Source organism: Streptomyces mirabilis (genome assembly GCF_039503195.1).
Classification (GTDB): Bacteria; Actinomycetota; Actinomycetes; order Streptomycetales; family Streptomycetaceae; genus Streptomyces; species Streptomyces mirabilis_D.
The window spans coordinates 10,238,522-10,463,316 of record NZ_JBCJKP010000001.1 but is presented as its reverse complement, the minus strand read 5'-3'; the positions used below and the strand labels follow the sequence as shown (position 1 = coordinate 10,463,316).

Annotated in this window: 203 protein-coding genes and 25 pseudogenes (2 of these 228 running past the window's edge); 102 read left to right on the top strand and 126 right to left on the bottom strand. The window is 70.7% G+C overall.

Features of this window, described 5'->3' with window-relative positions; all coding sequences use genetic code 11:
• Nucleotides 1-19, top strand: the end of a protein-coding gene (locus tag AAFF41_RS47675; protein ID WP_319749733.1) for a DUF1345 domain-containing protein. It extends 608 nt beyond the left edge of the window; 19 of the gene's 627 nt are visible here — the last part of the coding sequence; its start codon lies beyond the left edge, outside the window; its stop codon occupies nt 17-19.
• Nucleotides 20-277: 258 nt separating this feature from the next.
• A pseudogene (locus AAFF41_RS47670) lies at nt 278-913 on the top strand (molybdopterin dinucleotide binding domain-containing protein); the annotation flags it as partial.
• A gap of 19 nt (nt 914-932) precedes the next feature.
• Here AAFF41_RS47670 and AAFF41_RS47665 read toward each other — a convergent pair.
• Nucleotides 933-1,865 (bottom strand): LysR family transcriptional regulator, encoded by a 933-nt coding sequence (locus AAFF41_RS47665; protein ID WP_319749734.1) that lies wholly within the window; start codon nt 1,863-1,865, stop codon nt 933-935.
• Nucleotides 1,866-1,988: 123 nt separating this feature from the next.
• Between AAFF41_RS47665 and AAFF41_RS47660 the strand changes: the two genes are divergently transcribed.
• Nucleotides 1,989-2,876 (top strand): SDR family NAD(P)-dependent oxidoreductase, encoded by an 888-nt coding sequence (locus AAFF41_RS47660; protein WP_319749735.1) that lies wholly within the window; start codon nt 1,989-1,991, stop codon nt 2,874-2,876.
• 103 nt (nt 2,877-2,979) lie between these two features.
• Nucleotides 2,980-3,911 (top strand): annotated as a pseudogene (locus tag AAFF41_RS47655) (SDR family NAD(P)-dependent oxidoreductase).
• Here the strand turns inward: AAFF41_RS47655 and AAFF41_RS47650 are convergent.
• Nucleotides 3,900-4,811: a helix-turn-helix transcriptional regulator gene (locus tag AAFF41_RS47650; protein WP_343326038.1), complete on the bottom strand. Its 912-nt coding sequence runs from the start codon at nt 4,809-4,811 to the stop codon at nt 3,900-3,902. The pseudogene AAFF41_RS47655 and the gene AAFF41_RS47650 overlap by 12 nt on opposite strands.
• Nucleotides 4,812-4,960: 149 nt before the next feature.
• Here AAFF41_RS47650 and AAFF41_RS47645 point away from each other — a divergent pair, with 149 nt between their 5' ends.
• The 5 genes and pseudogenes from AAFF41_RS47645 to AAFF41_RS47625 all read left to right on the top strand — a co-directional run.
• Nucleotides 4,961-5,398, top strand: coding sequence for an MFS transporter (locus tag AAFF41_RS47645; RefSeq protein WP_343326037.1), 438 nt, complete (start codon nt 4,961-4,963; stop codon nt 5,396-5,398).
• 93 nt (nt 5,399-5,491) lie between these two features.
• Nucleotides 5,492-6,526, top strand: coding sequence for an alcohol dehydrogenase catalytic domain-containing protein (locus AAFF41_RS47640; RefSeq protein WP_319749739.1), 1,035 nt, complete (start codon nt 5,492-5,494; stop codon nt 6,524-6,526).
• 119 nt (nt 6,527-6,645) lie between these two features.
• Entirely contained in the window at nt 6,646-7,494 is an 849-nt protein-coding gene (locus tag AAFF41_RS47635) for an aldo/keto reductase (RefSeq protein ID WP_319749741.1), read from the top strand.
• Between the two features lie 139 nt (nt 7,495-7,633).
• On the top strand, nt 7,634-8,746 hold the full coding sequence (locus AAFF41_RS47630) for a serine hydrolase domain-containing protein (RefSeq protein ID WP_319749742.1): 1,113 nt from the start codon (nt 7,634-7,636) through the stop codon (nt 8,744-8,746).
• A 263-nt stretch (nt 8,747-9,009) separates the two neighbouring features.
• A pseudogene (locus AAFF41_RS47625) lies at nt 9,010-9,303 on the top strand (LLM class flavin-dependent oxidoreductase); the annotation flags it as partial.
• Nucleotides 9,304-9,414: 111 nt separating this feature from the next.
• On the opposite strand, the gene AAFF41_RS47620 reads toward AAFF41_RS47625, so the two are convergent.
• Nucleotides 9,415-9,810 (bottom strand): hypothetical protein, encoded by a 396-nt coding sequence (locus tag AAFF41_RS47620; protein WP_319749743.1) that lies wholly within the window; start codon nt 9,808-9,810, stop codon nt 9,415-9,417.
• 623 nt (nt 9,811-10,433) lie between these two features.
• Nucleotides 10,434-11,111 carry a DUF429 domain-containing protein gene (locus tag AAFF41_RS47615; RefSeq protein ID WP_319749744.1) on the bottom strand — a complete coding sequence of 226 codons (678 nt, stop codon included), beginning with the start codon at nt 11,109-11,111 and terminating at the stop codon, nt 10,434-10,436.
• Nucleotides 11,112-11,173: 62 nt separating this feature from the next.
• On the opposite strand from AAFF41_RS47615, the gene AAFF41_RS47610 reads away from it, so the two are divergent.
• The 9 genes from AAFF41_RS47610 (at nt 11,174) to AAFF41_RS47570 (ending at nt 22,022) form a co-directional block, all read left to right on the top strand.
• Nucleotides 11,174-11,533, top strand: coding sequence for a potassium-transporting ATPase subunit KdpA (locus AAFF41_RS47610; protein WP_319749745.1), 360 nt, complete (start codon nt 11,174-11,176; stop codon nt 11,531-11,533).
• A gap of 442 nt (nt 11,534-11,975) precedes the next feature.
• Nucleotides 11,976-13,172, top strand: a complete 1,197-nt coding sequence (locus AAFF41_RS47605) for an EfeM/EfeO family lipoprotein (RefSeq protein WP_343326036.1) — start codon at nt 11,976-11,978, stop codon at nt 13,170-13,172.
• Nucleotides 13,169-14,404: an iron uptake transporter deferrochelatase/peroxidase subunit gene (efeB, locus tag AAFF41_RS47600; RefSeq protein WP_343326035.1), complete on the top strand. Its 1,236-nt coding sequence runs from the start codon at nt 13,169-13,171 to the stop codon at nt 14,402-14,404. Before AAFF41_RS47605 ends, efeB begins: the two co-directional genes overlap by 4 nt.
• A gap of 177 nt (nt 14,405-14,581) precedes the next feature.
• Nucleotides 14,582-16,423 carry a phospholipase C gene (locus AAFF41_RS47595; protein ID WP_343326034.1) on the top strand — a complete coding sequence of 614 codons (1,842 nt, stop codon included), beginning with the start codon at nt 14,582-14,584 and terminating at the stop codon, nt 16,421-16,423.
• 1,085 nt (nt 16,424-17,508) lie between these two features.
• Nucleotides 17,509-18,204, top strand: a complete 696-nt coding sequence (locus tag AAFF41_RS47590) for a sensor histidine kinase (RefSeq protein WP_343326033.1) — start codon at nt 17,509-17,511, stop codon at nt 18,202-18,204.
• Nucleotides 18,205-18,383: 179 nt separating this feature from the next.
• Entirely contained in the window at nt 18,384-18,521 is a 138-nt protein-coding gene (locus AAFF41_RS47585) for a rhodanese-like domain-containing protein (RefSeq protein ID WP_343326032.1), read from the top strand.
• A 96-nt stretch (nt 18,522-18,617) separates the two neighbouring features.
• Entirely contained in the window at nt 18,618-19,847 is a 1,230-nt protein-coding gene (locus tag AAFF41_RS47580; RefSeq protein WP_319749753.1) for an NAD(P)/FAD-dependent oxidoreductase, read from the top strand.
• A 128-nt stretch (nt 19,848-19,975) separates the two neighbouring features.
• Nucleotides 19,976-21,358 (top strand): MBL fold metallo-hydrolase, encoded by a 1,383-nt coding sequence (locus AAFF41_RS47575; protein WP_343326031.1) that lies wholly within the window; start codon nt 19,976-19,978, stop codon nt 21,356-21,358.
• Between the two features lie 82 nt (nt 21,359-21,440).
• Nucleotides 21,441-22,022 (top strand): rhodanese-like domain-containing protein, encoded by a 582-nt coding sequence (locus AAFF41_RS47570; protein WP_343326030.1) that lies wholly within the window; start codon nt 21,441-21,443, stop codon nt 22,020-22,022.
• 17 nt (nt 22,023-22,039) lie between these two features.
• Here the strand turns inward: AAFF41_RS47570 and AAFF41_RS47565 are convergent, their stop codons facing one another.
• From AAFF41_RS47565 to sqr, 4 genes are read right to left on the bottom strand one after another with little or no spacing between them, the layout of a single operon-like run.
• The gene (locus AAFF41_RS47565) at nt 22,040-22,450 is read right to left on the bottom strand and encodes a PIG-L family deacetylase (RefSeq protein ID WP_343326029.1); all 411 of its coding nucleotides are present in this window, start codon (nt 22,448-22,450) and stop codon (nt 22,040-22,042) included.
• A 1-nt stretch (nt 22,451) separates the two neighbouring features.
• A complete protein-coding gene (locus tag AAFF41_RS47560) occupies nt 22,452-22,925 on the bottom strand; it encodes a DsrE/DsrF/DrsH-like family protein (protein ID WP_319749758.1) in 474 nt (157 codons plus the stop codon).
• Nucleotides 22,926-22,942: 17 nt separating this feature from the next.
• Entirely contained in the window at nt 22,943-23,260 is a 318-nt protein-coding gene (locus AAFF41_RS47555) for a TusE/DsrC/DsvC family sulfur relay protein (protein WP_319749759.1), read from the bottom strand.
• 17 nt (nt 23,261-23,277) lie between these two features.
• The gene (gene sqr, locus AAFF41_RS47550) at nt 23,278-24,519 is read right to left on the bottom strand and encodes a type III sulfide quinone reductase, selenoprotein subtype (RefSeq protein ID WP_343326028.1); all 1,242 of its coding nucleotides are present in this window, start codon (nt 24,517-24,519) and stop codon (nt 23,278-23,280) included.
• A 283-nt stretch (nt 24,520-24,802) separates the two neighbouring features.
• Here sqr and AAFF41_RS47545 point away from each other — a divergent pair, with 283 nt between their 5' ends.
• Nucleotides 24,803-25,255, top strand: coding sequence for an OsmC family protein (locus tag AAFF41_RS47545; RefSeq protein WP_343326027.1), 453 nt, complete (start codon nt 24,803-24,805; stop codon nt 25,253-25,255).
• A 233-nt stretch (nt 25,256-25,488) separates the two neighbouring features.
• Here the strand turns inward: AAFF41_RS47545 and AAFF41_RS47540 are convergent, their stop codons facing one another.
• Together AAFF41_RS47540 and AAFF41_RS47535 are read right to left on the bottom strand one after the other, a co-directional pair.
• Nucleotides 25,489-26,952 (bottom strand): multicopper oxidase family protein, encoded by a 1,464-nt coding sequence (locus AAFF41_RS47540; protein ID WP_319749762.1) that lies wholly within the window; start codon nt 26,950-26,952, stop codon nt 25,489-25,491.
• On the bottom strand, nt 26,949-27,185 hold the full coding sequence (locus AAFF41_RS47535; RefSeq protein ID WP_319749763.1) for an SHOCT domain-containing protein: 237 nt from the start codon (nt 27,183-27,185) through the stop codon (nt 26,949-26,951). The genes AAFF41_RS47540 and AAFF41_RS47535 overlap by 4 nt, the downstream gene beginning before the upstream one ends.
• A gap of 62 nt (nt 27,186-27,247) precedes the next feature.
• Here AAFF41_RS47535 and AAFF41_RS47530 point away from each other — a divergent pair.
• Nucleotides 27,248-27,582: pseudogene (locus tag AAFF41_RS47530) on the top strand (transposase); the annotation flags it as partial.
• Between the two features lie 121 nt (nt 27,583-27,703).
• Here the strand turns inward: AAFF41_RS47530 and AAFF41_RS47525 are convergent.
• Entirely contained in the window at nt 27,704-28,291 is a 588-nt protein-coding gene (locus AAFF41_RS47525) for a rhodanese-like domain-containing protein (protein ID WP_319749764.1), read from the bottom strand.
• Between the two features lie 81 nt (nt 28,292-28,372).
• On the opposite strand from AAFF41_RS47525, the gene AAFF41_RS47520 reads away from it, so the two are divergent.
• Nucleotides 28,373-28,660 carry a metal-sensitive transcriptional regulator gene (locus AAFF41_RS47520; RefSeq protein WP_075032675.1) on the top strand — a complete coding sequence of 96 codons (288 nt, stop codon included), beginning with the start codon at nt 28,373-28,375 and terminating at the stop codon, nt 28,658-28,660.
• Between the two features lie 30 nt (nt 28,661-28,690).
• On the opposite strand, the gene AAFF41_RS47515 is transcribed toward AAFF41_RS47520, so the two are convergent.
• From AAFF41_RS47515 to AAFF41_RS47505, 3 genes are all read right to left on the bottom strand, one after another.
• Entirely contained in the window at nt 28,691-29,437 is a 747-nt protein-coding gene (locus AAFF41_RS47515; protein ID WP_319749765.1) for a sulfite exporter TauE/SafE family protein, read from the bottom strand.
• On the bottom strand, nt 29,434-29,823 hold the full coding sequence (locus AAFF41_RS47510) for a rhodanese-like domain-containing protein (RefSeq protein WP_319749766.1): 390 nt from the start codon (nt 29,821-29,823) through the stop codon (nt 29,434-29,436). The genes AAFF41_RS47515 and AAFF41_RS47510 overlap by 4 nt, the downstream gene beginning before the upstream one ends.
• Nucleotides 29,824-29,893: 70 nt before the next feature.
• Entirely contained in the window at nt 29,894-31,261 is a 1,368-nt protein-coding gene (locus AAFF41_RS47505; RefSeq protein WP_343326026.1) for a rhodanese-like domain-containing protein, read from the bottom strand.
• A gap of 176 nt (nt 31,262-31,437) precedes the next feature.
• On the opposite strand from AAFF41_RS47505, the gene AAFF41_RS47500 reads away from it, so the two are divergent.
• Nucleotides 31,438-31,842, top strand: a complete 405-nt coding sequence (locus tag AAFF41_RS47500) for a DUF302 domain-containing protein (RefSeq protein ID WP_319749768.1) — start codon at nt 31,438-31,440, stop codon at nt 31,840-31,842.
• A 256-nt stretch (nt 31,843-32,098) separates the two neighbouring features.
• On the opposite strand, the gene AAFF41_RS47495 is transcribed toward AAFF41_RS47500, so the two are convergent.
• A complete protein-coding gene (locus tag AAFF41_RS47495; protein ID WP_343326025.1) occupies nt 32,099-33,922 on the bottom strand; it encodes a penicillin-binding transpeptidase domain-containing protein in 1,824 nt (607 codons plus the stop codon).
• A gap of 52 nt (nt 33,923-33,974) precedes the next feature.
• Between AAFF41_RS47495 and AAFF41_RS47490 the strand changes: the two genes are divergently transcribed.
• Nucleotides 33,975-34,271, top strand: a complete 297-nt coding sequence (locus AAFF41_RS47490) for an RICIN domain-containing protein (RefSeq protein ID WP_319749771.1) — start codon at nt 33,975-33,977, stop codon at nt 34,269-34,271.
• A gap of 27 nt (nt 34,272-34,298) precedes the next feature.
• Here AAFF41_RS47490 and AAFF41_RS47485 read toward each other — a convergent pair whose 3' ends face one another.
• From AAFF41_RS47485 to AAFF41_RS47475, 3 genes are all read right to left on the bottom strand, one after another.
• Nucleotides 34,299-36,338 carry a WD40 repeat domain-containing protein gene (locus AAFF41_RS47485; RefSeq protein WP_343326464.1) on the bottom strand — a complete coding sequence of 680 codons (2,040 nt, stop codon included), beginning with the start codon at nt 36,336-36,338 and terminating at the stop codon, nt 34,299-34,301.
• A 389-nt stretch (nt 36,339-36,727) separates the two neighbouring features.
• Nucleotides 36,728-39,061 (bottom strand): NB-ARC domain-containing protein, encoded by a 2,334-nt coding sequence (locus AAFF41_RS47480; protein WP_343326463.1) that lies wholly within the window; start codon nt 39,059-39,061, stop codon nt 36,728-36,730.
• A gap of 60 nt (nt 39,062-39,121) precedes the next feature.
• Nucleotides 39,122-39,607, bottom strand: coding sequence for a hypothetical protein (locus AAFF41_RS47475; protein ID WP_319749773.1), 486 nt, complete (start codon nt 39,605-39,607; stop codon nt 39,122-39,124).
• Between the two features lie 177 nt (nt 39,608-39,784).
• On the opposite strand from AAFF41_RS47475, the gene AAFF41_RS47470 reads away from it, so the two are divergent.
• Nucleotides 39,785-40,714 carry an S-4TM family putative pore-forming effector gene (locus AAFF41_RS47470; RefSeq protein ID WP_343326024.1) on the top strand — a complete coding sequence of 310 codons (930 nt, stop codon included), beginning with the start codon at nt 39,785-39,787 and terminating at the stop codon, nt 40,712-40,714.
• Nucleotides 40,715-40,756: 42 nt separating this feature from the next.
• Here AAFF41_RS47470 and AAFF41_RS47465 read toward each other — a convergent pair whose 3' ends face one another.
• Both AAFF41_RS47465 and AAFF41_RS47460 read right to left on the bottom strand, forming a co-directional pair.
• The gene (locus AAFF41_RS47465; protein WP_343326023.1) at nt 40,757-42,184 is read right to left on the bottom strand and encodes an alkaline phosphatase family protein; all 1,428 of its coding nucleotides are present in this window, start codon (nt 42,182-42,184) and stop codon (nt 40,757-40,759) included.
• A 214-nt stretch (nt 42,185-42,398) separates the two neighbouring features.
• Nucleotides 42,399-43,136, bottom strand: a complete 738-nt coding sequence (locus AAFF41_RS47460) for an SAM-dependent methyltransferase (protein WP_319749776.1) — start codon at nt 43,134-43,136, stop codon at nt 42,399-42,401.
• 234 nt (nt 43,137-43,370) lie between these two features.
• On the opposite strand from AAFF41_RS47460, the gene AAFF41_RS47455 reads away from it, so the two are divergent.
• Nucleotides 43,371-45,296 (top strand): glycoside hydrolase family 5 protein, encoded by a 1,926-nt coding sequence (locus AAFF41_RS47455; RefSeq protein WP_343326022.1) that lies wholly within the window; start codon nt 43,371-43,373, stop codon nt 45,294-45,296.
• Between the two features lie 107 nt (nt 45,297-45,403).
• Nucleotides 45,404-46,594 carry an MFS transporter gene (locus AAFF41_RS47450; RefSeq protein ID WP_343326021.1) on the top strand — a complete coding sequence of 397 codons (1,191 nt, stop codon included), beginning with the start codon at nt 45,404-45,406 and terminating at the stop codon, nt 46,592-46,594.
• Nucleotides 46,595-46,639: 45 nt separating this feature from the next.
• Here AAFF41_RS47450 and AAFF41_RS47445 read toward each other — a convergent pair whose 3' ends face one another.
• The gene (locus AAFF41_RS47445; protein WP_319749779.1) at nt 46,640-48,370 is read right to left on the bottom strand and encodes an IclR family transcriptional regulator domain-containing protein; all 1,731 of its coding nucleotides are present in this window, start codon (nt 48,368-48,370) and stop codon (nt 46,640-46,642) included.
• A gap of 281 nt (nt 48,371-48,651) precedes the next feature.
• Between AAFF41_RS47445 and AAFF41_RS47440 the strand changes: the two genes are divergently transcribed.
• Both AAFF41_RS47440 and AAFF41_RS47435 read left to right on the top strand, forming a co-directional pair.
• Complete coding sequence (locus tag AAFF41_RS47440; protein ID WP_343326020.1) at nt 48,652-49,398, top strand: aquaporin; 747 nt, start codon at nt 48,652-48,654, stop codon at nt 49,396-49,398.
• Between the two features lie 85 nt (nt 49,399-49,483).
• Nucleotides 49,484-50,953 carry an aldehyde dehydrogenase family protein gene (locus AAFF41_RS47435; protein WP_319749781.1) on the top strand — a complete coding sequence of 490 codons (1,470 nt, stop codon included), beginning with the start codon at nt 49,484-49,486 and terminating at the stop codon, nt 50,951-50,953.
• A gap of 127 nt (nt 50,954-51,080) precedes the next feature.
• On the opposite strand, the gene AAFF41_RS47430 is transcribed toward AAFF41_RS47435, so the two are convergent.
• On the bottom strand, nt 51,081-52,253 hold the full coding sequence (locus AAFF41_RS47430) for an acyltransferase family protein (RefSeq protein ID WP_319749782.1): 1,173 nt from the start codon (nt 52,251-52,253) through the stop codon (nt 51,081-51,083).
• Nucleotides 52,254-52,423: 170 nt separating this feature from the next.
• Between AAFF41_RS47430 and AAFF41_RS47425 the strand changes: the two genes are divergently transcribed.
• Nucleotides 52,424-53,431: a phosphotransferase gene (locus AAFF41_RS47425; RefSeq protein WP_343326019.1), complete on the top strand. Its 1,008-nt coding sequence runs from the start codon at nt 52,424-52,426 to the stop codon at nt 53,429-53,431.
• Between the two features lie 13 nt (nt 53,432-53,444).
• Here AAFF41_RS47425 and AAFF41_RS47420 read toward each other — a convergent pair whose 3' ends face one another.
• Nucleotides 53,445-54,545, bottom strand: a complete 1,101-nt coding sequence (locus AAFF41_RS47420; protein WP_343326018.1) for a winged helix DNA-binding domain-containing protein — start codon at nt 54,543-54,545, stop codon at nt 53,445-53,447.
• 153 nt (nt 54,546-54,698) lie between these two features.
• The gene (locus AAFF41_RS47415) at nt 54,699-55,283 is read right to left on the bottom strand and encodes a DinB family protein (RefSeq protein ID WP_319749969.1); all 585 of its coding nucleotides are present in this window, start codon (nt 55,281-55,283) and stop codon (nt 54,699-54,701) included.
• Nucleotides 55,284-55,405: 122 nt separating this feature from the next.
• Between AAFF41_RS47415 and AAFF41_RS47410 the strand changes: the two genes are divergently transcribed.
• From AAFF41_RS47410 to AAFF41_RS47395, 4 genes are all read left to right on the top strand, one after another.
• Nucleotides 55,406-56,428 (top strand): helix-turn-helix transcriptional regulator, encoded by a 1,023-nt coding sequence (locus AAFF41_RS47410; RefSeq protein WP_343326017.1) that lies wholly within the window; start codon nt 55,406-55,408, stop codon nt 56,426-56,428.
• An 89-nt stretch (nt 56,429-56,517) separates the two neighbouring features.
• Nucleotides 56,518-56,688, top strand: a complete 171-nt coding sequence (locus AAFF41_RS47405) for a hypothetical protein (protein WP_319749786.1) — start codon at nt 56,518-56,520, stop codon at nt 56,686-56,688.
• A gap of 121 nt (nt 56,689-56,809) precedes the next feature.
• Nucleotides 56,810-58,672: an ABC transporter ATP-binding protein gene (locus AAFF41_RS47400; protein WP_319749787.1), complete on the top strand. Its 1,863-nt coding sequence runs from the start codon at nt 56,810-56,812 to the stop codon at nt 58,670-58,672.
• The gene (locus AAFF41_RS47395) at nt 58,669-59,613 is read left to right on the top strand and encodes a serine/threonine-protein kinase (RefSeq protein WP_343326016.1); all 945 of its coding nucleotides are present in this window, start codon (nt 58,669-58,671) and stop codon (nt 59,611-59,613) included. Before AAFF41_RS47400 ends, AAFF41_RS47395 begins: the two co-directional genes overlap by 4 nt.
• Here the strand turns inward: AAFF41_RS47395 and AAFF41_RS47390 are convergent.
• The 3 genes from AAFF41_RS47390 to AAFF41_RS47380 all read right to left on the bottom strand — a co-directional run bounded on the left by AAFF41_RS47390 (nt 59,591) and on the right by AAFF41_RS47380 (nt 61,872).
• Nucleotides 59,591-60,343: a hypothetical protein gene (locus AAFF41_RS47390; RefSeq protein WP_319749789.1), complete on the bottom strand. Its 753-nt coding sequence runs from the start codon at nt 60,341-60,343 to the stop codon at nt 59,591-59,593. The two genes, AAFF41_RS47395 and AAFF41_RS47390, sit on opposite strands and share 23 nt — an antisense overlap.
• Nucleotides 60,333-60,920, bottom strand: coding sequence for an RNA polymerase sigma factor (locus tag AAFF41_RS47385; RefSeq protein ID WP_319749790.1), 588 nt, complete (start codon nt 60,918-60,920; stop codon nt 60,333-60,335). The genes AAFF41_RS47390 and AAFF41_RS47385 overlap by 11 nt, the downstream gene beginning before the upstream one ends.
• 208 nt (nt 60,921-61,128) lie before the next feature.
• Entirely contained in the window at nt 61,129-61,872 is a 744-nt protein-coding gene (locus AAFF41_RS47380) for a hypothetical protein (RefSeq protein ID WP_343326015.1), read from the bottom strand.
• 237 nt (nt 61,873-62,109) lie between these two features.
• Between AAFF41_RS47380 and AAFF41_RS47375 the strand changes: the two genes are divergently transcribed.
• A complete protein-coding gene (locus tag AAFF41_RS47375; RefSeq protein WP_343326014.1) occupies nt 62,110-62,907 on the top strand; it encodes an SAM-dependent methyltransferase in 798 nt (265 codons plus the stop codon).
• A 224-nt stretch (nt 62,908-63,131) separates the two neighbouring features.
• Here AAFF41_RS47375 and AAFF41_RS47370 read toward each other — a convergent pair.
• Nucleotides 63,132-63,877, bottom strand: a pseudogene (locus AAFF41_RS47370) (TioE family transcriptional regulator).
• 45 nt (nt 63,878-63,922) lie between these two features.
• On the opposite strand from AAFF41_RS47370, the gene AAFF41_RS47365 reads away from it, so the two are divergent.
• Nucleotides 63,923-65,137, top strand: coding sequence for an erythromycin esterase family protein (locus AAFF41_RS47365; RefSeq protein WP_319749793.1), 1,215 nt, complete (start codon nt 63,923-63,925; stop codon nt 65,135-65,137).
• On the opposite strand, the gene AAFF41_RS47360 is transcribed toward AAFF41_RS47365, so the two are convergent.
• The 6 genes and pseudogenes from AAFF41_RS47360 to AAFF41_RS47335 all read right to left on the bottom strand — a co-directional run bounded on the left by AAFF41_RS47360 (nt 65,050) and on the right by AAFF41_RS47335 (nt 73,153).
• Nucleotides 65,050-65,718: an MFS transporter gene (locus AAFF41_RS47360; protein WP_425526211.1), complete on the bottom strand. Its 669-nt coding sequence runs from the start codon at nt 65,716-65,718 to the stop codon at nt 65,050-65,052. The genes AAFF41_RS47365 and AAFF41_RS47360 overlap by 88 nt on opposite strands.
• 3 nt (nt 65,719-65,721) lie before the next feature.
• Nucleotides 65,722-66,490: pseudogene (locus tag AAFF41_RS47355) on the bottom strand (IS5 family transposase).
• Between the two features lie 1,062 nt (nt 66,491-67,552).
• A complete protein-coding gene (gene ftsH, locus AAFF41_RS47350; protein WP_343326013.1) occupies nt 67,553-69,433 on the bottom strand; it encodes an ATP-dependent zinc metalloprotease FtsH in 1,881 nt (626 codons plus the stop codon).
• A gap of 301 nt (nt 69,434-69,734) precedes the next feature.
• Nucleotides 69,735-70,289, bottom strand: a complete 555-nt coding sequence (locus AAFF41_RS47345) for a TSUP family transporter (protein WP_343326012.1) — start codon at nt 70,287-70,289, stop codon at nt 69,735-69,737.
• 18 nt (nt 70,290-70,307) lie between these two features.
• Nucleotides 70,308-72,707 (bottom strand): glycoside hydrolase family 65 protein, encoded by a 2,400-nt coding sequence (locus AAFF41_RS47340; protein WP_319749797.1) that lies wholly within the window; start codon nt 72,705-72,707, stop codon nt 70,308-70,310.
• 23 nt (nt 72,708-72,730) lie between these two features.
• Nucleotides 72,731-73,153, bottom strand: a complete 423-nt coding sequence (locus tag AAFF41_RS47335) for a universal stress protein (protein WP_343326011.1) — start codon at nt 73,151-73,153, stop codon at nt 72,731-72,733.
• Nucleotides 73,154-73,364: 211 nt separating this feature from the next.
• Here AAFF41_RS47335 and AAFF41_RS47330 point away from each other — a divergent pair.
• Nucleotides 73,365-73,562 (top strand): annotated as a pseudogene (locus tag AAFF41_RS47330) (CBS domain-containing protein); the annotation flags it as partial.
• Nucleotides 73,563-73,653: 91 nt separating this feature from the next.
• Here AAFF41_RS47330 and AAFF41_RS47325 read toward each other — a convergent pair.
• Together AAFF41_RS47325 and AAFF41_RS47320 are read right to left on the bottom strand one after the other, a co-directional pair.
• On the bottom strand, nt 73,654-74,661 hold the full coding sequence (locus AAFF41_RS47325; protein WP_319749799.1) for an Acg family FMN-binding oxidoreductase: 1,008 nt from the start codon (nt 74,659-74,661) through the stop codon (nt 73,654-73,656).
• Between the two features lie 90 nt (nt 74,662-74,751).
• Nucleotides 74,752-75,261: pseudogene (locus tag AAFF41_RS47320) on the bottom strand (DUF1918 domain-containing protein).
• A gap of 105 nt (nt 75,262-75,366) precedes the next feature.
• On the opposite strand from AAFF41_RS47320, the pseudogene AAFF41_RS47315 reads away from it, so the two are divergent.
• Nucleotides 75,367-75,542: pseudogene (locus AAFF41_RS47315) on the top strand (CBS domain-containing protein); the annotation flags it as partial.
• A gap of 71 nt (nt 75,543-75,613) precedes the next feature.
• On the opposite strand, the gene AAFF41_RS47310 reads toward AAFF41_RS47315, so the two are convergent.
• Together AAFF41_RS47310 and AAFF41_RS47305 are read right to left on the bottom strand one after the other, a co-directional pair.
• Nucleotides 75,614-75,751: a dsRBD fold-containing protein gene (locus AAFF41_RS47310; protein ID WP_415925914.1), complete on the bottom strand. Its 138-nt coding sequence runs from the start codon at nt 75,749-75,751 to the stop codon at nt 75,614-75,616.
• 265 nt (nt 75,752-76,016) lie between these two features.
• Nucleotides 76,017-76,838: a universal stress protein gene (locus AAFF41_RS47305; RefSeq protein ID WP_319749801.1), complete on the bottom strand. Its 822-nt coding sequence runs from the start codon at nt 76,836-76,838 to the stop codon at nt 76,017-76,019.
• 205 nt (nt 76,839-77,043) lie between these two features.
• Here AAFF41_RS47305 and AAFF41_RS47300 point away from each other — a divergent pair.
• The 4 genes and pseudogenes from AAFF41_RS47300 to AAFF41_RS47285 form a co-directional block, all read left to right on the top strand.
• Nucleotides 77,044-77,455 (top strand): annotated as a pseudogene (locus AAFF41_RS47300) (universal stress protein); the annotation flags it as partial.
• A gap of 640 nt (nt 77,456-78,095) precedes the next feature.
• Nucleotides 78,096-79,124, top strand: coding sequence for an alcohol dehydrogenase catalytic domain-containing protein (locus AAFF41_RS47295; protein ID WP_319749802.1), 1,029 nt, complete (start codon nt 78,096-78,098; stop codon nt 79,122-79,124).
• Between the two features lie 245 nt (nt 79,125-79,369).
• Nucleotides 79,370-79,764 (top strand): annotated as a pseudogene (locus AAFF41_RS47290) (AMP-binding enzyme); the annotation flags it as partial.
• Nucleotides 79,761-79,931, top strand: a pseudogene (locus AAFF41_RS47285) (thiamine pyrophosphate-dependent enzyme); the annotation flags it as partial. The pseudogenes AAFF41_RS47290 and AAFF41_RS47285, both read left to right, overlap by 4 nt.
• Before the next feature lie 105 nt (nt 79,932-80,036).
• Here AAFF41_RS47285 and AAFF41_RS47280 read toward each other — a convergent pair.
• The 8 genes and pseudogenes from AAFF41_RS47280 to AAFF41_RS47245 form a co-directional block, all read right to left on the bottom strand.
• Nucleotides 80,037-80,336 (bottom strand): annotated as a pseudogene (locus AAFF41_RS47280) (thiamine pyrophosphate-dependent enzyme); the annotation flags it as partial.
• Between the two features lie 137 nt (nt 80,337-80,473).
• Nucleotides 80,474-80,929 carry an SPW repeat domain-containing protein gene (locus tag AAFF41_RS47275; RefSeq protein WP_319749803.1) on the bottom strand — a complete coding sequence of 152 codons (456 nt, stop codon included), beginning with the start codon at nt 80,927-80,929 and terminating at the stop codon, nt 80,474-80,476.
• Nucleotides 80,930-81,375: 446 nt separating this feature from the next.
• On the bottom strand, nt 81,376-82,866 hold the full coding sequence (locus AAFF41_RS47270) for an AAA family ATPase (protein ID WP_319749804.1): 1,491 nt from the start codon (nt 82,864-82,866) through the stop codon (nt 81,376-81,378).
• Between the two features lie 352 nt (nt 82,867-83,218).
• Nucleotides 83,219-83,884, bottom strand: coding sequence for a CBS domain-containing protein (locus AAFF41_RS47265; protein ID WP_319749805.1), 666 nt, complete (start codon nt 83,882-83,884; stop codon nt 83,219-83,221).
• A gap of 144 nt (nt 83,885-84,028) precedes the next feature.
• Complete coding sequence (locus tag AAFF41_RS47260; RefSeq protein ID WP_319749806.1) at nt 84,029-84,166, bottom strand: hypothetical protein; 138 nt, start codon at nt 84,164-84,166, stop codon at nt 84,029-84,031.
• A 16-nt stretch (nt 84,167-84,182) separates the two neighbouring features.
• Nucleotides 84,183-84,602 carry a CBS domain-containing protein gene (locus AAFF41_RS47255; RefSeq protein ID WP_319749807.1) on the bottom strand — a complete coding sequence of 140 codons (420 nt, stop codon included), beginning with the start codon at nt 84,600-84,602 and terminating at the stop codon, nt 84,183-84,185.
• A 148-nt stretch (nt 84,603-84,750) separates the two neighbouring features.
• The gene (locus AAFF41_RS47250) at nt 84,751-85,422 is read right to left on the bottom strand and encodes a CBS domain-containing protein (protein ID WP_343326010.1); all 672 of its coding nucleotides are present in this window, start codon (nt 85,420-85,422) and stop codon (nt 84,751-84,753) included.
• 177 nt (nt 85,423-85,599) lie between these two features.
• Complete coding sequence (locus AAFF41_RS47245; RefSeq protein WP_319749809.1) at nt 85,600-86,031, bottom strand: DUF2267 domain-containing protein; 432 nt, start codon at nt 86,029-86,031, stop codon at nt 85,600-85,602.
• Between the two features lie 485 nt (nt 86,032-86,516).
• On the opposite strand from AAFF41_RS47245, the gene AAFF41_RS47240 reads away from it, so the two are divergent.
• The 3 genes from AAFF41_RS47240 to AAFF41_RS47230 all read left to right on the top strand — a co-directional run bounded on the left by AAFF41_RS47240 (nt 86,517) and on the right by AAFF41_RS47230 (nt 89,040).
• Nucleotides 86,517-87,317, top strand: a complete 801-nt coding sequence (locus AAFF41_RS47240; protein ID WP_343326009.1) for a sigma 54 modulation/S30EA ribosomal C-terminal domain-containing protein — start codon at nt 86,517-86,519, stop codon at nt 87,315-87,317.
• Between the two features lie 150 nt (nt 87,318-87,467).
• Complete coding sequence (locus AAFF41_RS47235; RefSeq protein ID WP_343326008.1) at nt 87,468-88,265, top strand: hypothetical protein; 798 nt, start codon at nt 87,468-87,470, stop codon at nt 88,263-88,265.
• A gap of 400 nt (nt 88,266-88,665) precedes the next feature.
• Nucleotides 88,666-89,040, top strand: coding sequence for a hypothetical protein (locus tag AAFF41_RS47230; RefSeq protein ID WP_343326007.1), 375 nt, complete (start codon nt 88,666-88,668; stop codon nt 89,038-89,040).
• A gap of 718 nt (nt 89,041-89,758) precedes the next feature.
• Here AAFF41_RS47230 and AAFF41_RS47225 read toward each other — a convergent pair.
• Entirely contained in the window at nt 89,759-89,986 is a 228-nt protein-coding gene (locus AAFF41_RS47225; protein ID WP_319749815.1) for a DUF1918 domain-containing protein, read from the bottom strand.
• Between the two features lie 287 nt (nt 89,987-90,273).
• Here AAFF41_RS47225 and AAFF41_RS47220 point away from each other — a divergent pair, with 287 nt between their 5' ends.
• Complete coding sequence (locus AAFF41_RS47220) at nt 90,274-91,377, top strand: baeRF2 domain-containing protein (protein ID WP_319749816.1); 1,104 nt, start codon at nt 90,274-90,276, stop codon at nt 91,375-91,377.
• Nucleotides 91,378-91,420: 43 nt separating this feature from the next.
• On the opposite strand, the gene AAFF41_RS47215 is transcribed toward AAFF41_RS47220, so the two are convergent.
• The 3 genes from AAFF41_RS47215 to AAFF41_RS47205 form a co-directional block, all read right to left on the bottom strand.
• Nucleotides 91,421-91,714 carry a hypothetical protein gene (locus AAFF41_RS47215; protein ID WP_343326462.1) on the bottom strand — a complete coding sequence of 98 codons (294 nt, stop codon included), beginning with the start codon at nt 91,712-91,714 and terminating at the stop codon, nt 91,421-91,423.
• Nucleotides 91,715-91,719: 5 nt separating this feature from the next.
• Nucleotides 91,720-92,076: a hypothetical protein gene (locus AAFF41_RS47210; protein WP_343326006.1), complete on the bottom strand. Its 357-nt coding sequence runs from the start codon at nt 92,074-92,076 to the stop codon at nt 91,720-91,722.
• Between the two features lie 278 nt (nt 92,077-92,354).
• Nucleotides 92,355-93,026: a lysophospholipid acyltransferase family protein gene (locus AAFF41_RS47205; RefSeq protein WP_343326005.1), complete on the bottom strand. Its 672-nt coding sequence runs from the start codon at nt 93,024-93,026 to the stop codon at nt 92,355-92,357.
• A 311-nt stretch (nt 93,027-93,337) separates the two neighbouring features.
• Between AAFF41_RS47205 and AAFF41_RS47200 the strand changes: the two are divergent.
• Together AAFF41_RS47200 and AAFF41_RS52195 are read left to right on the top strand one after the other, a co-directional pair.
• Nucleotides 93,338-93,442, top strand: a pseudogene (locus AAFF41_RS47200) (universal stress protein); the annotation flags it as partial.
• Complete coding sequence (locus AAFF41_RS52195) at nt 93,415-93,696, top strand: hypothetical protein (RefSeq protein ID WP_487007384.1); 282 nt, start codon at nt 93,415-93,417, stop codon at nt 93,694-93,696. The pseudogene AAFF41_RS47200 and the gene AAFF41_RS52195, both read left to right, overlap by 28 nt.
• Here the strand turns inward: AAFF41_RS52195 and AAFF41_RS47195 are convergent.
• The 6 genes from AAFF41_RS47195 to AAFF41_RS47170 all read right to left on the bottom strand — a co-directional run bounded on the left by AAFF41_RS47195 (nt 93,657) and on the right by AAFF41_RS47170 (nt 98,595).
• Nucleotides 93,657-94,076 carry an avidin/streptavidin family protein gene (locus tag AAFF41_RS47195; protein WP_319749819.1) on the bottom strand — a complete coding sequence of 140 codons (420 nt, stop codon included), beginning with the start codon at nt 94,074-94,076 and terminating at the stop codon, nt 93,657-93,659. The two genes, AAFF41_RS52195 and AAFF41_RS47195, sit on opposite strands and share 40 nt — an antisense overlap.
• 161 nt (nt 94,077-94,237) lie before the next feature.
• On the bottom strand, nt 94,238-95,080 hold the full coding sequence (locus AAFF41_RS47190) for a universal stress protein (protein WP_319749820.1): 843 nt from the start codon (nt 95,078-95,080) through the stop codon (nt 94,238-94,240).
• A 739-nt stretch (nt 95,081-95,819) separates the two neighbouring features.
• On the bottom strand, nt 95,820-96,545 hold the full coding sequence (locus AAFF41_RS47185; RefSeq protein ID WP_343326004.1) for a SpoIIAA family protein: 726 nt from the start codon (nt 96,543-96,545) through the stop codon (nt 95,820-95,822).
• A 277-nt stretch (nt 96,546-96,822) separates the two neighbouring features.
• Nucleotides 96,823-97,281 carry an Hsp20/alpha crystallin family protein gene (locus AAFF41_RS47180; RefSeq protein WP_319749822.1) on the bottom strand — a complete coding sequence of 153 codons (459 nt, stop codon included), beginning with the start codon at nt 97,279-97,281 and terminating at the stop codon, nt 96,823-96,825.
• Between the two features lie 469 nt (nt 97,282-97,750).
• Nucleotides 97,751-98,041, bottom strand: a complete 291-nt coding sequence (locus AAFF41_RS47175) for a hypothetical protein (RefSeq protein ID WP_319749823.1) — start codon at nt 98,039-98,041, stop codon at nt 97,751-97,753.
• A 125-nt stretch (nt 98,042-98,166) separates the two neighbouring features.
• On the bottom strand, nt 98,167-98,595 hold the full coding sequence (locus AAFF41_RS47170) for a hypothetical protein (protein ID WP_319749825.1): 429 nt from the start codon (nt 98,593-98,595) through the stop codon (nt 98,167-98,169).
• Between the two features lie 402 nt (nt 98,596-98,997).
• Here AAFF41_RS47170 and polX point away from each other — a divergent pair, with 402 nt between their 5' ends.
• Nucleotides 98,998-100,725, top strand: a complete 1,728-nt coding sequence (gene polX / locus AAFF41_RS47165) for a DNA polymerase/3'-5' exonuclease PolX (RefSeq protein ID WP_319749826.1) — start codon at nt 98,998-99,000, stop codon at nt 100,723-100,725.
• A gap of 157 nt (nt 100,726-100,882) precedes the next feature.
• Here the strand turns inward: polX and AAFF41_RS47160 are convergent, their stop codons facing one another.
• The 4 genes and pseudogenes from AAFF41_RS47160 to AAFF41_RS47140 form a co-directional block, all read right to left on the bottom strand.
• Nucleotides 100,883-101,755, bottom strand: a complete 873-nt coding sequence (locus AAFF41_RS47160; protein WP_343326003.1) for a universal stress protein — start codon at nt 101,753-101,755, stop codon at nt 100,883-100,885.
• Entirely contained in the window at nt 101,748-102,077 is a 330-nt protein-coding gene (locus AAFF41_RS47155) for a hypothetical protein (RefSeq protein WP_343326002.1), read from the bottom strand. Before AAFF41_RS47155 ends, AAFF41_RS47160 begins: the two co-directional genes overlap by 8 nt.
• A gap of 409 nt (nt 102,078-102,486) precedes the next feature.
• Nucleotides 102,487-103,845: pseudogene (locus AAFF41_RS51985) on the bottom strand (PP2C family protein-serine/threonine phosphatase).
• Nucleotides 103,842-103,988: a hypothetical protein gene (locus AAFF41_RS47140; RefSeq protein WP_319749831.1), complete on the bottom strand. Its 147-nt coding sequence runs from the start codon at nt 103,986-103,988 to the stop codon at nt 103,842-103,844. Before AAFF41_RS47140 ends, AAFF41_RS51985 begins: the two are co-directional and overlap by 4 nt.
• A gap of 857 nt (nt 103,989-104,845) precedes the next feature.
• Here AAFF41_RS47140 and AAFF41_RS51980 point away from each other — a divergent pair.
• The 5 genes and pseudogenes from AAFF41_RS51980 to AAFF41_RS47115 form a co-directional block, all read left to right on the top strand.
• Nucleotides 104,846-105,022: pseudogene (locus AAFF41_RS51980) on the top strand (histidine kinase); the annotation flags it as partial.
• Nucleotides 105,023-105,777: 755 nt separating this feature from the next.
• A pseudogene (locus tag AAFF41_RS47130) lies at nt 105,778-106,055 on the top strand (FAD-dependent oxidoreductase); the annotation flags it as partial.
• Between the two features lie 781 nt (nt 106,056-106,836).
• Nucleotides 106,837-107,523 carry a snapalysin gene (snpA, locus tag AAFF41_RS47125; protein ID WP_343326001.1) on the top strand — a complete coding sequence of 229 codons (687 nt, stop codon included), beginning with the start codon at nt 106,837-106,839 and terminating at the stop codon, nt 107,521-107,523.
• Between the two features lie 15 nt (nt 107,524-107,538).
• A pseudogene (locus tag AAFF41_RS47120) lies at nt 107,539-108,000 on the top strand (methyltransferase type 11); the annotation flags it as partial.
• Nucleotides 108,001-108,114: 114 nt separating this feature from the next.
• Nucleotides 108,115-108,306 carry a hypothetical protein gene (locus tag AAFF41_RS47115; protein WP_343326000.1) on the top strand — a complete coding sequence of 64 codons (192 nt, stop codon included), beginning with the start codon at nt 108,115-108,117 and terminating at the stop codon, nt 108,304-108,306.
• A 164-nt stretch (nt 108,307-108,470) separates the two neighbouring features.
• Here the strand turns inward: AAFF41_RS47115 and AAFF41_RS47110 are convergent, their stop codons facing one another.
• Nucleotides 108,471-111,845 (bottom strand): pyruvate carboxylase, encoded by a 3,375-nt coding sequence (locus tag AAFF41_RS47110; RefSeq protein WP_343325999.1) that lies wholly within the window; start codon nt 111,843-111,845, stop codon nt 108,471-108,473.
• Between the two features lie 378 nt (nt 111,846-112,223).
• Between AAFF41_RS47110 and AAFF41_RS47105 the strand changes: the two genes are divergently transcribed.
• From AAFF41_RS47105 to AAFF41_RS47090, 4 genes are all read left to right on the top strand, one after another.
• Nucleotides 112,224-112,697, top strand: a complete 474-nt coding sequence (locus tag AAFF41_RS47105; RefSeq protein ID WP_343325998.1) for a hypothetical protein — start codon at nt 112,224-112,226, stop codon at nt 112,695-112,697.
• Nucleotides 112,698-112,872: 175 nt separating this feature from the next.
• Entirely contained in the window at nt 112,873-113,607 is a 735-nt protein-coding gene (locus AAFF41_RS47100) for a carbonic anhydrase (protein WP_319749836.1), read from the top strand.
• 83 nt (nt 113,608-113,690) lie between these two features.
• Nucleotides 113,691-114,254: a hypothetical protein gene (locus AAFF41_RS47095; protein ID WP_343325997.1), complete on the top strand. Its 564-nt coding sequence runs from the start codon at nt 113,691-113,693 to the stop codon at nt 114,252-114,254.
• A gap of 191 nt (nt 114,255-114,445) precedes the next feature.
• Nucleotides 114,446-116,743, top strand: coding sequence for an FUSC family protein (locus AAFF41_RS47090; protein ID WP_343325996.1), 2,298 nt, complete (start codon nt 114,446-114,448; stop codon nt 116,741-116,743).
• Nucleotides 116,744-116,761: 18 nt separating this feature from the next.
• On the opposite strand, the gene AAFF41_RS47085 is transcribed toward AAFF41_RS47090, so the two are convergent.
• Nucleotides 116,762-117,301 (bottom strand): thioredoxin domain-containing protein, encoded by a 540-nt coding sequence (locus AAFF41_RS47085; RefSeq protein WP_060897904.1) that lies wholly within the window; start codon nt 117,299-117,301, stop codon nt 116,762-116,764.
• 212 nt (nt 117,302-117,513) lie between these two features.
• Nucleotides 117,514-118,074 (bottom strand): MauE/DoxX family redox-associated membrane protein, encoded by a 561-nt coding sequence (locus AAFF41_RS47080; protein WP_319749839.1) that lies wholly within the window; start codon nt 118,072-118,074, stop codon nt 117,514-117,516.
• A gap of 217 nt (nt 118,075-118,291) precedes the next feature.
• Here AAFF41_RS47080 and AAFF41_RS47075 point away from each other — a divergent pair, with 217 nt between their 5' ends.
• Genes AAFF41_RS47075 through AAFF41_RS47060 form a run of 4 tightly spaced genes read left to right on the top strand, consistent with a single transcriptional unit; the run spans nt 118,292 to nt 121,043 of the window.
• Nucleotides 118,292-118,459, top strand: a complete 168-nt coding sequence (locus AAFF41_RS47075; RefSeq protein ID WP_165853921.1) for a hypothetical protein — start codon at nt 118,292-118,294, stop codon at nt 118,457-118,459.
• 46 nt (nt 118,460-118,505) lie between these two features.
• Nucleotides 118,506-118,676: a hypothetical protein gene (locus AAFF41_RS47070; protein WP_168499662.1), complete on the top strand. Its 171-nt coding sequence runs from the start codon at nt 118,506-118,508 to the stop codon at nt 118,674-118,676.
• Complete coding sequence (locus AAFF41_RS47065) at nt 118,676-120,562, top strand: ABC transporter ATP-binding protein (protein WP_319749841.1); 1,887 nt, start codon at nt 118,676-118,678, stop codon at nt 120,560-120,562. Before AAFF41_RS47070 ends, AAFF41_RS47065 begins: the two co-directional genes overlap by 1 nt.
• A 25-nt stretch (nt 120,563-120,587) precedes the next feature.
• A complete protein-coding gene (locus AAFF41_RS47060; RefSeq protein WP_319749842.1) occupies nt 120,588-121,043 on the top strand; it encodes a S26 family signal peptidase in 456 nt (151 codons plus the stop codon).
• Between the two features lie 61 nt (nt 121,044-121,104).
• On the opposite strand, the pseudogene AAFF41_RS47055 reads toward AAFF41_RS47060, so the two are convergent.
• Nucleotides 121,105-121,349, bottom strand: a pseudogene (locus AAFF41_RS47055) (1,3-beta-glucanase); the annotation flags it as partial.
• Between AAFF41_RS47055 and AAFF41_RS47050 the strand changes: the two are divergent.
• A pseudogene (locus AAFF41_RS47050) lies at nt 121,349-121,657 on the top strand (LamG domain-containing protein); the annotation flags it as partial. The pseudogenes AAFF41_RS47055 and AAFF41_RS47050 sit on opposite strands and share 1 nt — an antisense overlap.
• Before the next feature lie 275 nt (nt 121,658-121,932).
• On the opposite strand, the gene AAFF41_RS47045 reads toward AAFF41_RS47050, so the two are convergent.
• Nucleotides 121,933-122,436, bottom strand: a complete 504-nt coding sequence (locus AAFF41_RS47045; protein WP_343325995.1) for a MarR family winged helix-turn-helix transcriptional regulator — start codon at nt 122,434-122,436, stop codon at nt 121,933-121,935.
• 127 nt (nt 122,437-122,563) lie between these two features.
• Here AAFF41_RS47045 and AAFF41_RS47040 point away from each other — a divergent pair, with 127 nt between their 5' ends.
• Nucleotides 122,564-124,372: an FAD-dependent oxidoreductase gene (locus tag AAFF41_RS47040; protein ID WP_319749844.1), complete on the top strand. Its 1,809-nt coding sequence runs from the start codon at nt 122,564-122,566 to the stop codon at nt 124,370-124,372.
• A 154-nt stretch (nt 124,373-124,526) separates the two neighbouring features.
• Here AAFF41_RS47040 and AAFF41_RS47035 read toward each other — a convergent pair whose 3' ends face one another.
• The gene (locus tag AAFF41_RS47035; RefSeq protein WP_343325994.1) at nt 124,527-124,862 is read right to left on the bottom strand and encodes a MerR family transcriptional regulator; all 336 of its coding nucleotides are present in this window, start codon (nt 124,860-124,862) and stop codon (nt 124,527-124,529) included.
• A 541-nt stretch (nt 124,863-125,403) separates the two neighbouring features.
• Here AAFF41_RS47035 and AAFF41_RS47030 point away from each other — a divergent pair.
• Nucleotides 125,404-125,778, top strand: coding sequence for a hypothetical protein (locus AAFF41_RS47030; protein WP_319749846.1), 375 nt, complete (start codon nt 125,404-125,406; stop codon nt 125,776-125,778).
• Nucleotides 125,779-125,903: 125 nt separating this feature from the next.
• Here AAFF41_RS47030 and AAFF41_RS47025 read toward each other — a convergent pair whose 3' ends face one another.
• The 5 genes from AAFF41_RS47025 to AAFF41_RS47005 form a co-directional block, all read right to left on the bottom strand.
• A complete protein-coding gene (locus AAFF41_RS47025) occupies nt 125,904-126,233 on the bottom strand; it encodes an SCO5918 family protein (protein ID WP_319749848.1) in 330 nt (109 codons plus the stop codon).
• 65 nt (nt 126,234-126,298) lie between these two features.
• Complete coding sequence (locus AAFF41_RS47020; protein ID WP_319749849.1) at nt 126,299-126,619, bottom strand: CBS domain-containing protein; 321 nt, start codon at nt 126,617-126,619, stop codon at nt 126,299-126,301.
• 46 nt (nt 126,620-126,665) lie between these two features.
• On the bottom strand, nt 126,666-128,228 hold the full coding sequence (locus AAFF41_RS47015; protein ID WP_319749850.1) for a DEAD/DEAH box helicase: 1,563 nt from the start codon (nt 128,226-128,228) through the stop codon (nt 126,666-126,668).
• A gap of 432 nt (nt 128,229-128,660) precedes the next feature.
• The gene (locus AAFF41_RS47010; RefSeq protein WP_030872951.1) at nt 128,661-128,864 is read right to left on the bottom strand and encodes a cold-shock protein; all 204 of its coding nucleotides are present in this window, start codon (nt 128,862-128,864) and stop codon (nt 128,661-128,663) included.
• Between the two features lie 294 nt (nt 128,865-129,158).
• The gene (locus tag AAFF41_RS47005; RefSeq protein ID WP_319749851.1) at nt 129,159-130,595 is read right to left on the bottom strand and encodes an MFS transporter; all 1,437 of its coding nucleotides are present in this window, start codon (nt 130,593-130,595) and stop codon (nt 129,159-129,161) included.
• A 97-nt stretch (nt 130,596-130,692) separates the two neighbouring features.
• Between AAFF41_RS47005 and AAFF41_RS47000 the strand changes: the two genes are divergently transcribed.
• On the top strand, nt 130,693-131,313 hold the full coding sequence (locus AAFF41_RS47000) for a helix-turn-helix domain-containing protein (protein ID WP_343325993.1): 621 nt from the start codon (nt 130,693-130,695) through the stop codon (nt 131,311-131,313).
• 46 nt (nt 131,314-131,359) lie between these two features.
• Here the strand turns inward: AAFF41_RS47000 and AAFF41_RS46995 are convergent, their stop codons facing one another.
• Nucleotides 131,360-132,199: an oxidoreductase gene (locus AAFF41_RS46995; protein ID WP_343325992.1), complete on the bottom strand. Its 840-nt coding sequence runs from the start codon at nt 132,197-132,199 to the stop codon at nt 131,360-131,362.
• A gap of 227 nt (nt 132,200-132,426) precedes the next feature.
• Between AAFF41_RS46995 and AAFF41_RS46990 the strand changes: the two genes are divergently transcribed.
• The 3 genes from AAFF41_RS46990 (at nt 132,427) to AAFF41_RS46980 (ending at nt 134,025) form a co-directional block, all read left to right on the top strand.
• Nucleotides 132,427-133,035 carry a TetR/AcrR family transcriptional regulator gene (locus AAFF41_RS46990; RefSeq protein ID WP_343325991.1) on the top strand — a complete coding sequence of 203 codons (609 nt, stop codon included), beginning with the start codon at nt 132,427-132,429 and terminating at the stop codon, nt 133,033-133,035.
• A gap of 163 nt (nt 133,036-133,198) precedes the next feature.
• Entirely contained in the window at nt 133,199-133,489 is a 291-nt protein-coding gene (locus tag AAFF41_RS46985; protein WP_343325990.1) for a metal-binding protein, read from the top strand.
• Nucleotides 133,486-134,025 (top strand): hypothetical protein, encoded by a 540-nt coding sequence (locus tag AAFF41_RS46980; RefSeq protein WP_343325989.1) that lies wholly within the window; start codon nt 133,486-133,488, stop codon nt 134,023-134,025. Before AAFF41_RS46985 ends, AAFF41_RS46980 begins: the two co-directional genes overlap by 4 nt.
• A gap of 31 nt (nt 134,026-134,056) precedes the next feature.
• Here AAFF41_RS46980 and AAFF41_RS46975 read toward each other — a convergent pair whose 3' ends face one another.
• The 11 genes from AAFF41_RS46975 to AAFF41_RS46920 all read right to left on the bottom strand — a co-directional run bounded on the left by AAFF41_RS46975 (nt 134,057) and on the right by AAFF41_RS46920 (nt 146,400).
• Complete coding sequence (locus AAFF41_RS46975) at nt 134,057-134,983, bottom strand: GlxA family transcriptional regulator (RefSeq protein ID WP_319749857.1); 927 nt, start codon at nt 134,981-134,983, stop codon at nt 134,057-134,059.
• Nucleotides 134,980-135,531 (bottom strand): cysteine hydrolase family protein, encoded by a 552-nt coding sequence (locus AAFF41_RS46970; protein ID WP_319749858.1) that lies wholly within the window; start codon nt 135,529-135,531, stop codon nt 134,980-134,982. The genes AAFF41_RS46975 and AAFF41_RS46970 overlap by 4 nt, the downstream gene beginning before the upstream one ends.
• A gap of 333 nt (nt 135,532-135,864) precedes the next feature.
• On the bottom strand, nt 135,865-136,593 hold the full coding sequence (gene pflA, locus AAFF41_RS46960) for a pyruvate formate-lyase-activating protein (RefSeq protein ID WP_319749859.1): 729 nt from the start codon (nt 136,591-136,593) through the stop codon (nt 135,865-135,867).
• A 14-nt stretch (nt 136,594-136,607) separates the two neighbouring features.
• The gene (pflB, locus tag AAFF41_RS46955; protein WP_343325988.1) at nt 136,608-138,866 is read right to left on the bottom strand and encodes a formate C-acetyltransferase; all 2,259 of its coding nucleotides are present in this window, start codon (nt 138,864-138,866) and stop codon (nt 136,608-136,610) included.
• A gap of 145 nt (nt 138,867-139,011) precedes the next feature.
• Nucleotides 139,012-139,935: a carbamate kinase gene (locus tag AAFF41_RS46950; protein ID WP_319749861.1), complete on the bottom strand. Its 924-nt coding sequence runs from the start codon at nt 139,933-139,935 to the stop codon at nt 139,012-139,014.
• Between the two features lie 3 nt (nt 139,936-139,938).
• The gene (argF, locus tag AAFF41_RS46945) at nt 139,939-140,940 is read right to left on the bottom strand and encodes an ornithine carbamoyltransferase (protein WP_319749862.1); all 1,002 of its coding nucleotides are present in this window, start codon (nt 140,938-140,940) and stop codon (nt 139,939-139,941) included.
• An 82-nt stretch (nt 140,941-141,022) separates the two neighbouring features.
• Nucleotides 141,023-142,237, bottom strand: a complete 1,215-nt coding sequence (locus AAFF41_RS46940) for an arginine deiminase (RefSeq protein WP_319749863.1) — start codon at nt 142,235-142,237, stop codon at nt 141,023-141,025.
• Nucleotides 142,238-142,288: 51 nt separating this feature from the next.
• Nucleotides 142,289-143,698, bottom strand: coding sequence for an APC family permease (locus tag AAFF41_RS46935; protein WP_388415150.1), 1,410 nt, complete (start codon nt 143,696-143,698; stop codon nt 142,289-142,291).
• Nucleotides 143,699-143,984: 286 nt separating this feature from the next.
• Entirely contained in the window at nt 143,985-144,425 is a 441-nt protein-coding gene (locus tag AAFF41_RS46930) for a pyridoxamine 5'-phosphate oxidase family protein (protein WP_054231998.1), read from the bottom strand.
• A 181-nt stretch (nt 144,426-144,606) separates the two neighbouring features.
• Entirely contained in the window at nt 144,607-145,293 is a 687-nt protein-coding gene (locus tag AAFF41_RS46925; RefSeq protein ID WP_343325986.1) for a helix-turn-helix domain-containing protein, read from the bottom strand.
• 36 nt (nt 145,294-145,329) lie between these two features.
• The gene (locus AAFF41_RS46920; RefSeq protein ID WP_343325985.1) at nt 145,330-146,400 is read right to left on the bottom strand and encodes a zinc-dependent alcohol dehydrogenase family protein; all 1,071 of its coding nucleotides are present in this window, start codon (nt 146,398-146,400) and stop codon (nt 145,330-145,332) included.
• A 308-nt stretch (nt 146,401-146,708) separates the two neighbouring features.
• Here AAFF41_RS46920 and AAFF41_RS46915 point away from each other — a divergent pair, with 308 nt between their 5' ends.
• On the top strand, nt 146,709-147,299 hold the full coding sequence (locus tag AAFF41_RS46915; RefSeq protein ID WP_319749867.1) for a DUF3592 domain-containing protein: 591 nt from the start codon (nt 146,709-146,711) through the stop codon (nt 147,297-147,299).
• A gap of 125 nt (nt 147,300-147,424) precedes the next feature.
• Here AAFF41_RS46915 and AAFF41_RS46910 read toward each other — a convergent pair whose 3' ends face one another.
• Entirely contained in the window at nt 147,425-148,930 is a 1,506-nt protein-coding gene (locus AAFF41_RS46910; protein ID WP_319749869.1) for a bifunctional aminoglycoside phosphotransferase/ATP-binding protein, read from the bottom strand.
• Nucleotides 148,923-149,798, bottom strand: coding sequence for a universal stress protein (locus tag AAFF41_RS46905; protein ID WP_343326461.1), 876 nt, complete (start codon nt 149,796-149,798; stop codon nt 148,923-148,925). The genes AAFF41_RS46910 and AAFF41_RS46905 overlap by 8 nt, the downstream gene beginning before the upstream one ends.
• Before the next feature lie 726 nt (nt 149,799-150,524).
• Here AAFF41_RS46905 and AAFF41_RS46895 point away from each other — a divergent pair.
• The 3 genes from AAFF41_RS46895 to AAFF41_RS46885 all read left to right on the top strand — a co-directional run bounded on the left by AAFF41_RS46895 (nt 150,525) and on the right by AAFF41_RS46885 (nt 153,155).
• Entirely contained in the window at nt 150,525-150,818 is a 294-nt protein-coding gene (locus tag AAFF41_RS46895) for a dsRBD fold-containing protein (RefSeq protein WP_319749973.1), read from the top strand.
• Nucleotides 150,819-151,108: 290 nt separating this feature from the next.
• Nucleotides 151,109-152,065: a pyridoxamine 5'-phosphate oxidase family protein gene (locus AAFF41_RS46890; RefSeq protein WP_319749872.1), complete on the top strand. Its 957-nt coding sequence runs from the start codon at nt 151,109-151,111 to the stop codon at nt 152,063-152,065.
• A gap of 97 nt (nt 152,066-152,162) precedes the next feature.
• A complete protein-coding gene (locus AAFF41_RS46885) occupies nt 152,163-153,155 on the top strand; it encodes an Acg family FMN-binding oxidoreductase (RefSeq protein ID WP_319749874.1) in 993 nt (330 codons plus the stop codon).
• 83 nt (nt 153,156-153,238) lie between these two features.
• Here AAFF41_RS46885 and AAFF41_RS46880 read toward each other — a convergent pair whose 3' ends face one another.
• The 9 genes from AAFF41_RS46880 to AAFF41_RS46840 are packed head-to-tail and all read right to left on the bottom strand — an operon-like array spanning nt 153,239 to nt 161,089.
• Complete coding sequence (locus tag AAFF41_RS46880; RefSeq protein ID WP_319749876.1) at nt 153,239-153,910, bottom strand: V-type ATP synthase subunit D; 672 nt, start codon at nt 153,908-153,910, stop codon at nt 153,239-153,241.
• 5 nt (nt 153,911-153,915) lie between these two features.
• On the bottom strand, nt 153,916-155,298 hold the full coding sequence (locus tag AAFF41_RS46875; protein WP_319749878.1) for a V-type ATP synthase subunit B: 1,383 nt from the start codon (nt 155,296-155,298) through the stop codon (nt 153,916-153,918).
• Entirely contained in the window at nt 155,295-157,127 is a 1,833-nt protein-coding gene (locus AAFF41_RS46870; RefSeq protein WP_319749880.1) for a V-type ATP synthase subunit A, read from the bottom strand. Before AAFF41_RS46870 ends, AAFF41_RS46875 begins: the two co-directional genes overlap by 4 nt.
• A complete protein-coding gene (locus AAFF41_RS46865) occupies nt 157,115-157,639 on the bottom strand; it encodes a hypothetical protein (protein ID WP_343325984.1) in 525 nt (174 codons plus the stop codon). Before AAFF41_RS46865 ends, AAFF41_RS46870 begins: the two co-directional genes overlap by 13 nt.
• Entirely contained in the window at nt 157,636-157,857 is a 222-nt protein-coding gene (locus AAFF41_RS46860; RefSeq protein ID WP_319749884.1) for a V-type ATP synthase subunit F, read from the bottom strand. The genes AAFF41_RS46865 and AAFF41_RS46860 overlap by 4 nt, the downstream gene beginning before the upstream one ends.
• Nucleotides 157,858-157,868: 11 nt before the next feature.
• The gene (locus AAFF41_RS46855) at nt 157,869-158,291 is read right to left on the bottom strand and encodes an ATP synthase subunit C (protein ID WP_266639527.1); all 423 of its coding nucleotides are present in this window, start codon (nt 158,289-158,291) and stop codon (nt 157,869-157,871) included.
• Entirely contained in the window at nt 158,288-159,709 is a 1,422-nt protein-coding gene (locus tag AAFF41_RS46850) for a V-type ATPase 116kDa subunit family protein (RefSeq protein WP_343325983.1), read from the bottom strand. Before AAFF41_RS46850 ends, AAFF41_RS46855 begins: the two co-directional genes overlap by 4 nt.
• Entirely contained in the window at nt 159,696-160,604 is a 909-nt protein-coding gene (locus AAFF41_RS46845; RefSeq protein ID WP_343325982.1) for a hypothetical protein, read from the bottom strand. The genes AAFF41_RS46850 and AAFF41_RS46845 overlap by 14 nt, the downstream gene beginning before the upstream one ends.
• Before the next feature lie 5 nt (nt 160,605-160,609).
• Complete coding sequence (locus AAFF41_RS46840; RefSeq protein WP_319749889.1) at nt 160,610-161,089, bottom strand: hypothetical protein; 480 nt, start codon at nt 161,087-161,089, stop codon at nt 160,610-160,612.
• Nucleotides 161,090-161,271: 182 nt separating this feature from the next.
• Between AAFF41_RS46840 and AAFF41_RS46835 the strand changes: the two genes are divergently transcribed.
• Together AAFF41_RS46835 and AAFF41_RS46830 are read left to right on the top strand one after the other, a co-directional pair.
• Nucleotides 161,272-162,117, top strand: coding sequence for a CBS domain-containing protein (locus tag AAFF41_RS46835; protein WP_319749890.1), 846 nt, complete (start codon nt 161,272-161,274; stop codon nt 162,115-162,117).
• 18 nt (nt 162,118-162,135) lie between these two features.
• A complete protein-coding gene (locus tag AAFF41_RS46830; protein ID WP_319749891.1) occupies nt 162,136-163,287 on the top strand; it encodes a site-2 protease family protein in 1,152 nt (383 codons plus the stop codon).
• On the opposite strand, the gene AAFF41_RS46825 is transcribed toward AAFF41_RS46830, so the two are convergent.
• A complete protein-coding gene (locus AAFF41_RS46825; protein WP_343325981.1) occupies nt 163,272-164,183 on the bottom strand; it encodes a universal stress protein in 912 nt (303 codons plus the stop codon). The genes AAFF41_RS46830 and AAFF41_RS46825 overlap by 16 nt on opposite strands.
• A 256-nt stretch (nt 164,184-164,439) precedes the next feature.
• Nucleotides 164,440-164,616: a hypothetical protein gene (locus AAFF41_RS46820; RefSeq protein ID WP_319749895.1), complete on the bottom strand. Its 177-nt coding sequence runs from the start codon at nt 164,614-164,616 to the stop codon at nt 164,440-164,442.
• Nucleotides 164,617-165,115: 499 nt separating this feature from the next.
• Between AAFF41_RS46820 and AAFF41_RS46815 the strand changes: the two genes are divergently transcribed.
• Nucleotides 165,116-165,913, top strand: a complete 798-nt coding sequence (locus tag AAFF41_RS46815) for a hypothetical protein (RefSeq protein WP_343325980.1) — start codon at nt 165,116-165,118, stop codon at nt 165,911-165,913.
• 61 nt (nt 165,914-165,974) lie between these two features.
• A pseudogene (locus tag AAFF41_RS46810) lies at nt 165,975-166,079 on the top strand (IS5/IS1182 family transposase); the annotation flags it as partial.
• Nucleotides 166,080-166,462: 383 nt separating this feature from the next.
• Here the strand turns inward: AAFF41_RS46810 and AAFF41_RS46805 are convergent.
• Both AAFF41_RS46805 and AAFF41_RS46800 read right to left on the bottom strand, forming a co-directional pair.
• Entirely contained in the window at nt 166,463-166,960 is a 498-nt protein-coding gene (locus AAFF41_RS46805; RefSeq protein ID WP_319749899.1) for a CBS domain-containing protein, read from the bottom strand.
• A gap of 16 nt (nt 166,961-166,976) precedes the next feature.
• On the bottom strand, nt 166,977-167,264 hold the full coding sequence (locus AAFF41_RS46800) for an SHOCT domain-containing protein (RefSeq protein WP_319749974.1): 288 nt from the start codon (nt 167,262-167,264) through the stop codon (nt 166,977-166,979).
• 186 nt (nt 167,265-167,450) lie between these two features.
• On the opposite strand from AAFF41_RS46800, the gene AAFF41_RS46795 reads away from it, so the two are divergent.
• The 3 genes from AAFF41_RS46795 to AAFF41_RS46785 all read left to right on the top strand — a co-directional run bounded on the left by AAFF41_RS46795 (nt 167,451) and on the right by AAFF41_RS46785 (nt 169,569).
• Nucleotides 167,451-167,576 carry a hypothetical protein gene (locus AAFF41_RS46795; protein ID WP_319749902.1) on the top strand — a complete coding sequence of 42 codons (126 nt, stop codon included), beginning with the start codon at nt 167,451-167,453 and terminating at the stop codon, nt 167,574-167,576.
• Between the two features lie 857 nt (nt 167,577-168,433).
• Nucleotides 168,434-168,892, top strand: a complete 459-nt coding sequence (locus AAFF41_RS46790; RefSeq protein WP_054232075.1) for a Crp/Fnr family transcriptional regulator — start codon at nt 168,434-168,436, stop codon at nt 168,890-168,892.
• A 26-nt stretch (nt 168,893-168,918) separates the two neighbouring features.
• On the top strand, nt 168,919-169,569 hold the full coding sequence (locus AAFF41_RS46785) for a CBS domain-containing protein (protein WP_343325979.1): 651 nt from the start codon (nt 168,919-168,921) through the stop codon (nt 169,567-169,569).
• Between the two features lie 86 nt (nt 169,570-169,655).
• On the opposite strand, the gene AAFF41_RS46780 is transcribed toward AAFF41_RS46785, so the two are convergent.
• The 3 genes from AAFF41_RS46780 to AAFF41_RS46770 form a co-directional block, all read right to left on the bottom strand.
• Nucleotides 169,656-170,258, bottom strand: a complete 603-nt coding sequence (locus tag AAFF41_RS46780) for an Rv1733c family protein (protein ID WP_319749906.1) — start codon at nt 170,256-170,258, stop codon at nt 169,656-169,658.
• A 35-nt stretch (nt 170,259-170,293) separates the two neighbouring features.
• Nucleotides 170,294-170,998, bottom strand: coding sequence for a CBS domain-containing protein (locus AAFF41_RS46775; RefSeq protein ID WP_060896549.1), 705 nt, complete (start codon nt 170,996-170,998; stop codon nt 170,294-170,296).
• 182 nt (nt 170,999-171,180) lie between these two features.
• Entirely contained in the window at nt 171,181-172,899 is a 1,719-nt protein-coding gene (locus AAFF41_RS46770) for a sensor histidine kinase (protein ID WP_343325978.1), read from the bottom strand.
• Between the two features lie 192 nt (nt 172,900-173,091).
• On the opposite strand from AAFF41_RS46770, the pseudogene AAFF41_RS46765 reads away from it, so the two are divergent.
• A pseudogene (locus tag AAFF41_RS46765) lies at nt 173,092-173,306 on the top strand (putative PEP-binding protein); the annotation flags it as partial.
• A 245-nt stretch (nt 173,307-173,551) separates the two neighbouring features.
• Here the strand turns inward: AAFF41_RS46765 and AAFF41_RS46760 are convergent.
• Both AAFF41_RS46760 and AAFF41_RS46755 read right to left on the bottom strand, forming a co-directional pair.
• Entirely contained in the window at nt 173,552-174,424 is an 873-nt protein-coding gene (locus AAFF41_RS46760) for a universal stress protein (RefSeq protein WP_319749908.1), read from the bottom strand.
• A 70-nt stretch (nt 174,425-174,494) separates the two neighbouring features.
• A complete protein-coding gene (locus tag AAFF41_RS46755; protein ID WP_319749911.1) occupies nt 174,495-175,394 on the bottom strand; it encodes a universal stress protein in 900 nt (299 codons plus the stop codon).
• Nucleotides 175,395-175,678: 284 nt separating this feature from the next.
• On the opposite strand from AAFF41_RS46755, the pseudogene AAFF41_RS51975 reads away from it, so the two are divergent.
• The 3 genes and pseudogenes from AAFF41_RS51975 to AAFF41_RS46740 all read left to right on the top strand — a co-directional run.
• A pseudogene (locus AAFF41_RS51975) lies at nt 175,679-175,771 on the top strand (hypothetical protein); the annotation flags it as partial.
• A gap of 157 nt (nt 175,772-175,928) precedes the next feature.
• The gene (locus AAFF41_RS46745; RefSeq protein WP_343326504.1) at nt 175,929-176,180 is read left to right on the top strand and encodes a hypothetical protein; all 252 of its coding nucleotides are present in this window, start codon (nt 175,929-175,931) and stop codon (nt 176,178-176,180) included.
• Nucleotides 176,181-176,331: 151 nt separating this feature from the next.
• The gene (locus AAFF41_RS46740; protein WP_319749912.1) at nt 176,332-177,024 is read left to right on the top strand and encodes a CBS domain-containing protein; all 693 of its coding nucleotides are present in this window, start codon (nt 176,332-176,334) and stop codon (nt 177,022-177,024) included.
• Nucleotides 177,025-177,053: 29 nt separating this feature from the next.
• On the opposite strand, the gene AAFF41_RS46735 is transcribed toward AAFF41_RS46740, so the two are convergent.
• Nucleotides 177,054-179,471, bottom strand: a complete 2,418-nt coding sequence (locus tag AAFF41_RS46735) for a SpoIIE family protein phosphatase (protein WP_343325977.1) — start codon at nt 179,469-179,471, stop codon at nt 177,054-177,056.
• A gap of 659 nt (nt 179,472-180,130) precedes the next feature.
• On the bottom strand, nt 180,131-181,003 hold the full coding sequence (locus tag AAFF41_RS46730) for a CBS domain-containing protein (RefSeq protein ID WP_343325976.1): 873 nt from the start codon (nt 181,001-181,003) through the stop codon (nt 180,131-180,133).
• Between the two features lie 166 nt (nt 181,004-181,169).
• Between AAFF41_RS46730 and AAFF41_RS46725 the strand changes: the two genes are divergently transcribed.
• A complete protein-coding gene (locus AAFF41_RS46725) occupies nt 181,170-181,796 on the top strand; it encodes a V-type ATP synthase subunit D (RefSeq protein WP_343325975.1) in 627 nt (208 codons plus the stop codon).
• A 63-nt stretch (nt 181,797-181,859) separates the two neighbouring features.
• Here the strand turns inward: AAFF41_RS46725 and AAFF41_RS46720 are convergent, their stop codons facing one another.
• Nucleotides 181,860-182,282, bottom strand: coding sequence for an Hsp20/alpha crystallin family protein (locus AAFF41_RS46720; protein ID WP_319749916.1), 423 nt, complete (start codon nt 182,280-182,282; stop codon nt 181,860-181,862).
• Nucleotides 182,283-182,454: 172 nt separating this feature from the next.
• On the opposite strand from AAFF41_RS46720, the gene AAFF41_RS46715 reads away from it, so the two are divergent.
• From AAFF41_RS46715 to AAFF41_RS46685, 7 genes are all read left to right on the top strand, one after another.
• Entirely contained in the window at nt 182,455-183,849 is a 1,395-nt protein-coding gene (locus tag AAFF41_RS46715) for a nicotinate phosphoribosyltransferase (protein ID WP_319749917.1), read from the top strand.
• 136 nt (nt 183,850-183,985) lie between these two features.
• On the top strand, nt 183,986-184,336 hold the full coding sequence (locus tag AAFF41_RS46710) for a DUF1918 domain-containing protein (RefSeq protein WP_343325974.1): 351 nt from the start codon (nt 183,986-183,988) through the stop codon (nt 184,334-184,336).
• Nucleotides 184,320-185,201 carry a universal stress protein gene (locus AAFF41_RS46705; protein ID WP_319749919.1) on the top strand — a complete coding sequence of 294 codons (882 nt, stop codon included), beginning with the start codon at nt 184,320-184,322 and terminating at the stop codon, nt 185,199-185,201. Before AAFF41_RS46710 ends, AAFF41_RS46705 begins: the two co-directional genes overlap by 17 nt.
• 548 nt (nt 185,202-185,749) lie before the next feature.
• Nucleotides 185,750-186,208, top strand: a complete 459-nt coding sequence (locus AAFF41_RS46700; RefSeq protein WP_319749920.1) for a CBS domain-containing protein — start codon at nt 185,750-185,752, stop codon at nt 186,206-186,208.
• A complete protein-coding gene (locus tag AAFF41_RS46695) occupies nt 186,198-189,053 on the top strand; it encodes a cation-translocating P-type ATPase (protein WP_415925916.1) in 2,856 nt (951 codons plus the stop codon). The genes AAFF41_RS46700 and AAFF41_RS46695 overlap by 11 nt, the downstream gene beginning before the upstream one ends.
• Entirely contained in the window at nt 189,050-189,709 is a 660-nt protein-coding gene (locus AAFF41_RS46690) for a potassium channel family protein (protein WP_319749922.1), read from the top strand. The genes AAFF41_RS46695 and AAFF41_RS46690 overlap by 4 nt, the downstream gene beginning before the upstream one ends.
• Nucleotides 189,706-190,362 carry a potassium channel family protein gene (locus AAFF41_RS46685; protein WP_319749925.1) on the top strand — a complete coding sequence of 219 codons (657 nt, stop codon included), beginning with the start codon at nt 189,706-189,708 and terminating at the stop codon, nt 190,360-190,362. Before AAFF41_RS46690 ends, AAFF41_RS46685 begins: the two co-directional genes overlap by 4 nt.
• A 32-nt stretch (nt 190,363-190,394) precedes the next feature.
• On the opposite strand, the gene AAFF41_RS46680 is transcribed toward AAFF41_RS46685, so the two are convergent.
• The 7 genes and pseudogenes from AAFF41_RS46680 to AAFF41_RS46650 form a co-directional block, all read right to left on the bottom strand.
• Nucleotides 190,395-190,667, bottom strand: coding sequence for a universal stress protein (locus AAFF41_RS46680; RefSeq protein WP_319749927.1), 273 nt, complete (start codon nt 190,665-190,667; stop codon nt 190,395-190,397).
• Nucleotides 190,668-191,189: 522 nt separating this feature from the next.
• Nucleotides 191,190-192,065 (bottom strand): universal stress protein, encoded by an 876-nt coding sequence (locus AAFF41_RS46675; RefSeq protein ID WP_319749929.1) that lies wholly within the window; start codon nt 192,063-192,065, stop codon nt 191,190-191,192.
• A gap of 184 nt (nt 192,066-192,249) precedes the next feature.
• On the bottom strand, nt 192,250-192,723 hold the full coding sequence (locus tag AAFF41_RS46670) for a hydrogenase maturation protease (protein WP_266639550.1): 474 nt from the start codon (nt 192,721-192,723) through the stop codon (nt 192,250-192,252).
• Nucleotides 192,720-194,065, bottom strand: a pseudogene (locus AAFF41_RS46665) (Ni/Fe hydrogenase subunit alpha). The gene AAFF41_RS46670 and the pseudogene AAFF41_RS46665 overlap by 4 nt, the downstream one beginning before the upstream one ends.
• A complete protein-coding gene (locus AAFF41_RS46660; protein ID WP_319749933.1) occupies nt 194,062-194,940 on the bottom strand; it encodes an NADH-quinone oxidoreductase subunit B family protein in 879 nt (292 codons plus the stop codon). The pseudogene AAFF41_RS46665 and the gene AAFF41_RS46660 overlap by 4 nt, the downstream one beginning before the upstream one ends.
• A gap of 1 nt (nt 194,941) precedes the next feature.
• Nucleotides 194,942-195,760 (bottom strand): FAD/NAD(P)-binding protein, encoded by an 819-nt coding sequence (locus tag AAFF41_RS46655; RefSeq protein WP_319749935.1) that lies wholly within the window; start codon nt 195,758-195,760, stop codon nt 194,942-194,944.
• A gap of 61 nt (nt 195,761-195,821) precedes the next feature.
• The gene (locus tag AAFF41_RS46650) at nt 195,822-197,003 is read right to left on the bottom strand and encodes a 4Fe-4S dicluster domain-containing protein (RefSeq protein WP_319749937.1); all 1,182 of its coding nucleotides are present in this window, start codon (nt 197,001-197,003) and stop codon (nt 195,822-195,824) included.
• Between the two features lie 387 nt (nt 197,004-197,390).
• Here AAFF41_RS46650 and acsA point away from each other — a divergent pair, with 387 nt between their 5' ends.
• The 5 genes from acsA (at nt 197,391) to AAFF41_RS46625 (ending at nt 203,166) form a co-directional block, all read left to right on the top strand.
• Entirely contained in the window at nt 197,391-199,229 is a 1,839-nt protein-coding gene (gene acsA / locus AAFF41_RS46645; RefSeq protein WP_319749939.1) for an acetate--CoA ligase, read from the top strand.
• Nucleotides 199,230-199,312: 83 nt separating this feature from the next.
• On the top strand, nt 199,313-200,251 hold the full coding sequence (gene pdhA / locus AAFF41_RS46640) for a pyruvate dehydrogenase (acetyl-transferring) E1 component subunit alpha (RefSeq protein ID WP_388419076.1): 939 nt from the start codon (nt 199,313-199,315) through the stop codon (nt 200,249-200,251).
• Complete coding sequence (locus AAFF41_RS46635) at nt 200,248-201,327, top strand: alpha-ketoacid dehydrogenase subunit beta (protein WP_319749942.1); 1,080 nt, start codon at nt 200,248-200,250, stop codon at nt 201,325-201,327. The genes pdhA and AAFF41_RS46635 overlap by 4 nt, the downstream gene beginning before the upstream one ends.
• A 1-nt stretch (nt 201,328) precedes the next feature.
• A complete protein-coding gene (locus AAFF41_RS46630; protein ID WP_319749943.1) occupies nt 201,329-202,885 on the top strand; it encodes a 2-oxo acid dehydrogenase subunit E2 in 1,557 nt (518 codons plus the stop codon).
• Nucleotides 202,886-202,890: 5 nt separating this feature from the next.
• On the top strand, nt 202,891-203,166 hold the full coding sequence (locus tag AAFF41_RS46625) for an acyl carrier protein (RefSeq protein ID WP_319749944.1): 276 nt from the start codon (nt 202,891-202,893) through the stop codon (nt 203,164-203,166).
• A gap of 186 nt (nt 203,167-203,352) precedes the next feature.
• Here the strand turns inward: AAFF41_RS46625 and AAFF41_RS46620 are convergent, their stop codons facing one another.
• Nucleotides 203,353-204,027: a CBS domain-containing protein gene (locus tag AAFF41_RS46620; RefSeq protein ID WP_319749945.1), complete on the bottom strand. Its 675-nt coding sequence runs from the start codon at nt 204,025-204,027 to the stop codon at nt 203,353-203,355.
• 116 nt (nt 204,028-204,143) lie between these two features.
• Between AAFF41_RS46620 and AAFF41_RS51970 the strand changes: the two are divergent.
• Both AAFF41_RS51970 and AAFF41_RS46615 read left to right on the top strand, forming a co-directional pair.
• Nucleotides 204,144-204,532 (top strand): annotated as a pseudogene (locus tag AAFF41_RS51970) (DUF1918 domain-containing protein); the annotation flags it as partial.
• Between the two features lie 113 nt (nt 204,533-204,645).
• Nucleotides 204,646-205,521 (top strand): universal stress protein, encoded by an 876-nt coding sequence (locus tag AAFF41_RS46615; RefSeq protein ID WP_319749976.1) that lies wholly within the window; start codon nt 204,646-204,648, stop codon nt 205,519-205,521.
• A 336-nt stretch (nt 205,522-205,857) separates the two neighbouring features.
• On the opposite strand, the gene AAFF41_RS46610 is transcribed toward AAFF41_RS46615, so the two are convergent.
• The 4 genes from AAFF41_RS46610 to AAFF41_RS46595 are packed head-to-tail and all read right to left on the bottom strand — an operon-like array spanning nt 205,858 to nt 210,710.
• Entirely contained in the window at nt 205,858-206,739 is an 882-nt protein-coding gene (locus tag AAFF41_RS46610; protein WP_319749946.1) for a universal stress protein, read from the bottom strand.
• Nucleotides 206,740-206,791: 52 nt separating this feature from the next.
• Nucleotides 206,792-207,121, bottom strand: coding sequence for a universal stress protein (locus AAFF41_RS46605; protein ID WP_319749947.1), 330 nt, complete (start codon nt 207,119-207,121; stop codon nt 206,792-206,794).
• Nucleotides 207,122-207,149: 28 nt separating this feature from the next.
• Nucleotides 207,150-209,780, bottom strand: a complete 2,631-nt coding sequence (gene ppdK, locus AAFF41_RS46600; RefSeq protein WP_343325973.1) for a pyruvate, phosphate dikinase — start codon at nt 209,778-209,780, stop codon at nt 207,150-207,152.
• Nucleotides 209,781-209,801: 21 nt separating this feature from the next.
• Nucleotides 209,802-210,710, bottom strand: coding sequence for a universal stress protein (locus AAFF41_RS46595; protein ID WP_319749950.1), 909 nt, complete (start codon nt 210,708-210,710; stop codon nt 209,802-209,804).
• 198 nt (nt 210,711-210,908) lie between these two features.
• On the opposite strand from AAFF41_RS46595, the gene AAFF41_RS46590 reads away from it, so the two are divergent.
• The 3 genes from AAFF41_RS46590 (at nt 210,909) to AAFF41_RS46580 (ending at nt 212,900) form a co-directional block, all read left to right on the top strand.
• Complete coding sequence (locus AAFF41_RS46590) at nt 210,909-211,373, top strand: Crp/Fnr family transcriptional regulator (protein ID WP_319749951.1); 465 nt, start codon at nt 210,909-210,911, stop codon at nt 211,371-211,373.
• Between the two features lie 28 nt (nt 211,374-211,401).
• Complete coding sequence (locus AAFF41_RS46585; protein ID WP_319749954.1) at nt 211,402-212,064, top strand: CBS domain-containing protein; 663 nt, start codon at nt 211,402-211,404, stop codon at nt 212,062-212,064.
• 134 nt (nt 212,065-212,198) lie between these two features.
• Nucleotides 212,199-212,900 carry a response regulator transcription factor gene (locus AAFF41_RS46580; protein ID WP_319749955.1) on the top strand — a complete coding sequence of 234 codons (702 nt, stop codon included), beginning with the start codon at nt 212,199-212,201 and terminating at the stop codon, nt 212,898-212,900.
• A 96-nt stretch (nt 212,901-212,996) separates the two neighbouring features.
• Here AAFF41_RS46580 and AAFF41_RS46575 read toward each other — a convergent pair whose 3' ends face one another.
• The 4 genes from AAFF41_RS46575 to AAFF41_RS46560 all read right to left on the bottom strand — a co-directional run bounded on the left by AAFF41_RS46575 (nt 212,997) and on the right by AAFF41_RS46560 (nt 218,962).
• The gene (locus AAFF41_RS46575) at nt 212,997-214,757 is read right to left on the bottom strand and encodes a sensor histidine kinase (RefSeq protein ID WP_319749956.1); all 1,761 of its coding nucleotides are present in this window, start codon (nt 214,755-214,757) and stop codon (nt 212,997-212,999) included.
• 231 nt (nt 214,758-214,988) lie between these two features.
• Complete coding sequence (locus AAFF41_RS46570; protein ID WP_319749957.1) at nt 214,989-215,498, bottom strand: flavodoxin domain-containing protein; 510 nt, start codon at nt 215,496-215,498, stop codon at nt 214,989-214,991.
• Nucleotides 215,499-215,524: 26 nt separating this feature from the next.
• Nucleotides 215,525-216,256, bottom strand: a complete 732-nt coding sequence (locus tag AAFF41_RS46565) for a CBS domain-containing protein (RefSeq protein WP_343325972.1) — start codon at nt 216,254-216,256, stop codon at nt 215,525-215,527.
• A 12-nt stretch (nt 216,257-216,268) separates the two neighbouring features.
• On the bottom strand, nt 216,269-218,962 hold the full coding sequence (locus AAFF41_RS46560) for a bifunctional acetate--CoA ligase family protein/GNAT family N-acetyltransferase (protein WP_319749959.1): 2,694 nt from the start codon (nt 218,960-218,962) through the stop codon (nt 216,269-216,271).
• 170 nt (nt 218,963-219,132) lie between these two features.
• Between AAFF41_RS46560 and AAFF41_RS46555 the strand changes: the two genes are divergently transcribed.
• Complete coding sequence (locus AAFF41_RS46555) at nt 219,133-219,864, top strand: universal stress protein (RefSeq protein ID WP_343325971.1); 732 nt, start codon at nt 219,133-219,135, stop codon at nt 219,862-219,864.
• 15 nt (nt 219,865-219,879) lie between these two features.
• Here AAFF41_RS46555 and AAFF41_RS46550 read toward each other — a convergent pair whose 3' ends face one another.
• The 4 genes in view from AAFF41_RS46550 to AAFF41_RS46535 are tightly spaced (at most 48 nt apart) and all read right to left on the bottom strand, a layout consistent with a single transcriptional unit that may run on beyond the window.
• Nucleotides 219,880-222,258, bottom strand: coding sequence for a glycoside hydrolase family 65 protein (locus AAFF41_RS46550; protein WP_319749961.1), 2,379 nt, complete (start codon nt 222,256-222,258; stop codon nt 219,880-219,882).
• A gap of 2 nt (nt 222,259-222,260) precedes the next feature.
• On the bottom strand, nt 222,261-223,004 hold the full coding sequence (locus tag AAFF41_RS46545; protein WP_319749962.1) for an HAD family hydrolase: 744 nt from the start codon (nt 223,002-223,004) through the stop codon (nt 222,261-222,263).
• Nucleotides 223,001-224,017 (bottom strand): type I glyceraldehyde-3-phosphate dehydrogenase, encoded by a 1,017-nt coding sequence (gene gap, locus AAFF41_RS46540; RefSeq protein ID WP_343325970.1) that lies wholly within the window; start codon nt 224,015-224,017, stop codon nt 223,001-223,003. The genes AAFF41_RS46545 and gap overlap by 4 nt, the downstream gene beginning before the upstream one ends.
• Nucleotides 224,018-224,065: 48 nt before the next feature.
• Nucleotides 224,066-224,795: the 3' end of a phosphoketolase family protein gene (locus tag AAFF41_RS46535; protein WP_343325969.1), read on the bottom strand. It continues 1,670 nt past the right edge of the window; 730 of the gene's 2,400 nt are visible here — the last part of the coding sequence; its start codon lies off the right edge, out of view — the gene reads right to left on this strand; its stop codon occupies nt 224,066-224,068.

Below are 224,795 nucleotides of genomic sequence, written 5' to 3'. Positions count from 1 at the left end.
AGGAATCCTCGTTCACTGATCAGGAATCCACGTTCACTGATCTCGAAGAAGGGGGCAGATGTGGCAATTCCACGGGTGGATCGCGCGATTGGCATGGTGTCCCGGACGACCTCGGTGCTATGTCCCGCCATCACCCCACCACCTTGACGCGCGTCCTCTCGCCGCGCGGCGCGCTCACCCCGCACGCGGTGGACGGAGCGCTCCGCTTCGCTGGGTGAAAGCGCCCAGCATGGGAAAGACGGCGAGCGCGGTTCGTCCGGAGAGCACCAACGGCACGTCGCCACATCTGCTGTCCGAACCCGCCGTCATCGCCGGGATGGCGCGGGCGACTCTTCCCGACAGCGCCGTCCCGTGGGAGCAGTACATCGAGGACTACGACCGTATCCGGGACATCATGGCCCAAGCCCTGGACGGCTTCGCGGACTTCAACCGCCGCGTCCGGCTGCCGCTGGGGTTCCGGATCAAGCAACCGGCCCGCGAACTCGTCTTCCTCACCCCGTCCGGCCGGGCCGAGTTCTCCGCCGCCGTACTGCCGGATGTCGTGCCCAAGGACGACATGCTGGTGCTGCAGACGACGCGCTCCCACGACCAGTGGAACACGACCATCTACTCCGACGACGACCGCTACCGGGGTATCAAGAACCTGCGCACACTCGTCCTCATGAACCGCGCCGACATGCGCTCGCGTGGCATCACCCCCGGCAGCCTGGTCGACATCACGGCCACCTCCAAGGACGGCAGCACGCGCTCCCTCACCGGATACCGGGCGTTGAGCCACGACACGCCCCGTGGCTGCGCGGCGGGGTACATGCCCGAGATGAACGCCCTCATCGGTGCGGCCGACTACAGCACGCAGAGCGATCAGCCACTGATGAAGAACGTCAACGTCCGTGTCGTCCCGAGCCGGCGGTGACATGGGGGAAGCGCGTTCGTCACGCGTCTGAGCCCTGTGGGTCGCCGTCGAGGGCCGCGGCACGCAGGGCGGCTGCCACACGCGTGACCGGTTCGCTCGGCGGGTGAGGAAGACGGGCCAGGAACAGACGCCGCTGCTCCTGGGGTCCACCGCGCACGGGAAGGATGCGTACCCCCGGTGGTGCCGCCTGGGCGATTGCGGGCGGCACGGTGGTCAGTCCGCACCCGGCGGCGACGAGGTGAAGCTTGGCCAGCCAGTCACGGGCGGTGTGGGCGATCTCGGGGCGTTCGTCCAGACCGGGCCACACCCCCATCAGCCGGTCCTCACCGGAGGAGGAGCCGGCGATCCAGCGCTGCCCGCGCAGATCGGCCACGTCGACGAAGGCGCCGCGGGCGAGCGGGTGGGTGGCGGGCAGCGCCAGGCACAGCGCTCGTTCGGTGAGCGTGTGCAGAGCCAGTGGAGGCGACTCGGCGTCCGGCGGCCGGAAGGGCGGCGCCGACGCCAGGAGAGCGAGGTCCAGGCTGCCGGCCCGCAGGGCGCGCACGAGCGCCGGAGTGCTGCCTTCGCGGCTGACGATGTGCAGGCCGGGGTCCGTACGGCGCAGCGCGACCAGGGCCCGGGGCAGCAGGACGGCCCCGGCACTGGGGAACCATCCCAGCCGGACCGTCCCGGTCTGCCCCGGCAGACCGGACAGTTCGCGTGCCGTCGCGTCGATCTCGTCGAGCACGGTCGTCGCACGGCGCATGACCACGAGACCGGCCGCGGTCAGCCGTACTCCGTCGCGACGCCGCTCCAGCAGCTCCGCTCCCGCCACGCGTTCGATCGCGGCGATCTGCCGGGACACGGCCGACTGGGTGTAGCCCAGCGACGCCGCGGCCGCGGTGAAGGTCCCCTGTTCGGCCACGGCGCGGAAGACGCGCAGCGCGGTCAGCGACACATCCGTGAAGTCCATGACACTTCCAAATCCATGATCATTGATCACTTGCCCATACCCCATGCTCCATGCCAATTGCGCATACTAGCTGTGCGTGAATTTCGTTGGACTCATGGCCGCCGCGTTTCTAGCGTGGCATGCATGAACGCTTCGCGAATCGCCCTCGTCACGGGCGCCAACCAGGGACTCGGACGTGCGCTCGCCGAAGGGCTGGCGGCCCGTATGGATCCCGACGACGTCGTACTGCTCACCGGCCGCAGCCACCAGCGCGTCTCGGACGCCGCCCGTGAAGTGGCGCAACTGCCGGGCACACGCAGCCATGTCCGGGGCCAGGTCCTGGACGTCACCGACACCGACGACATCGCCCGACTCGCCGACGAACTCCGGGCACGGCACGGCGGCGTCGATGTCGTGCTCTCCAACGCCGTCGCCCGACTGCTGCCCGAGGAGTCCCAGGCCGAGCGCGCCGACGAGTTCATCGACGTCTCCAACACCGCCACCCATGCGATCCTGCGCTCGTTCGGCCCCGTCCTGCGTCCGGGCGGCCGACTGATCGTCGTGGCCAGCAGCCTGGGCACTCTCGGCCACCTCGATCCGCGGCTGCACCACCTGTTCGAGGGGGCGAGCCTCGACCAGGTCGAGTACGCCGTCGAGTCCTGGCGCAGCGCCCTCCACAACAGGACCGCCGAGGAGGCGGGCTGGCCACGCTGGCTGAACGTGCCCTCGAAGGTGGCCCAGGTCGCCGCCGTCCGCGCGGTCGCGGCCGAACGCCGCGAGCGCGACCTCGCCGACGGCACCCTGGTCGCCTCCGTGTGCCCCGGCATGGTCGACACCGCCACCTCCCGGCCCTGGTTCAGCGACTTCAGCCAGGCACAGTCGCCTTCCGAGGCCGCCCGTGCGGTGCTCGACCTGATCTTCACCGAGCACGTCGATCCCGCCCTCTACGGCGAGTTGATCCGCTTCGGCAAGGCCCTGCCCTGGCACGACGGGACTCCGCCGGTGGAACAGGACCGACTGCTCAGGCCCTGACCTCGAAAGATCGCGCGCGGACCAGCACACAGCGACTGCAGAAGCCGTTCAGCCCTCGGCGAGTTCAGCACGGCTACCTCAGCTCACAGCAAGGAGTTCATCCGTGAGTGCCATCACGACCCCGTTCGGTTTCTCCAGCACGGCCACCGAGGTCGCGCAGGGAATCGACCTCACCGGCCGCCGCGCCGTGGTCACCGGCGCCTCCTCCGGCCTCGGGGCGGCAACGGCCCACGCGCTCGCCGGCACCGGTGCGGAAGTGACCCTCGCCGTCCGGGACATGACGGCGGGCGAACGTGTCGCCAAGGACATCACCGGGACGACCGGCAACCAGGAGGTGCGTGTCACGCACCTGGACCTGACCGACCCCGCGTCCGTCACCGCCTTCACCACCGCCTGGGAGGGCCCACTGCATGTGCTGGTGAACAACGCGGGCGTCATGGCCTGCCCCGAGCAGTACACCGAACAGGGTTGGGAGTGGCAGTTCGCCACCAACCATCTCGGGCACTTCGCTCTCACCACTGGCCTGCACGGCGCGTTGGCCGCCGACGGCGCCGCCCGCGTCGTCGTGGTCAGCTCCACCGGTCATCAGCAGTCCCCGGTGGTGTTCGACGACGTCAACTTCGCTTTCCGCCCCTACGATCCATGGCTCGCCTACGGTCAGTCCAAGACCGCGGGTGTCCTCTTCGCGGTGGAGGCGACCCGTCGCTGGGCCGCCGACAACATCACCGCCAACGCGGTGATGCCGGGCGCGATCTACACCAACCTCCAGCGCCACACCGGAGGCCGCGGGAGCGGAAGGGTTCCCGCCCACCTCATCAAGAGCGTCGAGCAGGGCGCCGCCACCTCGGTGCTCCTCGCCGCCTCCCCCTCCTCGAAGGCGTCGGCGGCCGCTACTTCGTCGACTGCAACGAGACCGAGGTCATCGACCGTCGCTCCGGCACGCTGCACGGAGTCGCCCGCTACGCCGTCGATCCGGACAACGCACGACGGCTGTGGACCCTGTCGGAACAGTTGAGGTCAAGGTCAGGGCTGTGAGTGCGGTTGCTGTTCCCGCTTCATGTCCCGGTGCCTGGCGGGCTCGGGGGCGATCGCGTCCAGCAGGAGCATGGCGTCGTGGTCGGGGGTGCCGGGTTCGGCGGTGTAGACGCCGAGGCGTTGGCCAGGGGTGCCTTCGAGGTTCATGCTCTGACCGCTGAGGGTGAGGACGCCGACCTGGGGGTGGTGGAAGGTCTTCTGGATCCTCCTGCGGCCGACGACGCCGTAACGCTCCCACAGTGTGGCGAAGTCTAGGCTCTTGAGGAGGAGTTCACCCACGAGGTGGGTGAGGTCGGGAGCGTCGGGGGCGGTGCCGGCCAGGCTGCGCAAACGGGCGACGCAGCCGCGGACCAGCTCGTCCCAGTCGGGGAAGAGGGTGCGCGCGGTGGGGTGGAGGAAGAAGTAGCGGGCCAGGTTGCGCTGGGTGGCGGGCCAGTCCGCGAGGCCCGCGTACAGGGCGAGGCCGCCGGGGTTCCAGGCGAGCAGATCCATGCTGCGGCTGATGATGTAGGCCGGGTTCGGCCGCAGCGCCTCCAGGACCAGCTTCAGGTGCGGGCGCACGGTCCTGCTGGGCGGCGGCGGGGGTTCGGGGGCGTAGCGGGCGGCCCGGGCGGCGAGCTCGCGCAGGTGCTGGTGCTCGGCGTCGTCGAGGTGCAGGGCGCGGGCGAGGGCGCCGAGCACGGCGGGGCTGGGGCGGGTCTCCTTGCCGCGCTCCATGCGGACGTAGTAGTCGATACTCATGCCGGCGAGCGTGGCCAGTTCCTCGCGGCGCAGGCCAGGGGTGCGGCGCAGGCCGGGGCCCACGGTGAGGCCGACCTGGTCGGGGCGGGTCTGGGTGCGGCGCGCGCGCAGGAACTGGCCCAGCTCCGTACCGCCGCCGCTGCTCTGCGCGGATGCCATACGGTCAGTGTCACACCGCGCTGACCTGTGTGGCAGGCGTGTGGGGGGCCCTGTCATTACCCCCGAACGCCGATCCCCTGCACAGCCCGGCCTGCCACTGTCGCCGCGAGGGCGCGAGGCTCCTCGCCACCGGCGTGGCCTTCCTGCCGATGACCGTGCTCACCTCGTTCATCAGTCCGGTGGCCGCCCGCCTGTCGACGCGGTTCGGTGCACGGATGCCGGTGATCACCGGTCAGTTGCTGATGGTCGCGGGCCTGCTGGCCATGGTGGCCGTGCCCGCCGGAGCGCCGGTGTGGCGGTCGGTGGTGCTGATGATGCCGGTCGGCGCCGGCGGCGCCATGGCCGTGACCGCCCTGGTGGCGCTGCTGCTGGACAGCGTGCCCGCCGAGCGGGCCGGCGTCGCCGGCGGTGTGCTGAACGCCGCCCGGCAGCTCGACGGCGCCCTGGCAGTCGCCGCCTTCGGGGCATTGGTCGCCGACCGGGCCGGGTTCGTCGACGGGCTGCACACCAGCCTGCTGATCGCCGCGGCGACGGTGGGGATGACTGTCCTGGCCACTCTCAGCCTGCGACCCGCTCCTCGTACGTGACCGGCCTCCGTGCGGCGCGGGCCCGACCGACCGACGACACACCCAGCCACAACACACCCCAGCTACGACACACCCAGTAAGGACAGATCCCTCATGCGAGCAACCTTCCTGTACGGCGCGGGCGATGTGCGCGTGGAGAACGCGCCCGACCCGGTCATCCAGCAGCCCACCGACGCCGTCGTACGAGTCGTCCTGTCCTGCGTCTGTGGCAGTGACCTGTGGCCGTACAAGTCCATGCCCGCCGGCGAACAGGGACGGCCCATGGGCCATGAGTTCCTCGGCGTCGTCGAGGAGACCGGCTCCGACGTGACCGGGGTCAAGCGCGGTGACATGGTGGTCGCCCCGTTCACGTACTGCGACAACACCTGCGACTACTGCCGCAAGGGCCTGCACTCCTCGTGCCGCAACGGCGGCCGCTACGGCTGGGGCGGCGTCGACGGCGGGCAGGGCGAGGCCGTCCGCGTGCCCCAGGCCACCGGGACGCTGGTCAAGCTGCCCGTCGGCGAGGACTCCGAGTTGCTGCCCTCCCTGCTGTCCCTTTCCGATGTGCTGGGCACCGGCCATCACGGCGCGGTCACCGCAGGTGTCACCCGCGGTGACTCCGTTCTGGTGATCGGCGACGGAGCCGTCGGACTGTCGGCGGTGCTGGCCGCGAGGCGGCTGGGCGCCGAGCAGATCGTCCTGATGGGCCGGCACACCGCCCGCACCGACCTGGGACGGGACTTCGGTGCCACGGACGTCGTGGCCGAACGCGGTGAGGAAGGCATCGCGCGTGTTCGGGACCTGACCGGCAGCCGCGGAGCCGATCGCGTCATCGAAGCCGTCGGCACCGAGCAGGCCCTGCAGGCGGCCTTCGGCTCCGTCACCGACGGCGGGGCCATCAGCCGCCTCGGCGTACCCCAGTACGAACTGGGCCCCATCGGCCCGGCCATGATCATGCGGAACATCACCCTGACCGGCGGTGTCTCCCCGGCCCGCGCGTACATCGAGGAACTCCTGCCGGACGTCCTCGACGGCACACTCGCCCCCGGGCGCCTCTTCGACCGCGCCGTCGGCCTCGACGAAGTCCCCGACGGCTACCGCTCCATGGCCGATCGAGAGGCCCTGAAGGTCCTCATCCGCCCCTGAACCGCACCGTGCCCGCTTCGGCGCGGGGCTGGAGACGACCACAGCGCCGGAGCGGCCGGTCCATGGACGGCCTCAGCTGTCCCCGATGACGGCCTCAGCCGTTCCCGAAAGGAAATCCCATGCAGACCGTGATCCTCAACAACGGCGTCGCAATGCCGATCCTCGGTTTCGGCGTCTTCCAGATCCCGCCGGAGCAGACCGAGCAGGCGGTCACCGACGCCCTCGCCGCCGGCTACCGACTGCTCGACACCGCCGCCGCCTACCTCAACGAGGAGGCCGTGGGCCGAGCCATCAAGAACAGCGGCATCCCGCGCGAGGAACTGTTCGTCACCACCAAGGTGTGGATCCAGGACGCCGGTGAGGAGAGCACCAAGCGCGCCTTCGAGACATCGCTGGGCAAGCTCGGCCTCGACCACCTCGACCTGTACCTGATCCACCAGCCCTTCGGCGACGTCCACGGCTCCTGGCGCGCCATGGAGAACCTGCACCGCGAAGGCCGCATCAGGGCGATCGGCGTCGCCAACTTCCACCCCGACCGGCTCGTCGACCTCATCGTCAACAACGACGTCACGCCCGCGGTCAACCAGATCGAGACCCACCCGTTCTTCCAGCGCGCCACCGACCAAGAGGTCATGCGCGAGCACGGGGTCCAGATCCAGTCGTGGGGCGGGTTCGCCGAAGGTCGCAACAACCTGTTCACGCACCCGGTCCTGAGCGAGATCGCCGACAAGCACGGCAAGTCCGTGGCACAGGTCGTGCTCCGATGGCTCTCCCAGCGAGACGTTGTCGCGATCCCCAAGTCGGTGCGCGCCGACCGCATGGCGGAGAACATCGACGTCTTCGACTTCGAGCTCACGGACGATCAGATGGCGTCCATCGCCGGCCTGGACACCGGCAGGTCTCTCTTCTTCGACCACCGTGACCCGGCCATGGTCAGGCGGCTCGCCGGCCTCCGCATCCACGACTGATCCGGCGGAGAAGCGGGTCCTGGCGAATCGGCGTTCTCCGAACTGAGCGACGTCGTCCGGGAGAAGCCCACAGCCAGGCGCGGCGTCGTAGCGGATATTCGGTTGACCGCGGTGGTGCGGTGCGGGCTAAGTTCCGCGCATGGCCGAGATTCAGGGTTCGTACGACGATCTCTTCTCCGCGGTACCCGGCGCACTCGCCGAGTTGCTCGACGCCGGAGACGTGGGCGCCTCGGTGGCGGTCTTCGTGGACGGTGAGCCGGTGGTGGACGTCTGGGCCGGATTCACCGACACGGACCGCACGGTCCCGTGGCAGCGCGACACGATCGCGGGCGTCTGGTCGGTCACCAAGACGATGACGGCGCTGTGTGCCCTCGTTCTGGCCGACCGCGGCGAGCTCGACCTGACCGCGCCGGTCGCCCGGTACTGGCCGGAGTTCGCCGCGGCGGGCAAGGACGGGGTGCTGGTGCGGCACCTGCTCGCGCACACCGCGGGCCTGCCCGACTGGGACGGCCCGACGACGGCCGAGGATCTCTACGACTGGCCGTCCGCCACGACGCGGCTCGCCGCGCAGGCTCCGCGGTGGGAGCCGGGCACCGCGGCCGGATACCACTCGCTCACCCAAGGGTTCCTCGTCGGCGAGGTCGTGCGCCGGATCACCGGCCGCACGCTGGGCGAGTTCTTCGCCGACGAGGTGGCCGGGCCGCTGGACGCGGACTTCCACATCGGGTTGTCCGCCGAGCACGACCACCGGGTCGCGCTCTCGATCCCGCCGCTGTCGCGCGACGAGGACTACGTCTCGAGCGCGCCCGGCAAGACCGCACCCCCGACCGCCGGAGGTGGGATACGGGTCCGTGACGGGAACAGCGTCGCCTGGCGGCGCGCCGAGATCCCCGCGGCGAGCGGATTCGGCAACGCCCGCTCGGTCGCGCTCGTGCAGTCGGTGATGGCGTGCGGCGGAACGGTGCGTGGGGTGCGGCTGCTGTCGCCGGCGGGCTGTGCCCGTGCGTGGGAGGAACAGTTCCGTGGCGAGGACCGCCTCCTGGGCATGCCGATGCGGTACGGCATGGGGTACGGCCTGTTCGGTGACACGTACGGCTGGAGCGGCTGGGGCGGCGCGACGGTCATGATCGAACCCGACGCCCGCATGGCGGTGTCGTACGTGCCCAACCAGATGCGCGAGCCCGGGGACGACTACCGAGGCCTCGAGGTCGTGATGGCGGCCTACGACGGGCTCAAGGGCCTGCGCGCCTGACTTGCCGTCGGGCGCGCATCGGAAACCGGCGGGGCCGAACTGGTCGCAGGAGGGGCTCGGGTACGTGGCCGGGGTGACCGTTGGCTTCTGGCGGCCTTGCGCTAGGTGATGATGCATCACCTAACTGACCTCGGTGGACCGTAGCCGGGCGGGCGGGCGTCACCGTCGCCACCCCGGCCGATCGCCAGACCGATACGGAATACCGTGGCCCGGCGCCACGTTCTCCGTGCAGTTGATACATCAACCGCGTGGAGATGGGTGCGATGCAGTTCGGGATCTTCACCGTCGCTGACGTGACCACCGATCCGATCACCGGCCGGACACCGACCGAGCAGGAACGGATCAAGGCGATGGTGACCATCGCACAGAAGGCCGAGGAGGTGGGCCTCGACGTCTTCGCGACCGGCGAGCACCACAACCGGCCGTTCGTGCCCTCCTCCCCCACCACCATGCTCGGCTGGACCGCCGCACGCACCCACCGCATCATCCTCTCCACGGCCACCACACTGATCACCACCAACGACCCGGTGAAGATCGCCGAGGACTACGCGATGCTGGCGGTCTCCCATCTGCCCCCACCAGCTCCGGCAGCCACTGGCAAACCTGCTCGGGTGAGAGAATCGCCTGGTCGGTGAACGCGTCGGTGAAATGGCGCATACTGCCGCCGCTTACCGCGACTCGCCCGTTGCTCCGTCAACTGCCTGGGGTGGCTGCATCAGCGCTGTGAGCTGACGCAGGACTTCTTCCTCAGGAGCGGACTGCTCCGAACTCTCGATCCGCACCGAGCGGCGCTCCCACCCCGTCCCGTCGGAGGACCGAATCTCGACCTCGACTTCGACAACGGACTTCTTGCGCCGCTTCAGCAGCCATGCCGCGAGCAGGGGCAGTGTCGGAACGTACGCCTCGACAACAACCTGCCAGGTGGCCCGATCGCCGTGCAGCCCACCGAGCCCGATGTCCTCCTGAGCCGTATCCACCTGCTCCGGAGGTAGCGCGTCTGTCAACTCGCGCTGCTCAAGCCGCGTCAAACCACCGATTCGAATTCTCCGCGGAATGTCGCCCATCCGAGCCTCCTGCATCGCGCGAGCATCGGACCACTGAAATGCGTTCCTCCGCAGTCGCGGTGCAGCCGGTCCCGAGCGGGTTCTCGACCGAGTTCTCGGCACGCAGCATCGTGTCGATCAGCGGTGCGACCTCGTCCACCAGAACGGCTTCACGGGGCCCTACCGAAGGAGCGAACGGAACATGCCGACGCATCAGCCGGCGGACGAAGCTTGGCAGCCTCGGCGCCTGCGGTAGCGGCTGGAGGCCCACCTGTTCACCGTTGCGTCAGCGACGTCGCCGCCCGTCGGCGCCGGGCACCTTCGTCGAACTGATCGGCCAGATGATCACCACGGCCCTCGTCGCACGGGATGTCGATCCACCGGCCGCCGCGGCGCATTCGTCACCTCCACCGACGCCGGACGCGATCGGCACGCTGTCTGTATGGCTGCCCGCGAACGCCATGGACGACGCGGAGCGAGCCGCTCTCACTGGTGCGCTGCCCGCCCTCTTCCAGCCCGCTGAACACCTCGGTGGTAAGGGCCCCGGCAGGGCGGGCGACTCACATCGCGAGCCGGGCGAACGGGGCGTTGCACTCCCTTGCCTCCTGAGGCCCCTGCGAGGAGACCTGATATCCGGCGGTTGGTCAGAACCGAATCTCGACGACGCGGCCTTCCGCGTCGAGTTCAGGAACCGCGGGAACCCGGTCCGCGATCCCCAGTGCGATCCGGTGCGCCGACCAAGCCGCGACAGCGGCGTCGAGAACGTCGTCGGCGGGAATGCGATCCGCCTCACCGAGCGCGTCCGGGACCACGATCCCGGCCTCGGCCAGCAGAGAGCGGCGCATGTGCTGGCCCCGCCAGGTCTTCTTCGCGTGAGCCAGCGGAACCCCGCCGGCCAAGGCGTAGAAGGACACCTCGGGGTGCACCTCGTGCACCCGCTCATCGGCCAGCCAGCACGCCCGAGCCGCAAGCAGTTTCGGCGCCAGCGCCCATGCCTGCTGGCTCAGCCGATTACCGGTCAACTCCTGGCACCGGTCCGCGGCCGCCGCGTACTCCCGCTCCTGCCACGCCGGCCTAGGTGCTATGAGGAAAACACTGCTGCGCCGCGCGCCGAGAAGCGTCTTGGCCGCAAGATCCGCGGCACGCCAGCCCTTCTCGACAAGGCCGAGCGGCATGTCCACCGCGATCACCTGCGCTCCGGCGGCACGCTCGATCAGCGTGTCGAGCCGGGCATCCACCAGGCTGCCCGCGTACGTGCCGTCCGTGAGACTGATCCCGACCCAGCCCTGCTTACCGCAGGCATCGACTCCCAGGACGTCCATCCCACCCCACCCTCGCGCAAGGAGCGCAGCCTACCGCGACTGCGCCCGACCAGTCGCCGACCATGGTCAGGCATCTGCACGGAGGACTCCGCCGAACGCGTTCGCGTGGGCCTTCAGAACCCTCGTACGACAGCATCTCCAGCCTCGGCGGCGGTGTACTGCTGTCCGCGATGATGCTCGGCGAGATCGCACCCGGCGGCACCGGCAGCGGGCTCTACGGCCTGATCATGGTGGTCGTGGTGGCCGTCTTCATCGGCGGTCTGATGGTCGGTCGCACGCCCGAGTACCTGCGCAAGCGGATCAGGTACGGGGAGATGCGGTGGGTCGTGGTGTACGCGCTGATGCCGCCCACGGTGATCCTCGCCTGCACGGGTGTCGCGCTCGCCTTCGACGACGGGCCAAGGTCGTCGCCGCCTGCCTGAGCTTCACGGACTCCGACACCCACAGCACGGTGACGCTCACCGACGCCACCTCGGCCGGACTCTGCGACGAGGCATACACCATCACTCGTACCGACAGCGCCTGGGAGAGCGGCACGGCGGACCAGGGCTGCTCGCCCGACGCCGGCGGACGAGCGCCCGCCCGTGGGGCCGCCGGACGCGCTTCGATGGTCTCGCGCGTGTGTCCGGAGCCCGTAGGCGGGAGCCGGTTCGGTGGCGGGTGGTCACGGCGGAGCGGCGATCGGAGGCCGCAAGCCGCCCTTCAGTTGCCGAGACGCGATGGGCGGGCCAGGCGTCAGATCCGGAGGCCGTCCGGTGAACCGGGAGGGAACTCTTGGTGACGAGTCCCTTCGGACGGCCGTTCGAGCCAAGGCCGCTGCCTAGCATGAGGTGATCACGTTCGGCACGACACCGGGAGGCCCGGATGCTGTTGTCCGGCCTCAAGCGGAGGCCGCTGCGTCTGTGGGGCGCCGTCGGCCTTGTTCTCGTGTTCGTCCTGGTGGGGGTGCTGGCTCTAAGGCGCGGGTCGAGCCAGGCGCACGTCACCGCCGAGGCACTGCCGCACACCGCCGTGGAGGTGTCGCCGAGCGGCTGCGGCCGCGGCTGGCACGAGCCTCGGCCCGGCCTGCAGGTCTTCGATCTGCACAACCCCTCCTCCGGGGCCGCCGAGGTGTACCTCGAAGACCCCGCGAGCCACGCGGTGTACGGCGAGGTGGAGGGCCTTGCTCCCGGCACGACACGGGAGTTGACCGTGCGGCTGGGAAAGGGTTCGTACGCCTTCAAGTGCCTGCCGGACGATGCCGACGCGGTCACGGGCCCCACGGTCCGCATCACCGAGGGGCGCAGCGGTCCGGCGGCGGCGCCGGTCACTGAGCACGACCTGATCCCGCCGTCGATCGGCTACCAGAAGTGGGTCGGTTCCGGGCTCGACGACGTGGTGACGCTGACCGGGAAACTGCGGGACGCGATCGACCGCGGCGATCTCGCCGGTGCGCGTACGGCCTGGCTGCCGGCACATCTGCAGTATGAGCGACTCGGCGCGGCGTACGACGCCTTCGGCGATGCGGACGGGCAGATCAACGGGACGGACGCGGGACTGCACGCAGGGGTGCACGACCAGGACTTCACCGGCTTCCACCGCATCGAGTACGGGCTGTGGCACGGCGAGTCCGCCCCCGCCCTGCGCGCCCCGGCCGCCGCCCTCGTCAAGGCCGTCACCGCGCTGCGCGACGACTGGTCGCAGACCCGCATGGATCCGGCCCAGCTCGGCCTGCGGGCGCACGAGATCCTGGAGAACACCGTGCAGTTCGAGCTGACCGGTCGGACCGACTACGGTAGCGGCAGCAACCTCGCGACCGCCCGCGCCAACCTCGACGGCACCCGCGCCGTCCTGTCCCGGCTGCGCTCCCTGCTCACCACCCGGTACGCCGATCTGCCGGGCCTGGACCGGGAGTTGGACCGTGCCCAGCACACTCTCGACAGTTTCCGCCACGGGGGCGCGTGGACCGCGCTGGACCGCCTGAGCCGGGCCCAGCGGGAGAAGACCGACGCGGTCCTCGACGATCTGGCCGAGCGCCTCGCGTCGGTGGCCACCCTGTGCGACCCACGGAGGACGGCGTGAGCACGTCGAAGGATGCGTCCCCAGGCAAAAGCGGTGTCGGCAGGCGCGGTTTCCTGCGCGGCGCGGCCCTCGCGGGCGCCGGGCTCGCCGCCGGCGGGGCGGCCGCCCCGAGCACCTCCGCCGGTGCGCCGTCCGTCGCCCCGCTCCACGGCCCGCACCAGGAGTCGGTGCTCTCCACGCCCCGCCGGGTCACCGCGTTCACCGCCTTCGACGTGACCGCCGAAAACCGCGCCGAGTTGACCGACCTGCTGCGCACTCTCACCGAGCGCGCCCGCTTCCTCACCTCTGGCGGCACGCCCCAGCCGGTCGGCATCACTGGGCCGCCCACCGACTCGGGCATCCTGGGCGAGCGACTGCCCTCCGGCGCCCTGGCGGTGACCGTCGGGGTCGGATCCGCCCTCTTCGACGACCGATACGGCCTGGGCGCGCAGCGCCCTCGCCGCCTGACCACCATGCCCGCGTTCCCCGACGACGACCTCCAGTCCGACTGGTGCCACGGCGACCTGAGCCTGCAACTGCACGCCGACGACACGGACACCGTCCTGCACGCCCTGCGCGACATCGCCCGGCACACCCGCGGCGGCCTTCAGGTCCGCTGGCGCCTCGATGGCTTCAGCAGCCCGCCACGCCCGTCCGGAACCCCGCGCAATCTGCTGGGTTTCAAGGACGGCACGGCCAACCCGGAGGCGACCGACGCCCAGCAGATGAACCGCCTGGTATGGGTGGGACGGGGCAGCGGCGAACCCAACTGGGCGGTCGGCGGCAGCTATCAGGTCGTACGGCTGATCCGCATGTTGGTGGAGTTCTGGGACCGGGTCTCCCTCAGCGAGCAGGAGCGGATGTTCGGCCGGGCCCGCGAGTCCGGCGCACCCCTGGACGGCAACGCCGAACACGACACGCCGGACTACCCGTCCGATCCCAAGGGCGACGTCATCCCGTTGGACGCGCACATCCGCCTCGCCAACCCGCGCACCGCGCAGACCGCCGGCCAGCGGATCCTGCGCCGCGCCTACAACTACGACCGGGGCACGGACAGCAACGGCAACCTCGACATGGGCCTGCTGTTCTGCTGCTACCAGCAGGACCTGGTCCGGCAGTTCGAGACCGTGCAGAAGCGCCTTGCGGGCGAGCCACTCACCGACTACATCAAGCCGTTCGGCGGCGGCTACTTCTTCGCGCTGCCCGGCGTACGGGACGAGGCGGACTGGTACGGGCGCGCCCTCCTCCGCTGAGCCTGTCCGGACAACTCGACCGGCTCAGTTGGTCAATACACGGTCAAACCTTGGCCTGGTTTCCCTGACTCGGTGTTCACTCCGGCGCCATGATGACTCCGCCGGGCGGCCGACCGCCGGGCACAGCATCGCGATCCGTACAGCACAATCGCATCGGTGTCCGGAGGGTGAAGCAGCATGGCCAGCAGGGGAAGACGAGCAACGATTCGGAGTCTGGGGGCGCTCGCGGGCGCTGCCACGCTCACCGTTCTGGGCGGCGCACCGACGTGGGCGGCCACGGCGGACGGGCACCACGGCCACTCCTCGACGGCCACGCCCATCAAGCACGTGGTCGTCCTCTTCGACGAGAACGTCTCGTTCGACCACTACTTCGCGACCTACCCGAAGGCCGCGAACACCGACGGCACGAAGTTCACGGCGTCCAGGAAGACCCCGAAGAACATCGACACCCTCGCGCACGCCGGGCTGCTGACGAAGAACCCCAACCAGTACGCGCCGAAGCGGCTCACCCCGGCGCAGTCCATGACCTGCGACCAGAACCACAACTACGGGGCCGAGCAGTACGCCGCGAACGGCGGCAAGGCCGACCAGTACGTGCAGAACACCGAGGTCAACAAGTGCAGCGGCGGCCTCTTCGGTGAGCCGGGTCTGGTCATGGACTACTACGACGGCAACACCGTCACCGCGCTGTGGAACTACGCACAGCAGTACGCCATGAACGACCGCTCCTACAGCTCGGTCTACGGCCCCTCCACGCCCGGCGCCCTGAACCTGGTCTCGGGCCAGACGCACGGCGTGATCTCAACGGACCCCACCTCCGGCACCGAGAACCCGAAGCAGACCTCGACGCCCGATGCGTACACGGTCAAGTCTCCCGACGCGAAGGGCGTCGGCACGGTCATCAACGACCCCGACCCGGCCTACGACGACTGCTCCGGCAAGGACCACACCAGCACCAACACGCTGGCCGCGATGCAGGGCAAGAACATCGGTGACGTCCTCAACTCCAAGAATGTCAGCTGGGGTTGGTTCCAGGGCGGCTTCAGGCCGTCCACCGCGTGGGACGGCAAGCAGGGCGACTACGCCAAGTGCGACACCACGCACACCAACGTCGGTGGCGCCGCAGTCGTCGACTACAGCCCGCACCACTCGCCGTTCGAGTACTACAAGTCGACGTCCAACCCGCACCACCTGCCGCCCAAGAGCGTCGACGAGATCGGCCACGCCGGCCAGGCCAACCACAACTACGACCTGACCGACTTCGACGCCGCGGCGAAGGCGGGCAAGCTTCCGGCCGTCAGCTTCGTCAAGGCCCCCGAGTACCAGGACGGCCACGCCGCCTACTCCGACCCGATCGACGAACAACACTTTCTCGTCGACCAGATCAACGCCGTACAGTCCTCGCCACAGTGGAAGTCCACCGCGATCGTCATCGCCTACGACGACTCCGACGGCTGGTACGACCACGCCTACGTCGCCCCGCGCAACGGCTCCACGGACACCGCCCTCGGCTCCAACGGCAAGGCCACCGACAGCGCCGCCTGCCAGACCGGCCCCAAGGCGTCCGGCGGCTACGCCGACCGCTGCGGCCCCGGCACCCGTCAGCCCCTCCTCGTGGTCTCCCCGTACAGCAAGGTCAACAAGGTCTCCCACGCGCTGACCGACCAGTCCTCGGTTATCAAGTTCATCGAGGACAACTGGCACACCGGCCGGATCGGCGACCACTCCTTCGACGCCACCGCGGGCTCGTTGACCAGCATGTTCGACTTCAAGCACCCCAACAACAAGCAGGTGCTGCTCAACTCGGACGGCTCGGTCAAGTCCGTCGGCTCCATCCACCACGTCGCGCCGGTCGCGACAAGCATCACCCCGGGTCCGGCGATGCAGAACACCGCCGCGACCACCGACACCTCGTCGTTCCCCACCGTCCCGGTGGGCCTCGGCGTTGCCGCCCTGCTGGCCGCCGGCGCCACGGGCACGTACCTCACCCTGCGCCGCAAGCAGCGCGCGACCACGTGACGCAACCTGCATGACCAGCGCGGCGCGGTCCTCCTGGGCCGCGCCGCGCCGCGTCCGCTCCGTCGGATCGGCAGCACTCACCACGTTCTCCCACGGGAAGTGAGCGACGGTGGCCGACCTGGTGCCGGGGCTGGTGTGCTGCTCCACCGTCGGGCGGCTGTGGTGGCTTCCCGGCACACTGCTGCTGTCCGCGACTGCCGCCGCGCACCCGGCGGTGTGGCCCGCGCCGTCCGCCACGCCTGGCCGGCCACGCACTGCCCTACGCGGCGATCACCTGGTGGACGGCCGTCACCCCGCTCACGGCCGCCCTGACACTCTTGGCCGGCACCGTGGCGATCCGCCGGCACCGCCCCTCCCCGGGACCCGGAGGACTGGGATGACGACCTCAACGAAGATCGACTTCAGGCGGGAGCGACGTCGACTGTATGAGGCCGGCACCGAGCCGGCCTCCACCTCGTCGATATGCCCGGACTCGCCTTCTTGATGGCCTCCGCGCACAGTGATCGGTCCGGCTTCCTCAGAAGACGAACGTGGCATTGCTGAGGCCGACGTAGATCGCGACGATGCCAGCGATCCACAGGGCCAGTGTGCCGACCAGGGCGCCCGTGGCCGCGGGATCCCAGCGCGGCGTCCCGCCATGGCGACAACCATCCCAGCGAGGAGAGCCCCGAGGCAGGGCGCACCGACGATCAGCGCGACAGCATGCTCAAGCGACTGCTTGGCCTTGCGGTTGCCACGCCAGTCGGTCGTGCTCCGGTGCTGGAGCGCGTCGTTGGCGGCGTACCACAACCCGCCCAGGAGCGGGAGCAGGAGCACGGCCGTCACCACGAGGAGCGCGATGACCCTGCGCCGTTGCCGCGCGGACGTCGCGTCAGAGGAATCCGTCACGCGGGCAGCCTGCGCGGAAGCCGCCGCACGGCACCATTCGTACGCGTACTCAACCGCGTCGCAGGAGCCTCTGAAGGCACACCCGTGCGCTGATCACTGCTCCGGCGCGCCGTCGGCCGGCCCGCCGAGGTGTTCGGCCAGTTGGAAGAGCGCGGGCAGCGCGTTCGCGATGGCCGCGCGCTGTGGCCTGGGGCTGGGTGTCCGCCCCCGCTCTCGGCGCTCTCGCCCTCGCGCTGGCCGTCACCTGGTTCGTCACCCGGCGCCTGACCACTCCCGTGGTCAGGGTCGCGGCCACCGCCCGAGCGCTCGCCACCGGAGACCGCAGGGCCGCTCTCCACGACCAGACCCTGAGACGTGGCCGGGTCGTCGGTGACCTCGGGGAGCTGGCGGAGGCCGAGTCGGCACGGCTGTCCCTCCACCTGACCGAGGTAGACCTGAGCACCCTGGTCCGTGCCGCCGTGGCCGACCGCGAGGCCGAACCGCGCACCGCCGGACTGACCGTGCACACCCGCACGGGCGCTGCCCCCTTGCCGGTGCACGCCGACGCGGACCGCCTGCACCAGGCCCTCGGTAACCTGCCGAGCAACGCAGCACGCCACTGCCGTCCGGGCGACACGGTCACCGTCACCACCTCCACCACCGCTGCCGAGGCATTCGTCGAGGTGGCCGACACCGGTCCCGGCATCCCCGCCGACGAACTGCCCCATGTCTTCGACCGCCTCTGGCGCGGCAGCCGTGGCCGCGCGACCGGCGGCAGCGGCATCGGCCGTCGTCAAAGAGCTGGTCACCGCCCACGGCGGCACGGTCACCGCGGACTCCTCACCAAGCGGCGGGACCCGGATAACCCTCCGCCTGCCCAGGGCCGGCGCACGGCGCTCCGGGTCTGCCCTTGAATCGCGCGCAACGCCGGACGTTGCCCCGCAGGCAAATACCCCTAGGGGTATTTGACGCCTTTCTCGAAGCCGCCGTACTCTCGACAGCAGGAAACCCCCGGGGGTATTTGAGGAGGCAACGAAGTGGCTCGCGAAGTGACGCGGAGACGTTCGCGGCAGCCTGGGGCGACGGTGGGCTCGTGGTCGACGTACGGGAGGCGGACGAGTACGCAGCCGGGCCTGCGCCCGGCCCGCGGCTGATGCCGCTGCGCACCGTGCCCGCCCAGGCCCGCGACGGACGCCCGGTCGCGGCAGGACCCGTCGAGCACGCGGCCTGACCCCACACCGACACCTGACACCTGACACCTGACACCCGGCACCCGGCACCCGGCACCCGGCACCCGGCACCCGGCCAGAAGAGAAGGAGCTCCGCCTTGACCGCCACCCCCTCACCCACCGGCGAGCCGATCTCCGGCCGCCACCGCGTCGCTGTCATCGGCGGCGGCAGCGCCGGCATCAGCGTCGCCGCCCGCCTGCGCCGAGCCGGCGTCACCGACATCACCCTGATCGAACCCTCCGACACCCACTGGTACCAGCCACTGTGGACCCTGGTCGGCGGCGGCCAGGCACCCCTGCGCGCCACCCGCCGCCCCGAAGGATCCGTCATACCCGACGGCGTGCGCTGGATCCGCCGGCGCGCCCAGGCCGTCGACCCCGACGCCCGCACGGTGACGCTCTCCGGCGGCGCCGAACTCACCTACGAGTACCTGGTGCCGGCGCCCGGCCTCCAGCTCGACTGGGACGGCGTGCCCGGCCTCGCCGAGGCGATCGGCCACGACCGGGTGAGCAGCAACTACGCGCCCGAGTACGCTCCGCGCACCTGGGAGCTGATCAGGCGGATGCGCTCCGGCACCGCGGTCTTCACGCACCCGGCGTCTCCGCTGAAGTGCGGCGGCGCCCCGCAGAAGATCGCCTACCTGGCCGCGGACTATTGGCGCAAGCAGAAATTGCTTGACCGGATCCGGATCATCCTCGTCCTCCCGGACCCGGCGCTGTTCAAGGTGGCCGCCTGGTCACAGGTCCTGGAGAAGGTGGCCGCCCGGTACGGGATCGAGGTGCGGCTGCGCTCCGAGATGACCGCCGTCGACGGTGACGCCCGCGAGATCACCGTCACCGACCACGCGAACGGCACGAAGGAGACCATCGGCTACGACCTCCTGCACGCCGTGCCGCCGCAGAGCGCACCCGACTGGATCAAGACGGGCCCGCTCGCCGACCCGGCAAGCCCCCAGGGGTTCGTCGCCGCGGACAAGCACACGCTCCAACACCCGTCCTACGACAACGTCTTCACACTCGGTGACGTGGCGAACCTGCCCACGTCCAAGACCGGCGCCGCCGTGCGCAAGCAGGCCCCGGTCGTGGCCGCCAATCTGCTCGCCGCGATGAACGGCCGGACTCCTTCGCACCGTTACGACGGCTACACGTCCTGTCCGCTGGTGACGGCCCGCGACCGGATGCTGCTCGCCGAGTTCGACTACGACCTGAACCCCACACCCAGCTTCCCGCTGATCAACCCCTTCAAGGAGCGGCGCACGATGTGGGCGTTCAAGCGGTACGGCCTGCCGCCGGTGTACTGGCACGGCATGCTCACCGGCCGCCTCTGACCGGCCGGCCCGGGACATCCCCCGGCCCGGGCCGGTCACCCCGCCCTCGAAACAAGGGCGACCAGACCCTCTTATATACCCCCAGGGGTATGGAGCACCTTGCTCTTCCGACACGGAGGTCATCCGCCATGTTCTTCGCCCAGTACTACCTCGACTGCCTCTCCCAGGCGTCATACATGATCGCCGACGAGACCACCGGCCGGGCGGTCGTCGTCGACCCCCGCCGTGACGTCTCCGAGTACCTCACCGACGCAGCCGCCCATGGCTTCACCATCGAGGCCGTCGTCAACACCCACTTCCACGCCGACTTCCTCGCCGGCCACCTGGAGCTGGCCGACCGCACCGGCGCCTGGATCGGCTACGGGCAGCGCGCCGAGACCGAGTACCCCATCCGCAAGCTGACCGACGACGAGCGCATCAGCCTCGGCGACGTGCACCTGCAGATCCTCGAAACCCCCGGCCACACGCCGGAGTCGATCAGCGTCCTGGTGTACGAGCACGCCGACGACGCCGCCCCCTACGGCGTCCTCACCGGGGACGCGCTGTTCATCGGCGACGTGGGCCGGCCCGACCTGCTCGCCTCGATCGGCGTGACCGCCGACGAACTCGGCCGCATGCTCTACGAGAGCATCCAGCACAAGCTGATGGCCCTGCCCGGCGCCGTCCGGGTCTTCCCCGCGCACGGCGCCGGCTCCGCCTGCGGCAAGAACCTCTCCACCCAGCGCCAGTCCACCATCGGCGAACAGCGCGCCACCAACTACGCCTGCCGCCCGATGAGCGAGGAGAAGTTCGTCGAGCTGGTCACCGAGGGACAGCCGTCCGCGCCCGCGTACTTCGTCTACGACGCCATCCTCAACCGCAAGGAGCACGACCTGTTCGACGCCGCCGCCGCGCCCCTGCCGCTGTCGGTCGGGGAGTTCATGCAGCGGCGCGCTGCGGGGGCGGTCGTGGTCGACGCCCGCTCGCCGCAGGACTTCGCCCCGGGGTATCTGCGCGGCTCGGTCAACGTGCCCGCGGACGGCCGCTTCGCCGAACAGGCCGGCATGGTCGTCTCCCCCGAGCAGGACGTCGTCGTCATCGCGCCGCAGGACCGCGAGGAGGAGGTCGTCACCCGGCTCGCCCGGATCGGCTTCGACAAGGTCGGCGGCTACCTGCGCGAGCCCGACGGCGCCTTCCCCTCGCTGGCCGACGAGATGGAACAGGCGAGCCGCCTGACTGCCGACGAACTGCGCCGCCTGCTCGACGACGAACCCCCGCTGGTCCTGGACGTGCGCAACGCCGCCGAGCGTGAAGAGGGCTTCATCGAGGGCTCCCTGCACATCCCGCTGGCCGAACTCGCCCGCCGCGTCGACGAGATCCCGGTCGACCGGCCCCTGGTCGTCCACTGCGCGGGCGGTCACCGCTCCTCCGTCGCCGCCAGCCTGCTGCGCCACCAGGGCCGCGCCGACGTCTCGGACCTGCTCGGCGGCTACGGCGCCTGGCTCGCCCTGCCGACATCGGCCGACGTCTGATCCACCACACGCCGGGCGGCGGCCGAACCCATCGGCCGCCGCCCACCCCGCCAGCCGCATCAGCGACAGCAAGGAACCCGCGATGACCACCCGTGCCGACAAACCCCGACTCGATCCCGCAACGCTGCGCGACCTGACGCAGGACGGCGATGGCCCGCGCCTGCTGGACGTGCGTACACCCGGCGAGTTCCGCACCGCCCACATCCCCGGCTCCTACAACGTGCCCCTCGACACCCTGCGCGAGCACCGCGACGAACTGCTGCACCACCTCGACGAGGACGTCATACTCATCTGCCGCTCCGGCGCCCGCGCCGCCCAGGCCGAACAGGCCCTGGCCGAAGCCGGACTGCCCAACCTGCGCGTCCTCGACGGCGGCGTCATGGCGTGGGAGACCGCCGGAGGCCCGCTCACCCGGGGCCCGGAACGCTGGGACCTGGAGCGCCAGGTGCGCCTGGTCGCCGGAACCATCGTGGTGGTCACCGGTATCGTGGGCCTGTTCGTGCCCGGACTGCACCTGATCGGCACGGCCGTCGGGGCCGGGTTGGCCTTCGCCGCCCTGACCAACACCTGCGCGCTGGGCATGCTGCTGGCGAAGCTGCCCTACAACCGCGGACCGCGCACCGATCTCGACACGGTTGTCGCCGCCCTGCGGGGCCTGTCGTGATCGCCCTGGTCGTCGCCTCATCCCTGCCGATCGGGGCCGGCCTGGGCGTCCTGGGCGGGGGCGGGTTCGAACACGAGCAGGTGACTGGGACGCTGCTCGCCGACCAGGCGGGCCACCTCCGCAGCAAGCCTGGGCAACGCGATGTCGACGAGAGCACCGTCCGGGTGACCGGCCAGTTCCACGCGATGGACGCCCAGTTCCCATGCGGCGCAGGCGAGTTCGCCCGCGCGGACGGTGTGCAGGTCGCCGGGCCTGCCGTGCAGGGTGGACGCTTCACCATGGGTGAAGCAGAGCACCGTCGTGGGCACGCCGCCGTCGGACAGCGGGGTCAGCAGGCCGCCCAGCCCGAACGACTCGTCGTCGGGATGGGCGACCACCGTCGGCACCCGCCGCACTCCGTCCGGCAGACCGCGCTCGGAACCGGTCATCTCAGGTGTAGATGATCTGGCCGCCGGCCGCGTGTTCGTAGAACTCGCCGACCGTGATGATGTCCTGGACCTGGTCGACGAGGTCGTCCTTGTCGAGTTCGAACAGGTCGACCGACGCCTTGCAGGCGTAGATGCCCGCGCCGGTGTCGGCGATCATCTCGAGGAACTCGGGGATCGGCGGGATGTCGAGCCTGTCCATCTTGCGTTCCATGTACCGGGTGATCAGGTCCGGCACGCCGGGCATGCCGCCGAGCAGGGTCGGCAAGTGCAGGCCCGGATTGCCCACGGTGGCGAGCTTGATGTGCTCCCAGCGCTTCTTCGTGATGGCGTCGAGGCCAAAGAAGGTGAAGAACAGGTCGGCCTCGATGCCCTCCGCGCGGGCGCCGTTGGCCATGATCAGGGCCGGGTAGATCCCCTCCAGGGATCCCTTGGAGACAATGATCGAGATCTTCTCGATCGTGGCGGTGTCAGCCATGGCGGACCGTCTCCTTCTCAGATGCAGCCGCGGGGCTTGGGGATGCCGGCGATCTTCGCCGCAGTCTTCGCCGGCCCCTTCGGGAAGAGCTGGTAGAGCTCCTTGACGCTGACGCCGGAGGTCTTGCCGAGGACGCGAACCGTCGGCCCGGTGCCCTTCTCTACATACTGGATGCGCATGAAGCGGATGACCGTCCAGTGCCGGTCGGTCAATGTGTCGATGCCGAGTTCCTTGGCGATCTGTTCAGCCATCGGCTCGGTCCAGCGGCCGGGGTCGGTGAAGAAGCCTTCGTCGTCGACCGGGACGGGAGTGCCGTCATAGGTGGCGGTGGGCATGTCGGTGCTCCTTTGGTTCAGGCGTGGGCGCGGCGCTTGCCGCGCTCGGGCATGGCCGAGCCGATGCCGGGCAGCTCCCGGCCAGGCAGGAGGCTGTGCCAGTACAGCCACTCAAAAGCGAGCTTGCCGAGGTGGTTGGCGTGCGACTCCTTCAGCAGCGGCAGGCCGAGGGGGCCAGGGAAGTGGCCGGGCAGCGGTTCGGTGTCGTAGTTGAAGTCAATGAGCAGGGCCTTGTGGAAGCCGGTCTCGACGAAGCAGTTGGCGTGCCCGTCGAAGGAGGCGTCCAGGGGCTGCCCGGCGAGGAAGCGGCCAATGTTGTGCACCAGAACCTCGCCCTCGAAGTGGGCCACCGACCCGGCCTTTGAGGCGGGCAGGCCGGACGCGTCCCCGATGGCGAACACCTCAGGATGTTCGGGGTGTTGGAGGGTATGCGGGTCGACGGGCACGAAGTCCAGCTCGTCCCCGAGGCCCTCGGAGCGTCCGACGTACTCCGCGCCACCGTGCAGCGGGACGACGACCGCCAGGTCGAACGGCACCTCCCGTTCGTCGTACGAGGCCAGCCGACCGCCCGGGCCGTCGACCTCGCCGAGGGTGAACTCGGTGACCAGTTCGATGCCCTTGTCCGCCAGCAGCCCGCCGAGCGCCTTCGCCGCGACCGGCTTGGTGAAGGCGGCGTCCAGCGGGGTGGCGTAGGCCAGTTGGACCTTGTCGCGGATGCCGCGCTGCTGGAAGTACCAGTCGGCGAGGAAGGCGAACTCCAGGGGTGCCACAGGGCACTTGAGCGGCAGGTCCGCCACGTCGACCACCACGCGGCCGCCGTCGAAGCGCTCCAGCGCATGGCGCAGACCGACGGCGCCGGGCAGGTCGTAGAAGGTGAAGACGTTCTCGCCCCAGCCGGGACCGGTCAGTCCCTCGGTCTCCTCCGGCAACAGCCGGGCGCCGGTGGCGACCACAAGGACGTCGTAGGACACCCGGATGCCACCGCCGAGGTACACCGTCCGCCCGTTCAGGTCGACTCGCTCGATCCGTGCCTGCTTGTAGTCGACGACGGTGTTCAGCTGCTGCGGGCGGGAGCGGACGAGGTGGTGGGGCTGGGCCAGCCCGAAAGGGACGAACAGCAGACCGGGCTGATAGACGTGGTCGTCGTCCTGGTCGACGACCGTGATCCGGAAATCTCGCTCGTCGTACGTGCGCTGCAGGCGGTTGGCCGTCATGGTGCCGGCGGTTCCGCTTCCGAGAATCACCATGTGTGTGCCCATGTCCCCACTGTCATGCGGAAGACGAGAGCGAGACATGGGCCACTGGTCCCCACCCGAGTACCCACCGGGGTATGCCTTCGCTCAGCCCCTTGTTCGCCACAGCCGACTTGCCCGCCGCAAACCCGCAGACAAAATACCCAGCAGGGTATATCGCCACGGCAGCTTGCACGAGGGCCGAACGGCCCCTGTCGCACCCAGTCGGCCTCTCGATCCGCCGCGCCGTCCGCGGTCGACTGGAATCAGGCAGCAGTCGGCACCAGCGACCAGCGAGAAGGGCCCGGCCATGACCGCCAGCACGCAGCAGACCCCGAGCGCGAACCGGCCGCAGTCCACGGACGCGCACAGTTTCGAGGTCACCCACGTCGATCACGACGCCTACACCGTGAACATCCGCGGCCACCGCATCCAGGTCGACCAGCCCACCGAGGCAGGCGGCACGGACACCGCGCCCACCCCCACCGAGCTGTTCGCCGCCTCCCTGGCCACCTGTATCGCCTTCTACGCGGGCAGCTACCTCCACCGGCACGGCCTGCCCCGCACCGGCCTGCGGGTCCGTACGGAGTTCACGATGGCCACCGACCGCCCCGCCCGGGTCGCCTCCCTGCGCGTCGTGGTCGTGCCGCCGCCGGAGCTCCCCGAGCAGCGCCGGGCCGCCCTGCTGGCGGTGGCCTCGCACTGCACGGTGCACAACACCCTCCACGAGCCGCCCGAGATCGAGATCGAACTGGAGCCATGAGCACGTCCTTGGTGCCCGCCGCGTCGGCACTGGGGAGCGCCCCAGGGGCCTGATCGGGGACGACGAGGTGCTGGACGGCCCGTACGGCCCGAAGCGGATCGCCATGATGGTGGCGGATCTTGCGCCGGTGGTACAGGACGTCGAAGTTATGCCTTCTGGGCCGTGGCCGCCGAGTCCACCGCTTTGGTCGCGGCCGAACCTGGTGTCGCCGGATGCCCGGCATGGGCAGCCCGTCAGCGGTGGACGTTGATGGTGGCCATCATGCCGAGGTCCTCGTGGTCGAGAACGTGGCAGTGGTAGACGCTGCGGCCGGGGTAATCGGTGAACGGGATACGCAGCCGCACCCAGCCCCGCGCGGGCACGAGCACAACATCCTGGCGCAGCCCGGTCGGGGGTGCGCCGGTGCTGGTTGCCAGCACCTGAAACGGCCAGACGTGCAGATGGAACGGATGATCCATGGGACTGGTGTTGACCACGGTCCACTCCTCGACGGTGTCGAGCGGGACGGTCTGGTCGTCGCGGTCCGGGTCGAAGGTGCGCCCGTCGATGGTGAACATCCCCGTGCCTGTGCCGCCCATCATGCCCATGCCCATGTTCATGGCGAAGGTGAGCCGACGCTGACCGGCCACCCGGCCTTGCGGGGCGGGCGGGGCCGGCAGGGTGACTGGCAGCGGCGGCGGTGTCGCGGCCGGTCCGGAGGCTTCCAGGGTGGCCAGGGTGACCGGACCGGAGGTGGGCGGGCCGCCGCCCATCATGCCGATACTGCCCCGGTCGTACGGGTCGGCAACCAGCGTGTACCGGCCGTCGCGGACGGGGCGCACCAGCAGGTCGGTCCGGTTGCCCGGGGCCAGCACCACCTGGTCCCGCTCGGCGGGGGTCGGCAGGAACGCCCCATCCAGGGCGAGCTGGGTCAGCCGGTGGCCCTCCAGCCGCAGCGCGAGCACCCGGGAGACACAGCCGTTGATGACCCGCCACCGCTGCGCATCGCCGGGTGCGGCGGTGATGACGGGTTGGTGCTGGCCGTTGACCAGCACCAGGTCGCCTTCGCGGCCCATCGTCCTGGCCATCATGTTCGGCGCGGCGACCCGGCCGGCCCCGTCGAGGGTGGTGTCGGTGACCAGCAGGGCCAGGTCGTCGGTCACCGGCAGATCCGGGTCCGGACCGCCGTCGACCAGCAGCGCCCCGGCCAGGCCGGCGAAGATCTGGTCGGCGACGGTGCCGTGGTGATGCGGGTGGTACCAGTACGTGCCGGGCGGGTGGTCGGCCGGGATACGGTGCGCGTAGTCGAAGCTGCCGTCGGGGTCGACGGTGACGAACGGGTTGTCGCCGTTGCCGCGCGGAGACACGTGCAGGCCGTGGGTGTGCAGGTTGGTCGGCTGGTCGATGTGGTTGACCAGTCGCACCCGCAGCAGGTCCCCAGGTCGTACCCGCAGGGTTGGCCCCGGGCAGGTGCCGTTGTACCCCCATGCCAGGGTGTCCCGCCCGGCCAGGCGCACTCCGGGGGCGGCGGTCAGCGACACATTCAGGACCCCGTCGCGACTGGCCAGCACCGGCGGTTGGGCCAGGTCCTGGCCGGAGGTGCCCCTGCTCGGGGCGCCCGGACCGGTGGCCCGGTTGGTCGCGCCGACGGCGACGTTGGCCGTGCCCAGTCCGATCAGGCCCAAGGCCCGGCGCCGGCTGATCGGCGCGCCGGTCACCGCAGCACCCTCCACCGGTGCTGGTACTCCTGCTCGTCGATCTCCCCGCCTGCGTAGCGCTCATCGAGGATCCGTCGCGCCACCGAACCCGAATCGGACGCGCCGCTGGCAGATCCTCGGCCGTTTCGCGCCAGCCGCAATACGGCGTAGCCGATGATCAGCAGACCGGCCACGACCAGCACCGGCCACACCCACATCCAGCCGATCGCCTGCCCGTCCATCTTCGCAATCACGTCCCCTGAAGCGGTTCCCCTGAACCCAACCTAGCTCGGCTCGTCGCGACATGCCCGCCGTGCTCATGCCGCTGCTGGACGCCATCCCGCCCATCCGCGGTCTGCGCGGCCGGCCACGCGGCCGCCCGCGACGGCTGTTCGCCGACCGCGGCTACGACTTCGACAAGTACCGCCGCCTCATCCGAGCCCGCGGAATCACCCCGAAGATCGCCCGTCGCGGCACCTCGCACGGCTCCGGACTCGGCAAGACCCGTTGGGTCGTCGAGCGCAACCCGCCTGGCTCCACCCGTTCAGACGACTCCGCATCCGCTACGAGATACGCGCCGACCTCCACCTCGGCCTACTCCAACTCGCCTGCAGCATCACCTGCTTGAGACGACTCCGAACCTCATTCTGAAACGATCAGCAATCACGGCGTCCGGTGATGCGTACGGTGAGCGCGGGCTATCCGTACACTCCCCGGGCATGAGCGAGCTCGGGGCACCCGCAGCGTCCGCGGGTGCCCAGGAACCCACCGCTCAGCGGCTGCGCAGGGCGGCGAGCGTGGCGTCGAGATCGGCCGCGCGGTGGCGGTTGTGGGGCAGCTTGCCCAGGAGGGCCGCCATGCCGCATGTGTCGGTGACCGCGGAGAAGACCAGCCCGCCCGCGATGCCCGCGGCGAGGAGCTGGAAGGCGGAGTGCACAAGCAGACCGAGGACGAGCCCCAGGAGCACCACCGCCCCGGCGGTGAAGCGCACCTGCCGCTCCATGCTCCAGCCGGACCGAGTGTCGCAGGCGGCGGGACGATGCAGGTCGTGCCCCTCGGCGGCCCAGGCGCCGGTACCGCCGGCGAGCGTGGCCGTGGCGACACCCTGTTCGGCCAGCACCTTGCAGGCGTTCTCGGAGCGCGCGCCGGAGGCGCACACGACGAGGACGTCACCGCGCTCGGCGGCGTGCCGTATCTCCGGCAGGGCGCGGCGGACGTGGTCCAGGGGGATGTTCAGGGCGCCGGGCAGATGACCGGAGGCGTACTCGGCGGGCGTGCGCACGTCGATGACGGTGAGCTCGTGGAGCCGGGTGCGGGCCTGGTCGGTGGCGAGGCTGACGGGGGTGAGGGGGCTGGTCATGGCAGATGTGATCCTTAATCGTCGACGCCGTCCCGCACCGGGACGTACAGTACCCCTAGGGGTATTTCTTGAGGAGTGATCGTGGAACTGGAGCTTGAGGGTGCGGACCTGAAGGCCGTGCTGAACCGACTGCGCCGCGCGCAGGGTCAGATCTCCGGCGTGATCCGGATGATCGAGGAGGGGCGCGACTGCGAGGACGTCGTCACCCAGCTCGCCGCCGCTTCACGCGCTCTCGACCGTGCCGGATTCGCGATCATCGCGACCGGCATGCAGCAGTGCATGACCGACATCGAGTCCGGCCGCAAGAACGGCGAGGACGCCCAGCAGATGCGCGCCCGCCTGGAGAAGCTCTTCCTGTCCCTGGCCTAGGGCCGGCCCGGGCCTCGGGGGTTCGGCGCATCACGCCGCCGCGTCGATCAGCATGAAGGCGGCCACGGCCAGCAGCACCAGGGCGAAGATCCGCTGCAGCGTGCCCCCGGAGACCTTCGTGGCCAGCCGTTTCCCGTCCCAGGCGCCGAGGATCGCGGCCCCGGCGAAGGGGCCGACGACCGCCCAGTCCAGTCCGTCGACCGTACCGGCGCGAGCCGCCAGCGCGGCCAGGGAGTTGACGGTGATGACCAGCAGGCTGGTACCCACCGCGTTCCGCATCCGCATGCCGAGCACACTCACCAGCGCCGGTACGGCGAGGAAGCCGCCGCCGACGCCGAGAACGCCGGTGACCGCGCCCAGCCCGGCACCCGCGGCCGCGGCCCGGCCCGGCCGTACCGGCACCATGGTGTCCGCGTGCCGACGGGTCCGCAGCATACGGAGTGCGGCCGCTCCCGCCACCACCGCGAAGGCCGCCGTCAGCGCGGCGGCCGGGATACGTCCGGCGAGCGCGCCGCCGAGCATCGCCGGGCCGATCCCGGCCGCCGCGAACAGCAGCCCCGTCCGCCAGCGGACGTTCCCGTCGCGGGCGTGCGCGGACATCGCGGTGGCCGAGGTGACAGCGACGATGACCAGGCTCGCGGTGGTGGCCGCGACCGGGGTGAAACCGAGCAGGTAGATCAGGGCGGGGACGGCCAGCACGCTGCCGCCACCACCGAGCGCGCCGAGCGCAAGACCGATGACCGCACCGGCGGTCAGGGCGAGTATGAGAGTGCTCACGCGACGGTGCCGTTCCCGCCGTGCGGGTCCACCACCGGCAGCCCCGCCTCGGCCCAGTCCCGCATGCCGCCGATCACGTCCACGGCCTCCGCACCCCAGGCGGCCAGCAGTTCGGCCGCCTGCAGGGAGCGGTTGCCCGAGCGGCAGATCAAGACCAGGGGCCGTACCTGCGCCTCAGCGGGCAGCCCGGCCCCGGCGGCCAGTGCCGAGAGGGACAGGTGTACGGCTCGGGGGGCGTGCCCCGCCTGCCATTCGTAGGGTTCGCGGACGTCGAGCAGCACGGCGTCGCCTCCGCTGTCGGCGGCGTTGCCGTGGCCGGTGCGTGCGGCTGCCTCCTGCACGGTCACGCGGCCCGGGCCGCCCCGACCTCGTCGGAAAATGCTCATCTCGGTTTCTCGCTCCTGTTTCCCATATCGGTACGGAAGATCGGCAGGGCCGGTGCGGCGTCCGGCGCCGTCAGGGGGTCCACACGGTGAGCCCGGCCTTCTCGGCCGCGTCGAAGGAATCGTCCACGGCAACGACCTCGCGACCGGCCGCGTCCAGCAGGGAGGCTGCGATGGCGGCACGCATGCCGCCTGCGCAGTGCACCCACACCTCGCCGGCGGAGACCTCGTCGAGGCGGCGGTGCAGGGCGTGGACCGGGATGTGGACCGAGCCCTCGATGTACCCGCTTGCCCGCTCGGAGCCACGCCGGACGTCGAGCACGACGACGCCCTCCGCCGGGTGCCGACCCGCGAGGTCGGCGAATGTCGCACGGCGGAAGGAAGCCGGTGCATCAACCTCCGGCACCCAGCCGCCGGGGTCGCCGGTGGCCGCCGCGGCGGGGCGGTCGATGCCCACGCGGACCAGCTCGCGCTGGGCTGCGGCGAGTTGCTCCGGCGACTCGGCGAGCAGTGTGACCGGCTTGCCCCAGGGGATCAGCCAGGCGAGATAGGTGGCGAGCTGCCCTTCGGCCTCGAAGTTGAACGAGCCGGACACGTGCCCCGCGGCGAACGCGACGCGGTTGCGCAGGTCCACCGCCCACTCCCCCGCCGCCAGCCGGGCGGCTATGTCCTCGGCGTCGGCGACAGCGGGCGGGGTCAGGTCGAGGGGCGCAGGTCCGGCCGCGTTGGTCGGCCCCATGTGCGTGTAGTAGGCGGGAATGTCGTCCAGGCCGGCCAGCAGGTCGGCGACGAAGTCGTCCACGTCCCGGGTGAGGGCTTCGTTGGACGCCTTCTCCTTGCCGATGGTCGTGTCGCTGCCCTCCGCCTGGGAGGACGAGCAGAAGCTGCCGAAGCCGTGCGTGGGCAACACAGCCGTGTCGTCGGGCAGTTCGGCGGCCAGCCGGTGTGCGGAGGCATGCTGGGCCCGGGCCAGGTGTTCCGTGAGCCGCGGCTCCACGAGGTCGGGGCGGCCGACGGTGCCGATCAGCAGCGAGCCGCCGGTGAACACAGCGACCGCCGTGCCGTTCTCCTCCAGCGCATAGGAGGTGTGGTGCGGAGTGTGGCCGGGCGTCGCGAGCGCGCGCAGGATCAGGTCGGCCTCGGTGTCGATCTCCGTGCGGTCGCCGTCGTGCACCGGCACGCGCGCGAAGGAGACTCGGGCCCCGGCGGGAACGAGGTAGGCGGCGCCGGTGAGCCGGGCGAGCTCCAGGCCGCCGGTGACGTAGTCGTTGTGGACGTGCGTCTCGACGACCTGCGAGATCCGCACCCCGCGCCGGGCCGCCGCCGCGATCACCCGGTCCACGTCACGGGGCGGGTCGACCGCCACCGCCGTCCGCTCACCGCCCGCGAGGTAGCTCCGGTTGCCGAGCCCTGACACCTCGATCGTGTCGACGAAGAACACGAGGTACTCCCTTCCAGCGAAGAATTACCCCTGGGGGTATATCTTCGACGGTAACATGAGTACCCCAGGGGGTATTTTCAAGGGCAGGGAAAGCCCTCGGAAACGCCTCACGGGCAGCTCCAGCACGGCAGGACACCCGTCCCGCGCCGCGCGAACCGACCAGAAGGAACACCGCCATGCGCTACGACCGCACCGTGTACCTCGACACCGACTTCGCCACCGCCGTCAGCCGCGTCCGCGAGGCCCTCGCCGAGCAGGGCTTCGGCATCCTCACCGAGATCGACGTCACCGCCACTCTCAAGGCGAAGCTCGACCACGACATGGAGGACTACGTCATCCTCGGCGCCTGCAACCCGCCGCTCGCCCACCGCGCCCTGGAGGTGGACCGCACCATCGGCCTGCTGCTGCCCTGCAACGTCGTCGTCCGCCGCGACGGCGACCACACCGCCGTACACGCCCTCGACCCCGGCACGATGGTCACGCTCGCCGAACTCGACGCCCTGCGCCCTGTCGCCGAAGAGGCCACCCGTCGCCTCGACGCCGCCCTCGCCTCCCTCACCACGCCCGGCACGAGCGTCTGACGCCACCGACTCGGCACAACGGCGGCCGGACGTCCCCACCGAGAGCGTGACACCGGTGATGGGTCCGGGGGAGACGCAGTTCGCACCGTAGGCACGATCAGGACCGACTCAGGAGAAATTTCGCGCGCACCGCGGTACGGCACGACAGGTGGCCCGGAACAGGCCGCGACGGCTAGAGCTCAGAGTTCGACCGTGGTACCGGAGTAGGCCGCCTCAAGCTCCTGGGAGCGGTCGGCATAGCAGGTGATACGAGTGATCAGGCCGCCGATGACGTCGTAGACCTGGTACACCGTGGTTTCCAGACCGGACGCCGGCGCTGCCAGTCCGCAGGCCGAGGACGACGGCCGCCGGGTAGGTGAAGGTCTCTTCGACAGTCCCGTGCAGGCGGGCGCAGCGGCTGAGGACGTGGGAGCGCGCGGCAGCCGGCATCGTCCTCCTCACCCCAGAACGCGTGGGGGCGCAAGACGTCGACAATGAACTGCCAGTCGGCGGTCTCCACAGCTCTGCGCCCCTTGCGCACCCCAGGCGGGCGTGTCACGACGGGGCCGGTCGTGTGCGCGGACGGATGACCGCCATGGGGCACATGGATTACTGGAGGGGCGTGGCTGACCGAGCCGAGGGCCAGCCCGCGGAAGCCGCCGCGACCGCAGGTGCCGACGACGAGAAGGTCGGATAGGTCGGAGGCACGGGCCAGGGCGAGAACCGGGGATTCGTGTGCCAACTCCTCCACGACCTCTACATCCGGATACTCCTGGCGCAGGGGAGCAAGCCATTCCTGCAGTGCGCGCCGGTGTTTCGCGTCCGCCTCGTCCTGGGCACGGCTGACCGGCGCCGGCCCTCCGGGGGACTCCATGCGTACAGTGCCTGAAGCTGTGCACCGCGCAAGGAGTCCACAACGAGGGGGTGGACACCATCTGGGAAGCCGCGGAAAGCGGGGCGAGGGCGTGCACGCCGTAAACGCCGTAAAGAAGGGCCGGCGCCAGCGCGGCCCCTTCTGCCGTCCGTCCACCTCGGCCGTGCCGGTCCTCGCACCGACATCGCCGCTCAGGCCGCCGGTGGTCGGCGCCGCGGTGCCCTGCTGTGCCGTCAACTTCATCAGCTGGCGCAGGGCCGCGTCGGCCGAGGCGCTCATCTGCCGGGGCGCGCGGGCGATCTGCCGGTTGTCCACGGAGACCGGCACGATCACCGGCTGGTGGAACACGCCTGCCTTGGCAGTGGCGGCCACCGACGCCATGTCGAGCGGGCTGACGGGGACCTTGCCCTGTCCGATGTACGTCATCGCCTTCGACGCACCGCCGGTCGCCGGCACACTCCCGTCGAAGCTGGGCACGCCGGTGTTCCAGTTGAGGCCGAGACCGAACACGTCACGCGCTTCGTTCTCCACCGCGCCGTCCGGCAGGACCTGGACCGTCGACATGAAGGCGGTGTTGCAGGAAGCCTCGAAGTCCATGGCCAGGTTGGCATGGTCGATCTTCATCTTGTCCACGTTGTGGAAGGTGAGGCCGCCGTAGGAGAAGTACTGGGGGCAGTTCAGCGGCGTACTCGGGGTGAACTTGCCACTCTCCAGCAGTGTCGAGGCGGTGATCACCTTGAAGGTGGACCCAGGCGCATAGGTGCCCTGGAACGCCTTGTCGAAGCCCTTCGCCGGGGTCATGGCCACCGCCAGCACATCACCGGTGCTGGGCTGGACGGCGACCACCGACGCGTCCGGGCCCTGCTTCCTGACGTCCTTCTCCGCCTCGGCCTGCAGCTTCGCGTCGATCGTGGTCGGCAGCGGCTTCCCCGCCATGCCCTGTGCGAGCACTCGCAGCACCCGCCCTGCACTGCCGCCGGCGTTCTTGACGCGGATCTCGGTACCGGGCGTGCCCCGCATCTTCGTCCCGTACCGGGCCTGCAGCTGGCCGAGGATCCCGGCGAGTGACGGGTACTGCGCCGCGGTCAGTTCCTCGCCGTTGCGGTCCACGGCCTTGACCGGTGGTGCGCCGGCCGACGCGGCCACCACCGACTGACCTGCCGCCGGCTTCGGGTAGAGCACCGACGGCATCCACTTGACCACCGCGTGACCGTCCGTGCCGCGCACCACGGTCAGTGACGAGTCGTAGGACCAGGTCGACTTCTGCCCGGCGTAGTCCGTGCCCGGTCAGAGCTCCCAGTACCTCGTCGTCAATCAGGGCAACCACCGCTGCCTGAACGCCGACCTCGGCACCGTCGGCCGGAACGGCCAGAAGATCCGCGCCGTGAACTGCAATGGGCTGAGCGCCCAGCGGTGGCGCCTCGGCGCCTCCGGTCCGTCCGGCGCCCGGACACTGGTCAGCGTCCCGGACGGCTTCTGTCTGGACGCGGAGGCCATCTCTTCCGGGAAGGACGGTCAGCCGGTCCAGGGTTTCGGATGCGCGGGCAGCACCAACCAGGAGTGGAGCTGGTCCTGATACACCGTCGAGAAGGGTGGCCCGTGCTCACCGGTCGTCCACCGCATCGGAGGAGATCTCGCACGCGTACAGGCCCGCCGAGCCTCCGAGGACGACGCGATGCTCGTACGGGTGGAAGGAACAGGAGGACAGATGGCCGTCCACCCTCAGCCGGCACACCTCGACCGCCGTCCCGATGTCCCACAGCTGCGCCGTTCCGTCCATGGTGACGGCCACGAGACTCGTTCCGTCCCGTGAGACGGCCACGGACCACATCGCGGATCCGTCGCCGTCCAGGACATGGCGTGGCCGACCCGTGGTGGGATCCCACAGGAACACCTGTCCGTCGTAACCGGCGGTGGCCAGATGCCGTCCGTCGTACGACCAGCACACCGCGCTGACCGAACTCCTGTGTCCCGGCCAGAGATCGATCCTCCCCGTGGGACGTCCCGCGGGGTCCAGGTGGATGACACGCACCTCCATCGACGAGGTGGCCGCGATCAGTCGCGAGCCGTCGGGAGCGAACGACAGCGCGTTGACACTGGCCCCCAGCGGGATGGTGTGGACTCGTTCCCAGGTCTCGGTCTCCCACAGCACCACGTCGGTGTCGGCGGCCGCGACCCATCGTCCGTCGGGGCTCCAGGCGACCGCCGCCGCGTAGGTCAGCCTCCTCGCGAGGGTACGGATCACCTCGCGCCGGCCGGCGTCCCACAGCAGGACCCTGCCGTCGTCGCCGACGCTGAGCAGCCGACTCCCGTCCGGCTCCCAGGCCATGGCCCTGAGGTCGCCGTCATGGGCCCGCACGGCGTACCGCGACCAGGCGGGAAGTTCCCCGATCTCCCTGTCGGTCAGCAGCAGTTGGCCTCCGGCGTTCCCCGCGGCCAGCGCGCCGGTGGGTGACCAGAGCACGGTGTTCACCCGCTCGGCCAGTCCGGCGTCCGGGGCGGAGTGCCTGTCGAGGATCCAGAGCCGTACCGCCGGTTGACGACTGCCCACGGCGATCCGGTCCTCGTTCGGTTGAGGCGCGATCGCCCGCACCTGGACGCCCCGGGCGGAGAAGGTGTCCTCGAGTTCCAGGCACGGTCCGTCCGGCTGCCGGGTGAACTTCCAGACGAAGACCGTCCCGTCGTTGTCGCCCGCGAGCAGCGCGTCCCCCGACGACGTCCAGCACAGTGACTGGAACCACGCCGCCCCGGGACGGGCCTGCCCGGAGATCCGGGCCACGACCGTGGCGCTTCGGCGGTCGATGACGGTCACGGTCGCCGAGTGGCCGATCACGGCCACAAGATCGCCGTCGGGATGCCAGTCCAGTGCCTGTACCGAGGGTCCGCCCGTGTCGACCGCGATGGGCTCGGCCTCGGTCGCCGCCCGCTCCCAGAGGTGGACCCGGCCGTCGGCGAGACCGACGGCGAGCCCTCCGCGCTCGTGCCACCGCACAGCCGTACAAGACGTGTCGCGCGGGCCGGGGAGCGGCGGTCCCAGGCCGGCCTCGTCGTAGGGCTCGTGCCACAGCCGTACCTCTTTGCCGAGGGCGACGGTGACGGCCCGGGAGTCGGGAGTGAAGGCGACCATCACGCGCTGCTGGTCCTCTTCGGAGAGGACGAGCCGCCGTGTGATCCGGTGCTCGGAGGGATCCACCAGGACCACCTCGCCGTGGTCCGTGCCCACGGCCAGGGTCGAGACGTCGGGGCTCCAGGACAGGCTGACCACTGAGCCGTCGCCTTCGCCGGCCACGTCCACCACGGCGTCCTGTCGTTCGTCGTCGACGCGGCGGATCCTCAGCGTGCCGTCCCCGCTGCCGCTGACCAGCACCCGGCCGTCCGCCCGCCAGCACAGCGCGTGCACGGGCCCCGTGTGACCGGTCAGCACCCGCCACAGCCGGCCGTCCGGATCGTCGGGGAAGGGTTCCGTGGCGACGAGGCCGCCGCGCAGGACCTCGCGCGTGTGGTGCAGTCGTCGCCTGACCTCCTCCCATGCCAGGCAACGGCTGTGCAGGGTGACGGCGAGATCGAGGCGCCGCTCGTGACCGGCCAGGAGATGGGCCTCTCCGTGGACCAGCGCGCCGAGTTCCCTGGCGAAGCGATCCATTCTCAGGACCGGGAACATCGAGTGGTAGCGCGCCGCTTCCGCCTCCAGGGCGGCCGGACCGCTGCGCCAGACCCGTTCGACGAGAAACCGGAAGTCGGTGGTGGTGTGGTGGAGGTCGGTGGAGGCGAGGGCTCCGGCGAGGTGGTAGGTGACGTTGTCCAGGAACGCGGGATCGGCGCCGGGTGCGGCCAGGGCGTGCCAGCCCGCCCCGCCGCACAGCGCGGCATGCCCCTCCAGCAAGGTCTGATGTGCCTGCCGGACCGCTTCCGGGTCGCGGCGGCGCAGGACGTCACGGATGACGTCGTGCAGCCGTACGCCCTCTCGGTCGTGCTGGGCCAACAGGGAGTGTTCCTCCAGGCGCACGCACTCGCGGCGCGCGGTCAGTTCGGTCACTCCCCAGAGCCTCGCGAGCCAGCGGTAGGGGATGTGCTGGTCCTCCGGGAAGCAGGCCAGGGCCGCCAGCCGTCCCAGGGAACCGCGGCCGGTGCGCGGGATCCGGGCCAGTTCGTGGAGGCTGAGGTCGACCGTGGCTTCCACCGTGCGGGTGCCGGGGGGCGGGTAGGCGTCGAGGGGCCGGCCAGACCGTACCGGTCCAGCTCCTCGGCCATCTCTCCCACGACGTCCGGCAGGGCCATCCCGCTGCGGTGCACCATGCTGCGCAGTACGCCGTTCAGCAGTCTGAGCGCCAGCGGCCAGTTGCCGGAGCGCTCGAACAGCGGGAGCAGCGTGGTGTTGTCCGCTCCCTCGACTCCCGCCGCCAGCAGGTTCAGGGACTGCGCGGAGGACATGCGGTCGATGCGGATCAGCGGCGCCGACGCCTCCAGCACCCCGGGTCTGCGGGTGGTCACCAGCCGGACGCAGCCGCTGCCGCCCCGGAGGAAGGGCTCCACGTCCTCCCGCCGCCACACGTCATCGACCACGAGCAGTACGCGGCGGCCCTCCAGCGTCGCGCCCAGATGTTCGCCGGCCGCCTCCACCGTGGCGTAGACCGGGGGTTCGGTGCCCGTGAGGAGCGTGACGAGGTCGCGCGCCCAGGCGATGATCCGCTGGCGTGGCGGGTCCTGGCCGAGCTGCGCCCACAGCACACCGTCCGGGAAAGCGGCTCGCACCTCCGGATGGTGACAGACCCAGGCGGCGAGCGTGGTCTTGCCGAAGCCTCCGGTGCCGTGGACGCCGGTGACGGAGGAGATCAGGCCGACGGCACTGTGTCCTTCCGTCGGTACCCGCTCACCCGCCGCGGCGGCCGTCAGGAGGGAACGCAGCAGGTCGGTGCCTTCCGCGGGCCGGTCGACGAAGTCGGTCGGCACGGCGGGGGCCATGTGCGGGACGGGGAGCCGGTTCACCGGTGGTGCGGCGGCGTTCGCCGGTGGTAGGACAGTGTTCGGCGGTGGCGGGGCAGCGACGTGGACGTCGGTCTCTCGTACGGCGACGGTCGTGGCACGGGTGGTCGTGGACGCGCGCCCTGCCGTGCCTGCCTGCGACGGGGGCGAGATCGCGGGCGCGGACGAGGGCGGGGTCACCCCGTGCCGCGACAGCAACTCACCGCCCGCATGGGCCGCCATACGGAAGAACCTCCACCTGCGTGCCGCGCCCAGGTCCTCGTAGGTCGTGAAGCGCAACGCCGTCGCCAGGACGGACAGCAACAGCTGGTCCACCCACAGAGCGTGCCAGCCGCCCGGTGCCACGTCGGTAGAGGCGGAGTGCAAGTCATCGACGAGTAGCGCCAGTTCGGGCACGATTCGTGGCACATACGCGTCCCTCGGATCGACCACGTGCCGCAGCAACGCGAGCTCGTGCTCGTCGATCAGGCCGGTCGGCGCTCTCTCGGCCAGGACCGACAGCATCAGTGTCGCCACGTCCCGGGTGAGCGGGGCGTCGTCGGCGAAGGTGGACAGGTCGATGAGCCGAAAGGCGTCAGGACACAACGTGCCCCTGCGCAGGGGCACCAGGGCGTTGTGCAGATGCAGGTCACCGTGGGCCAGCCCGTGCACGACCAGGATCCGGGGGTCGGGCAGCTCGGCGTCGCCGACGGTCATGGTCAGCGGATTCGGCAGGACGATGCCGCCGATCTCGATCCAGGTCGTGTCGGGGCGCAGGTTCGGGTTCCCGGCGCCGTATGCCCGTGCCGAACCGCCCTCGGCCACCGACGTGTCGAGTTCGCGCCGCAGGAACTCGGAGACGCTCACGAGTTCGGTGTCCTTGGACTCAAGTCCCTGGTTCCAGTCGGCGACGAGGCCGGTGACGACGATGCGAAAGGTCGACCGCAGGTCCTCATCGTTCAGCTGCGCCATCGTGACGACGTCGCGCAGGTCGTCACCGGCGGGGCTCTGGAATGTGAGCAGTCGTCCGTCGCCCACCGGGTGCGGCGGGTAGAGCTGCTGGGTGAGGTGCTGCCGGGCGAAGTCGCCCCGGAGTTCGGAGGCACGTCGCGCCCGCGTGTGGGCGGCGTGTTCCGCGCGCTGATCGGCGGGACACAGCTTGACCACGACGATTCCCGGGCCCGGTGTGATCGTCACGGCTGCCAGCACCGCTCCGGTGTACCCCTTGCCGGACGGGGCCCACTTGGGGTGCGTGGGCCGCACGGTCACCGCCATGGTCTCGGCCCATTCGACCAGTGCCCGCGCCGAGCGCTCGTCGCCCAGGCACTCGCTGAGCTCCTCCACACCACTCGGCGCGTCCTTGGCCGAAGTGCGTGCCCGCCCCCGGGCCGGTTCAGGAATCATCGTCACCCCGCGAAGACACCGGCAGGTCCGCCTCGGCCGGCGGACAAGAGACGGTCAGCATCAGATGGCACATCCTCGGTCCGGTCGTGCGTCAGCGTCCGGGCGAGGGCCGCGGCCGTCAGGGCCCGGTCGTGCCGGGGCGAACTCCGACATCGGACGGCAGCGGGCCAGGCTCGCGCCGGCGATGTTCTGCACCAACAGCTCGCCCCCGCCCGGCAGTCCGAACGGGTCGCTTTCCATGCAGACCAGATGGCGGGCGGCGAAGTCGGCCAAAGACATCTCCGATGCGGCGTGGTGGCGTGCGCCTCCGCGGCGTCGGCCGTCCGCGGGGCAGACGTTGACGACGTATGTGCGCGGCCGCTGCGGCGCCGACGGCCGCGAACGCTTCGCCACCGGGGCGCGCCGCGCCCCGCTGTGGCCCGCTGCCGTCCAGCGGGGTTCGGCCAGGTCGACCTCACGGTTTCGGGAGCTCGCCGCGGCGCGCAGCACCTCGGACGTCTCGGTCCCGAGCACCACCGTGAGGCGGCGCGTCGCTTCATCCCCCATCCGGCCGACTGTATTGCAAGCCGTGCTCGCCCGCGGGGTCGTCGGGATCTCTCCCGCGGCGCCGGTGCGATCCCTGCCACCGGTTGCCCGAAGGCATACGCCGGACGGCTCCTGGGCATGTCCCCGGAGTCCGGCCGCATCGGACATTACGGATCTTCTGACTGTCAGGGGGACAGCATGAGTCCACGGACGCTGCTGCCGATCGTCGAGCACCAGAACGATCCGGAGATGCTGCGGCTCCTGCGCGCCGCATCCGCCTCGCACGCACGCGCCCAGCGGCTCGCCTCCGGCCATGTCGTGGTGTCCACGGCGCTGGCGGTCGGCGCGGTGGTCGGCGTCTTCGTGCCCGTGTCGCTGACTCCGCTCAGCCTCGTCGGTCTGGTGTGGGCGGTCGTCTACGCCGTGGGGGCGAGCGCCTGGACGAAGAACGAGTTCCGCAGGGCGGCCCTGCTCCAGGAGACCTTCGACACCAGGTTGTTCGGGCTTCCCTGGAACCAGGTGCTCGTCGGCCGTGGGCCGTCCGCCGACGAGATCAGCCGGTTGGCGCGTCACTACCGTGGATCGCCCGCGAGGCTGCGCGACTACTACGAGATCCAGGACCTGCCCCGCCCCTTCGACGTCGTCGCCTGCCAGTTGCAGAACCTCGGCTGGGGCTCACGCATCCGCCGCCGCTACGCCGGCTTCGTACGGACGGGTCTCGTCCTGTGGTGCGCGGCGGGAGTGCTGGTCGGTGTGCTGAACCGGATGCCGCTGACCGACGTGCTCATGGACTGGTACGTCCCCTCCCTGGGGCTCCTGCTGCTGGGCGTCGACACCTACCAGGCGCAGCAGGACACGGTGGCCGCGCGGGAGCACGCGCGGAAGACTCTGCTGACGCGGACCGAGCAGTACGCGCGGGCCGGAGCTCTCGAGGCGCAGGCCGCCGGGATGCTGTCGCTGGCGCGGCAGGTGCAGGACGTGCTGCTGCAGACCCGGCTGACACAGGCGCGGGTGCCCAACTGGTTCTTCAACCGCTTCCTGGACACCGACCGCGCGGACTTCGCAGCCGCCATGGACGAACTCGGCCGCCTGGTCACCACGCCGACCACCGCCTCCGGACAGGGCTGAGCCGGGAGCCGCTGCCCCCGCAGCCCGCGCACCGCGCGGCGGTCAGACGTGTGGCCGGTCTCCCGTCTCCTGGTGCGGGAACGACTGGTCGGCGCCCGGAAGGGTGGGCGCGGGAAGGGTCGCCACTTGCGTCTTCGCGTTCTCCAATTGCTGCGCCGTGCCATCGGGCAGGAGGGGCGGCAGCGGCTGTGGCTGCGTGAAGCGGAAGGCCGAGGTGAAGTCTCCAAAGGCCGCGCGGCGCCAGGCGCTGATGTTCGGTTCCCGGACGCCGGTGAACTGTTCCAGGAACCGCAGGGCCGAGGTGTGGTCGAAGGCCTCGGACGCCACCCAACCCCCCACCGTCCAGGGCGAGACGATGATCGCGGGGACTCGGAAGCCGCCCCCGATGGGCAGCCCCTGGACGAACTCGTCCGGCGTACCCGCCGGAGGCGTCGGCGGCGGCACATGGTCGAACAGGCCGTCGTTCTCGTCGTAGTTCAGGATGAAGGCGGTCTTGCTCCACACCTTCGGGTTGGAGGCGATCGCCTCGATCTTCGACGCGACGAAATCGGCGCCCGCGGCGGGCAGGTAGTCCGGGTGCTCGGACTGAAAGCTCGTCGGCATGATCCAGGAGACCGCCGGCAGCCGGTCGTTCCGCGCGTCGTCCTCGAACGTGCCCTCCGGCTGCGGGCGCACCCCACGCTCGTACAGCTCGGACCCCGGCACGGCCACGCGGAAGTTCGCGAACTGCTCCAGCACGTTGCAGTCGTAGTCGTCGTCCTGCTGGTACACCTTCCAGCTGACCCCGGCCGCCTGCAGCCGCTCCGCGTACGTCGTCCACCGGTACGGCGTCGGCGCCGTGTTCGCGATGATCGGCCCGCCCCGCGTGCCGCCGGGGTCGATCGTGCCGGTCATCCAGTACAGCCGGTTGGGCCAGGTCGGCCCGAACACCGAGCAGAAGTAGTGGTCGCAGACGGTGAACGTCTCGGCGAGGGCGAACTGGAAGGGGATGTCGTCGCGGGTGTAGTAGCCCATCACGTACGGCCCGTTGACCCCGTCCGCCTTGCGGTGCGCCGGCAGCCAGCGGTCCATCTTCCCGCCGTTCCACGCGTCGTGCTGCACCGACCAGGCGTGGCTGGTGGAGGGGATCGCCTGGGCGCTGGAGGCGTGCGTGTCGAGGTGGAAGGGGAGCAGATAGCCCTTCGGGTTCACGGCGTCGGGCTGGTAGAAGACCGACCGGCCGTTGTTGAGAGCCGGAGCGTCGGGGTCGGCGAAGCCGCGTACGCCGGACAGGGTGCCGAAGTAGTGGTCGAAGGACCGGTTCTCCTGCATCAGCATGACGACGTGCTCGAGGTCGCGGAGCGAGCCGTGCTTCGGCGGCCCGGCCGCGACGGCCTTCTGGACGCTCGGCGGGAGGAGGGAGAGCGCCGCGGCGCCGCCCAGTACACCGGCGGCCGAACCCAGGAGTCTGCGGCGGGTCAACCCTGTCATGAACACCCCTTCTTGAGGTTGCGTCAGCTCTCCGGCGCGCAGGTCGGTCCGCGCGCGGACCGACCTGCTGGATCACTCTGCTCGGAGGCACCGGCGCTGGGGTGGAGGCGCACGGTGATCACGACGACATTGTGCGGTGAGGGGTTGGCCGAGCGATGACCGGCATGGACACTGTCGCAGGGAGACAGGGTTCGCCGAACCGGCGCGGGCGGCTTCAGTCGGACGTCGGACGCAGGATCAGGCAGACGAAGCCGAAGGCGTCCCGGTAGACACTCAGCCATTCGGTACGGTGGGTGGTGGCTGCCGCCAGCGCCTGCGAACTGTCCCGATCGTCGGGGTGGTCCAAGGCCCATGAGGCCAGTGACCCCGTCCAGGCCCATTCGTAGTCGTCGAGCTCCCGGCTCGTACTGATATGCCCGTAGACGGGTGTCCAACCGCCGGAGATGACGCGGTCCACGGTGGTCGGCAGATCGGCGAGGTCGCCGAGCATCTCCACGGCGTCAGGGGAAGGCTCCTGTGACCAGAATCCGTCACCGACCAGGACGCGGCCGCCGGGAGCCAGGTGCTTGCGTGCCGCCTCGAGGGTGGCGAGCAGGCCGCCGAAGGCATGCGTGGCGCCGACGCTGATCACGAGGTCGAACAAATGTGGGGCAGCGAAGTCCGTGGCGTCCTCCTGGTGCAGGACGAGGCGCTCTTGCAGGCCGAGGGCGCGCGCAGCGCTCCGCGCATGTGCCAGCGCGCTCTCGGAGATGTCGACGCCCTCGGCCCGGAGTTGCGGATGCGTGGCCAGGGCGCGCAGGAGCCACTCCCCACCACCGCAGCCGAGGTCGAGTACCCGCACGCCACCTCGCGGGATGCCGCGTTCCAGCAGTCGGCGCACCGAGTCGTCGTCGAGCGGGGCCGCAATCGGATGATCCGCATGGGCAAGCGTGGAGATCTGTTCACGATTCACCGGCGGAGCCTGGCACGGACACAGGCCGCACGCACCTGCTTTTCCCGACGCCGCAACAACCGAGGCGTCCGCCCATAGGCCGCCGGCCGCTGACAATTGTAGGCTGGCGGCCGCCACCAAGACCGGATACCAGGGCCGGCCTTGATGTCACTCCGGAAGGGCGCCGCTCACCGGCGCCCGTCCCTCGCGACACCGACTCGTCAGCTTCACCCCAGCGCTCCCGCAGAGGACCGGATGCCGACCAGACGTAGAATTGTCAAGTACCTGACATCAGCGGCGGCGGTTCTCGCGCTGCTGACCACGGCGCCGACGGCGATGGCCACCGTTCCGGAGCCCGTCGCCGCCAAGGCCCTTCCCCAGGCCACCGCCACGGCGGCCGACACCTGGCAGCCGCCGCTGTCGACCCAGGGCCGGTACATCGTCGACGCCCGGGGAAACCGGTTCCGGCTGAAGTCGGCCAACTGGGACGGCGCACAGGGCTCATGGACCGGAAGCGGCAGCATGACCGACCCCGCCAACCACCACGCCGGCCAGGACTCCTTCGGCATCCCCCTCGGCCTCGACCGTGCCCCGCTGCCCGAACTGCTCGCCGACTTCCACGAACTCGGCATCAACAGCATCCGGCTGCCGTTCTCCAACGAGATGATCCACACGACAGCCCCCGTCCCGGACGTGGCCGTCGCCGCCAATCCACAACTGCGCGGCAGGACACCCCTGCAGATCTACGACGCCGTCGTGGCCGCCCTCACCCAGGACGGGTTCGCGGTCATCCTCAACAACCATACGAACACCTCCCGTTGGTGCTGCGGCATCGACGGCAACGAACGGTGGAACAGCAGCCAGTCCACCCAGCGGTGGACGGACGACTGGGTCTTCATGGCGCGCCGATACGCCACCGACTCCCGTGTCGTGGGCGCCGACCTCTACAACGAGGTACGCCGCGACGTACTGGACGACCCCAACTGGGGCATGGGCGACGGCCACGACTGGTACGCGGCCGCCCAGCAAGCCGCCGACCGCATCCTCACCGAGGCCAACCCCAACCTCCTCATCGTCATCGAGGGCATCAACTGGACCGGCGTACCCGTCGACGGGCTGCCGCACGACCGACCCACCCTCACACCCGTGCGCACGCTCTCGCACACCCTCGTGGACGCCCACAAGCTGATCTACTCCGCCCACTTCTACGGCTACACCGGCCCCCACCACAGCGGCGCCACCGGAATCGGCGAGACCCACGACGCCCGCTACCAGGACCTGACCCGCGACCAGCTGTACCAGGTCCTCGCCGACCAGGCCTTCTTCGTCACCACGGAAGGGCAGCACTACACCGCGCCGGTGTGGATCAGCGAATTCGGCATCGGCGCCAATGAGACGGGCGCCGCGGCCCGCACCTGGTTCGGCAACATCACCGACTACTTCGCCGACCACGACGTCGACTTCGCCTACTGGCCCCTGGTCGGCTGGGAGGGCCACGACGACTGGGCCCTCCTGCGCTACGACACCGCCGGGCGACGGTACGGCATCCTCGACCAGGGCGACTGGCGCGGCACCGCCTGGAGTCACCTCATGACCGCTCCCACACGAACCGGGTCCATCCCGCCGGTCCCTGTCTGGCACATGCTCACCACCGACCACGGCGACCAAGTGCAGTCTGTCCGGGTACGGGCGGGCGGCGACTGGGATTCGGGGGCCTACAAGGCCGCCTGTCCCGACGGCCTGCGGCTGATCGGCATCAGCCACACCTCCGGTCGTGGCCTGTGCACCGACATCAACGCCGGCGACCTGCGGGCCGCGGGCAACGCCCAGACAGTCGTCACCGACGAACGTCATGTCCCCGCGGGCGGCGACTGGGCCAGTGGCTACACCAAACTCCAGTGCCCCGCCGGGCAGTTCCTCATCGGCTACAGCCGCCGCGGTGACCGCGTGTCGGCGGCCCTGTGCGCGCCCGGCCGCGCCCCGCTGGGGGCCATCGGGCGGACTGTCTGGTTCGACCGCTCCGACACCCGGCCCGCCGACATGGCGGGCGGCGACTTCGCCTCCGGCGCGTACAAGGGACAGTGTTCCGCCGACGAGTACGCCGCCGGTATCGCCTTCACCACCCGCGTGGGCAGCACCGCGGGACCCGCCGCCCTGCTGTGCACTCCGCTGAAGCCCTGAGCCCCTCACCGCCCCTCACCTCCGCATCGCCTCAGGTGGGTGTTTCAGACGCGCCACGGCCACGGCCCGACCGGGCCGGGGCCGTGTGCGGGGTTACCGTCGGCGGCATGGACGGTGATCGCCGAGGGTGGCGCCAGTGTTTGCTCAGCGGGGCGGTGTTCGTCGTATGCATGGCCGGCACCACGCTGCCGACTCCCCTCTACGGCCTCTATCAGGAGAAGTTCGGGTTCTCCGAACTGACGGTCACCGTCGTGTACGCCGTGTACGCCTTCGGGGTCATCGGCGTGCTGCTGCTGACGGGGAACGCCTCGGACGCCGTGGGCAGGCGTCCAGTACTGCTGTGGGGCCTGGGATTCTCCGCGGCGAGCGCCGTCTGTTTCCTGTGCGCCACGGGGCTGGGCTGGCTGTACGCGGGGCGGCTGCTCTCGGGGGTGTCCGCCGGTCTGTTCACCGGGGCTGCCACGGCGTACGTGATGGAGTTGGCACCGTACGGCGGCGCCTCCCGGGCCACGTTCGTTGCGACGGCCGCCAACATGGGCGGCCTCGGCTGCGGCCCGCTGCTCTCCGGAGTGCTCGCGCAGTACGCCGCCTGGCCGCTGTACCTCCCGTTCGCCGTGCATCTCGCCCTGGTGGCCTGCTCGGCCGTCGTCCTGCTCCGGCTTCCGGAGACCGTGCGGGAGCGGCGACCGCTGAGCACCGTACGGCCGCGACGGCCCGGCCTGCCCGCACAGGTGCGGGCGGTGTTCGGGCCCGCGGCGATCGCCTCGTTCGTGGGGTTCGCGCTGTTCGGGGTGTTCACGTCCGTCAGCCCTGCGTTCCTCGCCCAGTCGCTGAACGTGCACAACCACGCCGTCAGCGGCCTGGTCGTCGCGCTGGCCTTCTTCGCCTCGACCGCCGGGCAACTCGCCGCCGGCCGGGTCGGGATGGGGCGATCGCTGCCCCTGGGCAGCGCGGCACTCCTCGCCGGGCTGGCGCTGCTCGCGGGCGCGCTGCGGTGGGACCTGCTGACGCTGGTGGTGCTGAGCGCGCTCGTCGGCGGGGGCGGGCAGGGGCTGGCGTTTCGCGGGGCGCTGTCCGCGGTGGCCGAGGCGTCTCCCGCGGACCGGCGTGCGGCGGTGATCTCCACACTGTTCGTCGTGGCCTACGCGGGTATCTCGGTGCCGGTGATCGGTGTGGGGCTGCTGGCGGGTCCCATCGGCCTGGAGGGCGCGGGGCTGGTGTTCATCGCGTGCATGGCCGTCCTGGTCTCGACCGCGGCCGTGTACCTGCTGCGGCGGCCGGTACCGGCGAGGACGTGAGCGCGTACGGACACGGGTACGTGACCTGTTCCTGTCTCCGGACTGTCAACCCGTCTCCACGGGAGCGTGGGCACTCGCGAGCGCCAGGTCCGCTTCGACACGGGCGGCGCACGCGCGCAGGGCGGACAGCATGCTGTCCCGGGTCTGCTCGGGTGACTCCGGGCCGGCGTGCATCGCTACGTTCAGCGCCGCGACGGCGCGCCCGCTCCGGTCCCTGACGGGTACGGCCAGTGAGCGCAGCCCCGCCTCCAACTCCTGCTCGACCAGGGCGAATCCGTCGTCGGCCGCTTGGTCGAAGGCCGAGGTGAGCGCCTCGGGCGAGGTGAGCGTGTGCGGGGTCAGGGCCTGCGGGCGGAGGGATCGGATGCGCTCCGGCCACTGTGCTCGCGGCAGGTCCGCGAGCAGGACGCGCCCCATGGAGGTGGCGTAGGCGGGCAGTCGGGTGCCGGGGGTGATGCGGGCGCTGGTGATCTGCCCGGTGGCCACGCGTGCGACGTATCGCACCTCGGCGCCGTCGAGCACCGCGAGCGAGGCGGACTCCCGCACCCGCGCCACCAGATCGGCCAGATGAGGCCGGGCGATGTCGGCGAGGGTCAGCGTGGACAGTCGCGCGTATCCGAGCTCCAGGACGCGCGGGCCCGGGAGGAATCGGCGCCCGTGCTGTTCCACGTAGGAGAGTTCACTCAGCGTCAGCAGATTGCGCCGGGCGCTCTGATACGAGAGTCCGGCGGCCTCCGCGGCCTCGGCGAGGGTGAGTCCGCCGCGCTGTCCGCCCAGCGCGGTCAGTACGGCCAGGCCCCTGGCCAGCGCCTGGAGGAAGGACGGCCCCAGTTCGGGCTTGGCGTCGGTGTATGCGGGGGCGGCGATGGGCGGCGGCGCGGCGGGCAGGGGGTGCGGGGTGCCGTACAGCGCGTCGGCGACGTCCTGGGCGGCCCGGTTCATCTCGGTCAGGGCGTGGGCGCGGAGGTCGTCGGCGCTGTGGCGGCTGGTGTGCGCGAGCACGCTGATCGCGCACACGGGGCGGCCGTCGGGGTCGCGCACGGGGACCGCCAGGGCGACCAGCCCTGGGGCGACCAGTTGGTCGTCCAACGCCCAGCCGTTCGCGGCCGCCGCCGTGGTCCAGGACGTGAAGTCGGCTTCCGTCCGCTCGGGGCGGGGAGCCGTGGGGCGGGTGGGGACGGCCGGGAAACCGGCGTCCAGGGGGTCGGCCGCGCGCCGGGCCCGCCATGCCTCGCGCGTCGGCGGGTCCCAGCCGGTGGCGAGTACGGCTCCGGCGGCGCAGCGTTCGGAGGGCAGCAGGTCGCCGACGCGGAAGCCGAGGGGGATCACCCGGCCGGGCGGGACGGCCGTGCCGACGATGCGCGCGTCGCAGCCGTCGAGGACGATCGCCGAGACCGACTCGTCCAGTGTCCGGGTCAGCCGCTCCAGGCTCGGGCGCAGCGCGCGGGACAGGCCGCTCGCGTCGAGGTAGGCGTTGCCGAACTCCATGAGGCGCGGGGCGAGCACGAGATCGCGGCCCTCGGCACGCAGGTACCCGAGGTGAACCAAGGTGGCGGCGATGCGGTCGACGGCGGAACGGGCCAGGCCGGTGGCGCGGACCAGGTCACCCGGCCGTACCGCCTCCGCGGAATCGGCCATGACGCGCAGGACGTCCAGACCTCGTTCCAGGGGGCCGACGGCTTCCCCGCGGCCGGCTTCAGGTCCGGCGGTCTGCGGCGCGGTGCCCGTGGGCCGCTTCGACGCCCCGGCCTGCGTCCCCGCGACGCCCCGTGCCATGGCCTCTCCTCCCGCGCTTCCCCGCTCGTCGGCGCATGCGGCCGGACCCGTGCGGAGAACGCTACCGGTTCGCGGGCCATTGACAGCCGTCACCCGATCCCGCAGACTCACCGCACTCAGTAAATGAACAGAAGTTCACTCAGCGAAAATACACAGCGACAAGAGCACAGGTCGTCTGCCGGGCGCACCGTGGGACGTTCCGCACCCGGCCCCGGCCTCCCCGCGGCACGGCCGGAGCCGAGCCGCGCCCCATGACCCCCTCCCTTGCCCCGAGGACTCCCATGAGCACTTCCGCCCAGAGCCGCGCGGACCTGATCCGGCACAGCGCGTACGAGTTCGCGCTGACCACGGTGCTTCTCTTCGCCGTGGTCAGCCTGGTCCGCTGGCTGGCCTTCCGCGGCTCGTCCCTGGCGATCGGTGACCCGGACACGCTGTTCGTCGTCGCGGGAACCGTCGTGGCCGCGCTGATCGCGGCGCTGATGCACTCACCACCCGGCCGCGCGTCCGGCGGCCATCTCCACCCCGGCGTCACCGTCTTCTTGTGGACGTGCGGGCTCTTCCCGGGCCGCGCCGTCCTGCCGTACGTCGCCGCACAGCTCACCGGGTCCCTGGCCGGGACCGCGCTGGCCCGGGTGGTGTGGGGCAAGGTGGTCGGCCAGGTCGGGTACGGCGCCGTGCATCCCGCACCCGGTACCGGCGCCGTCGAGCTGTTCGTCGTCGAGGGCGCCGCGCTCGCCGCGGTGTTCGTCGCGGTCGCGCTGGTGATGTCCCGACCCGCCCTGCGCGGACTGATCCCCGCGGTCATCGGGCTCGGCGTGGGCGTGGTCATCGCCACGCTGGGCACCGTGACCGGCGCGAGCATCAATCCGGCGCGCGCCTTCGGCCCGGCGCTGCTGTCCGGCCAGTACGACCACTTCTGGAACTACATGATCGCGCCGCTGGTCGCCCCGGCCCTCGTGGGCCTCACGCACCGCGCCCTGCGCACCCGCCGGGACCGGTCCGCACCGACCGCGCCGGCAGCGGCGTGACCCGAAGGTCACCGGCCGACCCGGCCCCCGCTCCCCCTCCTCACTCCCACTCGCTCTCCCCTTTCCACTCACCCTGGAGGACCCCATGTCCACCGTCCGAGGCCTGATCGTCAACGGCCAGGAGGTCCCCGCCTCCTCCGGCCGCACGGCATCCGACATCAATCCCTGGACCGGCGCCGTCTGCGCCGAGGTCGCCGCCGGAACCCCCGAGGACATACGCCGAGCCGTGGACGCCGCCGACGCCGCGTTCGAGGCGTGGGCCGCGACCAGGCCCGCCGAGCGGCGTCGGATCTTCCTGCGCGCCGCGCGACTGATGGAGGAGCGTGTCGAGGAGGTCGTCCGGCTGATGGCGGCGGAGGTCGGGGGTGTCGCGACCTGGGCCGGCTTCAACGCCAAGCTGGCCGCCGACATCCTCCTGGAGGCTGCCGCCGCCGTGAGCGGCCCCACCGGGCAGACGCTCGCCACCAACTCCGAGGGCGTCCACTCGGCGCAGGTACGGGTCCCCAAGGGCGTGATCGCCGCGATCTCGCCGTGGAACGCGCCCGTCATCCTCGGCATGCGCGCGGTCGCGATGCCGATCGCGATGGGCAACACCGTGGTAATGAAGCCCAGCGAGGACGCACCGATCGCCTGCGGTCTGCTGATCTCGGACGTCCTGCACGAGGCCGGGCTGCCCGCGGGCGTGCTCAACGTCGTCACCAACGACCGCGCCGACGCCGCCGAGGTGGTCTCCGCGCTGATCGCCGACGACCGGGTACGAATGGTCAACTTCACCGGTTCCACAGAGGTCGGACGCGTCATCGGCGTCCAGGCCGCGCAGTACCTCAAGCCCGCCGTCCTCGAACTCGGCGGCAAGAACGCCCTGCTCGTCCTGGAGGACGCGGACGTCGACCACGCGGTGGACGCCGCCGTCTTCGGCTCCTTCATGAACGCCGGGCAGATCTGCATGTGCGTGGACCGGGTCATCGTGCACCGCGCGGTCGCCGAGGAGTTCACGGCCGGGTTCGCCGCCCGCGTCCGGGCCCTGCCGTACGGGGATCCGGCCGACCCGGGCACGGCGGTCGGCCCCGTGGTCAACCCCGGTGCGGCCCAACGGGTCGCCGCTCTGGTCGCGGACGCCGTGGCCCGGGGAGCACGGCTGGCAGCGGGCACCGGGCAGGTCGAGGAGCCCGGCACGCTCATCCGTCCCGTCGTACTCACCGGCGTCACCAAGGACATGAGGATCTACTACGACGAGATCTTCGGCCCGGCGACCGTGATCCACGTCGTCGACAGCGTCGACGAGGCAGTGACGCTGGCCAACGACACACCGTACGGCCTGACCGCCGGCGTGATCACCGAGAACCTGGCGACCGGTCTGGAGGTCGCCCGCCGTCTGCGTACCGGCATCGTTCACATCAACGACCAGTCGATCGCGGACGAGCCGCAGGCTCCGTTCGGCGGCGTGAAGAGTTCCGGCTACGGGCGCTTCGGCGGGCAGGCGGGCGCCGAGGCCTTCACCGACACCCGCTGGATCACCGCCCAGACCTCCGGCCACGCCCACTACCCGATCTGACATCCGCCGGACGAACCGATGTCCGGGCTCACGGGCCCCGCTCCCCACTCCGGCCCCTTCGACACGCGCATGTCGAAGGGGCCGGAAGTACTTCCCGAAGTATCTACAGCCGTCGGACTACGAGAGCTCAGGCGCGGCGGCGTGATCGGCTGAACCGGCGTACGAGTGGGGTCTCGACCAGGGTGTAGAGCGCCCAGGACAGCAGGACCGTGACGGCGGCCGTGCCGACCAGCATCGCCACGCCTGTCGCGGTGGAGTACATCTGATGGGTGCCGAGGGCCTTGCGGAGCGTGGACAGCGCTGTGTAGTGCAGGAGGTAGAAGGCGAAGGAGATCTCGCCCAGCCAGACCATCGTGCGGCTGCGGAACAAGGTGAAGCGGCCCTCGACGTCCGCGGTGGCCGCGGCCGCGATCAGCAGCGCGATCGGCAGGATCATCGCGGCGCGCTGACCGTAGAGATAGGGCACGTGGAAGGTCAGCACATACCCCCCGACCAGCAGCAGGCTCGACCAGAACATGCCGATGTTCCGCCAGCGCCCGTGCTTCACCGCGAGCGCCACCAGGATGCCGAGGGCGAAGTCGACCATACGGACCGGGGGCAGCACATAGCTGAACCAGTACTGCGAGACCGAGAGGTCCTGGCCGCTGGGCACCCGTGGGGTCTTCGGGAACAGGGCGTACGCCAGCGCGGGGGTCGCCCACACCGCGGCGATCGCTCCGGTGATCCAGTACTTGAGATGACGGGCGTCGATACGCCGGAAGACACTCAGCAGCAGGGGGAAACCCAGGTAGAAGACGGCTTCCACGGCCAGCGACCAACTCGGCGAGTCCACACTGAAGTTGGTGAAGTAGCTGGGCACCCACACCTGGACCATGAACAGGTTGGCGAGGGAGACATGGGTGGAGGTGTAGGAACTCGCGAACAGCAGCATGGCCAGTGCCCAGGCGACCACGTAGTTCGGGTAGATCTTGACGAACCTGCGCCGCCAGAACCCCGTCGTGGTGTCGCCGCGCCGCGCCGACCAGGTCAGTACGAATCCGCTGAGCACGAAGAAGAACGACACGCCGAGGCCGCCGGCCTGCGAGGTCCAGTCGGCCAGGCGGTACTCCGTACGGTCGTCGGACAGCAGCCGCAGCGGGGGTATCGGGAGGAAGGCGTGGTGGGCGAAGACGGCCAGCGCGGCGGGGAACCGCAGGCCGGTGAGGGAGGGCAGCCGGGAGACGCGGGGGCGCTTGGGCTCGGCGGCTTCGCCGCTCTCGTCGGCCGGCGCGGAGCCGGACAGTACTTGCTCGGTGGCCACGGGATTTCCTTTCTCGAGTGTCGTCCTGCAGCGGCCCGCTCTTTGTACAGTCGCGTGCTCGTGGCCCACTCAAGAGTTGTTGTTGGATTGAGCTCGTTCGGGCTGTGGTGAGGTCGACCCAACCGGCCCGACCACGAAGCCTGGTCGTCAGCGTCCGGAGAGGTTCCTGAATGCACTTCACAGCCGATCACATAGCGGAGACCTACCGACTCGGCGCCGGGCCATGGGCGTTGGCGCCCGTCACCCGTGGCGCGTTGGGCCAGATCTGGAGGTTCTCCGGGAACGGCTCCTCATGGGCGGTGAAGGAGCTTCTCTTCGGCTGCGACGAGGAGCAGGTCCGCCGGGAGGCCGGATTACGGCAGGCCGCGGAGGACCTGGGCATCGCGTCACCGCGGCTCTTTCCCAATCGCCACGGTGCGTACGTCTCACACGTCACCGCTTCTTCGGGTTCTTCGGGTTCTTCGGGTTCTTCGGGCGGGTCCTACGTCAAGCTGTACGACTGGATCGACGGCGCCGAGGCCGACGCGTCCGATCCGGGCATCCTGGACTGGTTCGGCCGGACCATGGCGCTTCTCCACACGGCGGGACAGGACGCGAGCGACACGCCGGATTCCTGGTACGAGCGGTCCCCTCAGGACGTCGAGTGGAAGGCCCTGCACAAGCAGGTCCGTCAGGCCGGCCTGCCCTGGGCGGAGGCGCTGGGGCGGTTCATCGGCACCTCCGCGGCAGAGTTGGCGCACTGGGTGACGCCGGCCGACCCCGGCGATCTGGTGACATCCCATCTCGACCTGCAGCCCCAGAACGTTCTGGTCGGCCGGGACGGGCCGGTCCTCCTCGACTGGGACAACGCCGGGGTCACCTCGGCGGAACGCGAGTTCGCGCGCGCCGTGTACGTATGGTCGGGCGGCAATCATGTGGACATCGACTCCGCCCGGCGGCTGGCGCGGGCCTATCGCAGTGCCGGAGGCCGCGCCGCCCTCACGGGCCCTCAGTCGTTCTCGATGCTTTTCGCGACGGCCCTGAATTTCGTCTACGTACAGGCCGAGTGCGCCATCGACCAGACCGTGACCGCCGCGCAGCGCGAGTTCGCAAGCCGGCAGGTCGTCGACTCCTTGCGCGGCATGCCGGACCTGGAGGTCGTGTCCCGGCTGGCAGCTGCGCTCGATGCCGCGCGGTAACCGGGCGTGCCCCTCAGCCAGAAGCCGCCGCAACCCGTACGCGACGGCTCTCGCTGTCGGAGAGGAACGACGCCAGTTCCCGCCCCTGTTCGGCGACGGCGGTGCGCTCGGCCGAAGAGAAGCGGCGCAGTGGCGTGACGTTCACGGTGCCTGCCTCGACGTTCCAGGTCGCGGCGACCCGGCCGTCGACGAGGACGACGCGGGCGCCCGCGACCGACAGCCCGCGGTGGGCGTCGTCGACGATCCGGCCGCGGTCGTGGTAGCCGAGGAGCGCGTTGTCGAACGCCGGCAGGAACCGGACCGGGGCGGGCGTGTCGGGGTCGGGGCGCGGCATTCCGGGGAGGTCCAGCAGTTCCCGGCCTCGCTCGTCGCGGAAGGTGACCAGCTCCTCGCGTATCGCGGACACCGCGGCCGGCAGTCCGGCGAGGCCGCACCAGGCGCGCAGGTCGGCCGAGGCGGCGGGGCCGAACGCGGCCAGATAGCGGCGTACCAGCGCCTGGCCCACGGGGTCGGAGCGGTCCTCGGTCGGCGGGTCGATCTCCCGGCCCAGCCAGGACGAGAGCGGCACGTTGCGCACCCCCGCCTTCGTGCGCCACAGCCCGCGCGGCGGCAGCTGTGCCATCGGGACGAGGGCGGCGATCAGCATCTCCCCCAGGGCCCGGGGTCCCGGTGCCGGCCAGCGCTCGGCGAGCGCCCGCGCGAGCTCGGTCATCGAGCGGGGCTCGTCGTCGGCCATCACCGCCCGGCCCGCCGCCGCGAGCTCGTCCAGGTCGATCCCGTCCAGCTCGCGGCGGTAGGTGCCGAGCACCCGTTGGCGCAGCATGGCGTCGTGGCGGGACCGCCAGGCCAGGGCGTCGTCGGCGCTGAGGAGGTGGACGGTGCGGCGCATGAGATGGGTCCGCACCACACTCCGCCCGGTCAGCAGGTCCGAGAGACCCGCCGGGTCGAACGCCCGCAGCCGGGACCAGAGTCCGACGTAGGGTTCCTGCGGTTCCTGTGCCTGGAGACCGCACAGGTGCGCGACGGCGTCGTGGACCGGTAGGTCGGCGTGATCGAGCAGCAGTTGTCGGGCGAGTGTCGCGCGGTTGAGGGCCCGGGTGTCGAGAACGGTCATCGGGGCACGCCGATGCCGGTCCGCCCCGGTTCGCACATCTTCACGGTCTCGCCGTTCCCTTCGGTTCCGTACAGGTCTTGATCGATTCCGTGCGGGTCACGCGGTCGGGACCGGGCGGCGGGCAGCCGCCGCCCGGTCGAGGTCCGTCACCGGTCAGGTCGACGTCTGCCCGTCGAGCGTCTCGCGCAGGATGTCCGCGTGCCCGGCGTGCTGGGCGGTCTCGGCGATGACGTGCATCAGCACCCGGCGCACGCTGCGCACTGCTCCGGGCTCGTGCCAGGGCGCCTCCGGCAGCGGGTGCGTCGTGGACAGGTCGGGCAGGGAGGCGATGACCTTCTCGCTCCGGGCGGCGACCTGCTCGTAGCGCTCGACGATCCCGGCGAGCGTCTCGCCGGGCAGCATCCGGAAGTCGTTCTGGTGGTCGATCGCCCACTGCGGGAACTCGCGTGCTGTGCCGGCCGTGAGGTCGGCCCAGGTGACACCGTCGGGCAGGTCGTAGCGCATCGCCGACGGGCCGTCGACCGCGAAGCGCATCCATCCCTCCTCGATGGATGCGACGTGCTTGATCAGCCCGCCCAGGCACAGCGCGCTGACCGTCGGGTGCTCGCCGGCCTGTTCGTCGCTGAGCCCGTGCGTCGTGTTGGTCAGGGCGGCTCGCGCGGTCGCGAGCTGGGCGAGCAGGTCGGCCCGCTCGTCGTCGAGTGCGGGGGGCGTGGAGGGCGTGGTGGTGGCGCTCACGGTGATCGGGGCCTTCTCTTCGTTGCTGTTGGCTGGCTGTTCGTTGCTGTTGTCCGGCACGGAAGAACAGTCGCAGGAGAAGCGGTCAGGTTGTGTCCGCTTCTCGGGGCACCATGGAAGTCATGCAGAAGACCTCAGCGCGGCTGCTGTCGCTGCTCTCGCTGCTCCAGGCGCGCCGGGACTGGCCGGGTGCGCTGCTGGCCGACCGTTTGGACGTCAGCCCGCGCACCGTGCGACGCGACGTCGACCGCCTGCGCGAGCTCGGCTACCCCATCGTGGCCGCCAAGGGCCCGGACGGCGGGTACCGACTCGACGCAGGCACACGACTGCCCCCGTTGCTGTTCGACGACGACCAGGCCGTGGCCCTCGCCGTCGCGCTCCAGATCGCCACCACCACCGGTGCCGGTATCGAGGAGGCCGCGGCGCGGGCGCTGAACACCGTCCGACAGGTCATGCCCGCGCGACTGCGTCGCCGCGTCGAAACCTTCCAGGTCACCGCCGTCGAGCGGCCCGTGGCCCGGCCGCAGCCACAGGTCGACAGCAGCGTGCTCATGACGCTCGGCGACGCCGTCCACGCCCGCGAAGTCCTGCGCTTCGACTACACCTCCGAGTCCCCAGCGGGCACCGGCGACCGCGACCCCGCCGGGGCTCCGCCGCGCCGGGTGCAGCCCCACCACCTCGTCACCTGGGGCGGACGCTGGTACCTCGTCGCCTGGGACCTCGACCGCGAGGACTGGCGCACCTTCCGTGCCGACCGGATCAGCCCGCGCACTCCCACGGGCCCCCGTTTCACTCCGCGTGAACTGCCCGGCGGGAACGTGGCCGCCTTCGTGACCAGCAGGTTCCAGGGCTCGGACGGCTCCGACGGCTCCGACGGCTGGCCCTGCCGAGGCGAGGTGATCCTCGACCTCCCCGCCGCCGTCGTCCTGCGCCACACCCGCGAGGGAATCGTCGAGGAGCTCGGCCCGGACCGCTGCCGCCTCGTCCTCGGCTCGTGGTCGTGGCCCGGCCTGGCGGCCACCCTCGGCAGGTTCGACGCCGACATCGAGGTCGTCGGGCCGACCGAACTCAAGGACGCCTTCGCGCACTTGGCCCGCCGCTACGCCGACGCCGCGACCGAGGTACTGACGCGGAAATCCCAATAAGACAAAACCAACTATTTACGTCAAAACGCCATCTAAACGGCACCCGGGGCCGTATCTGATACAAGGCACACCCCAGTGGGAGGAATGCCATGGCCATCTTCAGTGATCTCTTTCCTGCCAGACACGGTGACCACGACCACGGCCACGACCACGGCCACGACCACGGGAGGAACGACCACTCGGGTCACGACGAGCACTCGATGAACAGGCACGAAGGCCGTCACTCCGACTTCGAGGACCGCCGGTCCGGCCACGACTAGTGAAAGCGGGAGCGGACCGGCGTCCGGAGGACCGACCGGAGCTGGTCCGCTTCGTCGTCCGAGCGACGGTCGACGAACGGATGACGGACGACAGACGGATGACGGATGACGGACGCAAGCGATGAGGCGTGTCCCGAGCCAAGTTCTGAAGCGGCTGCTGTTGGTGGGCGAGGAGTCCGCGCCCCTGGTGACGGCCGCGCCGCCGGTGCCACCGCGCGAGGTGTTCCGCCGTTTCTGGCCCTACACCCGCGGCCGACGGCACTGGCTCGTGCCGCTCGTGCTGTTCAGTCTCGCCGGTCCCCTGGTCGACGCGGTCGAACTGTTGCTGTTCAAGGTCGTGGTCGACGACGTGCTCGTCCCGCGGGACCTACGACCGTTCCTCTGGATCGCACCGACCTACCTGGGGCTGGTCGTCGCCTCCGGCGTCCTGGGGTTCGCCGACGACATGACGGCCACATGGGTCGGCGAACGCTTCCTGCTGGCCCTGCGCGCCGACGTGTTCCGGCATGTCCAGCAGCTCTCGCTCGGGTTCTTCGAACGGCGGCGGCTCGGGGACGTACTGTCGCGCGTCACGGGTGACGTCGACGCCGTCGAGACGTTCCTGCTCTCCGGAGTGGCGGACGGCATCTATCACGTGATCCGGCTGGGCGTCTTCCTCGGGCTGCTGTTCTACCTGCGCTGGGACCTGACGCTCCTCTCCCTCGTCATCGTGCCGCTGTTCTGGCGCGCCGCCCGGCACTTCTCCCGGCTGGTCAGGGAGGCGTCCCGGGAGCGCAGGCGCCGCAGTGGCTCCCTGAGCGCCGTCGCCGAGGAGTCGCTGGGGAACGTGGCCCTGGTCCAGGCGTACAACCGGCAGGGCTGGGAGGAGCGCCGCTTCGAGCGCGAGAACGTCGGCAGGTTCCAGGCCTCGATGACCACGGCACGCATCCGTGCCGTCTACCGGCCGGTGGTCGAGCTCATCGAGGTGTCCGGTGGTCTCGCCGTCATGGGCCTGGGCACCTGGAAGCTGGCGCAGGGCCAGCTCACGCTGGGCGGACTGTTGGTCTTCCTGGCCCTGATCGGCAAGCTCTACAGCCCGATCCGCGACCTGTCCCGCCTCGGCAACACCTTCTACGCCGCCTCGGCCTCCGCGGAACGGATCATCGAGTTGCTGGACCAGCGTCCCCAGGTCGTCGAGTCCGCCGACGCCCGCCGGATCGGCCGGGCCCGCGGTGAGGTCGAGTTCGAGAGCGTGTCCTTCCGCTACCCCGGTACGCCGACCCCGGCGCTGTCCGAGGTGTCGTTCCACGTCTCCCCCGGCGAGACCCTGGCGCTGGTGGGCGCGAGCGGCGCCGGCAAGTCCACCGCCGCCAAGCTGCTGTTGCGGTTCTACGACCCCGACCGGGGCGCGGTCCGGCTCGACGGGACCGACCTGCCGGAACTGGCCCTGTCCGACGTGCGGGAGAGCCTCGCGGTGGTCCTGCAGGAGACGCTGGTCTTCCACGGCACTGTGCGGGAGAACATCGCCTACGGCCGACCCGGCGCGACGGACGCGGAGATCGTCGCGGCGGCCCGCGCGGCCGACGCCCACGACTTCATCCGACTGCTGCCCGACGGCTACGACACCATGGTCGGCCAGCGCGGCCGGACGCTGTCCGGCGGACAGCGCCAGCGCCTCGCGATCGCCCGCGCGATGATCAGGGACGCGCCCGTGCTGCTGCTGGACGAACCGACCACCGGCCTCGACGCCCGATCGGGCCAGCGCGTCATGGACCCGCTGCGTCGCCTGATGACCGGGCGGACCACCGTCGTCATCTCGCACAACCTCCTCACCGTCCGCGACGCCACGCGGATCGTCGTACTCGACCACGGGCGGGTCCTGGAGACCGGGACCCACGACGACCTGCTCGCGCGCGGCGGTGCGTACGCCGGTCTCCACCGGTTGCACGCCGTGCCCGGTCCCGTCCGGGCGGGCGGCCCGCTGCCGGGGACGGTGCCGTCGTGACCGGGACGCGCACCCGGGTACGGGCGCCCACGGCCGGGGGCCCGGCCCCACCCCTGGCCCCGGGCACCCGTCCCGCGCCGGGCTACGAGATCCTGCGACACCTCACGCGCACGGGATGGCTGGACCTGTACGACACGTGGAGCGAGGAGCGGGCCTGCCGGTGTGTCGTCAAGGTCGTACGTCCGGACCGCCGCGACAAGGCTGTGCCGCGGGCCCGGCTGCTGCGGGAGGGCCGGTGGCTGTGCGCCTTCAGCCATCCGCACCTGGTCCGCGCGTACGAGACCCTGGAGTGGCCGGAGCCGCTCGTCGTCCTGGAGACGCTGACCGGGGAGACGCTGTCCCATCTCGTCCACCGCCTGCGGCGGCGAGCGGCGGCCGGCGACGTGGCCCTCCTCGGCGTGCAGTTGTGTTCCGCGGTCCACTACCTGCATGGCCGGGGCCTGCTGCACCTGGACCTCAAGCCGTCCAACGTGGTGGTGGACTGCGGCCATGCGAAAGTGCTCGACCTCAGTGTGGCGCGGCCGCCGGGGCGCGCCCCGGCCGACTTGGGCACGTTCCGCTACCGCGCGCCGGAGCAGGCCCGCGGCGGCCCGCTGACGGCCGCCGCCGACGTCTGGGGCATCGGCATCACGTTGTACGAGGTGGCGAGCGGCGACACGCCGTTCGACCCGCGCAGGACCGCGGAAAGTACGGCCGACGGAGATCACCACCGGTGTCCGCGGCCGGGGGTGAGCGCACCGCCGGTCGGCGCGCGGCGCCGGCTGCCCCGCGCGCTCGCGGCGGCCATCGACGGCTGCCTGGACATGGACCCGTCGGCCCGGCCGACGGTCACCGAACTGGCCGCGTCGCTCGGCACGATCCTCCCGGCGTACGGCCCTCGTATGCCCTCCTCCGGAAACCCGGGAGCCGGGGACGTCGCTACGTTTCCCCGCCCGACGTGAAGTGGGTGGTGGCGAGCACGGTGCCGTCGGGCGACGTCAAGCGGGCGCCGGACACGGACGCGGGGTCGACGGGGGTCGGGCCGCCCCAGAACCCGCGGCCCTGGTGCAGGGTGAAGGTGCCCGTCCGGACCGTGCCGCCGTCGCGCCGCTCCAGCAGGCAGGAGACCATGCCGCTGTACGAGGCATGCGTGCCGGTGAGGTCGATCGTCATGTAGATCCAGCCCGGGGAGCCGGTGTGGGCGTACACCTCGCCGGCCGACTGCCTGGGGGCCGCGACCGAGGTCAGATCGCCATGCAGCAGGTCGGCCACGCCGGCGGACCGGGGGGCACCGGCCACCACGTTCTCGATCGCCGTTCCGGCCACCCAGCCACCGAAGCCGACGGCGAGGACGAGTGCGGCCACCGCGGAGGTGAGCCGGAGCCGAAGCCGGCCACCGAAGCCCCTGCGCCAGGCGCCCGGAACGCGGGCGCGCGCCCTGCCGTCCTGGGCCGGCGTCCCCTGGGTCAGCGCCTGCGCCACCCGGGTCTCGAAGCCGACCGGCGGCTCGCAGCCCGGCAGCAGTCCGATCAGCCCGTCGCCGACGAGGGTCAGCTGTTCGACGTACTCGCGGCAGTCCGCGCATCGGTCGAGGTGGGCGACCGCTGCGGCCCGCTCACGGCCCGGCAGTATGCCGAGGGCGAGTTCGGCGCCGATCTCCCGCAGCTTCTCGCAGGTCATGTCATTGGACATGGTCGCCTCGCTTCGGGGACGCGAGCGTGGTGCGCAACTTCGCCATCGCGGTCCTGATGCGCGTCTTCGCGGTGCCCAGGGGGATGTTCTCCCAGTCGGCAACCTGCTGGGCCGTCATGCCGTAGATGCTCGCCATCACCAGCGCGCGGCCCTGTTCGCGGGGCAGCGCCGCCATCGCCGCCCGCAGCCGGGAGGACGCCTCGTCGGCCAGGACGTGCTGTTCGGGGGTGTCACTGACGACTCCCAGGATCACGTCGAGGTCCTCGGGCGCCACCGGTTCCGGTCGCCGCGCGCGGACGGCGTCGATGGCGAGGTTGTGTGCGATGGTCGTCAGCCAGGTCTTCACCGAGCCGCGCCGCGAGTCGTAGATCTGGGCATGTCGCCAGGCACGTTCGAAGGTCTGCTGGGCGATGTCCTCGGCGAGTTGTGTGTCCCCGGTGACGGCGACGGCGACACCGAAGACCGTGTGCTGGAACCTCCGTACGAAGGTGACGGCCAGCTCCGGGTCGCCGGTGGCCAGCCCGGACAGCAGAGCCTCGTCCGGGAGACGGCCCACGGGGAACCGGAATCTCGACATACCCATATATACGGTCCGCCCTCGCCAGGAGATTGCCCGGCCCTCACGGAACCCCACTCTCGGATTCTCCCGCGTTTCCGCCTGCGCGGCACGGGCAGCGGCCCGACGTGCCGCTTTCCGGGCGTGTGGGGTTCCGAGCGTGTGGCGTTCCGGGGTGACCGATACGGTCACCGATGGGCACCGGGGCGAGGCAGAGGTCGCGCTCCACTCAGGGTGACGACGTGGGACCCCGTCGACCGTTCAGTGGCCGGACGGAGGCTCGAAGCACCCGGTCTCCGGATACGGGCCGTTGGTCGTCACCTCGTAGTGGGACTTCTGGACGAACGCCGTGACGCAGACAAGGGCCAGACCCGTCATCGTCGGGCTGCCGGGGCGGCCGGATCGCGAAAGAGGCATGTGACTCTGCCATGCCGGGGAGGGCCATGTCCGCCGCGTAGTCGACGCGGGCGCGGTGGTCCGCCTCGGTGATTTCGGGGTGCACAGGGGGCGTCCGGGGCGCGCGCCAGAGTTGGACCAGGTGGCGCTCCCCGTGGTCCCCGATGCCGGGTTCGGGGTCGTCGGTGTGGCAGTACAGGCGCATCCGCACCCAGTCGGTGCCGTCCGGCGAGGGCGGGAGGTGGAGGGGAGGTTCCCCTTCCGGCCATGCGTCGAGGATGTCGCCCTGTTCGAGGGTCGCGAGGCAGAGAGTGGGGAGGTCGGCCCACAGGCTGATCTCCTCGGCGGCCTCCCACTCGGCGCCGGATTCGGGTGCCGGCGGGGCGTTGTGGACCTGGACGGTCAGCTGGAGGGGGCCGGTGTCGGTGGTGGTGAGGACGACGGCGCCGGCGTCGGTGGCCGGACCGCAGCGCCAGCCGAAGGGCATCTCCCGCGGGTACTCGTAGTCGTCGGTGAACCCGATCAGGTAGCCGTTCTCGCCGAGGTCGACCGTGAACGAGGACGCATGGACCAGCATGAGGATGTCGCTCCCTTCACTGACACAGACTTCTACGGGACGAGCGGGCCGAGTCGACCGCCGGCCGTGCGACACCGGGCCCGACGCCCTCGGTCGAGGTGGCCTCCTGTGCGCACCGACCGTGACGGTACCGCTCACGCCGGTAACAGCGGTCATGGGCACGGCAGTTGATATGCGAAGCTGTCGTCAGCCGCTCACGGGCAAAGTGGCCGGGGCAGTCGTCGAGAGGAGCGCAGCGTGAGTCAGAACGGCTTCCGCACCGGGGAGATAGACACGAGCAGGCCACACCCTGCGCGGATCTACGACTACCTGCTGGGCGGCAAGGACAACTACGAGGTCGACCAACAGGCCGGCGACCAACTCGCCTCCGCGGCACCCGAGGTGCGGATCGGCGTGAAGGCCAACCGCGCCTTCCTGCAACGCGCGGTCCGTTACGTCGTCAGCAGCGGCGTCCGTCAGATCCTCGACGTCGGCACCGGGCTGCCCACCGCCCCGAACGTGCACGAGACCGCGCATGAGGTGGCCCCGGACGTGCGCGTCGCGTACGTCGACAACGATCCGATCGTGAAGGCACACGCCGACGCACTGCTCAGCCGCTCCGGTGCGACCAGCATCGTGCTCGCCGACCTGCGTGATCCACGGGCGGTCATCGACCACCCCGACGTCCGCCGAGTCATCGACTTCGACCAGCCGGTCGCCCTGCTCCTCGTCGCCATCCTCCACTTCATCACCGACGCGGAGAAGCCCGATCAGGTCGTCGCCGGCCTTCGCGACGCGCTGCCGGCCGGCAGCTTCCTCGTGCTCTCGCACGCCACGGGCGACTTCGCCGACCGCAGCGAGGCGCAGGCTGTCTACAACAACGCCACCGCCACGTTGAACCTGCGGACCCGCGCCGAGGTGGAGCGGTTCTTCGGCGGCTTCGAACTGGTCGAGCCCGGCCTGGCCCAGGTCCCGTTCTGGCGCCCGGACGCCCCGCCGCCGGCACGATCCGGCGAGATCGGCTTCTACGGGGGCGTGGCTCGCAAGATCGGCTGAACCGGCCTCTCCGGCCGAGGAGGCGGCCAGGCGCCCGTCCGGGCAGGACACAACACCGGGGCAGGCCGACTGACGACCAACTGGTCCTGCTGGCGGGCGAGTTGGATGCCGGCCTGGGCGCGCACGGCTGAGGTGAGGATCAGTGCTGGGCGCCGGCGCGGATCGCGGAGGTGATCCACCGCCGGTTCGGGGTGGACTGCGCGCCGACCGGGGTGGATCGAATCTCATCCGCGCTCGCGGAGGTACGCCTCCAGCTCGGCGGCCCCGGCCAGCATCGCGCGCGCGGGCGGACAGCCGACCGTGTCAGTCGCGCAGGGTGGCCTCCAGCGGCCCCGGCCCACCGGCCGCCCGCACCTGGGCGATCAGCGGGGCGATCTGCTCCACCAGGTAGCCGCCCCGCCTGAGTTGATGTGCCATACCGGCGTCCCGCATGTCGGCCTCGTCGTAGACGCGGTAGCCGGTCCGCGGGTCGCGGCGCGGATGTACCAGCCCGGCGCGCTCCCACTTGCGCAGCGTCGCGGGTCGGATGCCTAGCTCCCCTGCCTGCCAGCGGCCCGATGAACCTGCCGGCAGGCCCGGACACCACGTTGGGCTCGGACGCCGCAGTGGGCTCCAAGCCGCGGAGGGCGCGCTCCACGGCCTGGAGGGTCCGCCGGTCGTCGAGGAGCTGCGCGTGACTCTCGTCGACGAGGCGCGGCGCCTCGTCGACCGCGCCCTGGTTCACCGCCCGCATGATCGACGTCGCCGTCTGGTGGCCGTGGCCGGGCACCACGGCGAGGAACGCGCGCAGGGCCCCCGCGTGCAGCGAGGTACAGGTGCGATAGCCGTGGGGTGTGCGGCCGGCGGCCGGAAGGATGCCGGCCTCTTCGTAGTTCCTGACCGCCTGGGTGGACAGACGGTGCCCGCGTGCCAGATCAATCGGCCTGAGCCGCTCACCGTTTTGAAGGTTTCGCCCCGAGAGACGGACGATATCGCGGGAAAGTTTCCATCGAGGTTCAACGATACCGTTGAAGGCATGGCGACTGACATCAACGACATCACCCATGCCGTCGAGGCCGCCGCCGTCATGAGGCTGCTCCCGGCCCGGCCTCGGCTGCTCGCCCTGGGCGAGCCCACCCACGGCGAGGACACTCTGCTCGACCTGCGCAACGAACTCTTCCGGCAGCTCGTCGAACAGGAGGGCTACCGGACGATCGCGATCGAGAGCGACTGCGTGATGGGCCTGGTCGTGGACGACTACGTCACTTCGGGCACAGGCACTCTCGAGGAGGTCATGGAGCACGGATTCAGCCACAGCTGGGGCACCTTCGCGGCCAACCGCGAACTCGTGCGCTGGATGCGGGCCTACAACGACGGCCGGCCCGCGCCGGAACGGCTCCGCTTCGCCGGTTTCGACGGCCCGCTGGAGATCACCGGCGCCGCGAGCCCCCGGCAGGCCCTCACCGCACTCCACGGCTACCTCTCGGCCCGGGTGGACGCGGACCTGCTCCCCTGCACCGAGGACACGCTCGACCGCCTGCTCGGCACCGACGACCGATGGACCGACCCCGCCGCGATGATGGACCCGGCCCAGTCCGTGGGACAGTCGGCCGAGGCCGGCCGACTGCGGCTGCTCGCCGACGATCTGGTGGCGCTGCTCGACACGCAGACGCCGCACCTGATCAGGGCGACCCCGCGGGACGACTGGGACCGGGCGCGCCTGTACGGGCGCACCGCCATCGGCCTGCTGCGCTACCACGACTGGATGGCCCACTCCTCACCGAGCCGTATGACCCGGCTGGTGGGCCTGCGGGACCAGATGATGGCCCACAACCTCCTCGCCCTCGCTGAACGGGGCCCGGCATTCATCCACGCCCACAACGGCCATCTCCAGCGGGCCAAGTCCACGATGCGGATGGGTGGGATGCCTCTGGAGTGGTGGAGCGCCGGTGCGCTGGTGAGCGCCCAACTCGGCGAGGAGTACGCCTTCGTGGCCACGGCCCTCGGCACGATCCGGCACCAGGGAGTGGACACCCCGCCGCCGGACACCGTCGAAGGACTCCTGTACGCGCTCCCGGAGGACCGCTGCGTCATCGACGCCCCGCGGCTGGCCACCGCCCTCGGCGACACGCCGCCCGTGCCCCGCGTGTCCCCCTGGTGCGGCTACTCCCCGCTGGACCCGGCCCACTTGGCGGGCAGCGACGGGCTCGTGTTCGTCAAGGACGTCCCACAGATCCGCTCCGGCACGTAGGTGCGCGGAAAGTCACGCTCGCGGCGCATGGGGCTCATGGGGGGGCTCATGGCGAGGATGAGCCGGCACGGCGCGACGAGGCCCGTCGTGATCCACATGGCGGGCCGGTACCCGATCGCGTCGCCCAGCACGCCGCCGAGCAAGGATCCGACGGGGATGGTGCTGTGATTGATCATCATGGTCGTCGCCACGACCCGGCCGAGCAGGTGCGGTGGGCAGTAGGTCTGCCGGACGCTGCCGACCACGATGTTGGCCACGGAGATGCCGATTCCGACGAAGAAGCCGCCTGTCGCGAACAGCAGTAGCTCCGGCCCCACCGTGGTCAGCGGCACCAGCAGCGCGAACGGCGCGGTGGCGGCCTGCAGGAGAAGCAGCTCGCGCACGGTACCGAACCGCCGACTGAACCCGTTGGCCAGCAGCGCGCCCACGATGCCACTGGCACTGCCGTTGGTCAGCAACAGCCCGACCATGGCCGGATTCAGTCCGACGGGCCGTCGAGCACGATCGGGATGTACGAGTGGTAATTCTGCCGCCGCCTTAAGGAAGTCGAAACGGTGCGACCTGCTAGGAGTTGTCGTCAAATGTCACGCCCACATCAGGAGCGAGGCGAGGGTGACGGCTGCTTGGTAGGACTCGGCGGTCTTGTCGTAGCGGGTCGCGATGCCGCGCCATTGCTTGAGGCGGTTGAAGCAGCGTTCCACGACGTTGCGCCGCTTGTAGACCTGCTTGTCGAAGGCCGGCGGACGCCCGCCCCGGCTGCCGCGCCGGAGCCGGTTGCGGACTTGGTCCGCCCGCTCGGGGATGGTGTGCGGGATGTCTCGGTGTCGCAGCCAGGTCCGTATCGCGCGGGAGCTGTAGCCCTTGTCGCCGAGGACGTGGGCGGGCCGCACCCGGGGCCGTCCCGGCCCGGGACGGGGCACCCGGATCGCTTCCATCACGGCGGTGAACTGCGTGCAGTCGTTGGTGTTCCCGCCCGTGAGGGTGAAGGCCAGCGGGCGGCCGAGCCCATCGCAGGCAAGGTGGATCTTGCTGGTCAGACCACCCCGCGAGCGTCCGAGTGCCGGCGGGCAGAGCCCCCCTTTCGATGTCCCCGGCCGCGTCCGCCTTGGCCTGCGCGGCTCGCAGCATCCGCTCGAAGGTGCCGTCCTTGGCCCACCGGCGGAAACGGGTGTGCAGCGTGGCCCACGATCCGTACCGCTCGGGCACATCCCGCCAGGCCGTGCCGGTGCGGAACTTCCACACGATCCCGTTGAGGACCCTTCGGTCGTCCAACCGCTTGCGGCCCCGCAAGGACGCGGGCAGCAACGGCCGGACGAACTCCCACTCGGCATCGGACAGTTCATGACGACGTATCACCCGACCATGATCCACCACTCAAGATCATCATTTGACGACAGGGCCTAGGACGGGTTGCAGAGGCAGGGCGCGGCCGAGCAAGGACACAGGGTCATCGCGGCCATCGCCTGCGGCGAGATCCCGACCGAACCGAGCGAGTACGCCGCGCTCACGAAAGAGCTCGACGCATGACCGACAACGACGAGAGGCTGAAGCCCCCCACCCGCCGTCGCCCGGCCGGCGGTCGTGTCCTCGGCGGCAGCAAGGCCGCGAGTGCTCCTCCGCCGCCCGCCGAGCTCACCCGCGAGCAGATATCGGCCGAACAGGCAGCCGAGCAGCCCCCGAGCGCTGCCCCCGCCGAGACCGAAGCGCACCCCGCGGCCGCCGCCGCTCCCCACGAGCGGCAGGCGCCGGCCCAGGCCAGGCCTTCAGTCGCGCCTCGCACCTCCCCGACACCGCCCCCACAGCAGGCCGGGTTGGCCGTAGACGACGCTCCTGACTCTCATGAGCAGTCAGCACAGGTCCACGCCGAGTCCTCGCCTGCATTTCCAGCCGCACCGGCCGTGGCCCCGCGGCCGACATCGGAAGCCGCACAAAGCACCCCGGCGCCGGAGGCCGCCCTTCCAGGAGAGCCGGCCCAGCGGAACTCCTCACCGAGCTAGCGCATTCCAGCCACCGCCAGTGACCCCATGGTGTCCGCCCGCCGGTACTTTTCTGCAGCGTTCGATACAGCAGCATGCCATCCGGCAGCTCCACTGAAACGACGCCTGCAAGGGTGATGAGGATGCTGCCGCAGTTCTGGCCACGGACGCGTCGGAGCCGGGCGGGAAAGGTATCCGAGCCGGTAGAGGTTTTCTCGGTTCTGGCTCATTCCCCTCCCCGGAGACGGCACTCCCTCCCCTGGCCATCGCATCCGGAGAACGAGGCCTCCGCCTCACCTGCAAAAGGGCCGAGCGGTCCGACTCCGCCCCACCGGCGTAGGGGAGGGCCGTCACGACAGCGCTTGGACCTCAGCACGCCAGCGGGCCCTTGTCAGCGGCGAAGACAAATGCAAGACCACCGCCACTGTGTCGCTGACGATCAGTGAGGCGGAGTGTGAACATCTGGCTCCGGACGGTCAGGGGGCGGTGACGCAGGGACGGCATCGCCTTTTCCGTCCGCCAGGCTGCGTTCCTGGCGGAGGACGTCGAGGACGACCGAGCCGTCGACGGTCTCGCGGGCGACCAGCTGTTCGGCCAGGCGTTCCAGGGCGGCCCGGTGATCGCGGAGCAGCGCGATCGCGCGCTGTTCGGCCTGGCGCAGCAGTCGGGCGACCTCCTCGTCGACGATGCGCTGGGTCTGCTCCGAGTACGGTGGCCGGCCGGGCTCCTCGGTGGCCTCACCGAGGAAGTTCGCGTGGACGGAGGCGTAGCCGATCGGACCGAGTTCGGAGGAGAGACCGAACTCGCGAACCATGCGGGTGGCGATCTGGGTGGCTCCGGCCAGGTCGTTGGCGGCTCCCGTCGACCCCTCGCTGAAGACGACGAGCTCGGCCGCGCGCCCGCCCAGACGTACCGCCAGAAGGTCGGTCAGGTAACTCTCGCTGTACAAGTGGCGTTCGGCTTCGGGAAGTTGTTCGGTGACGCCGAGGGTGACGCCGGCCGGAAGGATGGTGACCTTCGCCACCGGGTCGGCATGCTCGCACAGTGCCGCGACCAGGGCGTGGCCCGATTCGTGCACAGCAACCGAGCGGCGCTCTTCGGGCAGCAGCGCGTTGGAAGATTCCCGGCGTCCGAGCAGCACCCGGTCGCGGGCGGCGTCCAGGTCATGCCGTTCGATCCGGGTGCGGTTGCCCCGTACGGCGTTGATGGCGCCCTCGTTGACGAGGTTGGCGAGATCGGCGCCGGAGAACCCGGGCGTGGCGCGCGCCACGGCATCCAGGTCGACGTCCGGAGCAAGGTTCTTGTCCTGGGCGTGGACGGCGAGGATCGCGGCCCGCTCGGCCTGGTTGGGCAGGGGCACGGTGACCTGGCGGTCGAAGCGCCCGGGGCGCAGCAGGGCCGGGTCGAGGGCGTCGGGCCGGTTGGTGGCGGCGAGGACGACGATGCCGCTGGACTGGTCGAAACCGTCCATCTCGGACAGCAGCTGGTTGAGGGTCTGCTCACGCTCGTCGTTGCCGCCCAGCCGGGCTCCGCCGGCGCGACGTGACCCGAGTGCGTCGATCTCGTCGATGAAGATGATCGACGGGGCGCGTTTACGGGCTTCGCCGAACAGGTCGCGCACCCGGGAGGCGCCGACCCCGACGAACATCTCCACGAACGCGGAGCCGGTCACCGACAGGAACGGTACCTCCGCCTCGCCAGCGACCGCCCGCGCGAAGAGCGTCTTGCCGGTACCGGGCGGCCCCACCATGATCACGCCGCGGGGTCCCTTGGCACCTGCGGCGGTGTAGCGGGCGGGATTGCGCAGGTAGTCGACGACCTCGCTGATCTCCTGCTTGACCCCGTCGTACCCGGCGATGTCGTCGAAGCCGGTGGTGGGTCGCTCCGCCTCGATGATCTTCGCCCGCGAGCGTCCGATGGCGCTCAACCCGCCGGTCACCGACCCCGCGGCCCGGCGCCCCATCCACACGAAGAAGCCGATCAGCACCAGGAACGGCAGGAACGAGAAGAGCACGGACCACCACGCCGAGCCGCCGCCACTGCCGCTCTGGCTGGCTCTGATCTGCACGTGGTGCGATGTCAACTGTGACTGGAGCTGGGCCCCGCTGCCCAGCGCGGTGGGGATCTGGGTGGTGAACTTCGTCCCGTCCTTGAGGGCGCCGCTGACCGCGCCTTTGTCGTTGATGTCGACCATCTGCACCTGGCTGGCGCCGACCTTGCCGACGAAGTCGCTGTAGGACAGTGATGTCGTGTGTGGCTCGGACCTGGCGCGAGAAAGCAGCAGGACGATGAGGACCGTCATCAGGATCCACCAGAACATCCAACGCCCACCGAACGGCTGCGGTTGCCGGGACGGGGGCGAGGGCCGTTCGGGCGGCGGTCCCGGCTTGGCGGGCGGCGTCCGATGCCGGTGCGGCATCCGCACTCGTGTGATCACCGATCCCACGCCCTTCGGTCGGAACTGGACCCGGACCCCATCTACCAGCCTCAACCCGGCCGTTCCTGGGCGGGAGGGGTCGAAAGGCCCCGATAGGGCTATCCGATCAGGTCCCGCCGGGGCTCGCAATCGGCCACAAGCCGGCGACCAGGAGCGACGAACGGGCGTGCCTCGTCGCCGTCGATCAACGAAGCTCACCCCGTGTGCAACTGGTCGGGAAGATCAGGAACTTGAGGGCGAGGAATATCAGAACTATCCCGAACGCGCACTGAAGTACAAGATCGGGCAAACATCCGGCAACATCGGCACCCACGCCTGCTTCCGGCGCGAGCCCTGCCGCAAGACCGATCGCGTAATAGATCTTGATCTGGTGCCCGTGGGTGTACTCGAATGTGCCGAGCAGTCCGAGCGGCATCAGCAGTGCGGCGGGCAAGGTCCCGCCGGCTTCCTGGGCGGTCAACCCGAGCACGACCAGAACCGGAACGAGGACAACACCGCCACCGATGCCACCGAGCCCCGACAGCACCCGGCGGCCGTCCCGATCGCCAGTCCGATCAGGACCGCCGTCATGGGGCTTCTTTCCATCCCGGCTCCTGAGCTGCGAGGGATTGCTCAGGCCATGAACGCCACCGCCATATTGGGGGAGGCCACGGAGCGCCGCGCCGTGGCGCACGACCCACGGCCTTCCGGCACCCCCGCTCCTTCGCCCGTTTTCCTTCAGGTGGGGATCTTCGGCCACCCCCGTCTGGGTCCGCCGTCACCTCGACGGCAGCACGAGCGTGCACGTCTCTCCGGGAGCGATGCTGACGGCCCGGTCGGCCAGCACCACGCGGATCGGTGACTCCTCCGAGTCCGGTACGCCGATGCGCAGCTGTCCGCTCTGCAGCCGTACGCTGACACCCCAGTGGCCGCGGTAGCGCAGCGAGAACCCGTATTCGGACAGTGCCGGAAGCGGTACTGGGTCCACCCACAGGGCGTCCTCGCGTGTCTCCAGTCCGGTCAGGCCTCGCTGGACGAGGTCGAGGGTGCCCGCCATGGCGCCTAGGTGGATGCCTTCGCCGGTCGTGCCTCCCTGGATGTCGGCGATGTCTGCTTCCAGGGCCTCCTGGACGTACCGCCACGCCTCGGCCCGTCTGACCCGGGCGAGGACCCAGCCGTGGACGAGTTCGCTGAGGGTGGAGCCGTGGCTGGTGCGCTGGAGGTAGTAGTCGACGGTCTTTCGCCAGATCTCGTCGTCCAGGCGGTAGCCGAGACGCCGGAACAGCTGCTGCAGTTCCGCGGGTGAGAAGAGGTAGCCGAGCATGAGGACGTCGGCCTGCTTCGAGGCTTTGTAGCGGTTGACCGTGTCGCCCTCGGCCTCCAGGATCCGGTCCAGCCGCCGGATGTCGTCGTACCGCGCGCGGTAGGCGTCCCAGTCCAGCTCAGCGAGGTCGTCGTAGCCCTCGAACTGGCTGATGACGCCTTGATGGTGCGGCACCCGCAACCGCCTGGAGACCTCTTCCCACTCCGGGAGTTCCTGGTCGTCCAACTGCACACGCTGGAAAAGTTCCTCGCGACGCCATGCGGGAAGGCGTCGCAGAAGGTCCAGGGCACGGCTGAGGACCCAGGCGGCGGTGACATTGGTGTACGTGTTGTCGTCCAGTCCGGGCTGTGCGCTGCCCGGGTAGCTGTCGTGGTACTCGTCGGGTCCGACGACGCCGCGGATGCGGTAGCGGCCCGACTCGGAGTCGAGGACCGCGATGTCCGCCAGGAAGCGGGCGATCTGCAGCAGCATCTCCGCGCCCTTGGTGTGCAGGAACTCGGTGTCGCCGGTGGCCTCGCAGTACTGCCACACGTTGTACGCGATGGCCGAGCCGACGTGGTGCTGGAGCCGGGAGTGATCCGGCAGCCATCGGCCGGAGCGGGGGTTGAGGTGGAGCTGCTGGGTTTCCTCTCGGCCGTCACTGCCGCTCTGCCACGGGTACATCGCCCCCGCCTTGCCGACAGCGGCGGCCGCCCTGCATGCCTGGGGCAGGCGCCGGTGACGGTAGTTCAGCAGGGCCCGCGAGACCTCGGGCAAGTGCAGGTTCAGATACGGCAGCACGAACAGCTCGTCCCAGAAGACGTGGCCTCGGTACGCCTCGCCGTGCAGCCCTCGGGCCGGCACGCCCACGTCGAGATCTGCGGTGTGCGGTGACAGTGTCTGCAGGACATGGAACAGATGCAGGCGCAGGATGCGACCGGCCTGGCCGGGCACCTGGATCTCGGTGCGCCGCCACAGCTGCTCCCACGCGGCGACATGGGAGTTCCGCAGGGCTGGGAAGCCTGGGGCCGCGGATAGCTGGTCGACCGCGGCCCCGAGTGGGTCGCTGATCGCCCTGTCGCGTGAGGTGTGCAGCGCCAACGTCTTCTCCACGCAGACGGGCCGACCTCGGGAGATCGGTATCAGCAGGCGGTGGACGGCGCGGTGCGGGGTGGAGCGCACCGCCGAGGAGACCGGCGGCTGTCCGGTGACGACTGTCCTGGCCGCCATGGCGACGGCGATGTCGGAGGTGCTGGTGCGACAGTGCAGCCACACCATGTCCGGCTCCTGCGCCCCGGTCCGTATGTGGGCCAGATGCCTACGGTTGAGAGACCGGTAACGGCGTACGTTGCTGTTGATCACGCCACCGTCGAGGGCGGCCTCGACGTCGATCTCTCCCGACCAGTCCTCGGCCGTGAAAACGGTCCGCAGCACGGCCAGGTGAGGATCCCCCATGTGCACCAGGCGGATCTGCTCCACACCCAGTACGCCGGCGTCGTCGTCCCGATAGCGAAAGGTGCGGGTCAACGTGGAGCGGCGCAGATCCAGGGTGTGCCGGTAGTCCAGGAAAGCGCTGGCGTTCGGGGAGAACCATTGGCCCCACCGTCCCTGGGCGCGGCGGCAGCGGAAGCGCAGGAGTAGCCAGTTCGGAAGGTTGACCAGGTCCTCGTTCACCACCTGTCGCCCCGCCACGGTCGACTCCAGACGGTTGTAGCACCCGGCCACGTAGGTTCCCGGGCAGTGCACCAGGCCCGCTCTGCACTCCGGGACCGCGCCACGGGTGGCGAAGTAACCGTTGCCGAGCGTGCACAACGCTTCGCGCAACCGCTCGGTGGAGGGGTCGTAGCCCTCGTACTCCCACGTCCAATCCGACATCCGCCGCCCTCACTCCCCTGCCTTCAGACTCGCTGAGGGATGACGGCGATCGGGCACGGGGAGTGATGCAGCAGGGCGTGGGCGGCCCTGCCGAGTTGCAGATCGAAGTGGCCGTGCCTCCTCAGAGCGCCGACGACGATCAGATCGGCTTCGGCCGATGACCCCAGCAGAACCTTGTGAGCGGGGTCCTCGACCAGCTGGCCCTTCACCTCGAGGTTGCGAAGCCCGGCGCGTTCCACGCGGGAGGCGATGATGTGCTCCGCCGTGACCGCTTCGGCGGGACGACCCACGCTGAAGGAGGGGAGGGCTCCCTCGTAACGCTCCCACAGAGAGGCATGGACGAGGCGAAGCGGCAGCCCGTGGCGTACTGCTTCGTCCACGGCCCGGTCCACCGCCTGCAGACTGGAAACCGATCCGTCGACGCCCACGACCAGCGGGGATTCCATCGCCCCCACCGCCTTCCTGTGCGGCCACCGTGAGCCCCCTATGACTACCGTCGCACCGCCCAGGTGTCGCCGCGACATGCGGACCGGCCCTCGGGGCGGATCTTCCGCCCGGGTTGCACCGCGCCGGATTGCGGCGATGGTGAAGTCGTACCCGGGCAGAAGAGGGCGAGGGCCGTTGCGCACGTCTCGGACATGGAGGAGGCGATCTGAAGTGCCGGAGACCCCGCACATCGTGAGTGATGTGATGACCGTGACGGTGGTGGCCGTCGGACGCGACGCGCCGTTCAAGGAGATCGTCGAGACCATGGAGCAATGGAAGGTCAGCGCCCTGCCGGTCCTGGAGGGCGAGGGGCACGTCATCGGCGTGGTCTCCGTGGTCTCCGAAGCCGACCTGCTGCCCAAAGAGGAGAACGCCTCACCGGTGCGTCCGAGGATCCGGCCGGACCGGCAAGCGCACGGTGACAGGTCCGCCGACGGCGGACGCCGATGGCGCGGGGCAGTCAGGGCTGGATGTCGAGGACATCCTGCACGGGGCGGCGTGGTGTGGTGGGGCCTTCGGGGCCGTATCCGAGTCGCAGCACCATCTGTGCGCAGCCGGTGCCCGATATCGGGTCCCGCAGTGGCCAGCGCAGGTCCGTCCATTCCAGGGCCTGGGTGGCGAACGAGCTGGAAAGGCCTTCGAGGGTGGCCAGCAGTAGCACGTGTTCCATGGCCTGGCCAGCACGCAGCCAGTCCTCCGGCCGGTCACGAGGTGTGCTGAGCAGGGCCAGGTGAGGAGAGCGTTCGAAATCGGTCGCGCCGCGGCCCTCCACCGGCCTTGTGCCGGCGAAGTCGCGCATCGGGGCCCTGCCACCGCGCTTGCTCGGGCCGAAGGCGTACCTGGGGATCCCGTCAGGGGCCGCGTCCACCGATGGAACGTCCACGTCCGGGGCGTCGATACGGGTCCAGGCGGCCAGATCCTCGTCGCTGCCCTCGTCGGTCCTGTTGCGTGCCTCGGCCTCCTCGAACAACTCCAGCACCTCCTGCAGGTGCCATCCGGTGGGGAAGGACAGCGATGCTCCCTGAAGTTGGGCCGCATCGCACAGAGCCCTCTGCACGGTCTCGGGTATCTCCCTTTCCTCGAACGGGAAGCGGCTGGTGTGCCGCTGGTGAATCGCCGGATACAGGGGAGCGAGGTTGTGCTCGCCGCTTCCGAGGTCCGTCAGCCGCACGGTGGCGATCAAGGCCAGGTCGGCGGGGTCGGGCAGGAGCCGGGTCGCCGGGTACCAGCCCGCGTGGAACACCGCGACCCGCAGGTTCAGCAGGGCGGCGCCGCAGCCGATGTTGAGGGCACGGGTGTCGGGATCGGTGTGCGGCATGACGCGGTCGAAATCGGCACGGACGTGGAAGGTGCGGCTGCCCTGGAAGTAACGGAAGCGCCACGGCTGCGCGTTGTGCATCGACGGGGCAGCGGCGGCGTCGTGGACCAGGGCCGTCACGCGCTCTTCGGGGAGTGGCTGTTGGCGCACCGGGGGCTCCTCCTTCGCGAGCTGACCGACCCAGTTGTCTCTGAAACCTGGTCATGGAATGCGAGCCGGTGAGCGGACGTCCGTGGCCGCTTACCGATCGGCCGGGCTGATGCGGCGGCCCGTGAGGCGTGTGGGCCGATTCGACACCCACATCTCACGCCGCCCCCGGCCCACGGCTCGGTGTGGGCGTGCTCGGCGAGCCGCCGCACCGCATCGGGCTCGATGGCCACGCTCGCAGGACCGACGACGAGCACACTCCAGCCCTGGCTCATGGCCTCGTCCACATGGTCGACCTCGAAGGCGATGTCCATTCCCACGGCCGCCGCAGGTCCCGCCGGGCGGGGTTGCGTCGGACCTGGCGGTCGCCTCGTCCGTACCCGGCCGGGAACGCTCATGAGCTCTCCCGAGCACGTGCTCGACGTGACGGATGTACGCGTCGGGCCCGGGGAACACGAGAGTCACCTCGTCCGTGTCCGACCGGTGCACGTCGTAGGGCGGTGGTCCATCCGAATGGTGGAGTCCGACGATCTCGCCGTCGCGCCTGGCAGCGCCGGTCGCCGGGCTTTCGATGACGAGTTGGTCGCCGAGGTGAGCTCGCATGATCGCCGCCGTTTCCGCAGAATCCGCTGTATCCAACCTGCCACGTACGAACCACCCCCGCACAGGATGGTTACCGACCACGCCGGCCACGACCGGCTCTCACGGCCCGTGGTGGACGAGACGGACGAGCTGCAGGGCATCGTCAGCGCGGCGACCTGCTGCGGATCTTCCTGCGCCGAGACGACGCCATCCGCGACGAGATCACCCGGGACGTACTGGAGCGGACGTCGGGCCTTGCTCCCCGAGAAGCGACAGCCGAGGTACGCGAGGGGCAGGTCACCCGGGCCATCCCGCGACCTCGCGGATGCTCGAGCGGACGCGCTCACGCCCTCGATGTCGCGCTCGGCGGCGTTCAGAAGCTGCCGGGCGAGGTCGTCCATGCCCGGCCCGCCGCCAGTTCGTCGCCGATCTCCGGCCCGTTCAGGTCCACCGGATGGCATTGTACGGATCCGTGGCCGGTGAGTGCCGTGGTGCCGGTATCCAGCACCACACGTGCATTCGCCGCGGCGGAACCAGGATGCGAACCTGTCGGAGGCGCGTATCAGGGGGCGCTCCCTTGAGCGCCGGCTCCCTAGGCGGCTGGGGGTGCGCTCGTGAGTCGGCTCCAGCGAGACGTTGCCGGATCCGTTCCCCCACCACTTGTTCACACCTTCGAACGGCAGCGGCCTTCGGGCACAGGGGCGAAGCTCCCTGTGGGACCGACGTCCGGTCCCGAGCGACCGGCTGGCGACATGGCCCGTCTCCGCCGGTCGTGGTCATATCTGGGGAACGACCGCGACGGGACATGGTGCGTGATGCAGCACCGCGTGATTGATCAGGCCCAACTGAAGGCCCAGGTGCCCCTGCCGCCTGCGGGCACCGACGACCAGCAGGTCCGCCCCTGACGCCGCCTCCAGCAGTGCCTGACGGGCTGGCCCCTCGATGACGTTTCGGCTCACCTGAGCGTCGCGGTACCGCTCCGCCGGGCCGCCCAGGGCGTCGTCGAGCACCTGCGCCGGCGGACGCCGGTGGGCCTCCGGAGGCCACGACGGGGCTTGAGGCGGCGTGATGAGAGCACCGAACGATGCGCTCCGGGCGTGCACGGCCACCAGTCGGCAGTGCCGCGCATGAACCTCGCGGAACGCGAACTGCACGGCCGTGTCGCTTCCCTCTCCCTCCTCGACACCGACGACGACGCACCCGAACCGGGCATTCCGATGCTCTGCCGCACCGCGCACCACGACGATCGGGCAGTCCGCTCGTGCCGCCACGGCCAGGCTGACCGAGCCCAGGAGCATGTCGGCGAGGTCGCCGAGCCCTCTGGACCCGACTACCAGTGCGAAGGCGTTGCGCCCCTTGTCGACCAAAGCGGAGGCCGCGTCCTCCCTCAGCACCTCGCTCGACAGCCGCACTGCGGGAGCGCCGCGCCGGGCACGCTCCGAGGCGGCGCTGATCACGTCGGATACTTCGTGGTCCAGCGTCGCCGCGTGCAGGAGGTGGAGCGGCACCCCGTGTCGCACCGCCTCGTCGGCGGCCCAGTCCACCGCCTCCAGGCTCGCCTCGGAGCCATCGATGCCGACCACCAGGGGAATCGTCACCGCCACTGACTCCTCTCCTGCCGGATTCCACGCCGGCCCCTGCTCCACCGGTCCGCATGCGCCGCGGAGGGGATGGGGGTGATCCTCGGGTGAGAGAACGCACCATGCCCATGCCCGGCATGTCGGAGACGCCATCCACGCGGCCGAACTCGTTCACGGTCACTCACCGTCGATTCCAGCTTCTTATGAGACGGAGGCCGCCGCCATGCAAGCAGTCGTCACCGTGGGCCTCGACGGTTCACCCGAGAGCCGTGCCGCCGCCCGGTGGGCCTCCGATGAAGCCAAGGCGCAAGCTGACGCTGCGCCTGCCGCACGCGTGGCCCCTGCCGGCGCCGGAACCGACGCGGGTCCCCGCGGAGATCGATCAGAACTACCGGGCGAAGCGGATCGTGGACAACGCTCAGGCGGAGCTCCAAGCGCGCCACCCGGACCTTTCCATCATCGGCGGTCCGGTGGCCGACGACGTCCGGAACGCACTGCTGCAAGCGGCATCGGAGTCCGAGATGCTCGTGCTCGGTTCGCGAGGTTTGGAACTCGTGGAGAGCTACTTCCTCGGCGATACCAGCATGCCAGTCGCGGCCCGGGCCGAGCGGCCGGTGGTCCTCGTCCGTGCCGAAACACTCAAGCACCTGACCCAGGTCCTCCGTACCTGGCGCGAGAACATCACGCGCGCTGTCCCGTCGCCCTCGTCCCCCCTGACAAGCCGCCATCCACGGAGCCCGAACCGCCCCGGGGAGCCGGCGATGCCGCTGCTTCATGACGACGTGTCCGTGCTCATGTGCAGCACCGGGCTCTACGCTCCTCGCTCCCACGTGCGGAGGTCAGCGAGACCCACACCGCGATCGTGTTCTTCGTCGGTGAACGCGCCTACGAGCTCAAGAACCGTTCGATCGACCAGTCGGAACAGACGGCGGTCCGTCGGCATGCCGCACATCACGACGAGCGGTTCGGGCACTTCCCTGTCCGGGCTGAGGCTCGCCACGCATCACGCCAACGCGCCCTGCAGCCCGGAGGTCGATCGACAGTCACACCCGTTGGATTCCGTTGTCGTCCAGGCGCTGGCAGCCGTACGCCCATGGGGGCCCGACCAGGCCCCGGTCTTCCGCCGCTCGTGCAAGGAACCGGACTGAGGAGGCACACCGACACGGCGACGACCCGACGCGAGCCATCGCCCCTGACGAGAACCCCCAGGGTCCGTGTTGCCCGGGAGTTCTCCGAGGGTGACGGTGGAGAGGGGGCATTGAAGGAGTGAGTACCGTGCGCGCACTCGTCTATCACGGCCCGGCACAGACCTCCTGGGACACGGTCCCCGAGCCGAGGATCGAGGAGGACACCGACGCGATCGTGCGCGTCGACGCGACCACCATCTGCGGCAGTGATCTGCGCATTCAGCGAGGAGACCTCCCCGAGGTGAAGCCGGGGACGATCCTCGGCCACGAGGCCGTGGGCGAGGTGGTGGAAGTCGGCCGCGGGGTTCACACCCTGCGGCCGGGAGATCAGGCGATCGTGTCGTCCGTCTCGGCCTGCGGCCACTGTCCCTTGTGCCAGGACGGCATGTACGGGCAGTGTCGCGGCGGTGGCGGGTGGATCCTGGGGAATCTGGTCAACGGAACCCAGGCCGAGTTCGTGCGTGTGCCCTTCGCCGACTCCTCCGCCTACCGGCGGCCCACCTCTCTCGCGCTCGATGACGCGGTCCTGCTCGCTGAGCTCCTCCCCACCGCCTATGAGGTCGGGGTGCGCAACGGACACGTGGGCCCGGGGGACACCGTCGTCGTGGTGGGCGCGGGTCCCGTGGGACTTGCCGCGCTCACCATCGCGCGGCTCTACTCGCCCCGCAGGATCATCGCGGTTGACCTGTCTCCGTCCCGGCTGGAAGCCGCCGCCCGTCTCGGGGCGGATTCCGCCGAAGTGCCTGGACGGTTGATCGCCGACCTGGCCGAGGGGCCCGGCGCCGACGTGGTCATCGAGGCCGCAGGCGATCCGGACAGCTTCGCCCTGTGTACACGCGTGGTGCGCGCAGGGGGGCACATCGCCAACATCGGCATGCACGGCAAACCGGCCACGCTGCATCTCGAGGCGCTCTGGCGCAAGAACATCACCATCAGCACCGGCCAAGTCGACACCTCCTCCATGCCATGGCTGCTCGACCTGGTGACGCTCGGACACCTACCGATATCCCAGCTCGTCACCCACACCTTCAGCCTCGACCGGATGAAGGACGCCTACGACGTCTTCTCGCACGGCACCGACACCGGCGCCCTCAAAGTCGTACTGCATCGCGAGTGAAGCACCCACGCCGACAGCGACTGTGACACCACGGTGCCTCCCGCCTCCCGCACCGCAGGGTTGGTTATTCACTGGACCCGCGGGACAGCCGCCCAGCAGACGGGGTCGTAGCCGACGCCCGTCGCGATGCGGTCCGGGAAGGGCGCGGCGATTCAAAAGACGTCAAGCCAGGGGTCGGGAGGAGCACACCGCCGACCCCCGGCTGGGTCACCGGGATGTGGCACGGTGTCATCGCCCCGCTCGTCAGGGATACGGACGGCTGGTACTGGTTCGTGGGGCGCGCCGACGCCGTCATCAAGTCGGCGGGGCATCTGATCGGCCCGTTCGAGGTGGAGAGCGCGCTGACGGAGCACGCTTCGGTCGCCGAGGCCAGGGTGATCGGTCGGCCGGACCCGGTTGCCGGGAGCGTCGTCAAGGCGTGCGTGTCGCTGCGCCCCGGTGTCCTGCCGACTCCGGATCTGGAACGGGAGCTGCTGGCCTTCGGCCGCCACACGCTGGGGCCCGCCGTCGCACCGAGGGAGATCGCCTTCGACCAGAACCTGCCCAGGACCGCAGCGGCAAGGTCATGCACCGGCTGCTGCGTGCACGTGAACTCGGCTTCCCGGGCGGGGACTTGTCTACCTTGGAGGGATCCGCATGAGTCTGGGGACACTGACACCCAAGGACGCGGTCGTCTCCACCTACCGCGAGCACGGCCACGCGCCGGCCCGCGGCATCACGGCCGAGGCCGTCATGGCCGAGATGTACGGCACGGCGACCGGCTGCAGCGGAGGGCGGGGCGGGTCCATGCACCTGTTCGACGCCGCCGTTTCTACGGCGGCAGCGCCATCGTCGCCGGCGGTCTCCCGCTGGCCGCGCGGGGCTGGCGTGCGCGTAGCGGGTGTTGACGGTGTACGGCGCCCGTCACTCGGTGATGCCTTCGACGGTCCGCCGTGCGGCCTGCTCGACGGCTTCGACGTCCATGCCGTCCACGGCCCACGCGGGCATGCCGTAGGAGGCGGCGCGCATGCCAGGTCGGTCTGCGCGTGCTCGCGGGCGAGGGCTGTGCTCATGGCGTAGAGGTTGTTCTCGCAGGCGAGCAGCAGTGGCAGATTCCACAGGGATGCGAGGTTCGCTGTCTCGTGGAATTCGCCTTCGGCGAAGGCTCCGTCGCCGAAGAAGCAGCAGGTGACACTGCCCGCGCATGCTGTCGGCGAGGGCGAGACCCGTGACGACGCGGAGCATCCCGCATGGATTCCCGGGGCACCGGGGTGCCCCTTGACCTGCCGAGTCCTGGGAGCCCGTGAGCTCCGCGCCACCTGCGTGGTGGGGCTGAGCGGACTTGGCCCCACCGGCAAACGGGAGGATCGTCACGACCGGCGCTTGACCCTCAGTGCCAGCAGCCCCGTGCCCGCAGCGAACACAACGGCGAGGCCGCCGACCACCGCGTTGTTGACGATCACCGAGGCGGGGTGCGAACTGCTGGCACCGGACACGACAAACGGAGCGATGACGGTCCACACGCCGATTCCGGCCGCCGCCCAGCACATTGCGTGGGTGCGCTCGTAGGCGGATCCGAAGCCGCCACCCATGAGGAACGCGTACGCCAGGCCCGTGATCAGGTTGGTGACGGCGAGTGTCGGCAGGGTCGTGTGGAAACCCACGATCCATGCCGATGCCGCCAGATACAGACCGGCCAGCAAGGCCAGCCCTTCCATGATCTGCGCTGTCACCGTCGTCGTCGCCCGCTCGGAGCCGGCACGCAGCGCAAGAATGTCCGGGTGTTGTTCAATACCCGGGAATGTACGTTCGGCCACGTCAGACACCTCCCGTGTCATTCCGAACCCGCTGCGCTCGATTCGCATCGGGTAGAAAGGGAAAGTAACCCCTTTTCTCTCCCCTACATCGTGGACCACGTTCTCACCCGAGTCGTGGGCCGAACGGCCCCTCACGGGGTACTGGGCGGGCCATGGTGGATTCGCTGTGATCCGCTGCGGTCGAGGGACGGTGACCCGCGACGAGGAAGTCGCCTTCCGGCGCGTCAGCGTCGCGTGGACAACACGTCCTTTGTCGCTGAGGGCGTCGCGCCACCGCGACCCTGGCCAGGCCCTCGGGGAAGGCGTGCTCGCCGTGCACCGTATGCCGCGCCGTCGGCGTTCTGGCACTGGCCCCCGGGGGCACCGGAGGCACCTGCCCGGGCGGCCACGGCAAGCGGGGTGCCGGCTGAACCGGATCACCGGCGAGTACCGCTCGCTGCGCGGCTGCTGCCGGGCTACCTCCCCCGGTACAACCGGTCGAGGTCGACGAGCACGACGTGTCCGTTGGCTTCGGCCGCGCGAAGCGCGAAGGTGAAGCCGACTCCGCTGTAGCAGGCGGGGCGGGTGTGGGTGACATCCTCACCGTGGGCGGCGAGGAGGTCGAGGAGGTGGCGGAGCTGTTCCAAGTGGTGCAGGTCCATGACCGCGTCCCAGCGCGCCACCCCCACGGACAGCAGCGCCGAGGGTCGTGTGTCGGTCGGGCCGCGTACGACCACCTCTGCTTGTGCGTCGGGGCCGGCACGGCGCGCGGGGTCGGGGAGTGAGCCGTGGGCCGCCGTCACGGGGTGCGCGCCGAAGACGGCCGGGTCGGCGAAGTTCATGACCCAGTCCCGGCAGATCTGGGCGAAATGAGGGCCGACCACCGCGGAGTCGAAGACGGGACGCATGCGCTGCCAGACCTCGCCGGCGTCCTGCTGCTCCAGCGCCGAGCGGTAGGACCAGACAGCCGCATGTTCGAAGGCCAGCAGCGGCTCAGTGATGCGCAGCCGGATCAGATTCGGGCGGAAGGCGTCGGGCTCACCGTGCAGCAGACCGTTGTCCCGCAGCAGCGCCAGCCAGCGAGCGGCATCGGTGAGCGGAGCGCCGAGGCGTTCTGCGATCTCGCCCTGTGTCGAGCAGCCCGACGCGATGGCGGCGAGCGCGGAGTGGCACAGGGCACGGTCCCAGTGGTCGGTCTCCTCCTGCAGCAGGTGATGTGCCTCCAGAAACAAGGGAGTCCGGGGATTGAGCACGGTTCTGCACACCCAGGTGTCGAAGTCGTCCGACCCGCCGGCCGCGCTTTCCCCGACATAGCCCCGGTAGGCAGGCGTTCCACCGACGACGGCATGGACCAGCAGGGCGAGGCCGGGGTCGTCGATGTTCCAAAGCCTCGCGGCCTGTCGGTAGTCCAGCGGACCAAGGGTGAGTTCCAGGTCGGTCAGCTCGTGCAGCGGTGAGGCCGCGCTGAACAGTCGGTGCATCACTGGCAGGGCGCTGCCGCTCAGCACCAGGCGCGCACGGTTGTCAGGGTCCGTCTCGCGCAGACGCCGGTAGGCGCTGTGGATGACGGAGGGCAGCGGAGGACTCTGCCGTACGAGGTCGGCGAATTCGTCGATGACGATCGGGACAGGCCGCCGGTCCCCCAGCGCGAGCAACGCGTCGACGGCGTCCTCCCAGCCACGCCAGGGGCTCGGCGGCTTTGTGCCCGTGTACTGGGACAGTTCGTCGGCAAGCCGACGCAAGGACTCGGCCTGAGCCGCCGACTGCGCTCCGAAGTAGAAGCCGCCCAGGGCCGCGGTGAGTGCCTTCAGGAGGTATGTCTTGCCGTGCCGCAGCCGTCCCGACACCACACCGAGGCCGGGTCCGGACCGGGTGTCCCCGGCGAATGCGACGAGTGCGTCCCACTCGGCGTCGCGGTCGAAAACCGTCTTCGGCTTCGCGGGACCAGAAATGTCGGACGGCGACACGGCTGCTCCCCTCGCTCGATGACACTCCTGCCACCAGTACAACGTCGATTGCCGGACACCGCGACATGAGCGGCCACGTACGGACAGGCAGGTCAGGCCCCGATGGCGCCTCCTCCGCCGCCTGCGTCCTCCCCGCCCGTCAGTTCCTGTCCCGCCGTGCCAAATGCAGACCTCGCTGCGGCGGCCTGCCACGCGGCAGACGTCCCTGCGGGCGTCTGAACGATTCCGTGCGCGAGCCGGACCCGATCTGCGATGCATCCCGTTTGTTGCGTCCGTTGTTGGCTGCTGTTCCCGGGCGCCGAACGAGCCTGTCGGCCATTGATGCGCACCGGCCATGCGGTGCCGGCCGGTTCTACGCGATCATGTCGTCGACGGCGTAGTCGATCAGCGGCCTGACGTTGACGACCCCGTCCACACCGTTGGCAAGTCGTTCGGCGATCTGGGCGGTGCTGCGGTTCTCGACCTCCCCGCGCAGGGTGACGACACCCTCGTGAACCTGAACCTGCACTTCCGTTCCGGTCAGCCGTAGCATCCCTTTCAGTACGTCGTCGCGGATCTCCTCGCGGATCTCCTCGTCGGGGCGCAGGAAGACGCGGAGCAGGTCCGAGCGGCTGACGATGCCGATGATGCGGTCGGTCTCGTCCACGACCAGCAGCCGCCTGACCCGGTGGCGGTCCATCGCCCGGGCTGCCTCGGCGACCGGCCAGTCGGCGTGAGCGGTGACCACGGGGGTGGTCATCAGCCCGGCGGCGTTCTCCGCGCGCGCCTTGGCCCTCTCGTGCGGCCACCCGGGGGGTGTTTCCTGCTGGGCGTATTTGTCGGGTTGCTCGGCCTGCTTGCGGAGCAGGTCGGCTTCGGAGACCAGTCCCATGGGGGAACCACGTGTGTCGGCCACGGGCACGGCGCCGATGCCATGGGTGGTCAGTACGGAGGTGATCTCTTTGAACGGGGTGTCAGGACTGACGGTGACGACGTCGCGTGTCATCACTTCGCTGACGGTGCTGTGCTGGGCGGACATCGTGACAGCTCCTTCCTGCGTACGCGCATCGCGTGGACGCCGACTCGCGTCCCTTGCCTTCCACTGTGCTCCTTGCATGTCCGACCGTTTCCCGGGCCGATACTCCCGAATGCCGGCGACATACGGCCCGAAGCTGTACCCGTCTCAGCCCTCGAGCAGCGGCGCCTGCCTCGTACCGTGAAAGGTGTCGGGGATTTTCCGCACGGCGTCGACCACGGCGGCCAGGTCTGCCAGTTCCTGGGTCAGCCGCCACAACAGGTCGTCGAAGGAGACCATCCCCATGAGTCGCCCTTCGAATTCAGGTGGCCGCACAGACGACCTCGACGAAGTGGCCCACCTGCTCTTGCGGCAAACGGCGTGCGAGGTCCGCCTCGCTGATCATGCCGATGAGGCGGTGGTTCTCGATGACCGGCAGCCTTCGGATCTTGTGCTCCTCCATGACCTGGAGGACACGGTCGCTGTCAGTGTCCGCGTCGATCGTGATCGGCTTGCCCTGTTCGAGCTCGCCCGCGGTCATGGTCCGCGGGTCTTTGCCCTTGGCGAGGCACTTCAACACGATGTCTCGGTCGGTGATGATCCCGTGGAGGCGGTCGTCCTCCCCGCAGATCGGCAGAGCGCCGACGTTCAGTTCCTTCATCCTGCGCGCTGCGTCCTCCAGCGTCTGGCTTTCCTGGATGCAGGTGGCGCCGGTGTGCATGATGTCCCGCGCAGTGGTCATGGCTTCTCCCTTTCCGATGTGGGCTCATGCCCGGTATGGGTTCTCGAAGTGCCCTACGCACGCCGGCAAGCGGCAGCCAGGGCGCCGCAGCCACGGAACCGGTGTCGGGCAGAGCCCGTGGTGCCGGCGTCGCGTAGCACGGAGGGGGCTATGGCCGTGGTGTACTCCCGGTGTCATCGACGGCGTAGTTGAGGTGGTTGGTGACGTCGATGACGCCGTCGACGCTTTCGCACAGACGTACCGCGACGGGGATGAGCCTGCTGTGCGGCACGATGCCGCTGAGCGTCGCCCGTCCGCCGGTGACCCGGACCGTGACCGAGGCGGGGTCCAGACCAAGGGTCCGGGTCAGGACCTCGGCCGTGATCTCCTCGCAGATCGTGAGGTCTCGCCGCAGGAAGACGCGCAGCAGGTCCGCGCGGCTGACGATCCCCACCAGTCGGTCGGCGTCGTCCACGACGGGCAGCCGTTTGACGTGGTGACGGTCCATGGTGCGGGCCGCCTCCACCACCGACCAGTCCGGCCGTGCTGTGACGGCCGGGCTGGTCATCAACCCCTCGGCGGTCAGCGCATGCGCCTTGGCACTTTCCGCGGGCGGAAGGTGGGCGCCTGCCAGATGTCCCCCCGGATCCAGCTGACGCTGCTGCTTGCGCAGCAGGTCCGCCTCCGACACCACGCCGATCGGGTGCTCCTGGTCGTCGACGACCGGGACCGCCGTGACGTCGTGCTCCGCGAGCCGTACGGCGATGTCCTTGAAGCCCGTGTCACGCCGCACGCGCACCACCGCCGTCGTCATGAGCTCTCCGACTCTCCGGTGCTGCATGCCTACACCCCCTACCTCGATCGCCGATAAGTCCGGTTCTCCTCACACCGGCCGCCCGGTTCGCCCGTGAGAAGCCGACTCAGCGCCCACTCGTCCTGAGTACGTCAGTCCTGACGGACGTACCAAAGGCCGGTCGAGCCACGCGGCAAAGTGCTGTCCGCCGTCTCGTGCCACCGGTCAGGCAGTTGGCTGGAGGAGCAAAACGCGGATGTCGTGCGGGAGTTGTTCCAGCGCCGCCTCCAGGTGCCCGGGCGAGACGTGCTCGCGTACGACGGCGGTGACCACGGCGGCGATCCGCGGGACGTCCTCGGCGGTGACCTTGGCTTCCTGGACGAAGCGGTCCACGTAGCCCTCACGGTCGTACTTGACCGGTACGACACTGGGGTCCCAGCCGTCGTAGTAGGCGCCCCGCAGTAGATCGGGGAGCTGTGCGGCGAAGTGAGCGGCCACGTCGACGGTGAGCCTGTCACGGAACGTGTGCAGCCAGGTGCGGAGGATGCGGTGGGCGTAGTGGCGGTCCTCCGTGTCCAGGGCTTCCGACACGGCCTTGAGCCAGATGTTCGCGCTGTGGATGGCGTGCTCGAAGTCAGCGGGGTGTGTGGGGGGCATGGAGAGTTCCTTCCAGCCTGTCCGCGGAATTCGCCTGTTTCGCCGAATGCCGAGAGGCCTCATCCGCAGACGCCGACTTGTCCGGAAGCGGCGGGGTTACGGCACCGGCCTGGTGGCGTCCGCGCAGACATCAATGACGCCGCGGCGGCTTCTCTTTTCCCCGCCCAGGACTCCATGCTAGGACGGGCGGGGCCAGTTGGCAGCCGCACCACCACACGGCACCACGCGACCGTATGTCCAGGACCACCGGGGTCTTCCAGCGCCGAGATACGCCGACGCGGCGATCGCCCTGCCCCCTGGCCTTGTGCCTGCACCCGGCCGGCTTCTCCGACCGAGTTCCCGAGCCCGCCCCTGCAACAGCAGTTGCGCCATGTCCCGATCGGACGCAAAGAGGTTGATCGGCCGGGGACGGGCACGCCGACCGTGCGGACCGGCCCGATGAGCGCAAGTGTGGATAGTGGCACGTACGGAGCGAGGAGGCTGACATGAAGCGATCGGCACCACAGCGGGCTCCGGAAATCCAGGTGGAGGCACAGGGACCGATGCCACCAGGAGCCGTCGAGTACGCGCAGGAGAAGGTACGGGTGCTCACCGGCCGGACGCGGGAGCCGGTTCTGTACGCTCGCGTCAAGCTGACCCATATGGCCAACCCCGCCGTGGAGCGGCCCGCGATCGCCCAGGCCAATCTGGACGTCAACGGGCGTCCGCTCCGCGCGCACGTCGCCGCCACGGCCGTGATCGAGGCCGTCGACCTGCTGCAGGACCGGCTCGCTGCACGGCTGGAGCGGCTGGAGGAGCACTGGGAGGCCCGGCGGGGCAAGACGCCGGCGCCGGGCCCGCACGAGTGGCGTCACGGCAGCGGGCCCGCCCACCGACCCGACTACTTCCCGCGCCCGGCCGAGGAACGACAGGTCGTACGGCACAAGTCCTACTCGCTCGCCCGGGAGTCGCCCGACGAGGCGGCCTTCGAGCTGGAGTCGATGGACTACGACTTCCATCTCTTCACCGACGTCGGCACCGGAGAGGACAGCGTCCTGTACCGGTCCGGCCCGACGGGCTACCGCCTCGCCCAGGTCCATCCCCACCCCCACCTGGTCGGCCCCGCGGCCGTGCAGCTCACCGTCAGCGACCTCCCCGCTCCCCGGATGAACGGAGGCGAGGCGAAGCAGCGGCTGGACCTCACAGGATTCCCGTTCGTGTTCTTCGCCGACGCCGCCACCGGGCGGGGAAACGTCCTGTACCACCGCTACGACGGCCATTACGGCCTGATCTCCCCCGTCGAGTAGCGGCCGTCACCTGGCATACCGAGCCCGCGCGGGAAGCCCGACCGAGCCCACCGCGGGCAGCAGACGTTGTTTCGCGATCGAGATCGACCACCAGATGGTCCGGCCTCGGCGACGGCACCGCGGCTCAGTCGCCCCCGTTTGTTCACCCAGATGCCGCTAGAAGCATGTCCGGAGGTCACCCATGGCGAGGGAACGAGCTGCATTGTCTGGCCGGAGTCCGCAGCCGCGAAGCTGGCCGAGGACGTCGAGCGCGTCCTCGCGGCCCTGCCCGGGGTGGAATGGGCCGTGGCGAACACCGTGCTCGGTCATGCCGTCGTCGGCGCCGAGGGCTCCTTCGAGATCGCAACGATCACGGATGCCCTGATCGAGGTGGTGGAGGAAGCCCATGGCGTCATGCACCCGCTGCCCGAGCATCCTGTGTCGGGCGCGGCAGGCCGCAGGGCCACTTCGGCCATGGCCCTGCACATGGCGGCCGCCCCCATGGCGGCGCTGGCCGGGCTGATGGGCCGCGCCCCCGTCCCCGCGAGCCTGGCGGCGCTCGCCCCGCTCGTCGACACCCACCCCCGGCTCCGCCGCCTCATGGAACAGACCGTCGGCACCGAGAACGCCGGATTGATCCTGGCCTTGATCACTGCGGTGGGCCAGGCGGGCTCCGGCGGTCTGGTCGGGGTCGGCGTGGACGCCCTCCAGCACGCTCTGCGCGCCATGGAGGCCGACGCGGAGGCCGCCGCTCGGGCCGCGCGGCCTCGCGGGCAGCGCCGGGACACCGACCGCGGAACCTGCCCGCGAGACGCGGTTGAAGCCCGGCCCGGTCGAGACGTACGCCGACCAGGCACTCGCCGTGGCCGCCGCCTCTTTCGCGGGTCGCTGCTGGTTCACCCGGGGTCCGGGAAGAGCCGTCGGCGCGGCGCTGGCGGCGATCCCGAAGGCGCCGCTCCTGGCGCGTGAGGTTTTGCCTGTGCCGTCGGCCGAGGGCCGGCCCGCCGGGGAGTCGTCGTGACGGACCCCGATGCGCCGCGAAGGCTGGACCGGATCGGCATCGTGCTCCTGCTCCTCGACACGGACGCGCTGACCACCGGCTCCCAGTTGCCGGCCCATCCGGTCGCCCTGGACGAGGACGCGCCCTCGGGGGAACGCGCCGCGATGACCTACCGGCTCTTCGACGGCTCCGCTCCTGACCGCCTGCAGTGGGACGGCGAGTGGGTCCTGGGACCGGTCGAACATCTGATGTTGCGGGGACGCGCCGGAAAGCGGGCCCGGGAGCGGCTGCGCCGGGAGGGTGCGCGGCGCGTGCCGGGCCTGGCGCGCGGACGGCACCTGCTCACCGTGATCAGCGTGGTTCCCCGGGATGCGCGACGCCGCGAGCGCCTTCGTCCCTGCTGCCCCCCACGCGGCCGGGCTCAGGATCGTGGCTGCGGGCGCGCACACCACCGACGCCTGCGTGCGGGAGGCCGACGCAGTCAGCGAGGAGGGCGAACGGCTGGCCGATGTCGTACGGCCCTGCAGCGGTGACGGCGACGGCGTGCTGCTGGTCTCCCACGAACGAAGCGCGCTCATGGCCGCCGACGTGGGCGTCGGCGTCGCCGACCCGCAGGGGACATCGCCCTGGGGTGCGGATCTGTACCTCGACGGAGATCTCGCGCCGGCCGTCGTGATCGTAGAAGCCTGCCGCACCGCACGGGAGACCGCGCGCAGGGGCGTGTGCCTCGCCAGGGCCGCTTGACGGACCGCACGAGCTGGCCGAGGTCGAGGCATGCGAGCGGGAGGTACTCGAAAGCCGTGCACGGCGCTGCCCAAGGCGCCAACGCCCCTGCTTTCACTCCGTGATGACAGGCCATCATCGAGTCACCGGGGCTGCTGGCTGGGCCTTTGCGGCCGACTCGCCCAGGTGGACAGCGGGCTGAACCGGTGGCCGCCGAGTTCGACGAACTCTTGCAGCGCGTGACAAGGGCTGTGGGATCTGCCACCGCTGCCGCCGCACTGGCCCGGTTGCCGGCAGCGGACATGCGGGACACCGACGACACCCATGTCGTCGAGGTCCAACCATCCGGCCTCAAGCAAGATGGCATCGACATCGAAATCAACGAGCGGGAACTGCGCGTCACCGGGGAGCACAAGAACCTGGGACGCGACGAGGCCGATAGACCCTCGGCGACGGCGCAATGGCCGTCACCGTGGCCACGGCACAGTCCGCCGAGCCCCAGCACGCCTGCGACAGCAAGCCGGGCCGCAGTATCAGCCGAACAGACGGCGCACCCGGATCGTGTCGATGCGCCTCCAGCCGAGCTTGGGCAGCAGCGACCACCCAAGCTCGTCCCTGCAGCCCTTGCTGCCGCCCGCCCCTGCGGCGGCCGTGCCTCGCACTGCCCGGCGCCGTGGCAGCCTGGCGCCGCATACAGGCCGCCGCGCGGAGCTGTTGCCGCCCCCTGCGGCGTACCTGGTCACTGCCTCTCCCGATGCGCCTGCCCGAACGAGGTCTCGTGTGCCGGATGGGTCTCGATCACGCATCCCGGGCCGGGAAAGATCTCTGTCTCGTGACCGTCTTCGTAGCACACCCGGTAGGGCGGTTCTCCGTTTTCGCCGAGCACCTGCACGACAGTGGCATGGTGTTCGGTGGCTCCCACTGTTCTGCCGACGAACCGCAGCACGTCACCTTCATGCGCCTTCATCGTGGCTCACCTCGCTTCCTGCTGCCGTCTTTCCGTGTCTTCGTTCAGGATGACTCCGGCGGGTGGCGCGCGCAGAAGGGCCGTTCGGGTACCTCTGATGGGCTGTCGGGCCCATGACCAGGTCGGCGCCGGCCGGCCGGGGGCTCGTACGGCGAGCGGGCACGGCTCGTGAGGCGGGCGCATCCTGGAGTTGGAAAAGCTGCGGCACGCCAACCCGAACGTGTCTTGATACGGCGGCATCCCGGGCGTGGTGGCACGTGGCGCCGACAGTCCATTCGGGAGTGGCCATGAGACTTTCCTTCCTGGAACCTCTCTACAAGCAGCCCGGTCCCTTCGCGTCCGTCTACCTGGACACGTCCCGCGACGCCGCCATCGAGGATCCCGATGCCGCTGTACAACGGCGCTGGCGGCGTCTTCGGGACGCACTGATGTCGGAGGGAGCGGACCGGGACTCCATCACCGCGGTGGCGGGCACCGTGGGCAGCGACACGGACGTGCCCGGCACCCACGGGCAGGCCGTGTTCACCGCTCACGGACACCTGGCCCTGCTGGACGAGTTGCCCGCACCGCCCGCACGGGACACCGCGCACTTCGGAACGCTGCCGGACACCATGCCGCTGATCGTCCAGCACGCGCCCGGGATCCCGTACCTGGCGGTTCACGTGCACTACGGCGGCCGTCACTCGACGGACGCCACCGGCACCGTACGGATCGAAGCCGAGGTGGGCACATGGCCGCTGACCAAGGTCACGCCGGGCCACCGGCTGGACGAGGAGATCCCGGTGGCCGACTGGACCCGTGCCGCCAGAGAGGTCGGCCGGGAGCTGGAAGGTCACGCACGGCGCATCGACGTCGAGACGGTGGTCGTCGCCGGAGACGTCTGGGCCCGCGGCATTCTCGTCCACCGGCTTCCGGCCGCCCTGCGCCCACACGTCACCACCGTGCAGGGCGCCGGCGAGTCCGCACCCGGGCGGGCACTGCTGGAGCATCGGCTTGAAAGCCTCTTCGAAGGGCGCTTGGCCGCGCATGACCGAGCACTTCTGGACGCCTTCCTCACCGAGCGGGCCCGCGACGGAGCCTCCGCGGAAGGCCTCGCGCCCGCCGTGTCGGCGCTGCAACGCGGCCGGGTCAAGGCCCTTTTCCTCAACAACCACCCCGAGTCGCCGTTCCGTCTGTGGGCCGGCCCGGAACCCGGCCAACTCGCCCTCGCCGAACAGGAGCTGCGCTCCTACGGAATACACGAGGTCAGCGAGGAACGAGCTGACTCGGCCCTGGCCCGCGCCCTCGTCGGCACGAGGGCCGAACTGGTCGTGGTGCCCGAGCAAAAGCTGTGGTTGAGCGAAGGCGTTGGCGTACTGCTGCGCTACGCCGACACCCCATCCCGCGCATGAAAGGGCATCCGGGCAGCGACAGGACATCTGCTCTAGCCGCTGCTCAAGGGCGTACCCGGAGTTGGTCGTGCTGCGCGATGGTGGCGCCGCCGGCCCGTACGGCTTCCACCACTGCTTGGTGCAGGTTTCGGCTGGCCTGCTGAGAAGGACACGGCACCGGGCTGCCGGTCAGGGTGTACCACTCGGAGGTGCCGGTGTACTGGATCTTCACATCAGCCTGCCTGCCGTCCCAGGTGGTATGCACGGTCAGCTCCCCGGTGACGATCCCCGCCTCGTCGGTACGAACGCCGCCCTGCCCCGTGAACACACCTGTCGTCGTCCATGATGCCTGGACCATGGTCATCAGCCTTCCTTCGTGAATGCGGCCTCTTCCGGTGGTGCCCCGCTCCCGAATGTCCCAGGGCCCAACGGGCTCAGACCTCGACGGAGCTGCCGCTCGCCACCGGTTTCCTGTGCGCCCCAGGTTCCGGCGGAGTCACGGCGGTCCTTCCGGCTTCGTTCGCCACGAATCGGGTCAGGGCGCGGGCGCTTTTGAGGAACTGGGCGGGGGAAGACGATGGTGGAGTTCTTCTCCGCGGTGATCTCGGCGAGGATCTGCAGGTTGCGCAGTTGCAGGGCGATCATGAGCCGAACTCCCGGGTCCCGGACATTGCGCAGTTTTCCGAAGGGGAACACGACATCGCGCTGGTACTGCCGCACGATCGCGCCTCCGAGGTTCGGCACGACAACCACCTCCTTGAGGCTCTGGTTTTCATCGTGACCCGGGCGCGTGCGGCAGGACCCGTGCCATCCGTCCCGTCGGCCGGGGCCGATCGGCCCCGGCGTACCTGATGGCCGCGTCGGGGCCTCCGCCCTTGACGGGCCCGATCAGAGATGTCGTTGCTCTTGCCCACGGTTTCCTGTCCGGGATGTCGTCGGCAGCCGCGTTCACAGGGGCCGGCCGAACGGGCGACGGATCAGATGGGTGGGTCCGAGGTTCAGCGCCCAGTGAGGAGCACCGGTGCGCCGATCTGCCGGGCAGAGGTGTGCCAGGCTTGGGCCAGCGCGCTGTGTGTCAGGGCGAGTGCCTGGGCCTGGGTCTGTTCGCTGTCCAGGCGCAGCGGTCCACCGATGTGTACGTGAAGCCGTGGGCGGCGCAGCGGAGCGGTGAGCAGCCTCGCCACCTGTTCGAGGGGGCTGCCGGATGCCAGTGCGCGGGCTCCGGCCTGGCCCACGGGTACGATCTGGGCGCCGGTGGCGTGCGCGAGATGGAACAGGCCGGGGTGGAAGGGGCGGGGCGGAGCCTCGCGGACGCCTTTGCGATGTGGGAGGCCGCCTTCCGGGTAGAGCAGGACGGAGCGGCCCGCGGTCAGTGCGGCTTGGGCTTCGTGCAGTGCTTGGGCGGCTCGTGGGTCGTGCCGGTGAACCGGGATGTGTCCCTCGCGCGTGAGGACACGGCCGAGCAGGGGGACGTGCCACAGCCCTGCGGCTGTCAGGACGATGGGCTCGGTGCCGAGGCGGTGCAGGGCGGCGAGGACGATCGCGGGGTCGCTGAGGGAGGTGTGGTTGGCGATGATGACGCTGCCCGCAATCGGTCCGGACCCGGCATCTGTGGTGACGTCCAGGCGGCCGAAGACGGGCACTACGGCGTCTGCGAGGCGACTGATCACCACTGCACCCCCAGGGTGGCGAACGCCGATGGCTGCCCTTGTCGTTGCCGCGGCGGCGAGCACTCTTGATCACCTTATGCCCCGCGTGCCGCTACGGTCGGCTGTCCCGGCCGTTTGCCGCCCACCTCAGGGACTCCCATGGGTGTCAGCCGTCCGCGCAGTCGTGCCCACCGTGCGCTCCTCTGGCCCCGTGTGAGCCTCTGTGGGAGGAACGAGAGGGGCGAAACGGGTGAGTGTGAAGGCCGCAGCGGCCTTCATCGGCGTGCGCCGGGGAAACGGGGGCAGGGGCGGAAGGAACCGGGAGGCGGGCGGTGAGCGGCGAGACGGCATCCGCCGGACGGATCGTGGTCGGGGTCGACGGGTCGGAGCAATCGAAGGCGGCCCCGCGGTGGGCGGTCGCTCAGGCCGAGCTCACGACGTCAAGGGAGCTCCCGAGGCGCTCCTGCCGCAGTGCACCACTATCAGGGAGGAGGACGGGACGGTCGGCCCGCTCACCGGGCAGCGACGCCGTCCGATCGCCGGACAGGTGGACGCATTCGCCCGCCAGGGGCTTCGCGTCCTCGCAGCGGCCGAGCGGCAACTGGCCGTCGGCTCCCGACCGCCGGAGAACCGTGAGGCGGCTGTAGACCTTCAGGTCGGCATCGGGTGCGAGACGGGTCGGCCGCTGTGAAGAGCGCGCTCGACGTCCTCGCTGGTCCGCTTCTGCCGAGTGAACACATCTTGCCCGACCACAGTGGCCTCCCATGCCTCCGCCGTGGCGGATCGGGTCAGCAGCCAGGTGGTGAAGATACGGTCCGGGTCGGCAAAGAACTGGCCGCTCCAACTCGTGACGGAGCCCACGTTGCCATGCTCGTTGCGCCAGGCGACCGTCCAACCGACAGCGATGCCGTTTCCCGGGCTCGTCGGCCCGTCATGGCGTCCAGTGAGGACGTACGCCCCCGGCGTGTGTCCTACGGCGGTGACGTACCTTCCGGTGACGGTACCCTCCGGGTCCGACTCGAGGTTCATGAGCGAACCGAACTCGTTGTACCACTCTCCGTCAATGGGCATGATCTTCTCCTTGCCCGCTCGCGCCTGCGGCCTCTCGACCGGCACCTGTCATTTCATACAGTGATGGTGGCGGCTGGCGCGGCGACGCCAGCGTGTTGAAGCCGCCGGCGCAGCCGCTCGGGGAAGGCGTGGCGTCGTACGCGGTCAGTGGTCAGCGATGCTCAGGCCCGTGGGCGAATGACTGCCAGGGGGCACTGGGAGAACTGCAGGAGGTGGTGGCTGACGGAGCCGAGCGCCAGACCGTGGAAGCCGCCGAGTCCACGAGAGCCGACGACCAGAAGGTCGGCCCGGTCCGAGGCGCGGGCCAGCGCGATCACCGGTGGCTCGTCGGGCAGCTGTTCCACCACCTCGACGTCGGGGTACTCCTCGCGCAGCGGATCCAGCCACTCCTCCAACGCCTGCCGCTGCTCCTTGGCCATGGCGTCCTGGGCCACACTGACATAGGCGTGGGGCCCTGGATGGCTCCAGGCGTGCACGGCCTGCAACTGGGCACCGCGCAGCGACGCCTGCTCGAAGGCATAGGCCAGAGCGGCCCGGGAGTGCGCCGACCCGTCGGCGCCGACGACGATGCGGCCATGGCCAGTGGTGGCGTGGTTGACGATGACCACCGGGCCGGCCGCGTGACCGACCACCTGCAAGGCGACCGAGCCGAGCAACAGACTGCCGAAGCCGCCCATGCCTTTTGCCCCGAGGACCACCGTGTGGGCGTGCTCGGCTTCGGCCAACAGCACCGCTGCCGGGGTGCCCGAGGGGAGAGCGGATGTGACCTCCAGGTCCGGATGGGCTTCCTGCACGATGGCGGTGGCCTCGTCCACGACGCCGTGGTCCCATTGCCGTGCCTCCTGGGCGCGCCCCTCCTCGGTGGTCGCGTAGGAGTGGAACAGGGGCAGGACATGGATGATGCGCAAGGGGCACTGGCGCAGAGTCGCCTCGTGGGCGGCCCACACCAGAGCTCGCAGACTTCGCCCGGAGCCATCGACTCCGACCACGATCGGACCAGTCATTTCCTCTCCCGGGTAGACGGACGTCGGTGTTGCGGTGGGGTGACCATGGCCATCGGACGTGCCGCGCAGGCGTCTCAGCCATCGGTCGGCCAGGGGGCCGCACCGGTCTGCATGATCTTTCGGGCGGTGGTCATGGGACTCTCCTTCTGTGTCCGCGCGGAAAGAACCCGTGGAGTCCGGCCCGCCCGGCACCCCCCTCAAGACCAGTGTGGATACATCGCCTCCCGTCCGCATGCCGCGGAACGGTACCCACGGCGTGTCAGAGCCTGCGCCGCATGGCCGCTCGGACGCGTCCGACAGGCCGCAGGCCTGTCCAGCGTCCGTGGCCAGGGCGCGGAAACCGGCGCGCCCTTCACGCAGCGCCTCCGCGCTCCGGCCAGGCCCTCGCACACCATCGGCCGCCCTGCCCCGGTCGACTCCTGGCGGTGGCAGCACTTCGGGCGCTGGGGTTGCTGGGCAGTGCACCAGGCCCGCCCGAGGCTCTCGGGCACCACGCCCGCGTAGCCAAGTAGCCCCTGCCAATCATGCGGAGCGATACAGGCACCGAGTACGACGAAGGGCGCGAGGACAGTGCACACGCCATCGAGGCCGTCGACCGCCTGGCACGGATGAGTTCGAAGCGGATGCCAGCCGCCCACCGCGATCGTCTTCCCCTGCGCTCAAGAACGCCGGGTTGCGGAATCCTTACGGCTCGACACGACCCTTGAACGTAGCGCCTGGGCAGAGGACGGCTGTCACCTCAACCCTCGCCCGCGGGGTTACGGTCGGGCGGACTCGAGGCCCAGGCGACGGCGACGTCGAGTTCTCCGTAGCCGAACTGCCGTACCTCGGCTTGGGTGAAGTGGTTCGCGAAGTGAGGCACGAGGCCCGCGAGCTTGCTGTCGGCCGCCAACGCGATCCTCCTGACCTTGCGATGATGGTCACGGACGAAACGCACATGCCGGAGCAGGCTTCCGATGTTCTCCCATCCCGGAAAGGTACGAGCGTGTACCACGACACCGGCCAGTTCGTCATGGGTTTCGAGCCAGCTGTCGGCTGTTTGCGCCAGCGCGTCGAAGTCCTGTTCACGCAAGGGCTGTTCGACCTCGACCACGAGAATCTTGGACTCGGGCAGGAGCTGGTGGGAGACGCCGGGGCCTTCGGGCAGTGAGATGAGCCAGCGCAGGGCCTCTGCGCGATCCTGGCCGCCGAAGACGCGTACCGGACAGGGCATCAGGAAGCTCGCGAGCCGGGTCGACTGCCGGATCCAGCCGATGTCGCTAACGACGGCGCACCCTTCGAACAGGCGCATGGCGCCGATCCCCACCTTGAAGTCCTCCCAGCCGGCCGCCGGGGTGAACGACCCGAATTCCGGGCCGAACTCGTACAGAAGCCGGATCCGGCGGCCTTCCCTGCGTGCGTTGTCGACGAGCGGTTCGATCACCGCTTCGTAGTCGCCCTTCGACACTGTGCCGATCGCCTTCACAGCGTCCACCCCGGAGGGCACGTCCTGAACTCTGTCAAGCATGCCGTTCCTCTCAGCCGCGCCCCCGCAACGGCGTCGACGTCCTTGTACGCCTCCGGTGCCTCCTCGATCACGCTGCGCCAAGAGGCGGGACGCACCGCGTCCCCCGCCTCGACCAGCTCCCGGGCCGGGCGGACATCTCACGGTGAGCGCGGTGCCGGCTGCAGACGCGGCACGCGCCGTGGCAGCAGGAGTCGAGGAACCTCTCACTTTGTTAGGAGTTCTCAGGGGCGGCGATTCAGCTCTCAATCTCGATGTGATGGGGCTTGGCCGCCTGAGCTTTGGGGACAGCGACGGTGAGGATGCCGTCGGCAAGGGTGGCGTGCACGTCCTCGGCCTTCACATCGGTGGGCAGCAGCGCCCGGTACTCGAATCGCCCGGTGCGGCGCATGGCGCGGCGCAGGACGCCTTCCCGTTCGCGTTCCTTCAGCTCCCCGGTGATGTGCAGTTCCCGACCGCTGACCTCGACGTTGATGTCCTCGCGCTTGATGCCGGGCAGTTCGCACTCGATCTTGTAGGCCTCGTCGGTCTCGCTCAGGTCGGCCAACGGCGCCCAGGCCATGGGCTCCGTCCAGGACGGTGCGGCGGACTCCAGGAACCGGTTCATCCGCTCGAAGAATTCGTCGAACTCGGCGGCTATCGGCGGGTAGGCCCGCTCCAGCATGCTGCCGTGCCGGTGTCGTGCGGGCAGAGTCATGAGGCTCACCTCCGCGGACGTGGACTCGAAAAGCCGTGTGACTCTCTCGCTCTCCATCATGAGCGGCGGCTGCCCGGTCTGCGACTTGCACCGGCACGGCACGGATGCTGTGGGAGGGCATGCTCCGGCGGCCGACGTGCGGCGACGCCGAGGCGATCAGGGCCGGCAGGGCGGCGCCACTTTCCAGAAGCCTCGTGCTCGGGGCACGGTCTCGTCGCCGTTGCCGGGACCACTACTGGGATTCCTGGGCGTCGTCGACAGTCGTCGCCAGGTGCGCGAAGAGGCCGGTGCCCTCGCTGCACTCCACCACCCAATGCTCAACGAGGAGTTGGCGCGGCCCCAGCGCACTGACTCTGGTGAACCCCCTTCCCGGGCGCAACGCAGGATGCGCGCCGCGCCCGGGAGGGCCCTATCCCTCAACTACGGCTTGTGGACGGGCCGCAATGCGCTACCGCTTCTCGGAGGGTGCTCAGTCCGGGGCGTCCAGGCACTGCGTTGCCAGCTCCTTCAAACGAGTCTTCTTGGCTCGAAGGAGCCGACCCTCGGAACGCCAGCAACGGTGAGCTTGCAGGTGCCAGCGTGTTGGTTCACGGTGCTGCCAGTCTTCGTGCGCGATCTGGGCGCAGGTGTCCTCGACCACTAGCACCATCACATTCGGCAGCTTCAGGGCTGCTTCCACGCCGACGGTGCGCTCCGCGCACGGCAGGTCCAGAACGGATATCGAGCGCCCGCGTGACTGGCGCCAGGGAGCCGTGCTCACGGCGACCACCTCCCAGATTCCTCCTCGCGGCCCAATCTGGAGCGCCGTGCCTGGGCGCGGCCGGGTCGTAAGGTCATCATGCGCGCGCGGCGTACGCGACGACAGGGGCCGAACGGTCCTCGACATCACCGGTCGGTCCGGCCGATGATGTCGGGAAACCCCTCCGCGACGGAGCTGGCGGACCGGCAGCGGGAAGCGGAGCAGATCACTTTCCCCCTACTGAAGGCCGCCGTCGCGGCCGGCGAACCCGACAACATCACGCTCGCCCCGGCACGGATCGCGGACCGGGGACACCCTTCAGCCCGGGCGCCGTGTTCCGTACTCAGGCTGGACACGATGACCGCGTCGTACGGAGCATGGTCCGGAACGCCGCCACTGCCGTCCCCGATGCGCAGCTCGACATCGCGAATGCCCTGTCGGGCGAGGTTGGACCGTGCCTGCCGGCCGCTCTCCGGCCGCATCTCGATGGTGGTCTGGAGCAGGCGCTCGTCTCTGATGCCCGCCGCTCGAACGGCCCGTACGAGATCTTCGGTCGGATGGGCGGCCTCGGTCATCTCCGCTGTCTTCCGTGCGATGGCCGGAGGGTGGGTGTGCCGTCGGGCTCACGGTTGGTGCGGGAGCCGCAGAACTGGCTCAACCGGTCCAGGGTCGCCGGTCGCCGCCCGCAGCCGTTCGGAGTCCTGCGAAGCGTGTCGCGGATACACCCACGACGTGCGCGGCGCGGTGCTGGATCAAACCTCCTGGGAAAACTCCCCCGCGAGGGACGACCCGGCCGGGTCACGGGCCGCGCCCCGGCCGCTCAGGGGGTGATACGCGGTGTGCGCACCACGCCATCGTTGATCACGCGCACGCTTCGGATCTCTCGCTGCGCGGCTTCTGCTGACTTCCGGTACACCCTCCTGCGCATGGCTTCGCGCGCTGGCATGTCGGACAGGTCGGTTTCTAGACTGTGAGACGTGGTGCGGCCCAACGAGGAGGTCGAGGCACTCCTGCAGGAGTATGCGGACCTCATCGCCATCACCGGAGGCGACGCGTTCAAGGCGCGCGCCTACGAAAAGGCGGCCCGCGCCATCGGCGGCTACCCCGCCGACGTCTCCCACCTGGACGCCGCGGGTCTGAAAGAGATCCCGGGCGTGGGCAAGTCGATCGCCGAGAAGGTCATCGAGTACTTCCGCACCGGCAAGGTCACGGTGGTCGAGGAGAGGCGGGCCAGGATTCCGGCAGGGGTACGGCAACTCATCACCATCCCCACCCTCGGCCCCAAGAAGGCGATGGAGCTCTACGAGGATCTGCGCATCTCCTCGGTGAGCGAACTGGCCGACGCCATCAAGGCGGAGAAGCTGCGCGACCTGAAGGGCTTCGGAGAGAAGACCGAGGAGAACATCCTGCACGGCATCGCCCTGATGCAGCAGGCGGGAGGGCGGATCCTGCTGAGCACCGCCATGGAGGCCGCCGAGGACATCGTCACGGAACTCTCCCGGATCACGGGCTGTGCACAGTGTGCATACGCCGGTTCGCTGCGCCGCATGAAGGAAACCATCGGCGACATCGACATCCTCGTCGCCTCCGACCGGTCGGCCCCGTTCATGGAGGCCCTCACCGAACTGCCCTCCACCGCCGAGGTCATCGCGCACGGCGAGAAGAAGACCTCGATCCGTACCGTCACGGGCGTACAGGTCGACCTGCGCGTGGTGCGACCGGACGCGTGGGGCGCCGGAATGCAGTACTTCACCGGCTCCAAGGCGCACAACATCCGCACCCGCACGATCGCCGTCCACCTGGGGCTGAAGCTCTCCGAGTACGGCCTGTTCGACACCGAGAGCGGGAAGCGGGTCGCTTCCCGCTCCGAGGACGAGGTGTACGCCCGGCTCGGCCTGCCCTGGATCCCGCCCACGCTGCGCGAGGACCGAGGGGAGATCGAAGCCGGCCTGCGCGGCGAACTGCCCGAGGTGGTGACCGAGCAGGACATCCGTGGTGATCTGCACACCCACACCGACCTCACCGACGGCCTCGCCCCGCTGGAGGAGATGATGGCAGCGGCCGCCGAGCGGGGCTACGCGTACTACGCGGTCACCGACCATGCACCGAACCTGTACATGCAGCGCATGACCGACGAGAAGGTCCTCGCCCAGCGCGAGCGCGTACGCGCACTGGACGGCAGGCACCACGGGATGCGGCTGCTGCACGGCACCGAGCTCAACATCGGCCCCGACGGGGAGGTGGACTGGCCCGACGACTTCCTCCAGGGCTTCGACATCTGCGTGGCCTCGGTGCACTCTCACTTCAACCTCGGCCGGGAGGCGATGACCCGGCGGCTCGTACGCGCCTGCGAGAACCCCCACATCCACGTCATCGGACACCCCACCACCCGCCTGATCGGCAAACGGCCAGGCATCGACGCCGACCTCGACGAGGTCTTCGCCGCCTGCGCCCGCACCGGCACAGCACTGGAGATCAACGCCCAACCAGACCGCCTCGACCTGGGCGACGAGGACATCCTCCGGGCCAGGAGTCACGGGGCGAAGTTCGCCATCGACACCGACGCCCACTCCATCCCCCAGCTCGCCTACCTCCGCTACGGCATCGGCACGGCACAACGCGGATGGATCACCCCGGACGATGTGATCAACACCTGGCCGCTGCGACGGCTGCGCCGGTTCCTGCGCAAAGACCGGGCGGACTGAGGCCGCGCTGCGCGGGCGTCCCGACCGGCCGCGCATCTCCCGTCACCGGGGACCCGCCACCACCGTTCCGACCCGTTGGAGCGGGACGCCCACCTGCTCGCGCTGCGCGCCGGGGCCATACCGAGGGTGCCAGGGCCGGAGCACCGGGTCACACAAGTCACCCCCGCGGGACGACAGCCACCGGGCAGTGCGCGTGCTGCAGAACGGCGTGCGTGACCCTGCCCAGGGAACGGCCTACGTGGTGCGCGGGCCTGCGCGTGCCCGACACGACGAGATCCGCGCGCAGGGACGCCGCGACCAGTGCACCGGCCGGCGACGGGACCCGCACCACCTCTTCGGTCACCTCGAGGTCCGGGAACTCGGCCTGGACGGAGCCGAGCACGCGCGTGCTCGCCGCGGCCTTCGCCTCCACGGCACCCCGCGCCACGTCGGCCATGGGCGCCATGCTTCCGACGTACTGGATGTAGGTCCACGCACTGAGCAGACGCAAGGACGCCTTCCGCCGCCTGGCCATCTCCCCGGCGAAGCGCACCGCTCCGAGGTCCCCCTCATCCCGTACGCCCACCACGACCACCCCGCTCGACGGCCGCGCCGTATCACGCACGACGACCACCGGGCACCTCGCCTGTCCGGCCAGCGTCAGCGCGACCGAGCCCAGCAGCAGCGCGGAGAAACCGCCCATCCCCCGCGAACCCACAACGATCGCCACCGCGGCGTCCCCGGCATGTGGCACTGCCGATGCGGCCCGTAGCAGGCTGTCCGCCACGGGTTCCCGGCCGACCTCCGTGGTGACCGTCAGGTCAGGCGCCCTCTCGGTGGCCGCGGCCGCCGCCTCGGTCACCAGAGACCGGGCGGCCTCACGCACGCGCCGGGCGGTTTCGGCGGACAGGCGCTCCGCCAGGTCGAGGTCGACGGCACACACGATGTGCAGGGGCTGATGCCGCAGCGCGGCCTCCTGCGCGGCCCACAGCACGGCGCGTGCCGCTCCGGCCGAGCCGTCCGTCCCCACCACCACCGGCCCCTCAGACATACCCGACCAACTCTTCCCAGCAACGAGCAGAACCCGCAGCGGCAGCCCCGGCCGGGCGACGGGGCGTCACAGCGGCACCCCCGGATCGGTGTACCGCGGCAGCACCCCCACCCCGTCCTCCAGAGGGCAGCTCCTCCGGCTCCACGACCACCAGCTCCGCGCCGGTGCCGACCAGTGCGCGGATCAAGGCCGCGCCCGGCGATTGCTCCTGGAAGCCGAGGGCACCGAAGGACTCCAGGTCGGCGGCCGGCAGAGCGATCCGCGTCGGCTCCGAGCCCACCCACAGCCGCAACGGCAGATCGACGGGCGTGTTGAGCAGCACCTCCACCTCCCCGCCACCCCTTGCGGTGACACCCCAAACCTGCCTCCGCTCCTTCCAGTAGACCTCCCGGCCACCGACTTTGCGCGCCGGACAGGGCACCGCCAACTCGGTGAATCCGCGATCGGCAGGCCGTGGAGCGAACCCGCAGTCGTAGCGCACGGCAACCCACGGCAGCCCTCAACCTCGGTGTCATAAAGAAGCTGCTACCAATGCCTGTCGAGACCGGAGTCCAGGTTCGGCGCGAACTCGAAGGCGTTGCTCCGGTCGACAAAGGGTGTTTTCGACAGGGTGAATGAGAGCCACTCCGGCAAGTTGATCAGGAGCCACTTCGCTCCGTTCGTGGAACGGAGGAACTCGTCAACGGTTCATGATCGGCAACCAGGTTGGGAGCCGCCCCGATCGAGTGAGTTCACGACCGCAGGGACGGCCCCTCATGACAGACGCTGGCCGGGATGCGCAGGGCGAGGATGGTCATGTCGTCATGGCCGTCGCTGGGGTGGTTGTCGGCCAGGGATTGAACGAAGGCGTCCAGTGACTGGTCGGCGTGGGTGAGGGCGAGGTCGGCGAGGGCATCGAGGCCCTGGTCGACGGTCTGAGTGGGGCGTTCGACGAGCCCGTCGGTGAAGAAGACCACGATGCCGCCCGAGGGCAGCGAGCAGACGTGGTCGGACCGAGGCTGTTCTGGGTCCACCCCGAGGGGCAGGCCGGGCTCGGCATGCAGGTACTCCGCCCGATGGTCGCGTGTGATGAGCAATGGGGGGAAGTGGCCGGCGCTGCTCCAGCGCAGTCCCCACCCGGACTCTTGGGGCTCGATGCGGGCCAGGCAGACAGTGGTGACGGGGATGTCAGTGATGGCGACGACGGTGTGGTCGAGCTGTGTGAGAACCGCGCTGGGCGGAGTGCGCCGGTCAAACAGCAGGGCGCGCAGCATGTTGCGAGCGGCTGCCATGGCTGCCGCCGCGCGAAGGTCGTGGCCGACCACGTCGCCGACGATGACGCCCACCGCGTCGTCGGGCAGCGGGACGGCGTCGTACCAGTCCCCACCGAGGGTGCTCGGCTCGGCAGCCGGCCGGTAGATGGCGGCGGCCTCGAACGGGTGCAGGTCCGGCAGGGTGGGCAGCAGCATCCGCTGGAAGTGTTAGGCGCTTTCGCGGGCTTGAAGGAAGAGGTGGGCGTTTTCGATCGCGATGCCGGCGGCGGTGGCCAGGGTGACGACCGTGCTCTCGTCAGTGGCGTCGAAGGGCTGCCCGTCGTAGCGATCGGACAGGTACAGGTCGCCGTAGATCTTGCCGCGGAAGCCGACCGTGACCCCGAGCAGGGTGCGCATGTGAGGGTGGCCGGGCGGAAAGCCGGTGGAATCCGGGTCGGAGGCGATGTCATCGACTCGCAGCGGAGCGGGATCGCGCATCAAGTGCCCGAGCAGGCCCAGGCCGCGGGGGAATTCCAGCCCGTCGAGGTCGGCCCGTTCCTGTTCGGACAGGCCGACAGTGATGAACTGCTTCAGGTACTGTCCGGACTCGTCCAGCACCCCCAGCGCCCCGTAGCGAGCGCCGGCGAGTTCCATGGCGGTGGTGATGAGGCGGTGGAGCACCGCGTCCAGGTCCAGCTCGCGGCTGAAGGACAGTACAGCGTCCAGCAGGTCCTGCAGCCGGTTCTTGGCCTGGCCCAGCACCTGCAGCTGTTCGGCGATCTGACCCAGCTCGGCAGCCTGTCGCTGCCGCAGATCAGAAAGGTGCGGTGGCCGGGGTGGCTCTTGTGCGTCCGTCATGGGCGGGCCTGGTGTCCTTCGGTCGGCTTGAGCCGGTAGGGGTTGGTGCCGGTTTGGATCTGGGCGCCTTCGGCCCGCACCTGGGTGTCGTGCCGCCCGTCACGGCGGATCCGCTCGGACGGCGACTCACGCGAGCGGTACACCTTCCCGGCCTCCGACAGGCGCGACCATGATCAAACAAGAGCACAGCATGACACGGTCAAACAGCCCCACATGCCCATTACGTCAAAAGCGGCATGCCCACCCGGACAGACCAAGGTGGCTCCCGTTCTCACCGCCGAAGCAGTGGCTCTCGGACACACCGCCCCAGGCCCCCGTTCACTCTGCCAGAAACGACAAAAGCCACATGGCCGGAGCGAGCAGGCGGCACACAGCGCCGTGCCGGCGAGAAGGCTGCTACCCGCCAGACGTCATGCAGCTGTCCGCGCCGTGGCGGCACCTGGTCGGTGGCCGTAGCCCGGTACCGTGCCGACGGACAGTGCGTCCCGATCTTCGGTACCTCTTTACAGGCGCTTGGAGGAGGGCCGATGGGTCGAGTCCACCATCGTCCAAGGGCCGAAGGGGCCACAGGCCGACCAGGTCGTACCGCTGTAGAGGCATGGCAAGCGACCACACCGGGCAGCCCGACGAACCCGGAGAGGACGAGCATGGACCACTCTCCGCGGGCTACGCGAACAGCCGCGACCATCTGCGGCACGCGCGGACCCGTCTTGAGACCGTTCTCGCTCAGAACCTTGGGATCGGGGCCGCCGCCGAAGAGGGCAGCGCCGTGGTGTTCGGGGCGCCGGGCGTGCCTGGGCGATCCGACCTGGAAGCGATGGGAACGCGTGACCGAGGTGGAGGTGAGCCACTATGACGCTTCCCGGAGCGACTTGGGTACCCTGCGCCGCCCCGGAGTAGGTCACCTCGCCAACTCCGCCGTGCGCTCGACAGGTACGAGTTCATGCTGGCGTGCCTCGGGTGCCTCGGCGATCGCGGGTCTGATCGCGCACGCCGAGGTCTGGGAGTTCCCGTGCGGGTGCGGGACGAGATCTTCGTCAACCTGAACCACGCGAACAAGCGGTCGGCGAAGGAGTTCGACGCAGAGGGCGAGTCGGTCGTCAGCACGCTCGCCGTCGCGGCCGGAGTAGCCATAGACAACGCCCGGCTGCTCGCCGAGGGGCAACGTGGCAAGCGTGGCCGCGGACGGGGGAGGCTGCCCGGGCAGCCGGTCGGCATCGATCAGATCCAGCACGGCCTGTTCGTCCCCCGCCTCGTAAGACCGCACCGACAACTGCGACACCGAACCGGAACGCGTGCTCGCCACGGACTTCTTCCGCCCTTTCTTGAACCGATCTCTCCTCAGCCCGCTCCTGCCGGTCCACACGCGCCACCACCACGGATGTCGTGTCGGCCGGCCCGGCTCTCTTGTCCGTCACGACGGCGGAGCGGAGGTGTTGCATGGCCGAGTCGCTGGGGATCGGGGAGGGCGACGGAGGCGGGACGGAGTTCCCGACGGTCGAGCGGAAGGGCAAGCCTCGATACGGAGGCCGCTGGGTGGGCACTGCAGGCCACGCTTGATGCTCTTCGTTCCCTGCGGAGCGCAGGCGTGGCAGAGCCTTCGCACCGAGGTCAGGCTGCGGTGCGAAGGCTCCGAGGGCAAAACAGTCCCCGGTAGTGCTGCACGTGTCCTGGGGCTTCAGTCGTCACTGTCGCCTCGGTATCGCGCCGGCTTGCCGGGGGCCTGAACCACATCCTGTCCGAGTTCGCTCCGCCGACTAGACGTCCTCGTCGACTTTGTGACTCTTTCGGTTTGTGGGCTATTAACCATGATGCGCCGCATATATCCCTAGTCAATAGGTTTTAGGAAAATACGCGCGAGCCGGTCGCTCGGTTGACCTGGCGGGACAGGGCGGCAGCTCCAGCCCCGGCCGGACCGCCAGCACTGCGGCCGGTGTGGTCCTGCGTGACGTCTTCACAGACGCCACCCGCGACCTGGACGCGACCGGCCCATTCTTCGCCATCGGCCACGACCCCCGCACGGAACTCTTCAAGGGCAACTCGACCTGGACGACAGCGGCTACATCAAGGTCGCCTCACCCTCCACCCGTACGCACATCCCCGGCGTCTTCGCCGACGGAGACGTCGTCGACCACACCTGCGGCCAGGCCATCACAGCAGCGGGGACCGGCGCAGCCGTAGCCCGCGACGCGGAACGGTACCTCGGCGCCCGGGGTCGGCAGAATCCGCCACTGTCTCCGCCTGAACACCCAGAATCTTGGGCCCATGCAGCCTCCTGCACGGGCCCGCCGTCGTTGCAGACGGGCAGACCCACCAGCAGCCAGGGCGGCCACACCGCCGCGACGAGCAGACCCATGGTGGAGTCGGCGTCCAACACCTCCACCGCGATCAGCGGCAGGGCCACGACGGTGACGCTGTTGCCCGACGGCCCGGCCCGTATGGTCCCGAAGCCACCGGGCGCGGCGGACACGCTGCCGGAGGCGGGCGAGAAACCCACCGACCTCTCCCCCACGCCGCGGGCCGAGGGTGACTCCCGGGGGGCACCCCCGGGGCCGGTGGGGCGCGAAAGAAGCGGAAGCTCATGTTCTATGACGTCGGTCACAGCGCCCCACCAACCAACCGGCACGCTTAGTAGACGCGACTTGGCGGACATCTAAGGATTTGTCCGTCTTGGCCCGGATGCGGATCCTGTCGCGCGTCCCGGGATTCCGCCCGGCCGGCCCGCACGCCCGTTGCCCTGTGCTGTAAGGCTTCTGACGCCGCGACAGCTTCCCCTCCTGCCGCCATGTGCGGACCGGAGACCCGTGCACTGCCCCTGGCGAGGTCCCGGGACCTACGAGGCGACGTAGTGGCGGGACCCTTTGCGCTCCCTGTCGAGCCGTTCTAAGAATGGCGACCCACAGGACGTCGCCGCAGTTCGGAACCGGTGTTCACGCAGAGTCGACCGCACACCGTGCGCTCGGCGTCACCGAGTGAGTAGGAGCCCCCCACATGAAGTCGTCCCGAACGTCCGCGAGACTCCTCGCCCTCGCTCTCGGCCTGGGTCTGGCCTCCAGCGCGCTGGGCGCGGCGGTGCCGGCGAGCGCCCAGACGGCCGCCACCCCGTCCGCTGCCGCCGGTACCTCCGTGGCACGGTACGCCGGGTCGGTTGAGGAGGCCGCGAACAACAAGGCGTTCTTCGAGGCGGTGCTCAAGTCCGTCGCCGAGAAGCGCGCCGCCCAGCCGTACGGGCAGGCGGTGACCGTCTACTACAACGCCTCCCAGGCACCGAGCTTCCGTTCGCAGATATCGAGCGCGGCCTCGATCTGGAACAGCTCCGAGTCCAACGTCAAGCTCCAGGAGGCGTCGAGCGGTGCCGACTTCTCCTACTACGAGGGCAACGACCCGCGCGGGTCCTACGCCTCCACCGACGGCCACGGAAGTGGCTACGTCTTCCTCGACTACACCCAGAGCCAGCAGTACGACTCGGTCCGCGTCGCCACCCACGAGACCGGGCACGTACTGGGCCTGACGGACGACTACAACGGGCTGTGCAGTGAGCTGATGTCGGGCGGCAGCGCCGGCCCGTCCTGCACCAACCGCTATCCGAACGTCACCGAGCGCTCGCGTGTCGACCAGCTGTGGGCCACCGGACTCGCGCAGGCCCGGGGCACGGTGACCGGCCCGCCGACCACCTGAGCGCCGCACCGCCGCGGCGCGCGTGGTCTGGGTCTGGACACATCGGTGCGCGCGGCGCTCGGCAGCCCGTGCCCACGACCGAGCCGCCGCGGTGGCCTGGGACATCTTCCGTCCCTTCCCGCTGACCGACGGGGTGGCCGATGTCGTACTGGACATGTTCGCCCCGCACAACCCGGCCGAGTTCCACCGCGTGCTGCGCCCGACCGGCCAGTCGATCGTAGTCCGTCCCACCGGGCGGCACCTGGTCGAGCTGCGCGGCCGGTTGCCTGCGATGGTCACGATCGACCCGACCGAGGAACAGCGCCTGCACCGGGCGCTGGACCCTTTCTTCGAGGCCGCCGTCACCGCACAGGTGGAGCATGCCGTGACCCTGACGAGGCTGGGTGCCCCGACCTGGTAGCGATGACGCCGAGCGCACGCCACGTGAGCCATGCGGACCTGAACGATGACGGCTTCCCGCGCGCGTGCGTCTGCTGACCGACGAGCGGTGGGCACGCCTGGCGAGTTCGGTCCCTGGCAGACGGCAACGGCCACCCGCCGGCCGTCGTAGTCACTCCGGGCCAGGTCCACGACGCGCAGGTCCTCCCCCTCATGCTGGGCGACATCCGGGTCCCGCGACTCGGCCGCGGCAGACCACGAACCACCCCGGCCGTGCTGCTCGCAGACAAGGCGTGCTCCTCCAAGCGGGTCCACGCAGACGTCGCGGCCCGTGGCATCTGGCGGAACAAGCACGCTGTCGACAAACGCCTACGCAAGGTGGTCGGCAGGGCGAACGTCGCCTGATGCGGCACTGGCGTCCGCACACGGCCGGCCGCGACACCCGCTCGCGCGACACCGTCGCAGTCCGCGCCGCGGCTCCGTAGCACCCCGCTCGCCGCCCGCCTGTCGAAGATCAGGCGGGCGGCGCAGGTCGGTCCTGACGGTGCGCGCGTGCACCGTGACCAGCCTCAGCCGACCTCGATGAGCAGGTCGCCGCCTTCCACCTGCTGGATCCGGTTGATGGCCAGCCTGGTCACCCGGCCGGCCTTCGGGGCGGTGATGGAGGCCTCCATCTTCATCGCCTCGATGGTGGCCACGGTCGCACCGGCCTCCACCTCGTCGCCCTCGGCGACCGCGAGCGTCACCACACCGGCGAACGGCGCCGCCACGTGTCCGGGGTTGGCCCTGTCGGCCTTCTCGGTCACCGGTACGTCGGAAGCCGCCGCGTTGTCCCGGACCTGGATCGGCCGCAGTTGGCCGTTCAGGGAGGACATCACGGTGCGCATACCGCGTTCGTCCGCCTCGCCGATGGCCTGGAGCTCGATGAGGAGCCGCACGCCGGGCTCGAGGTCGACGGAGTACTCCTTGGCGGGGCGCAGCCCGTAGAAGAAGTCCTTGCTGTCCAGCACGCTGGTGTCACCGTAGGCCTGGCGGCGGGTGTCGAAGTCGCGCGTCGGCCCGGGGAACAGCAGCCGGTTGAGGGTCGAACGCCGGGACTTCTCCAGGCCCGTACGGTCCTCGGCGCTCAGCCCCGGTACGGGCTTGGCCTCTGCACGGCCTTGAAGCGCCTTGGTGCGGAACGGCTCCGGCCAGCCGCCGGGCGGGGTGCCCAGTTCGCCGCGCAGGAAGCCGATGACGGAGTCGGGGATGTCGAACCTGTCCGGTGTCGCCTCGAAGTCCTCCGGCGCCACCCCGGCACCCACCAGGTGCAGGGCGAGGTCACCGACGACCTTGGAGGAGGGGGTGACCTTGACCAGGTGGCCCAGGATGCGGTCCGCCGCCTCGTACATCGCCTCGATGTCCTCGAAGCGGTCGCCGAGGCCGAGGGCGACCGCCTGGGTGCGCAGGTTGGACAGCTGGCCGCCGGGGATCTCGTGGTGGTAGACGCGTCCGGTCGGCGAGGCCAGGCCCGCCTCGAAGGGCGCGTAGATCCTGCGGACGCTCTCCCAGTACGGCTCCAGGTCACCGACGGCCCTCAGGTCCAGGCCGGTGGGCCGGTCGGAGTGGTCCGTGGCGGCGACGATCGCCGACAGCGACGGCTGGGAGGTGGTGCCCGCCATGGAGGCGACCGCGCCGTCCACCGCGTCGGCGCCGGCCTGGATCGCGGCGAGGTAGGTGGCGAGCTGACCGCCCGCGGTGTCGTGGGTGTGCAGGTGCACCGGCAGGTCGAACTCGCGGCGCAGCGCCGACACGAGCGTGGCCGCGGCGGGTGCCCGCAGCAGACCGGCCATGTCCTTGACGGCCAGGACGTGCGCGCCGGCATCCACGATCTGCTCCGCGAGGCGGAGGTAGTAGTCCAGGGTGTACAGCCGCTCCGACGGGTCGGACAGGTCGGAGGTGTAGCACAGGGCGACCTCGGCGATCGCCGTCCCGGTCTCCCGTACGGCGTCGATGGCCGGGCGCATCTGACCGACGTCGTTGAGCGCGTCGAAGATGCGGAAGATGTCGATGCCGGTGGCGGCGGCCTCCTGGACGAAGGCGTCGGTCACCTCGGTCGGGTAGGGCGTGTAGCCGACGGTGTTGCGGCCGCGCAGCAGCATCTGGAGACAGATGTTGGGCACGGCCTCACGCAGGGCCGCCAGGCGTTCCCAGGGGTCCTCGGCGAGGAAGCGCAGGGCGACGTCGTAGGTGGCGCCGCCCCAGCATTCCAGGGACAGCAGCTCGGGCAGGGTCCGGGCCACGGCCGGGGCGACGGCGAGGAGGTCCTTGGTGCGCACCCGGGTGGCGAGCAGGGACTGGTGGGCGTCGCGGAAGGTGGTGTCGGTGACGCCGATGGTCGGCGACTCGCGCAGGTGCCGGGCGAAGCCTTCCGGGCCGAGTTCGACGAGGCGCTGCCGGGAACCCGCGGGCGGCTCACCGGCGGGCAGCGGGGGCAGCTTGGTGACCGGGTCGATCAGCTCGGGGCGTTCGCCGTGCGGCTTGTTCACCGTGACATCGGCGAGGTAGGTGAGCAGCTTGGTGCCGCGGTCGGCGGAGTGGCGGGCGGTGAGCAGGTGCGGTCGCTGTTCGATGAACGACGTCGTGACCCGCCCGGCCTGGAAGTCGGGGTCGTCCAGCACGGCTTGGAGGAACGGGATGTTAGTGGCGACGCCCCGGATGCGGAACTCGGCCACGGCACGCCGGGCGCGGCCGATCGCGGACTTGAAGTCCCGGCCCCGGCAGGTGAGCTTGACCAGCATCGAGTCGAAGTGCGCGCTGATCTCCGTACCCGCGTGGGTGGTACCGCCGTCCAGGCGGATACCCGAGCCGCCCGGCGAACGGTAGGCGCTGATCCGGCCGGTGTCAGGGCGGAAGCCGTTCGCCGGATCCTCGGTGGTGATACGGCACTGGAGCGCGGCACCGCGCAGGGTGACCGTCTCCTGGGAGAGCCCGAGGTCCGCCAGCGACTCGCCCGAGGCGATGCGCAGCTGGGCCTGGACGAGGTCGACGTCGGTGACCTCCTCCGTGACCGTGTGTTCCACCTGGATGCGCGGGTTCATCTCGATGAAGACGTGGTTGCCGTCGCGGTCGAGGAGGAACTCCACGGTGCCGGCGTTGCGGTAGCCGATCTCGCGGGCGAACCGCACCGCGTCGGCGCAGATCCGGTCCCGCAGGGCCGGATCGAGGTTCGGCGCGGGCGCCAGCTCGATCACCTTCTGGTGGCGGCGCTGCACCGAGCAGTCACGCTCGAACAGGTGGATGACGTTGCCCTGTCCGTCGGCGAGGATCTGCACCTCGATGTGGCGGGGATCGATGACCGCCTTCTCCAGGAAGACGGTGGGGTCGCCGAACGCCGATGTCGCCTCGCGGGAGGCCGCCTCGATGGACTCACGCAGTGTGGCCGGGTCCTCGACCCGCCGCATACCGCGCCCTCCGCCGCCCGCGACCGCCTTGACGAACACGGGAAAGCCCACGTCCTCGGCGGCGCGGACCAGTTCGTCGACGTCGGTGGAGGGCGCCGAGGAGCCGAGGACCGGCACGCCGGCCGCCCGGGCTGCGGCCACGGCGCGGGCCTTGTTTCCCGTCAGCTCGAGCGTGGCGGCGTCCGGACCGACGAACGTGACGCCCGCCTCCTCGCAGGCGCGCGCCAGTTCCGGGTTCTCGGACAGGAACCCGTAGCCCGGGTAGACGGCGTCCGCACCCGCCTTGCGTGCGGCACGGACGACCTCCTCCACGGAGAGATAGGCCCGTACCGGGTGCCCCGGCTCGCCGATCTCGTAGGCCTCGTCGGCCTTCAGCCTGTGCAGCGAGTTGCGGTCCTCATGAGGGAAGACGGCCACGGTTCGCGCGCCCAGTTCATAGCCAGCGCGGAACGCGCGAATCGCAATCTCGCCGCGGTTGGCGACCAGCACCTTGCGGAACATCCTGGATCCCTTCGGCCTGCCGGTGACGAGGACCATGCTGTCGGTGACGCCCCCGTTATGCCATGTGAACCGGGCCACTCCCGTCCATGCCCCTCTCGGAACACCGCGAATTCGGGGTGTGCCGTCCAGGGCGGACGTACGTCGTCGCCCGCACGGGTGGTTCCCGCCACCATCATGGTGCCCCGCGTGCCCCGGCGGATGCCTAGCTGCCTCCGTACGACGGCGTCTCGTGCGGCGTCCTGGTGCGCCACCGTCAAGAAGCAACCGTCGGCCGCGGGTGGCAGATTGTCGCCGTTGACCCGTATGTACGGCACATGACAGCGTCGGCCCTGCCCGGGCGGCAGGCCCCGGGCGCATCCGCGGAGGGGACCGATCAGCATGGGCTGCAGACGGGCCACGTACACGGTGGCGGCGGCCACAACAGCCGCACTTCTGCTCGGAGTCTCGGGGACGGCGGCCTCGGCCGCCGCCGGGCCGTCCCCCGCCGCGACACTCCGGGCGGCCGTGCACGCCGGCGGCCAGAGCGACTTCTCCCCGGAGGAGGAGGCCCACCTGCGGGAGGTGGCCGCCTCCATCTGGAACGCCGACCTGGCCGCAGGCTGGAACATGAACCCCGACGTCGCCGACGTCCTTTCCCAGGCCAGCGGCGAAATCCTCCGGTGCTCCGAGGCCTTCGCGCTGGTACCCCGGCCACCCGGCTTCCTCCCGGGCATCGGCTACCTGCTCAGCTACTGGAAGAACCTCAAGGACTACTTCCTCGTCGTGAAGGACAACCGGACCTATCGGGCCTGCGTGGTGACCGCGGCAGCGAACTACCGGTCGGCGATCGAGATGGCGTCGATGGGCATCTGACCGGCCGGCTGTGACGCTCCGCCACCCACCGTTCCGGGGCTCCGGGCCGTGGGCCATCGGTGGCGGAGTCGCCCGCGCCCGCGTGTGCCTCCCGTCCAGTTCCCTCACCGCACTGCACAATCGCCCCCGGCCAAGACGTACGGAGACGTCTCGGTGGACTGAGAGGTCAGGGCTGATGGACAGAGCGGGACATCCCGATCGCAGAGTTCTTCTCGTCGGCGGCCTCGTGGCTGCCACGGTCACGCTCGCGGGGTGTTCGCCGACGAGCGCCGCCTCGTCGGTGACCACCGCTCCGCCGGAACCGCCGCCGACCACGCCCGCCGCGGCGTTCACCAGGCTCATGGAGGGCAACAAGCGCTGGGTGAGCGGCGAACTTCGACATCCCGACCGCGATCCGGACCGGCGCCAGTTCGTGGCCGAGAAGCAGAAGCCCTTCGGGGCGATCCTCTCCTGCATCGACTCCCGGGTGCCGCCCGAACTCCTCTTCGACACCGGGCTGGGTGACCTGTACGTGATGCGTACGGGTGGGGAGGCCATCGGTCCGGTGGTCACGGGTTCCGTGGAGTACGGGCCCATGACGAGCGGCACTCCGCTCATCGTGGTGCTCGGGCATCAACGCTGCGGCGCCATCGAGGCGGCGTACAACTCCATCCGTGACGACAAACCGCTGCCCGGCAATCTGGAGGCGATCGCCAAGGCCCTGCGTCCGGCGTACGAGCAGGCGGTCCGTGTGGGCGGTGCCGACCCGGTGGATTCCATGGCCCGCGCGCAGGTCACGCTGACCGCCGCCGACCTGCGGTCCAATCAGGACCTGGCCCCCCTCGTGAAGAAGGGTGCCCTCGCCGTGGTCGGCGCCTACTACTCGCTCGACACCGGCAAGGTGGAAGTCCTGGCCGGAGCGCCCGCCTGACCGGTCCGAGCCGCTGGCGGAGGGCACGGCCCGCATGACAGGGTCAGCCTGATCGGACACAGGCGGGCGACGAGGGTGAGTTCATGGATGCACAGACGTGGGACGCGCTGGTGGAGTCGATGAAGAGCGCGTACTCCGCGGGGCTCGCCGAGGGCGCCGTGCCACGGCCGGTCATCATGCCGCTGGTGCGCGGCGAGTTGGTCGGCCTGATCTGGGTGCGGCCGACCGAGCCCGGCAAGGACGCGCTCACCGGCATCGCCGAGCTCGCGAACATCGCCGCGGCGGCCGGCGCCGACGAGGTCGTTCTCGCCTGGGAGACCCACGACGTCGCCACCGCCTGCCAGTTGCCGATCAACGGCCCCGTGCCGTGTCTGAACATGGTGCACGCCACGAAGGACGGCCATGCGCTGCACCAGTTCCCCTACACCGAATCCCACTCCCCCGAGGGTCGGGGCTCGGCCGAGCCCGCATGGCGGCCCGCCGTCGAGCCACAGCCGGGCGGCGAGTTGGTCCTTCCCGTCCAGGCCGCGGTCGACTACTCCTTCATCCCGCTCGAACTGGACCATCCCTCCCCGTTCGGTGTCACCGTCGTCCTCATGGAAGAGGACGGCTACAACGTCCGCCTGAACGAGGCGTTCGCCGGCTGACCGCGACCTCGGCGGGACGGTGACCTCCGTAGGACGGTGCGCTCCGCACCCATCGCGTGGGCGGTCTGTACGCCATGGGCACGCCACGCCTGGGTGGATCATGAGCAGAGATCGTGTTCGGATGACGTCGCTCCGGAAGAGACGTCACACTCGGTGGGGCGTAGACCTGTCGACAGGAGGGGGCCGGGCACGTGCGGACATCCAGTCGAATCCGTCCCCGGTCGGTCACGTCGTGGCTGCGCGACCGTGATCCCGAGCTGGCGGCGACCCGGCGTGCCGGGCGGACGGCGCTCGTCATGCCCGCGCTGTTCGCCCTGTGCAGCCAGGTCATCGGGTCACCGACGATGGCGACCTTCGCCGCGTTCGGTGCGTTCTCGATGCTGCTGCTCGTGGATTTCACCGGTCCGATGGTGCAGCGGCTACGCGCCCACCTCGGCCTCGCGGTGGCCTGGGCCGTCCTGATCTGTCTGGGTACGCTCGTGGCCGACAGGACCTGGCTCGCGGTCACCGCGATGGTCGTCATCGGTTTCCTGGTGCTGTTCTCCGGGGTGGTCAGCTCCGTCCTCGCGGGCGCCTCGACCGCACTGCTGCTGGCCTTCATCCTCCCGGTGACCTCGCCCGTCCCGTTCGCGGAGCTTCCCGCCCGGCTCGCGGGAGCGGGCCTCGCGGCAGCCGCCGCCATGCTCGCGGTCACCCTGCTGTGGCCCCGTCCCAGCGAGGACCCCCTCAGCGCACCCGCCGCCCGGGTCTGCTGTGCGGCCGCCGAGCAACTGCGCACCGACGCGTCCCTCCTGGCCGGCGGGCCTTCCGCGCCGAGCACCGGTCAGTGCCGTACCAGAGCCGACGAGGCCGCCGCGGCGGCGGCCGAGCTGCGCACCGTCTTCGACGCCACCCCGTACCGCCCCACCGGCCTGTCCACCAGCTCGCGCGCCCTCGTCCGTCTGGTCGACGAACTGACCTGGCTCAGCAGCATCCTCGCCGACAGCGCGCCCCCGCTCGACGGTCGACCGGCCTGCGACATCGACGCCCGGTCCGTACGCCGGGCCGCCGCGGCCGTACTCGACGAGGTGGCCGCACTGCTCGACGCCCCGCGCGGCTCACCGGACGAGCTGCACGCGGCCTCGGAGAGTCTGCGCAAGGCCATGGCCGACATGGAGCGCAACGCCACCACCCGGCTGCCCGTGCGCGGGGGCGGCGCCGGCACACCCTCGCAGGTGCACCCCGTCATCGGAGCGCTGGACCTTTCGTTCCGCGCGCAGGAGCTGGGTTTCGCGACGCTGCAGATCGCGGACAACGTGGCCCTGGCCGCGGCCGCCGAACGCCGCAGCTGGTTCGAACGTCTGCTGGGCCGCGAGCCCGACGCCGTGACCCGACCGCTGGCGGCGGCGCGCGAGCGAGCCGCCGCCCACCTTCAGCCGGGGTCCGTCTGGCTGCACAACAGCCTGCGCGGCGCGCTCGGCCTCGGCATAGCGGTCGGCCTCGCCAACGTGACCAGCGTCCAGCACTCGTTCTGGGTGCTCCTGGGAACCCTGTCCGTGCTGCGCTCGAACGCCCTCAACACCGGGCAGAACGCGGTCCGCGCCCTGGGCGGCACCCTCGCGGGTTCGATCATCGGCACCGGGCTGCTGCAACTGATCGGCCACCACGGCACGGCGCTCTGGTTTCTGCTGCCCCTCGCCGTGCTCCTTGCCGGTATCGCCCCCGCCGCCATCTCCTTCGCCGCCGGCCAGGCGTCCTTCACCATCACCCTCGTCATCCTGTTCAACATCGGCCAGGACCCCGACTGGCACATCGTGCTGCTGCGGATCCAGGACATCGCCATCGGCTGCGCGGTGAGCGTGCTGGTGGGCCTGTTCTTCTGGCCGCGCGGCGCCACGGCGGCCGTCGACCGGGCGCTCGCCGAGGCGTACACGGACAGCGCCCGGTATCTGGCGGGCGCGGTACAGTACGCCGTCGGCCACTGCGGCAGCGCCCCCGCGCCCACGTCTGCCGAGGGCGCGCTGCGGGAGGGCGTCGAAGCGGCCGCGGCCGCGCGCAGACTCGACGACGCGTTCCGCAGCTATCTGGCCGAACGCGGCGCCAAACCGGTTCCCCTGGCCGACATGACCACCCTGGTCACCGGCATCGTGGGGCTGCGCCTCGCGGCGGACGCGGTCCTGGGGCTGTGGCGACGCGCCTGCGAACCGGACAGCGAGCCGAACCGGGCGGAAGCGGGCCTCGTCCTGCTGAGCACCGCCGGCCAGATCTCCGGCTGGTACCAGGATCTGGCGGCCGGTCTCGGGCACAGCGCCCCCGTCCGGGATCCGCTGCCGCGCAACCCCGCGGCCGAGGCACAGCTGGTCGAATCCCTCCGCCGCGACCTGAGCGACGAGCATGGGCAGGCCACGGACACGGCCGTCCGCATCATCTGGACCGCCGACCACCTCGACGCCGCCCGCCGGCTCCAGCCCAGTCTGGTCGCCGCGGCGAGGCCCGACGGTCCTTCCTGACCCGGGGCGGTGCCCGGGTCAGACCGTGGCCTTCGAGGGCGCCGGCAGGCGACCGGGGTCGAAAGCGGTGGCACTGAGGGTGCCGTCGACGGTGATCAGGCCGAAGACCGGGTACCCGGTGATGTCGAAGGCCTCGCCCAGCGGCCCGTCGCCCGGCTCGACCACGACGTGGGCGACCTCGGACAGCGCCGCCACCTGCTCGCGGGCCTCCTCGTCGGTGCCGTGCACGACGGCGAGGACGCTGCGGCCGGTCGCGCGGGCCGTGGTGCGCGCCTGCTCCACGAAGAGCGGCAGCCGCTCCTTGCAGGCCCGGCAGTCGGGCGAGAAGAAGCCCAGCATGGTCTCGCCGAGGCCCTCGCGGGTGATCCGCTCACCGGCGGTGGTGACGGCGGAGAAGCCGGGAACGGCGGAGCCGGCCGGGATGATCAGGCCGTCCGCCACCCGGTCGGCCTTCTCGTCGGCCTGGGCACGGAGTTTGCGTATGACGCCGAAGGTGAGCAGCAGGTTCAGCAGACAGAGCACGGCGATGAGGACGACGGCGGTGACCAGAAAGGGCATGGGTGACTCCGGAGTCTCGTGTCATCGTGGGGCGGGGTGTCCGCCCATCGGATCGCGGATGCGACGGCGCGACGCCGCACGGGTGTGCCGCGCGCCGTGGTGCTGCGGAGGCTGCGACGGGTACGTCGCGGTGGCCGCCACGGTGGTGCGTGAGCATCAACCACCCGGGAAATCGGAAGGGTTGTCGCCTACCGGTCGTCTACCCGGGTCGTCTACGGGGCTGATCCGCGGACGCGTCCCGAGGTGCGTGGGGCGCCGTCGTCGAACAGCGTGCCCAGCTCGTCCGTGAAGATCACGAGCAGGGCGCCCACCAGCGCGCCGAACGCCGCGATCAGCACGCCCGCCGCCTGGGTCGGCGCCGGCGTCCCCGCGAGGGCGGCGGCCAGGCCGAACGCGGCCAGGGCGAGCAGCACGGTGTTCCGCACCACGTGGCGGCGGCCGATCGGCGCGGTGGACGCGCCGAAGCAGGCGCAGGACGCCTTGGTTCCGCTGCGGAGCGAACGGACGATTCCGGTGGTGAACGCGGCGAGCAGCAGCAGGGTCAGGACGAAGCCGGGCGCGCCGCCGGGCCCCAGGGCGAGCAGCACCACCGCGGCGCACTCTCCCACGACCACGGCCACCGCCACGAGGCGGCTCAGGCGGGCCGGCACGCCCATGGAACGGGCGGATTCCTCGAAGCCGCGGAAGGCCGCGGCGCCTCGTAGTTTTCCGGTCGCGGATGCCGCGAACACGATGCCGACGAGGAGTCTGACGGCAAGCAGGGCATAGGCCACGAGCAGCTCTCACCTCCCGGGACGACTGGACCAGAGGCAATGTAGCTCCAAGTCGACATGAGCAACAGTGGTCACTTTCGCCCAGATCTCTCCGGGAGAAACTGGAAGCAATCCGTCAACTTCCGCACTCTTGCGCTCAATTGGCATCGCAACATAACTTCTGCTCCGGCCGGACCTTACCCCTGGTCCGGCCTTCACCCTACGAGGGAGGTCCGTGATGACCCGTGTGATCGGCACGATGGGCGACAAGTTGCTGGGCATGCTGCTGAAGGAGGACCGGGCCGGCGCCTGTGTCCCGGAGCACGGCACTTTCTGCAAGTGCACGAACCACGTCCGGTACGTCTTCAGCTGCAACGGCCCCTGTGTGAAGTCCGGCACCTGCTGACCCAGCCCCATCCCGTCACATCACGTCGCAGGACCAGGAGGTAGTCATGAGGCGAATGATCGGCACGATGGGCGACCGGCTGCTGCGGCTCGTACTCGACGAGCAACGCGCGGGGGCATGCGTCCCCGAGGTGGGTCAGCTCTGTTACTGCAAGGGCGGACACCAGTACCGATTCGCCTGTAACGGCGTGTGCACCAAGCGCAGCAACACCTGCTGATGACGCACTCCGACCCACCTGCCGGTTCCCCGGAGGCCGCTTCACCTCCGGGGAACCGGCTGCGGGCCCGCGCCGCATGGGCGGCGGTCGCCCTCCAGTTCCGCGCCACACCCGTCGGCGCCTCCCTGCTGTTCGGGGTGACCGTGGGAGTCGGCGTGACGCCGGCCGCCGCCGCCTGGCTCGCCAAGCTGCTCTTCGACGAACTCGGCCGCGGTGCGCACGCCGACGCGCGGCACGCCGTCAGCCTCGGCATCGCCACGGCCGCGCTCGGCGCCCTCTCCGCCGCCCTTCTTCAACTGGCCGCATATCTCGACGAGTTGGTGCGCAGACGGCTCGTCGTCGAAGTCGAACGGACCCTGTTCGCCAAGGTCGACGAGTTCCGTGGACTGCGGCGGTTCGAGGACCCTGCGTTCCACGACCGGCTGCGGCTCGCCCAGCAGGCCTCGGAGGACGCGCCGCACAACGTCACCATGTTCACCCAGGAGGCCGTGCGTTCGGTGGCCGCGCTCAGCGGCTTCACGGGCGCCCTGCTCGCCGTCTGGCCCCCGATGGTGGGCCTTTTGTTCCTGGTCGGCGCCGCCGCACTGCTGGCCCGGCTGTCGCTGGCCCGCCGCCAGGTGGTGGTCTGGGAGCTGACCTCCGCCCGGCTGCGCCGTCACCTCTTCTACCGCTCGCTGCTGACCGACCCCCGCGCCGCCAAGGAGATCCGGCTGTTCGGCCTCGGCGGCTTCCTGCACGGCCGACTGATCCGTGCGCTGAACGACGCCACCGAGGCCGAACTCGCGGTGGCCCGGCGTGGCGCCCTCGTGCAGTCGGCTTTCGCCGCGCTCAACGCCTTGGTCGCCGGGCTCGGTACGGTCGTGGTGGTCGCGGGCGCTGCCCACGGCAGATTCACGATCGGTGATGTGACGCTGTTCATCGCCGCCGCCGCGGGAGTGCAGGGGGCGTTCACCGGGATCGTGCTCCAGGCCGGATCGGCCGCGGAGGGCGTCCGGCTCTTCGGCCACTATCTCGACCTGCTCGACACCCCCGACGACCTGCCCCGGGGTGAGGCCCCCGCACCGGCCCTCACCGGACGGATCGAACTGTGCGACGTCTGGTTCCGCTACGACACCTCCGGCCCCTGGGTGCTGCGCGGGGTGAACCTGACCGTCCCGGCGGGCACCGCGATGGGCCTGGTGGGCCGCAACGGTGCCGGCAAGAGCACCCTCATCAAGCTGCTCTGCCGGTTCTACGACCCCGAACGCGGCGCGATCCTCTGGGACGGCACCGACATCCGGACCATGGACGTGGCCGAGCTGCGCCGCCGGATCGGCATCACGTTCCAGGACTACATGACGTACGACCTCTCGGCGGCCGAGAACATCGGCATCGGCGATCTGCCGTACCGCGAGGACCTGAAGCGCATCCGCGACAGCGCGCGGCTCGCCGGCATCGACGCGACCCTGCGCGGCCTCCCCGACGGGTACGAGACCCAGCTCAGCCGGGTGCACCTCGACGAGGAGGACGGCACCCCCGGCGTCACCCTTTCCGGCGGCCAGTGGCAACGGGTCGCGCTGGCCCGCTCGTTGATGCGCGGCGACGCCGATCTGCTGATCCTGGACGAGCCCAGCTCGGGCCTGGACCCGGAGGCCGAGCACGAGGTGCACCGCACCCTCGGTCGCCACCGCCTGGGACGGACCGCGCTGTTGGTCTCACACCGGCTCGGCGCGCTGCGCGAGGCCGACGCGATCGCCGTGCTGGTGGACGGCCGGATCGCCGAACTCGGCTCCCACGACGAGCTGATGGCCCTGGGCGGCGGACACTACGCCCGGCTGTTCGGCCTGCAGGCGGCGGGCTACGCCGAGCGCGGCGACCGGGGCAGACCCACGGAGGCGGCCACATGAGCCGCCCGGAAGGGAAGGCGGCCACATGACGGGGGCCGGGCGGACGACGGTGGCGTTGGCAGCGGGCGCGGGCATGCTGCTCCTGTCCGTACACGTACTGCGTTCACGCCTCGCCGTCATCAGGGTCACCGGGTCGAGCATGACCCCGGCCTTCGCGGACGGCGACCGGCTGCTGGTCCGCCGCACCACGCGCGTGCGGCGCGGCGACGCGGTGGTCTTCCGCAACCCCGTCCCGTTCGGCGACGGCGACGACGCCCTGGCCTGGCTGGTCAAGCGGGTCTCCGCCCTGCCCGGCGACGCCGTGCCGCCCGACGTACGCGAGATCGTCGGGGCCCCGGACGGCGGACTGGTGCCGCCCGGTTCCCTGATCGTCCGGGGCGACGCCGCCCGCACCCAGGACTCCCGCCACTTCGGTTACGTCCCCCAGGAGTCCCTGCTGGGCGTGGTACTCACCCGCCCGACTCCCCTCGGCCGCTCCTGAACCCACTGCTCACGGCGGCGTCCGCTCGGCGCATCCGCGGACTGCCGCGCTCCACGTGTGCCCCGCCGGGGTAGCTCGTGCCCGTCGTGCACTGCCAGTTCGAGCTGTTGACGCCGGAGCCGGCGGCTCCGTCGAAGTCGTCGAGGAAGACCTGGGACCAGCCGGTCGGGGGTGGGGGGCGGACGCGTTGGCAGGGAAGGTCGCGGCCGCCGCCGCGGCGGCCGCGAGGCCGAGGGCGCTGAACACGGCGATGAGGAAGCGCCGTAGGGAGCCGCGCCTGACAGGCGTGCCGGAGGGTTCACTCACCCGCCGGCTTCGGCACCGGCGAGGTCGAGACGATGACCTCCAGCACCGACAACGTCTCGCTCGACGGCACCGGAAAGCTGCGGATCACCCCCCGGCGCCAACCCGCGGGCAACTGGACGTCGGGCCGCATCGAGACGGACCGCTCGGACTTCCGGCCGCCCGCCGGCGGCAAACTCCGCGTCGAGGCCCGGCTCCAGATGCCGAACGTGACCGGCGCAGCCGCCAAGTACTGGCCCGGCTTCTGGTTGCTGGGTGCCCCGTACCGCGGCAACTGGTGGAACTGGCCCGGCGTCGGTGAGCTGGACATCCCCGACATCGCGCCGCGCTCCTCCGACCTCTTCCTCGCGGGAGGCTCCCAGGCGAACCACCTCCAGTCGACCATCGACCAGACCTGGTCCTCCTACTCATCGGCCGTGCAGATCCTGGGCCACGCGAACCCGCTGACCGGGCTGACGCTCGGGATCGGCTGGTGATCCCCACGCAGTGCGGAGGGGGCGGTCTCGGAGGCCCGCCGCCGGAGAGCCAGGCGTCGTCCTTCGAACCGCCCCCCTCCCCCGGCAGGAAGGGGTTCTCCGAGACCCGGTCAGCGGGCTGTGGTGCGAAGGTCGATACCGCGGCGGTGGGCGTCGGAGGCCACGACCTGGGCCGCCAACTGGGACAGCCGCTGCCGGTCGGCGTCCGGGAGCGGCGCGACGGACAGCTCGATCCGCTCCGCGAATTGCGCCGCGAGCTGTTCGATGAGCTGTCGTCCGGCGTCGGTGATGGAGACCTGGAACGCGCGGCGGTCGTTCGCACTGACGGCGCGCGTGACCAGGCCGCGACGCTGTGCGCGATCGACCAGGCCGCTGATCGAGGACTTGTCCAGGCCGAGCAGCCGACCGAGCTGGTTCATCGTCGGCTCCCGGTCCCGCAGCACCCCCAGCAGTCGCGCCTGGATGATCGACAATTCGTGCTGCCCGGCGATCTCGTCCAGGGCGTGGTGTACCAGAAACGACAGCTGGGCGAGGGCGTCCACGTCCACCGGCACGGGCTCCCCACCTGTGCGTGACGGTGCGACCGAGGGCGGTGCGTCGTTGGGAAAGGTCATACTCCGAATTCTACTTGCAAAGGTACGCGACGCGAACTACTTTAGTTCGTGCCACGTACCAACTTGGTGCGTCGCCTTCGAGCGGGCCGAACCGCTCGGACGCCTACCGCCGACGGAGAGCTGAGCCATGACGCACACCCCGGACACTGACGTGATCATCTGCGGAACGGGGGCGGCCGGATTAACTCTCGCCATCGACCTCGCCCGCCGGAATGTCGGATTTCTGCTGATCGACAAGGCGGCGCACCCGTTCATCGGCTCCCGCGGCAAGGGCATCCAGCCGCGAAGTCAAGAGGTGTTCGAGGACCTCGGCGTGATCGACCGGATCGTCGCCTCCGGGGGTGAGTACCCCGTCCAGCGTTTCCACACCGACGAGGGGCCGGTCGACAGGGCCGTCGTCGAGATGTCGGATCCGACGCCGGACGAGCCGTACCAGATCCCGCTGCTCGTCCCGCAGTTCCTCACCGAGCGCCGGCTGCGGGAACGGCTGACCGAGCTCGGCCACGCCCCGCACTACAGCCACGAACTCGTCGGCTTCGACCAGGACGCCGACGGCGTGACCGCTCGGATCGCGACCCCTGACGGCGAGCGGACCGTGCGGGCCTCGTACCTGATAGGCGCCGACGGCGGATCGAGCTTCGTCCGCAAGGCCCTCGGCGTCGGCTTCCCCGGCAAGACCCTCGGCGTCCGGGCGATCGTCGCGGACGTACTGGTCGATGGCGTCTCGTCGGACGCCTGGCACCGTTGGGGCGAGGACACGGCGGCGCAGGTGTCGATGTGCCCGCTCTACGGCACCGCCATGTTCCAGCTCCAGGCCCCGATCCCGTTCGATGTCGACATCGACCTTTCGGCCGAGGGGCTGACCTCGTTCCTCCGCGAACGCACCGGCCGGAACGACGTCGTGATCCGTTCGGTGTCCTGGGCCTCCGCGTTCGAGATGAACGCCCGGCTGGCCGACGCCTACCGGCGCGAGCGGGTGTTCCTGACCGGGGACGCGGCACACTGCCATCCGCCGACCGGCGGACAGGGCCTCAACACGAGCGTCCAGGACGCCTACAACCTCGGCTGGAAACTGGCCGCCGTACTCGACGGCGCCCCGGAATCGTTGTTGTCGACCTACGAGAAGGAGCGTCGGCCGATCGCCGAGGCTGTCCTCGGCCTCTCCGAGCGGCTGCTCGAAGCGGCCAAGAACCGAGACACCCACCGGGGCCGCGAGGTGAGCCAGCTCGATCTCGGCTACCTGGACTCACCCTTGTCGATGACCAGTCCGGACCGCGCCCACGGCGTCCTGGCCGGCGACCGCGCGCCCGACGCGCCCGTGACCGGCGCGGGCGGCCTCCCCACGCGCCTGTTCACCCTGTTCCAGGGGCCCCACTGGACCCTGCTCGGCCACGACGTCGACGATGCCCCGGCACCGGCGCCGCGCACTGGCCTGCACATCCACGTGATCGGCGGCGGGGGCGACATCCTCGACACCGGCGGCCATGTCCACAGTGCGTACGGACTGTCGTCCGGGCAGTGGGTGCTCGTCCGTCCGGACGGATACGTCGCGGCTGTGGTCGGCACGGCAGACCTCGACTCACTCGCCACCTATCTCGACACCGTCGGCATCCGCCCCGTGCCGGTGGCGCAGCCGCACCACACGGGAACGAGCGCCGACATGCCCGCACCGAGCCCTTGGGCCGCCCCCCGCACCCGACGTGAGCACCGTCGGGTCCGCAGCGCCGCCGAGCAGCGACTCGCCACCGCCCAACGCGAGCTCCATCAGCTCTCGCGCCAGGTCCAGCGCGACCTGCGCAGTGTCCGCCGGCAAGGGGAGACCACCGCGATCGTCGCCCGCTCGAACTTCGCCGAGCTCGCGGTCCAGAGCATCACCCGCTTGGCGGCCAACCTCCGTACCGACCCCAACGACCGAAGCGGCCGGAGCGACCAGTAGCTCCTCGGCGCCCCGGCACCGACGAGGCGAATGCCCCATACGGGTGATCCTCCACACGGCGCGTCAACTCCGTGCGCTGCGACCCACCACGGAGCACGACCGTGATCCCGTCGAGGAACTCACGGTGGGGCATGCGTGGTGGGGCCGTACGCGCTCAGCCCGGACTGGAAGTGTCGTTCGCGGCACGACGGTACTCGGCGTTGATGCGCTGCGCTTCTTCGAGTTGGTCCTCGAGGATGACGATGCGGCAAGCGGCCTCGACCGGGGTTCCCCTGTCGACCAGCTCGCGGGCACGGGCGGCGATCCGGAGTTGGTAGCGGGAGTACCTCCGGTGCCCACCCTCCGAGCGCAACGGAGTGATCAGGCGGGCTTCCCCGATGGCCCGGAGGAAGCCGGGAGTCGTGCCGAGCATCTCGGCGGCCCGGCCCATCGTGTACGCGGGGTAGTCGTCGTCGTCCAGGCGACCACTCAGTGGAGTATCTGCTGTCATTTCACCTCGTTGTGCAACGCGTCGAGGGGCCCCGATGCCGTACGGCACCAGGGCCCCGAAGGAAATTGAACACCATCTGTCGGCACTACCGCTCTGCCGACCTGTTGTTTCCGCTACCTGGCCCCTGTGAGGGGGCCGGAATGCGGGGTTCGCGGATGCGTGACCGGGGACCACCTTCCATTCCGGGTCTTGCGGCACCCGACCTCGTGCAAGTCGGCCGGGCGATCCCGATGGCGTCGGCTCCTTCCGTACCTCCGCTGGATCAACTCACTTGCCAGGCGGAGCGGCCGGCGGTCTCGTCGCCGTCCTACGGACAGCTCGGCTTCGAGACTTCTCAGCCACCCCGACCTGCGAACTTCTGCACTACGAGAGAAACACTAATCACGCAACAGCCCAATGTCTACTCTGTCAAACACAGATTTTAGGTTGCTCGAGGCATCGATATTCTCTGTGGAGCGGGCCATATGGGCAGGTGGCAGCGGGGGCGCGGCCGTCGACCGACTCCAGCGCGCGGATCGCGCACCGAATAGAATCGGCTTTCATGTCGAACCCTGACGAGCTGCTCGTGGATCTCTGCGCCCTGGTGGAGTCCGAGCAGAGCAATCAGATGTCATTGACCGTGGTGGTCGGCGGTGCCGTCATCACCGGGCGGCTGGCTCCCGAGGGCGTATGGAGGGAGCGCGTGTCGGAGGTCCTGAAGGACTCGGACCGCCTGGGCCCCTTCTCCGACGTCTTCTCCGCCGACCGGACAGTGGGCCGGCCCGAACCCGGCGGGGCCCCCGCACATCTGCACTTCCACCTCGCCCGGATCCTGCAGGGCAGCGTCGGAATCCCCGAGACGGGCGGTATGTATCGCGTCGCGATCAAGGACGTCAGCGCCTGGACCGTGGGCGACTTCAGTTACTCCGACCAGTGAGGCACCGTACCCGGACCGCTCCGGTCGGCCGGAAGCCGTCGGCCGGACGGTGACACGCGAGGGGGCCCTGCCGACGCGCGTCGGCAGGGCCCCCTCGCTGTCCTGGTGTCAGCTTCCGTCGGTTCTCACAGTCCCAGCGGCGCGGGGCTGCCGAGCAGCGCCGACGCGGTCTGCAACGGCGTAAGGGACCGCACGGCGGTCGCCGACTCACGGGTGACCTCATGGGTGCCTCGGCAGGTGAAGCCGAGTCGCGTCATCGCCCGGGTGACTTCCCCGCTGGTGAAGTCGCGGGGGTCCTGCCGGGTGATGACCACGCCCACTTGCTTGGCGGGGTAGTGGCGACGGCCGATGAGCACGGACTCCCCCGTGATGGGCTCCGGCTTGACGCCCTTCATGGAGGCAAGTACCCCGCTCTTGGTGAGGTCGAAGGGGAACCGGGCGATGACGCAGCGCATGATGCCTCGCAGGGAAGGGAGAAGGGAGAGGGAGGAGCCGGGCTGATGCCGAACGGTGAGCCGGATCAGAGGGAGACGGTGAGGGCGAGGGCACCCGGGGTGCGGCTGTGCGGTCCGCCGGCGCCGAGGACGTCCCGTACACGGATACGGTCCGTATAGGCGGGGCTGTCACGGACCACGGCGAGTTGGGCCCGCGTGACCGAGCCGGTGCAGTGTTCGTCCTGGTCGCAGAGGAGCAGGTACTCGACACGGGCACTGGCCATGAGGAACAGGGCCACCTCGACGGTGATGTCGTCACCGACCCGCGGTCCGGATGTGTCCAGGGCGTCGAACACGGTCGTGGGAACGGAACCGATCAGGCGTTGCTGCGTCTGAACCAGCGTCAAAGGGGTCCTCCTGGATGGGCGGATGGTGTTTCCGATCACGAAGGTTCTAGGCCGCCGCTGTGGCCGCGGACGACCGCCGCGGCGTACGGCGTGCCGCCTCGCCGGTGGATCGGCCCTCACGGGCGGATCGGCCCTCACCGGTGGATCGGCCCTGGCCGGTACGGCCGCGTCGGCCCCGGGACGGGGAAGAGGAGCCGCGCCGAGGACGTTCCACGACCGGCGCGGTGATGGTGACCGCGATCCCCGAGGGGGCCTGGGCGCCGGTGATGCGACTCAACTCGGCTTCGCCCGAGCGCACTTGGGTGGTCTGGGGAGTGATGCCGGCGGCAGTCATCAGTCGGCTCATGTCGCGTCGCTGCTGAGGCGTCACCAGGGTGACGACGCTGCCGGACTCGCCGGCGCGGGCCGTGCGGCCGCCTCGGTGCAGATAGTCCTTGGGGTCGCTGGGCGGGTCCACGTTCACGACCAGGTCGAGGTTGTCGACGTGGATCCCGCGCGCCGCGACATTGGTCGCCACCAGCACCGTCACATGCCCGGTCTTGAACTGGGCCAGGGTCCGTGTGCGTTGCGGCTGGGACTTGCCTCCGTGCAGGGCCGCGGCACGGACGCCGCTGTTCAGCAGGTGTTCGGTCAGCCGGTCCACCGCGTGCTTGGTGTCCAGGAACATGATCACCCGGCCCTCGCGTGCCGCGATCTCGGTGGTCGTCCGCTGCTTGTCCGCGCCGTGCACGTGGAGTACGTGGTGCTCCATGGTGGTGACCGCGCCCGCGGACGGGTCGACGGAGTGAACCACCGGGTCGGTCAGGTAGCGGCGGACCAGGAGGTCGACGTTGCGGTCCAAGGTGGCCGAGAACAGCATCCGCTGCCCCTCGGGGCGCACCTGGTCGAGCAGCGCGGTGACCTGGGGCATGAAGCCCATGTCGGCCATCTGGTCGGCCTCGTCGAGGACGGTGATGGCGACCTGGTCCAGACTGCATTCGCCGCGGTCGATGAGGTCCTTGAGCCGGCCCGGCGTCGCCACGACGACCTCGGCCCCGCCGCGCAGCGCGCTGGCCTGCCTGCCGATCGGCATCCCACCGACCACCGTGGCCAGACGCAGCCGCACGGAACGGGCGTAAGGAATGAGAGCGTCGGTGACCTGTTGGGCCAGCTCTCGGGTGGGTACGAGGACCAGGGCCAGCGGCAGCCGCGGCTCGGCGCGCCGACCGGCCGTACGGGCCAGCAGGGCGAGGCCGAACGCGAGGGTCTTGCCGGAGCCGGTGCGGCCACGGCCGAGTACGTCACGGCCCGCGACTGAGTTCGGCAGGGTCGCCGCCTGGATCGGGAACGGTACGGTCACGCCTGCGTGACCGAGCTCGGCCAGCAGCGGCGTCGGCAGGGCGAGATCGGCGAACGCCTCGACGGGGGGCAGCGCGGGGGTGATCGTCGTCGGCAGCGCGAACTCACCTTGCGGCGCCGTCTGTTGACGTCCGTAACCCTTCGCGCGGCTGGGCGCGCCGGAGCGGCCGGAGGGTGCGGATCCGAAGCGGCTGCCACCCCTTTGCGCACCAGAATTTCCGGCGCGGGTTCGAGTGCGAGCGAAACGATCATTTGTACGCGTGCGGTTCATGCGGAACCTTCCTTGATGTGGCACGTATCAAGGAATTCCCGCAGCGAATGAACAGCGCAGAGAATCGCAAGAACGAGCCGAAAATGATGCGGAGCCGAATCGGTCGGTCGGATCGGATCGGTCAGATCAGTCGGATCAACCGGATCGGCAGGGAATGCTCTCGTAATACGTCGGAGAAGAGAGCGGCGCGATCTCGACAGTGAGATCGGGCATTCCATGAGTGAGGCCTTGGCGGATTTACATCCGGAGCGTTGGGGTGGAGCATCCCCGGGGACCCGGTGGAGCCTTCCCCGGGGGCGGGGCCGCGGCGCCCGTGAATCATGCCGTGGGTGACATCACCACGGCCCTGACGGGGCGGCTGCGCCCCGGAAAGCGGCGAGCTGGGGCCCGCACCCCAAGGTGCGGGCCCCAGCTGCGAAGTACGTGTCAGCGTCAGGCGGGAACGATGTTCTCAGCCGTCGGGCCCTTCTGACCCTGCGCGATGTCGAAGGTCACCTTCTGGCCCTCCGACAGCTCACGGAAGCCCTGGGCGGCGATGTTCGAGTAGTGCGCGAAGACGTCCGCGCCGCCGCCGTCCTGCTCGATGAAGCCGAAGCCCTTTTCCGCATTGAACCACTTCACGGTACCGGCAGCCATATTAAATCTCCTTCGGGACGGTGTTCGGAGTCGCGCACTGTGCGCACTCCGCGTCGCCGCGATGATTATCCCGCCGGAAAATGCGCCGGAGCCGAAAAGAGCGCCACCAGCCGATGAAGCCGGTGAGGGCACTTGCAAGATTTCGGGAACCACAACTGCAACTGAGATCCACAGTAGCACGTTGCGATCGATCGTGTGCGATGAATAACCCCGCTCCGCCTGCCGATACAGGAAACCTCGCTGCACCTTCCGCCATTTTCTCACTTCACGAGCACAGATATTGGCTCAATCGGCTCACCTCGATTGCGGGGAGGCGGGGCGACTCGTGTCCTTCTTCGGCCGTGCCGCGTGGGCCACCAGGAGAAGGAACAGTCCGCAGGTGGCGACCAGGATCCAACCCGGGCGGGACGCGTGTGCGAGTCCCGTCGGGGCGGTGCCCGCGACCAGGCCGCCGGCGATGGCTATGCCGAGCGCGGAGCCGAGCTGGCGTGCGGTGGACGTGATCGCTCCGGCCACACCGGCACGGGTGGCAGGCAGTCCGCCCACCGCGGTGTTCGTGATCGGCGCGTTGGCGAAGCCGAACCCGACGCCGATCAGCAAGTAGGCCGACAAGAGCAGGGACACGCTCGTGTGCTGGTCGAGCCCGACCAGGCAGAGTCCGCCCACCGTGATGAAACCGCCGGCCAGGACAAGCGGCAACCGCGGTCCGGTACGACCTACCAGGCGGCCGGACAGCGGTGCGCAGACGGTCGCTCCGACCGCCATGGGCAAGGTCGCCACGCCGGCGGCCAGTGGTGTCCATCCTCGGGCGTGTTGCAGGTAGAGGGTGTTGAGCAGGAGCGTCACGTTCAGGGCGACGAAGACCGCCACCGCGCCCAGCACGGCACTGCTGAAGACCGGATGCCGGTAGAGCCGTAGATCCATCAGCGGTTCGCTCCGGCGGGATTCGACCGACACGAATCCGACTGCCGCCACGACAGCGATCGCGTACGCGACCAGCGCCGGAAGCGACGCCCAACCGACGCGCGGTCCTTCGATGAGGACGCCGACCGAGACGCCGATGACCACGGTCAGCAGGGCCTGCCCCGGGAGGTCGAGCCGCTGTGCCCGCGGTGCCCGGGACTCCGGCACGAACAGCGCGCTGAGCACGAGGGCGGCCACGATGACCGGCGCGTTGATCCAGAACACCGACCGCCAGCCGAAGCCCGCGATGAGGGCCCCGCCCGTCACAGGCCCGGCGGCCATGCTGAGCCCGAAGACCGACGCCCAGACACCGATCGCCTGCGCCCGCTCCCTCGGGTCGGGCATCGCGTTGACCACGATCGCGAGAGCCACGGGACTGAGCATCGAGGCGCCGACCCCCTGGACGGCGCGGGCCGCGATCAACACGCCCACCGAAGGAGCGATCGCACAGACCAGCGAGGCCGCACCGAACACGACCAGGCCGACCTGGAACACCCGTCGGCGTCCGAACCGGTCCGCCAGCGCGCCGGAGGAGATCAGGAGACTGGCCAGGACGAGCGTGTACGCGTCCACGGTCCATTCGAGGCTGCGGGTCCCGATGCCCAGACCGTGCCCGATCGCCGGCAGTCCGACATTGACGATGGTGGTGTCCAGGCCCACCAGGAACATGCTCAGACAGCAGACGGCCAGCACCGTCCAGCGTCTGCGTGCGCTCAGAACGGGCTGGATGGGGTCAAGTGGCTGAAGGGGATGGGTGGTCGCGGTCACCTGGTACCTCTCACGTCCGGAAGGGGCTGCCCGGCAAGGCTCAGGCCGGACCGCACCCGCCGCCCACCAAATTTGCGAAGGCTGCAAACTGGACCCCATGGACGCGGAGCTGGAACAGATCATCGACGGCATCGGCCCCCGGCTGCGCACGCTGCGCCGGGACCGCGGGCTCACGCTCCAGGCGCTCGCGGCGACGACCGGAATGTCGGTGAGCACGCTGTCGCGTCTCGAGTCGGGCAAGCGGCGCCCGACTCTGGAGTTGCTCATCCCGCTCGCGCGTACGCACCGCGTCGCACTCGACCAGCTGGTGGCCGCGCCGGCCACCGGTGATCCTCGGGTGCATCTCAAGCCCTTGCGCAAGGGGCACGGCAGCGTCCTTGTGCCTCTGACGCAGTACCCGGGTCGGGTACAGGTGTTCAAGCAGGTACTGGCTCCGCGCGAGCCGGTGTTGGTGACCCATGACGGTTACGAGTGGCTCTACGTCCTCGCGGGCGAACTACGCCTCATCCTCGGAGAGCAGGACTGCACGCTCCACCCGGGCGAAGTGGCCGAGTTCGACACGAGAGAACCGCACTGGTTCGGTCCGGCGAACACCAGCGCCGTCGAGATCCTGCACCTGTTCGGACCGCGAGGCGATCAAGCCGTGGTCCGCGCGAAACCCTCCGCATCCGGTTCCGACCGGGCGACCGAGACCACCCCGCCGTCAACAACGTCATGAGTCACAGCACCCGGTCCGTTGGGCGTACTCCGATCCGCTGTCGCCATCACGCGCCCGCGGGGAAGTCCGCCGAGCGGCTGATGTCGGCCCACCGCTCGGCTTCGGCGGCACGGGTACGGGAGGCGTTGGCGGCCATCTCGACGGCTCCGGCGCCGAGCAGCAGGCGCAGCGGCGGTTCGTCGAGCCCCACGAGGTCGGTGATGATCCTGGCTGCCCGGGCCGGGTCTCCGGGCCAGGTGGCGGCGGTCTGTTCGCGGTAGCGGTTCATCGCGCCAACGGTCTCTTCGTAGGCGGGACTTACGGGCAGGGCGGTCATGGACGAGCCGCCCCAGTCGGTGCGGAAGCCACCGGGCTCGATGATGGTGACCTTGATACCGAGGGGCCCGACCTCGGCGTTGAGGACTTCGGAGAAGCCTTCGACCGCGAACTTCGCGGTCTGATAAGCGCTCAGGCCCGGTGATCCGCCCACGCGTCCGCCGATGGAGGAGAACTGGAGGAAGTGGCCGGATCCCTGGCGGCGGAGTACGGGCAGGGCAGCCTTGGTGACATTGACGACGCCGAACAGGTTCGTCTCGATCTGGGCCCGGAAGTCCTCCTCCGGTATGTCCTCGATGGCGGCGCTGTTGGCGTATCCGGCGTTGTTCACGACGACGTCGAGCCTGCCGAAGGCGTCCAGGGCCAGTTGCACGGCGGCGCGGGCGGCCGCCGGGTCGGTGACGTCGAGGGCGACGGCGCGGACCCGGTCGCCGTGGCGCTCGACGAGGTCCTTGAGCTGTTCGGGGCGGCGGGCAGTGGCCACGACACGGTGGCCGTTTTCGAGGACGTGGCGGGCGAGTGCCCTGCCGAAGCCGCGGGAGCTGCCGGTGATGAGCCAGGTCTTGGTCATGAGGTGTCTTCGCTTCCGGGAGGGAGCCGGCTGAGGGGTGGGTGGTGCGCGGGGGCCGCGGTGCGCATGCGCCCCGGTCGAGGACCGGGAGGCCGGGTACCGCAGGGCTGGTGTCCGCGGGACTGGTACCCGCGGGACTGGACCCTCGCTAACTAAACAGTCATTTATATAGTGCGGCCGGCCGTGCGGCGTGTCAAATGAACAGTTAGTTGCACTACGCTGGGGTCATGCCCCAGCACCAGCCCCCGGCCCGCCCCCGGGACTCCGAGGCCTCCAAGGCCCGCCTGCTCAAAGCCGCGACGGACGAGTTCGCGGCCCGCGGTATCGCCGGTGCGCGAGTGGACCGCATAGGCGCCGCGGCAAAGGTGAACAAGGCTCTCATCTACACGTATTTCGGCAACAAGGAGCAGTTGTTCGACGCCGTCATGGATGCGCATGTCGCCCGCGTCCTCGACGAGGTCCCCTTCACGCCCGAGGACCTGCCGGGCTACGCGGGCCGCCTGTTCGACTTCCTCCTCGCCAACCCGCACCAGCTCCGGCTGGCCACCTGGCACCGCCTCGAACGCTCGGGTACCGACCACGAGCCGCAAGGGCTGGGAACCTCCATGCGGCAGAAGACCGCCGCGATCACCCAGGCGCAGACCGACGGCCTGCTGACCACGGCCTTCACCCCTGAAGACCTGCTCGTCTTCACCCTCGCCCTCGCCAACGCATGGATGCCCACCAGCCCCATGGCCAACGACCAGACGGCCGAGCAGACCCGGCAGCACCGCGCCGCGGTCGTCGAGGCCGTCCGCCGCCTCGTCGCGGGAACCCCGACACCCCAGGCTCCTTAGGAAACGCGGAGGCCGAAGGATCCGCCGTCGGCGTGGACGGCGGTCGCCGTCAACGCCGTCTGCACAACGTGACGTCCGGATCCCGCCGGGCACGGCGATCCACACGCGGCAAGGTTGGAGGGCGACACCACTGGTGACCTCGGACAGGAAGGGATCCGGATCGATGACGCCCGCCGCGCTCCGCACGTACACACTGCTCGGCCCGGACGGGCAGCTCTGCCGGAGCGGCACGCCGGGCACGCTCGGCGGACACCGGCGCGGGCGCCTCTACGGGCGTCTCGACTGCCCTTCCGCCCTCCGGGCCATCGCCCGCGGCCACTACGTCCAGCACCGCGTGTTCTTTCCGGACGAGGCCACCGCGATCGCGGCCGGGCACCGGCCCTGCGCGGTCTGCCTGTCCGACGAGTACGCCCGCTGGAGAACGCCCCGGGAAAGCAGCGGCGCCCCGTCATGAGCGTCCGCGCCGAGCGGGAACGGTCCCGCTCACCCCTGATCGGTGCCGCCGAACTGGTCGAGTTCGGCGACCTGTCCGCGACCACACCGCACACGGAGGCCGAACTCGCGGCTCTCATCGGCCTGTTGACCGTTGCGAAGTCACGGATCGAGACCGTGGCCATCGACCACAGCCGCGATGCGGATTCCCTGGCGGCTGCCGAAGCCTTCGCCGTCGCGTGGGAGGCGCGGGGCAAAGGGGTCCTCGCGTCGGTGGACTGGCCCGAGGCCGCCGCATCCTGGCTGCGCCCCGCCAGAAGGCTGACGGTCGAGGCACCCGACGCCTGGGTCATGGCCGCGGCCCCGCTCGGCTTCGCCCAACTCGCCCGCCGTCTGCGCCACTCCACCGACTGGGACCCGGCGCGCACCTTCGCCTTCGCCTCTCTGCGGGACTCCCGCCTCCCCGCGCTCACAGGCCCGGACACCCTGCACGGCCTGCGCGGGGCGACCGCCGACGGCGCTACCTGGCACGTCCGCCACCGCTGGGTCATGTCCTAGGTCGTGAGCGGCCGTGCCAAGCCGGAACGGCTCACCCCGTCGCCTCGGAAGGCGCTCGGGAACGCAGCCGGCGGAGCATCCGAACGTCCTGGAAGCCCACCTCGCGGGCCGCGGCTTCCACCGTTGCGCCGTGGCCGATCAGGTGCTCCGCGCGTTCCACTCTCAGGGTCTGCTGGTAGCGCAGCGGCGTCAGGCCGCCTGTGGCGCGGTGAAACATCCGGGTCAGCGTGCGTTCGCTGACGCCGACGCTGGCGGCCACGTACGCCAGCGGCAGTGGTTCGGCGAATCGCGCGTCGATGAGGTCCTGAGCGCGGTGGACGGCGTCGTCGAGGTGGGACCGGTGCCGGAGCATGGCGCTGGCCTGCGGCTCGTGGCCGTTGCGTCGGGCGTAGACGACCATGTCCCGCGCCACCTGGGCGGCGAGTGCGGGACCGTGGCGGACGGCCAGCAGGTGCAGCGCCAGGTCGATGCCGCTGGCGATGCCGGCCGACGTCACCACGCGGTCGTCGGTGGTGAACAGCACGTCCCGCACCACGATCGCCCGGGGGTGGCGGGCCGCCAGCTCGTCCTGGAGGTGGTGGTGCGTGGTGCACCTGCGCCCGTCCAGCAGCCCAGCACGGCCGAGGGCCTCGGCCCCGGCACACACACTGGCGACAGCGCCCCCGGCACTGTGGTGGGCGCGCAGCCGCTCCAGCAAGGACCGGCTCAGCTCGGGGCCGCCGCGCAGCGTGGACGCCCTCCACCCCGGCACCACCACCAGGTCGTCGGCGCTCAGCTCCGGCCACTGGGTGCGGGCGGCCAGCGGCAGGCCCTGGGCGCTGCACACCTCTTCCTGGTCGGCGACGTAGCTCAACTGGTAGGGCTGTCCGAAGTCCCCCGCCATGCTGAAGACCTGGGCCGGTCCGGCGAGGTCGAGCAGGTGGACGCCGGGTACGAGGACGAAGACGACATGGCTCACGCCTCGGATGCTCCCAGCTCCGCCTCCCGTTCGGCCACCGTGGAGATCCGGGCGAACCGGTCGCGCAGGACGGCCTCCGTGCGCTCGATGATCGCGTCGGCGCTCAGGTCGCCGATCGGATTGGTGGTGGTGGCGTCGGTGACGAAGACCATCCGGTATCCGAGGTCGCTGCCCACCCGGGTGGTGGTTTCCACGCACTGCTCGGTACGGATTCCGCAGACCGTCAGCTCGCGCACTCCCGCCTCGGTGAGCAGTTGTTGCAGAGAGGTGGTGGTGAAGGCGTTGTGGGAGGTCTTGTGCAGGACCGGCTCACCGGACTGCGGCTGCTCCAGTTCGTCCAGCAGGCGGACGTGCCCCTGGGCCGGGTCGAAGACGCCGCCGCTGCCGGGCTCGGTGTGGAGGACCCAGACGACCAGATCGCCGTTGGCGCGGGCGAGTCGCACCAGCCGGTTGACCGGTTCCGCGATCTTCGGATTGGCGATCTCCTCCCACAGCGGGCGGGCTCGGAAGGATTCCTGGACATCGATCACGATCAGCGCTCGGTTCATGCCTCCCATTCTGACCTGGCCGGATACCGGATCCGCAGGCCTGATCCAGGCCGGCACCGGAACGATCCGGTCAGCGGTGTGAGGACTTGGTGCGAGGGGTCGGTGCGTGGGATCGGTACGTGGGATCGCGGAAAACGAGACGCGGCGTTCTGCCGTCTCTGGCAGGCCGGCGCGTCGGACCGACACCGAGGTCGGGCCCATGACCGACGAGGAGTACTTCCGGGAGCCGGTGCCGGCTGCTGGTCGGTCCGGCGGCGTACGGGCGGGCCCGGGCCGCGCGCGACCCTACTGGCCGGCACCGGAGGCTGGGGGCGCACCGCCACGCCCCGCCCGTCAGTACGCGGCGAGCCCGCACTCCCTGAACTGTTCTCGCACGCGCTCGGCCAGCCCCGGTGCGGGAACCGGGGTGTCGCGCAGTGGGAAGGGGATCCCCAGGGCCTCGTACTTCGAGGCGCCCAGCTTGTGGAAGGGCAGGACGTCCACCCGGTCGACGTTGCCGAGGCCCGCGACGAATCGGGCGAGGCCGGCGACGGCCTCCGGGGCGTCCGTCCAACCGGGGACGAGGACGTAGCGGATCCAGGTGGGGATGCCGAGGCGGTCCAGGCGGGTGGCGAAGTTGAGCGTGGGCGCCAGTTCTCCGCCGGTCAGTCGCCGGTACGCAGGGACGTCGAATGACTTGATGTCCAGGAGCACGAGGTCGGTGTCGCCGAGGAGTTCGTCGGTGGCCCGGGCTCCGAGGAAGCCGGAGGTGTCGAGGGCGGTGTGCAGGCCGGCCTCCTTGCAGCGGCGCAGGATTTCGGCTGTGAACACGGGCTGGAGCAGGGGTTCACCGCCCGTGACCGTCACCCCTCCGCCGGCCGTGGTGACGAAGGTCCGGTATTTCTCGATCTCGGCCATCACCGCCTCGACCGTGGCCTCCTTCCCGTCCCTCATGTGCCAGGTGTCGGGGTTGGCGCAGTAGAGGCAGCGGAGCGGGCAGCCGCTGACGAAAAGGACGAACCGGGTCCCGGGGCCGTCCACGCCGGTGGACAGGTCCCAGGAGTGGATCCGGCCGGTCGCCATGGCCCTCACAGCCCTCACAGCGATCCGTGGAAGGTGCGGCTGATCACGTCGAGCTGCTGCTCACGGGTCAGACGGACGAAGTTGACGGCGTAGCCGGAGACCCGGATGGTCAACTCCGGGTACTTCGCGGGGTGTTCCATCGCGTCCTCCAGCGTGGTCCGGTCCAGGACGTTGACGTTCATGTGGAAGCCGCCGGATGCCGTGTACGCGTCGAGAATGCCGACCAGGTTCCCGACTCGCTCGCCGGGCGCGTGCCCCAGCCCCTCCGGGGTGATCGTCGTCGTCAGGGAGATGCCGTCGCGCGCCTGCTCGTAGGGCAGTTTGGCGACCGACAGCGCGGAGGCCGCCACACCGTGCCGGTCCCGCCCGTTCATGGGGTTGGCCCCGGGTGCGAAGGGCTGTCCGGCGCGCCGGCCGTCGGGGGTGTTGCCGGTGTGCTTGCCGTAGACGACGTTCGAGGTGATCGTCAGTACGGACTGGGTGTGCTCGGCGTCCCGGTAGGTCGGGTGCCTGCGCACCTTCGCCATGAAGGACTCGACCAGGCCGACCGCGAGGGTGTCGACACGATCGTCGTTGTTCCCGTACGCCGGCCAGTCGCCCTCGGTCTCGAAGTCGACGGCCAGGCCGGTGTCGTCCCTGATCACCTTCACCCGAGCGTGCTTGACGGCGGACAGACTGTCTGCGGCGACCGACAGACCCGCGATGCCACAGGCCATGAAGCGGTGCACCGGATGGTCGTGCAGTGCCATCTCGATGCGCTCGTAGGCGTACTTGTCGTGCATGTAGTGGATGACGTTGAGCGTGTTGACGTAGGTCGCGGCGAGCCAGTCCAGCATGCGGTCGTACGCCGTCGACAACTCCTCGTACTCCAGGTACTCCCCGGTCAGCGCGGGCGCCTCGGGGGCGATCTGCTCACCGGTCAGCTCGTCCCGGCCGCCGTTGATCGCGTACAGCAGGGCCTTGGCGAGATTGACCCGTGCCCCGAAGAACTGCATCTGCCTGCCGACCGCCATCGCCGACACACAGCAGGCGATCGCGGTGTCGTCCCCGGTGCGCGGGCGCGTCAGCTCGTCGGACTCGTACTGGACGGCGCTGGTGTCGATGGAGACCTTGGCGCAGAACTCCTTGAAGCCCGTGGGCAGCCGGGGCGACCAGAGCACGGTCAGGTTGGGTTCGGGGGCCGGGCCGAGGTTGTACAGGGTCTGCAGGAAGCGGAAGGAGGTGCGGGTGACCAGCGGCCGGCCGTCCGTGCCGAGGCCGCCGAGGGACTCCGTCACCCAGGTCGGGTCGCCGGAGAAGAGGGCGTCGTACTCGGGGGTGCGCAGGAACCGTACGATCCGCAGCTTGATCACGAAGTCGTCGACCAGCTCCTGGGCGCGGGTCTCGTCGAGGATTCCCTCCGCCAGGTCCCGTTGCAGGTACACGTCCAGGAAGGTGGAGGTGCGGCCGAGCGACATCGCGGCGCCGTTCTGCTCCTTCACGGCGGCGAGATAGCCGAGGTAGAGCCACTGCACGGCCTCGTGCGCTGTGGTGGCGGGGCGGGAGACGTCGCAGCCGTACGTGGCCGCCATCCGCGTCAGTTCGTCCAACGCCCTGATCTGCTCGGCGAGTTCCTCACGATCGCGGATGACGTGCTCGGTCGAGGGCTCGGCGTCCTGCAGGGCCCGTTCGGCGCGCTTGGTCGCGGTCAGCCGTGCGGTGCCGTACAGCGCCACGCGCCGGTAGTCGCCGATGATCCGGCCGCGGCCGTAGGCGTCGGGCAGTCCGGTGATGATCCCGGCCTTGCGGGCGGCGCGCATCTCGGGGGTGTAGGCGTCGAAGACACCCTCGTTGTGCGTCTTGCGGTAGGTGCCGAAGACGCGGGTGACGAAGGGGTCGGGCTCGTAGCCGTACGCCTTCAGGCTGTTCTCGACCATCCGCAGGCCGCCGTTCGGCATGATCGCGCGCTTCAGCGGGGCGTCGGTCTGCAGGCCGACGATCAGCTCTCGCTCGCGGTCGATGTACCCGGGCGCGTGCGAGGTGATCGTCGAGGGGGTCGCCGGGTCGACATCGAGGATCCCCCGGCGCCGTTCCTCCGGGAAGAGGGCGCTGACCTTGTCCCACACGGTGCGGGTGCGGTCCGTCGGGCCGGTCAGGAAGGCCCCGTCGCCCTCGTACGGCGTGTAGTTGGCCTGGATGAAGTCGCGTACGTCGACGCGCTCGCGCCATCGCGTCCCGGCGAAGCCGCGCCATGCCTCGGGGGCGCGCGTTCCGGCTGTCACTGTCGCTGTCATCGCCGGTTCTCTCCCTTGCTCGGCACTGGAATGTCTCCCTTTCGATACTCGTGCGACGTGGTGGCCGCCGGGAGGGCCGGGCAGGGCCCGTGCCCCGGCTGTCCGGCCTTCGGCGAGGGCCGTTCGGCCCCCTGGTCACGGGCGTTCACGCAACGGTCAGGTCCGGCCTGACGAGGGTGCCCGACCTGCCGTGGACGATCTCGTACGCGGCGTCCAGGGATCCGATCGCGGCCAGTCCCCCGGTGTGTTCGACGAACCGGGCGGCGGCCTCGGTCTTGGGACCCATCGAGCCGTCGGGGAAGCCGCCGCGACGCAGTTCGGCGGGGCTCGCGCCGAGGACGGGCCGTTGGTCGGGGGTGCCGTAGCCGGCGTAGACGCAGGGCACGTCGGTGAGGATGAGGAGGAAGTCGGCCTTCAGGTCCTCGGCGAGCAGCGCCGCGGTGAGGTCCTTGTCGATGACGGCCTCGGAACCGGTGAGTGCGCCGGTGTCCTGGTCGGCGGTGACAGGGACGCCTCCGCCGCCGGCGCAGATGACGAGCGTACCGCTGTTCAGCAGTTCGTGGACGGTGTCGGTCTCCAGGATGCGTTCGGGTGCCGGGGAGGGGACGACGCGGCGCCAGCCGGTGGTGTCGGCGGCGATGTGCCAGCCGCGCGTTCGGGCGAGCGTGGAGGCGACCTCGTAGGGGTACACCTGGCCGACGAACTTGGTGGGGTGGTCGAAGGCCGGGTCGTCGGCGCGGACAAGGGTGTGAGTGACCAGCGCGGCGATCCGCCGTCCGGGCAGGGCGTCGTGCAGGGTGCGTGCCAGCAGGGAGCCGATCATGCCCTGGGTCTGGGCGCCGAGCAGATCCAGCGGGTAGGGGGCGCTCAGGGCGGGGTCGGCGGCGCTCTCGACGGCGAGCAGCCCTATCTGGGGGCCGTTGCCGTGGGTGATGACGATCTCGTGTTCTTGGGCGAGGGCAGCGATCGCCGTGGTCACCCGGTCGATGTTCGCTTCCTGGACGGCCGCGTCGGGGCGTTCACCGCGGTGCAGCAGGGCGTTGCCACCGAGGGCGATGACGATGCGCATGGCTCAGTCCTCCAGGGTGGCGACGAGTACGGCCTTGATGGTGTGCAGCCGGTTCTCCGCCTGGTCGAAGACGACGGAGGCGGCCGAGGAGAAGACCTCGTCGGTGACTTCGAGGCCGTCGAGGCCGTAGGTGTCGAGCAGTTCGCGGCCCAGGCGGGTGCTGTGGTCGTGGAGGGCGGGCAGGCAGTGCATGAACCTGACGTCCGGGTTGCCGGTGAGGGCGACCGTCTTGGCATTGACCTGGTAGGGCGCCAACAGTTCGATGCGCTCGCGCCAGGTGTCGGCCGGTTCGCCCATGGAGACCCAGACGTCGGTGTGCAGGAAGTCCGCGCCGCGTACAGCGGTCTCGACGTCCTCGGTGAGGGTGATCCGGGCCCCGCTGCCCTCGCCGAGCGCGATGCAGGCCCCGACCAGCTCCGGCTCGGGCCACAGCGCCTTGGGCGCGGCGATCCGTACGTCCATGCCGAGCAGGGCGCCCATCGACAGCAACGAGTTGCCCATGTTGTTGCGGGCGTCGCCGAGATAGCAGTAGCTGATTTCCTGCAGTGGTTTGGGGCTGTGCTCGTGCATGGTGAGGACGTCGCACAGGCTCTGGGTGGGGTGTGCGGTGTCGGTCAGGCCGTTGTAGACGGGGACACCGGAGCGGGCCGCGAGTTCGGTGACGATCGACTGGGCGGAGCCGCGGTACTCGATGGCGTCGAACATCCGACCGAGGACGCGGGCGGTGTCGGCGATGGACTCCTTGCTGCCGACGTGGGTGTCGCCGGGGCCGAGGTAGGTGGTGGCGGCGCCCTGGTCGGCGGCGGCGACCTCGAAGGCGCAGCGGGTGCGGGTGGAGGTCTTCTCGAAGATCAGCGCGAGATGCTTGCCGGTCAGCCGGGGCTGTTCGGTGCCGGAGCGCTTGGCCGCCTTGAGTTCGGCGGCCAGGTCGAGAAGGTGGTGGATCTCGGCGGCGGTGAAGTCGAGTTCGCTCAGGTAGGAGCGGCCTCGCAGTTCTGTGGTCATGGGGTTCCTCGCTGATGCGGCTGATGCGGGCAGGGGCCGGGGTGTCGTTGAGGCGTACGGCCCGTGTCGGTGACGGCGACGCTCAGTCGGCCGGGTCGCGTTCGATCGGGCAGCTCATGCAGCGCGGGCCGCCCCGGCCGCGGCCGAGTTCGGCGCCGGCGATGGTGACGATCTCGATGCCCTGCTTGCGGAGGTAGGTGTTGGTGGTGACGTTGCGCTCGTAGCCGACGACGACTCCGGGCGCGAGCGCGAGGAAGTTGCTGCCGTCGTCCCACTGTTCACGCTCGGCGCCCGCCATGTCCTGCGGCGCGGCGAGCATCCGCACCTTGTCGAGGTCGAGGGCCTCGGCGAGCGCGGTCGCCAGGTCGGAGTTGGGGGTGACGTCGAAGCCGGTCGCGTGGGCGTCACTGGGCCGCAGGGTCCACGAGCGCAGGGCGTCGGCGAGGCCCGGGTAGATGGCGAAGGCGTCGCGGTCGAGCATGGTCAGCACGGTGTCGAGGTGCATGTACGCACGGGTGGCGGGGAGTTGGACGGCGATCAGCCGGGTGGCCGTGCCGTCGGCGAAGAGCCGCCCGGCCAGGTTCTCCACGGCCTGGGCGGTGGTCCGCTCCCCCATGCCGACCATGACGGCGCCGTTGCCGAGGACGTGCACGTCGCCGCCTTCGAGCGTCCCCACGGGGCCGTCGAGGATCGGCTCGGGCGCGTCGGAGGCGAACATCGGATGGAACCGGTAGATGGCCTCTGCGTGCAGGCTCTCGCGCCGCCGGGCGTGCTTGGCCATCGGGTTGACCGACAACCGGTCGTACATCCAGCAGGAGTTGTCGCGCGGGAAGAGGTGGTTGGGCAGTGGGGCGAGCGCGAAGGCGTCGGTGTCGAGCGCGTTCCAGACCAGGCTGTGCGGGGTGGCGAGCGGCAGGTCGCTCTTGAGCATGCCGCCGATCAGGTAGCCGGCGAGGGTCTCGCCGTCCAGCTCGGCGCAGCGCGCGCGCACCGGATCCAGCAGGGCGGGGCCGACACTCGCGCGGGTGACGACCCGGTCCAGGAGCCAGTCACGGGCCTCCGGGACGTCGAGGGTCTGGGCCAGCAGGTCGGCGAAGTAGTGCACGCGAGTTCCGTGGTCGCGCAGGACCTGGGCGAAGGCGTCGTGCTCCTCGCGGGCCCGCTTGGCCCAGAGGATGTCGTCGAAGAGCAGAGCGTCGACGTTGCGCGGGGTCAGCCGGGAGAGTTCGAGGCCGGGGCGGTGCAGGATCACCTGGCGGAGGCGGCCGACCTCGGAGTCGACGTGGAAGGTGTTCATGGCGTGGCTGCTCCTGTGGTCGTACGAATGCCGGGTGGTGGAGTGGTGCGGTCAGTCCTGGTGGTTGAGGGGGCTCTTCCGGAAGCCGCCGGTTCGGCTCGTGGGCAGGCCTCGGGACAGTCGCCTGGCCGTCAGGACGGTCTCCGCGGCCCGCACCTCACCGGGCGCGGCCGCGAGCCGCACGCCGCCGGTCTCGCCGTACTCCCCGCGGTCGCGCTTCAGCCACACGTACACCGGTAGTCCGAGCAGCAGGACGAACAGTCCGTAGTAGACGGTCTGGTAGCCGCTGCCCTGGATCGACCAGTACGAGAAGGCCATCGCCAGCGCGGAGACGGTGGCGTCCCGGGCCAGCCGCCGGGGGCTGAGGTTCTCGCGGCCTCGGACCAGCAGCCAGTACAGCTGGGCGGCGGCGGAGAAGAGGTACGGGATCACGGCGGTGAGCACGCTCAGCAGCACGATCTTGGTGAAGACGTCGTCGAAGCGGGTGTAACTGAACACGGTGATCAGCGAGGCGAGGACGGTGGAGGCGACGATGCCGAACACCGGGACGCCGTTCTCGCCGCGCAGCTTCGCGAAGGCCCCGGGGAAGAGTCCGTCGCGGGCGGCGGCGTACGGCATCTCCGCGCAGAGCATGGTCCAGCCGTTGAGAGCGCCGATCCCGGAGATGACGGCAGCCACCGCGACCGTGTCACCGGCCCAGGTTCCGCCGAAGATGTTGTTGGCGGCGTCGGTGAACGGCGCGGTGGAGGAGCCGAGTTCGCCGTGCGGGACGGTGCCGAAGACGGCGAGGGTGCCCAGGATGTAGATGACCGCGCAGGCAAGGGTGCCGTACACGGTGGCGCGCGGCACGTTGCGGCCGGGCTCACGGACCCGGCCGGCGACCACGGAGGCGGCCTCCAGGCCGAGGTAGCTGAACAGGGCGATGGCCGCGGCGGCCGAGATCGCGCCCATCGCCGACCGGCCGCCGGCGTTGAAGGAACCGAAGTTGTGCGCGTCCACGAACAGCAGCCCGACCGTGGCCATGAAGACCAGCGGGATGAACTTCAGCACGGTGGTGATCACTTGGAAGGCACCGATGTTCCGTACGCCGGTGAGGTTGATCGCGGCCGGGATCCACAGCCCGACCAGTGCGATGAGCACCGACATCGCCGTGCGGTGGCCGGTGTTGACGAACACCTCGACGTATCCGACCCACGCCACCACGATGGCGGCGTTCCCGGCCCACGCGGTGATCCAGTACGACCACGCGTTGAGGAAGCCGGCGAACTCGCCGAAGGCCTCACGGGCGTAGACGTACGGCCCGCCGCTCGCCGGGACGCGCTTCGACAGCGCCCCGAAGGTCACCGCGAGGGCGAGCGCGCCGAGCGTGACGACGCCGAACGCCACGAGCGAGATCGGCCCGTACGGTGCGAGGGCCGAGGGGAGCGCGAAGACTCCGGTGCCGATGATGCTGCCGATCACGAGCGCGGTCGCCGAGGGGAGGCCCAATGCCGCCTTGGGGTCTGGTTTCTCGCAGCTGCTTGGGGTGCTGGACATGGCTGTGCTCCTTGCGCGGGTCGCCGGGGACGGGCTGGGGAAGAGTCGATCCGGGAACGATCCTGCTGGGCTGCCGTGATCGTGGTCAGTGGCCACTCGTCCCCCACGGGGGCCATTGGTCCCGGGCGCGTCGCCCCGAACGGCCCAGTGCGCCGTCTCCCCGGTCGACCGGGGAGACGGCGCACTGGGCCGTTGCGAGTGACGGGGCCGCTCAGGAGGAGAGGTCGACGCCGTAGACCGTGCGCCCTGCGACGAGTTGACGGCCGGTCACCAATTCGGGCTCGATGCGGATGAAGACCTCCTTGGGCGAGGCCACCCATGAGCGCGGGCCGATCCTGGTCAGCCGGCCGTGCTCCACGGGATCGGTCACCACCGTCGCGCGGCCGGTGACCACGACACTCCAGCCGGAGTGCGCCGTCGCATCCACCTCGTCCGCTTCGAAGGCGATCACCACGCCGTCGATCGCGGCGGCCAGTTCCGAGTCGGCGGAAGTACGCATCAGTACCGCGGAGTCGATGTCCAGGCAGAAGTTGACCGGCAGGACGGCGGGCAGGGCGTGGCGCGTGTGGACTACGCGGCCGATCGGTGCCCGCTCCAGCAGACGCAGGCACTCCTCGCGGTCGAGTTCACGGAAGCCGTCGTTGGGATTCATCACCGGGTTCGACTTTCACGGGGTGGACGGGCTCAGCCGTCACGGGGTACAGCGGTACGTGTTTCATCCTGTGAGGGGCGAGGGACAGGGGCGAGGGCCGTTCGGTCCAGGTCGGCCTGAGAGCGGCCACCCTTCGGTGCCCCGACCGACCCATGAGGTCGTCGCACCCCGACCCATGACGTCACCGCACCGCGATTCGGCGCCCGGTGATGTCGGTGGGCTCGAGGCGCACCCATACGTCACGCTCACCGCCCGCCCATGGACGGCTGTAGGCGAGTTCCGTCAGCCGACGTACGGCGTCGGGGTCCGTCACGGCCCGGGCGACGCCGCGGATGAGCACGCTCCAGCCCTGGCTGAGCGCGTCGTCGATGTGGTCGACCTCGAAGGCGACATGTGCCCCGACGGCTGTGGCGGGCACGGCGTCGGGTGTCGTCCGGAACACGACCGAATCATCGATCACGGTGTAGTTCAGGGGGACGACGATCGGCCCGTCGGGGGTGTCCATCGCGATCCTGCCGACACCGTGCCCGGAGAGTCGGCTGCGGCACTCCTCGGCGCTGAGTTCGACCAGCTCCGGGTGGAGCGCGGCTCGGCCCACGCCGGGTGGCAGATCGGCGTCGCCTCCGCGCAGGGCCGTGACGCTCGTGCTCAACGCGTCCGCGAGCCGGATGAGGACGGCCGTCCCGGGCATCGCGGTGGACTGTTCCTCCAGGTACTGGACGTAGCCAGGAGCGGTGCCCGCCCGGAAGGCCGTCTCCTCCCGGGTCAGTCCCAGTTCCTCACGTCGCTGAGCGATGCGACGTCCGATGTCGCCCTGTGCGCTGTCCGCGGTGGCGGACGCGGCGTTCGGCGGTGTGTGTTCACACATGGCCGTTCACTTCCTCCTGTCGAGGCGTCCTGACTGTCAGGGCGTCCTGATCGTCAGGGCGTCGTGCTGCGGACCGCCCAGGACGACCTTGAGCGCACCGGTGTCCGCGGCCCGCGCGAAGACCTCGTACGCCTCCTCCATCGCGTCCATCGGGAAGATGTGGGTGACCAGGGACGACGTGGGGAGCTGCCCGGCGGCCATCATGCGCAGCAGGGTGGGAGTGGAGTACGTGTCGACCAGGCCGGTGGTGATCGTCACGTTCTTGATCCACAGGTCTTCGAGGTGGAGTGTCGCGGGCTTGCCGTGCACCCCGACGTTGGCCACGTGGCCGCCGGGCCGCACCATGCGCGTACACGCCTCGAAGCTCGCCGGCACCCCCACCGCCTCGATGACCACGTCGGCCCCGAGTCCCTCGGTGAGGTCGGCGACCAGCTGCTCCGCCTCGTCCCCGGCCGAGGCGACGGCGTCGGCGCCGAGGCGTTTGGCGGCGTCCAGCCGGGCCGGGGCCAGATCCACGGCGATGATCCTCTCCGGGGTGTAGAACCGTGCCGTGGCGATCGCGGCGAGCCCGATCGGCCCCGCCCCGACCACGACCACGGTGTCCGCGGGCCGTACCCGCCCGTTCAGCACGCCCACCTCGTAGGCGGTGGGGAAGATGTCGGCCAGCAGCACGGCGTCCTTGCTCTCGACCGCACCGGGCAGCGGATACGTGGACAGATCCGCATGGGGTACGCGGACGTACTCTGCCTGCGTGCCGTCGATCAAGTGGCCGAGGATCCAGCCCCCGCCCGCACGGCACTGCCCGTACGAGCCCTCCCGGCAGTAGCGGCAGCGGCCGCACGCCGTGATGCACGAGACCAGGACACGATCACCGGGGCGGACCGTACGGACGTCGCTTCCCACCTCGACGACCTCCCCGACGGCCTCGTGTCCGAGCACCGTTCCCGGGCGCACCTCCGGTAGGTCGCCCTTGAGGATGTGCAGGTCGGTTCCGCAGATCGTGACGGCATCGACGCGGACGATCGCGTCGGTGGCATCCTGGATACCGGGGTCCGCGACGTCCTCCCACGCGGACTTTCCGGAACCGTGGAACACGAGTGCTTTCATGACGACCCCTTTCTGGGCCTGGCAGACGCCGGTGGCGGGGGACCACGGCGTGCGAGCGCCCCGATGCGCGCGACCACCCCTCCTGGTCGACTCGCCGACTCCGAGGCTGGTGGGACGCCGCTGCGCGGCCTACTCACGCGCGGGTTGGCCTTGTATGTCCAGCCTGAGGGCGACGATGCCCGTCCGCTTGGGCCGATCGGTCCCCATTGCGGGACCGAGCGGGGGCGCGATGCCGCCTGGTCGGCCCCTGCCGCCGCGCGTTCCCCCATGGCACCGTCCAGTCAACGACGATGAGGAGGTGCGGTCGGATGCGCAGGACCAAGCGTGTGAGGCAACTGCTCTGGCGGTGGCGGAGCAATCCGTTGCGACGGCACGACGACCTCGTCGAGGCCTGGGTCGTGCTGGCCATCTGGCTGGTCATGGCGATCGGCGGCACCCTGACCGGCCTGCTGACGGCCCATGCCGCCGACGCGTCCTTCGCGCGGCTTCGGCACGAGCGGCATCCGGTCCAGGCCGTCCTCGTCGCGAGCAAGGCCCAAGCGGTGGGGATCGGCGCGGATACCCCCTACGACCGGGTCCGAGCGACGGTCCGCTGGACGGCGACGGACGGCTCGACCCGTACCGGCCAGGCCATGGTGGACTACGGCCACGGCCACCGGGTCGGCTCGAGGGTCGTCGTCTGGCTGAACAGCAAGGAGCAGCTCACCACACAGCCGCCGACCGCCTCGGCGGCCGCCGCCGAGGCAGCCTGCCTCGGTGTCGCGGCCGCTGTCGCTTTCGGCGGCCTGGCGTTCGCCGCCGGGCGCGTCGCGCAGTGGCGGCTCGACCAGCGGCGCTACGACCAGTGGGGGCGTGAGTGGGACCAGGTCGGACCGCAGTGGCGGCGCAAGACCACGTGAAGCGCGAGAAACGTCCTCGCCCGGACGCTCATCGCGCCGTGACCATGGCGTTCACCGACACGTACCCGAAGGATCTGTACGACCTCGTCCTGAGCCTCAGTCGCTGGGTCCTCCGGGTCACCTGCTCAGTCCGGCTCCATGTAGGGGCGCCGGAAGACCGGGGCCTGGCTGGTGGCGTAAGGGCGTACGGCCGCCAGCGCCCGGACTACCGCGGCCTCCAGGGGGCCTCTCGTGTCGATGACGACGGCTTCCGGCCAGGGCGGTTCCGTGGTCGCCATCGTGGCGGCCACGTCGAGGTCGGCGTCGGATGCTCCGCGCGCGCGGCTGGTCAGGCGGGCCGCCGCGACATCATCCGGAACCTGGCAGTGCAGGGCCACGAGGTCGGCGCCTGCCTGTTCGGCCATGCGCAGGGCGGCTTCGCGCTGCCTCGCGCCGGTCCAGGTGGCGTCCAGGACGACGGACTCGCCGTCGGCCAGCAGGGCGGACGCGCGATCGAGCAGGGCCGCGTAGGTCTTGTCGGTCCACTCCGGTGTGTAGAGGCCCTCGCCGTACCCGGCCGACGCGGGCTCCTCGGCCGGGATGCCCGCCAGCTCCTTGCGCACGCGGTCGCTGCTGAGCAGGGTGACGCCCAGCCGGTCCGCTAGGGCGCCGGAGAGCGTGGACTTCCCGCTGCCCGGAAGCCCGCCGACGAGCGTCAGGCCGACAGCGGACGTACGAAGGTGCCGCAGGGCCGTCGCGATCAGCCGGCGTGCGGCCCCCTCCGCGCCGGGCGCGCCTTGGCGCGCCTGGATGAGCGCGACCTTGGCACGCACGAACGCGCGATAGGCGACGTAGTGGTGACGGAGGGAGGGCGGCGCCGGGTCGCCGGAGTACTCGCTGTACGCGGCGAGGAAGAGTGCCGCCGTCTCCGGGGCACCGAGCTGTTCCAGGTCCATGGCGAGGAAGGCGGCATCGTCGAGGCCGTCGACGTAGCGCAGCCGGTCGTCGAACTCCAGACAGTCCAGCACGCGTGGGCCGTCGTCGAGGCAGAAGATGTCGTCGGCGAGCAGGTCGCCGTGCCCGTCCACCACCCGCCCCTGTTCGATGCGCATGTCGAACAGCCGTTTTCGGCCGACGAGATAACGGCGCACGAGTCGCTCGACGTCCTCCACGCCCTCGGGGACGAGGCCGTCGTCCGCCAATGCCCGAACCTCCGCGAAGTTCGCTTCCCATCGTGCCGCGAGGGCATCCCGGGTTCCCTGCTCGTCCACGTCCCGGGTACGGGTGGCGCCGGCGTGCCGGGTGGCGAGCAACCGGGCCACGGCCCGCACGGCCGCGTCAACGTCCATGCCCTCCCTCACCAGCCGGGAAAGGCGGCGCTCCCCCGGCATACGGCGCATCACGACGAGGGGTTCGGGCATGTCCGTCTCCGGGCTGTGGAATTCCCCCAGGCCGAGGTAGACGTCGGGGGCGAAGCGACGGTTCAGCGCGACTTCCCGCTCGCAGGTGGCCCGGCGCGCCACCACGGTGGTGTGGTCCAGGAACCCGAGGTCGACCGGTTTCTTGACCTTGTAGGCGCGGTCGCCGACGAAGAACACCACGGCGGTATGGGTCTCGCGCACCTCCGCACGCGGGCCGCCCGGCTCAGTCATGGGGGACTACGGCGATCGGGCAGCGTGCGTGATGGGCAGCGGCCTGCGTCACGGGGCCCAGGCGTGGTGCCGGTCCGGGGACGTGCTTGCGTCGGCCCACGACCAGCAGCCCGGCGCCGTCGGCGGCCTGCATCACGGCCTTGGCGGGGCTTTCGAGTGCGACGTGGTCTTCCACCTCCACACCTGGGAACTTCTCGCGCCAGGGGCGCAGGGCCAGACTCAGGTGCTTCTGCGCGTCCTGCGTGATCTCTTCGGTGACGGCGTGGTCCGTACCCCAGGGCACATGCGCGTGAAGCGGCAGGCTCCGGCCGTGGACGGCTCGAAGCGGCACGCCCCGCGCCGCGGCACTGACAAAGGCGAATTCGAGCAGGTCGTCGGATGGACCGTGCAGTTTCAGAGCCACGACTACGCCACCCGCCTTACCCGGAGCGGGCCGTGACCCCGCTTCGCGGGTTTCCGCGCGCACGAGGACCACCGGGCGATCGGCCCGTGCCACGACGGGCATGCTGATGTCACCCAGGAAGTAACTCCCGACGGCCCCGATCCCGCGCGAGCCGAGCACGGTCATCTCCGACTCCGATGCCGCTTGCAGCAGGGCGTCCTGGGCGTCTTCGGCAACCAGATTGCCGACGATCGAGAGGCCCGGGTGGCTCGCCTGGAGCTCCGCCCGCGCGTTGTGCACGATCCTCTTCGCCCAGTAGTTCTGATCCACCTCCGCGGGGGCACGGGGCGGTTCCGGCGCCAGCAGGGGCCATGCGTGCAAGAGACGCAGCGAGAGCCGGCGCCGCTCGGCCTCGTCGGCTGCCCAGTGGGCGGCGGCAAGGCTCTCGGGTGAGCCGTCGAGGCCCACGGTGACCACTGGCTCCATGGCGACTACCTTCGTCTCGTAAGAAACCGGAATGACCGTGAGCGGGTCCACTTGCCCACTGCTCGATCGTCTGCGCCGACGCGCCGAACACGGTTGCCTTTCACCCCTTTCATCCGAGAAATACCCGAAATCCACTCGCGGCGCATGCGGACTCTCCGGTGCGACGGGTCGTAGGGGGAGCCCCGCCGGTGCGTGGCCCGGATGGCCGCCCGCCGGGGACCTTCGGCCCTATGACCGGGGTTCGCCGCTGTTCGACCGTGATGAGGAACGGAGCGGGACCGCCCGCGGGAAGCCGGGCCCGCTCATGGGCGAACCGAGTGGTCCGCGCGCCTGCGCCAGTGCTTGGACGAAGCCTCCACCGGCGGCGAGGAGTTGGCGTCGATGTCCGTTGCGACGGCGCCGAGGACGCCGACGCCTTCGCCACCGTGCGGCACCGCCCGCCGCCGACGTGGACACGCCGCTCGGCCTTGAGTTCACCGGACAGGTCCCAGTGGTGCCGGAAGGACGGATCGTTCTCGCGGGAGAGCCCCTGCTGGAGGTGACCGCTCCGCTCCCGCAGGCCCAGGTCGAAACATACGTGCTCAGCCAGGTGACCTCACCGACCGCGTCCGACACCGCATCGAGGAAGAGACCCTGCCCAGGACGACCGGTGACCGCCGGCATTCCGGGCGAGCCATCCGGACCGGACCGGACCGGACCGGTCCGTACCAAGGTGAGGAGAAAATGATGCTGCATACGGTGGAATGGAAGGTTCGCCTCTACCTCTCCGAGGACGACGAGGGAACGACCAAGGCACGTGTCGTTGTCAACACCGGAACCACGACCCTCACCGGCCACGGGGCGGCGCGCTGCAACCCCACGGACGCCGAGGTGCCCGAGATCGGTGACGAACTCGCGGCGGGCAGGGCCATGCACGACCTCGGCCAGCAACTGGTCAGCACCGCCGAGCGCGACATCAAGGACCTGGGCGCGCCCGGCACCGGGCGAAGTCCTCGACCGGCAGCTGGATGGCCCGTGTGACGGACGTCGGCGCAGCGGGCTCGCATCGACCCGGGCCACGCACACGTCCGGTGCCCGGCGACGACGGGCATCGTCAGCCACGGCGACGGCTACGGATATCTTTGCGGCGCGGCGACGCCATCCGTGACGAGATCACCGGGGAGTGCTGCGGCCCTCGACACGCCTTGAGGGGCCGGTCGGCCGGAGAACAGTCCGTTCGGCACCCCCGGTCGGGCTGTTCGGGCCATGCGGCGGAGCCTGTGCGCGTGGCACGTTGGGTACAGCACCATTCTGAGGAAGGGGCGGCGACCATGCGAGCTCACCTCGGCGATCAACTCGTCGTCGAAAGCCCGGCCAACGGCGCCACCCGGCGCGACGGCGAAATCGTGGGGCTCCATCACGAGGACGGAACCCCTCCCTACGACGTGCACTGGTCGGACACGGACGAGGTGACGCTCGTGTTCCCCGGGCCCGACGCGCACATCCGTCACCTCGAACACGGGACAGGGGGGAGCCCTGGCCCGGTTTCCCCTGACGTGGGTTCCCGGCCGAGCTCGGACGAGGCACGTCAGCGGACGGATGCCGGGTCCGACACGCCACCGCCGGAGGGGGCGTCCCACGCCGGTGACATCGGCCGCCGCGTGGCCGCCGAACGCCGGCGACAGGGACTGACCCGGGCGGAGACAGCCCGGCGCGCCAAAATGGCGCCGCAGTACCTGGCCTACCTCGAAGAGCGCTCGGCCGACCCGAGCCTGGCGAGTCTCATCAGGCTGGCCGCCGCGCTGGGCACGTCCGTCGCGGCGCTGCGCGGGAGCGGAATCGATCTCCCGCCCGGCCGGGGCCAGGCACTCCTCGATCCCCAGCTGCGGGACCTCAGCCCGGACGAGTGTCGCGCCCGGCTCTCCACACACGGCCTGGGGCGTGTCGCGGTGTCGACCCCTGGCGGCCCGGCGGTCGTTCCGGTGAACTACGAGGTCGTCGACGACGCGATCGTCTTCCGGACCGCACCGAACTCGGCCCCGGCGGCAGCCGTGGGAACGGACGTCGCCTTCGAGGTCGACCATGTGGACGAGGCCATGAGCCAGGGCTGGAGTGTGCTGGCCGTCGGTCCCGCCCGGGCGGTCACCGAGCCCGAGGCGGTGCGACGGCTGGCCGATCACGCCCACAGCAAGCCATGGGCAGGGGGCGAACGCGAGCTGTGGGTGTCGATCAGGCCCACACAGCTCACGGGGCGTCGCATCAGTCCGTCCGATCGGAGCGGTCACTGACTGCGCTTCTGCCTGCGGGCGTTTCGCCCCGAGCATCCCGCGACAGTCCAGGAGCGGCCCCGCCCAAGGGTTCGCCGATCTGTGAAGGGAGGCACCGGTGAGCCAACGAGCACTCTCGCCGGAGCGTGTGGCGACCCTGGTCCGCGACGCCACGGCCGCGCCGTCGATGCACAACGCACAGCCGTGGCGATTCCGCTACTTCCAGGGCAGCCGCACGTTCCATGTGCGCGCCGATCTCGCCCGAGCCATGCCCCACTCCGACCCGGACACCCGCGCCCTCCACCTCGGCTGCGGCGCCGCCCTGCTCAACCTGCGGGTCGCGGTTGCCCACGGGGGCTGGTACCCGGCGACCCTGCTGCTGCCCGACCTCGCCGACCCCGCCCTGCTCGCGACCGTACAACCGACAGGGTTCGGAAGCGGCGAGAGCGACCTCGCCGCGCTGTATCCGGCGATCCACCAGCGCCACAGCAGTCGTTTCCCGTTCGAGGAGACGAAGATACCCGAGGCCGTGCGGACGGCACTGAGCGACGCCGCCCATCTGGAGGGGGCGTCACTGTCCTTCGCCACCGCATGGCATCTGGACGAGGTGCTGGAACTCGTCGAGGAGGCCGAGGCACGCAATCGGACCGATCGCGGCAGCGACGAGGACCTGGCCGCCTGGACCCGTATCGGCACCCCATCGGTGATGTCGGCCGCTGACGGGGTCCCGGAGTACGCCTTCGGGCCGCGCAAGCGCGGCGGCAAGGCTCCGGTCCGCGATTTCGCGGGCGCCAGGTCAGTGGCGGGCCGCACCGCGACCGCATTCGAACGCTCCCCCCAACTCGCCCTCCTCAGCACCTCTCGCGACCGCCCGGAGGACTGGCTGCGTGCCGGTCAGGCCATGGAGCGCGTGCTGCTGCTGGCCACCCTCGAAGGTCTGTCCAGCTCGTTCGTCACTCAGGCCCTGGAATGGCCGGACCTGCGCTGGCCGCTGCGCGACCCGTTGTCGGGGTCCGCCCACGTGCAGATGGTTCTTCGCCTCGGCTACGGGCCCGGGGGCCCCGGCACACCACGCCGCCCGGTACCGGAGGTACTCGACATCCAGCCCTGAAGTCGGCTCGGCACTCGACGTCCACGACACCTTCCAGGGCCCGGACGAGACATGCGTCATGGCCCGGACGAGGCACGCGGCGTTCAGCGCCGAACACTTCGGTCTTCGGACGGTCCATCCCGCTCGGTCTGCCGTTCCAGTCCCTTCAGGACCTGAGCGGCCCACCGCCGCCTGACCGAGTCCTCGTGCTCGCTCTGCTCCAGAGCGAGGTCCACGTGGGCCAGTGCCTCCTGCAGGCGCGGGATCCAATGGCGCCGGAGCGCGCGGACCCGCCGGCTCGTGCTCGCCACCTCCGCGCCGACGATCCGGGCGGCCGCCCGTGCGCAGGCGTGGTCGGCGGCGGCCCGTACCGCTTGCCGGTAGGCGGCCTCGGCGTGGACCAGGGCGGTGTTGCCCGGTGTGGCTGCGCTCGTCGGGCGTGCGGGGACCGTGCACGAGATCCCCGAGGGGCGGCGCACCCCCATGGACGCGGTCCAGCGGACGGTGACGTCCGCCGGAGCGAGACCGGCCGCCGCCGAGTACAGGGCGTGCTCCCCGCTCAGGACGAGCCCGCGCGACAACCAGGTCTCGGCCTCCCCCAGCCGCTCCCGCCAGGCGGCCGAGCAGGCCTCCTCGGCCTCTACGAGACGCTGGTGTTCCGTGCGCAGGATACGAAGCTTCTTCTCCAGCAGGTCGGCTCCACGCGCGGCGACGGCCAGGCGGTGCAGCAGATGCTGCCGGCCGGCCCGCCCGGGCGGAGTACGGATGGGGGCCACCGCGTTCACCCCCGCTCCGCGCCGTGCGCGTCCAGCAGCGCGGACGGCAGCATGGCGAGCTGACCGCGGGGCAGGGTGAGCAGCACCCGCCAGGCGCTTTCCAACGTCTCGTCGAGGGTCCGCAGTTCGTCGCGCCGCTGGTCCACGAAGCGCCGCAGGAAGGCCTCGTCGAAGTCGAGGTACCGGCGGTCGGCCTGGCTCAGCGCGGTCTGCCCGACCAGGTCGGCGAACTCACGTACCTGCCGGGCGCGGGCCAGGGCGGCGAGCATCTGCGCGGCGACATCGAGGTGGTCGGGCCGGGTACGGCCGGGACCAGCGCCCTTGCGCATCAGGCGGGAGAGCGAGGACAGGGCGTCCACGGGTGGATAGACGCCCTGCGCGTGCGTCTCGCGGGACAGCACGATCTGCCCCTCCGTGATGTAGCCGGTGAGGTCGGGGACCGGATGGGTGATGTCACCGGCGGGCATGGTGAGCACCGGGAGGACGGTGACGGAGCCGGGCCGGCCGCGGATGCGTCCGCAGCGCTCGTAGAGGGAGGCGAGGTCGCTGTAGAGATAGCCGGGGTAGGCGCGGCGGGCGGGGATCTCGCCGCGCGCCGCGGAGACTTCGCGCAGTGCCTCGGCGTAGCTGGTCATGTCGGTCATGACCACGAGCACGTGCCCGCCCATGTCGAAGGCGAGGTGTTCCGCGACCGTCAGCGCGATCCTGGGGGTGAGGATCCGTTCGATGACCGGGTCGTCGGCGGTGTTGAGCAGGAGTACCAGTTCTCCGGCGGCGGACCGCTGCTCCAGGGCGTCGCGCACGAAGGACGCGTCCGCGTGGGTGAGTCCCATTCCGGCGAAGACGACGCTGAAGGCCTCTCCGGCCGCCGTGGACTGGGCCGCGATCTGCGCGGCCAGCTCCAGGTGCGGCAGGCCCGCGACGGAGAACACCGGCAGCTTCTGGCCTCGTACGAGGGTGGTCAGCGCGTCCACGGCTCCGACGCCCGTGAGCACCGGGTCCGCCGGCGGTTCACGCCGCACCGGGTTGATCGGATTCCCGCCCACCGCCGCGGTGGAGGCCCCGAAGACCGGCGGCCCGCCGTCGATCGGTTCACCACGGCCGTTGCAGACCCGGCCCAGCCAGCCGGAACCGACCGGGATGCGCAACGGCCCTCCGGCGAAGGCCATCCTGACCCGCGCCGGATCCATGCCTGCGGTGTCCTCCAGGACCTGCACCACGGCGAGTCCGCGGTCCACCTCCAGCACGAGGCCGTGCCGCTGCTCCCCGGAGTCGAGCGTGATCCGGACGAACTCGTCCCAGCCGACCCCGGTCACCCCGTCGACGACGGCGAGCGGGCCGCGCAGTTCGCGGATCGCCGTGTATTCGACCTCGCTCCAGCAAGTCACGCCCTCTCCCCTTCCACCCCGTCTTCCTCCCCGTCCGTCGCCGTCCCGTGAAGCGCGGTGAGCCCGGTGAGCGTGGCGAGCATGGTCTTCCGTCGAGTCGCCACGACCGCGGCGTCGTTCGGTCCGGCGTCCTCGCGGGCGCGCAGCAGGGGGCCGAAGTCCGCCTCCTCCACGACTGCGGCGGGCACGCCGGCGTCGACGAGCTCTCGGCACCGGTCGACGACCGCGAGCACGGCCTCGACGAGCGCCGCGCTCTTGTCCGCACCGCAGTAGGAGTCCTGAGCGGAGAGCGCGCTCTGTTGGAGGACGCCCTCACGCATCAGCCGTCCGGCGAGCACGCTGACCCGCTCCTGGTCGGGAAGCGCGGTGATGCCGATCAGGTCGACGAGGTCGGCCAGCCGGTCGGCCTCGGCCAGCAGGCCGGCGGCCCTGGCACGCCGGGAGGACCAGTCGGCGTCGCCGGCCGCCGTGTGGCCCGGGGCGAGGATCTGCGCGTCGCGCGAGAAGGATCCCGCCCAGGACACCGCCGGGTAATGGCGGGCGTAGGCGAGTTCACGGTCGAGGGTCCACAGGCAGCGTACGAACCGTTCGGTGTGGGCGGTGACCGGTTCGGTCATGTCTCCGCCGGGCGGGGAGACCGCGCCGATCACGGTCACCGAACCCCGGCCGCCTCCGAGCGTGGTCGCCGCACCGGCCCGTTCGTAGAAGGCGGCGATCGCCGAGGCCAGGCCCGCCGGATACCCCTCTTCCGCGGGCAGCGCGCCGGTGCGCGAGGCGAACTCGCGCAGTGCCTCGGCCCAGCGGGAGGTCGAGTCGGCGATGACCACGACGTCGAGTCCCATGTCGCGGAAGTACTCGGCGACCGTGGCGCCGGTGTAGATGCTCGCCTCGCGGGCCATCATCGGCATGTTCGAGGTGTTGGCGATGGTCACCGTGCGATCGGCGAGTCGGCCTCCGGTCCTTGGGTCCTCCAGCGCGGCCAGTTCGGTGATGACGTCGGCCATCTCGTTGCCGCGCTCTCCGCAGCCGATGTAGACGATGACGTCGGCGTCGCACCATTTGGCGATCTGCTGCAGCAGCAGCGTCTTGCCGGTTCCGAAGCCACCGGGCACGGCGACGGTACTGCCCCGGGCGACGGGAAACAGCAGGTCGATCGCGCGCTGGCCGGTGTTCAGCGGCTGCTCCGCACCGAGGCGTTCACGAACCGGGCGCGGACGGCGGATGGGCCAGTCCTCGGTCATCCGTACCTCGGTGCCTCCGACGACGGCCACGATCGCGTCCTCGGGAAACACGTCCTCGGGGGCGATCCGCTCCACCACGCCGCCGGCACCGGGCGGTACGAGAGTCCGCAGGCGCACCGGCCCGGTTCCCCGGATCTCGCCCAGGGTCTCGCCCTCCGACACCCGTTCCCCTGCGGCCACCCGGGGAGTGAACCTCCACCGGCGCCCTCCGTCCCCGGTCGCGCCGGCACCAGGGAGAAGCCAGTCGCCACCGCCGGACAGCGGGCGCAGCAGACCGTCGAAGATCCCGCCGAGCAGACCGGGGCCGAGGCGGGCGGCCAGCGGCATGCCCCGGGGACGCGCGCTGTGCCCGGGGGCCAGGCCGCCGGTGTACTCGTACGCCTGGACCGTGACCACGCCTCCTTCGATCGCCACCACCTCGCCGGGCAGCCCGGCTTCGCCGAGGGAGACGACGTCGTACATGGCGGTACCGACCGCGTACTCCATTTCGACCAGGGGACCGGCCACTCGCAGGACGCGGCAGGGTCGCTCCCGGCCGTCGCCGGGAGTGACGGTGACCGCGTCGGTCGCGCCCTTCACGGTGCCCACAGGGTCTCCGTCTCCGCGCCGAGCCGGTCCAGGGCACGGGCGGCCAGGGCATCCAGGGTGTAGTCGGCCCGGCGGCCCGGCGCCCGGGCCACGATGCCTCCCGAGGGGTGCTCGGCGACCTCGCAGTCCGGTCCGAGGAGCCGCCGGGCACGTCGGGCCAGCCGGTCGCGCATGGCCGGGTAGTCAGGCCTGTGCCGCAGTCCCCCGACCCGTTCCGCGGTGCTGCGGCCCAGTTCCTCGTAGGCCTGCCGCCGGATGTCGAGTTCGCGGGCTCGGATGGTCCTGCGAACCCTGGTGAGCTCCGCGGCACGGCCTTGAGCCGCGTCGGCCTCGCCCTGCCGGCGGGCGTCCTCGAGGATCGCGGCGGCCTGGGCCCGGGCGTCTTCCAGCAGTGCTTCGGTCTCCCGGTCCGTGCGGGCGAGCAGTTCCTCCGCGTCCGCGCGGGCCGAGCGCAGCAGCCGCTCCCGCACCGGTTCGAGGGCGGACTCCGCGGCGTGGGCCGGGGGCCTCATACCGGCAGCACCGGCAGTACAGCTGTGAGCGTTCGGGCGCCGTCCAGCAGCGCAGGGCCGAGGGTGTCGGCGGCGGCCGGGGTGACGATCACCAGGGCGACATCCCGCGGCAGGTCCTGCCATGCCCGGTGTACGGACTCCGGTTCCTCGGCGACCAGGACGGTCACACCGGCCAGGGCCAGTCCCGACACCCGGGTCCGTTCTCCGATGGCTGCCACGCGTCCCACGGTCACGCCTTCCCGATGAGGATGATCGCGACGACGAGGCCGTAGATGGCGATGCCCTCCGCGAGTCCGACGATGACCATCGCCCGTCCGAACAGCTCGGGCCGTTCGCTCAGGGCCGCCAGCGCGGCTGCTCCGGTGTAGGCGACCGCTATGGCCGCGCCGATCGACGCCCCGGCCACCGCGATCGCGGCCCCGATCAGGGCCGCCGAGCCGGAACCCGAGGTCTGGGCGGCGGCCTGGCTGCCCGATGCCTGGGCGGGGGCGCCGCTCAGGGTCACGGTCAGCAGCGCCAGTGCGCCGACGAGCAGCGCCGCGTCGGCGCCGACGAGCAGCCGGACGGCGGCCCGGCCGCGCCGCTGCAGCAGCAGGCGCGTGCCGAGGAAGGCCGCCACGACGACGGGCAGGGCGATGAGCCAGGCGATCACGACGCCACCTCCGTGTGCGGTACGGGTGTGTGCTGCACGGGAACCTGCCAGGGACGGAACGGGCGGCCCTGGGTCTCGAAGACCCGGGAGAACAGTTCGTAGAACTCGAGCCGCAGCGCCTGCACCCCGGCCACCAGCGCCTCCAGCGCGAAGGCGAGGGCATTGCCGACGGTGAAGACGAGCACGGCCATGAGCAGTGCCACCGGTCCCCTGTCGGCCAGCCCTGTCGTGCCGTGCCACACGATCTCGCCCAGCGCGGCATGGGTGAGCCCGAAGGCCGCCAACCGTGCGAAGGAGACCACGTTCGAGCCGATGCGCACCACGATGTCGAAGAGCTGGACGCCGGTCTGTGCGGCCCCGCCGACCCCGCCCGCCGAGGCCGTGAACAGTCCTGAGCCCGCCAGCGCGAGACCGGTGAGCGCGAGCGCGGCGCCTCCCAGCGCGTAGGCGGCGCGGCCCAGGTGGGCACCGGCGACGAGCAGGGCGAGACCGAGGAAGAGCGCAGCACCGGCGATGCCCGACGCGGCATACAGGGCGTTCGCGGGGCCGCCCTCCCGCCAGCGGTTCACGGTCCCCACTCCATACGACAGCGCCAGGAGTACGGCGCCGAGCGCGACCGCGGCGGCGAGCAGCCGCATCGGCTGGTCCAGCGGGTTCAGCCAGAGCACCGGAAGCACGCCCGTCGGACCGAAGAACTCCCCGTACGCGATGCCCGCCAGCGTGCTGGCCAGCCCGGCTCCGGCCACGAACGGCCACAGCCGCCGCAGCGGCGCGAGCCGGCGGGGTCGGCCGAGACAGAGCAGCAGGGCGGCGAGGAGCAACAGCGCCCCATGTCCCGCGTCACCGAACATCACGCCGAACATCACCACGTAGACGATCCCCGCGGGCAGGGTCGGATCGACGTCCGCGTAGGGAACCGTCCCGTAGGTGCGCACCAGCGGGGCGAAGGAGCGACGCACCGGTCCGGCGAAGCGCAGCAGCGTCGGAGGGTCGGTACCGCCGGGGGTCGGCAGCGGCACCAGGACGCCTCCGATGTCGGTGAGCCGTGCGGCTGTGGGGTGCACCTCGGCGGCCGGGCACCAGCCTGCGAGGGCCGCCACGGTCCCGCGTCGTACCGCGCCGGCGATCCGTTCCTCCAGCTGTGCCTCGCCCGCCAGCAGGTCGGCACGACCGGCCTCTTCAAGAGCGTCGAGGTCCGGCGGGGCCGCGCACAGAACGGCGTCGGCAGCCTGGGGGCGCAGTCGCCGAAGACGGCGGGCGGCCGGACCCGGTGCCGCGTGTGCCGGGTCGTCGATCCGGTCGATCTCGACATTGCCCGCCTCGGCGATGCGGACCAGCACGTCGCGAAAAGTCGCCTGCGGCGCGACGATCGCGACGCGCTGCATACGGACCGGCCGCGCGACCTCAGGCCGGGGCATCCAGGACCTCCAGCGATCCGCCGCCACGCGCGGCCAGTTCGAGAGCGGCCCGTACCCGCCACGCGTCGGCCGAGAGCACGGCGACAGCGCCCACGACCGGCGAGGAATCGAGGCCGGAGCCGTGGAGCAGCTCAAGGCCCTCCTGCCGCAACCGCGACCACCACCGGATCTCCGCCCGCCACAGATCCGCGGGGGTGCCGATGCCGTCCACCGCCCAGCGCGCCGCGCCCGGCAGGTGCCGCAGGAACTCGGCGAACGAGGCCGCCCCCACGGCCTTGGAACCCAGTACCCGGGCGGCGCGGTGTGCGGTCGGCAGCGTCAAGGTGCGGTCGGCGAGGAATACTTCGCGGCCCACCAGCAGGGCGGCCCGGCCGGCCGCCCAGCGCGTCGCGGGCGGCACCGCCGCCGCGGTACGCCCGGCAGCGGCGATCCGTATGCCGATGGCGACGGCGGCCGGGGAGTCGCCTCCCGGGTCGCCCCACGCGGAGCCGGCCATGGCGGCGCGCAGCTCGGCCGGCGAGCCGGTGCGGGACAGCCTCGGCCACGCGGTCGCCAACGCGCCCAGTCCGTAGGCGCGCCGCGCGGGCGGAGAGGGGGTCGCGCCCGACAGCGCGCGTGCGTGGTCGTCCACGTTGGCGATCTCGAATCCGGAGGCGAGGTGCCGGACGGCGGTGGCGCCCGCGCGAGGCTGCCATCCGGCGAGCACCCGCAGATGCCACAGAAGGGTCGCCGACACCGCCCGCTGGGCGTCGGCCAGGTCGGCCGCCGAGCCGAGATCGTGCCCGTACGCCGTGGCACCGAGGTACCTCAGCGCGTCGTCGAGTGTCGCGGCGCCGGCCACATCCTGGGCCCCGGCGCCCAGACACCTGGACAGCATGGCCCTGGACCGCGTCACGCCCGCTACCCAGCCGGCGCCCATGGTGGCGGACCCCCTTCCTGGCGCTCGTCGTCCGGGGCCGTCAATTCCTTGTCCAGAGCGTCCACGAGACGGTCCACGAGTGCGGGCGTGCGGAGCTCAATCCGGCGCCGCAGGGCAGCGGTGTCGCGCGCGGCGGCCGCGAGCAGCTCCGTGGCCTCGGCTTTGGTGGCGTCGCGCACCAGGGCGGCGCTCTGCTCCCGTACGACGGGTGCACGCGCTCGGGCCTGTTCGACGATGTCCTTCGCAGTCCGTTCGGCCGCTCGACGGCGCCGGGCCGCCTCCACGTCCGCCCGCTCCCGTACGGCCCGCGCCTCGGCCTCGGTCTCCTCCAGGAGTACGAGCGGCGGCTCCAGCTCGGCGGCGAGCTCGGCCGACCGGTCGGCGGGCACTCCTCCCGCGGCGGCCGGACCGGGCAGACCCACCGGCCGGAACCGCATCAGGAAATCCCGGAATCCCGCCACAACAGCGCTCCTACGAGTCGGTCGCGTCACTCCCAGTCCAGTGTCCACGTTAGGGAGGAACGCAGCTCGCGGAGTGGGGCCGCCCGTCCCCGACCCGGGGCCGACCGGCCCTGTGCTCAGCCGTTCCACCGGCATGAGACTGGTCCCGTAGACGTTCGGCCGGACGCTGCAGGGAGGCTGCCATGAGTGGACTCGAACGTGATTCCGTGGAGCGGCAGGCGCGGAAGGTCGTGCCCGGAGTCGGCTGGAGGCCCGGCGAGGAGAACCGTCAGGACCTGATGCTGCGCTATCTCAGCGCCGTGGCCACCGCTTCCGCGGCGCGCGCCGGCGAGCAGCCCTCGCGCCCGAAGGAGCCGCGCCCCCTCCTCGACAAGGACAGGTCGGCCCCCGCCACTCCACGTGTGCGCGAGGTGATGAGCGTGCCGGCCGTCTCCGTACCGGGCGAAACACCCTTCCTGGAGATCGTCCGGACACTGTCCCGTGAGCACCTCGGCGCCGTGCCCGTGGTCGACGCCGACGACCGGGTGATCGGCGTGGTCTCCGAGTCCGACCTGCTGGCCAAGGCGGCGGCGCAAGTGGCGGTCCCTCACCCCGGTCCGATTCGCCGGCTCCGGGAGCACCGCCTGTACGAGAAGGGCCGCGGGGAGACCGCGGCCACCCTCATGACCTCCCCGGCGATCACGGTCGCTCCCGGCACGACGGTGGCCGACGCCGCCTGGCTGGCGGCGCGTTCGCGCCTCAAGCGGCTACCGGTCGTCGATCACAAGGACCGGCTGGTGGGCGTGGTGAGCCGGATCGACCTGGTACGGGCTCTGGTGCGCGACGACACGAAGATCCGCGAGGAGATCGAGACCCGGATCATCCGGCGGGACTTCCTTCTCGATCCCGACGCCTTCGAGGTGACCGTGGAGAACGGCGTGGTCAGCGTGAGGGGCGAGGTGGACGGATCGCTCATCCCGGAGCTGCTCGAATCCATCGAGGAGATCGACGACGTGGTCGAGGTCTCCGAACATCTCACGGCGCACTGACGGAGGGCGGGGGCACCCATGAAGGGTTCGTTCCAGATCGGCCGGGTGTTCGGGGTGCCGCTGCGCATGCACTGGAGTGTGCCGCTGCTGGTGGTTCTGATCGCATACGGTCTCGGGCACGACACGCTGCCCGCGTGGCTTCCCGGCCGGTCGACCATCGTGTACACGTTCACGAGTCTGGCCGGTGCCGTGCTGCTGGTGGCGAGCCTGCTGCTGCACGAGGCCACGCACGCGGCCACCGCCCGCAGGAACAACGTCCCGGTGGAGGACGTGACCCTCTGGGCCATGGGCGGAATGACCCGCACGGGTAAGCCCGGCACCGCCCCGGTGGCGCTGGCGGTGGCCGCGAGCGGGCCCATGACCAGCCTCCTCATCGGTGGCGTCACCCTCGCCGCGGGAGCGGGCCTGCACAGCGTCTCCGGCTGGGCGGTACCTGCGGCCCTCCTCGTCTGGCTGGGCTGGGCCAACCTGCTGCTCGGTGTGCTCAACCTGCTGCCCGCCGTGCCGCTCGACGGGGGCCGCGTACTGCACGCCGCGCTGTGGTGGCGCACCGGGGAGCGCGACCGCGCCGAGCTGGCGGCCGATCGGGGCGGGCAGGTCGTCGGGATGCTGCTGATGGCCGTCGGCTGGCTGGCCTTGCTGCGCGGGGCGACCGGCGGTCTGTGGCTGGCCTTCATCGGCCTGTTCATCGCCGTCACCGCCGGCGCCGAACGACAACGGGCCGTCCTCACCACGGTGCTGCGCGGAGTGCGGGTGTCCGAGGCCATGTCCAGTCCGGTGACCACGGCATCCGACTGGCTGACCGTGGACCGGTTCATCGACGAGGTCGCGCTTCGAGCCCGGCACTCGGCGATACCGTTGCTCGACCTGGACGCCCGCCCCACCGGGATCGTCCAGATGCGCACCATCGCCACCGTGCCGACCGACAGCCGGGCGACGGTGCGCGTACGCGACGTGGCCACGCCCCTGTCGCAACTCACCCTGGCCGCCCCGGACGAACTGCTCAACGACGTTCTCTCACGGGTACACACACAGGCCGCGATGCGGATCCTGGTCGTCGACGGCGGGCACCTCGTGGGGATCGTCACCCCGCACGACCTGATGCGACTGCTCCAGCAGCACACGCTGAGCGACGCCACACGGCGCTCCCTCGGTCAGCTGCCGGGGTGACTCAGGGGTGCGGCACCATCGGCGCGGTGGGGTTCGTCGTACGGGACCATCGCCACGGGACAGTACGCGTGGTGCAGCACGGCGTGGGCGACATGGCCCAAGGGCGCGCCGATCGTGTGTACGGGGCGACGAGCACCAATGACGAGCAGGTCGGCGTGGGCGGACACGTCGACGAGGGCACCGGCCACGGACGGGGCCCGTACGACGTCGACGGTCACCGTCAGGGTGGGGAATTCGTCCCGCAGAGGTGCGACGAGGCGGGCGGTGGCGCTCGCCTGCTCCTCGGCGATCTCCGTGACGTCGTCGAGCATCGGCACCATGCTCCCGGCGTACTGGTAGAACGTGTACGCACTCCACACACGCAGCGACGCCTTGCGCCGACCGGCGGCGCGAGCCGCGAAGCGGGCCGCGCCGAGGTCTCTCTCGTCGCGTACGGCGGTCACTACGACACCCGTCGGGACGGGCTCGTGCTCTCCACGGACCACGACGAGCGGAACCGTCGCGCGGGCGGCGACCCGGAGTCCGACCGAGCCCAGCAAGAGCGCCGCGAACCCACCGATCCCACGCGAACCCACGACGATCATGCCGTCCGACCCTGCTTCGCCGAGCAGGGCCCGGGCCGCCGAGTCCCGGCTGAGGGTGGAGGTGACGCCCAGTCCGGGCACCTGACCGACGGCCTGCACGACCGCTTCGTCCAGAATGTCCTGTCCGGCTTCGCGCACCAGCCGGGCCGCGTAGTCGGGCCGGTGCCCACCCGGAGCGTCGAGGGCGGTGGCGTGCACGATGTGCAGGTCTGCGCCCCTGGCAGCGGCTTCGACAGCGGCCCAACGGACCGCGCGTGCGCCGGTGTCGGATCCGTCCGCCCCTACGACGATCGGCCCGCGTACGTCAACCATGATCCCTCCTGGGCGCCAGGTCATTCCACCCTGACACCGCCTGCGGCCGGCCGCACGCTCGCCGAGATCACGCTCCCCGCGGGCGCCGTCATCGCCACGGTCGTCCGCGACGGACAGCCCAACGACACGACCCCCCTAGACGTGGCTGCAGCCCGGCGACGAACTCCTCGCCGTCTCCCACGCCGCCACCGAACAGGAGATCCACGCCGCCTTCCGGTGACGGCCTGCTTCTTACCCGCACGCCGATCATGACCGCTCAGTCCTCCCGGGACTGCGGTTGGCCGCCATGAACGCCGATCCCTGCGGGTGAACCGGACTCTTCCGCCGCCGAGTTGGCGCTCCAGTACGGTGCTCTGATGAGCAGAGCGAGGATCTCCGTGTCCTTGTCCTGGTCACTCATCAGGAGCAGGCGCAGCACGGCGAACGCGTTCATCACGGACAGGTAGGCCCATCACAGCAGCATGATCGGCCATCATGCCGCGGCGAACGCCATCCGTGTGACAGGGCCCTCTTCGGGTGCCCGAGCCCCCGCGCATCCCCCCACCGCCTCCGCCACGGCGGATGAGGCTTTCGGCAGGCGCGGGGTCGTTTCGGCCTGCTGGGCAGGGGTGGCAAAGCATCTCGCCCGTCACCTGCTGGCGGCGGGGCCGGACAGTTGCGCGAGCTGGAGGGGTGGTCGCAGCTGTACGTGACCCCAACGGCAGGCCCTCGCCGTCGCGTCGTCGGCCGCCAGCGGCTCCAGTCGTCGTGGTCGTCCTCGCGCTGGTGTCCCACATCCGATGCATGGTGATGGAACTCGTGTGCCGGTCGTCGGCGGGTGTGGGCCGAACGGCCCACGACGCCGGCCACCTGCCCGCGAAAGGCTGAAAACCAGACAGTCGGCGGCCCCGGTCCGGCGTCGTCGGCAGGAACCGACCGCAGAGGTGAGGACCATGATCCGTGGACATGCACGTGTCGCCGCCGCGGCGGCCCTGGCCCTGGCGGGCGCCGTGGCCATCGGCGGGTGTGGCGGGAACAGCAGCACCTCCGTCGGTGGGCCCGCCAGTCATATGCCCGCCATCTCGGTCGGCCCCACCGTGCCGGGCGGCGGCACACCGACCGTTCCCGACGGCACTCCCTCTCCGGCCGGGCCGACCAGCGGGTGGGGACCAGACATGTGGAACGGAAATTCGGGTTCCAGCATGATGGGCGGCGGCGGGGGCTCATGGGGGCCCGGCATGATGGGCAACGGCATGATGGGCAACTGGTGGCTGCCAGGCAACGGCACCCGGGTGCAGACCCTCGACCAGGCCCGCCGGCGGGCGACGGCGTTCGCCGACCGGCTCGGCCTCCGGGTCGGCGAGATCATGCAGTTCTCCCGCAACTTCTACGCCGAACTGCGGACCACCGACGGCCACCCGGCCACCGAGGCCCTGGTCAACCCCGCCGACGGCGCCGTACAGATCGAGTACGGGCCCGCGATGATGTGGAATACCGACTACGGCATGCACTACGGCAGCCGAAGCCAGGCCCGGATCTCGGCCACACAGGCCCGGAGCATCGCCCAGCAGTGGCTCCGCGACCACGGCAACACACTGACCGCGGGCGACCCGGAGCCCTACCCCGGCTACTACACCCTGCACACCATGCGGGACGGGAAGATCACTGGCATGCTGTCGGTCAATGCCGCCAACGGCCAGGTCTGGTACCACACCTGGCACGGCACCTACGTCGCCACCAGCCAGCGGTAATAACCCTGGAGGCTGTGGCTGCGGCAGGCAACTCCCCCACAAGCAAGGGAAGTTGATCCAGGTTCATCTCGCCGCGCACCGCGAGTGCCGTCCGTTGGCGCTCGTCCTGACCGCAGGACAGGCCGCCGACAGCCCGCAGTTCGTTCCCGTGTTGCACAAGGTGCGCGGCAAGGAGGTCATGGACGCCTCCACTTGAAGGAGGCCCCGCTCGGCAGGTTCCCGTGGAGGGCTGACGCAGCGAAGTCTGTCCGCCTGTCGGCCGTCCGTGGTTCCAGTTTCACCCAGGAGCCTCACTCTTGCGAAGGACTCAGCAGCCCCGACCGATCGGCGGCGGTGACCCTGGACTTGACGCGCACCACGGCACAGTACGACGCTCGGCGCAGCAAGGGCAGGCGGCCGGCACCGCGTTCGTCTTGCCGAACTGCTCTCGGCACTGACTACAAGCAGACGTCCCATCCAGCCCCCACGAGGACGATCAACGCCTGCCCTCTGCGCGCGCAGCCCACCGAAACACCGGGAGAAACCTCTGAAGGGAATCGGCGCGCACCTTCAAGGGATGGGAATACCGTGTTCCCGCTCCCTTCGACGAGGTGGCAGCCCGGGCAGCGTAGGCCGTGCGTGCGGCGTCTCCTGCGCCGACTCAGTGTGCTCGTGCAGACCAGCAGCGGCGGCCACGAAGTCCTGCGCCGTGAGCAGGCCGGTCAGGCGGCCTTGCGGGTCGGTGACCGGCAGCGCGTCCAGGTGTTCCTCCGTCATCACGGCTGCAGCGCGGAGCGTCGACTCCTCCGGATGGACCGTGACCGTGCGGCGCCGGTGCACGAGGTCGCGCACCGTCCGGCAGGACAACGCCACCGCGGGGTCCGCGCAGGCGACGGCGAGCTCGGCGCGGTCCAGCACACCGGCGCAGCAGCCGTCCTGGCGGACCACCGGCAGATGACGCTGCCCGGACCGCTCCACCACCTCCCAGGCCAACAGCAGCGTCTCGTCCTCGCTGATCGAATACGGTGCCTCGTTCATCAGGGCACCCACAGACAGCCTCTCGTCCACGACTGCCTCCTTCCGGTCAGCGTTGGCTGGGCCGGGGCCCGCATCCAGTGGTCTCGCGCAAAACGGTCAGACGGCGGTGGTACTCGTCCTCGTCGATCTCTCCCCGGGCGAAGCGTTCTGCCAGGAACTGCTCGGGCGACGGCCCCGGAGGCCGGGCATCGGAACGGTCACCGCTCCTTCCCGGCTTCGCCAGGGCGCGGTACAGGAGGACGCCGAAGGTGATAATCAGGGCCCAGAAGAGGATCGTGCCGGCGGACATGGCGAACCAGCCCCATCCGCCGACATTGTGGTCGTACCAGAACATCACGGTGACTCATCTCCCTCCAGGGCACCGCGAGCCAGGGGCCGGTGCCTGCGGCTTTCACAGTGTCTGGTTCTCACGTTCGCCCAGACCGTGCAGCACGTCATGAGCCGGTGAGGCCAATGCAAGGGACCGATGGGCCCTCATCGCCGAGAGGGGGATGAACAGGATCTGCCGCCCGGGGAGCACGTGAGCCGCAAGTGGCAGCTCGGCCGGGCGGGCAAGGGTGCTCGTTACCGAGGACGATCACGGAGCGCCCGCGTCCGGCTCGTCCCGCGCCACGCCCACGACCCGTATCTGCGCCGGCTGCGCTGACCCGGTCCCCACAGTTCGAAGGAGGCCGGCCGTGTGGCCCCACACTCCTCGCGGCCCCGGTCCTCAGGACCTACGGACGCCGTCGGGGCGGCCTCTGCCCGCTGAGTGTTCCGCAGGATTAGGGCCGAACGGCACTGTTGCACCGGCGGTAGAACGTGATGTGCTGGTGGTGGCGGGAAGGACCCGTTGGAGACGCGGAGAAGCGGCCCGCAGCCGCGCACCGCGCAATCCGGATCCGCGAGAAGCGGATGGCCCTTCCCGTCTCGTCATGCCGTGGCCGCGTCGGTCGCTCCCCGTGCCGCGGCGACCCGGTGCCGGACGATCCCGTCCTCGCGCCGTGTGACGAGGACATCCCCCGCGGCGGCGACAGACGGTGACAGCCCTGGTCCGGACAAGGTGCCGGCGACCTCGACGGCGTATCGCTCCGGGCCGGTTGGCGGGCGTCCCATTCCAGACGGTGGATGCGGCCGGGGTGACTCGGGTGGCGGTGCACCGCCTCCAGAACCACCGTCAGCTCGGTGCGGTTCCACGGCCTGGTCAGCCGCCCGGATCGAGGTCGCACTCCGCAAGGACGGTGCCGGGTGGGAAGGGCTTCTTCAGCGCCCGCCCGCGCGGGCGGGAGAGTGGCGGGAAAGTACCGCCCGTCCGACACTTGCGTCGTGCGGGAACGGGTCGCCGACCGCGCTGCTCGTGGAGACGCTCATGGTCACTTCCCTCCAGGAGGGTGCCTCCAGCGTGCGGGGCGGCGATGCCGGCTCGCAGGGGCCGAAGGGCCCCGATCGGATCCGAGCGGCCTGTGGTGGCGGGGCCTGTCCGCGTTCACTCTGGAAGCAGACACCATGAAGGGAACCGGTGTGATGACTTCCGCCACCACCATGACCACGGCCTTGCGTACCGAGCACCGCGACCGCCTGATGCGCCTTGCCCGCGAGGTCTCCTTCGATGCGGGCAGTCGCCTGTTCGAGGAGGGTCGGCGCGCCGATCGCTTCTGGATCGTGCGGACCGGCACCGTCGCCCTCGACCTGTACGTGCCCGGCCGCCGTCCCGCTGTCATCGAGTCGCTCGGTCACGGCGAGCTGGTCGGCTGGTCCTGGCATTTCCCGCCGTACCTCTGGCAGCTGGGCGCCGAGGCGATGAGCCCGGTGCGGGCCTGGGAGTTCGACGCCGAGGCGGTCCGGGCGATGTGCGCCGAGGACGCCGAGTTCGGCCGGGCGATCGCGGTCTGGGTCGGCCGTGTGGTCGCCCAGCGGCTGCACGCCTCCCGGGTTCGGTTGCTCGACCTCTACGCTCCCTACGGCAGCCGTGGCCTGACGTGACCGACCGGCCTCAGAAGGAGGACAGCATGGACAGCAGCCCGCACCTGGTGAGTGACGTGATGACACGTGCCGTCGTCGCGGTGGGCCGCAAGGCACTGTTCAAGGACGTCGTCGAGCGCATGGAACAGTGGCAGGTCAGCGCCCTTCCCGTGCTGGAGGGCGACGGCCGGGTGATCGGAGTGGTTTCCGAGGCCGACCTGCTGCCCAAGGAGGAGTTCCGGGACAGCGACCCGGACCGGTTCACCCAGCTGCAACGGCTGTCCGACCTGGCCAAGGCCGGGGCGGTGAGCGCGGAGGAGCTGATGAGCACCCCGGCCGTGACCGTCCACGCCGACGCCACGCTCGCCGAGGCCGCACGCATCATGGCCATGCGACATGTGAAACGTCTGCCCGTCGTGAACGCCGAGGGCGTTCTGGAAGGCGTCGTCAGCCGCGGGGACCTGCTCAAGGTGTTTCTGCGCCCGGACAACCATCTCGCCGACGAGATCCGGCGCGACATCGTGGACGTCCTCTTCCCCGCCCCGGTCGAGCCCGTGCACATCATGGTCACCGAAGGCGTCGCGACCCTGACCGGACGAGTTACGGACGCCGCCCGCATTCCGCTTGCCGTCCGTCTCGTGCGGGGCGTCGAGGGAGTGGTGGGCGTGGACTGCCGGCTCACTGCCGCCGACGGGTAGCACCCGCGTCACCCTCGCGACGAGAACAGCTGCCCTGGCAGTCGAGGTTGTGGGCGGCCGGCCTGTTGTGCGTACGGGCTCGGCGTTCAGCCTTTGCCCCCGCTCAGGTTCCCCCACCGAGGTCCGACCTGCTTCCATTCCTGGTCCCATGCGGCCATGCGCCGCCGGACGAGCCGGCTGCGAACCACCCATCCAGCGCTCCAGACCGCGGCGCCCGCCGAGGGTGCCACCAGGACTCCGGTCAGGGCCGCCTGCAGGGTGGCCGCCGCACCCGTGACGGGTGCGGACACCACGCGACCCGTATGGTCCGTCCATACGGTGATCCGAGTGCCGGCCGGAGCACCGGGGAGCACCTTCGCCCGGTCGGTGTGCACGGCCCCGTCCGCTGTCGTCCAGCGCACGACCGCCCATACCCGGCCGTCGTCGTATCCGCTCCCGCCGAGCGCCGTCCTCGCCGCGTCGTCGGTGAGGACGGCGGACACGGCGTGGACCTGAGCCTGCCGCGCGGCGAACGCCGAGTCCGTCGCCTGGGCCGCGGCCGCGCCCGCCAGGGTCCCGCCGGAAAGGGCACAGATCCAGGTGACGAGCACGATCCACGCTTCGACGACATCGCTGTGCCGTCGGAGCGGGTTGCGCCGCCAGCGCCACAGCCGTACGGGTTTCACCGTCATGGGAGGTGTCTGCGTCATGGTCACCGCCTCCTCTCACCGGACGTCGGCCGCCGTCAGGTGGAGGCCGACGTCCGGCGCGTGTCCGGCAGGTCAGGGACGGGGTCCGGATGGCTCGCCGGACCGGTCAGCGCGCACTGCACGTCCACCACGCCCTCGACGCCCCGCACCAGCAGGGCGGCGAGCGGGACGAGCGCGGTGTCGTGCACCAGGCCCGAGAGCGTCACGACACCGTCGCGCACCTCGACCCGAAGCGCTTCGGCGTGTGTACCGAAGAGCGGTTCGACGACCTCGCGCCGGACCTCCTCGGCGATGTCCTCGTCATCCCGCAGGAACACCTTCAGCAGGTCGGAGCGGCTGACGATCCCCTTGAGCACGCCATCGTGCCCGACGACCGGCAGCCGCTTGACCCCATGGCGTGCCATGATGCGCGCGGCGCGGGCGAGGGTGGCGTCGGGTGTCACGGTGACGGCTGGGCCGGTCATCAGCTCGCCGGCTGTCACCGCGCCGGCCTTGTACACATCGGCGGGATGCTGCAGTCGGCCATACCGGTCGAGATCACTTCGCCGGTACTCCTCCTTGGGCAGCATGTCGGCCTCGGAGACGACACCGACGACGCGTCCGGCGTCATCCAGCACGGGAAGGGCACTGACCCGCCACTCCCGTATGGTCTTCACGATGTCCTTGAAGGTCGCTCCCGTGCGCAGGGCGACGACCCGGCGGGTCATCACGTCGCCCACCACAGTCGCAGCGCCGTCCATGGCGTCCTCCCTTGGTTTCGGATGCCGTCCTACGACACCTTCAGCCTGAAGCAAGGGACACGTTCACGGCATGGGCCGAGTGGCCCGTCTTCCCGGTCCCTGTCACGGGACCGACCGGGGTTGCGGTGCGGTCGGTGACGCTGTCGTGCGAGGGGTGTCCGCGCAGTTCCGGAAGGCAATTGCTACGCGACGGGCAGCGGAACCCACCAGGCCAGCAACGTGCCGCCCCTGTCGGGGCTGCTCACCTCGAACCGGCCACCCAGCTGCTCCGCTCGCTCGGCCATGTTGCGCAGTCCACTGCGGTGTCCGCCGGGCGTGATTCCCACACCGTCGTCCGAGACTGTCAAAGACGCCTCGTGGCCGTCAGTCGTCAGGACCACTTGGGCCCGGCCTGCGTGGGCGTGCCGTGCGATGTTGGTGAGGGCCTCGGAGAGTACGGCCATCACCTGGTCGGCGGTCTCACGTGGCACATCGGTGTCGACGAGGCCTTCCATGCGCACGCTGGGAGTGAAACCCAGTATCGGGCTCGCCTCGCCCACCGCGCGGACGACGCGGGCCCGCAGCCCGCTGCGGGCCGTGCCCTCACGCGCCCGCAAGCCGAAGATCGTCGATCTGATGATCTTGATTGTCTCGTCCAGGTCGTCGACGGCTCGCAGCACCCGTCCGGCCGCCTCGGGGTGCTCGATGAATCGGCCCGCGCTCTGCAGCGTCATCCCGGTTGCGAACAATCGCTGGATGGCAAGGTCGTGCAGGTCCCGGGCGATCCGGTCGCGGTCCTCGAGTACCGCGATCTGCTCGGCGTCCTGTCGGCGCTCGGCCAGTTCCATCGCGATCGCGGCCTGCGCGGCAAAGCCCTGCAGCATCTCGGTCTCCCTCTCCGAGTACGTCGGCCGACCCGTCTCCCGCGCCAGCAGGACCACGCCCCGAACACCGCCTTCCCCGGTACCGATGGGGACGGCAACGGCAGGGCCGAGTCCGCCGAAGCGTGGAGGCTCCGGGCAGATCCGCGGATCCCGGGTGACGTCGTCGCTGGCGATCGGAGCATGTGCGGAGTAGGCCAGTCCCATCAGGGATTCGTGCATGGGCAGCACCAGCCCGCGGTGTTCCTCCGCGTCGACACCCACGGCGATCTCCACGGTGAGCGACTTGGTGTCCTCCATCGGCATCGCGACCGCCGCCAGTGCAGAGCCCGAGATCGTCCGGGCACGTTCCGCGATCAGGCCGAGAGCCTCGACCCGCCCGCTGCCGGACATCAGCAGGTGGGTGATCTCCGCGTTGGCCCGCAGCCAGCGCTCGCGCAGCCGGGATTCTTCGTAGAGGCGGGCGTTGTCGATGGCCACGCCGGCCGCCACGGCAAGTGTGGAGAGCAGCGACTCGTCCTCCTCGTCGAACTGCAGCCCGCCGCGTTTCTCAGTCAGGTACAAGTTGCCGAAGGCCTGGCCGCGGACTCGGATCGGGACTCCGAGGAAGCTGTTCATCGGCGGGTGGTCGGGCGGGAAGCCGTACGAGGCCGGGTGCTGGGAGATCTTCTCCAAACGGAGCGGCTCCGGGTGGCGGATCAGTTCGCCTAGGATGCCGTGGCCCTGCGGGAAGGGCCCGACTTCGGCGATCTGCTGCTCGGTCACACCGACGGTGTGGAAGGCCGACAAGGTTGTGCCGTCGGGGCTGATGACGCCCAGAGCTGCGTATTCGGCGTTCACGAGCAGTGCGGCCGCCTCCACGATGGAGTGCAGCGCGTGCTCCAGTTCCAGCTCCCGGCCGACGGAGAGCACCGCCACGAGCAGGGTGTGCACGCGGTCGCGGGTGCCGCGGGCCGCGTCGATCCGGGCCTGCAGTTCCTCCAGCAGCTCGGCGAGCTTAAGCTGCGGCAGTCTTACGCGGGGCTGCTCGGGGCATGCCACACCGTTCCTCCTGGTCCCCTCGGCAAGCCGACCCGGAACCATCGGATCGCTTCGTTTCCACGGTATCGGTCCCCGGTGGAAGGCGGTATTCCGAGAAGTTGGTCAGCCCTCCCTCGAAGGCGCCGCGCACATCACATGGCTCAGGCTGACCTGGGGCCGCTCGGCCCGCTCGCAGGCCCGACGGCACCTCCCCGACGGCCCTGTTCCGGCGTCCTTGAGGCGATGGACGGGCTGCCGGTCACCATCCGGCTCGACGCGGTGAACCGGATACGCGAGGAGAACCCCGTGCTCGGCCTGCGCGGCGTACGGCTCGGGCTCGTGATGCCGACCTGGTCGCGATGCAGGTGAGGTGGCCGCCGAAGCGGTGGCCGAGAACACGGGGGTCACCGCGCGCAGAGATCATGGTGGGCGCCGCTTGTGGGCGCTATGGAGGACTCTTTGGCTGTGCCGGGCACGAAACCGGACCCTCACCCAGCAGGGGAGACTTCGACTGCTCGGCGGCAGCCCGGGTTTCCGGCGCATATTGCGCGCAAAGAATCCGGGCTTCATTTCACCGTGGCGTTCATCTGCCTTCCGGCCCGTGTTCTCGTCCTCGGACAGATCTACCGCGTGGGCGCGGACCGGGACGGGATGGTGAGTGTCCTGGTCGAGGTCAGGCAGGTTCCGGTACGACGGCCACCGGGCACGCGGCGTGGTGCAGTACTCCGTGGGTGACGCGGCCGAGCTGGAGGCCGAAGTGGCCGTGGCGGCGCCGTGCGCCGACCACCAGCAGATCGGCCTCGCGAGAAGCGGCCAGGAGGGCGTCGCGGGCGTGGGCCTCGACCGTGCGCCGTTGTACCTCCAAGCCCTCCGGTACGTCGCGCAGCGCCTCTTCCAGCGCTTCCACGGCCTGCTGCTCGGACAGGTGGGCCGGTTCGCCGACGATCAGCGGGTGGCCGGTGGTCTCGTGCACGGGCCGACGCCAGGCCCGTACGGCCTCCAGCGGGACGCCGCGCAACAGGGCCTCTTCGGTGGCGAACCGCACAGCGGCTGTACCCGCCGGCTTCTCACCGACTCCCAGGAGGATGCGGCCGCGCACTCCCGAGCGTGCCTGGTTGTCGTGGCTGCCGCGCAACACGATGACCGGACAGTGCGCGTGCCCCGCCACCATGACGCTGACGGAGCCCAGGAGCGTCTCGGTCAAGCCGCTGCGACCACGGCACCCCACCACCACGGCGAGGGCCGTCCGGCTCTCCCTCACGAGCGCGTACTCCGGCTCCTCGGGGAGCAGATCTGTGGTGACCTTCACGCCCGGCTGTCGGCGCCGGGCCCGGCGCTCGGCGGTGTCGACGATGTCCTGCGCCATCACCTCCTCCGACGGCTTGCCCAGGTCATGCGCGAGGCAGGCGCCTTCGTAGCGCTCCCACAACGACGCGTACACCAACCGGAGTCCGGCTCCGCGCAGGGCGGCCTCGTCGGCCGCCCAGTCCACCGCCCTCAGACTCGGCTCGGAACCATCGATGCCTACGATGATCGGAAGGTCCATGCTGCTCACCGTCCCACGGTTGGGTAGAGCCCGGCGACTGCGCTTGGGTTCTCCGGTTCGGAGTGCCGCGTCAGCCGTGCGCTACGACCGCGACGGGAGTAGTGATGTGGTGCAGGGCGGCATGGGTGACATGGCCGATGTGAGCACCGAGGGAACCGGTGCGGATACGACGGCCGACGACGGCCAGGGAGGCGTCGCGGGCGGCGTTGACGAGCACCTGCGCGGCACTGCCGCACCGGCTCGCCTCGATCACCTCGACGCCCGGGAACTTCTGCCGCCAAGGAAGCAGCACCTCGGTCAGGGCGGCGGCATGCTTGCGCTCGAGCGAGTCGTAGAGTTCGGCGTCGCCGGGGAAGCGGTAGAAGGAGGTGGGTGGCTCGGGCCAGCCGTACACCGCCCGCAGTGGCGCCTCCCGGCGCGTGGCGGCGTCGAAGGCGAACTCCAGCAGGATGTCGTCCGGGTGATCGATGTCGAGGCCGAGCACCACGGGCCTGAAGGGCGTCGCAGTGGACGGCACGCCCGCCCGATCCATCGCGTGCTCGTCGGCGGCCTGTTCGCCCGCCCGCACCAGCACCACTGGTCGTTCCGCGCGGGCCACGACGGCCAGGCTCACCGATCCGACCATGAACCCACCGATCCCGCCGAGCCCCCGCGAGCCCAGCGCCAGCAGGTCGGCGAAGCCCGCCGCCTCGCACAGGATGTCGGCCACGGTTCCCGTGAGCTGCTCGGTGATCACCTCGATGCCGGGGTGCCGGAGACGGATGCCTTCTGCGGCGTCGACCGGTAGCCGCTCGGTCCAGCGCTGGTGGGTCTCGTCGTCCGGCAGCGGGTCCACGTGCTTGGGCAGTGGCTCACGGACGTGCACGATCTTCAGCGGCAGACCGCGCAGCAGCGCTTCGCGCGCCGCCCACTCGGCGGCGGCCCGGCTCTCGGTCGATCCGTCGAGACCTACGGTGACGGTTCGGGACATGGTCTCCACCTCCGGGTAAGCATTCGATTCCAGCGTGGTGACGCGGTCGTGGCCAGGTCAGGGGCCAGACGTCCCTGAACGGGACCAACCGACCTACTGGCCCGGAACCGCGGGGCGGCGGAGCCCTGCACTCACTGGGCGTGCCAGCTCCTGAGAGCGAACGGCGGAGCACGACGCATGGCCGAGGGCTCGGGCGGACGGATGCCGAGGAGTGCGTCCCCGAAACCCCGGCTCGGCGACCTGTTCGTCCGGACTGGTTCAGGGGCGGCCTGATCTCGGGCGTGATGGTGGCCCCTTACCTCGTACCCCAGGTCATGGCCTGCGCGGGCGTGGCCGGTCTGCCACCCGTCGTCGGGCTTCTGGCGATCCTTCCGGCGCTTGCTCTGTATGGGCTGTTCGGCACGTCACGTCTGCTGTCCTTCGGTACGGAGTCCACTACGGGTAACGGCCACGGTGGTCGGCCCGCTCACCCGGCGGCGATCCCGAGCACTGCGACTCGCTGCCCCCCGCTTCACCGTGAGGCTGGTGTGCCTGGTGGCCCGAGCCGTCCGTCTGGGCCTTCTCGCGCGCCCGGCCACCGTGGCCCTGTCGGCCACCACGGAGGTGTTCCTCATGGCCGTGTTCGACCTACAGACCGAGCCGGTCCGCCGGCTCGTCCTGAACACCGAGGCCACCGTCGAGGTGCACATCCCGGACGCCGTCGACGACCTGCAGGCGTACGTTCTCCTCGACTCCGTGGGTACGGACCGCGTCGTCCCGACCCTGCCGACCGCGGTCGCCGCGTAGGAGGCCTGGTCCGCGACCGGTGACCTCCCGTGCCAGGCCGGCGGGAGGCCGAATGGCCCGGTCGGGGGCCGAGAGGCCCCTGCCCGGCCCCTGCGGACTGGCACACGCTGGTAGTGGCAGGACGGCTCACCGGCGAGCATAGGACGTCATCATGTACGGCACCCGACACATCGTCAGCGATGTCATGACCCACACGGTCGCCACCGTCGGCCGGTGGGCCTCGTTCAAGGACATGATGGGGATGATGCAGGACCGGCAGGTCAGCGCCCTGCCTGTACTCGAGGGCGAGGGCCGGGTCATCGGTGTGGTGTCCGAGGCAGACCTGCTGCCCACGGAGGAACTGCGGGACAGCCCCGAGAAAGGCTACGCACTGCTGCGCCCCGCCGAGGTGGCGAAGGCCGGCGCGCTGACCGCCGGGGAACTGATGTCCTCGCCTGCAATCACCGTCCAGGCGAACGCCACTCTGGCCGAAGCCGCGCGAATCATGGCTCACGAGAAGGTCAAGCGGCTGCCCGTAGTCGACGAGGCCGGTCTGCTGCAGGGCGTGATCAGCCGTGCCGACCTGCTCAAGGTCTTCCTGCGCAAGGACGAGGACATCGCCGAGGAGGTCCGCCGCGAAATCGTGGCGTACCTCTTCCCGCCACCGGCCTCCAGCATCCACGTGGACGTGCACGACGGAGTGGCCACGCTGACAGGGAGGGTCCGCGACACGTCCCTGGTACCCGTGGCCGCGCGTCTGGTACGGGCCGTCGAGGGCGTGGTGGACGTGGAGTTCGACCTCACCCACGGCAAGGGTCCGCGTGAGACCCCGGGGCAGTCGGTCAGAAGTTCGAGGGCACCTTGACAGGGTGACTCATTCTGGTCGGCGGATGATCAGATGTCCGGGGTGACAGGTGCGGCATCGCCCGGGTGCGCGGGCAGCGACTGTTCGGTCCAGATGGTTTTGCCGCGGCCGGTGTGGCGGGTGCCCCAGCGTTGGGTGAGCTGAGCGATGAGCAGGAGTCCGCGTCCACCCTCGTCGGTAGTCCGCGGGTGGCGCAGGTGGGGGGCGGCGCTACTGGCGTCGGTGACCTCGCAGATCAGTGTGCGGTCCCGAATGAGTCGTAGTTGGACGGTGCCTGGGGCGTACCGGATGGCGTTGGTGACCAGCTCGCTGACGATCAACTCTGTTGTGCATGTGAGGTCGGAGAGTCCCCAGCTGGTGAGCTGGCGGTCGGCGAGGGTGCGGGCGGTGGCCACGATCGCGGGATCACTGGGGAAGGTCCAGGAGGCGACCTGGTCGTCGCGCAGTACGGAGGTCCGGGCGAGCAGGAGGACAACGTTCTCCGCGGCTCGCCCGGACAACTGCGCGTAGATCACCGCGTCGCAGGCCTCCCGCGTGGATGCATCCTGCTGGGCCAGTATGTGTCCCAGGCGTGCGATGCCCGTGTCATCGTCCGGTGACCCGCGCACGAGTCCTTTGGTGTAGAGGGCGATCAGGGTCCCTTCGGACAGGTCTTCCTCCCAGGCCTCGAAAGGTAGCCCGTTGCCACCCAGCGGCGGTCCGGCGGGCGCGTCGGCCGGCGCCACGTGCCCGTCGGGATGGGCGAGAAGTGGGGACGGATGCCCGGCACGAGCGACGACGAGTCGACGACTCACCGGGTCGTAGACCGCGTAGGCGCACGAGGCGGTGGTGGGCTGACCGTCCAGTGGGTCGTTGGCGGCAGCCGCACGGCTCTCCTCGGCGAGCCGGACCATCAGGTCGTCCAGGTGGGCCAGCACCTCGTCGGGAGCAAGGTCCAGAGCCGCCAGGGTGTGGGTCGCAGCGCGCAGCCTGCCCATGGCGGCCACGGCACGCATGCCGTGCCCGGCCACGTCCCCGACCGCCAGTGCGATCCGTGCGCCGGACAGTGGGATGGCGTCATACCAGGGGACGTCGTGCCACGGGCCGCCGATGCGTCCCGGCAGATAGCTGAATGCGACGTCGACGGCGTTCTGGTCGGGCAGCCGGACCGGCAGCAGGCTGTTCTGCAGGACGAGGGCGGCGGTGCGCTCGCGTGTGTAGCGGCGGGCGTTGTCCAGGCCCAGGGCGGTGTGCGCGGCGAGTTCACCGACGGTGGTCAAGTCGTCTTCGTCGAAGGGCTCGGACGTCGCGGAGCGGTAGAAGCTGGCCACGCCGAGCACGACGCCGCGGGCGGCGAGTGGCACGACCATCATGGAGTGCACCCGCGCGGCTCGTATGCGGTCCGCTCGGACCGGATCGTGTGCCAGCCATGTGTCGTCGTCGTTGACCTTCCGGATCAGGCGAGGCCGCAGATCGGCCAGGCATTGAGTGAGCGGTGTCGGGAAGCCGTAGGACGCCTTCTCGCCGGTGGCGTAGGCGGGCTGAAGGCCGGAGGTCTCGGTCGAGTGGAACGCGGTGCGCCGGAACGTGACCTCGGAGGGTACCGGTCCGGGTTCGGGCGCCTCGCCCTGGTAGACGGAGTCGAGTACGTCCACGCTGACGGCGTCGGCCACGCGGCCCACCACGGTCTCGGCCAGCTCCTCCGCGGTACGGGTGATGTCCAGGGTCGAGCCGATGTGCATGCTGGCGTCGTTGAGGAGCTCGACGCGCGCCCGGTACCGGAAACGTTCCGTGACGTCTATCGCCAGGCTTGCCACGCCCAGGGGATCTCCGGCGCGATTGCGCAGCCGGAAGGCCGACATGGAGTACAGGTGCTCCCTGTGAGGGTCGGCAGGCGGATAGCCCGGCTGGACGAAGTCGATGACTGGCTCTCCGGTGCTCAGGACGTGCCGCAGCAAGTGCTCGACGGTGTCAGTCACCAGGGTGGGGGCGACCTCGCGCCCCGGTCTGCCGATGACATCCTCGGCACGCACGTCGCGCATACCGGGCGAGGCGGTGTTGAACCGCACCACGCGCAGGTCGGTGTCGAGGACGTGCAGTCCGATCGGCGACTCGGTCACCAGCGCGTCCAGCACCGCCCGGTCGAAGTCGCCCGGATCCGCACCGCGCGCGGTGGCGAGGAACACCGCCCAGGTCACCGGTCCCTCGGGGCCGATGTGCGGGCACATCCACCACTCGGCGTCGACCGGTAGGCCGGACCGGTCCCGCAGGCGTACTCGAATGCCCCCGTTGACCAGCGGCGCCTGCGGAAGGCCTCCCTCCTCGTCCGGCTTCGGCCGGATCAGGAGCGACGACAGCGGTTGACCCACCATCTCCTCGGGCCGGTGACCGAGCAGCCTCTCGGCCTCCGCGTTCCACTCGGTGATCACCCCGCGGGCGTCCAAGAGGACCCTGGCATGCAAGGTCACCGGCGCGTCATCGCCCGGTTTCTTGCCTGAAGCAGCCATCGAACAACCCTCTCGGCTCCCGGAGGACCGCTGCCCGTTCAGCAGGGCACCGCACCACCGCGGATCAGACCGGGTCGGTGCCACTCCTCCAGAGTGACAGGCGACCGCACCGCGCGACATCTCGACTCCGACACCGGGAACGGCGACCCGTCCACCCCATGCCGGCCGATCCCGCCGCCGGAGGCACTGCTCTGGCCGTGGCCGCGATGTGCAGTTGGTCGACTCATGGCCACCGGCCCTCTCCACACCTGGGGCACGACCGGTACGGCCTCGCCCGCAGTGTCACGTTCGGGCACCGGGGCAGCGGATGGGCCGACCGAGTCGCGGCCAACGGTGTGATCGCCCACCGCATCCACCTGGATGTGGGCCGGGGCCGCTGGTACCTGACCACCTCGCCGCCCGGCGCCTGGCCGACCGGACCGGCATCGCCATCATCGCCGTGGACCCCGCCACAGAACCCGATCCGGGTGTTCCTGCTGGACGACCATGAGGTCGTACGACGCGTGGCCGACCCGCTGGACGCCGAACCGGACATCACCGCCCCTCACCTGGACCAGCATGGGGCCGGGGACCGCTCCGCGCATGGATCGCATCAGGGAACCCCACCAGACAACCCTGGTTCAGGCGGCGGTGAGAAGGTTCTTCACCTCGACGACGTCGGCGATGTTCTCCACCTCCGCCACCAACCGATCCGTACTGACCGGAGGCATCCGCCCTGTCAGCTCGACGATGCCGTCGTGCACGGCCACCTCAACGGTCTCCCGGTCACCCGGCGGGCAGCAAGCCTCGATCCTGGCCTCGACCTCCGCCCGTATCCCTGCGTCGTCCCTGATGAGGGCCTGCAGCAGCGCGTTGCGGCGTACGACGCCGACCAGGTGGCCCTCGCGGTCGGTGACCGGGATCCGCTTCAGCCGGGACAGCGCGGCAAGCCAGGCGGCCTCGGCGACGGTCGCTCCCGGCAGCACCGTGATCGCCGGGCTCGTCATCAGGTCGGCCGCCCTCTCACCGCGGGCCTTGCTCTGCAATCGCCGCTCACGCAGTCTGCCGATGTGTCCGGGCCGGTGACCGGAGGCCTCGAAGGCGACCTTCGCAAGCAGATCGTTCTCCGAGACAACGCCGACCACGTGGTCGTCGGTATCCACAACGGGGACGGCGCCGACCTGCTCACGCGCCAGGAGACGGGCGATGTCGCGGTACGGCAGGTCGTCGCGCAGGGAGGCGGCGGGTACGTCCATCACGTCGCGCACCAAAGGCATCTCGTCTTCGGGCGGCGAGGACGGTTGCGGGGGCGACGCGGCCGACGGCACGGGGCGGCCGGTGGCATCTGCCGGGGCCTGCTCTTCGGCGCGTGCATATGCAGCCGCAGCCGTGGCCACGGCACCCAGGTAGCGAATCAGCATGTCCTGTCGTTCCGCCTCGCCGGGGCTCCAAGGGCGGGAGGGCCGGTCCCGCCGAGCCTCGACCTCCGCGGAGAAGTTCTCGTGCCTGTTCACTGCGGCCTCCGGAATCCGTCGAATTGCCTGCACTTCCAGTCTTTCGCTCTGGCCATCCTTGCCAAGAGCCGAACGGCCCTGGTGGAACGGCGTGACGGCCCCATCCGGTGCGGTGCGGAACGAGAACGTGAGACTGAGGGAGCAGCCGACCGGCAGGACGTCGCCGATGCGTCTGCGGGACTTCCTGAAGCGGTTCCGTCCGGCGGAAACACCGGGAGCGTCCGCCACCGGCGTATCCGCCGACCGTACGGCGGAACATGCCGCGGAGCTGGAGCCCGCTCTCGCGCAGCTGACGGATGTGCGGCAGGAGGCGGCACCGATCCGGGCCGCAGCGGACGAGGCGGCCAAGGCCGTGCACAGGATGCGGCGCAGGAGGCTTGCAGAACTCGTGGCGGCCACCCGGGAGCCCGAGATTCGCCGACGGGCTGCGGGCCAGGCCTCTATCGAGGTCCAGTGGGACACGCTGATGGGTGTGCGCCATCCCGCAGCCGTGGTCCGGACCGACCCCGCCCGCTCACCCGCGGAACCGACACCCTCCAATACGGCGCTCGCGCACGCCGAGACGGCCTACCGTGCCACGATCCGCGCCGCAGCGGAACACACCGCCCGCAAGGCAGCCGCCGAACTGCTCGCCTCCGAGGCCGCACGGACCCGGCAGCGGGTCCGTGCCCTGCGCCGCCACTGGATACCTCGGCTGCGACGTGAACTGGCGGCAATGGAACTGGCGTTGGATGGAGCCGAGTACGAGGAGGCGGTACGACGTCGCTGGGCGGCCGCGCACGGAGCCCGCTGACGGCAACACGCGGCGCGCCGATGGCGGGCCCGTAGTGGGGCCCGCCACACGCAGCCGCCGCTGTCAGCTGCCGCGCTGGATCTCGACGTGCTTGGCCGACGGCTTCTCGGCACCCATGCCCACGCTGACCGTGAGCATGCCGTCGGTGTAGTCAGCCTTGACGTCGTCCTCATCAGCGCCGGGCGGCAGCGTCACGCTGCGGCTCATCACGCCGTACCGGATCTCCCTGTGGTTCTTGTCCACTTCCCGTTCGTTGCGTTCGGCCTGGACCGTCAGCACCCCGTCGCTGATGAAGACGTCGATGTTCTCGGGCGACATGCCCGGAAGCTCCGCCCGCACCACGAAACGGCCGTCCTCCATGTAGTCCTCGATGCGAACCGTGTACAGCTCGCCCATCGTGGGCATCGCGAACCGGGCGGGAAGGCTCTCGAACCAGTCCGGGATCTCCGGGAACGGGAGCCTCTGCCCGCGCTTCAGTGTGGCCATCGCGGTACCTCCTCGGTGTGATCGCCAATGCCGACACACTCAGTCCAGCGCACACGCGTCCCGACTGCTGAGGCCGAACGGCCCATACCTGAGGTCCCTCCAGTCCCTTTCGCCCGGCCCGCCCGCGGTCAGACTGGTGACCAGGGGACGACCACACTCGGCGGCGATCACCATGTCCGACGTCACGACCACCGATCTCTACGAAGTGACCATGGCCCTGTCCTACCTCCGGGAGGACATGCAGGCCCCCGCCACCTTCAGCCTCTTTGTCCGCGACCTCCCGCCCGGCCGGGGTTTCCTGGTGGCCGCGGGTCTGGAGCCCGCGCTGGACTTCCTGGCGGGCTACCGCGTGGAGCGGGAGGACATCGAGGAGTTCGCGGCCGCCCTGCACCGTCCGGTACGAGACCTCGAACCTCTCCTCGGCCTCGCTTTTGAGGGAGAGGTACGTGCCGTGCCGGAGGGCCACGCGGTCTTCGCCGGGGAGCCGCTGCTGGAGGTGACCGCCCCGCTGCCGCAGGCCCAGCTCGTCGAGACGTATCTGCTGAACCAGGTCTGCCACCAGACGGCCGTGGCGTCCAAGGCGGCGCGCTGCGTCCTGGCCGCGGGCAAAAGGTCCGTGGTGGACTTCTCGCTGCGCCGCACCCACGGCCCGTGGGCCGGACACCAGGCCGCCCGCCTCGGTGCCCTCGTGGGCTTCGCCGGCACCAGTGACGTCGCTGCCGCCACCGCCCTGGGCATCCCGGCCTCGGGCACCATGGCCCACTCCTACATCGAAGCGTTCCCCGACGAGGAAGAGGCCTTCCGCGCCTTCGCGCGCGCCCATCCCGGGCCGGTCACCTTCCTCGTCGACACCTACGACACCGAGGAAGGCGTGCGCACTGCCGCCCGGGTCCTGACCGATCTTCGGCGCGGTCCCGGTTGCGCCATCCGCCTGGACAGCGGAGACCTCGGCGCACTGGCCCGCCGAGCACGCGCCGTTCTGGACGCCGCCGGACTGACCGATGTGCGGATCGTGGCCAGCGGCGGACTGGACGAGTACGCCGTGGCCCGGCTGGTGCGCGCCAGTGCCCCGATCGACGTGTACGCCGTGGGCACGCGTGTGGGAGTGGCCGCGGACGCCCCCTATCTGGACGCCGCGTACAAGCTCGTCGAGTACGAGGGCCGCCCCGTGATGAAGCTGTCCTCGGCGAAGGTCACGGCGCCGGGCCGTAAGCAGGTCTTCCGCCGCACCGGGCGGCCCGACGTCATATCTCTCGTCGGAGAGGACCCGCCGGACTCCGCACGGCCGCTGCTGCGCACAGTCATGCGGGGCGGTCGGCGAGCGGGGCAGCCGGACCGGTGGCAGAACGCGCGTGAGCGGTTCCGCGAGGACCTCGCCACTCTGCCCGCATCGGCCCGGCGGATCTACGACCCCGAACCGGTCACGCCGGCCCGGTCCCGAGCCCTTGAGGAGCTGACCGCCAGGGTGCGCGCCGACATCGAAGCCCGACTGCGCCCGGAACATCGCGCCATGCCCTCGGACCCGGCGGCCCTCCGCACCCCCGCGCTCTCGGAGCGCACACAGTGAGCAGTCCCGGTGCGGCGGAAGGGTCGCTGAGCCCGGGTCGGGGACCAATGGCCTCTGGCAGGTCAGCAGTGCCGCGGCCTTGAATGGAATCGGCGGCGGCACTGCTCCGCGCCATCGCAGGAAGGAGGCGAGGGCGATGTCCGCTCCCGCGCCACCGAAGAAGAACGAGCTGGCCATGCCGAGTCCCGGCCCCGAGGCGACCGGTACCTCGACGCGCGCCCGCGTCGGCGACGAGATCGTCGTACGCCGCAGCACGGCCGGGGTCATCGTCCGCGACGCCGGAATCGTCGGGCTGCACCATCCGGACGGCAGGGCGCCCCGTGACGTGCGATGGGCCGAAAACGGACGGAGGACCCTGTACTTCCCCGGCCCCGACGCGTACCTCAGGCATCTGACGTCTGCACCGCATCCCGCAGTCCCGTCCGCGGACGCCTCGTCGGCCCCCGACGAGCTGCTGACCGGAGGCAGTCATGTCCCGGCTCGGTGATCGTCGGCCGATCGTGGTGGGCGTCGATCCCGATCCCGCCCACCGGATGGCGCTGGCCTGGGCGGCCGATGAGGCCGCTCGCCGTCAGCTGCCGTTGCGTCTGGTCCACGTCGAGGGCGTGCCGACCGAGGGCTATGGGAAGCGGGAGATCTCGCCGTCCCGGGAGGAGTGGAACGAGGCACTGCGCGAAGCCGGCAAGCAGGTGCTCGAAGAGGCCGTGAAGTTCGTCAGGGCGAAGCACCCGCAGCTCGAAGTGGACGCGCCGCTCGCGGTGGGCGACCCCGTGTGGGTGCTGCGCGAGCAGAGCCGCGACGCCACGGCTGTCGTGCTGGGCTCGCGGCACCTGAGCCGGGCCCAGGAGGTGTTCGGCTCCGCCTCGGTCGCCATACCTGTCATGGCCCACGCCCATTGTCCTGTGGTGGTCGTGCCCGAGCCGGAGCACGTCACCCAGGAACCCGCGTACTACGTCGTCGGGGTCGACGGCAGCGAGCACTCCGGCGCCGCGGTCGACGTGGCGTTCGAGGAGGCGGCTCTGCGCGGCGCCGAGCTGCGCACCCTGTACGTCTGGGAGCCCGGGCACCTGAGGATCTTCGACGAGTACGAGTCACAGCAGGAGGCCCGTCGGCTGCTTTCCGAGATCGTGGCCGGTCGCCGCCCCCGCTACCCCGAGGTGGACCTGCGGCACGAACTGGTCGTCGGGCATCCCGTCCAGGTGCTCACCGACGCCTCGGCCCACGCGCTGGGCCTGGTGGTGGGCACCCGGGGTCGCGGAGGATTCACCGGCATGCTGCTGGGCTCGGTCAGCCAGGGCGTGCTGCACCACGCCCGCTGCCCCGTCATCGCCGTTCCCTCCGCACCTGCGTAAGCCACGCAGCTGTCAGGGGAAGTCCACTCGGCCCCGCGCCAGGGCCCGGATGGCCCCTGCCCCGGCGCGGCGCGCGGAGCACACGCTGGAGACGGGATGCGGAGAGATGCGCTCGGCCTGTCCGCCCGCGGCGCGGGCTGCCGACTTCCCGGCCGAGGCCGGCAGATCCCCAGCGAAGGGAAGTCACCGTGTCAGCGGAACTCTTTGACGAACACACCGTCACGGCCCTCGTGGCGGACGCCACGGCGGCGCTCTCGCTGCACAACGCACAGCCATGGACGTTCCGATACCTGACTCCGCTGGGCGGCTCGCGACCCTCTGTCGGCGATGGCCCGCATGCAGATGGTGCTCCGGCTCGGTTACGACCCCGAAGGCCACCCGGCCGCGTCGGCCGTTGCACGAAGCGCTCGACATCGCCTGAAACAAGACGTGTCGAAGTCCGCACCCTGCCGGAAAGCGTGGGGGAGAGCCGCCCGTGGGACACCGTCCCGTCAACCGCTTCCCGACAAAGCGCCCCCGCTCCGGGCCCGACGGCGAGGAGGAGTCGCATGAAGGTCTCCGAGGTGATGACTGCCCCTCCGGTGTGCGTCGCACCCCATGTCTCTCTGCTGGAGGTGACCCGGCGGATGACCGAGCGCGCCATCGGCTCCGCCCTCGTCGTGGAGGACGATGCACTGCTCGGCATCGTCACCGACCGCGACCTCGCCCTACGCGGCTTGGGCGGCGGCCTGGCCCCCGAGACGCCGGTGCACGCGGTGATGTCGGCCCAGGTCGTCACAGTCGACGCCGACGACGACCTTCAGGTGGCATACCTGACGTTCCGCCGCACCGGGGTGCGTCGTCTTCCGGTCCTCAACGAGGGCGGGGTGGTGGGGGTGCTGACCGTCGACGACCTGTTCCTGGACGTCTTCCGGCGACTGGCCGACCTGCTGGGACCGGTCACCTGGAGCGTGCTGCAGGAGCCGCCTGGGCCGCCTGCGGCATGCGGTGGTACCTATGAGCCGTGAACCGGCCCGATGGGGAACGGCCGTGCTACGCGACGGCGGCCCACCGGCGGACGCTGCGCTCCCCGCGACCGAACCGCAGCGGGACCGGCCGGGTACCCCCGTTCCGTCCCTCCCTTCTCTGCCCGTCCGGGAAGTCTTCGCCGTCCTCAGCAGTTCCCCGCGTGGTCTCCCTCCGGCCGAGGCCGCCGCGCGACAGACCCGCTACGGCCTCAACGAGCTTCCCGGCGTGAGCCGTGGGCACGTATGGCGACGCCTGATCGCGCAGTTCACCGACCTCTTCGCCGTCGTGCTGCTCGTCTCCTCGGCGATCACCTTCCTCGCGTATGCGCTGGAACAGCCCCGGGATGCGGCCACACTTCAGCTGGCGCTGGCCATCCTCGGCGTGGTGCTGCTGAACGCCGGCATCGGCTTCGCCCAGGAGTACTCCGCCGAGCGGACGGCGGAGTCCCTGCAGGCGATGGTGCCGCACACCTGCCGGGTGCTCCGGGACGGTGTACCGCGGGACCTGCCCGCGCGCGATCTGGTTCCCGGTGATGTCGTGCTCCTGGAGGCCGGGGACGCGGTGTCGGCCGACTGCCGACTGGTCGAGGCGCACGAGGTCGCTGTCAACAACGCGGCGCTCACGGGCGAGAGCGACGCCGTCGCACGCGTCGACGGACCGGTGCCGGCGGGGCCGCCGCTGGACGCGCGCAACTTCGTGTTCATGGGCACAGACGTGGTCGCGGGCACGGGCAAGGCCGTCGTGTGCGCCACCGGGACGGCCACCGAGTTCGGGCGGATCTTCCGGCTCACCGCTGCGGCGCCCCGGCAGCAGACCCCGCTGCAGCGGCAGGTCGCGGCCATGGCCCGCCGGGTGGCGGGCGTCGCGTTGGCCACCGGGGCCCTCCTGTTCGCGGTGCGCGTGCCCAGCGGGCAGCCGTTCGTGGACACGTTCGTCTTCTCGCTCGGGGTGATGGTCGCCCTGGTGCCGGAGGGTCTGCCGGCCACGCTCTCCGTGTCCCTGGCGATCGGTGTCCGCCGCATGGCTCGCCGACGCGCCCTCGTCAAGCAGTTGCTCGCGGTGGAGGCGCTCGGTTCGACGAGCGTGGTGTGCACCGACAAGACGGGCACGCTCACCCAGGCCGAGATGACCGTCGTACGGCTGTGGGCGAACGGTGTGCCGCACGCCGTGACCGGAGTAGGGTACGCGCCCGTCGGCGAGGTCGCCGACGCCGCACCTGTGCGGGAGCTGCTGCGGGCGGCGGCCCTGTGCAGCAACGCCCGGCTGGTACCCCCGGCCGGCCGGGACGGGTGGCGGGTGCTCGGCGACACCACCGAGGGCGCCCTGCTGGTGGCCGCTATGAAGGCGGGCGTGGATCCGACGGCGGAGGAGGCCCGGACGCCGCGGGTGGCGGAGCATCCCTTCGATTCCACTCGCAAGCTCATGAGCACCGTGCACCGCGACCTCGGCGGCGACTACCTGGCATACGTCAAGGGCGCACCGCTGGAGCTGCTCGCCCGCTGTGATGCCGTCTGCCGGGACGGCGGCCGCACACCGTTGACGGACGGAGACCGGGCCGAGATCGCCACGGCCGCGGACGGGATGGCTGGTCAGGGCCTTCGCGTGCTGGCGGTCGCCCGGCGGCGGGTCGCCGGTCCTCACCCGCCGCTCGGAGACGTCGAGTCGGGGCTGACCTTCCTGGGGCTGGCCGGGATGTACGACCCGCCCCGGCCGGAGGTGAGGGACGCTGTGGACGCCTGCCGACGGGCCGGGATCCGCATCGTCATGGTCACCGGCGATCACCCCCTGACCGCGGAAGCCGTCGCCCGTCGCGTCGGCATCGTGCGGGAACAGGCCCCGTCCGTGGTGACGGGCACGCAGCTGGACGCTCTGGACGACGGCGCCCTGGACGCGCTGCTGGCGGGTTCCGCCGAGCTGTTGCTGTGCAGGGTCAGTCCGGAGCACAAGATGCGGGTGGTCACCGCGCTGCAGCGGCGCGGCGAGGTCGTCGCCGTCACGGGGGACGGCGCCAACGACGCCCCTGCCCTCAAGCACGCGGACATCGGTGTCGCCATGGGCGCCTCCGGCACGGACGTCGCCCGCGAGGCGGCGGTGATGGTGCTGCTCGACGACTCCTTCGCCTCCATCACCACGGCGGTGGGGCTTGGCCGTTCGGTCTACCGGAACATCCGCAAGTTCCTGATCTATCTCTTCAGCCACAACATCGCCGAACTCGTGCCGATTCTCGCGGCGACCTTCGCCGGGTTCCCGCTGGTTCCGATCACGGCCGTACAGATCCTCGCCATCGACCTCGGCTCGGACGTGCTGCCCGCGTTGGCCCTCGGCGCCGAGCCGATGGAGCACGACGTCATGGACAGCCCGCCACGGCCGCGCCGCGAACGGCTGTTCTCGACGGCGGTCATGGGCCGCATCCTCTTCCTCGGCGGCATCCAGGCCCTCGGCGTGTGCGCCGTGTTCTTCTGGCACATCCACGCCTCCGGCATCCCGTACGCGGACTTCACCAAGAGCGATCCCGTCTACCGGGAGGCGATCACCATGGTCCAGGCGGGCATCGTCGTCAGCCAGTTCTTCAACGCGCTCGCGGTGCGCACCGACCGGCAGAGCGTCTTCCGAGCCGGCCTGTTCACCAATCCCTGGCTGCTGGCCGCAGGCTGCTTCGGAATCGGGCTGATGGCCGCCATCAGCTACGCACCGCCGCTCCGGGCGATCTTCAACACCGCGCCGCTGGCCGCCGCCGACTGGGCGGTTCTGGCCGCGTGCGGAGCGCTGTTGCTGGCCGCCGAGGAAGCACGGAAATGGGTGCTGCGGCGGCGTAGTACGTCCCCGAAGGGAGAAACACGATGAGAGTGATCATCGTGGGCTGCGGCCGGGTCGGTGCCACGCTCGCCACGCAGCTCGTCGCCGAAGGCCACGACGTACGCCTCGTCGACCGGCAGCCCAAGGCACGCGGGCTGCTGCCGCCGGGATTCCCCGGCGCCTTCCACGCGGGCAACGGCTTCAGCCGGTCCGTGCTGGAAGCGGCCGGGATCGATCACACGGACGCGTTCGTCGCGGTCGCCTCCGGGGACAACAGCAACATCGTCAGCGCGCGGACCGCCAAGGAGACGTACCGGGTCCCGATCGTCCTGGCCCGCATCCACGATCCCCGCCGCGCCGACATCTACCGGGAGCTGGGCATCCCGACGATCTCCAGCGTCCGGTGGGCCGTCGGCCGCATCCACCAGATGCTGCTGCACCGCCATCTCACCCCGGAACTCTCCTTCGGCAGCGGCGAGACCCTCGTGGTCCGCTCCCAGCTGCCGGGCTATCTCACCGGACGGCCGCTGACCGAGTTCGATGTCGACGGGGAGATCCGCGTCGTGGAGGTCACCCGCGCCGGCCGGTCGCTGCTGCCCGCCCACGGTGTCCTGGCCGAACCGGGCGACCTGGTCACCTTCGCCGTCGCCGCCACCGCGCTGGGCCGGCTGCGCGGCTTTCTCGACAAGGAGCTGGGAACGTGAACGTCCTCATCGCCGGAGCGGGCCGCTTCGGCACCCAGATCGCCCAGGTGCTCTCCGCGGCACGCAACGCCGTCACCCTGGTCGAGCACGACGAGGACCGCATCGCCGAGATCAAGGGCCTGCCCTCCGTACAGCTGGTGGCCGGGGACGCCTGCGAACCCGTACTCCTGGAGCGAGCGGGCGCGCTGACCTGCGACCTCGTCATCGCCGCCACCGGCCGGGACGAGGACAACCTCGTCATCAGCCTGCTCGCGAAGCGCCAGTTCGGGGTGGCGCGTGTGGCCGCGCGTGTCAACGACGCGGAGAACGCCTGGCTCTTCGACGGGCGGTGGGGTGTGGACGTCGCGGTGCCCGCGGCCACCCCGCTGATCTCCCTGATCGAGGAGGCCACCGGTGCCACGGACACGGTGGCGCTGCTGCGTCTGAGCAAGGCGGGCGTCGAGGTCATCGAGACAGCGATCACCGAGGACTCCCGGGCGGCGGGTCACCCGCTGGGCGAGATCACGCTGCCGGCCGGCACCGTCGTCGCCACCGTCGTCCGCGACGGGCGTCCCACGGTGCCGAGCCCCGAAGTGACTCTGCTGCCGGGCGACGAACTCCTGCTCGTCTCGCACGAGGCCACCGAGCAGGAGATCCACGCGGCCTTCCAGTGATCCCTCCGGGCCGTTCCGGCTTCTGCTTCGGTTCACGACGGCTCGGCGCGCACGATCACCACCGGACAGCTCGCGTGCTGTGACACATGCCGGCTGACCGAACCGAGCAAGGCGCGGGCGAACCCACCCTCCCCCGGCTGCCCCCCACCAGTGGCCTCGGCTGCCTCGGCGGCCCGCAACAGGACGTCGGGGGCATCGGCGTGCACCACGTGCGTACGGACCGAGCCGGCCACGTCCGCGCCGACGTCCACGGCGACCGACTGGGCGGCGCGGCGGCGGTCGATGGACCGGCCGACGTCCCCCACGCCCCGTACCGTAAGTGATCACTCCCCCGAACGCGGTGCGCGAGCAAGTGGGACTCCGACTGCGCACCGGGGCGGTCGCCGCCTGACCGGTCACCGCACGCCCGCCGTCGGGGGTCCGCTCCCCGGGCAAGCCGCGGGAAGGCCGGTGACCGGGGAGACACGGTGTTCGCATGCCCGCCAGCTATGGGCCCCATGGTCCTCGTGAGTGCCGTTCGGCCCCAGGAGACGGGGCACTCCTGGAGTGGGAATGTGCCGACGACCGCTTCGTCACATGCCTCTCGTTCTCAGCCGAACAGGCTTGGCACCCGGATCGTTTCGACACGTCGCCACGTGCCGCCGGGCAGCAGGATCCACTCGCCGACCGCGCATCGGCCACTCCGGCGGACGGAGCCGGCCATCGGCCGGGAGGCCGAAAGCCGCGCCGTCCCGGGCGACGGCAACCGGGCACCGCAGCGGGCACGCTCGGCTCGCGGGGCAACTCGGGTGCGCTTGCTCATCGGCCCTCCGTCCACTGGAATGCACTCACCGCCTCTGAGGTACGACCACGACCGGGCACTGGCCGTGGTGCAGCACGGCGTGGCTCACGCCACCCAGCTGGAACCCGAAGTGGCCCGTCCTGCGGCGTGCGCCGATGATCACGAGGTCGGCGGCCGCCGACCGGTCCACCAGGATCTTGCCGGCAGGGCCCTCAAGCGTCGTTCGGCGCATTCGGACGTGGGGATACTCGGCGGTCGCAGCCTTGAGCTGAGCGTCGAGAAGGGCGGAGGCTCCCTCCTCGTATACGTCTGTCGGCCCTTCGGCCCGTACCCCCTCGCCGCGCCTGTCATGGGAGGGCCTGCGCCAAGCATGTACGACATCCAGGATGCAGCCGCGCAACTCGGCCTCGCGGAAGGCGAACCGCACGGCCTCCACGCCGGTGCCGGCTTCCCCCAGACCGAGCAGGATCCGCTCATGCCTACCCGCCAGGCCTACACGATCGCCCCGGACCACGACCACCGGGCAGTGCGCCCGGCCCGCCACGGCCAGGCCGACCGATCCGAGAAGCAGCCCCTTGAGTTCACCGCGGCCGCGCGATCCCGTCACCAGCGCGAAGGCATCATTTCCCTCGCGCACGAGAACCTCCGCTGCTTCGCCCGGAACGATGTCGGTGGTGACCTTCACATCAGGGCCGCGCCGCTGGGCGCGTTCCGCTGCGGAGGCCACGATGTGCTCAGCCAGCACCCGTTCGGAGGGGCGCCCCTGGCCCACCGACGGGAGGCCGCCCTCGTAGCGCGCCCACAGGGAGGCGTAGACGAGCCTCAGGGGCAGACCGTGGCGTTCGGCCTCGTCCAGGGCCCAGTCGACCGCGAGCAGACACGAGTCCGAGCCGTCGACGCCCACCACCAGAGGAAGTGTCATCTTGCCCACCACCTTTCACAGGGCCGCCACCTGGTGCAGCGCATGGTGGTGAACTTCACCGTGGCACTCTCCCGTTGGCATTGCGAGGGGCGCTTCGGCCCGCGTCGGAGGACTTTCGGCCCCCTATGGCTCGATGTGGCGGGGCGTCGCATCGTCGTCTGCGGCATGATCCGCCGGAGAGGCCCTAGTGGTTCCGTGCGTATGCCTGTCGGACGGAGGCAGCAACGCGGTCGGTGAGTTCGGGAAGGGCCGACCGCACCGCTTCGCTCAGGCCCGCGCCGAGTGCGACGTCGGCCACCTCCACGGCGTGCACGACGAGCCTGTGGGGCAGCTGGTCCAGGGCCTCCGCCAGGGCGAGGCACTCCCCCAGGCCGAAGGCATGTGTGCTCGCCGTACCCGGTGCGTGGCAGGCCGCTTCCACCGGTGTCAGGGTGCGCACCTCACCCGGCCGGGCCGGCTCTGCACGCAGGGCTTCCACGACGACCACGGTGTCCGCACCCCGCCACAGGTCGAGCATGCGTGCGGGTTCACCGTCGCTGACCACCAGGACGGTGTCCTGCGGAACACGGCCCCGCAACGCCTCCACCACTGCCGGGCCGATCCCGTCGTCACCGCGCAGGGGATTGCCCACACCGATCACCAGCACCCGGCCGCTCATCTGCGCTCCACCGTCAGGTCGAGGAAGTGCGCGGCGCAGGAGATGCAGGGATCGTGATTCCGGATGGCCCGTTCGCACAAGTGGGTGAGCTCCTCGTCGTCGGCGGCGGGCCCGACCCTGTCCAGGCGCGCCTGAACCGCCCTGCGCACGTCCTCCTCGATGGCCGTCTGGTTCTGGGCCGTGGGCGGAACGATGCGGGCCTCGGTGAGCGTGCCGTCCTCCGCGAGAACGTAGCGGTGGTACAGCAGGCCCCGGGGCGCCTCGGTGGCCCCGGCGCCGGCCGCCTTGCGTGGCGGCACCTGGACGGCCGGTCGGAGAGGTTGTTCGTACCCGTCGATGATCCGCAGGGCTTCCTCGACGGCATGCACCACCTCCACGGCGCGTACGGCGATGCTTCGGAAGGGGTTGTCGCAGATCGCGCCGGCGGCGGGGTCGCCCAGCCCGGCGGCCCGCGCCGCCTCGGCCGCCACGGGATGCAGCCACCGGCCGTTGATCGCGTAGCGCGCCAGCGGACCGGTCAGGAAGCGGCGTCCGTCGAGAGTGGCGGTCAGGGCAGTGGAGTACGGCACCTGCCCTTCCTGAACGCGCTGTTCGAAGTCGGACAGGGTGAACTCGCGCAACGCCGGACTTCCGCCGTGGGCGGCCATGACCGCCGGCGTTCCGGAGTCGATGGCGTAGCGGCCGGGGTCACGCAGTGCGAGCAGGTCGTGGTCGCACACGGTGTCGGGAAAGTCGAACGCGGCCACCCAGCGGACGGTCTCCAGCGCGTCCTCTCGGGCCTGTCGGAGTCGTTCCGCCAGCGGGCGGAGTTCCTGCGGCGTCGGCGTCCGGTAGAAGCCGCCGACTCGGACGTTGACCGGGTGGATGGGACGGCCGCCGAGCTGTTCGAGGATCGCGTTACCGGCCTGCTTGAGCCTCAGGCCACGCTCCACGGCGGCACGTTGGTCCCGGGCCAGCCCCACCACGTCCGCATGGCCGAGAAAGTCCGGAGCGTGCAGCAGATAGACGTGCAGGGTGTGACTCTCGATCCACTCGCCGCAGTACAGCAGGCGCCGCAGTTCCGCGAGCGGGCCGTCCACCGTGACCCCGCAGGCGTTCTCGATCGCCTGGCAGGCGCTCATCTGATACGCGACCGGGCAGATGCCGCAGATGCGAGCTGTGATGTCGGGGGGTTCGGTATGGGCCCGGCCGGTCAGGAAGGCCTCGAAGAACCGTGGCGGTTCGTAGATGCGCAGCCGCGTCTCGACGACAGTCCCCCGTCGACACGTAGGTGCAGGGCGGCCTCGCCTTCCACTCTGGCCAGCGCGTCCAGTCGCAGGACACGGGTTCCACCATGGTTCATGCGGGCCTTTCCGGGCGAGCTTCCGTCGTGTCCCGAGGGCTGTCCTGCTCCTCGGCCACGAGGTCGGGTACGGGGGCATATTCCGGCGACGCGGCGTTGAAGGTACGGAAGACACGCTGAATGTCCCGCTCGCTCATCCCGTCGTGGCGCAACTGCGCGACCATGGAGCGCAGGTTGGGCCGGCCCGTGGGTCCGAAGCATCCGTAGCACCCGCGTCCGTAGGCGGGGCAGATGGCGCCGCAACCGGCGTGGGTGACCGGGCCCAGACAGGGGGTGCCGTGGGCCACGGTGATGCAGGTGGTGCCGCGCCTCTTGCACTCGAAGCAGACGCTGTGGCTGGGGATCCGGGGTTTGCGTCCGGCCAGGTGGGCGGTGATGACTTCGAGCAGCTGGCGGCGGTCGATGGGGCAGCCGCGCAGTTCGAAATCGACCGGGACGTGCGCCGAGATCGGTGTCGAGGTCTCCAGCGTGGAGATGTACTCGGGCCGGGCGTAGACCGCGGCAAGGAACTCGTCGACGTCGGCGAAGTTGCGCAGTGCCTGGATGCCGCCCGCGGTGGCGCAGGCTCCAATGGTCACCAGATACTTGGACACGCTGCGGATGTGCTGGATCCGCTCGGCGTCCTCGGCGGTGGTGATCGACCCTTCGACCAGGGAGAGGTCGTACGGGCCCCGGCCGTCCGGTCGCGCGCGCTCCCCGCCGGCGCCTTCGACCGGGGTCATCTCCAGGAAGTGGTCGATCCGTACTCGTTCGGTCAGACCGAGGAGTTCGTCCTCGCAGTCGAGCAGGGTCAGCTGGCAGCCGTCGCAGGAGGCGAACTTCCACACGGCGAGCGTGGGCCGTGGGTCGGTGACGAGTCCGGGGTCGGTGGCCATGTCACAACTCCCTCACGAGGAGCAGTTGTGCCACGCGGTCATAGCCGACGACCGGTCCGTCGCGGCACAGGAGGAGCGGGCCGAGTTGGCAGTGACCGCAATGGCCGGTGGCGCAGTGCATGTTGCGTTCCAAGGACACCTGAACGCGCTGCGAGGCCAGGCCCCGGGCCAAGAGGGCGCGCGCGGTGTGCCGCATCATCACCTCGGGCCCGCACACGAACGCGCAGGTCCGTTCGGGCCGCAGGTCGAGGCGGTCCAGGAGCGTGGTGACCACACCCACCGCACCGTGCCACCCGGGGCCGGGACGGTCGACGGTCACCTCCACCCGGGCCGGATCGCGCCAGCTCTCGATCTCGTCGCGGTAGACCAGATCGGCAGGGGTACGGGCGCCCACCAGGACCGCGAGCCGACCGTACGCGGCAGGCCGGTCCAGGACTGCCTGCACAACCGGCCGGAGCGGAGCCAGCCCGATGCCGCCGGCGATCACCAGCACATCGTGGCCGACCGCCGCATCAAGGTCCCAGCCGGTACCGTAGGGCCCGCTGAGCCCGACGGTGTCGCCCGGGCGCATCCGGTACAGCGCGGTCGAGACCGCACCCACCGCGCGCACGGTGTGTACGAGACCTCCGTGGCGGCCGCGCAGGGCGCTGGCCGAGATGGGCACCTCGCCAACTCCGAACGCGTAGATCATCGCGAACTGCCCCGGTGCGAAGGACGGGAGTTCCCGTCCGACCGGCGCGAGTTCGATCGACCGGGTGTCGGCGGTCTCGGCCCTGGTGCCGGCGACGCGGTACGGCAGCGGGGGCACCACGGTACTCATGGTGACCCGCCTCCCGGCAGCCGTTCGACCGCAGCGGAGTCCGGGAAGGCGGGAAGCCCGGTCACGACGCCGCCCCATCATCCGATGCCCCGGACCGTGTCCAGTCGTGCAGGGCGGCGGCTTCCTCGGTGATGTCGATGCCGACCGGGCACCACACGATGCAGCGGCCGCAGCCCACGCAGCCGGACGATCCGAACTGGTCGTGCCAGGTACCGAGCTTGTGGGTCATCCACTGCCGGTAGCGGCTGCGCGAGGAGGCACGGACCGGGCCGCCGTGCAGGTGGGAGAAGTCCAGATCGAAGCACGAGTCCCACAGCCGCCACCGCTCCGCGTGGTCGCCGGTGAGGTCGGTGACGTCCTCGGTGGTGGTGCAGAAGCAGGTGGGGCACACCATGGTGCAGTTTCCGCAGGTCAGGCACCGCCCGGCGACGTCGTCCCAGCGGGGCGCGTCGAGTGTTCCGGCCATCAGTTCCCGCAGATCGGCCTCGGGCATGGTCCGTCCCATGCGGTCCGCGGCGGCCGTGACACCTGCGCGAGCCGTCTCCCGGGTTTCGGGGTCGGCCGGACGACCGGGCAGTTCGGCCAGGATCTCCGCACCTTCCTGGCTGCCGCCGCGGATCCAGAAGCGGTGCCCGTCCTCATCGACCACTTCGGTCATCACCAAGTCGTAGCCGGGGCCGGCGGCGGGTCCGGTGCCCATCGAGACGCAGAAGCAGGTGGCGCCGGGCTCCGTGCACTCGACCGCGATCAGCAGTGCCCCGGAGCGCCGCCCCGCGTAGACGGGGTCGCGGTACGCCCCACCGGTCAGTACCCGGTCCTGGATGGCGATGGCCCGCAGGTCGCAGGGACGCACGCCGAGGAAGGCGTACCGGGAAGGCGCGGCCTGGTCGGCCGTGAGGACCAACTCGCCCTCCACCCGGTCGGCGCTCCACTCCCGCACCCGCGCAGGATGCAGGAACGACTTCCAGGACTGGGGGCCCGCCGCGTTCGCGAAGGCCGCGCCGTCTGACCGCTCGCGCAACCGGTACCGCCCGGCCTCCAGCTCCACGCCCCATCCGTACGGCAACTCGTCGGCCGACCGCAGCTCCGCCAGTACGATCGCACTGTCCCGCACCGTGGGGCCGATCACCGTGAACCCGCGTCCGATCAGCACGTCCACGAGCGCGGCCATTCCGTCCTTGCCCATGACGAGCCCGTCGGTCGCGGCGGGCGGGAAGGCGTTCGCATCGACATCGGTGCTCATGACCGATCTCCTTCAGCGCCGTGGACGGCAGAGCTGGCGTCTTGCCGTCCTCTCAAGCCCACGATCGCAGCATTTACGGTGCGGCGATGCGCCGATAGAGCCATATGGGCACCTTTTCAGTCCGTTTGTCCCGTTGTTCCCATCGGAGCAGCCGACAGCCCCTGCGGACTGTGGTCCGGCGGGCGCCCCAGCTGCTCCGCAATGATCAGCACGCCCGGTGCGCCGAGACGCCGCAGGGTGCATCGGAGTTCAACCTGATCGTCGTCTCAGGCAGGCGGCGGAAGTGGACCTGAGCCGTCCGGGCACGTACGGGGGCCGTTCGACCCAGTGCGGGCGGAGCGGCCCGGACGGATGGTTGAAGAAGGCCCCGAAGGAAGGAGGGCTGGCATGCGGTGGGAGACGATCCGGAAGGACACTCCGCCTCGGATTGCCCCCAATCTGGGTGACTACGACGAGGAGTGTGCCGGCTTTTCGTGGTCAGAGGCACGGGCCAGGCTGGAGGGGCTGCCCGGCGGGCGGGGACTGAACATCGCGCACGAGGCCGTTGACCGGCACGCGGCATCGACCCGGGCGACGGCAGTCGCGCTGCGCTGCGTCGGGCGCGACGACTCCGTGACCTGCGTGACCTACGCGGATCTGGCCCGTTCGACGGCACGATTCGCCAACGTGCTCCGTACCCTCGGGCTCGGTCACGGCGACCGGGTGGTGACGCTGCTGGGGCGGTGCCCCGAGCTGTACACCGTGGTTCTCGGCACGCTGAAGAACACCAGCGTTCTGTGCCCGCTGTTCTCCGCCTTCGGACCGGACCCGGTCGCCCAGCGAGTGACGCTGAGCGACGCGCAGGTACTGGTCACCACGGCGGAGCTGTACCGCAGGAAGGTCGCCGGGCGACGCGGCGCGCTTGCCTCCCTGCGCCATGTGCTGATCGTCGGCGAGGGCGCCGATGAACTGCCCGGCACTGTTCCCCTCGCCGCTCTGATGGCCGACGCGGCCGACACCTTCACCATCCCGCCCACGTCGCCCCACGACATGGCCCTGCTGCACTTCACGAGCGGCACCACAGGCACCCCCAAGGGCGCAGTGCACGTGCACGAGGCCGCCGTAGCCCACTACATGTCCGCGCTCTACGCCCTCGACCTCCACCAGAACGACGTGTTCTGGTGCACCGCCGACCCGGGTTGGGTCACCGGCATGTCCTACGGGATCGTCGCACCGCTCATGCACGGCGTGACGGTCGTGGTGGACGAGGGCGACTACGACGCCCGTCGCTGGTACCGGATCCTCGCCGAGCAACGGGTGAGTGTCTGGTACACGGCGCCAACGGCCCTGCGCATGCTGATGCGGACGACGCCGAGGACCGGACCGTACGACCTGCCTCGCTCGTTCGACCTGCGCGCGCTGCGGTTCGTCGCGTCGGTCGGCGAGCCGCTCAACCCGGAGGCCGTGGTGTGGGGACGGGACGTGCTGGGGCTGCCGGTGCACGACAATTGGTGGCAGACCGAGACAGGCGCGATCATGATCGCCAACTTTGCCGGCTGCGACATCCGCCCCGGCTCCATGGGCCGTCCGCTGCCCGGTGTGGAAGCGGCGGTGCTGCGGCGTGGCGAGGACGGTCGGGCCCAGATCATCGGCGGCCGGGTCACGGTGCTGGAGGAGCCCGGCGTGGAAGGCGAACTGGCGCTCCGGCCCGGCTGGCCGTCCATGTTCCGCGGCTACCTGCACGACGAGCCACGCACCGCGGCGGCCTTCGCGGACGGCTGGTACCTCACCGGCGATCTGGTGCGACGCGACGCTGCCGGCTGGTACTGGTTCGTGGGGCGCGCCGACGACGTCATCAAGTCGGCGGGACACCTCATCGGGCCATTCGAGGTCGAGAGTGTCCTGATGGAGCACCCTGCGGTCGCCGAGGCCGGGGTCATCGGCCGACCCGATCCGGTCGCCGGGAACATCGTCAAGGCGTTCGTCGCGCTGCGGCCGGGCTTCGACGCGACCACCACAACCCGGCAGGAACTGCTGGCCTTCGCCAGACGCCGACTGGGCCCGGCCGTGGCGCCGCGCGAGATCGCCTTCGACCAGCACCTGCCGCACACCCGCAGTGGCAAGGTCATGCGCCGCCTGCTGCGGGCACGCGAACTCGGCCTGCCCGAAGGCGACACCTCCACTCTGGAGAAGGCCGACTCCTCCCCGGACGCCTCCTCCCTGGCGAGGACGGAGCAATCCGCATGAGCACTGCCCGCACCACCCACGCACCGCGACCCGCCACCCGGCCGAACCGTCAAGCCGCGCACCGCCTTGCCCTGTTCGAGTCGATGCTGCGCGTCCGCCGGTTCGAGGAACGCTGCGTGGAGTTGTACAGCGCCGCCCGTATCCGGGGTTTCATGCACCTCTACATCGGTGAGGAAGCCGTGGCCGTCGGCGTCAACGAGGCTCTCACGGACGCCGACGCGGTCGTGTCGACGTACCGCGAGCACGGGCACGCACTCGCGCGCGGGGTTCCGGCCGAGGCGATCATGGCCGAGATGTTCGGCAAGGTCACCGGCTGCAGCCGTGGCCGGGGCGGATCCATGCACCTGTTCGACGCCGGCCGCCGCTTCTACGGCGGCAACGCGATCGTCGGCGGCGGGATCCCTCTCGCGGCCGGCCTCGCCCTCGCCGACCGCATGACCGGCCGCAACCGAGTCACCTGCTGCTTCTTCGGCGACGGCGCCTTCGCCGAGGGCGAGTTCCACGAGACCGCCAACCTCGCCGCGCTCTGGGAACTGCCCTTGCTGCTGGTCTGCGAGAACAACCTTTACGCAATGGGCACGGCCCTGGCCCGCCACCAGGCCCAGACCGACCTCGCGCTGCGGGCCGCCGGGTACGGCATGGTCTCCTGGGCCGTCGACGGCATGGACGTCTTCGCCGTCGAGGACGCAGCCCGGCGGGCGGCCGAAGGCATACGTGCCGGAACCGGACCGCACTTCCTGGAGATGCACACGTACCGCTTCCGCGCCCACTCCATGTACGACCCCGACCGTTACCGCGACAAGGCCGAGATCGAGCACTGGAAGGAGCGCGACCCGGTCGAAGGGCTCGCCCGGCGCCTGCGAGATGCGAAGGAACTGTCCGACAAGGCCCGCACCGCTCTGGAGGACCGTCTGTCCGCCGAGATCGACGGTGCCGTCGAGGCCGCCGAGCAGGCTCCCGATGAGCCCGTCGAGGATCTGCTGAAGTACGTCACCAGTCCGGTGGGGGTGAGCCGGCCATGACCGCGACCCACACCCGTACCACCGACCCCGCCGCCTCCTCCGACCGGAAGACGACCTATCGGGAGGCGATGCGCGAGGCCCTGCGCGAGGCGCTGCGCACCGACGAGCGTGTGTTCCTGATGGGCGAGGACGTCGGCCGGTACGGCGGCTGCTTCGGTGTCAGCCTCGGCCTGCTGGAGGAGTTCGGACCCGAACGGATCCGCGATGCCCCGCTGTCCGAGTCCGCCTTCGTCGGCGCCGGCATCGGCGCGGCCCTGGCCGGCATGCGGCCGATCGTCGAGATCATGACGGTCAACTTCAGTCTGTTGGCCCTGGACCAGATCCTCAACAACGCGGCGACCCTGCTGCACATGTCGGGCGGTCAGCTGCCGGTACCGATCGTGATCCGGATGACCACGGGTGCGGGTCGGCAGCTGGCGGCCCAGCACTCGCACAGCCTGGAAGGCTGGTACGCGCACATCCCCGGCCTGCGGGTCCTGGCCCCGGCGACCCTCACCGACGCCCGGTACATGCTGGCCCCTGCGCTCGCCGATCCCGACCCCGTGCTGATCTTCGAGCACGGCAGCCTGTACAACGTCTCGGGCGACCTGCCGGCCGACACGGGCCCGGTCGACATCGATCACGCGGCCGTCCGCCGCCCCGGCACGGACGTCTCGCTGATCACCTACGGCGGCTCGCTGCCCAAGGCACTCGCCGCCGCCGACGACCTGGCGAACGACGGCATCAGCGCGGAGGTCGTCGACCTGCGTACCCTGCGCCCCCTGGACGACACCACCATCGGCGACTCCGTCGCGCGCACCCACCGTGCCGTCGTCATCGACGAGGGATGGCGCACCGGCAGCCTTGCGGCGGAGATCTCGGCACGCGTCACCGAGCAGCACTTCTACGACCTCGATGCCCCCGTGGGACGGGTGTGCAGCGCCGAAGTGCCCATGCCGTACGCGCGCAGGCTGGAGGAGGCCGCGCTGCCCCAGGTCGACGGAATCGTCGCCGCCGCACGTCGCGCCGTCGGCGGCCCCGTGCCGACCGGTGCCGACGCGGCGGAACGACAGGCGGTCACCGGGAGGGCGGGCTGAGATGACCGAGTTCACCATGCCCTCGCTCGGCGCGGACATGGACGAAGGCGTGTTGCAGGAGTGGCTCGTGGGTCCTGGCGACCGGGTGCGCAAGGGCGATGTCGTGGCGGTCGTGGAAACCGACAAGGCGGCCATCGAGGTCGAGTGTTTCGAGTCCGGCACCGTGGGACAGCTGCTCGTCCCGCCGGGAACCCGGGTGCCGGTGGGGACACCTCTCGCGGTGATCCAAGGCGAGGGCGCACCCGAGGAGCAGGCGAGGATCGCGGCGGAGCAGGGCTCCCCCCTGGCCGCCGAGACGGTCGCCGAAGTTCCCCATCGGGAGAGGGCCCGGGCGCCCAAGGGCGCCAAGTCTGAACAGGAGCCGCTTGCGCACGACGAGCGTCCGCGGTCTCGCCGGAAGGCAGTCCGCGAGCGGAAGCCGGTTCAGGAGCCAGTACGCACGAAGTCCCCGAAGAAGTCCGCCGGGCAGCCCGTACGCGCAACGGGCAGCCTCACGCACCCGCCGCCGCAGATGTCCCCCGAGGCCGAGTCGGCCCTGGGAGCCGGACCCCTGGTGCGGCACCTCGCGGCGCTGCGGGGCCTCGACCTGACGACACTGCACGGCACAGGACCCGGCGGACGGATCACCCGTGCCGACGTGGAGCACGCCCAGCCACCTCTTGCGCCCAGAGTGCGGGCTACCCCATACGCCAGGCGGCTTGCCCGTGACCTGGGCGTCGACCTGGCGGCACTGCGGGGCACCGGGGACGGCGGAGCCGTTCGAGCGGCGGACGTGCACACGGCTGTGCGCGCACGCGACGGGCGGCACGAACCGGGCGGGCCGGCCGAACGTCGTCGGGACGACGAGCAGCACCCGCACATCGCGGTGCCGACCGACAGCGGGGCGGAACAGCGTAAGGACACCATGCGCCGTGCCATCGCCGACCTCATGAGCCGCTCCAAACGGGAGATCCCCCACTACTACCTGTCCACCACCATCGACCTGACAGCGGCCGGGGACTGGCTGCGCCGGATCAACCGCGGCCGCCCACCCGCCGACCGCCTGGTGCCTGCGGCTCTCCTGTTGAAGGCCGCCGCCGTGGCGGCGCAGCAGGTACCGACCCTGAACGGCTACTGGCAGAACGACGGGTTCGTCCCCGGCCCCGCGGTGAACCTGGGTGTCGCGGTGTCGCTCCGGCAGGGCGGACTGCTCGCGCCGGTCATCCACGGCGCGGACACGCTGCCGCCCGACGCCCTCATGACGATCCTCAAAGACCTGGTCGAGCGCGCCCGCAGGGGAAAGCTGCGCGGCAGCGAGATGACCGGCGCCACCCTGACCGTCACCAACCTCGGTGACCAGGGCGTGGAGACCGTCTTCGGTGTCATCCATCCGCCCCAGGTGGCCCTGGTCGGCTTCGGCGCGGTCGTCGAGCGGCCCTGGGCCGCGAACGGCATGCTCGGCGTGCGTCCCCTGGTGACCGCGACTCTGGCCGCCGACCACCGGGCCACGGACGGTGCCGTCGGGGCCCGCTACCTCACGGCGGTCGACCGACTGCTGCAGAAACCGGAGGAGTTGTGAGTCAGATGAAGCCCCTGGACAACGCTGAGGCCATGGCCGTGGTCAAGGAGTCGATCACCCAGATCATCCCCGACGCGGACTTCACTCAGGTCGAACCCGACGACAAGTTCCGTGATGTTCTGGAACTCGATTCGCTCGACTTCCTCAGCCTGGTGGAGCTGCTGTCCGAGCGCACGGGAATCCGGATCGACGAGGAGGACTACCCGGAACTGACCACGCTGTCCGCTGCCACGCGGTTCCTGGTCGCCAGGTCGCAGGACAGTGCCGGCCCGGCGCGGTGAGTCGCCGGGGGCTCCCGTGGTGGTGCCGTGTCCGAACACCTTGCAGGCGTCCTCCCTACCTCGCTCAGCAGCTTCTGAACATCGACGACCGCGCCATCCAAGGCATGGGTACGCCTCAGCCGAGCACCCGTCAGGTCGCTGGTGAACCCCGGCAGGTTCGAAGCTGACCATCCATGACACCCCCGGTCAGGCGCCGCTGGAGGGACGCCGAGCGTCGTCCGTGCGATAGGCGATGTGGCTGGCGACCGAGACGACACCATCGACTCCGCGGCACAATTGTTCAATCACGGGGATCAGACCCCTGTACTCCACGACGCCACCGAGGGCAACCCGCCCGTCTCGTACCTCGACCGTCACCTCCGTCGGATCGATCCCCATGGTGTGCCGCAGCAGGTCGCCGGTGATCTCCTCACGGATGGCGTCGTCACGGCGCAGGAAGATCCGCAGCAGATCACCACGGCTGATGATGCCCAGGAGCCGGTCCGCCTCATCCACCACGGGCAGCCGCTTGACGTGCTGGGCCTCCATGAGGCGGGCAGCCTCGACAACGCTCCACTCCGGGCGCGCGCACACCGCCGGGGCCGACATGAGTTCCTCGGCGCGGGAGCCCTCGGCCTTGGCCCGCTCCCAGGCTTCCAGGTGCGGAACGGGGGTCCTGCCCGACGGATCGGCCTGATCGGCGCTCTTGCGCAGCAGGTCGGCCTCGGACACCACCCCCATGGGGCGGTCCAGATCGTCCACCACGGGCACGGCAGTGACATCGTTCTCCGCCAGGAGCCTGACGAGCTCCTTGAACGGCGTGTCACGCCGAGCCCGGACGACGCCCCGGGTCATGAGCTCATCGACCGTTCGGTGGTGCATGGTGCCTCCCGGATGCGAACCGCCCACCTCGCGGACGCGGAGTTCTCGGCCCGTGCGGCGGTCTGTCCCGCGGGGCAGGTTGGATACAGCACCATTCTGAGGAGAGGGCGGCGATCATGCGAGCTCACCTCGGCGACCAACTCGTCATCGAAGGTCCGACGACCGGCGCCGCCAGGCGCGACGGCGAGATCGTCGGCCTCCTTCACGAGGACGGAATGCCCCTACGACGTGCGCTGGTCGGACACGTACGAGGTGACGCTCGTGCGCCCCCCGGGCCGACGCGCACATCCACCACATGGAGAACGGAGAGCCCGAGGCCACGCACGACTCACGGCGGGACACCGCTGAGGCGGTGGCCGTGTCTCCGTCTGCCTCACCGAGCGGGGCAACCAACCCCGTCCGCATCGGCCGACGCGTGGCCGCCGAGCGCCGGAGACACGGGATCAGCCGGGAGGAAACAGCCCGCCGCGCCCGGATGTCGCCCGACCACCTCACCTACCTCAAGCCGACGGGCCGCCCGGTCCGGGAGCCGGTGGGTGTGTCGCGGCGATTCGCGAACGGTGCGACGGTGTTTACAGGGGGGCGCCCGACAGTCGGACGGAGAAGGCGGTGGCGATGATGGAACTCCCGCTGGTCGTGGGTATCGACGGATCGGACTCCAGTCTGCTGGCGGTCGACTGGGCGGTGGACGAGGCGGCGCGGCGCGGGCTGCCGCTGCGCCTGGTCCACGCCTCCCTGTGGGAGCGCTACGAGGGAGTCCGGCCGTCCTTCGGCACCGACCGTCCTGCCGAGCAGGTCATGGCAGAGCACATCGTCGCTTCCTGCGTGGAACGTGCCCGGCTGCGCAATCCCGAGGTCAAGGCGTCGGGCGAAGTACTGCCCGACGACGCCGTTTCCGCGCTGCTGCAGGCGGGGCCCGAGGCCTTCGCCCTGGTCACAGGCGTTCGTGGGCGGGGCCAGATCGCCGGGCTGCTGCTGGGGTCGGTCAGCCTCGCGGTGGCGGCTCGTGCCGTGTGCCCGGTCATCGTGGTCCGTGGCGCGGAGCGCAACCGCCAGGGAGTACTCGGCCGCGTCGTGGTGGGGGTCGGGGACCCGACCGGCAGCGCGAGCGCCGTGCGGTTCGCCGTGCGCGAGGCCGAGGCGCGCGGCTGCGACCTGACGGCCGTGCGAGCCTGGCGCAACCCGGCCAACGAGCCCGTGGACCACATGCTGATCGCCGACGACGCCGCCCGGCTGCGCGAGGAGCGGGCCTCGGCCGGCATCGACGACGCCCTGCGCGAGATCGAACAGGAACACCCGCGGGTCGATATCCATCACCAAACGGTCGAAGGCCCCGCCCACCACGTCCTGCTGGACGCGACAGCCGAGGCCGACCTGGTCGTCGTCGGCGCTCTGCGCCGCCACGGTCGCTTCGGTCTGCAACTCGGCAGGGTCGCCCACACCCTGCTGCACCACTCGGAATGCCCGGTCGCCGTCATCCCCCAGCCGGTCTGAGTCTCACCGCACGGGCTACGACCCCGCTGCCGAACAGCTGGCTGAATCGCTCTGCACTCCCGGCCATGGGTACACCTGGTCAACCTCCCGAACCGGCTGCTCCTCCGGTTCCGTGTGCGCCACGCCGCCTGCCAAACTGCGGGCTGTGTTCCGGCGTCTCGGGTACGACCTGGACGACATCCGGCGCAGACCGTGGAGTATCACCCGCAGCGCACCGTTGCCAGGTTGGCCGCCCGGGGACGTGGCGGGCGGCCTGTGGTATCGCGCCATGGCGGGCGACCGCGACCGCACGCGCTGCGCAGGCTCACTCACTCCTGACTGCCACCGTGTGTCCGGTCAGTCGTGCGGCACCACCGCCACCGGAGCGGCGGCATGGTGCAGCACCGCTTGCGTCACCGGTCCGATGTGCGGACCGACCGGCGTACGCCGGTTGCGACGCCCGACCACGACCAGTGCCGCGTCCCTGGAGGCGTCGACCAGGTGGGAGCCCGCGCTGCCGACCACCGCCTGCTCGTTCACCTCGACGCCGGGGAACTTCTCCCGCCAGGGCCGCAGTACCTCGATCATGTTGTGCCGGATCTGCGCGTGCAGTTCCGCGTTGAGGTCGAGGTCGAAGGCGCCGCCGTAGCCGTAGGAGGACGGCAGACTCCATCCGTGGACGACGCGAAGGTTCCGACCGCGCCGAGACGCGGCTTCGAACGCGAAACCGATCAGGGAACCGTCCGGGCGCTCCAGGTCGAGGCCGAGCACGACACCGCCCTTCGGGTGGTCGTCCGCGACACGTTCGCCGGATCGTACGAGGACGACCGGTCGCTCGGTCCTGGCCACGACGGCTAGTGCCACGGAGCCGACGATGAACCCGGTGACTCCGCCGAGGCCCCGGGACCCGAGTACCAGGAGATCGGCCTCCTCGGCGGCGGCCAGCAGCGCGGTGACGGGCTGCTCCGGGATCCGCTCGGCAGATATGTGCAGGCCGGGGTGGCGTTCGGCAAGGCGGGCGGCGGTCTCCCGCGGCAGGCGCTCGGCCCACTCGCTCCGCGGGTCGTCCAGGGGCGGCAGGGAGGCGCCCGCGAGCGGGGAGTACGTGTAGGGCTGCCACTGCCAGGCGTGCACGAGGCGCAGGGGCGCGTCGCGCAGCAGCGCCTCGTGGGCGGCCCAGTCTGCGGCTGCGAGACTCTCGGGCGAACCGTCCAGACCGACGGTGACGTTGCGGGACATGTGCGGACCTCCTCAAGGGGATGTGACTCAGTCTCCGGGTGGCAGGCTCACGTCAGGAGGGGCCGCAGGTCCCGGCCCGGGGCCGAACGGCCCCTCCGCACGTGCCCCGTTCTCCAACGCGTTCAGCGCCCCGACCGTGCTGAGCAAGCGCCTGGACCGGTCCGCCCTCGAAAGCGGAGGCCGTGACGGGCAGGCCGGGATGCCGCCGGCGTACTCGGGCCGCCGCGGACGCCAGGACCGGCCCGGCCTCGTCGAGGTCGGGCACGGCGTACACGATGTCCAGCAGAACGCCGCGCAGCACCGCTTCCTCGGCGGCCCGGTCCAGCGCCCTCACGGCGATGAGCGTGCCGTCCACGCCGACGGTCACATGACGGGTGGTCATGTCCTTCCCTCCCCTTGGTCGGTGTTGTCTAGGTGGCCGCGGACGCCCCGTCGGCCCGGTTCGCCAGTGACGCGCGGCCCGCTTCCAGGCGGGCGGCGGGAACACGGAACGGCGAGCAGGAGACGTAGTCGAGGCCGGTGTCGTGGAAGAAGTGGATGGAGTCCGGGTCGCCGCCGTGTTCGCCGCAGACGCCGATCTTCAGGGTCGGGTTCGTCGCGCGGCCCTCCTCGACGGCGATCCGGACCAGTCGGCCGACGCCTTCCCGGTCGAGGGTCTCGAAGGGCGAGGTGGCGAAGACGCCCTGGGCGAGGTAGACGGGGAAGAAGGACGCCTCGACGTCGTCACGGGACAGTCCCCACGCCGTCTGCGTCAGATCGTTGGTGCCGAAGGAGAAGAAATCGGCGGCCTCGGCGATCCGGCCGGCGGTCAGCGCGGCACGGGGCAGTTCGATCATCGTGCCGATGGGGCAGTCGACCGTGAGTCCGGAGGCCTTCGACACCTCCGCGAGTACGCGCTCCGCGGCCGCCCGTACGAGCCGCAGTTCCTCGACCGTGCCGACCAGCGGAACCATGATCTCGGCCCGGGGGTCTCCTTCGTCCCGCAGCCGCTCCACGACGGCTTCGGCGATCGCCCGTACCTGCATCTCGACCAGCCCGGGGACGACGAGTCCAAGGCGCACGCCGCGCAGCCCGAGCATCGGGTTGCTCTCGTGCATGCGCTCCACGGCGGCCAGCAGGCGCCGGTCGTGCGCGGTGGGGTGGGTGGCGACACGGACGGCGAGTTCGGTGCGGTCGGGCAGGAACTCGTGCAGCGGTGGGTCGATCAACCGGATCGTCACCGGCAGCCCGTCCATCGCGGCCAGGATGCCGGCGAAGTCGGCCCGCTGGAGCGGCAGCAGCGCGTCCAGGGCGGCGCGGCGCCCGGTCTCCTCCTCGGCGAGGATCATCGCCTCGACCAGGCCGCGCCGCTCGCCGAGGAACATGTGCTCGGTGCGGCACAGGCCGATCCCCTCGGCTCCGTAGCGGCGGGCACGGGCCGCGTCCTCGGGGGTGTCGGCGTTGGCCCGCACCCCCAGGCGGCGTACGGAGTCGGCGTGTTCGAGAGTGCGGGCCACCGCGTCGGTCAACGCCCCGTCGCGTTCCCCGGTGTCCAGGAAGCGGCCCACCGGCGAGTCGGTCAGCGGCAGTGCCCCGAAGTGGACCGTGCCCGCCGTGCCGTCCACGGAGATCACCGTGCCTTCGGCGAGCACGGTCCGGTCGGGGGCGGTGAGCGTCCGTGCCTCGACGTCCACCGTCAGTTCCTCGGCGCCGCACACGCACACCTTGCCCATGCCGCGCGCCACCACGGCCGCGTGGCTGGTCTTGCCGCCACGGCTGGTGAGCACGGCCTCGGCCGCGACCATCCCGGGCAGGTCGTCGGGGGTGGTCTCCCGGCGTACGAGGATTACCTTCTCCCCCGTCGCGGCGCGCCGCACCGCCTCGGCCGAGTCGAAGGCGATCGCTCCGACTGCGGCGCCGGGGGATGCAGGGACGCCGTGGGCGAGCGGCTTCGTCTCGACGTGTGCTTCGAAGCGGGGGAACATCAGGCGGGCGAGCTGTGCGCCCGAGACCCGGGCGAGCGCTTCGTCCTCGCCGATCAGTTCCTCGTCGACGAGTGCCTCGGCGATACGGAAGGCGGCCTCGGCCGTACGCTTGCCGACCCGGGTCTGGAGCATCCAGAGCGTGCCCCGCTCGATGGTGAACTCGATGTCGCACAGGTCGCGGTAGTGGTGCTCCAACGTGCTCATGTGGTCGATGAGTTGCCGGTACGAGGGCGGGTCGAGCCGTTCCAGTTCGGCGAGTGGCACGGCGTTGCGGATGCCGGCCACGACGTCCTCGCCCTGGGCGTCCTGCAGGTAGTCGCCGTACACACCACGGGCACCGGTGGCCGGGTCGCGGGTGAAGGCGACTCCCGTGCCGGAGTCCGGACCGAGGTTGCCGAACACCATGACCTGGATGTTGACGGCGGTGCCCAGGTCGTCGGATATGTGTTCGCGGCGGCGGTAGAGGCGGGCGCGCTCGCTGTTCCACGAGCGGAAGACCGCCCGGATCGAGCGGTACAGCTGCGCGCCGGGGTCCTGCGGGAACTCCTCGCCCGTCGCGTCCCGGATCACCTGCTTGTAGTCCTCGACGAGCCGGGCGGGGTCGTCGCTGCTCCCGCGCCGGTCGAACAGTTCCGGGGCGATGCCGAGCACCGTGCGGCCGTACATCTGGAGGAGGCGGCGGTACGAATCCCACGCGAAGCGCTCGCTGCCGGTGGCCTTGGCGAGTCCGAGGACGGATGCGTCGCCGAGGCCGATGTCCAGGATCGTCTCCATCATCCCGGGCATCGAGAACTTGCCGCCCGAACGCACGGACAGCAGCAGGGGGTTGTCACGGCTGCCCAGCTCGCGTCCGGTGCGTCGTTCCAGCTCCACCAGTGCGTGCGCGACCTGGGCGGCCAGTTCTCCCGGTTCCTCGCCGGTGGCCAGGTACTCCCGGCAGGCGTCGGTGGTGACGGTGAAGCCGGGCGGTACCGGCAGTCCCAGCCGGGTCATCTCCGCCAGGTTGGCTCCCTTGCCGCCGAGCAGGTCCGCCATGTCACGGCCGCCCTGGGAGAACTCGTACACGTAGTCGGCCATCTGTCTCATCCTCCGGGCTGTTCAGGCGTGCGGGACGACGGCGACGGGGCAGGGCGCGTGGTGCAGTACGGCGTGCGCGACGGAGCCGAGGTGGGTGCCGAGCCGGGTCTCGCGCACCCTGCGACCCACCACGAGGAGGGCGGCGCCGGCCGAAGCGTGGATCAGCTCGCCGGCCGCCCGCCCTTCGGTGACGGTTTCGGTCACGGCGACCTCGGGGAACTTCTCGCACCAGGGGCGAAGCGTCGCGACCACGGCGCCCTCGTGCTCGGCGAGCAGCTCGGGGCCGTTCTCGGGGGCGAGCCTGTCGATCGCCGCGTAGGCGGGCGGACCGCTGAAGACATGGACCACGCGCAGCGGGGTGGCACGGCGTCGGGCGGCGTCGAAGGCGAACTCGATCAGTTCGTCGCAGGGCCGGGCCGTGTCTAGGCCGAGCACGACCTCGCGGTACGGGGTCTCGGGTATCTCGTCGGGGGAGATTCCGTCCACCGCCGAGAAGTGCTCGTCGGCGGTGCACTCCCCCGCCCGCACCAGCACCACGGGGCACAGTGACCTGGCGACCACCCGCTGTGACACCGATCCGGTCAGGAAGCCCGCGACGCCGCTGATCCCGCGGGAGCCGAGGACCAGCAGATCGGCCTCTTCGGCCGCCGCGAGCAGGGCCCCCACCGGCGCGTCGGCGACCGAGTGGGTGATGACCTGCAGGCCGAAGTGTGCGGCGCGCATGCTGTCCGACGTCTGCGCCAGCATGTCCTCGGCCCAGGACCGCTGCGACATGTCCGCGGGGACGCTCGGGGCCGGCCGCGGCTGCCACTCCCAGGCGTGCACCAGGCGCAGTGCCGTACCCCGGCGCATGGCTTCCCTGGCCGCCCAGTGCGCGGCGGCCAGGCCCTCGGGAGAACCGTCGATCCCCGCGGCGACGTGTCGAAGCATGGTCCGCACCTCCTGCGTGCATGCCGGTGGATACCTCTTCTCCCATCGAGCCTGATACCGGGCCGTGCCCGGGTGCAGGGGCCGGGCAGGCCCTTCCGAGGGGCCCTTCGGCCCATGGTGGAAGGGGGGCCGGGAGCAGAGATTGGAGGTGGCAGGGTCGCGCTCCTGGAAGAGGAGCTCGAGGAAGAGGACACGATCATGAACGCTTCCCCCACTTCCAGCATGCTGCGGGCATTGCCCGCCGAGCACGGCGAGCGGCTCATGCACGTCGCCCGGGAGGTGTCGTTCCCGCTGGGAACCCGCCTGTTCGAGGAGGGCCGGCGAGCGGACCGGTTCTGGATCATCCGTACCGGCACAGTGGCGCTCGACATGCGCGTGCCCGGCCGCCGTGCGGCCGTCATCGAGACTGTCGGGCACAACGAACTCGTAGGCTGGTCCTGGCTGTTCGGACCGCACACCTGGCACCTGGGCGCCGAGGCCACGAGCCCGGTGCGCGCGTACGAGTTCGACGCCGAAGCCGTCCGCGAGATGTGTCAGGCCGATCCGGCGCTGGGAATGGCCGTGAGTCAGTGGGTGGGAGACACGGTCGCCCGCCGACTGCGGTCGGCCAGGACCCGGCTGTTGGACATGTACGCGCCCTACGGCAGCGGAAGTCTCAGTTGACCACGTCGCAATCCACCGAGGAGTCACCGTGCACGGCACCCCGCACATCGTCAGCGACGTGATGACCCACACCGTCGCCGCCATCGGCCGGAAGGCCAACTTCAAAGAGATCGTGCAGTTGATGGAGCAGTGGAAGGTCAGTGCACTGCCCGTCCTGGAGGGCGAGGGCCGGGTGATCGGCGTGGTCTCGGAGGCCGATCTGCTCCCCAAGGAGGAGTTCCGCGACAGCGATCCGGACCGGCACACGCAGCTGCGGCGGCTCTCCGATCTCGCCAAGGCCGGCGCCGTGACCGCCGAGGACCTGATGACGGCCCCGGCCGTCACCGTCCAGGCGAACGCGACTCTCGCGCAGGCCGCACGGACCATGGCGCACGCCAAGGTCAAGCGGCTCCCCGTCGTCGACGCCATGGGCCTGCTGGAAGGCGTCGTCAGCCGCGGCGACCTTCTGAAGGTGTTCCTGCGGGGCGACGAGGACATCGCCGAGGAGGTGCGCCGCGAAGTGGTGTCGTATCTGTTCCGTGCGCCGTCGGCACCCGTGCGGGTACAGGTGCAGGACGGGGTCGTCACCCTCACCGGGCGTGTCCGGGACACCGCGTTGGTGCCCGTGGCCGCGCGCCTGGTGCGGTCCGTCGAAGGTGTGGTGGACGTCGAGTTCGAACTGACGGGGCCGTCCGGGCAGCAGGAGCGGTGACCGGCGGTCGATTCCAGGACCGCTCTCAAGTTGGGCCGGTCGGCCCTAGTGCGTTCGGCCCCGGAGCGTGATGATCGTCGTCACAACCCGCTCGTGGTCCGCAGTCCACCACTGAAACTGAACAAGGGGTCGTCATGGCCGAGGCGCGCACCTTCACGGAACAGAACCCCATCCGGGTCTTCCTGCTGGACGACCACGAGGTGGTGCGCCGCGGTCTGGCCGATCTCCTGGGAGCCGAGCCGGACATCTCGGTGGTCGGCGACGCGGGCAGCGTCGAGCACGCGCTGGTGCGCGGCCCCGCGCTGCGGCCCGACGTGGCCGTCCTGGACGTACGCCTGCCGGACGGCGACGGGATCAGCGTCTGCCGGGAGCTGCGCAGCCAGATGCCGGAGCTGGCCTGTCTGATGCTGACGTCGTTCGACGACGAGGAGGCCCTGCTCGACGCGATCATGGCCGGAGCCTCGGGGTACGTGCTCAAGCAGATCAAGGGCTCCGACCTGGTCGCGGCGGTCCGCACCGTGGCTTCCGGCCAGTCGATGCTGGACCCCACGACGACGGCCCGGCTCATGCGGTCCCTGCGCGCGGACCCCACCGAGGCCCCGGCACTCGCTCCCGAACTCGCCGGCCTCTCGCCCCGCGAGCGCGACATCCTCACGCTGATCGGGGACGGGCTCACCAACCGTGAGATCGGCAAGAAGCTCTACCTGTCCGAGAAGACGGTGAAGAACCACATCTCCCGGCTGCTGGCCAAACTAGGCGTCCAGCGCAGGGTCCAGGCGGCGGTCCTGGCGAGCCAGTTGGAGCACCCCGACACCGTCGACCACCAGACCCGCTGACCCCGGAAGTGCTCTTCAAGGGGCGCGGTGACCTGCGCGACCAGCCCCCGTCACCCGCAGCCGACGGGCACCGGACGCACAAGGTCACCGGCAGTCTCAGCCGTTCGCGGGACCGGGCCCCGGACCCGCGCTGGGTACGCGCACCGGTACCCGCCACACCAGCCGTGTGCCACCGCCCTCGGGCCGTTCGCCGAGCGTCAGTACGCCCCCGAGGGCGAGGGCCCGCTCCCCCATGTTCTTCAGCCCGCTGCGCCGTACGTCACCCGACACCCCGCAGCCGTCGTCCGTCACGGTGAGCGTCAACTCGCCCCCGGCGCACTGGAGTCGGACGTCGACGGCGTGCGCTCCGGAGTGCCGGGCCGCATTGCTCAGCGCTTCACCGAGCACCGCGACGGCGTGGTCGGCGACGTCCCCGGGAACATCGGTCTCGACGAGCCCCTCGATCCGCAGCGCGGGCGCGAACCCGAACGACGTGGTCGCGGCCGTGACCGCCTCGGAGACCCGGCCGCGCAGGCCGTTGCCCTCCCGGCCGGCCCCGCCGTGCGTCCGCAGACCGAAGATCGTGGACCGGATGATCTTGATGGTGTCGTCGAGGTCGTCGACGGTCCGTGTCAGTCGCTCCATGCCCTCGGCATGCTCCATGAAACGCTGGGCGCTCTGCAGTGTCATGCCGGCCGCGAAGAGCCGCTGGATGGCGAGGTCGTGCAGGTCCCGGGCGATGCGGTCGCGGTCCTGGAGCAGCGCGATCTGTTCCGCGTCCCGCCGTCGCTCGGCCAGCTCCAGCGCCAGTGCGGCCTGGTCGGCGAACCCGAGCAGTGGTCCGGTGTCCACATCCCCGAAGGGGGCGCCGCCCTGGACCCGCCCGAGCAGCAGCACTCCCCGAGCCTTCCCGCTGGTACCGAGCGGCACCGCCACGACGGGTCCGAGCTCGGCCCACTGGGCTTCGCCCTCGCCCGCACGGGCGTCGCGTGCGATGTCGGCGCTGACCACAGGCTCCGCGGAGCTCAGCGCGGCTCCGACGAAGCCGTCCCGGGCCGACATCACCAGGCCGCCGCGCTGCTCCGCGCCGAGCCCGACGGCCAGCGCGGGCCGCAGCGCCTCCTCGCCGGGTACGCTCTCCGCGATCATGCCCATGTCCGCGGAGACGATCTTCCGGGCCTCGTCGACGATGAGCTCCAGCACCTCCGCGCTCGGCGCGCCGGTGAGCAGGACGCTGGTGACTTTCCCGCTGGCCCGCTGCCAGCGTTCGCGAAGCCTGGTCTCCTCGTACAACCGCGCGTTCTCGATGGCGACGCCGGCGGCCACGGCCAGCGTCGACAGCACGGACTCGTCCTCCGCGTCGAACTCCCGCTCGTTGCGCTTCTCGGTGAGGTACAGGTTCCCGAAGACCTCGTCGCGCACCCGGATCGGTACGCCGAGGAAGGAATGCATCGGCGGATGGTGGGCGGGGAAGCCGTACGACTCGGGGTGCTCGCAGAGCTCCGGCAGCCTCAGGGGCACCGGATGCCGGATCAGCTCTCCGAGGAGCCCGTGCCCGCTGGGCAGCGCCCCGATCTCGGACCGCCGCTCCTCGTCGATGCCGACGGTGATGAACGCGGACAGCTTCCGGTCGCCGCCGATCACACCCAGGGCGCCGTACTCGGCGTCCACCAGGACCACCGCGGCCTCGACGATGCTGCGCAGCACCTGGGGCAGGTCCAGCTCCCGTCCGACGGACAGGACGGCCTCCAGCAGGCTGTGCAGGCGGTCCCGAGTGCCACGGACGGCGTCGATGCGTACCTGCAGCTCGCCCAGCAGTTCGTCGAGGCGGAGCTTCGGCAGATGCTGCTCGGACCCCCCACGCGTATCCGCGCCCATCGCTTCCTCCGGCCCATCAAGCGGACAAGACCGCGCACCAGTTCGCCTGCGCTCACGGTACTGCCTGAGAGGCCTCGGCAGCACCACGCTCTGCTCCGACGACGGGAATTGAACGTAGTTCCGCCCATCGGGCCGCCGTCGGGTTCCTGTCCGGTCGCGTCACGCCTCAGGTCGGCGTGAGGGCGCAACCGGAATGGTTCCGGTCACGCCCGGTCCCGAAGCGGCACGGGTTCAAGCCGACCGCAGCCCGGACGCCAGTTCGCTTCCGATGTCCGTGGCCCACGCCTCGATCCGCCCGAAGTCACGGAAGTCCCCGCCCTTCCCGGAGGAAACGATCTTCCGGGCGACGAATCCCTTTGCCCCGTCCTCCAGGCAGCCCCCGAACGTGACGTGCGCACGGACACCGAGCCGGGTCATGACCCGCCGCACACCGGGGACGGGCGGAATGTCCTTCTCGGTGGCCGAGGCGTCGAGCGGACCGCTGCTGAAGAACCACAGCGGACGCCCGGCGAGCACACGGCCGTGCCGACGGACGAAGCGGCGGGCGTCCTTGTGCCAGCGCCCCGCATACAGTCCACCGCCCACGACCACGGCGTCGTACGACTCGACGTCCGTCACCGAGTGAGCGGGCACCGCCTCGGCGGGTACGCCCCCCTTGCGCAGGACATCCGCGATGGTCTCCGCGATCCGTGCCGTCGATCCGTTCGTCGTCCCATAGGCGACAAGCACCTTGGTCGGCATGGCGGTACCCCTCCTCTCGCCCTGCTTCACAGCTTGCGCAGCCATTCCTCGGTGACACCGTGCAGAGCCGGCTCGTCGGGCCGCAGGCGCGAGTCGTCCAGTCGGTAGGTCAGCCTGTCGACCACCGCGACCACTCCGTCGATCCGGTCGGTCATGGAGGCGGCGATCTCCGCCTCACTCCTGCGCTCCACATGGCCGGTCAGCGTCACGACCCCCTCGTACACAGCGACCTCGACGGTCGAGGGGCTCAACCACAGCGTGCGGACCAGCACCTCGTCGATCACCTCGCGGCGGATCACGTCGTCCGGCTGCAGGAAGACCTGGATCAGGTCGCGGCGGGTGACGATGCCGACGACCCGGTCCTCGTCGTCCACCACCGGCAGCCGCTCCACGCGGCTGCGCGCCATGGTCCGGGCGGCCTCGGCGATGGTTTCGTCGGCGTGCACGGTGACCGGTGGCACGGACATCAGCTGTCCGGCCGTCCGTGCGTGCCCCTTCGCGGCTTGCCGTCGGGCTCCGCGGGTCAGCCCGGTGAACCGGAAGCGGCGCGGCGTCTCGTAGGGGGCAGGGACGCCCGCCTGCCGGACCATGAGGTCGGTCTCGGAGATCACGCCAAGGACCTTGTCGTCCTCGTCGATCACGGGCAGCCCGCTGATGCGGTGCTCGGTGAGCAACCGTGCCACTTCCTTGAAGGGAGTGCCGTACCGGGCCGTGACGACCTCCGTGGCCATCACCGATCCGACCTTGTTCTGCCTCATGTCTGTTCCTCCTCAGCGCAGTCGGCGCAGATAGGGGTCCTGGGCGCGGCGCGGGAGCAGGCGGACGCGTGCGTCGAGCACGGTGACCGCGGCGGGTGTCGCCAGGACAGGGTTGAAGTCGGCCTCGGCGAACTGCGGCAGGTCGCCCGCCATGCGGGACAGCCGCAGCAGGAGCTGTTCGAGGCCCTGGAGATCGGCCGGCCTGCCGCCGTGCGCGCCGAGCAGCAGGGGCGCGCAGCGCGGCGCGGTGATCAGGTCGTGCACGTCGTGGTCGGTCAGTGGGGCGAGGCGGGCGGCGTGGTCGGCCAGCACCTCGGTCGCCGTGCCGCCGAGCCCGAACAGCACCAGGGGGCCGAAGACGTCGTCCTGCACCACGCCCGCGAACAACTCGGTGCCGCGCGCGGCCAGCGGCTGGACGACGACCCCGGTCATGAGTCCGGCGAACCGGGTCTCGAAGTCCCGGAAGGCGGCGCGTACTTGGGCGTCGCCCTGGAGGTCGAGATGGATCGCGTGCTGTTCGGTCTTGTGGACCAGGCCGGGCCAGTGGGCCTTCATGACCACGCGGTCGTCGGCACCGCGCAGCCGTTCGGCGGCGATGACGGCGTCGTCCTCGGTCTCGGCCCAGGCCCATGGGAGTTGCGGAATGCCGTAGCAGGCGAGGAGTTCGGCGCAGGTGCGCGGGTCGAGCCAGCCACCGTCCGGATGTGCGGCGAGGTAGGTCTCGGCGACCGTGTGCGCCGAGGCCGTGTCGACCTCCACCAGCTCCGGGATCGTGCCCACCGGCCGGTTCAGCCAGGCCGCACGACGGGCGGCGTGCGCCAGGGCCCGTGCCGCCGCGACCGGTTCGGCGTACGAGGGGACGGCGCCGCCCTCCCGCGCGGGCAACAGCTTGACCGGCAGGTCCTGCTCCAGACGTACGACGGCGACGGGCCGTTCCCGCCGTCCGGGGCCTTCGGTGACGGCGCGGACCAGGTCGTCGCCGGTCGCCACGGCGACGGCGGTGGGGACGAGGGCCAGCAGCACGGTGTCGATGCCCGGGTACCGCAGGAGCCGGTCCACGCAGTCCCTGAGCTGGTCCTCCGTGACGGCCGCCGTGGCGTCGACGGGGTTGCCCACGGCCGCCCCTTCGGGCAGCACGGCGAGCAGGTCGTCGATCAGTTCGGGGGTGGGGGCGGGCAGCGTCAGCCCGGCCTCGGCGCACGCGTCCGCCGCGAGGACACCCGCACCGCCCGCGTTGGTGACGATCGCCACGCGGGTCCCGGCCGGGAGCGGCTGGGCGTGCAACAGGGCGGCGGTTTCGAGGAGTTCGCCCACCGAGCGGGTTGCGGTGATGCCCGCCTGGGTGAACAGCGCCTGTCGGGTCATGGTCCAGGTCGCGGCGGCCGCGGTGTGCGAGGCGGCGGCACGGCGACCGGCCTCGGTACGGCCCGCGTCGACCGTCAGAACGGGCATCCGGCGGGTCACCCGCCGGGCGGTGCGGGAGAACGCCCTAGGGTTGCCGAAGGACTCCAGGTGCAACAGGGCCAGGTCGGTGCGACCGTCGCTCTCCCACCACTGGAGCATGTCATTGCCGCTGACGTCGAACTTGTCGCCGAGCGACACGAAGGTCGAGACACCGATGCCGAGCCGGGACAGCCCGTCGAGCAGGGCGATGCCCACGCCGCCCGACTGTACGGCGACGCCCGCCGTGCCGGGGCGCGGGTGATCGGCCGCGAAGGTGGCGTCGAGGCGGAGCCTCGGGTCGGTGTTGGAGATACCGAGGCAGTTGGGGCCGACCAACCTCATGCCGTGGGTACGGCACGCGGTCATGAGCGCTTCCGCCTGGTCGGGGTCGAGGCCGGTCGTCAGCACGAGCAGCGCCCGTACGCCGACCTTGCCGCACTCCTCGGCCGTGGCGGGCAGGGCGTCCGCGGGTATCGCGAGGACCGCGAGATCAGGGACCTTGGGCAGCGAGCTGACCGATGGATAGGAAGGCACACCGAGGACCGAGGAGACGTGGGGGTTCACCGCGAAGAGCCGTCGGGTGAAGCCCCCCGCGTGCAGATGGTGCAGGAGAGCCCGCCCCACCGATCCGGGCCGGCGTCCGGCGCCGACCACGGCGACCGCGTCGGGGCGCAGCAGCGGTTCCAGGCTGGCCACGTCGGCGGCCCGGCCACGGGCCTCGACGGCCGCGAGGTAGGTGTCGTCCTCGTCGAGCGCGATGGTGCAGCGCACCTCCGGACCCTCGAAGCGGCGTCCGACACGCAGGCCCAGGTCGGTGAAGAGCCGCAGCACCTCGTAGTTCTCGCTGAGCGCGTCGGCGGTGAACGTGGTGACACCGTCCGCACGCGCGGCGGAGACGAGGTGTTCGACGAGGAGGGTACCGACGCCCCGGTGGTGCAACCCGTCGGCCACGGCGATCGACATCTCGGCCGTCTCGGGGTCGTCGACGGTCTCGTACTCGGCCAGGCCGATCACCCGGCCCTGCGTCTCGGCGAGCAGCGCCCGGTAACCGGGGCGGGCCGGCGCCGCGGCCCGGTCGGCGGCCAGGTCGGCGGAGCGGCGGCTGGCTGCGAAGAACCGCAGCCGGAGGTGCTCCGGTGACATCTCCTCGTAGAGCCCTCGCAGCTGGTCGTGGTCACCGGGCCGCACGGACCGTATGCACACGGTGGTGCCGTCCGCGAGCAGCGCGTGCACGGCGGGGCGGTCGCGCTCGTCGTCCGTCATTTCGGACCTCCTCAAAACCTCTCGACCCTTCGAGCATCCAGCGGTGCGCGGCCCCGCCCCAGGGGCTGGTCGGGTGCGCCGCATGGGCCGGTCGGCCCCTGTGCCGTGGGCCGGTCCACAGCAGAGGGTGGGCACCCTGGAATCCCGTACGCATGGAGGGACGAACTGCCATGACCGAGCCGATCGTTGTCGGGGTCGATGCCTCCGCGCCCAGCAGGGCGGCGGCCGAGTGGGCGGCGGGGGACGCGCGGCTGCGCGGACTGCCGTTGCGGATCGTGCACATCGACGGGGCCGAACCGGCCGGAGGGGCCGCCGCGAAGCTGCTCTCGCTGGGCTCGCGGGCCGCGTGCACCGTTCTCGGGCTGCGCGACGAGGACCGTGTCCCTGGGCCGGGCGTGGGTTCCGTGGGCCATGAAGTGGCGGCCCGCTCGGATCTGCCGGTGGTGCTGGTGCCGGGCGGCGGCCATGGCCATAGGGGCGGCGAGTGGCGTACGGGCCAGGTGGTTCTGGGCGTGGATGCCCGCGACCCGGTGAGCGCCGTCGTGGACTTCGCGTTCGATGCCGCCCGGCGCCGCGGTGCCCGGCTGCACGCCGTGCACGCCTGGCGGCTGCCCTCCCGCGCCGAGCCGTGGATGCCGTACGCGCTGCCGGAGGAGGACCGGGGCGCATGGGAGGACCAGGAAGTACAGCTGCTGTCGGACGCGCTGCGGCCGTGGCGGGAGAAGTATCCGCAGGTGGACGTCTACGAGGACGTCCGCCTGCTGAGCCCGTCGGCCGCCCTGCTCCAGTCGTCGGCCTCGGCGGAACTCCTGGTGGTCGGCCGCGCGGGCCGGACGCTCGGCCCCACTGTGCGGGGCGTGCTGGAGCACACCGAGTACCCGGTGGCCGTGGTGCCGCACTGATGCGCAGGCGTACGGTCACCGGTCCGGCAGGCTGAGGGAGCGGGATTCCCCGGGCGCCACGGACACCGTGCGATCCGCGAGGGCGATGTGGATCGGGTCCCGGTCGGAAGCGGGCACGACGATCCTCAACTCATCGGCTCTCAGACGCAGTTGTACCCCACGGTGGCCGCGGTAGCGGATCGCGAAGCCATACTCGGAGAACTCAGGGAGCGGCACCGGATCCAGCCGCAGCAGGCCTCCCCTGATCTCCAGACCGGTCAGGCAGCGCTGGACGAGATCGAGGGTGCCGGCCATGGCGCCGAGGTGGATGCCCTCCCCCGTGGTGCCGCCCTGCAGATCGGCGATGTCCCCGGCCAGGGCCTCGTGCACGAACGTCCACGCCTCCGCGCGCCGCGCCCGGGCCAGCACCCACCCGTGCACCACGCTGCTCAGCGTCGAGCCGTGACTCGTGCGCCGCAGGTAGTGGTCGACGGTGCGCCGCCAGACGGTCTCGTCCACCTCGTGCCCCAGCCTGCGGAACAGCCCGCCGAGCTCGGCGGGCGAGAAGAGGTAGCCCAGCATCAGGACGTCCGCCTGTTTGGACGCCTGGTAGCGGTTGACGCTGTCGCCCTCGGCCTCCAGAATCCGGTCGAGCCGCCGGATGTCGCCGTAGCGCCTCCGGTAGCCGTCCCAGTCCAGCTCCTCCAGTGCGCCGTAGCCCTCGAACTGGCTGATCACCCCGGCGTGGAAGGGCACGTACAGCTTCCGGGAGACCTCCTGCCAGTTCTCGAGTTCGGCCGCGTCGAGGCCGGTGCGCTCGCAGAGGTCCCGGCGCGGCAGTTCGGGCAGGTCGTACAGGACGTCGAGGGTGCGGGCGATCACCCAGGCCGCGGTGACGTTGGTGTACGCGTTGTCGTCGAGTCCCGGCCGCTCGGCGCCGGGGTAGGCGTCGTGGTACTCGTCGGGGCCGACGACGCCACGGATCCGGTACCGTCCGAGCGTCCCGTCGTACGCCGCGAGGCCGGCCCAGAAGCGGGCGATCTGCACGAGCATCTCGATGCCCTTGGTGTGCAGGAACTCGGTGTCGCCGCTCGCCTCGCAGTACTGCCACACGTTGTACGCGATCGCCGAGCCGACGTGGTGCTGGAGCCGGGAGTGATCCGGCAGCCAGCGCCCCGAGCGGGGGTTGAGGTGCAGTTGCTGGGTCTCCTCCCGGCCGTCGCTGCCGCTCTGCCACGGGTACATCGCTCCGGTGTGCCCGGCGTCGACCGCGGCCCGGCAGGCCTGTTCGAGGCGGCGGTGGCGGTAGGTGAGCAGGGCGCGGGAGACCTCGGGGAGGTGCAGGTTGAGGTACGGCAGGACGAACAGCTCGTCCCAGAAGACGTGTCCGCGGTAGGCCTCGCCGTGCAGTCCGCGCGCCGGGACGCCGACGTCCAGCTCCGCGGTGTGCGGGGAAAGCGTCTGGAGCAAGTGGAAGAGGTGCAGCCGCAGCACCGGGCCCGCGCTGTTGGGCACGTCCAACTCGGCGTTGCGCCAAAGCTGTTGCCAGGCCGTGCGGTGGGAGTCCAGCAGGGTCGCGAAGTCCGGAGCGCGGCCGACCCGGTCGAGCGCGGCGTGTGTCGGATCCTTGCTGGCCGGGTCGTGGGAGGTGTGCAGGGCGACCGTCTTGTCCACACATACCGTCCGGCCGTCGGCCAGGGAGATCCGCTGCAGCTGAGCGGCTCGCGCGTCCTCGTGTGCGTCCACGGTCCGGGCAGGTACGTCGGCGGCCGTGCGGGCCGCCAGGCCGATCCTGATGTCGGAGGCGCTGGTCCGGCACTCCAGCCAGATCGTGTCCGGCACCGCGGTGCCGGTCCGGACGTCCGTGAGGTGTCGGGAGGCGAGGGAGCGGTAGCGCTCCACTCCGGTGTTGGCGACCGTTCCGTCGAGCGCCGTCTCGACCTCGATCTCCCCGGACCAGCCCTGGGCCGTCAACTCCGTGCGCAGCAGGGCCAGATGGGGGTCGACCATGTGGACGAGGCGCACCTGCCGTACGGCGAGGCACCGGCCCTGTTCGTCCTCGTAGCGCAGCGTGCGTTCCAGCGTGCCCGCGCGCAGGTCCAGGGTCTGGCGGTGGTCGAGGACCTGGTGGGTGTCGGGCGTGAGCCAGCTCCCGGAGGCGGTGCGCAGGCGGAGTGGCAGCCAGTTGGGGAGGTTGACCATGTCCTCGTTCTCGACCCGGTGTCCGGCCACCTCCGAGGTGAGGCGGTTGTAGCAGCCCGCCGCGTAGGTGCCCGGGTAGTGGACGGGGTCCGCGGCGCACTCGGGAGCCGCGCCCCGGGTGGCGAAGTAGCCGTTGCCGAGGGTGCACAGCGCCTCGCGCAGCCGCTCCTGCGCGGGCTCGTAGCCTTCGTACACCCAGGTCCAGTCGGGCATCCTCAGTCCTCCTTCCCTGTGAGCAGCTCCGCGAGGTCGTCGACCACCAGATCCGCGCCGTGCTTCAGGAGGGCGGCCCGGGTGGCCGGGGTACGGGCGCGGTCGACGCCCACGACGAGTCCGAATCCGCCGCGTCGGCCGGCCTCGACTCCGGCGAGGGCGTCCTCGACGACGACGGCCTGTTCCGCGGGGACCCCGAGGCGGCGGGTCGCCTCCAGGAAGAGAGCGGGGTCGGGCTTGCCGGGCAGACCGAGCCGGGCCACCTCCCCTCCGTCCACCAAAGCGTCGAAGAGGCCACGTACTCCCGCCTGTTCGAGGAGTTCGCCCGCGTGCTGGGAGGCGGAGGCGGCGGCCAGCGGGATCCCGGCGGACCGCAGGGCACGCAGCAGGCGGACCGTGCCCGGGTAGGCGTCGACGCCCCCGTCACGCAGCCGATCGGTGAACAGCCGCTCCTTGTCGGCGGCGACGGCGCGGACCTCGGCATCGGAGGGCCGCAGTCCCCGGGCTTCGAGGAAGGCCGCGGCGCCGTCGAGGCGCGACTTGCCGTCGACGTGGCGCAGATAGTCCTCGCGCGGGTCGAAGGGGCGCTCGCCGCGTGGGCTCAGAAAAGCGTCGAAGGCCGTCTTCCACGCGGCGGCGTGCAGTCGCGCGGAGTCCGTGATGACGCCGTCGGTGTCGAGGACCACGGCCCGCGTCCCCCGCAGCGCGGGGGGTACGCGGACCGTGCCGCTCCGCTCCGAGTTCATCGGGCGTCGGCTACCAGTGCGGTGAGGTCGAGGAGCCGGTTGGTGTACCCCCACTCGTTGTCGTACCAGCCGAAGACCTTCACCAGGGTGCCGTTGGCCTGGGTCAGGGCCGGGTCGAAGACGCAGGAGGCGGGATCGCCGACGACGTCCCGGGAGACGATCGGCGCCTTCGAGACGCGGAGGATGCCGTTCAACGGGCCGTCCGCAGCCTCGGCGAAGGCGGTGTTGATCTCCTCTGCCGTCGCCGCCGTCCGCAGCACGACCGCGAGGTCGGTGAGCGAGCCGTCCTCGACGGGGACGCGCACCGCGATGCCGTCCAGGGCGCCGGCCAGCTCCGGTAGCACCAGCCCGACGGCGCGGGCGGCTCCCGTGCTGGTCGGGATGATGCTGAGGGCCGCCGACCGGGCCCGGCGCAGGTCCTTGTGCGGGCCGTCCAGCAGGGACTGGTCGTTGGTGTAGCCGTGGATGGTGGTCATCACGCCGCGGTCGATGCCGAAGGCCTCGTGGAGCACCTTGACCATGGGCGCGACGCAGTTGGTGGTGCAGGAGGCGGCGGACACGATCCGGTCGTTGTGCGGGTCGTAGGTGTCGTCGTTGACGCCCATCACGATGGTGGCATCCGCGTTCTTGCCCGGGGCCGAGAGCAGCACGGTGTGGGCGCCGCCCTTGAGGTGCAGGGCGGCGGCGTCGCGGTCGCGGAAGCGGCCGGTGGACTCGACGACGATGCCCGCGCCGTAGTCGGACCAGTGCAGGACGGCCGGATCACGTTCGGCGGAGACGGCGATGCGCCGGCCGTCGACGGTGATCGAGCTGTCGTCGTGGCTGACCTCCCGCCCGATGTGCCCGAACGTCGAGTCGTACTCAAGCAGATGAGCCAGGGTGGCGGGCGGCGCGATGTCGTTGACGGCGACCACCTCGACGTCCTGGGTGCCCGCCTCGGCACGGTCGAGTGCCGCGCGCAGATACGTGCGGCCGATGCGGCCGAAGCCGTTGATGCCGACGCGTACGGTCATGGCGATGAACTCCTTTGCGGGGTGAGGGATTTCGCCCGGGGTGGGGGGTCAGCCGGTCCAGGTCCAGTCGGCGACCTCGGGCAGGTCGGTGCCGTGTTCGCGGATCCAGGCGTGGTGGCGGGTGCGGGCGTCGGCCATCTGCTGGCGGACGGCGGCGGCGCGGACGCCGAGGCCCGGGACACGGTCGATCACGTCCATGACCAGGCGGTAGCGATCGAGGTCGTTGCGGACGACCATGTCGAACGGAGTCGTGGTGGTGCCCATCTCCTTGTAGCCGCGTACGTGCAGGTTGGCGTGGCCGGTGCGGCGGTAGGCGAGCCGGTGGACCAGCCAGGGATAGCCGTGGTAGGCGAAGATCACCGGCTTGTCGGTGGTGAAAAGGCCGTCGTACTCGAAGTCGGCCATTCCGTGCGGGTGTTCGTCGCGGGGCAGCAGCCGGGTCATGTCGACGACGTTGACGACGCGGACGGCGAGCTCCGGCAGATGGCGGCGGAGCAGGTCGGAGGCGGCCAGGATCTCCTGGGTGGGCACGTCACCCGCGCAGGCGAGGACGACGTCCGGTTCACGGTCTCCGTTCACCGAGCCCGCCCACTCCCAGATCCCGGCCCCACGGGCGCAGTGGGCGCGGGCCTGGTCCATGGAGAGCCAGTCGAAGCAGGGCTGCTTGCCCGCGACGACGACGTTGACGTAGTCGCGGCTGCGCAGGACGTGGTCCGCCACCGAGAGAAGGGTATTGGCGTCCGGCGGCAGATAGACCCGTACGACCTCGGGGCTCTTG

Coding starts and splice junctions, on each gene's coding strand:
- AAFF41_RS47650 (WP_343326038.1), bottom strand. CDS start 4,811: ATGGCATCCGCGCAGAGCAGCGGCGGCGGTACGGAGCTGGGCCAGTTC.
- AAFF41_RS47615 (WP_319749744.1), bottom strand. CDS start 11,111: ATGGACGTCCTGGGAGTCGATGCCTGCGGTAAGCAGGGCTGGGTCGGG.
- AAFF41_RS47560 (WP_319749758.1), bottom strand. CDS start 22,925: ATGGCTGACACCGCCACGATCGAGAAGATCTCGATCATTGTCTCCAAG.
- AAFF41_RS47610 (WP_319749745.1), top strand. CDS start 11,174: ATGGTCAGGCATCTGCACGGAGGACTCCGCCGAACGCGTTCGCGTGGG.
- AAFF41_RS46910 (WP_319749869.1), bottom strand. CDS start 148,930: ATGACTGAGCCGGGCGGCCCGCGTGCGGAGGTGCGCGAGACCCATACC.
- AAFF41_RS47485 (WP_343326464.1), bottom strand. CDS start 36,338: ATGGATCGCTTCGCCAGGGAACTCGGCGCGCTGGTCCACGGAGAGGCC.
- AAFF41_RS47340 (WP_319749797.1), bottom strand. CDS start 72,707: ATGTCGGATTGGACGTGGGAGTACGAGGGCTACGACCCCTCCACCGAG.
- AAFF41_RS47435 (WP_319749781.1), top strand. CDS start 49,484: ATGTCCACCGTCCGAGGCCTGATCGTCAACGGCCAGGAGGTCCCCGCC.
- AAFF41_RS46700 (WP_319749920.1), top strand. CDS start 185,750: ATGAAGGTCTCCGAGGTGATGACTGCCCCTCCGGTGTGCGTCGCACCC.
- AAFF41_RS47465 (WP_343326023.1), bottom strand. CDS start 42,184: ATGACAGGGTTGACCCGCCGCAGACTCCTGGGTTCGGCCGCCGGTGTA.
- AAFF41_RS46695 (WP_415925916.1), top strand. CDS start 186,198: ATGAGCCGTGAACCGGCCCGATGGGGAACGGCCGTGCTACGCGACGGC.
- AAFF41_RS47255 (WP_319749807.1), bottom strand. CDS start 84,602: ATGACCACTGCGCGGGACATCATGCACACCGGCGCCACCTGCATCCAG.
- AAFF41_RS46985 (WP_343325990.1), top strand. CDS start 133,199: ATGACGCCCGCCGCGCTCCGCACGTACACACTGCTCGGCCCGGACGGG.
- AAFF41_RS47335 (WP_343326011.1), bottom strand. CDS start 73,153: ATGGAATCCCCGCTGGTCGTGGGCGTCGACGGATCGGTTTCCAGTCTG.
- AAFF41_RS47260 (WP_319749806.1), bottom strand. CDS start 84,166: ATGGGGATGGTCTCCTTCGACGACCTGTTGTGGCGGCTGACCCAGGAA.
- AAFF41_RS46670 (WP_266639550.1), bottom strand. CDS start 192,723: ATGAGCGGCCGGGTGCTGGTGATCGGTGTGGGCAATCCCCTGCGCGGT.
- AAFF41_RS47645 (WP_343326037.1), top strand. CDS start 4,961: ATGACCGTGCTCACCTCGTTCATCAGTCCGGTGGCCGCCCGCCTGTCG.
- AAFF41_RS46830 (WP_319749891.1), top strand. CDS start 162,136: ATGAAGGGTTCGTTCCAGATCGGCCGGGTGTTCGGGGTGCCGCTGCGC.
- ppdK (WP_343325973.1), bottom strand. CDS start 209,780: ATGGCCGACTACGTGTACGAGTTCTCCCAGGGCGGCCGTGACATGGCG.
- AAFF41_RS47060 (WP_319749842.1), top strand. CDS start 120,588: ATGACGGGGGCCGGGCGGACGACGGTGGCGTTGGCAGCGGGCGCGGGC.
- AAFF41_RS46995 (WP_343325992.1), bottom strand. CDS start 132,199: ATGACCAAGACCTGGCTCATCACCGGCAGCTCCCGCGGCTTCGGCAGG.
- AAFF41_RS47475 (WP_319749773.1), bottom strand. CDS start 39,607: ATGGGGGATGAAGCGACGCGCCGCCTCACGGTGGTGCTCGGGACCGAG.
- AAFF41_RS47400 (WP_319749787.1), top strand. CDS start 56,810: ATGAGGCGTGTCCCGAGCCAAGTTCTGAAGCGGCTGCTGTTGGTGGGC.
- AAFF41_RS47070 (WP_168499662.1), top strand. CDS start 118,506: ATGAGGCGAATGATCGGCACGATGGGCGACCGGCTGCTGCGGCTCGTA.
- pflB (WP_343325988.1), bottom strand. CDS start 138,866: ATGACAGCGACAGTGACAGCCGGAACGCGCGCCCCCGAGGCATGGCGC.
- AAFF41_RS46775 (WP_060896549.1), bottom strand. CDS start 170,998: ATGGACGGCGCTGCGACTGTGGTGGGCGACGTGATGACCCGCCGGGTC.
- AAFF41_RS46820 (WP_319749895.1), bottom strand. CDS start 164,616: ATGAACGCGTTCGCCGTGCTGCGCCTGCTCCTGATGAGTGACCAGGAC.
- AAFF41_RS46690 (WP_319749922.1), top strand. CDS start 189,050: ATGAGAGTGATCATCGTGGGCTGCGGCCGGGTCGGTGCCACGCTCGCC.
- AAFF41_RS47065 (WP_319749841.1), top strand. CDS start 118,676: ATGACGCACTCCGACCCACCTGCCGGTTCCCCGGAGGCCGCTTCACCT.
- AAFF41_RS46720 (WP_319749916.1), bottom strand. CDS start 182,282: ATGGCCACACTGAAGCGCGGGCAGAGGCTCCCGTTCCCGGAGATCCCG.
- pdhA (WP_388419076.1), top strand. CDS start 199,313: ATGCTGCGCGTCCGCCGGTTCGAGGAACGCTGCGTGGAGTTGTACAGC.
- AAFF41_RS47565 (WP_343326029.1), bottom strand. CDS start 22,450: ATGACCGGTTCCGAGCGCGGTCTGCCGGACGGAGTGCGGCGGGTGCCG.
- AAFF41_RS46780 (WP_319749906.1), bottom strand. CDS start 170,258: ATGACGCAGACACCTCCCATGACGGTGAAACCCGTACGGCTGTGGCGC.
- AAFF41_RS47035 (WP_343325994.1), bottom strand. CDS start 124,862: ATGACAGCAGATACTCCACTGAGTGGTCGCCTGGACGACGACGACTAC.
- AAFF41_RS46825 (WP_343325981.1), bottom strand. CDS start 164,183: ATGGTTGACGTACGCGGGCCGATCGTCGTAGGGGCGGACGGATCCGAC.
- AAFF41_RS46595 (WP_319749950.1), bottom strand. CDS start 210,710: ATGCTTCGACACGTCGCCGCGGGGATCGACGGTTCTCCCGAGGGCCTG.
- AAFF41_RS47405 (WP_319749786.1), top strand. CDS start 56,518: ATGGCCATCTTCAGTGATCTCTTTCCTGCCAGACACGGTGACCACGAC.
- AAFF41_RS47010 (WP_030872951.1), bottom strand. CDS start 128,864: ATGGCTGCCGGTACCGTGAAGTGGTTCAATGCGGAAAAGGGCTTCGGC.
- AAFF41_RS47085 (WP_060897904.1), bottom strand. CDS start 117,301: ATGCCCTTTCTGGTCACCGCCGTCGTCCTCATCGCCGTGCTCTGTCTG.
- AAFF41_RS46950 (WP_319749861.1), bottom strand. CDS start 139,935: ATGCGCATCGTCATCGCCCTCGGTGGCAACGCCCTGCTGCACCGCGGT.
- AAFF41_RS46850 (WP_343325983.1), bottom strand. CDS start 159,709: ATGCCCCGGCCTGAGGTCGCGCGGCCGGTCCGTATGCAGCGCGTCGCG.
- ftsH (WP_343326013.1), bottom strand. CDS start 69,433: ATGTTCTGGTGGATCCTGATGACGGTCCTCATCGTCCTGCTGCTTTCT.
- AAFF41_RS47105 (WP_343325998.1), top strand. CDS start 112,224: ATGGGCTGCAGACGGGCCACGTACACGGTGGCGGCGGCCACAACAGCC.
- AAFF41_RS47220 (WP_319749816.1), top strand. CDS start 90,274: ATGAGACTTTCCTTCCTGGAACCTCTCTACAAGCAGCCCGGTCCCTTC.
- AAFF41_RS47635 (WP_319749741.1), top strand. CDS start 6,646: ATGCAGACCGTGATCCTCAACAACGGCGTCGCAATGCCGATCCTCGGT.
- snpA (WP_343326001.1), top strand. CDS start 106,837: ATGAAGTCGTCCCGAACGTCCGCGAGACTCCTCGCCCTCGCTCTCGGC.
- AAFF41_RS47480 (WP_343326463.1), bottom strand. CDS start 39,061: ATGATTCCTGAACCGGCCCGGGGGCGGGCACGCACTTCGGCCAAGGAC.
- AAFF41_RS47240 (WP_343326009.1), top strand. CDS start 86,517: ATGAAGCGATCGGCACCACAGCGGGCTCCGGAAATCCAGGTGGAGGCA.
- AAFF41_RS46570 (WP_319749957.1), bottom strand. CDS start 215,498: ATGCCGACCAAGGTGCTTGTCGCCTATGGGACGACGAACGGATCGACG.
- AAFF41_RS47665 (WP_319749734.1), bottom strand. CDS start 1,865: ATGGACTTCACGGATGTGTCGCTGACCGCGCTGCGCGTCTTCCGCGCC.
- argF (WP_319749862.1), bottom strand. CDS start 140,940: ATGACCACAGAACTGCGAGGCCGCTCCTACCTGAGCGAACTCGACTTC.
- sqr (WP_343326028.1), bottom strand. CDS start 24,519: ATGGGCACACACATGGTGATTCTCGGAAGCGGAACCGCCGGCACCATG.
- AAFF41_RS47660 (WP_319749735.1), top strand. CDS start 1,989: ATGAACGCTTCGCGAATCGCCCTCGTCACGGGCGCCAACCAGGGACTC.
- AAFF41_RS46625 (WP_319749944.1), top strand. CDS start 202,891: ATGAAGCCCCTGGACAACGCTGAGGCCATGGCCGTGGTCAAGGAGTCG.
- AAFF41_RS46565 (WP_343325972.1), bottom strand. CDS start 216,256: ATGAGGCAGAACAAGGTCGGATCGGTGATGGCCACGGAGGTCGTCACG.
- AAFF41_RS46895 (WP_319749973.1), top strand. CDS start 150,525: ATGCTGCATACGGTGGAATGGAAGGTTCGCCTCTACCTCTCCGAGGAC.
- gap (WP_343325970.1), bottom strand. CDS start 224,017: ATGACCGTACGCGTCGGCATCAACGGCTTCGGCCGCATCGGCCGCACG.
- AAFF41_RS46575 (WP_319749956.1), bottom strand. CDS start 214,757: ATGGGCGCGGATACGCGTGGGGGGTCCGAGCAGCATCTGCCGAAGCTC.
- acsA (WP_319749939.1), top strand. CDS start 197,391: ATGCGGTGGGAGACGATCCGGAAGGACACTCCGCCTCGGATTGCCCCC.
- AAFF41_RS46865 (WP_343325984.1), bottom strand. CDS start 157,639: ATGAGGCCCCCGGCCCACGCCGCGGAGTCCGCCCTCGAACCGGTGCGG.
- AAFF41_RS47555 (WP_319749759.1), bottom strand. CDS start 23,260: ATGCCCACCGCCACCTATGACGGCACTCCCGTCCCGGTCGACGACGAA.
- AAFF41_RS47045 (WP_343325995.1), bottom strand. CDS start 122,436: ATGACCTTTCCCAACGACGCACCGCCCTCGGTCGCACCGTCACGCACA.
- pflA (WP_319749859.1), bottom strand. CDS start 136,593: ATGGCGACCGGCCGGATCCACTCCTGGGACCTGTCCACCGGCGTGGAC.
- AAFF41_RS46550 (WP_319749961.1), bottom strand. CDS start 222,258: ATGCCCGACTGGACCTGGGTGTACGAAGGCTACGAGCCCGCGCAGGAG.
- AAFF41_RS47075 (WP_165853921.1), top strand. CDS start 118,292: ATGACCCGTGTGATCGGCACGATGGGCGACAAGTTGCTGGGCATGCTG.
- AAFF41_RS47510 (WP_319749766.1), bottom strand. CDS start 29,823: ATGAGCATTTTCCGACGAGGTCGGGGCGGCCCGGGCCGCGTGACCGTG.
- AAFF41_RS46635 (WP_319749942.1), top strand. CDS start 200,248: ATGACCGCGACCCACACCCGTACCACCGACCCCGCCGCCTCCTCCGAC.
- AAFF41_RS46800 (WP_319749974.1), bottom strand. CDS start 167,264: ATGTTCTGGTACGACCACAATGTCGGCGGATGGGGCTGGTTCGCCATG.
- AAFF41_RS46630 (WP_319749943.1), top strand. CDS start 201,329: ATGACCGAGTTCACCATGCCCTCGCTCGGCGCGGACATGGACGAAGGC.
- AAFF41_RS47095 (WP_343325997.1), top strand. CDS start 113,691: ATGGATGCACAGACGTGGGACGCGCTGGTGGAGTCGATGAAGAGCGCG.
- AAFF41_RS46650 (WP_319749937.1), bottom strand. CDS start 197,003: ATGAGCACCGATGTCGATGCGAACGCCTTCCCGCCCGCCGCGACCGAC.
- AAFF41_RS46740 (WP_319749912.1), top strand. CDS start 176,332: ATGTACGGCACCCGACACATCGTCAGCGATGTCATGACCCACACGGTC.
- AAFF41_RS46590 (WP_319749951.1), top strand. CDS start 210,909: ATGAACGCTTCCCCCACTTCCAGCATGCTGCGGGCATTGCCCGCCGAG.
- AAFF41_RS47180 (WP_319749822.1), bottom strand. CDS start 97,281: ATGACTCTGCCCGCACGACACCGGCACGGCAGCATGCTGGAGCGGGCC.
- AAFF41_RS46930 (WP_054231998.1), bottom strand. CDS start 144,425: ATGAATCCCAACGACGGCTTCCGTGAACTCGACCGCGAGGAGTGCCTG.
- AAFF41_RS47015 (WP_319749850.1), bottom strand. CDS start 128,228: ATGAACCGCACGCGTACAAATGATCGTTTCGCTCGCACTCGAACCCGC.
- AAFF41_RS47440 (WP_343326020.1), top strand. CDS start 48,652: ATGAGCACTTCCGCCCAGAGCCGCGCGGACCTGATCCGGCACAGCGCG.
- AAFF41_RS47500 (WP_319749768.1), top strand. CDS start 31,438: ATGCGCTACGACCGCACCGTGTACCTCGACACCGACTTCGCCACCGCC.
- AAFF41_RS47365 (WP_319749793.1), top strand. CDS start 63,923: ATGGCGACTGACATCAACGACATCACCCATGCCGTCGAGGCCGCCGCC.
- AAFF41_RS46560 (WP_319749959.1), bottom strand. CDS start 218,962: ATGACGGACGACGAGCGCGACCGCCCCGCCGTGCACGCGCTGCTCGCG.
- AAFF41_RS46835 (WP_319749890.1), top strand. CDS start 161,272: ATGAGTGGACTCGAACGTGATTCCGTGGAGCGGCAGGCGCGGAAGGTC.
- AAFF41_RS46915 (WP_319749867.1), top strand. CDS start 146,709: ATGCGCAGGACCAAGCGTGTGAGGCAACTGCTCTGGCGGTGGCGGAGC.
- AAFF41_RS47425 (WP_343326019.1), top strand. CDS start 52,424: ATGCACTTCACAGCCGATCACATAGCGGAGACCTACCGACTCGGCGCC.
- AAFF41_RS46785 (WP_343325979.1), top strand. CDS start 168,919: ATGGACAGCAGCCCGCACCTGGTGAGTGACGTGATGACACGTGCCGTC.
- AAFF41_RS47420 (WP_343326018.1), bottom strand. CDS start 54,545: ATGACCGTTCTCGACACCCGGGCCCTCAACCGCGCGACACTCGCCCGA.
- AAFF41_RS46980 (WP_343325989.1), top strand. CDS start 133,486: ATGAGCGTCCGCGCCGAGCGGGAACGGTCCCGCTCACCCCTGATCGGT.
- AAFF41_RS47110 (WP_343325999.1), bottom strand. CDS start 111,845: ATGTTCCGCAAGGTGCTGGTCGCCAACCGCGGCGAGATTGCGATTCGC.
- AAFF41_RS47390 (WP_319749789.1), bottom strand. CDS start 60,343: ATGTCCAATGACATGACCTGCGAGAAGCTGCGGGAGATCGGCGCCGAA.
- AAFF41_RS47385 (WP_319749790.1), bottom strand. CDS start 60,920: ATGTCGAGATTCCGGTTCCCCGTGGGCCGTCTCCCGGACGAGGCTCTG.
- AAFF41_RS46605 (WP_319749947.1), bottom strand. CDS start 207,121: ATGACCACCCGTCATGTGACCGTCGGCGTGGACGGCACGCTCATCGCC.
- AAFF41_RS46610 (WP_319749946.1), bottom strand. CDS start 206,739: ATGTCCCGCAACGTCACCGTCGGTCTGGACGGTTCGCCCGAGAGTCTC.
- AAFF41_RS47245 (WP_319749809.1), bottom strand. CDS start 86,031: ATGCCCCCCACACACCCCGCTGACTTCGAGCACGCCATCCACAGCGCG.
- AAFF41_RS46970 (WP_319749858.1), bottom strand. CDS start 135,531: ATGAACCGAGCGCTGATCGTGATCGATGTCCAGGAATCCTTCCGAGCC.
- AAFF41_RS47605 (WP_343326036.1), top strand. CDS start 11,976: ATGCTGTTGTCCGGCCTCAAGCGGAGGCCGCTGCGTCTGTGGGGCGCC.
- AAFF41_RS47630 (WP_319749742.1), top strand. CDS start 7,634: ATGGCCGAGATTCAGGGTTCGTACGACGATCTCTTCTCCGCGGTACCC.
- AAFF41_RS47190 (WP_319749820.1), bottom strand. CDS start 95,080: ATGACTGGTCCGATCGTGGTCGGAGTCGATGGCTCCGGGCGAAGTCTG.
- AAFF41_RS47570 (WP_343326030.1), top strand. CDS start 21,441: ATGACCACCCGTGCCGACAAACCCCGACTCGATCCCGCAACGCTGCGC.
- AAFF41_RS46675 (WP_319749929.1), bottom strand. CDS start 192,065: ATGACACTTCCTCTGGTGGTGGGCGTCGACGGCTCGGACTCGTGTCTG.
- AAFF41_RS46920 (WP_343325985.1), bottom strand. CDS start 146,400: ATGAAAGCACTCGTGTTCCACGGTTCCGGAAAGTCCGCGTGGGAGGAC.
- AAFF41_RS47575 (WP_343326031.1), top strand. CDS start 19,976: ATGTTCTTCGCCCAGTACTACCTCGACTGCCTCTCCCAGGCGTCATAC.
- AAFF41_RS46990 (WP_343325991.1), top strand. CDS start 132,427: ATGCCCCAGCACCAGCCCCCGGCCCGCCCCCGGGACTCCGAGGCCTCC.
- AAFF41_RS47470 (WP_343326024.1), top strand. CDS start 39,785: ATGAGTCCACGGACGCTGCTGCCGATCGTCGAGCACCAGAACGATCCG.
- AAFF41_RS46725 (WP_343325975.1), top strand. CDS start 181,170: ATGCGTCTGCGGGACTTCCTGAAGCGGTTCCGTCCGGCGGAAACACCG.
- AAFF41_RS47545 (WP_343326027.1), top strand. CDS start 24,803: ATGACCGCCAGCACGCAGCAGACCCCGAGCGCGAACCGGCCGCAGTCC.
- AAFF41_RS46760 (WP_319749908.1), bottom strand. CDS start 174,424: ATGGACCTTCCGATCATCGTAGGCATCGATGGTTCCGAGCCGAGTCTG.
- AAFF41_RS47410 (WP_343326017.1), top strand. CDS start 55,406: ATGCAGAAGACCTCAGCGCGGCTGCTGTCGCTGCTCTCGCTGCTCCAG.
- AAFF41_RS47640 (WP_319749739.1), top strand. CDS start 5,492: ATGCGAGCAACCTTCCTGTACGGCGCGGGCGATGTGCGCGTGGAGAAC.
- AAFF41_RS46710 (WP_343325974.1), top strand. CDS start 183,986: ATGTCCGCTCCCGCGCCACCGAAGAAGAACGAGCTGGCCATGCCGAGT.
- AAFF41_RS46715 (WP_319749917.1), top strand. CDS start 182,455: ATGTCCGACGTCACGACCACCGATCTCTACGAAGTGACCATGGCCCTG.
- AAFF41_RS46555 (WP_343325971.1), top strand. CDS start 219,133: ATGACCGAGCCGATCGTTGTCGGGGTCGATGCCTCCGCGCCCAGCAGG.
- AAFF41_RS47215 (WP_343326462.1), bottom strand. CDS start 91,714: ATGGTCCAGGCATCATGGACGACGACAGGTGTGTTCACGGGGCAGGGC.
- AAFF41_RS46925 (WP_343325986.1), bottom strand. CDS start 145,293: ATGTGTGAACACACACCGCCGAACGCCGCGTCCGCCACCGCGGACAGC.
- AAFF41_RS46705 (WP_319749919.1), top strand. CDS start 184,320: ATGTCCCGGCTCGGTGATCGTCGGCCGATCGTGGTGGGCGTCGATCCC.
- AAFF41_RS46890 (WP_319749872.1), top strand. CDS start 151,109: ATGCGAGCTCACCTCGGCGATCAACTCGTCGTCGAAAGCCCGGCCAAC.
- AAFF41_RS47225 (WP_319749815.1), bottom strand. CDS start 89,986: ATGAAGGCGCATGAAGGTGACGTGCTGCGGTTCGTCGGCAGAACAGTG.
- AAFF41_RS47235 (WP_343326008.1), top strand. CDS start 87,468: ATGCCGCTAGAAGCATGTCCGGAGGTCACCCATGGCGAGGGAACGAGC.
- AAFF41_RS47160 (WP_343326003.1), bottom strand. CDS start 101,755: ATGTCTGAGGGGCCGGTGGTGGTGGGGACGGACGGCTCGGCCGGAGCG.
- AAFF41_RS47195 (WP_319749819.1), bottom strand. CDS start 94,076: ATGCCCATTGACGGAGAGTGGTACAACGAGTTCGGTTCGCTCATGAAC.
- AAFF41_RS46545 (WP_319749962.1), bottom strand. CDS start 223,004: ATGAACTCGGAGCGGAGCGGCACGGTCCGCGTACCCCCCGCGCTGCGG.
- AAFF41_RS47265 (WP_319749805.1), bottom strand. CDS start 83,884: ATGTCCGCCCAGCACAGCACCGTCAGCGAAGTGATGACACGCGACGTC.
- AAFF41_RS47230 (WP_343326007.1), top strand. CDS start 88,666: ATGCGCGACGCCGCGAGCGCCTTCGTCCCTGCTGCCCCCCACGCGGCC.
- AAFF41_RS47450 (WP_343326021.1), top strand. CDS start 45,404: ATGGACGGTGATCGCCGAGGGTGGCGCCAGTGTTTGCTCAGCGGGGCG.
- AAFF41_RS47030 (WP_319749846.1), top strand. CDS start 125,404: ATGTCGAACCCTGACGAGCTGCTCGTGGATCTCTGCGCCCTGGTGGAG.
- AAFF41_RS46620 (WP_319749945.1), bottom strand. CDS start 204,027: ATGCACCACCGAACGGTCGATGAGCTCATGACCCGGGGCGTCGTCCGG.
- AAFF41_RS47595 (WP_343326034.1), top strand. CDS start 14,582: ATGGCCAGCAGGGGAAGACGAGCAACGATTCGGAGTCTGGGGGCGCTC.
- AAFF41_RS46615 (WP_319749976.1), top strand. CDS start 204,646: ATGGAACTCCCGCTGGTCGTGGGTATCGACGGATCGGACTCCAGTCTG.
- AAFF41_RS46815 (WP_343325980.1), top strand. CDS start 165,116: ATGATCCGTGGACATGCACGTGTCGCCGCCGCGGCGGCCCTGGCCCTG.
- AAFF41_RS46790 (WP_054232075.1), top strand. CDS start 168,434: ATGACTTCCGCCACCACCATGACCACGGCCTTGCGTACCGAGCACCGC.
- AAFF41_RS47170 (WP_319749825.1), bottom strand. CDS start 98,595: ATGACCGAGGCCGCCCATCCGACCGAAGATCTCGTACGGGCCGTTCGA.
- AAFF41_RS47115 (WP_343326000.1), top strand. CDS start 108,115: ATGCTGGGCGACATCCGGGTCCCGCGACTCGGCCGCGGCAGACCACGA.
- AAFF41_RS47025 (WP_319749848.1), bottom strand. CDS start 126,233: ATGCGCTGCGTCATCGCCCGGTTCCCCTTCGACCTCACCAAGAGCGGG.
- AAFF41_RS47040 (WP_319749844.1), top strand. CDS start 122,564: ATGACGCACACCCCGGACACTGACGTGATCATCTGCGGAACGGGGGCG.
- AAFF41_RS47380 (WP_343326015.1), bottom strand. CDS start 61,872: ATGCTGGTCCATGCGTCCTCGTTCACGGTCGACCTCGGCGAGAACGGC.
- AAFF41_RS47525 (WP_319749764.1), bottom strand. CDS start 28,291: ATGACCAGCCCCCTCACCCCCGTCAGCCTCGCCACCGACCAGGCCCGC.
- AAFF41_RS46655 (WP_319749935.1), bottom strand. CDS start 195,760: ATGAGTACCGTGGTGCCCCCGCTGCCGTACCGCGTCGCCGGCACCAGG.
- AAFF41_RS47620 (WP_319749743.1), bottom strand. CDS start 9,810: ATGGGCGACATTCCGCGGAGAATTCGAATCGGTGGTTTGACGCGGCTT.
- AAFF41_RS46660 (WP_319749933.1), bottom strand. CDS start 194,940: ATGGCCACCGACCCCGGACTCGTCACCGACCCACGGCCCACGCTCGCC.
- AAFF41_RS46580 (WP_319749955.1), top strand. CDS start 212,199: ATGGCCGAGGCGCGCACCTTCACGGAACAGAACCCCATCCGGGTCTTC.
- AAFF41_RS47250 (WP_343326010.1), bottom strand. CDS start 85,422: ATGCAGCACCGGAGAGTCGGAGAGCTCATGACGACGGCGGTGGTGCGC.
- AAFF41_RS46755 (WP_319749911.1), bottom strand. CDS start 175,394: ATGTCCCGAACCGTCACCGTAGGTCTCGACGGATCGACCGAGAGCCGG.
- AAFF41_RS46940 (WP_319749863.1), bottom strand. CDS start 142,237: ATGAACACCTTCCACGTCGACTCCGAGGTCGGCCGCCTCCGCCAGGTG.
- AAFF41_RS47000 (WP_343325993.1), top strand. CDS start 130,693: ATGGACGCGGAGCTGGAACAGATCATCGACGGCATCGGCCCCCGGCTG.
- AAFF41_RS47100 (WP_319749836.1), top strand. CDS start 112,873: ATGGACAGAGCGGGACATCCCGATCGCAGAGTTCTTCTCGTCGGCGGC.
- AAFF41_RS46905 (WP_343326461.1), bottom strand. CDS start 149,798: ATGGAGCCAGTGGTCACCGTGGGCCTCGACGGCTCACCCGAGAGCCTT.
- AAFF41_RS47455 (WP_343326022.1), top strand. CDS start 43,371: ATGCCGACCAGACGTAGAATTGTCAAGTACCTGACATCAGCGGCGGCG.
- AAFF41_RS47445 (WP_319749779.1), bottom strand. CDS start 48,370: ATGGCACGGGGCGTCGCGGGGACGCAGGCCGGGGCGTCGAAGCGGCCC.